Origin of the sequence: Gluconobacter sp. P5E10 (genome assembly GCF_018812145.1) — a bacterium.
Lineage (GTDB): Bacteria > Pseudomonadota > Alphaproteobacteria > Acetobacterales > Acetobacteraceae > Gluconobacter > Gluconobacter cerinus.
This window is the reverse complement of the sequence record NZ_JACRVZ010000003.1, coordinates 1-230,686: the sequence shown is the minus strand read 5'-3', so window position 1 is coordinate 230,686 and position 230,686 is coordinate 1. Positions and strand designations below refer to the sequence as shown.

The 230,686-nt window shown below is 55.6% G+C and carries 202 protein-coding genes, 6 tRNA genes and 6 pseudogenes (1 of these 214 cut by a window edge); 99 read left to right on the top strand and 115 right to left on the bottom strand.

Annotated elements, in window-relative coordinates; translation table 11 throughout:
* The 6 genes from gyrB to mutM form a co-directional block, all read right to left on the bottom strand.
* Window positions 1-544, bottom strand: the start of a protein-coding gene (gene gyrB / locus KP707_RS07575) for a DNA topoisomerase (ATP-hydrolyzing) subunit B (RefSeq protein WP_211502708.1). Its footprint begins 1,901 nt before the window's first position; the window shows 544 of its 2,445 coding nt (coding positions 1-544); the start codon lies at window positions 542-544; its stop codon lies beyond the left edge, outside the window.
* A gap of 82 nt (window positions 545-626) precedes the next feature.
* Window positions 627-1,730, bottom strand: coding sequence for a DNA replication/repair protein RecF (gene recF, locus KP707_RS07570; protein WP_211502707.1), 1,104 nt, complete (start codon window positions 1,728-1,730; stop codon window positions 627-629).
* Window positions 1,731-1,740: 10 nt separating this feature from the next.
* On the bottom strand, window positions 1,741-2,865 hold the full coding sequence (gene dnaN / locus KP707_RS07565; RefSeq protein ID WP_046901505.1) for a DNA polymerase III subunit beta: 1,125 nt from the start codon (window positions 2,863-2,865) through the stop codon (window positions 1,741-1,743).
* 96 nt (window positions 2,866-2,961) lie between these two features.
* Complete coding sequence (gene dnaA, locus KP707_RS07560) at window positions 2,962-4,377, bottom strand: chromosomal replication initiator protein DnaA (RefSeq protein ID WP_211502706.1); 1,416 nt, start codon at window positions 4,375-4,377, stop codon at window positions 2,962-2,964.
* Between the two features lie 314 nt (window positions 4,378-4,691).
* A complete protein-coding gene (gene rpsT / locus KP707_RS07555) occupies window positions 4,692-4,961 on the bottom strand; it encodes a 30S ribosomal protein S20 (protein ID WP_046901507.1) in 270 nt (89 codons plus the stop codon).
* 124 nt (window positions 4,962-5,085) lie between these two features.
* Entirely contained in the window at window positions 5,086-5,919 is an 834-nt protein-coding gene (gene mutM, locus KP707_RS07550; RefSeq protein ID WP_211502705.1) for a bifunctional DNA-formamidopyrimidine glycosylase/DNA-(apurinic or apyrimidinic site) lyase, read from the bottom strand.
* Between the two features lie 30 nt (window positions 5,920-5,949).
* On the opposite strand from mutM, the gene KP707_RS07545 reads away from it, so the two are divergent.
* From KP707_RS07545 to KP707_RS07525, 5 genes are all read left to right on the top strand, one after another.
* A complete protein-coding gene (locus KP707_RS07545; RefSeq protein ID WP_064273224.1) occupies window positions 5,950-6,738 on the top strand; it encodes a class I SAM-dependent methyltransferase in 789 nt (262 codons plus the stop codon).
* Window positions 6,739-6,741: 3 nt separating this feature from the next.
* Entirely contained in the window at window positions 6,742-7,932 is a 1,191-nt protein-coding gene (coaBC, locus tag KP707_RS07540) for a bifunctional phosphopantothenoylcysteine decarboxylase/phosphopantothenate--cysteine ligase CoaBC (protein WP_211502704.1), read from the top strand.
* Between the two features lie 23 nt (window positions 7,933-7,955).
* On the top strand, window positions 7,956-8,411 hold the full coding sequence (gene dut, locus KP707_RS07535) for a dUTP diphosphatase (protein ID WP_215751652.1): 456 nt from the start codon (window positions 7,956-7,958) through the stop codon (window positions 8,409-8,411).
* 89 nt (window positions 8,412-8,500) lie between these two features.
* Complete coding sequence (locus KP707_RS07530) at window positions 8,501-10,147, top strand: ABC transporter permease subunit (protein WP_211502703.1); 1,647 nt, start codon at window positions 8,501-8,503, stop codon at window positions 10,145-10,147.
* Complete coding sequence (locus tag KP707_RS07525; RefSeq protein ID WP_099212431.1) at window positions 10,144-11,457, top strand: AAA-associated domain-containing protein; 1,314 nt, start codon at window positions 10,144-10,146, stop codon at window positions 11,455-11,457. The genes KP707_RS07530 and KP707_RS07525 overlap by 4 nt, the downstream gene beginning before the upstream one ends.
* A 37-nt stretch (window positions 11,458-11,494) precedes the next feature.
* Here the strand turns inward: KP707_RS07525 and msrA are convergent, their stop codons facing one another.
* Window positions 11,495-12,037, bottom strand: a complete 543-nt coding sequence (msrA, locus tag KP707_RS07520) for a peptide-methionine (S)-S-oxide reductase MsrA (RefSeq protein ID WP_046901514.1) — start codon at window positions 12,035-12,037, stop codon at window positions 11,495-11,497.
* A gap of 50 nt (window positions 12,038-12,087) precedes the next feature.
* Entirely contained in the window at window positions 12,088-14,019 is a 1,932-nt protein-coding gene (locus tag KP707_RS07515) for a CocE/NonD family hydrolase (protein WP_211502702.1), read from the bottom strand.
* A gap of 153 nt (window positions 14,020-14,172) precedes the next feature.
* On the opposite strand from KP707_RS07515, the gene ilvD reads away from it, so the two are divergent.
* Window positions 14,173-16,029 (top strand): dihydroxy-acid dehydratase, encoded by a 1,857-nt coding sequence (gene ilvD, locus KP707_RS07510; RefSeq protein ID WP_099212435.1) that lies wholly within the window; start codon window positions 14,173-14,175, stop codon window positions 16,027-16,029.
* Here ilvD and KP707_RS07505 read toward each other — a convergent pair.
* Genes KP707_RS07505 through KP707_RS07490 form a run of 4 tightly spaced genes read right to left on the bottom strand, consistent with a single transcriptional unit; the run spans window position 16,007 to window position 21,554 of the window.
* Window positions 16,007-16,921, bottom strand: a complete 915-nt coding sequence (locus tag KP707_RS07505; protein WP_249202857.1) for a hypothetical protein — start codon at window positions 16,919-16,921, stop codon at window positions 16,007-16,009. The two genes, ilvD and KP707_RS07505, sit on opposite strands and share 23 nt — an antisense overlap.
* The gene (locus KP707_RS07500; protein ID WP_211502701.1) at window positions 16,878-19,544 is read right to left on the bottom strand and encodes a valine--tRNA ligase; all 2,667 of its coding nucleotides are present in this window, start codon (window positions 19,542-19,544) and stop codon (window positions 16,878-16,880) included. Before KP707_RS07500 ends, KP707_RS07505 begins: the two co-directional genes overlap by 44 nt.
* A gap of 45 nt (window positions 19,545-19,589) precedes the next feature.
* Window positions 19,590-20,060, bottom strand: coding sequence for a DUF2497 domain-containing protein (locus tag KP707_RS07495; protein ID WP_046901517.1), 471 nt, complete (start codon window positions 20,058-20,060; stop codon window positions 19,590-19,592).
* A 36-nt stretch (window positions 20,061-20,096) separates the two neighbouring features.
* The gene (locus tag KP707_RS07490) at window positions 20,097-21,554 is read right to left on the bottom strand and encodes a TolC family outer membrane protein (RefSeq protein ID WP_099212441.1); all 1,458 of its coding nucleotides are present in this window, start codon (window positions 21,552-21,554) and stop codon (window positions 20,097-20,099) included.
* Between the two features lie 153 nt (window positions 21,555-21,707).
* Here KP707_RS07490 and KP707_RS07485 point away from each other — a divergent pair.
* Window positions 21,708-21,781, top strand: a tRNA-Cys gene (locus tag KP707_RS07485).
* 153 nt (window positions 21,782-21,934) lie between these two features.
* Here the strand turns inward: KP707_RS07485 and glk are convergent.
* Both glk and KP707_RS07475 read right to left on the bottom strand, forming a co-directional pair.
* Window positions 21,935-22,903 (bottom strand): glucokinase, encoded by a 969-nt coding sequence (gene glk / locus KP707_RS07480; RefSeq protein ID WP_046901518.1) that lies wholly within the window; start codon window positions 22,901-22,903, stop codon window positions 21,935-21,937.
* A 93-nt stretch (window positions 22,904-22,996) separates the two neighbouring features.
* A complete protein-coding gene (locus KP707_RS07475) occupies window positions 22,997-23,800 on the bottom strand; it encodes an SDR family oxidoreductase (RefSeq protein ID WP_211502700.1) in 804 nt (267 codons plus the stop codon).
* Between the two features lie 150 nt (window positions 23,801-23,950).
* Here KP707_RS07475 and KP707_RS07470 point away from each other — a divergent pair, with 150 nt between their 5' ends.
* A complete protein-coding gene (locus tag KP707_RS07470; RefSeq protein WP_211502699.1) occupies window positions 23,951-25,120 on the top strand; it encodes a hypothetical protein in 1,170 nt (389 codons plus the stop codon).
* A gap of 21 nt (window positions 25,121-25,141) precedes the next feature.
* On the opposite strand, the gene thiL is transcribed toward KP707_RS07470, so the two are convergent.
* Genes thiL through nrdR form a run of 3 tightly spaced genes read right to left on the bottom strand, consistent with a single transcriptional unit; the run spans window position 25,142 to window position 27,075 of the window.
* A complete protein-coding gene (thiL, locus tag KP707_RS07465) occupies window positions 25,142-26,089 on the bottom strand; it encodes a thiamine-phosphate kinase (RefSeq protein WP_211502698.1) in 948 nt (315 codons plus the stop codon).
* A gap of 3 nt (window positions 26,090-26,092) precedes the next feature.
* The gene (gene nusB / locus KP707_RS07460; protein ID WP_046901521.1) at window positions 26,093-26,575 is read right to left on the bottom strand and encodes a transcription antitermination factor NusB; all 483 of its coding nucleotides are present in this window, start codon (window positions 26,573-26,575) and stop codon (window positions 26,093-26,095) included.
* A complete protein-coding gene (gene nrdR, locus KP707_RS07455) occupies window positions 26,572-27,075 on the bottom strand; it encodes a transcriptional regulator NrdR (protein WP_046901522.1) in 504 nt (167 codons plus the stop codon). Before nrdR ends, nusB begins: the two co-directional genes overlap by 4 nt.
* A gap of 107 nt (window positions 27,076-27,182) precedes the next feature.
* On the opposite strand from nrdR, the gene KP707_RS07450 reads away from it, so the two are divergent.
* A complete protein-coding gene (locus KP707_RS07450; protein ID WP_099212706.1) occupies window positions 27,183-27,650 on the top strand; it encodes a copper chaperone PCu(A)C in 468 nt (155 codons plus the stop codon).
* A 15-nt stretch (window positions 27,651-27,665) separates the two neighbouring features.
* On the opposite strand, the gene recQ is transcribed toward KP707_RS07450, so the two are convergent.
* The 8 genes from recQ to KP707_RS07410 all read right to left on the bottom strand — a co-directional run bounded on the left by recQ (window position 27,666) and on the right by KP707_RS07410 (window position 36,889).
* A complete protein-coding gene (gene recQ, locus KP707_RS07445; protein ID WP_211502697.1) occupies window positions 27,666-29,516 on the bottom strand; it encodes a DNA helicase RecQ in 1,851 nt (616 codons plus the stop codon).
* A gap of 13 nt (window positions 29,517-29,529) precedes the next feature.
* Complete coding sequence (locus tag KP707_RS07440) at window positions 29,530-29,937, bottom strand: OmpA family protein (RefSeq protein ID WP_046901524.1); 408 nt, start codon at window positions 29,935-29,937, stop codon at window positions 29,530-29,532.
* Between the two features lie 59 nt (window positions 29,938-29,996).
* Window positions 29,997-31,670: a thiol reductant ABC exporter subunit CydC gene (cydC, locus tag KP707_RS07435; RefSeq protein WP_211506766.1), complete on the bottom strand. Its 1,674-nt coding sequence runs from the start codon at window positions 31,668-31,670 to the stop codon at window positions 29,997-29,999.
* Window positions 31,667-33,358 (bottom strand): thiol reductant ABC exporter subunit CydD, encoded by a 1,692-nt coding sequence (gene cydD, locus KP707_RS07430; RefSeq protein ID WP_211506767.1) that lies wholly within the window; start codon window positions 33,356-33,358, stop codon window positions 31,667-31,669. Before cydD ends, cydC begins: the two co-directional genes overlap by 4 nt.
* An 84-nt stretch (window positions 33,359-33,442) precedes the next feature.
* Window positions 33,443-35,248: a sensor histidine kinase gene (locus KP707_RS07425; RefSeq protein ID WP_249202855.1), complete on the bottom strand. Its 1,806-nt coding sequence runs from the start codon at window positions 35,246-35,248 to the stop codon at window positions 33,443-33,445.
* Window positions 35,249-35,339: 91 nt separating this feature from the next.
* Window positions 35,340-35,513, bottom strand: coding sequence for a NepR family anti-sigma factor (locus KP707_RS07420; RefSeq protein WP_160298815.1), 174 nt, complete (start codon window positions 35,511-35,513; stop codon window positions 35,340-35,342).
* A 208-nt stretch (window positions 35,514-35,721) separates the two neighbouring features.
* Window positions 35,722-36,297 (bottom strand): sigma-70 family RNA polymerase sigma factor, encoded by a 576-nt coding sequence (locus KP707_RS07415; protein WP_046901528.1) that lies wholly within the window; start codon window positions 36,295-36,297, stop codon window positions 35,722-35,724.
* 115 nt (window positions 36,298-36,412) lie between these two features.
* Complete coding sequence (locus KP707_RS07410) at window positions 36,413-36,889, bottom strand: sigma-70 family RNA polymerase sigma factor (protein WP_249202854.1); 477 nt, start codon at window positions 36,887-36,889, stop codon at window positions 36,413-36,415.
* A 232-nt stretch (window positions 36,890-37,121) separates the two neighbouring features.
* On the opposite strand from KP707_RS07410, the gene KP707_RS07405 reads away from it, so the two are divergent.
* Window positions 37,122-37,853, top strand: coding sequence for a response regulator (locus KP707_RS07405; protein ID WP_211502693.1), 732 nt, complete (start codon window positions 37,122-37,124; stop codon window positions 37,851-37,853).
* Between the two features lie 58 nt (window positions 37,854-37,911).
* Window positions 37,912-39,723, top strand: a complete 1,812-nt coding sequence (locus tag KP707_RS07400; protein ID WP_211502692.1) for an ABC-F family ATP-binding cassette domain-containing protein — start codon at window positions 37,912-37,914, stop codon at window positions 39,721-39,723.
* A 12-nt stretch (window positions 39,724-39,735) separates the two neighbouring features.
* Here the strand turns inward: KP707_RS07400 and KP707_RS07395 are convergent, their stop codons facing one another.
* Window positions 39,736-40,731 carry a Gfo/Idh/MocA family protein gene (locus KP707_RS07395; protein ID WP_211502838.1) on the bottom strand — a complete coding sequence of 332 codons (996 nt, stop codon included), beginning with the start codon at window positions 40,729-40,731 and terminating at the stop codon, window positions 39,736-39,738.
* 151 nt (window positions 40,732-40,882) lie between these two features.
* Between KP707_RS07395 and secD the strand changes: the two genes are divergently transcribed.
* Both secD and secF read left to right on the top strand, forming a co-directional pair.
* A complete protein-coding gene (gene secD / locus KP707_RS07390; protein ID WP_064273473.1) occupies window positions 40,883-42,424 on the top strand; it encodes a protein translocase subunit SecD in 1,542 nt (513 codons plus the stop codon).
* A gap of 5 nt (window positions 42,425-42,429) precedes the next feature.
* On the top strand, window positions 42,430-43,374 hold the full coding sequence (secF, locus tag KP707_RS07385) for a protein translocase subunit SecF (protein ID WP_064273272.1): 945 nt from the start codon (window positions 42,430-42,432) through the stop codon (window positions 43,372-43,374).
* A gap of 76 nt (window positions 43,375-43,450) precedes the next feature.
* Here the strand turns inward: secF and KP707_RS07380 are convergent, their stop codons facing one another.
* Window positions 43,451-43,783, bottom strand: coding sequence for a hypothetical protein (locus KP707_RS07380; RefSeq protein ID WP_211506768.1), 333 nt, complete (start codon window positions 43,781-43,783; stop codon window positions 43,451-43,453).
* On the bottom strand, window positions 43,783-44,241 hold the full coding sequence (mscL, locus tag KP707_RS07375; RefSeq protein WP_099212467.1) for a large-conductance mechanosensitive channel protein MscL: 459 nt from the start codon (window positions 44,239-44,241) through the stop codon (window positions 43,783-43,785). The genes KP707_RS07380 and mscL overlap by 1 nt, the downstream gene beginning before the upstream one ends.
* Window positions 44,242-44,435: 194 nt before the next feature.
* Here mscL and rpmE point away from each other — a divergent pair, with 194 nt between their 5' ends.
* From rpmE to KP707_RS07345, 6 genes are all read left to right on the top strand, one after another.
* Entirely contained in the window at window positions 44,436-44,660 is a 225-nt protein-coding gene (gene rpmE / locus KP707_RS07370) for a 50S ribosomal protein L31 (RefSeq protein ID WP_046901535.1), read from the top strand.
* A 154-nt stretch (window positions 44,661-44,814) separates the two neighbouring features.
* Window positions 44,815-45,297 carry an Hsp20 family protein gene (locus KP707_RS07365; protein WP_249195217.1) on the top strand — a complete coding sequence of 161 codons (483 nt, stop codon included), beginning with the start codon at window positions 44,815-44,817 and terminating at the stop codon, window positions 45,295-45,297.
* 210 nt (window positions 45,298-45,507) lie between these two features.
* Entirely contained in the window at window positions 45,508-46,092 is a 585-nt protein-coding gene (locus KP707_RS07360; protein ID WP_046901536.1) for a DUF1013 domain-containing protein, read from the top strand.
* 161 nt (window positions 46,093-46,253) lie between these two features.
* Window positions 46,254-46,454: a YdcH family protein gene (locus KP707_RS07355; RefSeq protein ID WP_046901537.1), complete on the top strand. Its 201-nt coding sequence runs from the start codon at window positions 46,254-46,256 to the stop codon at window positions 46,452-46,454.
* Window positions 46,454-46,978, top strand: coding sequence for a 5-(carboxyamino)imidazole ribonucleotide mutase (gene purE / locus KP707_RS07350; protein ID WP_064273283.1), 525 nt, complete (start codon window positions 46,454-46,456; stop codon window positions 46,976-46,978). Before KP707_RS07355 ends, purE begins: the two co-directional genes overlap by 1 nt.
* The gene (locus KP707_RS07345; protein ID WP_211498088.1) at window positions 46,975-48,105 is read left to right on the top strand and encodes a 5-(carboxyamino)imidazole ribonucleotide synthase; all 1,131 of its coding nucleotides are present in this window, start codon (window positions 46,975-46,977) and stop codon (window positions 48,103-48,105) included. The genes purE and KP707_RS07345 overlap by 4 nt, the downstream gene beginning before the upstream one ends.
* Before the next feature lie 12 nt (window positions 48,106-48,117).
* On the opposite strand, the gene radC is transcribed toward KP707_RS07345, so the two are convergent.
* Both radC and KP707_RS07335 read right to left on the bottom strand, forming a co-directional pair.
* Window positions 48,118-48,876: a RadC family protein gene (gene radC / locus KP707_RS07340; protein WP_211502689.1), complete on the bottom strand. Its 759-nt coding sequence runs from the start codon at window positions 48,874-48,876 to the stop codon at window positions 48,118-48,120.
* Window positions 48,877-48,955: 79 nt separating this feature from the next.
* Window positions 48,956-49,651, bottom strand: a complete 696-nt coding sequence (locus KP707_RS07335; RefSeq protein WP_211502688.1) for a RadC family protein — start codon at window positions 49,649-49,651, stop codon at window positions 48,956-48,958.
* 27 nt (window positions 49,652-49,678) lie between these two features.
* On the opposite strand from KP707_RS07335, the gene KP707_RS07330 reads away from it, so the two are divergent.
* Genes KP707_RS07330 through KP707_RS07310 form a run of 5 tightly spaced genes read left to right on the top strand, consistent with a single transcriptional unit; the run spans window position 49,679 to window position 56,008 of the window.
* Window positions 49,679-51,907: a UvrD-helicase domain-containing protein gene (locus KP707_RS07330; RefSeq protein WP_211502687.1), complete on the top strand. Its 2,229-nt coding sequence runs from the start codon at window positions 49,679-49,681 to the stop codon at window positions 51,905-51,907.
* Window positions 51,907-52,812, top strand: a complete 906-nt coding sequence (locus tag KP707_RS07325; protein ID WP_211502837.1) for a 50S ribosomal protein L11 methyltransferase — start codon at window positions 51,907-51,909, stop codon at window positions 52,810-52,812. Before KP707_RS07330 ends, KP707_RS07325 begins: the two co-directional genes overlap by 1 nt.
* Window position 52,813: 1 nt before the next feature.
* Window positions 52,814-53,344 carry a GNAT family N-acetyltransferase gene (locus tag KP707_RS07320; protein ID WP_211502686.1) on the top strand — a complete coding sequence of 177 codons (531 nt, stop codon included), beginning with the start codon at window positions 52,814-52,816 and terminating at the stop codon, window positions 53,342-53,344.
* Window positions 53,341-55,137: an aminopeptidase P family protein gene (locus KP707_RS07315; protein ID WP_211506769.1), complete on the top strand. Its 1,797-nt coding sequence runs from the start codon at window positions 53,341-53,343 to the stop codon at window positions 55,135-55,137. Before KP707_RS07320 ends, KP707_RS07315 begins: the two co-directional genes overlap by 4 nt.
* 37 nt (window positions 55,138-55,174) lie before the next feature.
* A complete protein-coding gene (locus KP707_RS07310; protein ID WP_211502684.1) occupies window positions 55,175-56,008 on the top strand; it encodes a transglycosylase SLT domain-containing protein in 834 nt (277 codons plus the stop codon).
* A gap of 9 nt (window positions 56,009-56,017) precedes the next feature.
* On the opposite strand, the gene KP707_RS07305 is transcribed toward KP707_RS07310, so the two are convergent.
* Window positions 56,018-56,185, bottom strand: coding sequence for a hypothetical protein (locus KP707_RS07305; protein WP_198150435.1), 168 nt, complete (start codon window positions 56,183-56,185; stop codon window positions 56,018-56,020).
* A gap of 561 nt (window positions 56,186-56,746) precedes the next feature.
* Between KP707_RS07305 and KP707_RS07300 the strand changes: the two genes are divergently transcribed.
* The gene (locus KP707_RS07300; RefSeq protein WP_211502683.1) at window positions 56,747-57,256 is read left to right on the top strand and encodes a hypothetical protein; all 510 of its coding nucleotides are present in this window, start codon (window positions 56,747-56,749) and stop codon (window positions 57,254-57,256) included.
* Between the two features lie 226 nt (window positions 57,257-57,482).
* Window positions 57,483-57,881, top strand: a complete 399-nt coding sequence (locus KP707_RS07295; RefSeq protein ID WP_211502682.1) for a VOC family protein — start codon at window positions 57,483-57,485, stop codon at window positions 57,879-57,881.
* A 240-nt stretch (window positions 57,882-58,121) separates the two neighbouring features.
* On the opposite strand, the gene KP707_RS07290 is transcribed toward KP707_RS07295, so the two are convergent.
* Window positions 58,122-58,196 (bottom strand) — tRNA-Val (locus KP707_RS07290).
* Between the two features lie 78 nt (window positions 58,197-58,274).
* Between KP707_RS07290 and KP707_RS07285 the strand changes: the two genes are divergently transcribed.
* The 4 genes from KP707_RS07285 to KP707_RS07270 all read left to right on the top strand — a co-directional run bounded on the left by KP707_RS07285 (window position 58,275) and on the right by KP707_RS07270 (window position 63,331).
* Window positions 58,275-59,147, top strand: a complete 873-nt coding sequence (locus tag KP707_RS07285) for an N-formylglutamate amidohydrolase (RefSeq protein WP_211502632.1) — start codon at window positions 58,275-58,277, stop codon at window positions 59,145-59,147.
* 118 nt (window positions 59,148-59,265) lie between these two features.
* Window positions 59,266-60,726, top strand: coding sequence for a xylulokinase (gene xylB, locus KP707_RS07280; RefSeq protein WP_211502631.1), 1,461 nt, complete (start codon window positions 59,266-59,268; stop codon window positions 60,724-60,726).
* Window positions 60,727-60,792: 66 nt separating this feature from the next.
* Entirely contained in the window at window positions 60,793-61,392 is a 600-nt protein-coding gene (locus tag KP707_RS07275) for a nucleoside 2-deoxyribosyltransferase (RefSeq protein ID WP_064275402.1), read from the top strand.
* A 742-nt stretch (window positions 61,393-62,134) separates the two neighbouring features.
* Window positions 62,135-63,331 carry a sensor domain-containing diguanylate cyclase gene (locus tag KP707_RS07270; protein ID WP_249202852.1) on the top strand — a complete coding sequence of 399 codons (1,197 nt, stop codon included), beginning with the start codon at window positions 62,135-62,137 and terminating at the stop codon, window positions 63,329-63,331.
* A 101-nt stretch (window positions 63,332-63,432) separates the two neighbouring features.
* Here the strand turns inward: KP707_RS07270 and KP707_RS07265 are convergent, their stop codons facing one another.
* The 3 genes from KP707_RS07265 to KP707_RS07255 form a co-directional block, all read right to left on the bottom strand.
* Window positions 63,433-63,666 carry a hypothetical protein gene (locus KP707_RS07265; RefSeq protein ID WP_249202851.1) on the bottom strand — a complete coding sequence of 78 codons (234 nt, stop codon included), beginning with the start codon at window positions 63,664-63,666 and terminating at the stop codon, window positions 63,433-63,435.
* A 214-nt stretch (window positions 63,667-63,880) separates the two neighbouring features.
* Entirely contained in the window at window positions 63,881-64,471 is a 591-nt protein-coding gene (locus KP707_RS07260) for a CatB-related O-acetyltransferase (protein ID WP_211502629.1), read from the bottom strand.
* A gap of 191 nt (window positions 64,472-64,662) precedes the next feature.
* On the bottom strand, window positions 64,663-65,589 hold the full coding sequence (locus KP707_RS07255) for a LysR family transcriptional regulator (protein ID WP_346343900.1): 927 nt from the start codon (window positions 65,587-65,589) through the stop codon (window positions 64,663-64,665).
* Window positions 65,590-65,840: 251 nt separating this feature from the next.
* Between KP707_RS07255 and KP707_RS07250 the strand changes: the two are divergent.
* Together KP707_RS07250 and KP707_RS07245 are read left to right on the top strand one after the other, a co-directional pair.
* Window positions 65,841-66,574 (top strand): annotated as a pseudogene (locus tag KP707_RS07250) (SDR family NAD(P)-dependent oxidoreductase).
* An 83-nt stretch (window positions 66,575-66,657) separates the two neighbouring features.
* The gene (locus tag KP707_RS07245) at window positions 66,658-67,263 is read left to right on the top strand and encodes an NADPH-dependent F420 reductase (RefSeq protein WP_373687786.1); all 606 of its coding nucleotides are present in this window, start codon (window positions 66,658-66,660) and stop codon (window positions 67,261-67,263) included.
* Window positions 67,264-67,366: 103 nt separating this feature from the next.
* On the opposite strand, the gene KP707_RS07240 is transcribed toward KP707_RS07245, so the two are convergent.
* Window positions 67,367-68,158, bottom strand: coding sequence for an NAD(P)H-dependent oxidoreductase (locus KP707_RS07240; RefSeq protein ID WP_211502627.1), 792 nt, complete (start codon window positions 68,156-68,158; stop codon window positions 67,367-67,369).
* Between the two features lie 101 nt (window positions 68,159-68,259).
* Here KP707_RS07240 and KP707_RS07235 point away from each other — a divergent pair, with 101 nt between their 5' ends.
* Complete coding sequence (locus tag KP707_RS07235; RefSeq protein ID WP_211502626.1) at window positions 68,260-69,177, top strand: LysR family transcriptional regulator; 918 nt, start codon at window positions 68,260-68,262, stop codon at window positions 69,175-69,177.
* Window positions 69,178-69,389: 212 nt separating this feature from the next.
* On the opposite strand, the gene KP707_RS07230 is transcribed toward KP707_RS07235, so the two are convergent.
* A complete protein-coding gene (locus KP707_RS07230) occupies window positions 69,390-70,241 on the bottom strand; it encodes an NmrA/HSCARG family protein (protein ID WP_211502625.1) in 852 nt (283 codons plus the stop codon).
* Between the two features lie 98 nt (window positions 70,242-70,339).
* Here KP707_RS07230 and KP707_RS07225 point away from each other — a divergent pair, with 98 nt between their 5' ends.
* Window positions 70,340-71,218, top strand: coding sequence for a LysR family transcriptional regulator (locus KP707_RS07225; protein ID WP_211502624.1), 879 nt, complete (start codon window positions 70,340-70,342; stop codon window positions 71,216-71,218).
* 133 nt (window positions 71,219-71,351) lie between these two features.
* Here the strand turns inward: KP707_RS07225 and KP707_RS07220 are convergent, their stop codons facing one another.
* The 4 genes from KP707_RS07220 to KP707_RS07200 form a co-directional block, all read right to left on the bottom strand.
* The gene (locus KP707_RS07220) at window positions 71,352-72,002 is read right to left on the bottom strand and encodes a hypothetical protein (protein ID WP_249202850.1); all 651 of its coding nucleotides are present in this window, start codon (window positions 72,000-72,002) and stop codon (window positions 71,352-71,354) included.
* 356 nt (window positions 72,003-72,358) lie between these two features.
* A complete protein-coding gene (locus KP707_RS07210) occupies window positions 72,359-72,625 on the bottom strand; it encodes a hypothetical protein (RefSeq protein WP_211502623.1) in 267 nt (88 codons plus the stop codon).
* A gap of 244 nt (window positions 72,626-72,869) precedes the next feature.
* Window positions 72,870-74,090, bottom strand: a complete 1,221-nt coding sequence (locus KP707_RS07205; protein WP_211502622.1) for a PAS domain-containing sensor histidine kinase — start codon at window positions 74,088-74,090, stop codon at window positions 72,870-72,872.
* Entirely contained in the window at window positions 74,091-75,260 is a 1,170-nt protein-coding gene (locus KP707_RS07200) for a response regulator (RefSeq protein WP_211502621.1), read from the bottom strand.
* Window positions 75,261-75,459: 199 nt separating this feature from the next.
* Here KP707_RS07200 and KP707_RS07195 point away from each other — a divergent pair, with 199 nt between their 5' ends.
* From KP707_RS07195 to KP707_RS07165, 7 genes are read left to right on the top strand one after another with little or no spacing between them, the layout of a single operon-like run.
* On the top strand, window positions 75,460-76,779 hold the full coding sequence (locus KP707_RS07195) for an efflux RND transporter periplasmic adaptor subunit (protein WP_249202848.1): 1,320 nt from the start codon (window positions 75,460-75,462) through the stop codon (window positions 76,777-76,779).
* 14 nt (window positions 76,780-76,793) lie between these two features.
* Window positions 76,794-77,477, top strand: coding sequence for an ABC transporter ATP-binding protein (locus tag KP707_RS07190; RefSeq protein WP_211498061.1), 684 nt, complete (start codon window positions 76,794-76,796; stop codon window positions 77,475-77,477).
* 39 nt (window positions 77,478-77,516) lie between these two features.
* Entirely contained in the window at window positions 77,517-79,949 is a 2,433-nt protein-coding gene (locus KP707_RS07185; protein WP_211506770.1) for an ABC transporter permease, read from the top strand.
* A gap of 5 nt (window positions 79,950-79,954) precedes the next feature.
* Window positions 79,955-82,411 (top strand): ABC transporter permease, encoded by a 2,457-nt coding sequence (locus tag KP707_RS07180; RefSeq protein WP_215751655.1) that lies wholly within the window; start codon window positions 79,955-79,957, stop codon window positions 82,409-82,411.
* A gap of 5 nt (window positions 82,412-82,416) precedes the next feature.
* Entirely contained in the window at window positions 82,417-84,849 is a 2,433-nt protein-coding gene (locus KP707_RS07175; RefSeq protein WP_211502618.1) for an ABC transporter permease, read from the top strand.
* A 38-nt stretch (window positions 84,850-84,887) separates the two neighbouring features.
* Entirely contained in the window at window positions 84,888-86,300 is a 1,413-nt protein-coding gene (locus KP707_RS07170) for a TolC family outer membrane protein (RefSeq protein ID WP_211502617.1), read from the top strand.
* Between the two features lie 17 nt (window positions 86,301-86,317).
* The gene (locus KP707_RS07165; RefSeq protein WP_211506772.1) at window positions 86,318-88,747 is read left to right on the top strand and encodes an ABC transporter permease; all 2,430 of its coding nucleotides are present in this window, start codon (window positions 86,318-86,320) and stop codon (window positions 88,745-88,747) included.
* A 93-nt stretch (window positions 88,748-88,840) separates the two neighbouring features.
* On the opposite strand, the gene KP707_RS07160 is transcribed toward KP707_RS07165, so the two are convergent.
* The 7 genes from KP707_RS07160 to gatC form a co-directional block, all read right to left on the bottom strand.
* Window positions 88,841-92,017 (bottom strand): error-prone DNA polymerase, encoded by a 3,177-nt coding sequence (locus KP707_RS07160; RefSeq protein WP_211502615.1) that lies wholly within the window; start codon window positions 92,015-92,017, stop codon window positions 88,841-88,843.
* Window positions 92,014-93,567 (bottom strand): DNA polymerase Y family protein, encoded by a 1,554-nt coding sequence (locus tag KP707_RS07155; protein WP_249202847.1) that lies wholly within the window; start codon window positions 93,565-93,567, stop codon window positions 92,014-92,016. The genes KP707_RS07160 and KP707_RS07155 overlap by 4 nt, the downstream gene beginning before the upstream one ends.
* Window positions 93,452-94,246: an ImuA family protein gene (locus KP707_RS07150; protein ID WP_211502614.1), complete on the bottom strand. Its 795-nt coding sequence runs from the start codon at window positions 94,244-94,246 to the stop codon at window positions 93,452-93,454. Before KP707_RS07150 ends, KP707_RS07155 begins: the two co-directional genes overlap by 116 nt.
* Window positions 94,247-94,733: 487 nt before the next feature.
* Window positions 94,734-94,825, bottom strand: a tRNA-Ser gene (locus KP707_RS07145).
* A 92-nt stretch (window positions 94,826-94,917) separates the two neighbouring features.
* On the bottom strand, window positions 94,918-96,375 hold the full coding sequence (gene gatB / locus KP707_RS07140; protein WP_211502613.1) for an Asp-tRNA(Asn)/Glu-tRNA(Gln) amidotransferase subunit GatB: 1,458 nt from the start codon (window positions 96,373-96,375) through the stop codon (window positions 94,918-94,920).
* Window positions 96,372-97,859, bottom strand: coding sequence for an Asp-tRNA(Asn)/Glu-tRNA(Gln) amidotransferase subunit GatA (gene gatA, locus KP707_RS07135; protein ID WP_211502612.1), 1,488 nt, complete (start codon window positions 97,857-97,859; stop codon window positions 96,372-96,374). Before gatA ends, gatB begins: the two co-directional genes overlap by 4 nt.
* The gene (gene gatC, locus KP707_RS07130; RefSeq protein WP_064275348.1) at window positions 97,859-98,146 is read right to left on the bottom strand and encodes an Asp-tRNA(Asn)/Glu-tRNA(Gln) amidotransferase subunit GatC; all 288 of its coding nucleotides are present in this window, start codon (window positions 98,144-98,146) and stop codon (window positions 97,859-97,861) included. Before gatC ends, gatA begins: the two co-directional genes overlap by 1 nt.
* Window positions 98,147-98,213: 67 nt before the next feature.
* On the opposite strand from gatC, the gene ruvX reads away from it, so the two are divergent.
* The 6 genes from ruvX to KP707_RS07100 all read left to right on the top strand — a co-directional run bounded on the left by ruvX (window position 98,214) and on the right by KP707_RS07100 (window position 102,345).
* Entirely contained in the window at window positions 98,214-98,699 is a 486-nt protein-coding gene (gene ruvX, locus KP707_RS07125) for a Holliday junction resolvase RuvX (protein WP_099212553.1), read from the top strand.
* Between the two features lie 640 nt (window positions 98,700-99,339).
* Window positions 99,340-99,579 carry a hypothetical protein gene (locus KP707_RS07120; protein ID WP_211502611.1) on the top strand — a complete coding sequence of 80 codons (240 nt, stop codon included), beginning with the start codon at window positions 99,340-99,342 and terminating at the stop codon, window positions 99,577-99,579.
* A gap of 142 nt (window positions 99,580-99,721) precedes the next feature.
* On the top strand, window positions 99,722-99,907 hold the full coding sequence (locus KP707_RS07115; protein WP_099212555.1) for a hypothetical protein: 186 nt from the start codon (window positions 99,722-99,724) through the stop codon (window positions 99,905-99,907).
* 542 nt (window positions 99,908-100,449) lie between these two features.
* Entirely contained in the window at window positions 100,450-100,992 is a 543-nt protein-coding gene (locus tag KP707_RS07110) for an Rrf2 family transcriptional regulator (RefSeq protein WP_211502610.1), read from the top strand.
* A gap of 31 nt (window positions 100,993-101,023) precedes the next feature.
* On the top strand, window positions 101,024-101,413 hold the full coding sequence (locus KP707_RS07105) for a cupin domain-containing protein (protein ID WP_211502609.1): 390 nt from the start codon (window positions 101,024-101,026) through the stop codon (window positions 101,411-101,413).
* Window positions 101,414-101,430: 17 nt separating this feature from the next.
* Window positions 101,431-102,345 (top strand): NAD(P)-dependent oxidoreductase, encoded by a 915-nt coding sequence (locus KP707_RS07100; protein WP_211502608.1) that lies wholly within the window; start codon window positions 101,431-101,433, stop codon window positions 102,343-102,345.
* A gap of 140 nt (window positions 102,346-102,485) precedes the next feature.
* On the opposite strand, the gene KP707_RS07095 is transcribed toward KP707_RS07100, so the two are convergent.
* Window positions 102,486-102,560, bottom strand: a tRNA-Val gene (locus tag KP707_RS07095).
* A gap of 122 nt (window positions 102,561-102,682) precedes the next feature.
* Here KP707_RS07095 and KP707_RS07090 point away from each other — a divergent pair.
* Window positions 102,683-103,822, top strand: coding sequence for an acyltransferase (locus KP707_RS07090; protein WP_211502607.1), 1,140 nt, complete (start codon window positions 102,683-102,685; stop codon window positions 103,820-103,822).
* A 67-nt stretch (window positions 103,823-103,889) separates the two neighbouring features.
* Here the strand turns inward: KP707_RS07090 and KP707_RS07085 are convergent, their stop codons facing one another.
* The 3 genes from KP707_RS07085 to KP707_RS07075 form a co-directional block, all read right to left on the bottom strand.
* On the bottom strand, window positions 103,890-104,846 hold the full coding sequence (locus KP707_RS07085; RefSeq protein ID WP_211502606.1) for a glycosyltransferase family 2 protein: 957 nt from the start codon (window positions 104,844-104,846) through the stop codon (window positions 103,890-103,892).
* A 197-nt stretch (window positions 104,847-105,043) separates the two neighbouring features.
* Window positions 105,044-106,918 carry a hypothetical protein gene (locus KP707_RS07080; protein ID WP_211502605.1) on the bottom strand — a complete coding sequence of 625 codons (1,875 nt, stop codon included), beginning with the start codon at window positions 106,916-106,918 and terminating at the stop codon, window positions 105,044-105,046.
* A gap of 11 nt (window positions 106,919-106,929) precedes the next feature.
* Window positions 106,930-107,862 carry a mitochondrial fission ELM1 family protein gene (locus KP707_RS07075; RefSeq protein WP_211502604.1) on the bottom strand — a complete coding sequence of 311 codons (933 nt, stop codon included), beginning with the start codon at window positions 107,860-107,862 and terminating at the stop codon, window positions 106,930-106,932.
* Between KP707_RS07075 and KP707_RS07070 the strand changes: the two genes are divergently transcribed.
* Window positions 107,846-109,084 (top strand): DEAD/DEAH box helicase, encoded by a 1,239-nt coding sequence (locus KP707_RS07070; protein ID WP_211502603.1) that lies wholly within the window; start codon window positions 107,846-107,848, stop codon window positions 109,082-109,084. The genes KP707_RS07075 and KP707_RS07070 overlap by 17 nt on opposite strands.
* Here KP707_RS07070 and KP707_RS07065 read toward each other — a convergent pair.
* Both KP707_RS07065 and KP707_RS07060 read right to left on the bottom strand, forming a co-directional pair.
* Window positions 109,081-110,148, bottom strand: coding sequence for a glycosyltransferase family 4 protein (locus KP707_RS07065; protein ID WP_211502602.1), 1,068 nt, complete (start codon window positions 110,146-110,148; stop codon window positions 109,081-109,083). The two genes, KP707_RS07070 and KP707_RS07065, sit on opposite strands and share 4 nt — an antisense overlap.
* Window positions 110,145-111,341, bottom strand: coding sequence for a glycosyltransferase family 4 protein (locus KP707_RS07060; RefSeq protein WP_211502601.1), 1,197 nt, complete (start codon window positions 111,339-111,341; stop codon window positions 110,145-110,147). The genes KP707_RS07065 and KP707_RS07060 overlap by 4 nt, the downstream gene beginning before the upstream one ends.
* Window positions 111,342-111,510: 169 nt before the next feature.
* Between KP707_RS07060 and argE the strand changes: the two genes are divergently transcribed.
* The gene (argE, locus tag KP707_RS07055) at window positions 111,511-112,686 is read left to right on the top strand and encodes an acetylornithine deacetylase (protein ID WP_211502600.1); all 1,176 of its coding nucleotides are present in this window, start codon (window positions 111,511-111,513) and stop codon (window positions 112,684-112,686) included.
* Window positions 112,683-113,732, top strand: a complete 1,050-nt coding sequence (locus KP707_RS07050) for a succinylglutamate desuccinylase/aspartoacylase family protein (RefSeq protein ID WP_211502599.1) — start codon at window positions 112,683-112,685, stop codon at window positions 113,730-113,732. The genes argE and KP707_RS07050 overlap by 4 nt, the downstream gene beginning before the upstream one ends.
* On the opposite strand, the gene glyA is transcribed toward KP707_RS07050, so the two are convergent.
* Window positions 113,729-115,033: a serine hydroxymethyltransferase gene (gene glyA, locus KP707_RS07045; protein WP_099212626.1), complete on the bottom strand. Its 1,305-nt coding sequence runs from the start codon at window positions 115,031-115,033 to the stop codon at window positions 113,729-113,731. The two genes, KP707_RS07050 and glyA, sit on opposite strands and share 4 nt — an antisense overlap.
* A gap of 92 nt (window positions 115,034-115,125) precedes the next feature.
* On the opposite strand from glyA, the gene KP707_RS07040 reads away from it, so the two are divergent.
* From KP707_RS07040 to KP707_RS07030, 3 genes are read left to right on the top strand one after another with little or no spacing between them, the layout of a single operon-like run.
* Window positions 115,126-116,559 (top strand): APC family permease, encoded by a 1,434-nt coding sequence (locus KP707_RS07040; protein ID WP_202207529.1) that lies wholly within the window; start codon window positions 115,126-115,128, stop codon window positions 116,557-116,559.
* Window positions 116,560-116,584: 25 nt separating this feature from the next.
* The gene (gene hemB / locus KP707_RS07035; RefSeq protein WP_064272956.1) at window positions 116,585-117,583 is read left to right on the top strand and encodes a porphobilinogen synthase; all 999 of its coding nucleotides are present in this window, start codon (window positions 116,585-116,587) and stop codon (window positions 117,581-117,583) included.
* On the top strand, window positions 117,580-117,951 hold the full coding sequence (locus KP707_RS07030; RefSeq protein WP_211499060.1) for a YraN family protein: 372 nt from the start codon (window positions 117,580-117,582) through the stop codon (window positions 117,949-117,951). Before hemB ends, KP707_RS07030 begins: the two co-directional genes overlap by 4 nt.
* Window positions 117,952-117,953: 2 nt before the next feature.
* Here the strand turns inward: KP707_RS07030 and KP707_RS07025 are convergent, their stop codons facing one another.
* The 9 genes from KP707_RS07025 to purB all read right to left on the bottom strand — a co-directional run bounded on the left by KP707_RS07025 (window position 117,954) and on the right by purB (window position 124,867).
* Window positions 117,954-118,253: a hypothetical protein gene (locus tag KP707_RS07025; RefSeq protein ID WP_046901637.1), complete on the bottom strand. Its 300-nt coding sequence runs from the start codon at window positions 118,251-118,253 to the stop codon at window positions 117,954-117,956.
* A gap of 192 nt (window positions 118,254-118,445) precedes the next feature.
* On the bottom strand, window positions 118,446-118,781 hold the full coding sequence (grxD, locus tag KP707_RS07020; RefSeq protein ID WP_046901638.1) for a Grx4 family monothiol glutaredoxin: 336 nt from the start codon (window positions 118,779-118,781) through the stop codon (window positions 118,446-118,448).
* 88 nt (window positions 118,782-118,869) lie between these two features.
* Complete coding sequence (locus KP707_RS07015; RefSeq protein ID WP_046901639.1) at window positions 118,870-119,100, bottom strand: BolA family protein; 231 nt, start codon at window positions 119,098-119,100, stop codon at window positions 118,870-118,872.
* Between the two features lie 3 nt (window positions 119,101-119,103).
* On the bottom strand, window positions 119,104-121,308 hold the full coding sequence (gene purL / locus KP707_RS07010) for a phosphoribosylformylglycinamidine synthase subunit PurL (RefSeq protein WP_211502598.1): 2,205 nt from the start codon (window positions 121,306-121,308) through the stop codon (window positions 119,104-119,106).
* The gene (gene purQ / locus KP707_RS07005; RefSeq protein ID WP_211502597.1) at window positions 121,305-122,006 is read right to left on the bottom strand and encodes a phosphoribosylformylglycinamidine synthase subunit PurQ; all 702 of its coding nucleotides are present in this window, start codon (window positions 122,004-122,006) and stop codon (window positions 121,305-121,307) included. Before purQ ends, purL begins: the two co-directional genes overlap by 4 nt.
* Window positions 122,003-122,392, bottom strand: a complete 390-nt coding sequence (locus KP707_RS07000; RefSeq protein WP_211502596.1) for a Rap1a/Tai family immunity protein — start codon at window positions 122,390-122,392, stop codon at window positions 122,003-122,005. The genes purQ and KP707_RS07000 overlap by 4 nt, the downstream gene beginning before the upstream one ends.
* Window positions 122,389-122,631 carry a phosphoribosylformylglycinamidine synthase subunit PurS gene (purS, locus tag KP707_RS06995; RefSeq protein ID WP_046901643.1) on the bottom strand — a complete coding sequence of 81 codons (243 nt, stop codon included), beginning with the start codon at window positions 122,629-122,631 and terminating at the stop codon, window positions 122,389-122,391. The genes KP707_RS07000 and purS overlap by 4 nt, the downstream gene beginning before the upstream one ends.
* Window positions 122,631-123,392 carry a phosphoribosylaminoimidazolesuccinocarboxamide synthase gene (purC, locus tag KP707_RS06990; RefSeq protein ID WP_046901644.1) on the bottom strand — a complete coding sequence of 254 codons (762 nt, stop codon included), beginning with the start codon at window positions 123,390-123,392 and terminating at the stop codon, window positions 122,631-122,633. The genes purS and purC overlap by 1 nt, the downstream gene beginning before the upstream one ends.
* A 143-nt stretch (window positions 123,393-123,535) precedes the next feature.
* Window positions 123,536-124,867: an adenylosuccinate lyase gene (purB, locus tag KP707_RS06985; protein ID WP_099212634.1), complete on the bottom strand. Its 1,332-nt coding sequence runs from the start codon at window positions 124,865-124,867 to the stop codon at window positions 123,536-123,538.
* An 81-nt stretch (window positions 124,868-124,948) separates the two neighbouring features.
* Here purB and KP707_RS06980 point away from each other — a divergent pair, with 81 nt between their 5' ends.
* From KP707_RS06980 to KP707_RS06970, 3 genes are read left to right on the top strand one after another with little or no spacing between them, the layout of a single operon-like run.
* Entirely contained in the window at window positions 124,949-125,560 is a 612-nt protein-coding gene (locus KP707_RS06980) for a YjbE family putative metal transport protein (RefSeq protein ID WP_064272890.1), read from the top strand.
* Entirely contained in the window at window positions 125,541-127,415 is a 1,875-nt protein-coding gene (locus KP707_RS06975) for a lytic transglycosylase domain-containing protein (protein ID WP_211502595.1), read from the top strand. The genes KP707_RS06980 and KP707_RS06975 overlap by 20 nt, the downstream gene beginning before the upstream one ends.
* Window positions 127,402-127,887 (top strand): CinA family protein, encoded by a 486-nt coding sequence (locus KP707_RS06970; RefSeq protein WP_211502594.1) that lies wholly within the window; start codon window positions 127,402-127,404, stop codon window positions 127,885-127,887. Before KP707_RS06975 ends, KP707_RS06970 begins: the two co-directional genes overlap by 14 nt.
* Before the next feature lie 61 nt (window positions 127,888-127,948).
* On the opposite strand, the gene KP707_RS06965 is transcribed toward KP707_RS06970, so the two are convergent.
* The 12 genes from KP707_RS06965 to KP707_RS06910 form a co-directional block, all read right to left on the bottom strand.
* Window positions 127,949-128,269: a hypothetical protein gene (locus KP707_RS06965; RefSeq protein ID WP_046901649.1), complete on the bottom strand. Its 321-nt coding sequence runs from the start codon at window positions 128,267-128,269 to the stop codon at window positions 127,949-127,951.
* A 94-nt stretch (window positions 128,270-128,363) separates the two neighbouring features.
* Window positions 128,364-128,834: a type II toxin-antitoxin system RatA family toxin gene (locus KP707_RS06960; RefSeq protein WP_211502593.1), complete on the bottom strand. Its 471-nt coding sequence runs from the start codon at window positions 128,832-128,834 to the stop codon at window positions 128,364-128,366.
* Complete coding sequence (gene lipA / locus KP707_RS06955) at window positions 128,834-129,802, bottom strand: lipoyl synthase (RefSeq protein WP_211502592.1); 969 nt, start codon at window positions 129,800-129,802, stop codon at window positions 128,834-128,836. The genes KP707_RS06960 and lipA overlap by 1 nt, the downstream gene beginning before the upstream one ends.
* 5 nt (window positions 129,803-129,807) lie before the next feature.
* Window positions 129,808-131,214, bottom strand: coding sequence for a dihydrolipoyl dehydrogenase (gene lpdA / locus KP707_RS06950; protein WP_211502591.1), 1,407 nt, complete (start codon window positions 131,212-131,214; stop codon window positions 129,808-129,810).
* A gap of 3 nt (window positions 131,215-131,217) precedes the next feature.
* Complete coding sequence (locus KP707_RS06945) at window positions 131,218-132,450, bottom strand: pyruvate dehydrogenase complex dihydrolipoamide acetyltransferase (protein ID WP_211502590.1); 1,233 nt, start codon at window positions 132,448-132,450, stop codon at window positions 131,218-131,220.
* Between the two features lie 6 nt (window positions 132,451-132,456).
* Window positions 132,457-133,824, bottom strand: coding sequence for a pyruvate dehydrogenase complex E1 component subunit beta (locus KP707_RS06940; RefSeq protein ID WP_211502589.1), 1,368 nt, complete (start codon window positions 133,822-133,824; stop codon window positions 132,457-132,459).
* A 5-nt stretch (window positions 133,825-133,829) separates the two neighbouring features.
* Entirely contained in the window at window positions 133,830-134,834 is a 1,005-nt protein-coding gene (gene pdhA, locus KP707_RS06935; RefSeq protein WP_086633189.1) for a pyruvate dehydrogenase (acetyl-transferring) E1 component subunit alpha, read from the bottom strand.
* A gap of 166 nt (window positions 134,835-135,000) precedes the next feature.
* Window positions 135,001-135,924: an indole-3-glycerol phosphate synthase TrpC gene (gene trpC, locus KP707_RS06930; protein ID WP_046901656.1), complete on the bottom strand. Its 924-nt coding sequence runs from the start codon at window positions 135,922-135,924 to the stop codon at window positions 135,001-135,003.
* Window positions 135,921-137,012, bottom strand: a complete 1,092-nt coding sequence (gene trpD / locus KP707_RS06925) for an anthranilate phosphoribosyltransferase (protein WP_215751648.1) — start codon at window positions 137,010-137,012, stop codon at window positions 135,921-135,923. The genes trpC and trpD overlap by 4 nt, the downstream gene beginning before the upstream one ends.
* The gene (locus KP707_RS06920) at window positions 137,009-137,605 is read right to left on the bottom strand and encodes an aminodeoxychorismate/anthranilate synthase component II (RefSeq protein ID WP_203549023.1); all 597 of its coding nucleotides are present in this window, start codon (window positions 137,603-137,605) and stop codon (window positions 137,009-137,011) included. Before KP707_RS06920 ends, trpD begins: the two co-directional genes overlap by 4 nt.
* A 48-nt stretch (window positions 137,606-137,653) precedes the next feature.
* Complete coding sequence (trpE, locus tag KP707_RS06915; RefSeq protein ID WP_099212644.1) at window positions 137,654-139,066, bottom strand: anthranilate synthase component I; 1,413 nt, start codon at window positions 139,064-139,066, stop codon at window positions 137,654-137,656.
* Window positions 139,066-141,003: a peptidylprolyl isomerase gene (locus KP707_RS06910; protein WP_215751654.1), complete on the bottom strand. Its 1,938-nt coding sequence runs from the start codon at window positions 141,001-141,003 to the stop codon at window positions 139,066-139,068. Before KP707_RS06910 ends, trpE begins: the two co-directional genes overlap by 1 nt.
* A 123-nt stretch (window positions 141,004-141,126) precedes the next feature.
* On the opposite strand from KP707_RS06910, the gene tpiA reads away from it, so the two are divergent.
* From tpiA to kdsA, 4 genes are all read left to right on the top strand, one after another.
* Window positions 141,127-141,921, top strand: a complete 795-nt coding sequence (gene tpiA / locus KP707_RS06905) for a triose-phosphate isomerase (RefSeq protein WP_211504188.1) — start codon at window positions 141,127-141,129, stop codon at window positions 141,919-141,921.
* The gene (gene secG / locus KP707_RS06900) at window positions 141,918-142,268 is read left to right on the top strand and encodes a preprotein translocase subunit SecG (protein WP_061510564.1); all 351 of its coding nucleotides are present in this window, start codon (window positions 141,918-141,920) and stop codon (window positions 142,266-142,268) included. Before tpiA ends, secG begins: the two co-directional genes overlap by 4 nt.
* Window positions 142,269-142,330: 62 nt before the next feature.
* Complete coding sequence (locus tag KP707_RS06895) at window positions 142,331-143,962, top strand: CTP synthase (protein ID WP_211502585.1); 1,632 nt, start codon at window positions 142,331-142,333, stop codon at window positions 143,960-143,962.
* Window positions 143,959-144,783, top strand: a complete 825-nt coding sequence (gene kdsA / locus KP707_RS06890; protein ID WP_211499035.1) for a 3-deoxy-8-phosphooctulonate synthase — start codon at window positions 143,959-143,961, stop codon at window positions 144,781-144,783. The genes KP707_RS06895 and kdsA overlap by 4 nt, the downstream gene beginning before the upstream one ends.
* On the opposite strand, the gene KP707_RS06885 is transcribed toward kdsA, so the two are convergent.
* Window positions 144,771-145,256 (bottom strand): DUF3429 domain-containing protein, encoded by a 486-nt coding sequence (locus KP707_RS06885; RefSeq protein ID WP_046901665.1) that lies wholly within the window; start codon window positions 145,254-145,256, stop codon window positions 144,771-144,773. The two genes, kdsA and KP707_RS06885, sit on opposite strands and share 13 nt — an antisense overlap.
* A gap of 102 nt (window positions 145,257-145,358) precedes the next feature.
* Between KP707_RS06885 and eno the strand changes: the two genes are divergently transcribed.
* Window positions 145,359-146,639, top strand: coding sequence for a phosphopyruvate hydratase (eno, locus tag KP707_RS06880; protein ID WP_099212650.1), 1,281 nt, complete (start codon window positions 145,359-145,361; stop codon window positions 146,637-146,639).
* Window positions 146,640-146,786: 147 nt separating this feature from the next.
* Window positions 146,787-147,116: a septum formation initiator family protein gene (locus KP707_RS06875; RefSeq protein ID WP_211506777.1), complete on the top strand. Its 330-nt coding sequence runs from the start codon at window positions 146,787-146,789 to the stop codon at window positions 147,114-147,116.
* Between the two features lie 114 nt (window positions 147,117-147,230).
* On the opposite strand, the gene rpmG is transcribed toward KP707_RS06875, so the two are convergent.
* Window positions 147,231-147,398, bottom strand: a complete 168-nt coding sequence (gene rpmG, locus KP707_RS06870; RefSeq protein WP_046901668.1) for a 50S ribosomal protein L33 — start codon at window positions 147,396-147,398, stop codon at window positions 147,231-147,233.
* Window positions 147,399-147,705: 307 nt separating this feature from the next.
* Between rpmG and lexA the strand changes: the two genes are divergently transcribed.
* Window positions 147,706-148,431 (top strand): transcriptional repressor LexA, encoded by a 726-nt coding sequence (gene lexA, locus KP707_RS06865; protein ID WP_211502583.1) that lies wholly within the window; start codon window positions 147,706-147,708, stop codon window positions 148,429-148,431.
* A 52-nt stretch (window positions 148,432-148,483) separates the two neighbouring features.
* Here the strand turns inward: lexA and KP707_RS06860 are convergent, their stop codons facing one another.
* The 4 genes from KP707_RS06860 to KP707_RS06845 all read right to left on the bottom strand — a co-directional run bounded on the left by KP707_RS06860 (window position 148,484) and on the right by KP707_RS06845 (window position 153,147).
* A complete protein-coding gene (locus tag KP707_RS06860; RefSeq protein ID WP_211502582.1) occupies window positions 148,484-149,092 on the bottom strand; it encodes a hypothetical protein in 609 nt (202 codons plus the stop codon).
* 101 nt (window positions 149,093-149,193) lie between these two features.
* Complete coding sequence (gene pgsA, locus KP707_RS06855; RefSeq protein WP_086633199.1) at window positions 149,194-149,796, bottom strand: CDP-diacylglycerol--glycerol-3-phosphate 3-phosphatidyltransferase; 603 nt, start codon at window positions 149,794-149,796, stop codon at window positions 149,194-149,196.
* A 109-nt stretch (window positions 149,797-149,905) separates the two neighbouring features.
* On the bottom strand, window positions 149,906-151,825 hold the full coding sequence (uvrC, locus tag KP707_RS06850) for an excinuclease ABC subunit UvrC (protein ID WP_373687785.1): 1,920 nt from the start codon (window positions 151,823-151,825) through the stop codon (window positions 149,906-149,908).
* Between the two features lie 314 nt (window positions 151,826-152,139).
* On the bottom strand, window positions 152,140-153,147 hold the full coding sequence (locus KP707_RS06845; RefSeq protein ID WP_211502581.1) for a dipeptidase: 1,008 nt from the start codon (window positions 153,145-153,147) through the stop codon (window positions 152,140-152,142).
* Between the two features lie 80 nt (window positions 153,148-153,227).
* Here KP707_RS06845 and KP707_RS06840 point away from each other — a divergent pair, with 80 nt between their 5' ends.
* The gene (locus KP707_RS06840; RefSeq protein WP_211502829.1) at window positions 153,228-154,025 is read left to right on the top strand and encodes an exodeoxyribonuclease III; all 798 of its coding nucleotides are present in this window, start codon (window positions 153,228-153,230) and stop codon (window positions 154,023-154,025) included.
* Window positions 154,026-154,042: 17 nt separating this feature from the next.
* Here KP707_RS06840 and KP707_RS06835 read toward each other — a convergent pair whose 3' ends face one another.
* On the bottom strand, window positions 154,043-154,777 hold the full coding sequence (locus KP707_RS06835) for a response regulator transcription factor (RefSeq protein WP_211502580.1): 735 nt from the start codon (window positions 154,775-154,777) through the stop codon (window positions 154,043-154,045).
* 157 nt (window positions 154,778-154,934) lie between these two features.
* On the opposite strand from KP707_RS06835, the gene KP707_RS06830 reads away from it, so the two are divergent.
* Window positions 154,935-155,444 (top strand): L,D-transpeptidase, encoded by a 510-nt coding sequence (locus tag KP707_RS06830; RefSeq protein WP_211502579.1) that lies wholly within the window; start codon window positions 154,935-154,937, stop codon window positions 155,442-155,444.
* Here KP707_RS06830 and KP707_RS06825 read toward each other — a convergent pair.
* Window positions 155,441-157,264, bottom strand: coding sequence for a sodium:proton antiporter (locus KP707_RS06825; RefSeq protein WP_086633204.1), 1,824 nt, complete (start codon window positions 157,262-157,264; stop codon window positions 155,441-155,443). The two genes, KP707_RS06830 and KP707_RS06825, sit on opposite strands and share 4 nt — an antisense overlap.
* A gap of 97 nt (window positions 157,265-157,361) precedes the next feature.
* On the opposite strand from KP707_RS06825, the gene KP707_RS06820 reads away from it, so the two are divergent.
* On the top strand, window positions 157,362-157,892 hold the full coding sequence (locus KP707_RS06820; RefSeq protein ID WP_211502578.1) for a GNAT family N-acetyltransferase: 531 nt from the start codon (window positions 157,362-157,364) through the stop codon (window positions 157,890-157,892).
* Here KP707_RS06820 and KP707_RS06815 read toward each other — a convergent pair.
* The 3 genes from KP707_RS06815 to KP707_RS06805 form a co-directional block, all read right to left on the bottom strand.
* Window positions 157,834-159,168 carry an RsmB/NOP family class I SAM-dependent RNA methyltransferase gene (locus tag KP707_RS06815; RefSeq protein ID WP_086633206.1) on the bottom strand — a complete coding sequence of 445 codons (1,335 nt, stop codon included), beginning with the start codon at window positions 159,166-159,168 and terminating at the stop codon, window positions 157,834-157,836. The genes KP707_RS06820 and KP707_RS06815 overlap by 59 nt on opposite strands.
* 56 nt (window positions 159,169-159,224) lie before the next feature.
* Complete coding sequence (gene guaB / locus KP707_RS06810) at window positions 159,225-160,718, bottom strand: IMP dehydrogenase (protein WP_211502576.1); 1,494 nt, start codon at window positions 160,716-160,718, stop codon at window positions 159,225-159,227.
* Window positions 160,719-160,868: 150 nt separating this feature from the next.
* Window positions 160,869-160,942 (bottom strand) — tRNA-Gln (locus KP707_RS06805).
* Window positions 160,943-161,100: 158 nt separating this feature from the next.
* Here KP707_RS06805 and KP707_RS06800 point away from each other — a divergent pair.
* The 3 genes from KP707_RS06800 to KP707_RS06790 all read left to right on the top strand — a co-directional run bounded on the left by KP707_RS06800 (window position 161,101) and on the right by KP707_RS06790 (window position 164,469).
* Entirely contained in the window at window positions 161,101-162,225 is a 1,125-nt protein-coding gene (locus KP707_RS06800) for a Ppx/GppA phosphatase family protein (protein ID WP_086633238.1), read from the top strand.
* Window positions 162,222-163,022, top strand: a complete 801-nt coding sequence (locus tag KP707_RS06795) for an RlmE family RNA methyltransferase (protein WP_046901679.1) — start codon at window positions 162,222-162,224, stop codon at window positions 163,020-163,022. The genes KP707_RS06800 and KP707_RS06795 overlap by 4 nt, the downstream gene beginning before the upstream one ends.
* Before the next feature lie 85 nt (window positions 163,023-163,107).
* Complete coding sequence (locus tag KP707_RS06790; protein ID WP_211502575.1) at window positions 163,108-164,469, top strand: sodium:solute symporter; 1,362 nt, start codon at window positions 163,108-163,110, stop codon at window positions 164,467-164,469.
* On the opposite strand, the gene KP707_RS06785 is transcribed toward KP707_RS06790, so the two are convergent.
* From KP707_RS06785 to hpnD, 4 genes are all read right to left on the bottom strand, one after another.
* Window positions 164,437-165,069, bottom strand: coding sequence for a hypothetical protein (locus KP707_RS06785; RefSeq protein WP_215751647.1), 633 nt, complete (start codon window positions 165,067-165,069; stop codon window positions 164,437-164,439). The genes KP707_RS06790 and KP707_RS06785 overlap by 33 nt on opposite strands.
* Window positions 165,069-167,057 carry a squalene--hopene cyclase gene (gene shc, locus KP707_RS06780; protein ID WP_211502573.1) on the bottom strand — a complete coding sequence of 663 codons (1,989 nt, stop codon included), beginning with the start codon at window positions 167,055-167,057 and terminating at the stop codon, window positions 165,069-165,071. Before shc ends, KP707_RS06785 begins: the two co-directional genes overlap by 1 nt.
* Window positions 167,058-167,130: 73 nt before the next feature.
* Complete coding sequence (gene hpnE / locus KP707_RS06775; RefSeq protein ID WP_211502572.1) at window positions 167,131-168,426, bottom strand: hydroxysqualene dehydroxylase HpnE; 1,296 nt, start codon at window positions 168,424-168,426, stop codon at window positions 167,131-167,133.
* A 5-nt stretch (window positions 168,427-168,431) separates the two neighbouring features.
* Complete coding sequence (gene hpnD, locus KP707_RS06770) at window positions 168,432-169,307, bottom strand: presqualene diphosphate synthase HpnD (protein ID WP_211502571.1); 876 nt, start codon at window positions 169,305-169,307, stop codon at window positions 168,432-168,434.
* Window positions 169,308-169,443: 136 nt separating this feature from the next.
* Between hpnD and KP707_RS06765 the strand changes: the two genes are divergently transcribed.
* Together KP707_RS06765 and KP707_RS06760 are read left to right on the top strand one after the other, a co-directional pair.
* The gene (locus tag KP707_RS06765) at window positions 169,444-169,887 is read left to right on the top strand and encodes a cupin domain-containing protein (protein WP_064272913.1); all 444 of its coding nucleotides are present in this window, start codon (window positions 169,444-169,446) and stop codon (window positions 169,885-169,887) included.
* Window positions 169,888-169,970: 83 nt separating this feature from the next.
* Window positions 169,971-171,146 (top strand): pyridoxal phosphate-dependent aminotransferase, encoded by a 1,176-nt coding sequence (locus KP707_RS06760; protein WP_099212663.1) that lies wholly within the window; start codon window positions 169,971-169,973, stop codon window positions 171,144-171,146.
* Between the two features lie 39 nt (window positions 171,147-171,185).
* Here KP707_RS06760 and hpnC read toward each other — a convergent pair whose 3' ends face one another.
* From hpnC to hpnA, 3 genes are read right to left on the bottom strand one after another with little or no spacing between them, the layout of a single operon-like run.
* A complete protein-coding gene (gene hpnC / locus KP707_RS06755; RefSeq protein ID WP_099212664.1) occupies window positions 171,186-172,046 on the bottom strand; it encodes a squalene synthase HpnC in 861 nt (286 codons plus the stop codon).
* Window positions 172,043-173,185, bottom strand: coding sequence for a glycosyltransferase (locus tag KP707_RS06750; protein WP_211502828.1), 1,143 nt, complete (start codon window positions 173,183-173,185; stop codon window positions 172,043-172,045). The genes hpnC and KP707_RS06750 overlap by 4 nt, the downstream gene beginning before the upstream one ends.
* Entirely contained in the window at window positions 173,185-174,180 is a 996-nt protein-coding gene (gene hpnA / locus KP707_RS06745) for a hopanoid-associated sugar epimerase (protein WP_215769408.1), read from the bottom strand. Before hpnA ends, KP707_RS06750 begins: the two co-directional genes overlap by 1 nt.
* A 138-nt stretch (window positions 174,181-174,318) precedes the next feature.
* Between hpnA and KP707_RS06740 the strand changes: the two genes are divergently transcribed.
* Together KP707_RS06740 and KP707_RS06735 are read left to right on the top strand one after the other, a co-directional pair.
* The gene (locus tag KP707_RS06740; protein ID WP_211502569.1) at window positions 174,319-175,488 is read left to right on the top strand and encodes a lysylphosphatidylglycerol synthase domain-containing protein; all 1,170 of its coding nucleotides are present in this window, start codon (window positions 174,319-174,321) and stop codon (window positions 175,486-175,488) included.
* On the top strand, window positions 175,488-176,366 hold the full coding sequence (locus KP707_RS06735; protein ID WP_211502568.1) for a prephenate dehydrogenase/arogenate dehydrogenase family protein: 879 nt from the start codon (window positions 175,488-175,490) through the stop codon (window positions 176,364-176,366). Before KP707_RS06740 ends, KP707_RS06735 begins: the two co-directional genes overlap by 1 nt.
* Window positions 176,367-176,413: 47 nt before the next feature.
* Here the strand turns inward: KP707_RS06735 and pyk are convergent, their stop codons facing one another.
* From pyk to KP707_RS06715, 4 genes are all read right to left on the bottom strand, one after another.
* Complete coding sequence (gene pyk, locus KP707_RS06730) at window positions 176,414-177,844, bottom strand: pyruvate kinase (RefSeq protein WP_211502567.1); 1,431 nt, start codon at window positions 177,842-177,844, stop codon at window positions 176,414-176,416.
* Between the two features lie 24 nt (window positions 177,845-177,868).
* Complete coding sequence (locus tag KP707_RS06725; RefSeq protein ID WP_211502566.1) at window positions 177,869-178,801, bottom strand: SH3 domain-containing protein; 933 nt, start codon at window positions 178,799-178,801, stop codon at window positions 177,869-177,871.
* Window positions 178,802-178,880: 79 nt separating this feature from the next.
* Entirely contained in the window at window positions 178,881-179,258 is a 378-nt protein-coding gene (locus tag KP707_RS06720) for a DsrE family protein (protein ID WP_211502565.1), read from the bottom strand.
* A complete protein-coding gene (locus KP707_RS06715) occupies window positions 179,255-180,028 on the bottom strand; it encodes a HesA/MoeB/ThiF family protein (protein ID WP_211502564.1) in 774 nt (257 codons plus the stop codon). Before KP707_RS06715 ends, KP707_RS06720 begins: the two co-directional genes overlap by 4 nt.
* Window positions 180,029-180,125: 97 nt before the next feature.
* On the opposite strand from KP707_RS06715, the gene KP707_RS06710 reads away from it, so the two are divergent.
* Window positions 180,126-180,659 carry a DUF2939 domain-containing protein gene (locus KP707_RS06710; RefSeq protein ID WP_046901695.1) on the top strand — a complete coding sequence of 178 codons (534 nt, stop codon included), beginning with the start codon at window positions 180,126-180,128 and terminating at the stop codon, window positions 180,657-180,659.
* A gap of 11 nt (window positions 180,660-180,670) precedes the next feature.
* Here KP707_RS06710 and KP707_RS06705 read toward each other — a convergent pair whose 3' ends face one another.
* Window positions 180,671-180,895 (bottom strand): DUF3126 family protein, encoded by a 225-nt coding sequence (locus KP707_RS06705; RefSeq protein ID WP_046901696.1) that lies wholly within the window; start codon window positions 180,893-180,895, stop codon window positions 180,671-180,673.
* 189 nt (window positions 180,896-181,084) lie between these two features.
* Between KP707_RS06705 and KP707_RS06700 the strand changes: the two genes are divergently transcribed.
* Complete coding sequence (locus KP707_RS06700; RefSeq protein WP_046901697.1) at window positions 181,085-181,684, top strand: hypothetical protein; 600 nt, start codon at window positions 181,085-181,087, stop codon at window positions 181,682-181,684.
* A 34-nt stretch (window positions 181,685-181,718) separates the two neighbouring features.
* Here the strand turns inward: KP707_RS06700 and KP707_RS06695 are convergent, their stop codons facing one another.
* Genes KP707_RS06695 through KP707_RS06675 form a run of 5 tightly spaced genes read right to left on the bottom strand, consistent with a single transcriptional unit; the run spans window position 181,719 to window position 188,608 of the window.
* Window positions 181,719-182,420 carry a pyridoxine 5'-phosphate synthase gene (locus KP707_RS06695; protein WP_211502563.1) on the bottom strand — a complete coding sequence of 234 codons (702 nt, stop codon included), beginning with the start codon at window positions 182,418-182,420 and terminating at the stop codon, window positions 181,719-181,721.
* Window positions 182,417-183,415 (bottom strand): 4-hydroxythreonine-4-phosphate dehydrogenase PdxA, encoded by a 999-nt coding sequence (gene pdxA, locus KP707_RS06690; protein WP_211502562.1) that lies wholly within the window; start codon window positions 183,413-183,415, stop codon window positions 182,417-182,419. Before pdxA ends, KP707_RS06695 begins: the two co-directional genes overlap by 4 nt.
* A gap of 1 nt (window position 183,416) precedes the next feature.
* Window positions 183,417-184,838, bottom strand: a complete 1,422-nt coding sequence (locus KP707_RS06685; RefSeq protein ID WP_211502561.1) for a M20/M25/M40 family metallo-hydrolase — start codon at window positions 184,836-184,838, stop codon at window positions 183,417-183,419.
* 4 nt (window positions 184,839-184,842) lie between these two features.
* Window positions 184,843-188,043, bottom strand: coding sequence for a glycosyltransferase (locus KP707_RS06680; protein WP_211502560.1), 3,201 nt, complete (start codon window positions 188,041-188,043; stop codon window positions 184,843-184,845).
* Between the two features lie 49 nt (window positions 188,044-188,092).
* Window positions 188,093-188,608 (bottom strand): protein-export chaperone SecB, encoded by a 516-nt coding sequence (locus tag KP707_RS06675; RefSeq protein WP_249202843.1) that lies wholly within the window; start codon window positions 188,606-188,608, stop codon window positions 188,093-188,095.
* A gap of 583 nt (window positions 188,609-189,191) precedes the next feature.
* On the opposite strand from KP707_RS06675, the gene KP707_RS06670 reads away from it, so the two are divergent.
* The 5 genes from KP707_RS06670 to nhaA all read left to right on the top strand — a co-directional run bounded on the left by KP707_RS06670 (window position 189,192) and on the right by nhaA (window position 192,894).
* Window positions 189,192-189,524: a lipopolysaccharide assembly protein LapA domain-containing protein gene (locus tag KP707_RS06670; RefSeq protein ID WP_086633227.1), complete on the top strand. Its 333-nt coding sequence runs from the start codon at window positions 189,192-189,194 to the stop codon at window positions 189,522-189,524.
* An 8-nt stretch (window positions 189,525-189,532) separates the two neighbouring features.
* Window positions 189,533-190,243: an orotidine-5'-phosphate decarboxylase gene (gene pyrF, locus KP707_RS06665; RefSeq protein ID WP_211502558.1), complete on the top strand. Its 711-nt coding sequence runs from the start codon at window positions 189,533-189,535 to the stop codon at window positions 190,241-190,243.
* Window positions 190,240-190,869 (top strand): phosphoribosylanthranilate isomerase, encoded by a 630-nt coding sequence (locus tag KP707_RS06660; RefSeq protein WP_211502557.1) that lies wholly within the window; start codon window positions 190,240-190,242, stop codon window positions 190,867-190,869. The genes pyrF and KP707_RS06660 overlap by 4 nt, the downstream gene beginning before the upstream one ends.
* A 40-nt stretch (window positions 190,870-190,909) precedes the next feature.
* Window positions 190,910-191,000, top strand: a tRNA-Ser gene (locus KP707_RS06655).
* Window positions 191,001-191,697: 697 nt separating this feature from the next.
* Complete coding sequence (nhaA, locus tag KP707_RS06650) at window positions 191,698-192,894, top strand: Na+/H+ antiporter NhaA (protein ID WP_211502556.1); 1,197 nt, start codon at window positions 191,698-191,700, stop codon at window positions 192,892-192,894.
* Between the two features lie 173 nt (window positions 192,895-193,067).
* On the opposite strand, the gene ftrA is transcribed toward nhaA, so the two are convergent.
* A complete protein-coding gene (ftrA, locus tag KP707_RS06645) occupies window positions 193,068-194,063 on the bottom strand; it encodes a transcriptional regulator FtrA (RefSeq protein WP_211502555.1) in 996 nt (331 codons plus the stop codon).
* Window positions 194,064-194,181: 118 nt separating this feature from the next.
* Here ftrA and KP707_RS06640 point away from each other — a divergent pair, with 118 nt between their 5' ends.
* The 3 genes from KP707_RS06640 to KP707_RS17135 are packed head-to-tail and all read left to right on the top strand — an operon-like array spanning window position 194,182 to window position 195,500.
* Complete coding sequence (locus tag KP707_RS06640; protein WP_211502554.1) at window positions 194,182-194,796, top strand: glutathione S-transferase N-terminal domain-containing protein; 615 nt, start codon at window positions 194,182-194,184, stop codon at window positions 194,794-194,796.
* Window positions 194,738-195,253 (top strand): glutathione S-transferase N-terminal domain-containing protein, encoded by a 516-nt coding sequence (locus tag KP707_RS17140; protein ID WP_373687783.1) that lies wholly within the window; start codon window positions 194,738-194,740, stop codon window positions 195,251-195,253. The genes KP707_RS06640 and KP707_RS17140 overlap by 59 nt, the downstream gene beginning before the upstream one ends.
* Window positions 195,150-195,500, top strand: a complete 351-nt coding sequence (locus tag KP707_RS17135) for a glutathione binding-like protein (protein WP_373687781.1) — start codon at window positions 195,150-195,152, stop codon at window positions 195,498-195,500. Before KP707_RS17140 ends, KP707_RS17135 begins: the two co-directional genes overlap by 104 nt.
* Before the next feature lie 134 nt (window positions 195,501-195,634).
* On the opposite strand, the gene KP707_RS06630 is transcribed toward KP707_RS17135, so the two are convergent.
* A complete protein-coding gene (locus KP707_RS06630; RefSeq protein ID WP_211502552.1) occupies window positions 195,635-196,243 on the bottom strand; it encodes a TetR/AcrR family transcriptional regulator in 609 nt (202 codons plus the stop codon).
* Between the two features lie 100 nt (window positions 196,244-196,343).
* Here KP707_RS06630 and KP707_RS06625 point away from each other — a divergent pair, with 100 nt between their 5' ends.
* Together KP707_RS06625 and KP707_RS16755 are read left to right on the top strand one after the other, a co-directional pair.
* On the top strand, window positions 196,344-197,750 hold the full coding sequence (locus KP707_RS06625) for a coniferyl aldehyde dehydrogenase (RefSeq protein WP_249202842.1): 1,407 nt from the start codon (window positions 196,344-196,346) through the stop codon (window positions 197,748-197,750).
* Between the two features lie 334 nt (window positions 197,751-198,084).
* Window positions 198,085-198,297 (top strand): hypothetical protein, encoded by a 213-nt coding sequence (locus tag KP707_RS16755; RefSeq protein ID WP_252348841.1) that lies wholly within the window; start codon window positions 198,085-198,087, stop codon window positions 198,295-198,297.
* A 181-nt stretch (window positions 198,298-198,478) separates the two neighbouring features.
* Here the strand turns inward: KP707_RS16755 and KP707_RS06615 are convergent, their stop codons facing one another.
* Window positions 198,479-198,826, bottom strand: coding sequence for a helix-turn-helix domain-containing protein (locus tag KP707_RS06615; RefSeq protein ID WP_211502550.1), 348 nt, complete (start codon window positions 198,824-198,826; stop codon window positions 198,479-198,481).
* 80 nt (window positions 198,827-198,906) lie between these two features.
* Here KP707_RS06615 and KP707_RS06610 point away from each other — a divergent pair, with 80 nt between their 5' ends.
* Window positions 198,907-199,890: an NAD(P)-dependent alcohol dehydrogenase gene (locus tag KP707_RS06610; protein ID WP_211502549.1), complete on the top strand. Its 984-nt coding sequence runs from the start codon at window positions 198,907-198,909 to the stop codon at window positions 199,888-199,890.
* A 115-nt stretch (window positions 199,891-200,005) separates the two neighbouring features.
* On the opposite strand, the gene KP707_RS06605 is transcribed toward KP707_RS06610, so the two are convergent.
* Entirely contained in the window at window positions 200,006-200,899 is an 894-nt protein-coding gene (locus tag KP707_RS06605) for a LysR substrate-binding domain-containing protein (protein ID WP_211502548.1), read from the bottom strand.
* Between the two features lie 113 nt (window positions 200,900-201,012).
* On the opposite strand from KP707_RS06605, the pseudogene KP707_RS06600 reads away from it, so the two are divergent.
* From KP707_RS06600 to KP707_RS06590, 3 genes and pseudogenes are all read left to right on the top strand, one after another.
* A pseudogene (locus KP707_RS06600) lies at window positions 201,013-201,764 on the top strand (SDR family NAD(P)-dependent oxidoreductase).
* 79 nt (window positions 201,765-201,843) lie between these two features.
* Entirely contained in the window at window positions 201,844-202,680 is an 837-nt protein-coding gene (locus KP707_RS06595) for an alpha/beta fold hydrolase (protein WP_211502546.1), read from the top strand.
* A gap of 364 nt (window positions 202,681-203,044) precedes the next feature.
* Window positions 203,045-203,808: pseudogene (locus tag KP707_RS06590) on the top strand (IS5 family transposase).
* Window positions 203,809-203,838: 30 nt separating this feature from the next.
* On the opposite strand, the gene KP707_RS06585 reads toward KP707_RS06590, so the two are convergent.
* From KP707_RS06585 to KP707_RS06565, 5 genes are read right to left on the bottom strand one after another with little or no spacing between them, the layout of a single operon-like run.
* Window positions 203,839-204,786, bottom strand: a complete 948-nt coding sequence (locus KP707_RS06585; RefSeq protein ID WP_211502544.1) for a nitrilase-related carbon-nitrogen hydrolase — start codon at window positions 204,784-204,786, stop codon at window positions 203,839-203,841.
* 29 nt (window positions 204,787-204,815) lie between these two features.
* Window positions 204,816-205,235, bottom strand: a complete 420-nt coding sequence (locus KP707_RS06580; protein ID WP_211502543.1) for a hypothetical protein — start codon at window positions 205,233-205,235, stop codon at window positions 204,816-204,818.
* Entirely contained in the window at window positions 205,225-206,514 is a 1,290-nt protein-coding gene (locus tag KP707_RS06575) for an MFS transporter (RefSeq protein ID WP_211502542.1), read from the bottom strand. Before KP707_RS06575 ends, KP707_RS06580 begins: the two co-directional genes overlap by 11 nt.
* Window positions 206,511-207,299 carry a deaminated glutathione amidase gene (locus KP707_RS06570; RefSeq protein ID WP_211502541.1) on the bottom strand — a complete coding sequence of 263 codons (789 nt, stop codon included), beginning with the start codon at window positions 207,297-207,299 and terminating at the stop codon, window positions 206,511-206,513. The genes KP707_RS06575 and KP707_RS06570 overlap by 4 nt, the downstream gene beginning before the upstream one ends.
* 15 nt (window positions 207,300-207,314) lie before the next feature.
* The gene (locus tag KP707_RS06565) at window positions 207,315-209,654 is read right to left on the bottom strand and encodes a TonB-dependent receptor (RefSeq protein ID WP_211502540.1); all 2,340 of its coding nucleotides are present in this window, start codon (window positions 209,652-209,654) and stop codon (window positions 207,315-207,317) included.
* A 114-nt stretch (window positions 209,655-209,768) separates the two neighbouring features.
* Here KP707_RS06565 and KP707_RS06560 point away from each other — a divergent pair, with 114 nt between their 5' ends.
* The 8 genes and pseudogenes from KP707_RS06560 to KP707_RS06530 all read left to right on the top strand — a co-directional run bounded on the left by KP707_RS06560 (window position 209,769) and on the right by KP707_RS06530 (window position 219,947).
* Window positions 209,769-211,121, top strand: a complete 1,353-nt coding sequence (locus KP707_RS06560; RefSeq protein WP_211502539.1) for a GntR family transcriptional regulator — start codon at window positions 209,769-209,771, stop codon at window positions 211,119-211,121.
* 368 nt (window positions 211,122-211,489) lie between these two features.
* Window positions 211,490-211,678 carry an Arm DNA-binding domain-containing protein gene (locus KP707_RS17130; RefSeq protein WP_338085312.1) on the top strand — a complete coding sequence of 63 codons (189 nt, stop codon included), beginning with the start codon at window positions 211,490-211,492 and terminating at the stop codon, window positions 211,676-211,678.
* Window positions 211,675-212,426, top strand: a pseudogene (locus KP707_RS06555) (transposase); the annotation flags it as partial. The gene KP707_RS17130 and the pseudogene KP707_RS06555, both read left to right, overlap by 4 nt.
* A 233-nt stretch (window positions 212,427-212,659) precedes the next feature.
* Window positions 212,660-213,889 carry an acyl-CoA dehydrogenase family protein gene (locus KP707_RS06550; RefSeq protein ID WP_211502538.1) on the top strand — a complete coding sequence of 410 codons (1,230 nt, stop codon included), beginning with the start codon at window positions 212,660-212,662 and terminating at the stop codon, window positions 213,887-213,889.
* Window positions 213,889-215,256 carry an LLM class flavin-dependent oxidoreductase gene (locus tag KP707_RS06545; protein WP_211502537.1) on the top strand — a complete coding sequence of 456 codons (1,368 nt, stop codon included), beginning with the start codon at window positions 213,889-213,891 and terminating at the stop codon, window positions 215,254-215,256. The genes KP707_RS06550 and KP707_RS06545 overlap by 1 nt, the downstream gene beginning before the upstream one ends.
* 53 nt (window positions 215,257-215,309) lie before the next feature.
* Entirely contained in the window at window positions 215,310-217,760 is a 2,451-nt protein-coding gene (locus KP707_RS06540) for a TonB-dependent receptor (protein WP_211502536.1), read from the top strand.
* A 1-nt stretch (window position 217,761) separates the two neighbouring features.
* Window positions 217,762-219,057: an MFS transporter gene (locus KP707_RS06535; RefSeq protein ID WP_211502535.1), complete on the top strand. Its 1,296-nt coding sequence runs from the start codon at window positions 217,762-217,764 to the stop codon at window positions 219,055-219,057.
* Window positions 219,054-219,947 carry a TauD/TfdA family dioxygenase gene (locus KP707_RS06530; RefSeq protein WP_086633235.1) on the top strand — a complete coding sequence of 298 codons (894 nt, stop codon included), beginning with the start codon at window positions 219,054-219,056 and terminating at the stop codon, window positions 219,945-219,947. The genes KP707_RS06535 and KP707_RS06530 overlap by 4 nt, the downstream gene beginning before the upstream one ends.
* 314 nt (window positions 219,948-220,261) lie before the next feature.
* Here the strand turns inward: KP707_RS06530 and KP707_RS06520 are convergent.
* Window positions 220,262-221,141 (bottom strand): annotated as a pseudogene (locus tag KP707_RS06520) (IS5/IS1182 family transposase).
* A 494-nt stretch (window positions 221,142-221,635) separates the two neighbouring features.
* On the bottom strand, window positions 221,636-229,084 hold the full coding sequence (locus KP707_RS06515) for a GH36-type glycosyl hydrolase domain-containing protein (protein WP_252348839.1): 7,449 nt from the start codon (window positions 229,082-229,084) through the stop codon (window positions 221,636-221,638).
* 1,440 nt (window positions 229,085-230,524) lie between these two features.
* Here KP707_RS06515 and KP707_RS06510 point away from each other — a divergent pair.
* Window positions 230,525-230,686: pseudogene (locus KP707_RS06510) on the top strand (IS5/IS1182 family transposase); the annotation flags it as partial.

Genomic DNA, 230,686 nt, shown 5'->3' with positions numbered 1-230,686 from the left:
TCACTAATGTGCCGCGTGGCTCGTCTGACGGCCCTACAACCGTCAGGGCTTCATCGCGTTCACCGTGCTGGAAGCGGATCTTGTGCTCCAAACCATTCCGCCAGATGCGAACTTCCATCCACTCGGATAGAGCATTCACTACAGCGGCGCCCACGCCATGCAGACCGCCGGAAACCTTATAGGAATTCTGGTTGAATTTGCCGCCAGCATGCAGCTTGGTCAGCACGACTTCAGCGGCGCTGATGCCCTCTTCCGCGTGCATGTCTGTTGGGATGCCGCGGCCATCATCACGGACGGAAACGGAGCCGTCTCCGTTGAGTGTCAGGATGCAGCGGGTGGCGTGTCCGGCCTGGGCTTCGTCAACGGCATTATCGATGATTTCGAACACCATGTGGTGCAGGCCGGAGCCATCATCCGTGTCACCGATATACATGCCGGGGCGTTTGCGGACAGCGTCCAGTCCCTTCAGTACCGAGATCGAGGAGGCGCCGTAATCGTCACCGTCTGCGCCTGGAATCTCCGGCTGGTTCTGGGTCTCTGACATGCGCGAGGCGGTCTCCGTGGAACTCTGAAAAACTGTTGTATGACTATAGCGTGTCACAGGCCGTGAGGCCAGAGCGCACACATCATGCGGGCTGGATATGGCCATCCTGAACACTGAAAAAGCCCGCTTTTTCGATCAGACTGGAAAACGGATCAGGATCTGTTCCGGTCAGGAGAACCGGCGCTTTCAGCTTGCTAAGACTGGACAGAAGCGCATCCCGTCTGGGCTCATCCAGATGAAGAAGCGGTTCATCCAGCAAAATGGCAGGTGCATCGCCCCTGCTCTGTTCGATCAATGCAGCATGGCACAGAACGACCCCCAAAAGCATGGCTTTTTGCTGCCCGCTGCTTGAGAGTTCGGCAGACCGTCCTGTGGTGTGATCAAAAAGAAGGAAATCCGCCTTATGGGCACCCAAAGATGTACTGCCTTTAAGGCGATCATCCCGCCGACTGTCCCTTAACTTTGCTCGCAGCCAGTCTTCCACCTGCAAAGCCGGGCTGATCATCAGTTGCTGCGTAATGGCGCAGTCAAGATGCAGGCGGCTTTTTGGAAAATCGGAACTGTCGAAGGGGTGAGTGTTCATGCTTTCCACAAGCGCCAGCCGGGCGGCTGACGCGGCGACCGCATGACGGGCAATGGAATCTTCCAGCGACGTGAGCCAGAGCCCCTCGTCCGGTCTTTCTGACAGCAAGCGGTTACGACTGGAAACTGATCGCTCGTGAGCGGTCATTTGCCGGGCATGATCCGGAGAAAGTGCCATGACCAGGCGGTCAAGGAAGCGCCGCCTGCCGCCCGCGCCTTCAAGAAAAATCCGATCCATCTGTGGCGTTAGCCAGACGCAGGAGAAGATTTGAGCAATTTCTGCCTGAGACCGCACGGAAGAGCCATCAAGCTGAAATGAACGCCGGCCGTTCTCGGAGAGGTTTGCTCCAGTCCCAAGAATAGTCTGGTCGATCCCGTGAGAAAGCGTTGCAGCAACGCCCCAGTGATCGGCATCTGTGCGGCATAGCGCTTGAAGGGGCGCGCCTCGCAGGCCTCGTCCAGGAGCCAGAAGGGAAACGGCTTCCAGAAGATTGGTCTTTCCAGAGCCATTCTGGCCGGTCAGAACGGAGATATTTGTCTCAGGCTTCCAGACGGAGTGCCGGTAATTCCGGAAATCCGTCAGGGCAAGGCGCGTTAGTCTCAATGCGGACCGATCAGACCCGCATCGGCATCAGAACATACAATGCAGAGGGTGATGCTGTGTCACGGACCAGCGTTGGAGCTGAGCTATCTGCGAAAGCAAACTCGACTTCAACATCGATCTGATCCGTAATGTCCGTCAGGTACCGCGCCTGAAAGCCAATTTCGATCGGAGGCGCGTCATACGTGACCGTGCTGTCGTCCAACTCTTCCTGTGCCACGCCCTGATCGGGGCTGATGGCCGACAATGTCAGCATGTTGTGCGTGACAGAGAGCTTGACTGGGCGGGAGCGCTCCTGGCTGATGGCAGCAACGCGACCTACTGCAGCAGCGAAGTCCTTTTTCGTGATACGCAGAATGCGGTCATTGCCCTTGGGGATCACGCGCTCATATTCCGGGAACGTGCCGTCAATCAGCTTGGACGTCAGCAGGACAGGTCCCGCCTGAAACTGAATACGTGTATCTGAAAGGGAAACCTCCAGATCGGCCGCGCCCTCGTCCAGTAGCTTGCGAAGTTCAGCAACGGTCTTGCGCGGGATGATAACGCCCGGCATGCCACGTGCGCCTTCCGGAAGTTCGGTCTCGACGCGCGCAAGGCGATGTCCATCCGTTGCGACGGCGCGGAGCATCGGGATGGCGCCGCTTTCCGTAACGTGCAGATAGATGCCGTTCAGGTAATAACGCGTTTCTTCGTTGGAAATCGCGAATTTCGTCCGGTCGATCAGGCCACGTAGCGTTCCTGCAGGAATGCGGAAGCGGTGTGGGAGATCGCCAGCAACCATGGCCGGGAAGTCATCAACTGGAAGAACGTTGAGGCTCGTCGCGTAACGGCCCGCACGCAATGCGAGGGGCGCGTCGCTCTCCGGATGATCGAACTCGATTTCCACGCCGTCTGGCAGCTTGCGCACAATTTCGAAAAGCACGGCTGCGGGGACTGTGGTGGAACCCAGACGCTCACCTGCTGCCGGAACGTCTTCGACGACCGCAATTTCCATATCCGTGGCCGTGAGGCGAAGCACATCGCCTTCATAGGACAAGAGAACATTCGCCAGAATGGGAATGGTGTTCCGCTTTTCTGCAACGCCATGAATATGCGCCAGGGCCCGTTGCAGCAGGGTGCGGTCAACCTTGAATTTCATCGTTTTTTTCCCTGGGTCGGCAATCTTTAAGTTTTGCCGTTTCTTAGCAGACAGCCGCCTCCGGTGAAAGGCACCGAAGGCGACTTGTCGTCTTCCTTAACCTTCGAGCATCCGGCGCAGAAGTTCGACGTCTTCTGCAAAGGACGGATCCTGCTCCATCAGTTCACCAACGCGATTGACCGCATGCATGACGGTTGTGTGATCACGATTGCCAAACTTGCGTCCGATCTCGGGAAGAGAGCGGCTTGTCAGCTGCTTTGCGAGGAACATTGCCACCTGCCGTGGGCGAGCAACAGCACGTGCACGGCGGGCAGAAGACATGTCCGTCAGGCGGATATTCCAGTGCTCGGCAACCTTGCGCTGGATTTCCTCGATTGTGACGCGACGGTCATGCGCTTTCAGCATGTCCTTGAGGACGTCCTGCGTCGTATCCAGTGTGACAGGGCGCCCAACCAGATCGGCGTGTGCGACAAGGCGATTCAGTGCGCCTTCAAGTTCACGAACGTTCGATGTGATCTTGTGGGCAAGATACTCAAGCACCTTTGACGGAACATGCGTGCCTGAGGCTTTCGCCTTGGCTTCCAGAATGGAAATACGCAATTCAAAGGTGGTGGCATGAATATCGGCGACCATGCCGCAGCCGAGCCGCGTTCTCAGGCGGTCTTCGAGCCCCGACAGATCGGATGGGCTTTTATCGGCGCTGACAATGATCTGACGTCCGGCATCAACAAGGGCGTTGAACGTATGGAAGAACTCTTCTTGCGTATTATCCTTGCCGATCAGGAACTGAAGATCGTCGATCATCAGGACGTCCACGGAACGAAGCTGTTCCTTGAACTCCATGGTGGACTGTGAGCGGATCGCCGCGATGAAGCGGTACATGAACTTCTCAGCTGACATATAGGCAACCGAGACATTGCCCGTCTTCGTCAGTTCAGACCCAATGGCATGCATAAGATGCGTTTTGCCGAGGCCGACGCCACCATACAGGAAGAGCGGATTAAAACCGGGGCTGGATGGCTTTTCGGCCACACGACGTGCGCAGGCATAGGCAAACTCATTTGGCTTGCCGACGATGAACGTATCGAAAGAAAAGCGTGGGTCCAGCGGAACGGCAAGATCGCTGCGAACCTCATGACTGGTCGCAACCTGCGCTGTCACTTCCTCGATGACGCTGTCACCGTCCGTCTCAGCTGATGGAAGGACCTCGGGAAGGCCACGCTTGACCTGCAGTTCAATGCCCTGCACGTCCTGCCGTTCGGTGCGCCACAGGGTCTGGAGACGCTCTTCGTATTGGCTGCGAACCCAGTCTCTCAGAAAGCGCGTCGGCAGATAAAGGATGAGTTCACCATCCTCCAGTGGGCCAAGAACGATCTGACGAAGCCAGGTGCGGTATTCGACTTCACCGACCTCGCCCTTCAGCTTCTCGCGAACCCTGTGCCAGGAAGCTTCCAGCGGGCTCGACGAGCCGGGGGCGGAGGCGCTGGCGTCCAGATACTGAGCGTTTTCCACCTATGGTACCCCCTTTCATTTCGGCCCCGGGACTTGCGGGGCGTCTGTCTTGATTCCCTGCGCGCAGGGTGAATACGTCCTCAACGGGAAGTGACCACACAAGCTGCATGGCGCTTCAGAAAAAGCTGACGCTTCCCGGAGAAAACAGAGCCTCTGGCACTGACTTGATCTGACAGGATAGGCGTCTGGTCAGACCGAAGCAAGCTGGAACACGAAAGGTTCAGAAGTGCTGCAGAGGGGTGTTGCCATATAGTCAAAAAAGAACGCGCTCCCGTGAGAGAGCGCGTTCTTCAGTTCAAACCCTGCAAAGGGTCTCAGGCCGTGGCGAGAGACTTGATGCGGGCAGAAAGACGGGACAGCTTGCGGCTGATCGTATTCTTTGCAACGACACCCTTACCGGCAGCGCGCTGCATTTCAGGCTGTGCAACCTTGTATGCTTCGGCAGCAGCCGTCTTGTCACCGGACTGGATGGCCTGTTCGACCTTCTTGATGAAGGTACGCATACGGGACATGCGGGCGACGTTGCGCTCGCGGCGACGTTCGTTTTGACGGATGCGCTTACGGGCAGAAGCTGTATTTGCCATGGATCTTTCGGTTCAGTTAGCGGTCTTGTCGCGGAAAATGATTGGCGCCCTCTACCCGTCATGAGCGGCGGCGTCAAGCGTTTTACACATTTTATACACACTGCCACCAATGGGGCGGAGGCCACTATTTCTGGCAGTTTGCACAGAAAAATGTCGAGCGCCCCGCCTGGGTGATGCGTGAAATGGTGGAGCCTGCCCCACATTGGCGGCATACCTCGCCTTCCCGCCCATAAACAAGGTGGAGATCCTGAAATCCCCCTTTCGTCCCGTCAGCCTGAACGTAGTCTCTTAAAGAGGAGCCTCCTGACGCGATGGCCTCTTCCAGAACAGTTCGAATGGCATTTGCAAGGCTGTCGGCTTCTGCCTCTGTTAGCGTTGTGGCCGCGCGTGCGGGGTGGATATGGCTCCGGAACAGCGCCTCACACACATAAATATTGCCGAGGCCCACAATCAGCTTCTGGTCCAGAAGCGCGGTTTTGATCGGCGTGCGGCGACCTTGCATGACCGTATGAACATATGTGCCAGTCATATTCGCGGATAAGGGCTCGATTCCCAGGCCGCTCAGAAGGCGATGTGCGTCTTCCTGATGTGTGGGAACCACATCCACCATGCCGAACCTGCGTGGGTCAACGAGGCCAGCGCGTGCTCCGTTTTCCGTCTGCAGGACAAGGTGCTCATGTTTTGGCGGAGTCGTATTCATGCCTGACTGCCCAAGGAGCAGTCTGCCGGACATTCCCAGATGGAGCATCAGGCTCCATCCGTTCTCAACGCGCATCAGGATATACTTGGCGCGACGATGAAAGGAGAGCACGGTCTGCCCTTCAAGCCTTTCCCGGAGATCCAAGGGAAATGGCCACCTCAGGTCAGGGCGGTTGACAGTAACGTGACGGATCCTCTGCCCCTGAAAGGCATCCTGGAACCCACGCATGACGGTTTCGACTTCTGGAAGCTCTGGCATGACTGGTCACAAAGATATATCGATTGCCCCATGACCGATAGCGCTGAACATAACGTCCCGCCCTTCCCGTCTTCCGAGCAGACCGGAGACACCACGGATTTTGGTTACCGCAATGTCCCGCGGAACCAGAAGAAGACCATGGTCAGGGAGGTGTTCGAGAGCGTCGCTGGCAAATATGACATCATGAATGATGTCATGTCGCTGGGGATCCATCGCGTCTGGAAGCGGATTTTCGTGGGCATGCTCGGTGCCCGTCCGAACATGAAGCTGCTGGATCTGGCTGGCGGTACAGGTGACATTACATTCGGCTGGCTTCGTGCAGGCGGTGGGCCGGCCATTCTCTCTGACATTAATTCTGCGATGTTGTCCGTCGGGCGTGATCGCGCAATTAAGGCTGGTCTTATTGGCCAGATTGAAGTGTGTGTCGTTGACGCCGAAGCGATTCCCCTGCCCGATTGTTCTGTTGATCGCGTGACCATTGCTTTTGGTCTGCGGAACTGCACGGACAAGGATGCAGTGCTTCGTGAAGCGCGTCGTGTTTTGAAGCCCGGTGGACGCTTCTTCTGTCTTGAATTCTCTCGTGTCGAAATTGCGGCTCTCTCGCCTGTCTATGATACGTGGTCCTTCAAGGTTCTCCCGAAGATGGGGCAGTTGATCGCCAAGGACGCTGAGAGCTACCAGTATCTTGCTGAGAGCATTCGTATGTTCCCTGACCAGGAAACGCTTGCTCAGATGATGCGGAATGCAGGTCTGGAGCGTGTTCAGTATCGCAACCTGTCTGGCGGTATCGCTGCTATTCACTCTGGTTGGCGTCTGTAATTGATGCGCCGCGTTCTGCTGATTGTTGGCGGAGGAATTGCTGCTTATCGGGCGCTGGAGCTGGTGCGCCTGCTCAAGGCAGACAATGTTTCCGTGACACCGGTTATGACGGACGCGGCAAAAGCATTCATAACGCCTCTTAGCCTTGAAGCTCTGTCTGGGGAGCGGGTGCATGATGCGCTCTTTGCTCCCACGCAGGAGAGCGAGATTGGCCATATCGCTCTGGCACGCAGCGCAGATCTTGTTGTGGTCTGTCCGGCTACAGCCAATCTCATGGCCCGTATGGCGCATGGGATGGCCGATGATCTGGCCACAACACTCCTTTTAGCCACCACGACGCCTATACTGCTGGCTCCTGCCATGAATGTGCGCATGTGGGAGCATCCCGCGACACAGGCCAATCTCGCCCTTCTGAAAGAACGTGGCGTGCGGGTCGTAGGCCCCGATGAAGGCAGTATGGCGTGTGGGGAGTTTGGTCCAGGGCGTCTGAGCCAACCTGACGTCATTCGGGACGCAATCCTGGAGGCGCTGGCGTCAGATCATTCTTTGGCCGGCAGACATGCTCTTGTTACTGCGGGGCCAACAGTTGAACCTCTGGATCCTGTCCGGTTTCTCTCCAATCACTCTTCTGGCAAGCAGGGCTATGCGATTGCCGCCGCTCTTGCTGCGCGAGGCGCAAAAGTAACACTTGTTAGTGGTCCGGTTACTCTACCCGTCCCGGCAGGTGTCGTCTGTGTAAAGGTTCAGACGGCACGTGAGATGTTAGGGGCATGTGAAGCCGCGCTTCCTGCCGAAATTGCCGTTTGCACCGCCGCGGTCAGTGACTGGCGCGCAAAGGCAGCGGCTCAAGGTAAAATCAAGAAGACCAGTGAGGGGCCGCCTGTTCTCGAACTGGTGGAAAACCCGGATATCCTTGCAACTCTCTGTCGACTGGCAAATCGGCCGAAACTGATCGTTGGCTTCGCTGCCGAGACTGATGATGTGCTGGACAATGCTGTTGCCAAGCGTCAGCGCAAGGGATGTGACTGGCTGGTGGCCAACGATGTGCGTCGCGGTGTCTTTGGAGCAGACAGAAATTTGGTCAGCCTGATCACTGAGACGGGCATCGAAACCTGGCCTGAAATGGACAAGTCTCAGGTTGCCGGGAAACTGGTACAGCGGATTTCTGACGTCTTCGTCTCTTCAATCCCCTGAAAATCCAAGATAAGAAAGGCCCCATGATGACCGATCTTATTGATGTACGGATTACACGCCTTCCTCATTCCGAGGGGCTGTCTCTGCCAGCTTACGCCACCTCTGGCGCTGCTGGTTTCGACTTTGTTGCTGCGATTGCAGAACCCATTGTTATCGCACCGGGTGGCCGTGCACTTGTTCCCACAGGGCTATGCATTGCCCTGCCCTCTGCCTACGAACTTCAGATCCGCCCTCGGTCTGGCCTAGCCCTGAAGCACGGCATTACACTCCCGAATTCTCCTGGCACGATTGATGAAGATTATCGCGGGGAAATTGGCATTATTGTCATGAATGCCGGGAGTGAGCCCTTCACGGTAGAGCGTGGCACCCGCATTGCTCAGGGGGTTTTGGCGCCGGTTTCCCGTTTGAAGTGGCAGGAAGTTTCTTCTCTCGATGAAACGGATCGCGGTGCACGCGGTTTTGGCAGCACAGGCCACTGAGACGCTTGGGACATGCAGAAAACACTTGAGCCTCCGGAAGAACCTTCCTTACTCTCGGTCATCATGAAACCGGGAGGACGACAGTCATCATGACGGGCAGCCCGCTGGCCATGCCCATTCGCGTCATGCATCGCTGGCGACAGCGTATGAGTGGCGTAGAGTTATCAATTCTGTTTGCCATGACGGGTCTGTGTCTTTTCCTGCTGAAGGGTGCAGTCTGGGTTCCGGGTGCCCTGCCCTTGCCACTCAAGCCGGCATTCCCAATCTGGCAGGAAGTCGTCTGGACTGTCTTCCACGCCGGGCTTGCTCTGACGACAGTAGTTGTTGTGTCGCTCGTACTGGCAGGCACGGCGCGGCAGTTTCCACGGTTTCGTAGTATTCTGGTGCCTGCACTCTCTGTTGCACGCGCTGTTCCGGGGCTTGGCCTGACGGGGCTCTTACTTCTATTTTTACCTCCTCTTGTCGTGATTGTAGCGGCAGCGGCCTTCAATATGATCTGGCGTGTTCTGACGGCTCTTCTGGATGCCCAGGACACGCTTCCAGCCGAGCTTGAAGAAGTCGCCACAGGTCTGCGTATGACGGGCTGGCAGCACTTCTGGCGGTTGCAGGTTCCGGTTGCCATCCCTCTGGTGACGTTCCGTGCTGTGCAGGCCATTCCGGGGTTATGGTTTCGCCTGCTGTGTGTGGAGGGTCTTATGACCCTTCTGATGCGGCGTGACGTCGGAGGGTGCGGGGCGCAGGCACTGGTGGCGCTTGAAACCCATCATCTGAGCGGATTTCTGGAGGCTGGCATCTGCGCGGTTCTTCTGATCGTGATCATGGACCAGTGTCTGATCAGGCCTATGACCGGATGGGCGCAGCGGTACAGGCTGGATGGTCCTCAGCCACAGAAAAAACGTACGCACTCCTGGATGCTTCAGTTCTGGAGAGAAACAGGTCTTTTGAACGGTGTTAGCGTGAGCTTGCACACGCTCATTAGCGGGGTTGGTAACTGCCGGATCGGCCGGACGATGCGTTATGTTCAACCCTCCTCCCCAAAATCCCTCCCGGTGCCTGGCTGGCTTATTCCCGGGGCCTCCCTGATCTTTCTGGGTATCGCCGTTGCGCAGAGCCATCTGGCGACACGTTTGCCGTATGATGTGCTTGAGAGTGTTTTGACGCTTCTGCATGTTTGCGGGGCTCTTATCCTCTGCATCGTGCTCTGGTTGCCGCTGGCTCTATTTTTCTTTGATGCTGGAGCCGGTATTTTTCGGGTCAGTAGGATGGTTATTCTGGCAGGCTCGCTTTTCCCGGCCGTTCTTCTTTATCCTGCCTTCCGTGGGCTGGATGTCGTTCCCACCGCTGTTCTTCTGTTCCTTGGTGCGCATTGGCTCACGGGTGGGACGGTACTGGATGCCATTCAGGCTATTCCGGCGCCGTTCAGGCAGGTTGCACGTGGGCTGCGGCTTAAAGGCGTTCTGCTGTGGAAGCGCCTGATCTTACCAGCCATTGCACCTGATCTGTGTGGTGGCCTGCTTTTGGCCGCTGTTCCGATCTGGGATGCCGTGATGGTGGCTGAGGCGTTCGTGCCTTCTGATAGCGGACTGGGTGCGACGCTGCTGGCCGATATGCTTCAGGGGCAAATCGGCGCACAGATCGTTATTCTTATGCTTCTTACGCTTCTTTCCATGCTGCTTGATCGTCTTGTTCTTCAGCCCCTCGCGGTTTACGCCGCACAGAAATATGCAATCCGATGATCTATTCCCTGCTTAGTCTTCAGGACTGCCGCCAGATTTACCAGAAGGACAGCAATGCTGATCTTGTGGTGCTTGATCAGGTCAGTTTCGATGTGCGTCCTGGTGAAATCCTTGGGCTTCTTGGCCGGTCCGGTTCTGGCAAGTCTTCCCTCTTGCGGATCATGTCCGGACAAACGCCCCCTGTTGAGGGAAAGGTTTATTGGGAGGGCAAGCCTGTAGCCGGCCCATTGGAAAAGGTGGCGACAGTTTTTCAGTCGGGTGCAATGTTTCCATGGCTGACCCTTCGACAGAATGTGTTGCTGGGACTTGAAGCGCAGCGTCTGTCACGGTCTGAGCGAGAAACGCGTGCCAGTGCCGCAATTGAGGTCATGGGACTTGAGGGATACGAAAACGCCTATCCCAAGGAGTTGTCTGAAGCCCTCAGCCAACGTGCCTCGTTTGCACGGGCACTGGCGCTTCAACCTTCTCTTCTCATGCTGGATGAGCCTTTTTCTGCCCTCGATGTTCTGAGTGCGGAAAATCTGAGAACGGATCTGATTGAACTCTGGGCCGAGAAGCGCCTCTCCTCGCTCAATGCGATGATACTCGCGACGCATGGCATTGAAGAAGCCGTGCTGATGTGTGACCGGATCCTGATTTTCTCGTCCAGCCCAGGACGGGTGACGCACGAAATTTCCGTTCCATTCCCTCATCCGCGAAATCGGGAGGGCGCTGATTTCCGGAGCTTCGTTGACCAGATCTACACCCTCATGACACGACGTGCGCCGATCGTCTCGGAAGTCGATACTACGGTTGGGGTGTCAGCTGCCGCGTTGCCGCCTCTGTCCATTGTATTGCCAGACCTTCAGATCGAAGTGCTGGTTGGCCTTATGGAAGTTCTGAGTGGAGAACCGCTTTCAGGACGCGCTGATCTTCCGGAACTTGGTCAGCGTTTGCAGATGACGCTCGATGATCTTCTGCCGCTGGGAGAGTCCCTGCAACTGCTTGATCTTGCAGAACTGGAAGACGGAGACATTCTTCTCACGGATGACGGGCGATCATTCGTCGAGGGGGACGCCGATGCCCGCAGGGATATTATGCGCACGGCGCTCCTGCATTATCTGCCGCTTCTTCGCGTCATTCGAAGCACGTTGGATGAGCGGCCGAACCATGTGGTGGATGCCAATCGCTTCCGCAAAGCTCTCGAAGAGAACATGTCTCCCGATTATGCCCAGCAGACACTGACAACAGCTATCGGCTGGGCACGGTATGCTGAACTGTTTGATTATGATGAAGAGTCAGACCGCTTTCATCTGGAAACGGAAGAATAGGATCTGCTTCTGCCCTTCAGCAGAAGCAGAAAACCCTTCAGGCCGGTGTCTTGAGACGGTCCCGGTATAGCTTGCGCGCCTTGGCAACTTTGGGCGCGACAACAGCCGCACAATAGGCCGTTTCCGGATTGCGGGCGAAATAGTCGAGGTGCTTTTCTTCGGCGCGCCAGAAATGCGCCGGGCCTTCAATAGACGTGACAATCGGCGCGGGCCAGATCTGCTCTGCAGTGATCTCGGCCTTTACTTCTTGGGCAACACGCTGTTGGTCGGCATCTCCGAAAATAACAGAGCGATACTGCGTCCCGACGTCATTGCCCTGCCGATTGAGCTGCGTGGGGTCATGGGTCGTGAAAAAGACCCGCAGCACATCTGCCAGAGAAATTTCCGCTGGATCAAACACGACCTTCACGACCTCTGCATGTCCGGTGTTCCCGGTACAAACAGCTTCGTAGGACGGATTATCGACATGACCGCCTGCATAGCCCGGGTCTGCCGAGATAATGCCGCGCAGGCCGGTATAGACGGCTTCCACGCACCAGAAACAGCCTGCACCAAGAAGAATGGAAGAGTGTGCACTCATAAACTGAGTCTCCTGAGACGATAGCCTCCCCATATGGGGAGGCCTCTTCCTTATTTCACCACTGGTAACCAGATTGCGCTGGCAGCATTGCCGCCGCGATGAATGGTCTGGGTTGCAGAGTGATAGTCCGATGCTTTCGCGTCGAAGATATTCTGAACGAAGCTTTGCGGATTGCGGTCATAGAGCGGGAACCAGCTGGACTGGATCTGGATTTGAATCCGATGGCCCTTCTGGAAAACATGGTTCACCGCCGGCAGCGTGAACTTGTATTCCTGAATCTGTCCTGCGGGTATGGCCGATGGGTGCGCAAAGTCATTGCGATAGCGGCCACGGAAGATGTCCATCGAAACTGGAAGCTCATACCCGCCCATTTCCGGACGATCCGGCGTAACGCCAGGCTGTACGTCGATAATTTTTACAACCCAGTCGGCGTCCGTGCCGGTCGTGGAAGCAAAAATATCGGCGGTCGGGACGCCTGACACGCGGACGGGCGCATCAAGAACGGGAGTTTCGTAAGTCAGAACGTCCGGGCGGCTTTCGGCAAAGCGCTGGTCCGTAACAAGCCATGCTTTCCAGCGGGAATCCCCTGCGTTGTAGGGGCGCGGCATGAAAGGAACAGGATGCGCGGGATCAGAGATATAAGCATCCGTGCCGGGGAGCGTCCGCTTGAATGACAGGCCGTGGTCAGGCTGAAGGTACAGACGCTCCCCACGCATCATGCAGGTCGTGTCACACTCTGCGAGCCAGTTGCGGAAATGATCCCAGTGGTTTTCGCCCGTGTTGTAGATAATCGCTTCATCAAGATGCGGGTCAGCGCCATCCTTCAGATAATGATCGAAGAATGGGCGCATGACGTTGGAGCGGTACCAAAGGGCCGTGTCACCTTCAAAGTGAAGTGGACCCAGCGTCGATCCGTCGTAATTAACGCCACTATGGCGCCAGGGTCCCATGACGAGAACATTCGGGACCTGTGTGTGGTGAGCCTTGAGGTTCATCCAGGAATGGATCGCGCCCCACATGTCTTCCTGATCCCATAAGCCCTGTTCCCAGATTGTCGGGACCTTTAGAGGCTTACGGACAAGGATCTGGTCAAGCGCCTGTTCCTGCCAAAACGCATCGTAGGATGGGTGTGCTTTCAGGCGGTTCCACCACGGATACTGGTTCAGCCCTGCTTTGGTTGCAAATGCCCCCGTTGAGTCAGCCTGCAGGAAATTGGTGTAATCGTCGGCATCTGCGCGAGGAATTGTCGGCCCTTCACCGGCTTCGCTCATCTGCATGGTGAAATAGTCGAGGCCAGGCTGACGGAACGCGCCGTAGTGGAACCAGTCGTCACCCATCCAGCCATCCACCATCGGGCTTTCCGGAGCGGCCACTTTGAGGGCTGGATGCGGGTCCAGCAATGCCATCACAACGGTCCAGCCTTCATACGAAGAGCCAGTCATGCCAACGCGACCGTTGCTTTCGGGAAGGTTTTTCACGAGCCAGTCGATCGTGTCCCACGCATCGGTGGTATCGTCTGTCTTAGTGGGATTGAGGGGCCCGATCGGCGGACGGGTCATGATGTAGTCGCCCTGAGACCCGTACTTTCCACGAATATCCTGGAAAACGCGGATATATCCTTCCTCGACGAAGACCCCATCGCCCTGAGGGCAAATTTCACGCATGGTTGGCGCGTTGGGAATTCGGTTCAGGCGCTCACTGGCATGATATGGTGTGCGCGTGAGCAGGATTGGTGCGTTTTTTGCTCCCTTGGGAATGACAATCACGGTATGGAGCTTCACTCCGTCCCGCATGGGAATCATGATGTCACGCTTGATGTAGTCCTGCTGATCAGTTGGCAGGGCGGCATGAGCTGGAATGTCGTTTCCGGTCTGGATCATGTCTGGCGTTACGGCGGGTCCAGCAGATGCCGGGGCAGCCAGTGCGGCAGGGATACAGGCAATGGAAAGAGCCGTTCCAAGGCTGAGAAGATAACGTTTCACAAAAGGCTCCTGATCTTTGGATGGATTTTGGCCTTGTGTGTTCCCATCTAGCAAGAGCGGGAGAGAATGCTTTTCATATCTTTCCTGCGCTGGTCTTTTTTTGTTTGATTCGCTATGGAGCATGGCTCCTTCTGTTATGAAAGTTCTGTTCTGATGCCTGCCTATCGTTCCCGCACTACGACCCATGGCCGCAACATGGCTGGCGCGCGTGCGCTCTGGCGCGCAACGGGGATGAAGGACGGTGACTTCGGAAAGCCTATTATCGCGATTGCCAACTCTTTCACCCAGTTTGTTCCTGGGCATGTGCATCTGAAAGATATGGGCTCTCTCGTGGCTTCCGCCATTGAGGAAGCCGGTGGCGTTGCTAAAGAATTCAACACGATCGCTGTGGATGATGGCATCGCCATGGGACACGGCGGAATGCTGTATTCCCTGCCCTCACGAGAGCTGATTGCTGACTCCGTTGAGTATATGGTGAACGCGCACTGTGCTGATGCCATTGTCTGCATCAGCAACTGCGACAAGATCACGCCGGGTATGCTGATGGCCTCCCTGCGACTGAACATTCCAGTTGTGTTCGTGTCTGGTGGCCCCATGGAAGCGGGCAAGCTCAATGGCCCAGGTGTTGAGCGTAAGCTGGACCTCGTAGATTCGATGGTTGCTGCGGCGAACCCGAACGTGACGGACAGTGAATCTGAACAGATCGAGCGCTCAGCCTGCCCGACCTGTGGCTCATGCTCCGGCATGTTTACGGCCAATTCCATGAATTGCCTTGTGGAAGCGCTGGGCCTTGCGCTGCCTGGTAACGGGTCTCTGCTGGCAACCCACGCTGACCGTCGCGATCTGTTCCTGAGGGCCGGTCGTCTCTCAGTTGAGCTGGCACGTCGCTGGTATGAGCAGGACGATGCCTCTGTGCTGCCGCGGAGCATCGCAACCCGGAGTGCGTTTGAAAATGCCATGGCGCTGGATATTGCCATGGGTGGATCAACGAATACCGTATTGCATCTGCTGGCTGCTGCCCGTGAAGGTGAAGTGGATTTCCACATGGCAGACATTGATCGTCTGTCCCGCAAGGTGCCGCATCTTTGCAAAGTCGCGCCTGCCAAAGCAGACGTTCACATGGAAGACGTGCATCGTGCAGGTGGTGTTCCAGCCATTCTGGGCGAACTCGATCGCGCAGGTCTGCTGCAAACATCTCTTCCAACCGTTCATGCTCCCACATTGGCTGATGCCCTTCAGAAGTGGGACATCATGAATGGTGGCGAAGAAGCGGTTAAAATGTTCAAGGCCGCTCCTGGTGGAGTGCGCACCGTGCATGCCTTCTCACAGTCCAGCCAATACCATGAACTGGATACGGATCGTGAGAAGGGCGTCCTGCGAAGCCGTGCTCATGCCTTCTCGCAGGATGGTGGGCTAGCCGTTCTGTACGGCAACCTCGCGGAGGACGGCGCGATTGTGAAAACGGCCAGCGTGGCCAAAGACATTCTGACCTTCACAGGTACGGCTCGCGTGTTTGAAAGTCAGGACGATGCTGTTGCCGCTGTTCTTGGGAACAAGATCGTTGCTGGCGATGTTGTTGTTATCCGCTACGAGGGCCCGCGCGGTGGTCCAGGGATGCAGGAAATGCTGTACCCGACCAGCTATCTGAAATCCAAAGGGCTGGCTGAAGTCTGCGCTCTGGTGACCGATGGCCGTTTCTCGGGTGGTAGCTCAGGCCTCTCCATCGGGCATGTCTCGCCGGAGGCTGCTGAAGGCGGTGTGATCGGCTTGGTAGAAGATGGTGATCGCATCGTGATCGACATTCCAAACCGGACGATGCGTCTTGATATTTCAGATGCCGAAATCTCGAGCCGTCGTGAAGCCATGAATGGCCGTGGCGAAAATGCCTGGAAGCCAAACCGTACGCGTGTCGTATCCCGCGCTCTGCAGGCATATGCGGCGATGACAACAAGCGCTGCCAACGGTGCTGTTCGTGATCTGTCTCAGATTATTGTGAAGACACGCGGCTGATCACGCGCTCTACGGCCTCTCTCAACTCGGGAGAGGCCAGCATTTTGGGCCCGTCATGCCCCGTGTTGGGCACGATATCGATGTCCCAGTTAAAAGGGACATCAAGCCTGTAGGCTTCTTCTCTGGCTTGGGCATAGGCCCACTGCCCTCTCTCCAGGCGATTGCGGCCTTGTCCCATGGCTTGGGCAATGCGGCCTGCCTCGAGAGTAGTCTCCACATCGTCCGAACCAAGCAGGATGGTGAGATGTTCAGCCAAATAACGCTTGATTGATTGCTGCTGGGTATTCTCCGGCCAGCCATTAAATCCATAAGGGACTGGACTGTCAGTTTCTGGCTCCACGTATGTTGCTGGGTTCATGAGGATGATTTCGACCTCATTTGCCGGAGCATATGCCGCCACGCGGTCCAGAAACTGCGCGCCAGCTGAGTGGCCAATCAGAATAATGGGAAGATCCGGCTGCTGGGTTTCCTCCCATGCCCATTGTTCCATGGGCTTGATCAGTGTCGCAGCCGGGATTTCGTCCTGCCGTACGGGAAAACCGCCGCGCTGATATTGCCAGGTTGGAAACTGCTTCAGAGGAAACGACGGTGAAAAGACCACCCCGCAGACAGCGCGTGCGAGGGGGATACTTTGATCACGGTATGCCTCGTTATCACGGTCTTTTGCCGCCAACACGAACAGGATAGCCCTTAAACGACAACCAGACGGTCGGAACGCGTCAATATCCAGCGACCGACCATACAGAATGGCTTTCTGGGCGCTGGGTCCGACAGGAAGCTCTGTGGCCCTGGCAATTGATGTCTGTGAAAGCATCATTGCCAAGGCAATCAGGAAAAGCTTGGGAGGCTTAGCCAAGCCGCGCAAGTGCAGCCTTGAGGCGTTCGAGATCATGCTCGAAAGTTTCAAGGCGCTGACGGTTTTCTTCAACCACTTCCGGCTTTGCACGTGCAACAAAATCAGCGTTGTCCAGTTTGCGACGGACCTTGATGATCTCACTGTCGTTCTTGCTGATCTCTTTTGCAAGACGTCCCCGTTCTGCATCGAGATCGATCAGACCCTCCAGCGGGATAAAGATCGTCGCTTCATCAAGAACGATTTGAGCGGCGTTTTTGGGAATTTCGCCTTGGAAAACATCAACGTCCGAGACGCGTGCCATGCGGCCAATAGCTTCAGCCCATGTTTTTGCACGAATAAGATTTTCAGGCGAAACATCGCGGAAAATCAGCGGTGCTTTCTGTGCTGGGGGGATATTCATCTCAGAGCGAAGCGTACGAAGTTCGCTGATCAAACGTACGACCCAATCCAGTTCTGCACGGGCTTCTTCAGCGTTCGGTACCGGCATTTTCTCCGGCCAGCGAATTGCCGTGAAGTCACCGGAATAGCCCAGTTCTTTCCAAAGTGTAGCTGTTACAAATGGTGTCACAGGCTGCATGAGGCGCAGAATCAGTCCTAAAACATGGGCACTGACCGCGCGAAGTTCGATGGTTTCGTCATTTTCCGCCGCGAAGACGGGTTTGGAAAACTCTACGAACCAGTCACAGAAACAGCTCCACACGAAACGATAGCAGCAGTTAGCGTACTCATCGAACCGATAGTTCGAAAGTGCCTGCTGTGCATCCGCAATGGCGGTGTTGGCTTCTGAGAGGATCCAGCGCCCCAGACTGCTTTGGACGCTCGCTGGATCGAAGTCCTCTACGGGCTGTGCGCCATTCATCTCAAGGAAACGGGACGCATTCCACAGTTTCGTGACGAATGCACGGTGCTCTTCAACGCGCTTGCGACCGAGCTTGATGTCGCGGCCTGGGCCTGTACCCGCACAGATTGCCAGACGCGTTGCATCAGCACCAAACTCTGCAATCAGGTCCAGAGGGTTCAGCCCATTCCCCTTGGACTTGGACATTTTTTGCCCTTTTTCGTCCCTGACAAGGCCGTGGATCAGGACCGTTCGGAAAGGCACGTCGTCCATGAAATGCAGGCCCATCATCATCATCCGGGCAACCCAGAAGAAGATAATATCAAAGCCCGTGACGAGGACGCTCGTCGGGTAATAGTGAGCAAGTTCGGGCGTTTTGTCCGGCCAGCCGAGAGTTGTGAAGGGCCAGAGGCCAGAGCTGAACCACGTGTCGAGAACATCTTCGTCCTGCGTCAGTGGAACGCCATCACCGGCCTGGGCCTGGGCCTCAGATTCTGTATTAGCGACATAAACACTGCCATCCGGGCCATACCAAGCCGGAATACGATGCCCCCACCAGAGCTGGCGGCTGATGCACCATGGCTGAATGTCTCGCATCCAGGCGAAGAACGTATTCTGCCACTGTCTGGGCTCGAAAACGATTTTACCACTTTCCACGGCCTCTACTGCTGGGCCTGAAAGCTTTTTTGCATCGCAATACCACTGCAGGGTCAGGCGCGGTTCGACAACCGCGCCACCGCGCTCGGCATAGGGGACCTGAAGCTTATGTGGTTCGATTTTTTCAAGCCACTCAAGACGTTCGAGTTCGGCGACAATGCGCTTGCGTCCCTCTTCCCGGCTTAGGCCAGCAAGCGATTCCACAAACGCTACTGACGACAGGCCGTCGATCTCAGCCAGTTCGGCACGGATTTCGTCGAGCCAGATATGGGCTGTTTCATCCAGCATCGTGGGCGCAGACAGATTGTGTCTTTTGCCCACTTCAAAGTCATTAAAGTCGTGAGCAGGCGTGATTTTTACAGCGCCAGTTCCCTTTTCAGGGTCGGAATAGAGGTCTGCCACAACAGGAATGCGGCGACCCGTTAGCGGGAGCGTGACAAACTTGCCCACCATGTCGGCGTAGCGTTCATCTTCAGGATGAACGGCAACGGCAACGTCTGCCAGCATCGTTTCAGGGCGCGTAGTTGCAACCGTTATCGTACGTCCATCTTCAAGTGGATAACGGATGTACCACATGGATCCCTTGGTTTCACGGTTCTCAACCTCAAGGTCGGAAATCGCGGAACGGAAGTTTGGATCCCAGTTTACCAGGCGGCGATCACGATAAATGATCCCTTCCTGGTGTAACTGTACAAAGACCTTGCGGACGGCGCGTGAAAGCCCCTCGTCCATGGTGAAGCGTTCGCGGTCCCAGTCTGCCGAAGCACCAAGTTTGCGAAGCTGCTGGACGATCTCCCCGCCGGACTGCTCTTTCCACTTCCACACCCGCTCGAGAAAGCCTTCGCGACCTAACGCGGTTCTGCTGACGCCTTCTTTATCGAGCGAGCGTTCGACAACCATTTGCGTGGCGATGCCAGCATGGTCAGTTCCTGGCTGCCACAGGACATTGCAGCCCTCCTGACGCTTCCAGCGGATCAGAATGTCCTGCAGCGTAAATGTCAGGGCATGGCCGAGATGCAGTGTCCCTGTGACATTTGGTGGGGGAAACATGATCGAAAATGGCGTTCCCGGTGCACTCGGGTCGGCACGGAAAGCCCCGTTGTTCTCCCAGCTTTCGTAGAGAGACGTTTCATGATCAGCGGGAACAAAACTTTTTTCGAGCATGATAATCCAGAAAGTTCAGCGGCAAATGTTGGTAAAAGAAGGCAATCAGTTATTCGGGCGCAGGCGCGCAATCTCGGCGCGCACCAGAATTTCTACAAGCGAAGGCAGATGAGCATCCAGCCACGTCCGTACCATGGAGCGCACTTCAGTGCGAACCATGTCTTCAATCGTCATGCCGCTGCTTCCGCTCACGACGGTATCAGACGGGATTGATTTTCCGTTACTGCTGAATGCGGTCTGCAGGTCATTGAGCGAGTGCTCTGCAGCAGCAATGGTTTGTGCGCCCATGAGATCATCCTGCGGCGCGGAGTTGCCGTGCTCTGTCTTTGCAGGTGACACCATCATGGATGGTTCAAGGGTCAGTTCGTCATTTTCGATAGCTGACGTCACGAGTGTGCTCTCCACTGTTTTGTTCAAAGTCTTGTCATCCTTCAGGATCCGGCGGATCGAGCTAAGGACGGTGTCGATTGTATCGTCAGCCGAGCCACGCTGCGGCTCCGGAGATGGAGAGGTCATGACGTATGGGGCATCTTGAGCATTACAGGAAAAGCATTAGCGTCCAGGCTGATTGATCGCGTAGTCGCTGGTGCCCCACAGTCTGTTCTTGACCGCATTGTAGTAGGCTTTTTCATCGTAGAGCGGGACCCCCAGCTTGAGGTCAGATGCCGTCAGTCTTCCGATCGACGCTGCGACCGCATACGAGGAGATGACCAGATTAGACAGGTGCTGAACCAGTGTCTGCTGGGCCTGCAGGAGTGTCTGCTGCTGCTGGAGAACGGCCAGTGTTGTGCTGGTCCCGACCAGAGCCTGACGTTCCACACCATCTAACGCAATTACGTTGGCGGAAATGGCCACGCGGTCACTGTTGATGGATTGCTTGAAAGCAACCATCTGTTGCCAGCTCGCCGCTCCTTTCTGAAGGGCCGTACGGCGCTGCACATCCACTTCACGATGGGCGGCCTGGGCCTGCTGGCGTGCACCGCGGATGGCAGAATATTCAGAACCGCCCTGATAGATCGGAATCTGGAAGGCCAGCATTCCATATTTATTATCTGTCAGCGAGCGGCTGTAACCCTGATTTATGGAGTGCTGAAAAGCAAGCTCAGCGGAAACCTTGGGCATAATCGCCGAGATCTGTACAGACACATTGTCTTTTTGCTGCGCTTCAGTGAAGAGCGCATTCACAACGTCTGGATTGTTCTGAACTGCAAGGGCAACGACTTCGCGCTCACTTTGAACGGGCAGCTTGAGTGGCTGGGGCGCTTCAATGTTTGGAGGCGCAGCAATCCCCACGACCTGCATATAGGTTGCCTGCGCTCCCTGAAGAGTTCCTTCCGCCTGCTGCCGCTGCGCTGTTGCGCTTGCAAGAGCTGCCTGCGCCTGGGCGACGTCAGTTCTGGTAATTTCACCAACGTGGAAGCGTTCCTGCGTGGCCTGAACCTGCTGCTGGAGAACGCGCTCATTATTGATGGCGAGCTGCAGAAGTTGCTCGTCCTGAACGACGCCTACATAGGCATTGACGACATTTGTGAAGACTGTCTGTTCTGTCGAGATCAGTTTGGCGCGTTCAGCCATCACCTGATTTGTCGCTGCGTGAATGCCTGCGACAGTTTTGCCGCCTTCATACAAAGGCTGGGTAATATTCACACCGCCGCTGTATCCAGGCGTCTGATAGCGCTGGTTCGTCCCCAAATTACCGCTGCCGGCGGCATAGTTGGTCTGACCGTCGTAGTAGGTCAGGTTCATTGTTGTCTGGATGGTCGGGTGCCAGCCCGCCATTGCGGTCGGAACCTGCTCATCTGTTGCACGCAGGCGGGCACGCTCCTCGCGGAGTGTGGGGTTTGTCAGATAGGCAGTGGAAAGAGCTTCCTGCAAAGTATGTGGGACGAAGGTTGGGGACCCGCTCCCGTCATACTTCTGAGCCAGGGCTGTTCCGCTCAGGAGAAAGCTCAGAAGACCCAGTCCCAAGGGACCAGATAGAGCCTTTGTGCCGTTGCATCCTGAAGTCATGAGATATCCTGCCATCTGAACACTGTATCGCAGCGTTTCGTGAATCAGCCCTTAATAGCCTGATCCCTCTCAGAAGAAAAATCCTCATCGAGGCTGAAATATCTCTCTTGACCAAAATGTCCTGAAAGACGATATAGCCCCTGTCTCCTCCGAGGTCCGGTGGCAGAATGGTGATGTAGCGGACTGCAAATCCGCGAATGTGGGTTCGATTCCCGCCCGGACCTCCAGAGAGACTACTCCCCCCGCAGAAAATAGCTGTTTTTTCCTGATGTTCTAAAAATCAGGAATTCGATTTTACCATTTTCAAATAAAGTATTGGCTTTTTTGATCGGCTGGCCGTGTGTATTGCGTCACGTTAGCCAGCCGTCTTGCTCAGTCTGTCAGGAGTGAGCCTCTGCATAGGCTGCGGCTGCCCCAAAGAGACCAGGCTGGGGATGCGTGATGATTTTGACAGGCATTTCGCTCATCATGGTCTCAAAGCGCCCTTTTGCGACGAAACGTTCGGCAAAGCCGGATTCACCGAGAATATTCGCCAGGCGCAGTCCTAGGCCGCCGGCAATCACAACGGCATGGGCGCCGTGTGCCAGGGCAAGATCACCAGAAACGGCACCAAGGCTCAGACAGAAGCGCTCCAGAGCTGCGGCTGCGATCGTGTCGGAACCTTCCATGGCGTTCTGCCAGAGTGTTCTGTTATCGCGTAGTGTGATGGGTAGGCCCTGCTGTTCAGCAATGACTTCGTAAAGGTTGGTCAGGCCGGGGCCAGACACGATGCGTTCTGCTGAAACACGCCGGAAACGCTGGCGGAGCGCCTTGAGGATGTTGTCTTCAACTTCGTCGAGTGGTGGGTAGTCGAGGTGGCCGCCCTCGGTCTCCATGACAAAGTATTTTTCTCCACGGCGTAGCAGGCAGGCTGCCCCCAGACCCGTACCCGGCCCGACAATCGTGATGGTTCCCTGTGATGGAAGATCCACGTCCGGGCCGCACAGATGTCTCATATATGATGAGTCAACCTGAGCGACCGCATGAGCCACGGCACCGAAATCGTTGACCAGAACGAAGTTGTCGAGATGCAGACGGCTGGCAAGCTGCGTCGGATGAATGACCCAGGGATTATTGGTCATCTTCAGAATTTCACCTGTAACCGGACAAGCCACGGCAATCCCGGCTTCCCTTGGTAAAGGGCGGTCCAGTGTCCTGCCAAAAGCTTCCCAGGCCAGAGCCAGGCTTGCGTGCTCGGCGCATTTCAGGGTGACGGCTTCACCCAGTTCAGCGACGGTTCCGTTTTCGATGCTTGCGATTGCAAAACGGGCATGGGTGCCGCCGATATCGACCGCAACGATTTCCCTCATGACAACTATCCTCTGGCCTGTCTGGCATCTGTTGAATGTGGAAGCAGTCGCCTACCGGCAGCATGCCGTCAAGTTAGTGAGAGGCGGCTTTTCTTAATTTGCAGCACGTTGTCGCACTTCGGCGGAACGGAGCAGGCGATGAACGATTGGCCGCGGCACCAGCATCTCCAGAAGTCGGGCCAGAGCGAAGGGCCATGGAAACAGAAGATGCGCCCGTCCCTGCCCGATGGCGCGTGCGATGAGCCGCGCTGCTTTGGTGGAGGACACCAGGAGCGGTCGAGCTCCTTCCAGACGCTGGCTCATGGGCGTGTCGACATATCCCGGAGAGACAAGCGTCACATGAACATTGTGCGGTGTCATGGCGGCATGAAGCGCGGTGCTGAAACGGGCAAGGCCAGCTTTTGAGCCGCTATAGGCCGTCGCGACGGGAAGATCATGGAAAGCAGCAACAGAACCGATGAGAGCGATATTTCCGCCACCCCGCGGAGCCATGCGACGTGCCATTTCTGTGGCCAGGGTCACGGGCGTCGTGAAGTTGACCAGTGAAATGGTTTTCACCTGCTCCGGGATTTCTGTGAGTTCATTTTCCGGGCGGATGTCTCCCAGCCCTGCACCGAGAACGAGAATATCGATCGGGCTGACGTCGTCGGCTTCTCGTAAGGCAGCAAGGGCCGCGTCTGTGTCACACAGATCAAGAGCGAGAGTTTCCGTCGTGGCGCCGTGGCGTTGGGCCTGCGCCGCGACCTTATCCAGTCGCTCTTGGTTGCGGCCCCATAGAACAAGATGTGTTCCTGCCCGTGCATAGTGAAGTGCGAGTGCCTCACCGATGCCGCTGGAGGCTCCGGTGATCAGAATTCGTGACTGAGGGCCGCGTCTGGAAAGCGGAAAGGTTGCCATGCGAGAGATATCCACGTTGAAAGTCATGGTCGGATTGGTAATGGGAGGGTATAGCCTTCCGGTGCGAAAAAATGCGACCCTGTGCTGTTAAGGCATATTACTCCATTAGCTCTGAAAAATTTTTCAACCAGAGGTGCAAGGCCCGACCCTATGACATCGCCCGCTCCGCAAGATGATCTAGTAGTCCGTCCGGTTACGACGCGGGCACATTTGAAGCTCTTTATTACCCTGCCCCGCCGTATTTACGCTGGAATGCCCGGGTTTGTTCCGCCACTGGACATGGAACAGAATGACCTTCTGAACCCCAAGAAAGCTGCCATTTTCCGTCATGCCAGCATTCGCTATTTTCTGGCTTGGCGTGGTGACACCCCTGTCGGTCGTATTGCTGCGATTGTTGATCATCGTGCGATTGAATTCTGGGGTGAGAAAACAGGGTCTTTCGGCGCGCTGGATGCTGTGCCGGAGGCGTCTGTTGTTGCAGCCCTCCTGAGTGCTGCCCGTCACTGGCTTCGCCTTCAGGGCATGGATCGCGTGCGTGGTCCGGTTACGCTGAGCGGGAATGGTGAATCCGGGCTCATGATCGAGGGGCAGGATCAGCCACTCATGATTGCGATGCCCTGGCACCCCAAACTGCTGGGGCAGCTGGTCGAAGGCGCTGGCTACGAACGAAGCGAAGATCTTCTGAGCTACCGTTTCTATCTGACTGAAGAAAACAGGGCCAATTTTCGCGTTCCGGGTGATCTGAAAATCGGAGAAGGTCGTCTCGGATCCATTTCCGTAACGCGTCTTTCCAAGAAGCAGATCGCAGCGCAAGGTGAAGTCCTGCGGACGCTCTACAACGATGCCTGGAGTGGAAAGTACAATTTCGTGCCTTTGCAGGACTACGAAATGAAGGCGATGATCAATCAGCTCAAGCCGCTGCTGAGACCAGAGCACTATGTTCAGATTGATCAGGACGGTGAGCCGGTGGCCATGGCTCTGGTTGTTCCCAATCTTTACGATATTGCAGGCGATCTCGGTGGTGATCCCACGCCGCTCGGTTGGATCAAGCTCGCTGCCCGTCTGGGACTGCATCGCTTCCATTCTGCGCGTGTCATTCTGTTGGGCGTCACGCGCAAGCTTCAGGGCACGATGCTGGGCTCTCTCCTGCCCTCTCTGGCAATCTCGGAACTGCTGCGTCGCGGGCGCTCTCTACCCTATTCCTGGGTAGAGCTTGGGTGGATTCAGGAATCTGACACGAGAATGAAGAATTTGGCGGAAGCTGTAGTTCCGCATCCGTACAAGCGTTATCGCCTGTACGAACGCTCAGTCCAGGATTGAGCTCTGAAAGGGGTGCCAGCTTTAGAAGTGCTGCCACCCTTTTTTTTGTATTTCCATAACCTGTCCCTCAGCATTTAGAACGTGAACTCCGGCTCCTGAGCGGATGGCCCCGATACGAGTGACGGGCACGTTTCTTTGAGAGCACGCCTGAACCAACATGCTCTCGTTTTCAGGGGCACAGGTTAAAAGAAGCTCGTAATCATCGCCGCCTGTGAGACGTTGTTCGAGCCATTGTGACCCGAGTGCGTTGGCAGCCGAGGAGGCCGGAACTGTGTCTGCCAAAATATCTATGGCCACACCGGATTCTGCCGCGATATGACCGGAGTCCTGTATCAGGCCATCAGAAATATCCATAGCCGCATGCACAAGCCCACTCAGGTTCAAACCCGTTCGTGGGCGGGGCAAACGGTAACGCTCTGACAGGAAACCTGTTGGATCAGAAATTTTTCCTTGGAGAGCTAACAGGCCAAGCGCGGCATCACCGATTGTTCCGGTAACCCACAGGCTGTCACCAGCTTTGGCTCCGCTCCGGCGAAGAGCAGTGCCTTTTTTCAGTCGTCCAAAAACTGTTGCTGACAGAACAAGTGGACCCGCCGTCGAGGTCGTGTCTCCCCCGAGTAGCGTTACGCCATAGAGCTTCTGATCCTCCGCCAGGCCCGCAGCAAACGCACTGAACCACACGTCATCGTAGCAAGATGCGTGTGGGATGGTGACGTTCAGGGTGTAGGCATAGGGCTCTGCGCCCATGGCGGCGAGATCTGAGAGATTGCAGCGGAGAAGCTTGCGCCCCACTGTTTCAGGGGGATCATCCGTCAGAAAATGGACGTTCTCGACCATCGTGTCGGTAGAAATGGCCATCTCCTGCCCCGAGGGGCAAGAGATCAGCGCGCAGTCGTCTCGAAGGTCGAGACTTTCCGGGCCAGCGAGCTGCCGGAAATGTCGGGCGATGAAACTGAATTCGCCCGACATGCTTCAGGTGTTGCTTTCGTTGCGCCGGCTGACGGCATCAAGAATGCCGTTCACCATCTTTGGCTCGTCCCCGAAGAAAAAGCCGTGTGCAACGTCCATATATTCATTGATCACGATGCGGTCGGGCGTATCGGTGTCAGCGATTTCGAATGTTGCAGCCCGGAGCAGTCCGCGAAGAACGGGATCGAGGCGCGTCATTGGCCACTGCTCGGGAAGCAGATCGCTTAACGTGTGGTCGATCTTGTCCTGATCGAGCGTTACGCCACGAACAATTTCCTGCATCAGAGTCAGGTCGGCATCAGGAATGTGGCCGTCTTCAAAGGATGCTGTCGGGCTGACGCGGCGGTGACGGAGAAACTGGCCGAGGACGGTCTCCGCATTGTCGCCGGACTGTTCGCACTGGAACAGAGCCTGAACGGCTGCAACACGGGCAATTGTCCGGCTGCGGCGCGTTGGTCGGCTGTTGGGCGCGTCTGATGCGGTCATGGTGTCTCCTGGGAGTCGTTTTTTCCGGGAGACGCGTCTGCGTCCCCGGTTATGGGGTTCATGTCGGCGAGGATCTTCGAGAAAGCCTCGACCTCGCGGAAGTCGCGATAAACGCTGGCGAAGCGGACATAAGCCACACCGTCCACCTCGCGCAATGCGTCCATCGCAAGTTCGCCGATACGATGTGAAGAAATATCCTGCTCTCCGGACGCCTCAAGCTGCCGGACAAGCCCATTGACCAGGCGTTCCTGCCGCTCTTCTTCAACGGGGCGTTTGCGCAAAGCGACGCGGATTGAACGGCTGAGCTTGTCCCGATCGAAGGGGACACGCCGGCCATCTGCCTTGATAACGTTCAACTCACGAAGCTGGACGCGCTCTACGGTTGTAAAGCGCTGTGTGCAGACCGAGCAGACGCGCCGACGTCGGATTGCGGTCCCGTCTTCACTGGACCGGCTGTCCTTTACCTGAGTGTCGTCGTGTCCGCAGAAAGGGCAACGCATGAACAGTCCTGATCGTTCGGGCCTTGTCGGGGCCAGGAAAATAGGAGCAGTTTACCGGATCATCCGTTCTGGCCCAAATGGGCCTGTCCGTTACCGGGAGACTATCGTTGAAACGGGTATCTGCGGCTTTTGCTGTCTTGTTATCGCTCTCTGCTGTTCCTGCTTTTGCGCAGGACACTGGCGCTCTGCCAGTTGCACAGCATAATCGCCAAAAAATTGTCGTTCTGGATGGAACACTTGCCCCGTCGAAGCATGACGACACTCGGGCCAATGCGTATTTTACGATTCGCAATGACGATGACAGTGATCATCTGTTGAAGGGCATCACGTCACCGGCCTGCTCCACCATCACAGCGCATCACACGAACCAGGAGCAGACGCAGGCCACGAACGATCTGTTTTCGCATCTGGCTCTGCCCCATAACTCAGACATGATATTTCCGGTTTCCGGCTATCATCTGCTGTGCGGTGGTGTGCAGCAGGGTCTTCAGATCGGACAGAAAGTACCGTTTACCTTCGAGTTCCTCGATGGTGACAGCATAACGATCGGTTTTACGGTCGAAGCGGCCAAATAAACTGATTTGGAGATCTCAGGCCATGATGGTGGCTGAGATCTCCTTGATAACGGCCAGAACCGATTCGCCGTACCGGTCGAGTTTCGAGGCCCCGACCCCTTTGATACTACCGAGTTCCTGATGGCTGACGGGGTGCTCTCTTGCGATGTCCCGAAGAACCGAATCGTGGAAAATGACGTAGGGGGGAATTTCCTGCTCCCGCGCTTCTGAAAGGCGCCATTGCCGCAGGGCATCGAAAACAGATTTTTCTTCTGCGGAAAGATTGTCGTTTTCCGGATTGGTGGTCGGAGACCGCGCAATAAGACTCTGCTTGGCATCCAGTCGCAACGAGACCCTTTCTTCCCCACGAAGGATTGGCCGCGCAATATCGCTCTGAAGCGCAAGGCTCCCATGTTCGCCGTGCGTTCGGATTGCACCGCGCGCGATGAGCTGTCTGACCACGGCACGCCACCAGTTCTCGGTCTGATCCTTCCCGATCCCGAACACTGAAAGGTGCTGATAGGCGTGACGTTCGATGGTTTCGTTGGTTTTGCCGCGTAAGACGTTGGTGAGCTGGACGGCGCCGAGGCGTTGTCCTGTGCGATAAATGGCTGACAAAACTTTCTGTGCGGCTTCAGTGCCATCGAATGTGGACACGGGATTGATGCAGTTGTCGCAATGGCCACAGGGAGAGGACAGATTTTCTCCAAAGCACGCCAGAAGCGCTTGTGTGCGGCAGCCTGTGGTTTCCGTGAGAGCAATCATGCTCTCCAGACGGGACTGCATGACGCGCTTTTCGTTGTCAGGCGCGCTTGACTGCTCCAGCCAGTGTCGCGCGCGAGCCATATCCTCACCGCCATAAAGCAGGAGCGTGTCAGACTTCTCACCATCACGCCCTGCCCGTCCAATCTGCTGGTAATAGGCTTCCGGTGAGGATGGCATGTCCAGATGCACTACACAGCGGACGTCCGGGCGATCAATGCCCATTCCAAATGCTACTGTGGCAACAATGACCATGTCCTCGCCAGAGCGGAACCGCATGAGCGTTGCGCGTTTTTCAATGGGAGACAGGCCTGCGTGAAATGGAAGCGCAGTCAGGCCTTTGCCCCGCAGCATTGTTGCTACACGTTCGGTCTTGTTACGGCTTCCACAGTAGACGATGGCCGCACCGCTCCGATGGCTTTCCAGTGCCTCGGTCAGCTGCTTGCTTTCGCCTCCCTTTGGGCGGGCTTCCATGAAAAGATTAGGCCTGTGAAAGCTCGCCATCAGGACGCGCGCATCGGGCATCCCGAGAACATTCAGGATATCGTCGCGTGTGCGCGGGTCAGCCGTTGCCGTCAGGGCAATACGGGGGACGTTCGGGAAGAGTTCAGGAAGAGATGCGAGGGCTCGATATTCCGGTCGGAATTCGTGTCCCCATGCAGAAACGCAGTGAGCCTCATCAATCGCGATCAGGGAAATACGGCGCTTGGAGAGAAAGTTGCTGGTCGCGGGCTGTAAAAGCCGTTCCGGCGAAATGTACAGGATGTCGATCTGATTATTGCGAAGATCCTGATGCAGGATATCGCGCTCTTCAGCGTCCAGCTCGGAATGAAGGGCTGCGGCACGGATACCGAGCTGCCTCAGGCCGGCTACCTGATCGTCCATCAGAGCAATCAGGGGGGAAATAACGAGACCCATGCCGTCCCGACATAATGCGGGAACCTGATAGCAGAGGCTCTTTCCTCCACCCGTGGGCATCAGGACGAGAACGTCTTCGCCCCGCATGACAGTTTCAACGGCCTCTCCCTGGAGGCCGCGAAATCCTGGAAACCCGAACACGTCTGCAAGGACCTGTTCGGGAGATTGGCCCGGTCTGGCCGCAGGGTGGTTTTGTCCCTCCGTCACTCCGGGCTCCGGCTCAAAGGCCCGGTGTGATCGTGATGGAGACGCGACGCAGCGCAACGTGGGAGGCGTCGATGGTTGTCTCTGGCTCTGGCTTGATCTCGATTTTCGCACCATTCACGCCGTCATTGGCAAGCTGTGTTGCAACGGCCTGCGCACGGCTGTCAGCAAGTTCCTTAAGAACGGCCGGATCACCGTTCATGCCAGCAGAACCGGAAACGCGGATGCTCTGAGCGTGCTCATTGCGTGCTGCCGTAGCCGCTTTTGTGACAACTGCCTGAGCAACCGGGCTCAGGGAAACGGAATCACGGTCGAAAAAAACAACGTAGCTGTCGCGTGTCGGCTGGTCGGCACAACCGGCCAGAGCGGCGGTCAGGACGAAAGCCGGAGCCGCAATACGGATGGAAGAAAGGATACGAACCATGGCGTTACGTCCTGAGAGAAAGAATTGAGGCTCCTAGGTGCCTTGTCGGCAGAGTCTGGTCAACCTGCGCTTGAAACTACCTGTCCGTTCTCAAGGCGCCAGATGCGATCCAGCCTTTCAACGCCTGTCAGGCGATGAGCGATCAGCAGAACGCTGCGGCCTTCTGCAACGTTGTTCAGGGTCTCCAGGAACGCCTTCTCGGTATCTGCATCGAGGCCTGTTGCTGGTTCATCGAGGATCAGGATCGGAGCGTCTGACAGTAGGACACGGGCAAGTGCTATGCGGCGTCCCTGCCCGCCTGAGAGTTTCGATCCACTTTCACCAATCCATGTATCCAGACCTTCAGGAAGGCTGTGCACCAGATCCGCGACTTTCGCCTGATCGAGAGCATTCCAGAGTGCGGCTTCTGGAACATCGGGGCGGCCGAGAAGAAGGTTATTGCGGATCGTATCATCAAAAAGGTGGCTGGACTGCGAGAGCCACGCGACCTGAGAGCGCAATGCGTCGTTGTTCAGATTGGCAATATTTTCGCCACCCAGACGAATTTCTCCATCTTCAGGCGCAACAACTTTCAGAATCAGCGCTGCGAGACTGGATTTTCCAGCACCTGATGGGCCAATCAGCGCTGCGCGCTCGCCCTGCCGAAGAGAGAGGGTGAGATCACGAAAAACTGGTTCCCGATTCGGAGTCCATCGAAAGGTTACCCTATCGACTTTGATGTCTCGTCCAGATGGAAGCGGCGTTGTTCCCTCGGCGACAGTAGGGGTCTTCTCGGCTACTTCCATGATGCGTTCAGCAGCGTACGAAACCTGGCCATATAGAAGGCCTGCACGAGAGAGGCCCGTCACGCCTTCTAGAGCGGTAATGGCAACAAAAAGTGCTGCGATGCCAGCAACTGGTGCGGCCTGCTGGAAAATCAGACCTGCGACTGCGCAGAGAATGATAGCGATACCTGCCTTGGCGACCAGGCCAGCTACAAGATTTGTCAGCGCCATGCGGATGGCCTGTCTGCGCTGGGCAGAGAACAGGGCTTCCTGACGTTCAGTTACCGCGTTTGCAAGGAGGTCTTCGGCGCCAAAAGCGCGAGCCTCACGGAGACCTGACGTCAGATCGAGAGCTGCTACGCGCAGATCGGCCTCAGCGTGAAGAATGTCCGGGCCGAAACGCCGTGACACTCGGGTTGCCACCCAAGGCATGGCGAAAGCGAGAACCGCAAATAGAGCGGTCGTGAGCAAGCCGGGGAGTGTTCCAGCTTTAAGCCAGACAAACGCGGCAACAGGCAGCGTCAGAACAGCGGATGCCATCGGGACCAGAATGCGGAGGTAGAGATTGTCGAGCGTCTGGACGTCTGAGACCAGACGAGACAGGAGATCTCCAGAGCGTTGGAAGCCAAGGCCTGCTGCTGCGCCTTTTGCGAGACGGCGATAGAACCATACGCGCAGGTCTGACAGGGCGCGGAACATCGCATCATGCGTATAGAGGCGTTCCAGATATCGCAGGACGATCTGGGAGGCACCGGCTGCCTGTAACAGCATCGACCCAGCAGCAACCCCTACGGCAGCCGCCGCAACGCGACTACCGGCCTGCCCCATGAGAGCCAGACTGGAGCATACAGCCAGTTCTGCAATGACGATGCCTGTGATCAGGCGGCCGTAATGTGGCTTCCAGACGCGGATAATACGCGAGAGAGCCGTACTGTTCTCCGGGCGCTGCGATTGAAGAGAAGCGCTCATGCTGCTTGCTCCGTATAGGAGATAACGCGACCTTTGCTGAGAACAAGGTGGCGACCATGGAACTTCTGGGCCTGCGCCGAATGTGTACAGAGAACCACTGTTCGCCCCTCAGCCAGACGATGAAGGCTGGTCAGGATGTCCGCCTCTGTCGCCGGGTCCAGATGTGATGTGGGTTCGTCCAGAAGCAGAAGTGGCGCGTTCTTGAGGAAGGCTCTGGCAATCGCAATGCGCTGGGCCTGTCCGCCTGAAAGACCAAACCCGCCTTCTCCGATCCGCGTTTCCAAGCCTTCGGGAAGATGCGGGATATAGCTATCCATTGCTGCGTGAGAAATTGCTGACTGCAACTCCTGGTCGGAAGCCTCAGGTTTAGCGAAAAGAATGTTCTCGCGAATTGTTCCTGCAAAAAGGACCGGTTTCTGCCCGATCCAGCTAATGCGGGATGAAATCTGTCGTGGCGTCAGGGGGGCCATGTTTGTGCCGTCCAGAAGGATGCGGCCCTGTGTCGGGTCTACAAAACCCAGAAGAAGTTCGAGAAGTGTGGATTTGCCCGCGCCCGATGGCCCTTCCAGGATCAATGTCTCGCCGGCCGGGAGTGTGAAGCTCACGTTTTCGATCACGGGACCGCGTTCTTCGTTCCAGGAAAACGACAGGTTTTCAGCAGTCACGGTGAGGCCACGACCATTCTGTACAGCAGCAAGTGCGGGCGTTGACGACAGTTCTTCGGGAAGGTCAGCCAACTCGTGCATAGCCTCGGCGGCTGCTGTCGCATGGGCGCGATCCTGATAAGCCGCAGACAAGGCACGGAAAGACGCGAATGCTTCTGGCACGAGAAGAATGGCGTAAAGGGCGCGTGTCAGGGCAATTTCAGGCGTCGCGCTACTAAGATTATGGCTCTGGGTGATGACGATCAACACCAGCGCTACGACCATGGCGATATCTGTGGTGGCGGATGCAATGAAGGCAATACGCAGGACCTTCATGGTCCGTAGGCGGAGATCATCAGCACTTGCTGCCAGCGCCTGAGCTTCACGTTCCGTGCTGCCAGACAGGACAATCGTGGCAATTCCCTTTACGCGGTCCAGAAAGCGCGTCTGCAGACGTGTCATCGCCAGAAACTGACGGCGGGACGCAACGGCAGTGGCGATCCCGAAGAATGCCTGGAAGACCGGAAGGGATGCGCAGCAGATTGTGAGGATAATGCCCGCACGATGGTTCTGCCAGAAGACAGCCGCAACAACGATCCATTGTGAGACGAGCCAAAGCGCAGATGCCGGGAGCCAGCGTGCAAAATAGCCATCCAGCGCTTCCACGCGATCCACAAGGGTGGAGGCGATTGCCGAGCTGTGTTGCCGACGCAAAAGCGCAGGACCTTCGCCAATAATACGGGCCATGACTTCAGAACGAAGTCGGCGGCGGGCCGAAAGACTTGCGGACGATGCTCTGATGTCCTGCACTGCCGTCAGGCCTACGCGGATCACGCTCACGGCAATGAACATTCCAATAGCCGGGGGGGCGTTGCCCGGATGTCCGGTCAGAATGGCGGCAAGTGTCCGGGCCAGAGCCCATGCCTGCAGAAGACCCAGGAGAGTCGAGAGCAGTCCGAGGATCACTATAACGGAGGTCAGGGAACGGCTGGCACGCCCCTGAGCTTTTATCCACGCTTTTGCGATTGTCTTGTCGGCCTTCATGATCCCTGCATATAGGTCGCAAAGTCGCCACAAGACAGTCTTTGACGCATTTCTTGCTGCTTATTTAGATTTTAAGTGGTTATTTCAGGAGTCGGACGGCCTGCCGGAGCCTGCGGACGATGGCGACTCTTCGCTGTGGATTGCTTTATGGGCAATCGCGACAGCTGTTGGCGACGGATCTGCGGGCACGAACTTCATGTTGTACCAAGTGCCATCTTCATTTGAGATGAGAAGATCCGCATTGATCTGGCGGGCAAATCCCCGGATCAACTGAATGCCGATCCCTTCCCGTCTGTTCCGTGATTCGGTCGCGCGGGACGCTTCGAGCCCAATCCCGTCATCTCCGAGTTCAAATTCTACCAACCCGGATTTGTCAGCAGGTGGATTTTTGACGCGATGAAGCGAAATCCGAACGACGCCCGCACGATTTTCTGGAAAAGCATAACGGAGAGCATTGCTGACAACTTCAGTCACGATCAGAGCAACGGGGACTGCTTGATCGGGAGAAATCAGGACATGTTCGATGTCCAGTTCCAGCCGAATGCGTGTCTGCGTATTCATGCTGTGGGCGGAGAAGAGAATTGAACACAGCTCTTCCAGAAAGCTTTGGACATCCAGCGCCGAAAGGCCGTTTTCGGAATACAGATAACGATGCAGCGTAGCGAGCGCGCGGACCCTGTCCCGCACCAGTCTGAATTCTTCGCGGGCCTCATGGGACCGGATGCGACTGGCTTGAAGATTCAGGAGAGATGCAATGACCTGAAGATTGTTTTTAACCCGATGATGAATTTCCCGGATGAGCATGTCCTGATGGTGGGCGGACTTCTCAAGGGCGCGTTCATGTCGCGTAAGCCGGCGCGTTGCTCTCAAAAAGGCACGCTCAAGATGACGGATTTCCAGAGGGATGGAACGATTGATACGCGGGTCGAATGGCGCCCCTCGCCGCCAGTCCGCTACGGCCAAGGCAAGTCTTTCCAAGGGTTCTACAAGGAAAGTCCGTGCAGCCCACGCGACGATCAACAGCTCCAAGACTAGAAGCGTCGCAATCAGACCCACGCGGATCAGAAAAATATTAAGCGCCCGGCTTTCTTCGTGGGTTCGCTCGGTAGCAACAAGAAGGCTGACCGGGCCATAGGCGTTTTGCAGAACGTAAGTCGTGCCGTGAAACGTGAACGAGTCATGCAAAGCATGATTCGCAATATCTCTTTTCAGCCGATCATGCACAGCCGTGGGAAGTTCTGGAATATTGGGTCGATCTGGAAAAAGCGAAAAAATCGACCCATCCCCCATCATGAGGAGGTTTCTCGCATTGTCGTTGACACCGAGGAGCAGTCTTCCATCACCAGCTGGGAGATGGCTGCGCTGCCAGCCTAGTGTCCTTACGGCGATGATATAGCCTGCGATCGTACCCTGATTCATTAGGGGAACGACGAATCTTATGAGAGGGCCACGCCCTCCCTTGATGACATCGACACCGATATTAGGGCGTGCGCCATTCTGGTTCAGCGTCGTAAGGAGCTGACCGGACGGACAGATCGCCGGGTCTTGAGACGACGGTGGAGGAAGCACAACTGACGGATGCCCCTGCGCGTCAGTCAGCATCAGCGAGCAATAATGATGCTGGGAAATCGTCTGGACGAGGCCGAATTCACGGAGAGCCGTTTCCGCGGTGATGTCCCTGTCAGCCAGCATGTCCAGCACGCTGTGGGTCTGGTCCAGATCGCTTGATAATTCGGAAAGCGCTGCCTGAGCGTCGCGCTCGGTTCTGGCCAGAGCATTGCCAACGTTTTCCTGGTAGCTATGCCACGCCAGAAGACCCGCAATTGTCGCAAGGGGAAGCGTTGTCGCGACGATCAGGGCCATGACGCGAGCCCCAACCGTATCGAACATGCGAACGCTGCGAAAAACCATTCTGCGATAAGGAATGACGAGACCCTTTATGACCTGCTGCCCAGGATCTCAGGCCAGGCTTCCTGTGCAATCACTTTTTCCGGTCTTCTTCGATCAGCTTCAAAAGCTCTTCAGGGATAGGTTCGCTCGCAACATCGTCAAAGAGCTGATGAAGTCCGCGGCTCAGCCAGATACCAAAGGGAGAATCCTGATCATCACCTTTGGATTTTCCGGATGAGGATTGGGACTTGTCTCCTCCGGTCATTGTCTAGTCCTGAGCCTCTCTGTGACAACGCAGAATAATCGCCTCTGCTCCCTGCAGATCGCCGTGTGGTTCTGAGGCTGTTCGAAAGCTACAGGCCTGCACGGCGGTAAAGAACTGTTTACAAAAACGGCTCAGTTACCGCAATCGCTTCAATTCCGAAATGGGCGAAATACGAACGTTTCCGAGAGGCTAAAAGTTCAACCCAGGCTCACGAGAAAAGCAGATCGTCTGCTGACTGTCCTGCACGATGGCGCACATCGATCGCATCACGCAGGGCCTTCACTTTCACGCGCAGCTTGTCGTTGCTCGGCATATCGCCTGTCATCCATGCTTCAAGCTGACGACGAGCGCGGAAAACGCGGCTTTTAGCTGTACCAACAGCACAGTCAGTTGCTTCAGCCAAAGCTTCGTAGCTCATGCCTTGAATAACGACCATAACGAGTGCCTCGCGCTGGTCAGCCGGCAAGCGAGAGAGTGCCAGCGACAGATCTTTCAGAGCCAGGCGGTCTTCATGTGTTGCCGGGCTTGCGAATGTTGATGCTGGCACATCATCAATGTCGGTCGTCTCACGACGCTTGCGCAGGTCGGAGATAAAGCGGTTACGCAGGATACGATGCATCCATGCTGAGAAATTCGTGCCGGGAATGAAGCTGTTCTGGGCGGCTAGAGCATTGCACACGGCGTCCTGAACAAGGTCCTCCGCAGCAGCGCGGTTGCGCGTCAGGGACAGGGCCTGCACACGCAGCTTCGGTAGGATTGCGATGACCTGATCATGGAACGTCATGGGAGTACTCCTGGTTTCGTCCTGTTTCATGGGATCAATGAACGGGGTTCCAGGATCGTTGCATCAAAAGGAAAGTTTTTTTGATATTTTTTTAAAATTATTATTTTTCAGTTGGTTAGAGTGTCATTTCCTGATGATTTTTTCCTTCGGCCAACATGGAAAGCTGGCTTCTTGCTCGTGAGACGCGCGCTTTCATGGTTCCCGATGGAACATTGCAGATGCAGGCGGCTTCTTCATAAGACAGCTCCTGTGCGCCCACGAGGATGATAGCTTCGCGCAGAAGGTCCGGAAGTTTCCAGATAAGCTCTCCGAGATCCGTTACGGCATCTCGGGCACTTTGCATGGAGGGAATTTCGGTCGACAGGGGCATGTCCATTTCGACGTTCTGCATGATCTCCTGTTCACGGGAAGATCGTCTGCGCTGCTCGTAGAAGGCATTTCTCTGAATTGTGAACAACCAGGCTTTCAGCGTGGTTCCTGCCTGGAACTGTGTTTGCGCAGCGAGTGCGCGAACAACTGTGTCCTGCACGAGATCGTCTGCTGCGACGGCATCACGTGTCAGGAACCGTGCGAAACCACGGAGGTCTGGCAAGGTCTTCAGGAGTTCCTGATGAAAGGAAACGCCTCTTTTCTCCTGTGGAGCCGTCTCAGGCTCGGAAACAGGTGCCGTCAGAGGGAGGTCCTTTCAGGAAGGTGAAGTCTGCGGATGCAGACAGACACTAGGCGTATCCGGTCGCTCGTGTCATGATTATTCAATCGCCACAAACGGATAGTCCTTCATAAGGTTTCCGCGCGGCTGTCCAATATCAAGAGGCTGAGGATCCATGGCTGACACGTCACGTCACGAACTCATTGCGGCGCTACCTTATGCTCGCCGTTTTGCCCGTGCCCTGGCTGGAGATCAGGCTCAGGGAGACCGGTTGGTAGCCGGTGCCCTGAAGGATTTTCTGGCAGCAGAGAAATCAGACCTTCCTCCCCGGCTGGCACTATACGGCAAGCTCGTGCAGGAGTTCTCGAAGGAGAATGCTGATCGGCCAGACATGACTCTTGTTCAAAGAGCTCTCATGCTTCTGACCTCGCTTGAGGAGCAGTCGCTGTCGTCGGCCGCTCGGGCTCTCTCCATTTCTGAGGAGGATGCCGCTGCAAATCTGGCTGTGGCTCGACAGGCTCTTCAGGGCATTGCGCAGACGACGGTGCTTATCATTGAAGATGAGCCGATCATTGCCATGGATATTCAGGATCTGGTGGAGCGCTGTGGCCATAAAATCGCGGGTGTTGCGTACACGGAGGCTGACGCCGTGAAGCTGGCTGCCGAGACGAAGCCAGGTCTTATTCTGGCTGATATCAATCTCGGCGGTGGGGGTGATGGAATGCATGCTGTCGGGCGTATTCTGAAAACACATGAAACGCCTGTGATTTTCGTCACGGCTTATCCGGAGCGTTTGTTGACCGGAGAAGCGCATGAGCCTTCCTTCGTGATTACGAAACCATTCGAGCCGATGGCGCTGGCTGTAGCGACCTATCAGGCTGTCACGGGCGGCATAAAGTCCGTCTGAGAGAAAATCCGTCTTTGGGTGCCTTGCGGGCAAACGTTCCCTGCGACACATAGGGGATATGTCGGCACCCATTCTTCTTCTTCAGAATATTACTTACACTCTTGGCGGACGCCCGCTCCTTGATGGCGCCGAGCTCGGCGTTCTTCCGGGCGAACGCATCTGCCTTGTGGGGCGCAATGGCTCCGGTAAGTCTACACTCCTCAAAATAGCGGCTGGCGACATTGTTGCTGACGACGGGACCCGGTTTGTGCAGCCGGGCGTCAAGGTACATTACCTTGCGCAGGAGCCTGATCTGACGGCCTACTCTTCCACCTTCGATTATGTCGCAGATGGGCTGGATGAGACGGAGCACTATCGGGCCCGATCCATGCTTGCTGAACTTGGCATGACGGGTGACGAAGGGTGCGAACGGTTATCTGGCGGCGAGGTTCGCCGCTGCGCCCTCGCCCGCGCCTTGGCTGCGGAGCCAGATCTTCTGCTGCTGGACGAACCGACAAACCATCTGGATCTTCCGACGATTACCTGGCTGGAAAAAGAGCTGGCCGCATCGCGCTGCGCCATGATTGTCATCAGCCATGATCGACGCCTTCTTGAGACGTTATCCCGAAGTGTGGTGTGGCTTGAGCAGGGCAAGACGCGGCGTCTGGACCAAGGCTTTTCGCGCTATGAGACTTGGCGGGACGAAGTGCTGGAACAGGAAGAACGTGATGCTCACAAGCTGGATCGTCAGATTGCTCGGGAAGAGGACTGGATGCGTTATGGCGTGACAGCACGCCGCAAGCGTAATGTCCGGCGTGTCGCTGAACTGGCGTCCTTGAGGAATAACCGTCGAGAAATCTCCGCACGCGGCACCAGCACGCTGCGCATGTCTGCGACGGAAGCAGATGGCGGCGGCAAGATTACGATCGGTACGGAAAGCCTGGGGTGGGCGTATGGGGATCGCACGATTGTAAACAATCTCGATCTCAAGATTCTGCGCGGAGACCGTTTGGGGTTGGTTGGCGCCAATGGTGCGGGAAAGACCACTCTTATTCGTCTTCTGACCGGTCGCATGCCCCCGCAGGAAGGATCTGTTTATATCGGACCGTCTGTTGCGATGGTGACGCTGGACCAGCAGCGTGAAAGTCTGGACCCGACCAAAAGCCTTTCTGACACCCTTACAGGTGGCAGTGGGGATATGGTTCAGGTCGGGAATGAGAAGCGTCACGTTATCGGATATATGAAGGACTTCATGTTCCGTCCGGAACAGGCACGTACGCCCGTTGGAAAATTATCTGGTGGTGAGCGCGGGCGTCTTGCTCTTGCGTGCGCGCTGGCCAAGCCATCCAGCTTGATGGTGCTGGATGAGCCCACCAATGACCTTGATCTGGAAACGTTGGATCTATTGCAGGAGATGCTTGCGGACTATGCGGGGACCGTTCTTCTGGTCAGCCATGATCGTGATTTTCTTGATCGTGTAGCGGGCTCTGTTCTCGTATCCGAGGGGGATGGACAGTGGATCGAGTACGCCGGTGGCTATTCGGACATGCTGGTTCAGAGGCGCGGTGAAGCCCCTGTTGAGCGTCATTCAGAAGATCGGGGTGAGAATGACCTTGCATCAAAAAACACTGTAAAATCAGAAAAGAAGCAGACGAAGCTTAGTTATAATGACAAGCGGACCCTTGACCTTCTTCCTGGCAAAATGACTAAGCTGGAAAAGGCTATTGTCACGTATCGCGAGGCATTGTCTGACCCCGTGCTTTACAGCAAGGACCCAGCAAAATTCACCAAGATCAGTGATGCGCTTCAGGCGGCAGAGCGCGAGTTGAGTGAAGCCGAAGAGCAATGGCTTGAACTGGAAGCCAAAAAAGAAGAGCTGGAAAGCCAGTAAAAAATAAGGTTTTCAGGCCTTATCTGATACCGGGATAAGGCCTGAGAGCTCCATTGCCTTGCGAGACGCATGGATGCTTTCGGTGACGCGGATTGCTGCATCGAGCGCTCGGATTCCAGCTTGGGCATCAACCAGCACTGGTGCACCGTTAAGGCATGATTCAGCAAAAGCTTCGTGCTCTACGGCAAGGTTGTCGTGGTCATGCCAACTGATGGCTTCGCGTTTGAAGCCTCCAGTTCCCGGTAGAGGGAGGCCACGTTCTCTGCCAATGAAGCTGAGTTTGCGCTCCATGAAGTCTGCTGACAGGTAGCCTTCCTGTGAGAAAAGTCTCATACGGCGTTCTGTTTTAAGGGAAATTCTGCTCGCCGTGATTGTGGCGACGCATCCGTTCTCAAATCGGACCCGCGCATTCGCGATGTCCTCGTGTTCGCTTGAAACGGCTGCGCCAATGGCATCGATGTCCGTGATCGGGCTGTCTACGATTGCAAGAACCAGATCCAGGTCATGGATCATCAGGTCCAGAATGACAGACACATCGGTTCCTCTCGACTTGAAAGGCGCGATGCGTGTGGCTTCGATATAGAGCGGCTTGTCGATACGTTCTGTGATGGCCCTGTGCTCTGCGGAGTAGCGCAGCAGATGGCCCACCTGAAGAACTTTACCCGTCCGGGATGCGAGATCCGCCAGATTGCGAGCTTCATCCAAAGTGGCTGCAATCGGCTTCTCAACGAGAACATGACGGTCCGCGTTAAGGGCTTCGCTGGCAAGTCGGAAATGATGCTCGGCTGGAGCTGCAATGATCACAGCCTCAACCGAATTCAGCAGGGTCTCGTAAGTTTCTGCAACGGTACAACGTGCCTCACGAGCGACTGTTGCCGCACGTGCCGGATCAGGGTCGAAAAGCGCCACCAGGTTTTCAGCCGGATTTGCGGCTGATTTGAGGGCGTGAAATCGCCCGAAGTGACCGGCACCGACGATGCCGACCCGAAGCTGTCGCCGAGTGTTCATGAGTGACAGGATTACCAGTCCATCACGGCTTCGCAAAGCCGTCAGGGGCGGAATGTTGGTGAAAGGTTGCATCGGCATTGCGGAAGCGGCATGGTCCCGCGCAAGAAACTCGAACCGTCCAAACCCGCCGAGGACATCTCGACCCGTTATGATGTATTATAGCCGGCTCAGACTGCTGGGCGTCGCAGGCATCTGCCTGATCGGCCTCCTGTTCTGTCTGCCTAATTTCATGCGTGCCCCCACGCAGTCCCTGCCCTGGCGGCAGATCCACCTTGGCCTTGATCTCCGTGGTGGTTCATATCTGCTGCTGCAGCTCGACCTGAAGTCCTTGGAGCATGACCGCCTGCAGTCCCTGCAGGATCAGGCACGTCAGACCCTTCTGGACAAATCTCTCGGTTACCGTGACTTCCAGAAGGATGATCAGACGGCCAGCCTGAGCTTTGAGCCCCGCTCAGATGCGGAGCGCGCTGTTGCACTGAAGACGATGCAGGATCTTCCTGTCGTTGTGCCTGATGAATTTCATGTCACTGAGGCCAACGGTCGTATTGTGCTTACGCTTCAGCATGATGCTATGTTGGCGCGTGCCCGGGACGCTGTTGCCCAGTCCATTGAGATCGTTCGCCGCCGTATTGATGCTACGGGTGCGATTGATCCGAGTATCGCCCGTGAGGGCGATGACCGGATCGTGGTGGAACTGCCTGGTGTCAGTGATCCCGAGCGGATCAAGACTCTTCTGGGAACAACTGCCCGTCTGACGTTCCGGCTGCTGGCGCCAAACCCAAGTGTTGCCAGCCCCGGTTCGGCGATGCTGGAAGACATCAGCACCCATTCTCAGGTCGCCGTACAGGACCATGTGGATGTTGACGGTACGGATCTGACGAACGCGGGTGCGGTGATCGATCAGCAGAGCGGTGGCTGGGCCGTGACGTTCCAGCTCAATAGCGCTGGTGCAACAGCTTTTGCCAATACGACCCGCGCGAATGTGGGTAAGCGATTTGCGATCGTGCTTGATAACAAGGTTATCGAAGCGCCGAACATTATTAATCCGATTACGGCAGGGAGTGGTCAGATCACAGGTGGCTTTGATGCCCACAGTGCGTCCGATCTTGCGCTTTTGCTGCGTGCTGGCGCTCTGCCCGCTCCGTTGGCTGTTATTGAGCAGCGCACGATTGGTCCGAGCCTTGGCGCTGCGTCCATCCACGCTGGTATTCTCAGCCTTGCGGCCGGATTTGTTCTGGTCGTGGTGTTCATGGTGCTCTTCTACGGTCGCTTCGGCCTGTATGCGGATATTGCGCTGTTCGCCAACCTGATCCTGATGGTCGCGATCCTGTCTCTTTTCCAGGCGACGCTGACGCTGCCAGGTATGGCGGGTATGCTGTTGACGCTTGGTATGGCTGTGGATGCCAATATCCTCATCAATGAGCGCATCCGAGAAGAAGTGAAGCGCGGGCGTGCACCGCTGCAGGCGCTGCAGGCTGGCTTCGAGCGCGCAACAAGCACAATCGTTGACAGTAATGCGACGGCGTTTCTCGCGCATGTCATGCTGTTCGTGTTCGGCACGGGTCCCGTGCGGAACTTCGCCCTGACGATTACCATCGGCATCGTGACGACCCTCTTCACGACCCTGCTGCTGTCACGCTTCCTTGTCGTGCGGTGGTATGCCCTTGCCCGTCCCAAAGAACTGCCGGTCTGAACGTCATGCTGTCACGTCCCCTTCTCCGTTTTGTCCGTGACGATCGGCGCATCAACTTCATGCGCGGCCGTCATATGGGGCTTATCGTTTCGGCGGTTCTCTCCATTGCTTCTGTCATCCTGTTTTTCGAGCCGGGCCTGAAACTTGGCCTCGATTTTCGGGGTGGTATCATCGTCGAAGCCCAGACGCCGGGAGCCGCAGATTTTGGCAAGCTGCGCTCTGCTTTGGAAAAGGCAGGCATTCATCCGGATGCTGTTCAGGCCTTCGGTTCTCCGCGGGATGTCCGCATCTCAATCAATGCGCCGGAAGGTGCGGATCGTGAAGCGCAGACACAGAAGCTTGTCGATGGCGTAAAGACCGCCATCTCAGCAGCCGAACCCGGTACGCAGGTTCTGCGGGCGGATGCTGTTGGTGCGTCGGTATCTTCCGAGCTTTTCCGGGATGGCCTGTTGGCGCTCGGTTTCAGTCTGGCCATGATTCTGGCTTACATCTGGATCCGCTTTGAGCGTGAGTTCGCCATTAGTGCTGTGGTGACACTTATTCTGGATCTGACGAAAACTGTGGGCTTCCTCGCCATTACGCGTTTTGAGTTTGATCTGGTGATGGTTGCCGCATTGCTGACGATCCTCGGATATTCCACCAATGACAAGGTGGTTGTTTATGATCGTATCCGTGAAAATCTTCGCAAATACCGTACGATGCCGCTTCGCGAACTTCTGGATCTCTCCATCAATGAGACCCTGAATCGTACGCTCGGCACCTCCATGACCGTCTTTCTTGCGGCCCTACCGCTGGCTTTGTTTGGTGGCAGCACGCTGACCGGGTTCGCAACGGTCATGCTGTTCGGTATCGTTGTTGGAACATCGTCTTCCATTTTCATCGCTGCTCCCCTGCTGCTTTTGATGGGTGAAAAGCGACTTCGGAAAACTCCTTCTTCCGATACGGAATGACGCTCTGAAGTCTTTATCAGGCACAAAAAAACCGGCTCTAACTGAGCCGGTTTTTTTGTGCCTTGAGGCGGAATGCCTAGCTATCGAAGCTGGTCAGAAGTGCTGCGATTGCGGCGTCTGCCTGACGATTTTCCGATGATGTCTGAAGCCTTGTAGCGTTCAGAACTGCTTTTTGAGCATCATGGTCGAGGCTTATGAGCTTTTGAACATTCTGAGGGGTAACTTTTCCCCTCATTAACGCCCCTCGTGCCATGCCGTGAGCAATCAGATACGCATAAAGTCTGGCATTCGGAGATGGGGGCACGCCTTCGAAAGGACGTGCCACGCATCCACAGAGCAGGCTCCCCACCAAAACAAAACCTGTCAGTTTGCGGGTGAAGGTTGCTCCGAAAGGAGCCTGCCGTGACATCAGGAAGCCTTGGTGGCCAGAATGTCGCGGATCTCTGTCAGGAGAACTTCTTCCTTGGTCGGTGCTGGCGGCGCTGCTGGTGCAGCTTCTTCCTTGCGGTGAAGCTTGCCGATGAGGCGCACAACCCAGAAGATGAAGAATGCCACGATCAGGAACTGAATGACAGCATTCAGGAAAACACCCAGATTGACGGTAACCGCACCGGCCTTCTGTGCTTCTGCAAGGGTATCCTTGACCGGGCCTTTCAGGGTGATGAAGAGGTTAGAGAAATCCACACCACCTGTCAGGAGGCCGATAAAAGGCGTCAGGACATCTTTGACGGCGCTGTTCACAATCGTGGTGAAGGCCGCACCGATGATGACACCGACGGCGAGATCCAGCACGTTTCCGCGCATAATGAATTTCTGGAAGTCGCTCAGCCAGCCCGGAGTATGCAGGGCATGTTTCGTTTCGCTCATATTTCGAACCTCTCTTGGGGGAACCCGCATCACTGCGGTTGCAGGCCGGAAAAGCGCTACCTGCATCGCCCAAGGGATAAACGGACTCATGCGATCCCGTAAAGTGTGCTTTCATCCTTGAGCGGTTTCCGTTATACGCGCCTCATGATTCGCTCCGGTCGGTATCGGAGCTTTTTTCCTGGAGTAGAGAATTCATGAAATCCGGCATTCATCCCGACTACCACGAAATCAACGTCATCATGACCGATGGCACCGAGTACAAGACCCGCTCCTGCTATGGTCAGCCTGGTGCTACGCTGCGTCTCGACGTTGATCCGAAGTCCCATCCGGCCTGGACTGGCGTGCAGCGTATGCTCGACACCGGAGGCCAGGTTGCCAAGTTCAACAAGCGCTTCGCTGGTATCGGTACCCGCAAGTAAGCTTGTCTGCCTCCACGCTCCCCTCTTGAAGGGGCGCAGGACAGGTACCATCTGGAATATCGGTCATGATGCCTTCGGGGTCATGGCCGGTAAACCAAGCGCAGTCTGCCAATTGGGGATTGCATCAGATGAACCCTGCCTTGAGGAGGTTTTCATGACATACGATTTTACGCCGCTGTTCCGCAGCGCAATTGGCTTTGATCGCCTTGCCCGTATGGCTGGCAACGCTGCCAATGCTCAGGCTATGCCGAGCTACCCCCCCTACAATATCGAAAAAACTGCCGAGACAGACTACGCCTTGACCATGGCTCTTGCCGGTTTTGGCCCGGATAATGTTGAGGTTCTCCAGGAAGACAATACGCTTGTCATCCGTGGCAGCGTTCCCGAAAATACCCGGGATCGTGAGTGGCTTCATCGCGGCATTGCGACGAGAGCTTTTGAGCGGCGCTTCGTGCTTGCTGATCACACAGAAATTGATCAGGCCGAGCTTCAGAATGGTTTGTTGACCATCGTAGTGCGGCAGGTTGTTCCTGAAGCTGTCCGGCCGCGCCGTATTCCGATCGTCACAGGGAATGGCGTTCCTGGTCATCAGAACGTAGCGGCATCCACATACGCTGGCACGCAGCACGCTGCATGACGGAGGATCGGCAGGGCGGTTTTTGGATTTGCCCTGCCGTTTCGACCTTGACCAGATGTGTGATGGTGCCCCATACCGTTTCTCATTATCGCCGTGCATCCAGCAGGTGCCGCGATCATATCCCGAGCGGCCTTTCGTTCCTCTCCGGGTACGCCAATCGGTGCCTGCGCTCTCGCCGGCCCCTTAGCGCCCCAAAAGGAACGCACTGACATGACCCTGCCTTTGATGCCCAAGGCCACGGCCGTCTGGCTAATCGAGAAAACCGGCCTGACCTTTACTCAAATTGCTGAATTCTGTGGCATGCATCCGCTTGAAGTTCAGGCAATTGCTGATGGTGAAGTTGCGGCCGGAATCAACGGTTACGATCCGGTCAAAAATCATCAGCTGTCTGACGCCGAGATCAAGCGCTGCGAAGCGAACCCGGATTCCAAGCTGAAGATCCTGTCATCTGGCAGCCCGGTGAAGCGTCGCGCCAAGGGCGCGCGTTATACGCCTGTCGCAAAGCGCAATGACCGCCCTGATGCCATTGCGTTTGTTCTTCGTCAGTTCCCGCATCTGACGGAAGCTCAGATCGTAAAGCTTCTGGGCACGACGAAGGACACCATCATCAAGGTGCGTGACCGCCAGCATTGGAATAGCGCGAACATCAAGCCGCGCGATCCGGTCATTCTCGGTCTTTGCACCCAGATGGATCTGAACGCAGCGGTGTCAGCTGCCAACGACCGTCTTGCCCGTGAGGGACAGACGCTTCCTGTGGTGAGTGCTTACGACGCTCATGAAGACAGCGCTCACTGAGCTGAAATCAAGGATGTAGCTTTTCACGAAGCTGCATCCTTTTTTTATTGGTGCGGGCCTGACTGGTTTAGGCCGCCTCAGCCGTGATATGGATTCATGACGATGGACGGAATGAATTCTGTTCGTCATCATGCCGTGACAGAGTTCCGGGACCGATAGCAATGATGACCGATAACAATGCCATGCTCCGCCGCCTCCACGAACTCCGGAGCGAGCATCGCGATCTTGATACGGTTATTGAGCGCCTGGTGGACCATCCCCTCAATCAGCTCCAGATCCTGCGCCTTAAAAAGCGCAAGCTGCAGCTAAAAGACGAGATTTCCTGGATCGAGACCCGTCTGATTCCGGATAACATTGCCTGATGAGCCAGATCCTTTCTCCGAGCGAGACCATTCAAGCAGAAGACGCTGTGCGCGTTGGTGTCATTATGGGGAGCCAGTCCGACTGGGAAACCATGCGGCATGCCTGTGACATTCTGGACGAACTGGGCATTGCCCATGAACGTCGGATTGTCTCTGCGCATCGGACGCCAGATCGTCTTGCGGACTATGCCCGTACGGCCCGCAGCCGTGGATTGCATGTCGTTATCGCGGGCGCGGGTGGTGCTGCCCATCTACCCGGCATGTGCGCGGCGTGGACGTCCCTTCCCGTTCTCGGCGTTCCGGTGGAAAGTCATGCCCTGAAGGGACAGGATAGCCTGCTGTCCATCGTTCAGATGCCAGGCGGCGTGCCTGTTGGAACGCTGGCGATTGGCAAGGCTGGGGCCAAGAATGCTGGCCTGTTGGCGGCTTCCATTCTCTCTTTGGCCGATCCGGAGCTAGCTGCCCGTCTTGATGCGTGGCGCGGTACTCAGACGGCAGCTGTTGCGGACATTCCTGTCGAATGACGGTTCAGAATAATCAGGTTTTTGCACCTGGAAGTACAATCGGGATTATTGGCGGCGGCCAGTTGGGACGCATGTCAGCAATGGCTGCGGCCAAGCTTGGTTATCGTGTTCATATCCTGAATCCGGCCGCCACGAGCCCGGCTATTGAAGTTTCAGCCTCCGCGACGGTCGGGTCTTACGATGATCCCGTAGCGCTGGAAGATTTTGCTTCTCGCTGTGACGTTGTGACGTTCGAGTTCGAGAACATCAGCGTCGAGGGTCTGTCACTGCTCGAAAAACGTCGCCCCGTCCGTCCAGGTGGTGAGATCCTCAGGATCAGTCAGGATCGGGTTCTGGAAAAGACCCGGCTGGCTCAGGCTGGGGTGGAGCTTGCCCCGTGGAAAGAAGTATCCGGACCGGCTGATCTTTCTGCTGTGGGAGAGCTGGGTTTCCCTCTCATCCTGAAGACAACCCGTTTTGGTTATGACGGGAAAGGACAGTTTCGGGTTGAGAATGCGGAAGCCCTCTCGGCTCTGACGGATCTGCCGTATCCGCTTGTTGCGGAAAAGATGATCGACTTTCAGCGTGAGCTGAGTGTGATGGTTGTTCGCGGAAGTGACGGAACGGTACGATGTTTCGACGCAGTGGAAAACCGCCATCGCGACGGTATTCTGGACATCACCCTTGCTCCCGCGCGCGTCATGCCAGAGGTTGCAGAACGCGCTCAGGCCATTGCAATCCGCATTGCGACGGATCTCGAGCTGGTTGGCATCATGGGCGTGGAGATGTTCCATGCCGCTGATGGTCAGTTACTGGTCAATGAAATTGCTCCCCGGCCCCACAATTCAGGGCACTGGACGATGGATGCTTGTCTGATTGACCAGTTTGAAATGCATATTCGGGCTGTAGCGGGGCTGCCCCTTCCACCCGCGCGCCGTCATTCGGACGCTGTCATGCATAATCTTGTCGGGCCGGAAGATATGGCGCGGGTTCCTGCCATACTGGCCACAGACGGTGCATCACTGCATCTCTATGGCAAGCACGAGGCGCGTCCGGGCCGGAAGATGGGGCACGTCAACACGCTCTTTCCGCGGGGGGCATTGCCGGGCGAACTGGCCCTTGAAGGATTATTGCCTCCGAGGGGCTGAGAGTGGCTTGCGCTAGATCAGGCCAAGCCGCTGGAAGCTGGTATGTTTTCCATTTCCGATGATGAGGTGATCCGTGAGCTGGACGCCCACAACATCCAGAGCAGCTTGAACCTGCTGGGTCATCTGGATGTCGGCTTGTGAGGGCGTTGGGTCACCGCTTGGGTGGTTGTGCACCAAGATGAGGGATGCAGCTTCAATTTCGATTGCGCGGCGGGCGACCTCCCTGGGGTACACAGGGGTATGGTTGACCGTACCGCGCGCCTGAGCTTCATCAGCGATTAGGCTGTTTTTCTCATTGAGGAAAAGGATACGGAATTGCTCGATATTTTCTCGGGCAAGTCTGGCCGTCAGATAGTCGAGAAGCTTCTGCTCGCTATCGAGAATATCAATTTTGGGTAACCGCTCCCGATTATAGCGAAGTGCAGCTTCATGCAGGACCCGGATCATTGGGATCATGTGTGATCCCATCTCTTTGATGCTGGCCAATTCCCGGTTTGTGGCTGCCAGAATGCCCGCCAGTGATCCAAACCGCTCTAGCAGTAACGGGCTCAGGGTCTCCGCTTTTGCTTCGTGGCCGGTGAAAAGAGTGATGACCATTCTGAGAAGAGTATTGTCATCCAGATGACGACCTCGTCCGCTCAGTAAGGCCCGGGGCGGTTCGGGGAGCTCGACCGATTGCTGCATGGTTACGGCTACGGACTTTATGGTCTGAAGCAGTTCACTGTTCAGAACTTCAGAAAATCCGTCTTCGGTAGCCAGGGTATCGTCCATGCGTTTTTGTGGCATTTCCCAAGTGTTATTATCAAGCCAACGGATATGAGCCTACGCCTCGAAAGGCTACCTTGCAAAGTTACAGCAGGCCTTCCTGACGAAAGCTGCGCACTGCTGTGTTGGGCGTATCTAACAGAATGTCATGCAGAACAATCGAGAGCGGCCTGAGCGCCGTTTCCAGCGTTCGGGCTGCGGTTGAAAGCGCGACGGGCTTCAAAGCTGGTTGAACATGAAGTCCAATGACGGCGGTGGCGTGCAGGGCAAGTGCGCGGATTGCGATAGCGCGATTCAGGAAGGTAATATCTTCGATTTCGGGAGCTGCTTCATCGGATAAAAGACGATTGCGATTGTCCAGGTAAAAAAGGCGGAATTGCCCGCGGATGGCTCCCGCCAGGGCGGTCTCAAGATATTTCATCAACTGAGGCCAATCCCCTAAAACGGGCTGTTCGCGGTGTTCGGCAGATGCCAGTCGTTCTGCCGCAACGGCTGGCAGTCTCAGTGCACGAATGGTGTCGTCGTTGAGGCCTGCGCTTCTCAAATCCTGTGTGGGCGCGCGGAAGACGTCGATCAGGCTTCCGAAGTGGCTGATGAGGCCTTTTGCGAGCGGCTTGGTATCCTTGCGCGGGATGCCCAAGAACAGCAGCATTTCCAGAATTTCGTAATCTGCAAGGGTTTCTGCGCCGTTGGTTTCAACGCGTGTTCGCATTCTGGCGCGATGTCCCTGCGGGCCTGTGCCGCGTGTCAGGTCGATCCGGGGAGATGATGTGTTGGCCATAGGGCCATCACACTCTATATCGGGAGTGTGCCGCAAGACCCTCTCATCCCCACCCCCGAGTATCTCTCCCGCCTGAACCCGGAGCAGAGACGTGCCATCGAGACAACCGAAGGCCCGTTGCTGATTCTTGCCGGTGCAGGAACGGGAAAGACGCGCGTGTTGACGACGCGCTTTGCCCACCTCCTTCTGACCGGAAGGGCTTACCCCAGTCAGATTCTAGCTGTGACATTCACCAACAAGGCTGCGCGTGAAATGCGCGAGCGTGTTGGTGCTCTTCTGGGGGAGCCTGCTGAAGGACTCTGGCTTGGCACATTCCACGCCATCTGCGCGCGGATGTTGCGGCGTCATGCGGAATATGTGGGCCTGACGAGCGGGTTCAATATTCTGGATACGGATGATCAGCTTCGTTTGTTGAAGCAGATTATGGAGCCTTTCCGGCTGGATACGAAGCGTTGGCCGCCTAACCAGCTCATGGGCATCATCCAGCGCTGGAAAGATCGTGGCCTGACGCCGGATCGCGTGACGTCTGCCGAGGATACGGATTTTGCCAATGGGCAGGCCTTGGCCATCTATCGCGGCTATCAGCAGCGGTTGCGCGAACTGAATACCTGCGATTTCGGCGATCTGATGCTGCACATGGTGGAGATCCTGCGGTCCCAGCCGAATGTGCTGGCGCAGTATCATCGGATCTTCCGCTATATTCTGGTGGACGAGTATCAGGATACCAACACGATCCAGTATCTGTGGTTGCGTTTGCTGGCGAAGCGCGAGCAGGGTCCATCCAACATTGCCTGCGTGGGGGACGACGATCAGTCGATCTACTCCTGGCGCGGTGCCGAAGTTGAAAATATTCTCCGGTTTGAGAAGGATTTTCCCGGTGCCGCTGTTGTCCGGCTGGAGCAGAATTATCGTTCGACGGCGCAAATCCTGGCTGCTGCGGCGGGATTGATTGCTCACAATGAAGGACGGTTAGGCAAGACGCTCCGTCCCGGCCGTGAGGATGCGCAGGGCGAGAAGGTTCAGATTATCGGGGTTCGGGATTCCGATGAGGAGGCCCGGATTGTTGGTGGCGCAATTGAACGCCTTCATGCCGATGGTCATCCGCTGTCTGAAATGGCCATCCTGATGCGTGCAGGCTTCCAGACGCGGCCGTTTGAAGAGCGTCTGATGACCATCGGCATACCTTATCGGATTGTTGGCGGTCTGCGGTTTTATGAACGCTCGGAAATCCGGGACTGTCTGGCTTACATGCGCGTTCTGTCGCAGCCTTCGGACGATCTGGCGTTTGAACGGATCATCAATGTTCCGAAGCGCGGCGTAGGGGCTGTGGCTGTGCAGAAGCTACATGGTGTAGCGCGCACCCTGCCCGGCCCGTTAACTGCTGGTGTTCTGACGCAGATTGAACAAGGTGCGCTCAAGGGAAAGTCCAAGGAAGCCCTGACCAGTCTGATGGAGGCGTTTCAGCGCGCGAAAGCGACGCTCGAGACCGAAGGTCAGGTGGTGGCTGTTGAGCAGCTTCTGGAAGACAGCGGCTATCTGCAAATGTGGCGTGATGATCGCTCTGTGGAAGCTCCGGGCCGGCTTGATAACATTCGTGAGCTTTTGCGGGCGATTGGCGAGTTCGCGACGCTCGAAGGTTTTCTGGAGCATGTCGCGCTTGTCATGGATACGGAAAGCGAGACGAGCGACGACAAAGTCAGCCTTATGACGTTGCACGGCTCCAAAGGACTGGAGTTCGATACGGTGTTCCTGCCCGGTTGGGAGGAAGGGGTTTTCCCGTCTCAGCGGTCCCTGGACGAAGGCGGCAACCGGGCGCTGGAGGAAGAACGACGTCTGGCCTATGTCGGGCTGACACGGGCAAGGCTTCGGGCCATCGTTGTTCACGCTGCCAGTCGCCGCATTTATGCGAACTGGCAAGCCTCGATGCCGAGCCGGTTTATTGAGGAAATTCCGTCCGAATACGTTCAGACGAGTGGGCAGTCTCTTGAAAGCCGGAGGCAGGCTGCGGCAACGCCATCCATGTTTGCGTCCGGCCCGTTTACGAGTACGCGTCGTTCTTCAGGGGGGCCTCAGACCCCTCGCCCGCGCGTTACGGACGTGCAGCCGCAGGCGAATGTTCCCCTTGGAGCAACGGTTTTTCATCAGAAGTTTGGCGAAGGCACCGTGATTGCGGTGGATGGCAGCCGACTGGAAATCAACTTTGAAAATGGCGGCATCAAGCGCGTCATGGCAAATTTCGTGGAGATCAGATCGTGATGGCACCCCGCAGCATTGGCCGACGCCATGCCAGTGCGCTTGAAACCCTGTCCATTACGGTGGAAGAGGAATTTGTTCCTCTTTTCGAACAGGCCTTGATGTGTGTCTGTGAGACTGTCGGGATTTTTGAGGCTGATGATGCGCAAAAATACTGGCGCATCGAAGGTGTCAAAGACACTGGTTACAAGGAGGACGAGCTTGAAAGCGCGTTGTCCGTTGCGCGTCTTCTGACGGGTTGTGAGGCAGAACTGCTTCGTGAGGCAACGGAAGCCGAAGGTTGGCTGGCACGAACCTATGAATCCTTCCCACAGCAGGATGTTGGCAAGCGGTTTGCCATTCGAGGGACCCATCTGCATGGTGAGCCTGACCGCTCGCGCCTGACCATTACCCTTGATGCCGGTATTGCCTTTGGGTCGGGCGAACACGGATCAACGCGAGGATGCCTGCGCGCACTGGAAATGGTGGCGTATCGCAAACCTTATCATATTCTGGATATGGGGTGTGGCTCGGGTATTCTGGCAATGGCTGCAGCGAAGCTGCTGCATCGCCCGGTTCTGGCTGTCGACATTGAGCCATGGTCTGTGCGCACAGCCAAAGCCAATGCCCGTCTGAACGGACAGGGCAACCTGCTGGACTGTCGCTTCGGAAATGGCTGGAACACGGCTCAGGTACGCGTCAAGGCGCCGTATGATCTCGTGTTTGCCAATATTCTGGCGCGTCCCCTTTGCCGGATGGCGCAGTCTCTCGCCATCAATCTGGCACCGAACGGCACGGCTATTCTTGCTGGGCTGTTATACACACAGGCCAATATGGTCCTGGCTGCGCATCGCCGTCAGGGCCTTGTTCTGGAGCGTCTGTTGCGTGAAGGCGACTGGGCGACCCTGATTTTGCGTAAAAGAGGCTAAGATGTCTGTCGTAATCCGCGAGGTTCAGGAGGCCGACCTTCCCACAATTCTGCGGATTACGAACGATGCCATCGAGCGTACCGATGCACTCTGGATCAGCACGCCGTTCACGATGGAGCAGCGTCGAAAATGGGTTGCTGATCGACAGGCTCAGAATTTTCCGGTTTTCGTGGCCGTTGATGGAGATGGCGTGGTCTGCGGGTACGCATCCTATGGGCCGTTCCGGGCTTTCGAAGGTTACGCTGGCACGGTCGAACACTCCGTATATGTTTCATCCGAGTGCCAGGGACGCGGACTAGGCAGGCTTTTGCTAAATCAGTTGATCCAGCACGCAAAACGGGCCGGATTTCACGTAATGGTGGCCGGGATTACGGCTGGCAACGAGGCCTCCATCGCGCTGCATCATCGCTTAGGCTTTCAAAATAACGGTATTTTGCCTCAGGTTGGACGAAAGGGTGGCCGTTGGCTGGATCTTTTGTTCATGACGCTCTGCCTTGAGGCTGTTTCCAAACCGGAAAAGGACTTTCCATGACCCTTTCCTCCATTCCGCTCAAAGAGCGCCCTACTCTTGTTCGCAAGGCGTGTGAGGCGCTGGGCGTTGCAGGTTTCATCATCCCGCGGGGGGATGAATATCTTGGGGAATATGTTGCCCCCTGCTCTGACCGTCTGGCCTGGCTTACCGGCTTTACGGGGAGCGCGGGTCTGGCGGTCATTCTCCAGGACGCTGCTGCAGTCTTCTCGGATGGACGTTATACCGTTCAGATGGAGGAACAGGTTCCCCATGATCTCTGGGAGCGGCGACATGTGAGCATGGAGCCTGCGCCCGACTGGCTGGAAGAAAATGCGCAGGGTAAGCGCGTTGGATATGACCCCAAACTGGTCAGCCGTTCCATGCTGGCATCCTGGAGTGCTCCCGGGGTTGAACTGGTGCCGCTGGCATTTAACCCGATTGATCAGGCATGGCTCGACCGCCCTGCTGCGCCGGCTAATCCCGTCATTAATCACGGTGTGGAACTGGCGGGGGAAACAAGTTCAAGTAAGCGCCAGCGCCTCGCTGCCGGGCTACGGAAAGCCGGACAGAATGCTGTGGTGCTGGCGGACTGCACGTCCGTCGCCTGGCTCCTGAATATTCGCGGTAGTGATGTCCCGCTAACGCCTGTGGCCCATGGCTATGGCCTGCTGCATGCTGACGGTCGGGCAGAGCTGTTTGTGGACCCTGCCCGCCTTGAAGGCCGATTGGCTGCAGCGCTTGGTGAAGAGGTCACTGTTCAGGCACCAAGTGCATTGGAAAAACGCCTTGCTGCGCTGGGTGGCAAAGTCGTACGGCTTGATCCTGTGACGACGCCAGTCTGGTTCGAAACGACCCTGAAAGCCGCTGGGGCTTCGGTGGTCGATGGGAATGATCCCTGCACGCTTCCCAAGGCTGTCAAAAACCTGACCGAGCAGGATGGTGCACGTCAGGCGCACCAGCGCGACGGTATTGCGATGGCACGTTTCCTCCATTCCGTTTCGATGTCTGCTGCAGGACAACGGGAGACGGATCTTGTTGAGCGTCTTGGGATGTTCCGCCAACGCTCTGCCGACTATCGGGAACAGAGTTTTGATGCGATTTCGGCCTCGGGACCGAATGGGGCCTATCCGCATTATCGTGCAGAAGTCGGCAAGGATCGCGTGCTTCCGGCCAACAGTGTTTATCTGATTGATAGTGGTGGACAGTATCCGTTCGGGACGACTGACATCACACGGACGCTCTGGGTTGGGCCGGAGTCAGCTCCTCAGGACGTCAAAGAGGCGTTCACGCGTGTTCTGAAGGGAAATATTGCGCTGTCCCGCGTGCGTTTCCCACCGGGTACCACAGGGCATCGTCTGGATGTTCTGGCGCGTGCTGCTCTTTGGCAGGTTGGGCTGGATTATGATCATGGGACCGGACACGGCATTGGCAGTTATCTATCCGTGCATGAGGGCCCGCAGAATATTTCCCCTGCGCCGCGTCCAACAGCCTTGGAAGCGGGGATGATTGTCTCCAATGAACCTGGGTATTACGAGCCGGGGGCTTATGGCATCCGAATTGAAAATCTGATGCTTGTTAAGCCTTCCTCCTATCAAGGGGCGAAGGGCGTATTTCTCGAATTTGAAATCCTGAGCTACACGCCGATTGATCGAGCGCTCATTGATGTGACGCTACTGGATGATGCTGAACTTGCATGGCTTAATGCGTATCACGCAGAGGTTTTGACGCGCGTAGGACCGGTTGTTGAGCCTGATGTGCAGGAGTGGCTTGAGAAAGTCTGTGCGCCGATGATGCGCGAAACGCCCGTTATTTAGTAAGCGTTTATTCATTTTTCCCGGTCATAAGGTTGGTATGACCGGGAAACTCCTGTTTTTTCTATTCTGCATAAGTGTTGCCACCTCATCGGCAGGCGCCAATGACTGGGATATGGCGCGGGCATGTCGCGAGGCCGTGTCTATAGCAGAGCCACAGGCTGGTATTCCGAACGGTCTTTTGGGGGCTATCAGCCGTGTAGAGAGTGGTCGTCGTGACCCTTTATCGGGCCGGACGGTCGCTTGGCCTTGGACTGTGAATGCTGCTGGGAAAGGATATTTTTATCCTTCAAAAGTCGAGGCCGTTGCTGCGGTCGAGGCCTTTCAGAGTGCAGGTATCACATCGATTGATGTTGGTTGCATGCAGGTCAATCTTCATCATCACCCGAATGCATTTCTCTCGTTAGAAGAGGCTTTCGACCCCCTCACCAATGTCAGATATGGGGCTTCTTTTCTAAAGAATCTTTTTACGCAATTGCGTGGCTGGAGCGCGGCAACGGCTGCCTATCATTCTTTAACGCCCGCTTTGGGTGCGGAATATGAAGAGCACGTCATGGCAGTCTGGAATGGGAAGAACGACATTTACAGGCCTCCAGATTTCCTGCCTCAGGTGGTTATGACTGGTTCCGGTCTGCGGGTTATCATGCCGCAGTCTGATGAACGAATAGTAACCAATGTGCCAAGAAGTTCCTTGCAGGCGAGAACGACTACTTCTAGCAGCTTCCCGCCATCGACTGTGAGCCATACTGCTTACGCTCCTCCTCCGCGCATTATCCACCATGTGACAAGTAACAGAGGAGGAACTGAAAGCCATGGCCGCGACCTGATGTCTTATCGTGCAAGTCCAGTCAGGATGGCCTGGCGACAGAACTGACGCGGCTTATTACCTGCCGGGTGCTGTCCAGTTGTTATGTTTGTATCCGGAATATGGACCTGGCGTGTCGCCCTGACGCCAATGGGTGCGATCAACACGATCGGAGTGATGGTCGTGGGCGCAGGATGTCAGCCCAAGGGCCAACAGAACAGGCCCCAGAAGAAAGCGGAACCTCATGATTTCTCTCCACGATATAGCCAGCCTAGCAGCAGGAGGCTGACGACAACGCGGTAGAGGGGATCAACGTTGCGGGGAGAAACCTGTCAAAAGATGATAGAGATACAGCATAAGCCAGTAGAGTTCTTTCAGGAGCACCCAGAAAGCACGGAAGACCTCAAATGGATCAAAATTTGCGCTAACTGACAGATGGCTGTTCCTTCGGGCTTCAAAGTTGCTTTTCGATAAACGAAAAATATCTCCTTAAGAAGCCTGCGTATGATTTCAAAGCGTTCTGAAAGATTTCAAGAACGTCACAACGGATTGAGATGTTTGGAGAGCTTACGTTCAGTAGCTACCCGATAGTCTTTATCCCGTTGCCTCGCTTCAGGAGTGTTTGGAGTTCGGCTCAAAATGCTTTTTCGAGCAGTTGCTGCGCGCAGGCGAATTTCGCTACGGCATACAAATCAGGAGTAGATTCCCTGATATATCTAAACGGCATCAGACCAGAATTATCTTGGCAATTCCTTATCTTCAACCGCCCCAGAGGGCGGTTTTTTTATGTCTGGAGACTTGTATTCTATGCGTATTTTTAATCGCCTTGCAGCTCTTGGCCTCTCATTTTTTTTGATGGCTACCACGGTAGCATGTTCTACCAACGGCAATACCACCACGTTCGATACCGCGGCCCTCAATAAAGATGCCACGGCAATTGCCTATGCCGTGCAGGTTATTGAAACGATGCCGGGTGTGGTTGACCACCTTTCGGCTGATGACAAGGCCAAGTTCGATAGTCTCGTGTCTCAGATCAAGAGTGTTACGGCCTCTATTGATGCCAGTTCGGAAGGTGCTGTCACGGTTGATACTGGCAAAGACTGGGCTAAGTCCCTTGGGGCGGATCTGAATACGCTCTTGAGCATCGCCAGCCCGATTGTGCAAACTTATTATCCATCTGCCAGCTCATATATACAGACCGTTCAGTCTATGATCCCTCTGGTAGAAATGCTGGCTGGTCTGGTTGCAGCTCCGTATGAGAATATGTCTCCAGATAATGCAGATTCGATTAGGGCTCGTATTTACCGCGGGGTTTGATCAGACATTTGAGGCCTACGATAAAAGAGAGCAGGCCTATCTGTTCTCTTTTATGGTTTTTTGAAATGCTGGCAAACTTATAAAGGCGCTGGTGAACCGGGCTATATGTTTGCGACTTGCGATGTTTCGCGTTGGGTAGGGCGGCCGTTTTTATTATGGAGGCCCGCGCAGTTCAGGCAATTTGGCCTAGAGTGTTCTGGTTGATAAATGAGAGGCATGGAGCCTAATGAAAGAAAGCAAAGCCAATATTTCTGGTTTTCATCACGTAGCAATCATTGCTTCGGATTATCAGCGCTCCCGAGCTTTTTATGTCGATGTGTTAGGGTTCACTGTTGTTGCTGAAAATTTTCGGGAAGAGCGGAATTCTTGGAAATGCGATTTGCAGGTTGGTGATGCGCAAATCGAGCTCTTTTCTTTTCCGCACGCACCGCCAAGAGTTTCTCGACCAGAAGCCTGTGGTCTGCGCCATCTTGCATTTCGTGTTCAAGATATTGCTGCGACTGTCGGACATCTGGAGAAGCATGGCGTTGCCTCCGAACCAATCCGAATGGACCCTTATACAGGGCGGCAGTTCACTTTTTTTGCCGACCCAGATGATCTTCCGCTCGAACTATACGAAATATAGTTGAATATGATTTTTCTTAAGTTTTCAGATCCTGAAGAAACCTTGTTTCGTTTATTTAAAGAAAAATTAAACGAGAGTGGCGCGAAATGTATCCATTTAGAGGGCAGTATTGAGGTGCCTTGTCTTCACTGGGTACAAGGAATACAGGCCGTGAATTCAGTTCGAACTGGGCTAGCCCTATATCAGCCAAGATAATGAGCGCTGTGTATTTTTTTTGGGGAGATTTCTGACCGGATCGGGTGGTGGGCGCAACAGGGATTGAACCTGTGACCCCTACCATGTCAAGGTAGTGCTCTACCGCTGAGCTATGCGCCCCCGATCCGGTGAGGCGGTGTTTAGCTGTCTCGAATGGGCGTGACAACCCCCCTTTGAACAAAAAAATGCACTGAGGTTATGACCACCCCTACCCCCTATCCTGCTGTAATCATTCAAAAGCCTCAGAAAACGGCCATTCCTTTGGTGGTTTCCTCTCCGCATTCCGGGCAGAAATATTTTCAGGACTTTTTGCAGAACAGTCGTCTCTCGTTATGGGAGCTGCAACAGACGGAGGATCGATTTGTCGATCAGTTGTTTGAGTGTGTTCCGGTCACGGGGGGCGCATTGCTTTCAACAGAATTTCCCCGGATCTGGTGTGACGTAAACCGGGACTGTCGAGAGCTGGATTCGGGAATGTTCAAACCTCCCCTTCCTCCTTCTGGTCTTCTGCAGACTTCCAAAGTTCGTGCAGGTTTTGGTGTTATTCCCCGTTGTGCCACCCAGGGTCGGCCAATTTACACGCATTGCCTGCCATTGGATGAGGTCCAAAGGCGGCTGGTTACGTCTTGGGTGCCTTATCATGAAGCCCTGCATAATCTTCTGCGCGAGATGAAGGAGCAGTTTGGCTCGGTCATTCTTCTTGAGGCTCACTCCATGCCTCGCCTCCATCAAGCGAAAAGCTGCGACATGGTTTTGGGAGACTTGCATGGGAAATCCTGTTCCCCTGCCCTGACGGACTGTGTGGAGCAATATCTTTCAGGGCGAGGTTATGCTGTTCGCAGAAATGTGCCCTATGCGGGTGGTTACATTACGCGGCATTATGGTCAGCCATCTGATGGGGTCCACGTTCTTCAACTGGAGATCTGCCGATCCCGGTATTTGAATCCAGCGACTCTCCAGCCGTCGCGCGGTTTTGAGCAGGTTAAAGCGGATATGGAAGGTCTCGTTCGGGAATTGGCTGACTTCGTATGTCACTCTTTTGAGGCGGCCGAAGTAGAAGCAGCCGAATGATCCTAATGGCTTTTTTATGGTTTTCTGCTGAGAAACGCGGTCACTAAATTGTGCCCTGATTATTCTCTAAAACTATGCGCTAAGCTCCAGATTTTAAACTCGGGTTTGGGACATAGGCATGTTTCTGGGAATTGATGTCGGAACTTCCGGAATCAAGGTTCTGTTAGTGGACGAAAACCAGCAGGAAGTTGCGTCCCATACAGAGGGATTGACGGTTAGCCGGTTGCACGATGGCTGGAGTGAACAGAACCCTGAAGACTGGTGGACTGCGACCTGTCGCGGCATCGACGTTTTGAAGTCCAGAGTTCCGGACGCTGTTTCTGCGATCCGGGGAATTGGTCTCTCTGGCCAGCAGCATGGTGCGGTTTTACTGGATTCTGCGGGAGATGTGCTGCGGCCTTGCATTCTATGGAATGACACCCGTGCAGAAGCTGAATGCGTCCTTTTTGAAGAGCGCTTCCCAGGGAGCAGGGAAATTACAGGCAATGTGGCAATGCCTGGCTTTACCGCTCCAAAAATTCTTTGGGTCGCACGACATGAACCTGAAGTCTTCGAGCGTCTTCAGCATGTTCTGCTGCCCAAGGCCTGGTTGCGCTACAAAATGACGGGCCAGATGATTGAAGATATGTCCGATGCATCAGGCACTCTCTGGCTGGACGTGGGAAAGCGTGAATGGTCAGTTGAGGCCTTGAAAGCAACGGGTCTGACGCGTGCGAATATGCCTGAGCTCCGTGAAGGAACCGCGGCCGCAGGCTATCTGAACGACGAGCTAACGAAACGGTGGGGAATGGCCGCCTCTCCTGTCTTCGCTGGAAGTGCTGGCGATAATGCTGCCGGTGCTGTTGGGTTGGGTGCAATTCGCAATGGCGATGCGTTCATTTCGTTGGGAACGTCCGGCGTGGTTTGGGTCACGACCGACGTATTTCGCCCCGAGCATCAGTCTGCCATCCATGCGTTCTGTCATGCCGTTCCCGAGACGTGGCATCAGATGGGTGTCACCCTCTCTGCTGCGGCCTCGCTGGCCTGGTGGGCGAGAATATGCGGAATGAAGGAGGTTGATTTGCTGGCCGAACTCCCTGAAAAGCCTGCTCACCCTTCGCCTGTCTTGTTTGCGCCTTATCTCTCTGGCGAAAGAACGCCTCACAACGATGGTACTATTCGCGGTGCATTTATTGGGCTTTCACAAGATACAAGCCGTGCTGAACTGACCCAGGCTGTGCTGGAAGGAGTAGCATTCTCCTTTCGGGACGCCCTTGAGGGCCTGAAAGTGTCAGGATCCTGTATTCAGGAAGCGGATGTGATTGGCGGAGGTTCACGAAGCCCATTCTGGATTTCCATTCTAACGTCCGTGTTGGGGCTCAGGCTCCATTGTCTGGCACATGGTGAACATGGTGGAGCATTCGGCGCCGCTAGACTGGCTCGTATCGCGGCAACGGGTGAGAGCGTGGAGAGCGTTTGCACGTCTCCGGAGCGCGTTTCGGCGACAGACCCTGATTCACATCTTCAAAATGATTACGCCGCGGCATATCGTAGATACCGTAGGGTATATCCTGCACTTCGTAATATTCAGGATGCGTAAATTAATTTTGGCGCTGCGAGAAGAAGAGGTTTTTTCTGCTGCAAACGCGTGATAGGGCCCATGTTCATGCAGACAAAACTTCCTTCCGTCTATCTTGCTGGGGATCTGGTCTTTCGACCTGAGGCCCTCTCCATATTCGAGCGTCTCAAAGCTATTTGCGCAGACTATGGGCTTGAAGGAGTTGCTCCGTTCGATGGGCAGGCAGAGGCTCGCCTGATGCCGCCAGGACGGGAGACTATTCTGGCATTTGTTCGCGCTGACCGTGCCCTGATGGATCAGTGTGATGCAGGCTTGTTCTGTGTGGATCCTTTCCGCCGTGCGGCGGATATGGATCCAGGCACGGCCGTAGAGATCGGGTATATGCACGGTCTGGGGAAGCCGATGGAGGGCTATACAGTTGATGGACGGCTGTATCCCGAGAAAGTTGAAGCCTATTGGGGGAAATCCTGGAAACAGACGCTTCGCCCACGGGTAGAGGATGGTGCGCCAGCGTCAGGAAGTCAGGAAGATCCGGATGGAATGCTGGTTCATTCTGAAGGCCTTTTTCAGAATGGGATGGTCGATGGATTTATTGGTTTCTCGGGTGGGGAAATTTCTGTGGATCCAGATTTTTATGAAGCATTTCGAAAAGCAGCAAAACGTCTCTCAGAGCGCCTTGGGAGTTAAAGTGTATTCCACTCTTTGGTACAGGATCTGAACAGGCTCGCCAGCAGGCTTTAAGAGCAAGAGCGGTGCGCCTATCATTCTGAGAGGTTACCGCCTTGCAATTTCACAGACTGACCATTGTCTGTTTCAGCATCCTATCCGGGTGTGCTTCTTCACCTCAGAAAGATGCCCGCGGGGATCTTTTGAAGCCTGTTCATTCTGCATCTCCAGAGAGTAATGCGATGAATGAGTTGAAGGATGGCAAAGTTCATGGCTCCATGTCGATGAGTACGGGTTTTGGAACCGGTCGCGCCCTTAATGGAGTGGGGAACGTTGGGCCGTTGGGTGGCTGGTAGAAGACACAATTATTAAAAGTGATTTTGTTGTTTTTCTATTTCGGGAAACATGAAAATTTGTGTTTGTAGGTCTTTATCAGGGTATTTACGTACGCCCATAAGCGCTTCTTAATGGTTTGGAAAACATGTTTGATGCAGACTTCAAGAGGTCGGCTTATTGTAAATCTGGGATAGTTTGATTTTTCATGCTTTTACGTCTGACAAAAAAATGTCCACCATTTCTTTTTGTCGGCGTCGTTGTATTTGTTGCAGCAACGATTGGCATATCCTCCCGCTACATCGGGCAGCTTGCCCAGATCTGGCCAGCAAACGCTTTGTTGCTCTGGCTGATGATCACTTACCCGCGCTTTAGCCAAAAACGCTGCTGGATTAGCGCATCTGCAGGTTTTTTGCTTGCCGGGTGGGTAATGTCGGATCCACTTTTCGTCAATATTTGGCTGGCCACGGCTAACCTGGCTGGCGTTAGTGTAGGGTATGCTCTGTTCCGACGATTGGAGCGACAAGAAAAAGAGCTGGATGGCCCTCAGTCTGTTCTCGCGTTGCTTCTCGTTTGTTCTGGTGCGGCTGGGGCGGCCGCATTGGTGGGAACAGGAATAGCATTTTCTCTCCCCGGTAGTACGCCGTGGGGCCGCTTCATTCTGTGGTTCAGTAGCGAACTGAACCGATATCTCGTTTTGCTCCCTGTCTGTTTTGCGGGGAAAAAATGGTTCTCAGATCTCGTACATGCGGGCTGGCGGAGCGTCCTGTCAGCGCAAAGCTTCAATATTGCTCCGATTGTAAGTTTGGCAGCGTCAGTTGTTCTTGCGACCCTTACCGGAGGCCCGGGTGCTATTGCCTTTCCCGTCCCTGCCCTGCTGTGGTGTGCCCTCACCTATAGCGTGTTGCCAATGTGCCTTGTCGTTCTGATTTTCAACGTCACGGTGATGGGAATTGTGGAAGCTGGCCTGCTGAATTTTCATCAGACGAACGAGACTATTGGCGTCACTGTTTCTTTTCGGCTTGGGCTCTCTTTTTTAGTGCTTGGCCCACTGACGGTGGCCGCCATTATGAATACCCAGCGTGCTCTGGTCGCTCGGCTGAATCAGTCCATTACCTGGGATAGTCTGACGCACGTTCTAAGCCGCCAAGCTTATCTGGAGAGAAGTGCGGATCTGATAAAAAACGTTAGGGAAACGCGGAAGGATGAGGGCGTCGCCATACTGATGCTGGACCTTGATCGCTTCAAGGATATTAACGACACATATGGCCATTTCACCGGAGACGCAGCGCTTGTTGCTGTAAGCGCGGCTATTTCTGATGCTTTGTGTGCCGAGCAAATATTTGGTCGTGTTGGCGGAGAAGAGTTCGCAATTACTGTCGCCGCTATTGATGAAAACATGGCGCTCGGTCTGGCTGAAAAAATTCGCCAGACCGTAGAGAATGTTTCGTGCTTTATCTCTGACGTAGGCTTGCAAATGACAGTGAGTATAGGCGTTGTTTATCGAAAGGAGGCGGACGTTATAGATTTTCAGTCTCTTCTGACGCAAGCCGATGCAGCTCTCTATGCAGCCAAGACTGCTGGCCGTAATTGCGTTATGAAATACTCGTCTTTAAATAGGAATTAATTTTTTACCTGTTTTCAAAAATATTATTTGTTTGAAATTTAGAAAATTTTTGCAAACTCAAACTTGTTAAAAAGAAACCCAGCCGAAGCTGGGGTTCCAAATTACATGCCGCCGTTGGGACCGTTGCCGCCGCCCATTCCGCCGCCACGGCCTCCACCTTGGTTGTATCCGCCACCGCCATTGCCGCCCGGCCCATTACCATAACTACCTTGTCCGCCCCCGTGATGATGGCCACCACCATGACGGCCGCCCATACCATCAGGTCCGGGACCCCAGCAGGCTGACAGAGCAAGTGCCAAGCTGATGGCTGTGCCAATTTTTACAATCTTGTTCATACGTTCCTCCTGACACCATTAACGCACGAACTTAGGAGCAGAGGGATAGCGAACTTGAAACAAAAAGAAACTGAGGTACTGCCTTTATCATGCTGAATCTATTGAAATAGATAGGCTTCTTGTATGTACTCTAATGCTGTTTTCTTGAATAGATTACGTAAAATGGCCTTATAAAATTCTTCTAAATTACTTTACTCGGATTGAAAGGGGATTTTCAAACTTTAAACGCTCGCAAAAATCCCTCTATATCGTCGTTCATCAAGAGTTTCATTCTTGTTCGGATAACGTCTTCAGGCCAATCCCACCACGCAATTTCTAAAAGCTGTTCTATTACTTCTTCAGAAAATCGATATTTTATAACACGTGCCGGGTTCCCGCCGACAATGGCATAGGGCGGAACATTTTTGGTCACGACTGCAGCAGTGGCAATGATTGCACCAGAACCAATGATGACACCAGACATTATATTAGCGCGCGCTCCAATCCAAACGTCATTGCCAATAATAATATCTCCTTTTGTGGAGTGATCATCAACTGCATCGGCAGCCTCTGGCCATGCAAATGAAATATCCTTAAATGGGTATGTAGTAATAGTATCGTATCTATGATTCCCTAGAATCATCAAGACTTCGCTGGCGATGGAACAATATTTTCCTACATGAAGTCTGGCATATTTTTCTTCTATAACTATGGGGGAACCTTTGGCTCCATAGGAATGTTCACCAATCTTCCATCCCCATTCTTCAATTTCATATGCGAGAGAGTGCCGAAGGAGTAGTTGAAAAATATTGTTACGACGAAGCATGGATTTTAGTTCCTCCGGTTAAGAGTTTACAAAACCTATAATCTTCTTTTCATCGCCTTACAGATATCTTTTTACTGAGAAATTGGAATGATCTCAATTGTGTGAATGGGGCATTTAATTCTGAATGCTTCAACACGTGTTGAGTATCGAGATGTTTGAGAAGAGCTTTTAATCGAGTGACATGAAGTTCATTATGTCGCGCATTCATCGTGCGACGATGACATCCCCGCGAGAAGCGGGGCATGGGCAGCAAGCCTTCGGGATATAAATTCGGTGAACAATCGCACGCGTTTTGTCTTGCGTGTCTCTCCCTGTGTCAGAAGCCACAGCGTTCCGTGCCCGTACAACTCGGTGCCGGGTACCCTGACGAGCGACGGGTCCCCATCACCCACGAAGCATGGGAGTTTCGTCATCCCAATCCCCTGCTGAACTGCAACAATTTGCGTTTCAGCATCCGGCGTTCTGAACAAAGCCCCAGTGGTACGCACCTCTCCTTCGCGCGCCCACCCAGGTTGCCCTTCGGTGTTTGCGACGATCCAGCGTATGGAGGGCGGCCTATCAGAGCGCCACGCGACGAGAAGATCGCGAGACATATAGATACCGCTGGATACAACAGGGCCGATCATACCGTGAAGATTGAGCGGCAACGTGTCACGGTTCAGCACGATGCGGATGGCGACATCAGCGTCCCGGTTGGTCAGATTCGCGACTGCACCTGTTGGCACGACATTCATCTCTATGTCTGGATGCCGCCCTGAAAACTCGGCGAGATCCGGCATCAGGAGATGTGTCGCCAGAAACGGCGGCAACGTCACGCGTAAGAGGCCTCGTACGGTCTGATCACGCCCCAGAACGCAGGTCTCGAGTTGATGAGATGACGCCTCCATCTGGGCTGCAAACTCAATGATTTCCCGACCGGCCAAAGTCAGGCGGTAGCCTGCGGGCAGCTTTTCGAATACCTGCGCCCCAAGGCGTTCTTCAAGCTGGGCAATGCGGCGCAGTACCGTCGAGTGATTAACCTTCAGACAGTTGGCTGCAGATCGCACGGAACCACCCCGTGCTACCGCAAGAAAGTAACGAACGTCATCCCAGTCAATCATGGTGCACTCGGGCACCACGAAGCGGCTCTTTCAAAACCATATTCGACATTTTTTTCTCCTGACCATCATTTGACCTTAGCGGCCCCAGACAGCCGTCGCTGGGTCTTTCGCGAGTAAGGTCTAGGGACTCGATTTGCGTCAAACGGAAGTCCGGATCGATTTTGCACCACCAATATGCACGGTTGCGCACTCACAGGTCCATGAACAGCAGCCCAATTTGAGTGGCACGGGGCAGTCCCGGACAACCAAAGACAAAGTGGAAAAAACTCATGGGAAAGCTTGAAGGTAAGGTCGCCGTCATCACAGGTGGATCAAGCGGCATGGCGCTGGCGAGCGCACAACTGTTTGTTGAAGAAGGCGCCTATGTTTTTATCACGGGCCGAAGGCAGGAGACCCTGGACGAGGCTGTTAGGCAGATCGGCCGAAACGTAACGGGCGTACGTGGAGATGCCGCCAATCTTGATGACCTTGATCGTCTCTTTGAGACGGTCAAACGCGAAAAAGGCACGATCGACATCCTTTACGCCAGTGCAGGTACTGGTGAAGCCCTCTCATTGGGCGAGATTACCGAGCAGCACTTCGATACGACTTTTAACCTGAATGTGCGTGGCACGCTGTTCACGGTGCAGAAGGCGTGCCGCTCTTCAATGACGGTGGATCGATCTTTATGACCGGGTCCGTTGCGGCGCTCAAAGGTTTCCCTGGCTACAGCGTGTATGCGGCGAGCAAGGCCACGCTGCATGCTTTTGCACGCGGGTGGCTCAATGAATTAAAGGGCCGCAATATCCGTGTGAACGTGTTGCATCCGGGGCCAATCGCCACACCAATGCAGGATCAGGTTCTGACCCCGGAAGCCAAACGGATGTTCGAATCCCTGATCCCGCGCGGAACTATGGGCCGTCCTGAGGAAATTGCCGCTGCTGCACTGTTTCTAGCTTCAGAGGATTCAAGTTTCGTGAACGGAATGGAGCTCTGTGTCGACGGTGGCTTCTCGGCCATCTGAGCTACGAACCGGAGGATGGAACGTGTTCGCTACTGAACATTTTCCAGTCTCCAGGATTATCGTCGCGAATAAAAATTGGAAACATGACAATGAGCTACGCCATAATCGGGTTTGGCAGGATTGGCCAAGCCCTTGCCCATGCTTTCGCCCGTAAAAACATCACCGTGGCTGTCGCAAGTCGTCAGTCGCCTGAAGTACTGGCCCCCCTCGCCCAGGCAATTGGTCCTACGGTCGTCGCCTCCTCGCTACAGAATGCGCTGCAAGCCGAAACTATTATTCTCGCGGTTCCGTTTGAGCAGCATGGTGAAGTGGCGAAGAGCCTTCCAAATTGGGAGGGTAAAACGGTCATTGACGCGATGAACTCGTTGGCACCTCTTGGCGAGATGGACGGCCTCCTGTCATCCGTTTACGCCATGAAGGCCTTTGCAGGTGCAAGGTTTGTAAAAGGTTTCAACCATCTGATTGCTGCCACCCTGGCGACTGACCCATGCGTTGAAGGCAGCCATCGGGTTGTCTTTTTGTCTAGCGACGAGGAGGATGCGATCGCGCCTGTCGCGACTTTGGCCAAGAATCTCGGGTTCGCTCCCATTAATCTGGGGAAGCTTAACGAAGGTGGTGCGTTGGTCCATGCACGTGGGCGCATCTGGGGGCCGCTCATTTTCCAGGATGTGTTCAAGAAAAAGCAGTAGTTGAGGCCCGGTGGGTTGATGCCTCTGTAAGATACGCTCGACCCGCCGCCTCTATCACAATGATAAAAAAGGCGGCTTCTAACGTGTGCAAAAGCACACGCATTTATTCCTTTCTGTTCTGAAGGTGCAGAGCGAACCCTGTGATGCCCGGCTCTTCAAGATTAGGCAGAAGTTGCATCGTGGGGATCTGATAGTCGCCGCCGTTCTGCTGCCGATAGGCGATAGGAGGCGTTTCTGTCAGAGCACTCATCCGCAGTCGGAGGTCTCTTTCCAGGAGAGCGAATTTTGCATCGTCAGTGCGATCGGCACGATAGGCCACAAACGGCGGTAGCACTGTAAAGCCCGGGTAGAACAGAATGCCGTGGTGGATCGGGAATAGTAAATCGTCGATCGGACCGTTGATTCCACGTGCCGAGTAATGCTCCGGCCAGCCGCCAGTTGTGACGATGAGCATGGCGCGCTTTCCGGCCATGACGCCTTCGCCATAACGGTCCCCCCAGCGACTGTCGCTGTGTTCCCCGACCCCATATGCGAAGCCGCAGGCATACACCCGATCCACCCATCCCTTAAGAATTGCGGGCATCGTGAACCACCACAGAGGAAACTGGAGAATCACGGTATCAGCCCAGAGCAGCTTTTCCTGCTCTGCTTTGACGTCGTCCGTGAGTGTACGGGCTGTGAACTCCTTTGATGACTCTGCCGCGACTTTCAGGCGGTCCGTGTTTTTGAGCCCCGGAAAATCGTCACGGTCGACGGTTGCTTTCCAGTTCATGGCATAGAGGTCCGAGACCTGAACCTGATGGCCTTGGGCATGCAGTGCGCTGACAGCGACATCAAGCAGGGCACCGTTCAGCGACTGCCTCTCAGGATGGGCGAACACAATCAAAACATTCATGAGTGTTTTCTCGCTCGATAGAGAATTGAAACGCCCACTCAGAATAGGAGACCGGATATTGTTCCTCTATAGATATGGTATGAATAGGACTATGCCATTTTATGGAACAATCTGACATCACACTCGATCGAATGCGGACCTTCGTACGGATTGCGGAACGGGGAAACCTGACAGCCGTTGCGCGAGAGTTCGGTCATGGCCAGTTAACCATCACACGGCATCTCCATGAACTGGAACAGGCGCTTGGTGTGTCCCTTTTTACCCGGACGACGCGGCGTGTGGCGCTGACCGATGAAGGTCTGCGCTATTATGAGCATTGCCTGAAGATTTTATGTCTCGTGGAGCAGGCCAATCAGGAGATGCGGGAAACGCGCCAGGCAACAGCTGGCACAATCCGGATATCATGCACGGCAGCTTTGGGAGTCCTTCATATCAGCCAACTGATCTTCGCTTTTCAGGACAAGCATCCGGGTATCCGAGTTGAATTCAACTTGACCGACGAACGGATAGATCTCGTACAAGAAGGCGTCGATATTGCTCTCCGGCTCGGTCCTCTGACGGATAGCGCGATGAAACTGCGCGCCCTCGGGGAAAGCCATCGTGTATTGGTCGCCTCACCTGCGTGGTTGTCGGTTCATGGCAGGCCTCAAGTGCCAGACGATCTCGCCGGTCTGGAAGGAATTCGGCTTTCACGGGTGCAAGGCTCTGACAGGCTCATTCTTCATGGCCCGGACGGCAAACGCTCAACCTTGCCATTTCGGGGGCGTTTGACTGTCGATCACGGGCTTGCAGCACGAGAGGCATTTCTGGCCGGCCGCGGATTTGGTCCTGCACATCGTTGGCTGGTGGAAGATTGTCTCGCTGACGGGCGACTTGAGCGTGTCCTGCCTGACTACGAACTGACGTCTTCTTCCCTCAGCATGTTGATCTCTCCAGAACGGGCAAGCCTGAACCGGGTCAGGCTCTGCGTGGATTTTTTAGCCGAACGGATCGCGAAAATTCCAGGGATCGTTCGATGATCTGTACGATGAAAAGTCAGGCTCCCTTGTGGGATGTCAGAATAATGTGGGATTTTCGAAAAGGGGCGCCTGATTTTCGTGGAACATAATGTCTGCTCAGCGAAGGGCGTAGCTTTTCCATTATTGAAAAGGAGTGGCACGGAAGCAGATCTCAGGCAGCCTTAACATCAATGTTCAAAATATTGGTTAGCGGTTCCGAGGCATACCTTTCCTCATTGCAATCTATGTTGTGCCCAATTTCGCAATGTCAGGAGACCTGTGTGCTCATGACGGAGGCTGGCAATATCGGCATGAAATCCGTCGCGTGCGATCCATTCGAACATGAGACGGAAATCTTCCGGTAGCTTTGCGCAAAGTGGCGCCGGCATTTTGAAGGACAGTGTAGGGCGCAGGCCTGAGCGACGGAGAATGGACGAGGCAGATTGCAAGGTGACGGTGTCGCCTGCCAGTTCAATATTCCGTCCGGAAAATTGCTCGGGTTTTGCGAATGCTTCAGCGGCAAACCACCCGACATCCCGGACCGAAACAAGTTGCATGGACTGTTTGGGCGCGAGATAGGTTTTCATCATCGAAAGCATTGTCGTGCGGAACACAAAGGTGGAAAAATTTTCCATAAAGGCCGCTGGCCGAAGAATGGTCGCATTGAGACCAAGCCCCACGATATGCTGCTCAATGGCCCACTTACTTTCGAAATGAGGCACCCTACTCTGGCGCTCTGCCCCACCTGCAGAACACTGCACGAAATGTCGGACACCGCTTTCTGCAGCCAGCGTCGCCAGTAATTTGCCCTGACGCTCCTCTCCCTCCGGCCCGATTTTCATGGGAGATTGAACGGACAGAACTCCATGGACGCCGCGGAGTGCTGTCCGAAGGGACTGCTCGTTTTCCAGGTCGCCCTGTATCAGTTCGACTCCAAGTTTTGCCAAAGCAGCAGCTTTTGGAGCATGAGGGTCACGGACCAGTGCTCGGATCTGCCATGGTCCTGCGCGACGCAACATTTCGTGGATGGTAGCGCCACCCTGCTGCCCGGTCGCACCTGTGATCAGGATAATTGGCTTTGACATGGTTGTCCTCTCGTTGGAGGGCGACACTATGCTGTTCCGCTTGTGAAGAGCAGATATCTTATCGTAGACGTTGCGTCCCATTTATGGAACGTTCTCCAATGAACTCTGATGATCTTGGTTGCTTCATACATATTGCAGATGCCTTGAGCCTGAGTGCAGCCGCTCGAGCAACAGGCATCTCAAAATCCTCCCTTAGTCGAGCGCTACTTCGTCTTGAAGAGATCATTGGAGCGAAGTTGTTTGAACGCAGCCCGCAGGCTCTCCGGCTGACGGAGGCAGGACGGATGCTTCTGCCCTATGCGCGTCGGGTTATGGATGATTTAGATGAAGCAAAAGCCGCTCTTGATGGTGTGACAGGACAGCCACGAGGTATCTTGCGGATCAATGCTGCGATGACCTTTGCGCTTGGCCTCGTTGCCCCAATGCTTCCTGATTTTCTCAAACGTTTTCCCGAACTGCATGTGCATTTCGATACGGAAAACCGCGTTGTAGATTTTGCGCGGGAGGATGTGGATATAGCCATTCGTATAGGCGCGCTGCCCAACTCAGACCTGATCGCGCGCAAACTGGGTCACATTGCGTTATGGCCATGTGCCAGCCCCGCATATCTGGCTCAACGAGATCCCTTGGATACGCCAGCAGATCTGATCAATCACGTCCTTCTTGGGTGGACTGATCAACCCACGATATGGCGTTTTCAGGACATGCAGAAACGCGAGCATCGCGTTCCTGTTCCCGTTGGGTCCGTTGTGCCTGAGCCTGCCGTGTTGCAGGTCTTGCTTGAACACGGTGCTGGAGTTGGACGTTTGCCTGATTTTCTCGCTCGACCCGCCATTGAGCGGGGAGTTTTGGTCAGGGTCCTTCCAACATTCACAACAGAAACCGTGGAAGCGCATGCTGTTTATGCCGCGCACCGAAGTCTTTCCTCAAAAATCCGCGTGTTTATTGATGCATTACGGATGCATCTGTTGCAGTAAACTGAGGCAGGTAACGATAGGCATGTTTCTAGATAAGCCATCGCCGCGATGGGGTCGGTCAGTGACGATTTAACGCATGATCTGAAACGTTGTCTGTTTGTGAGGGGAGCGGAATTTGGTTCTTCTCGGATGTCTATGTAGAGGTCACGATAACTGATCCGTTTTTTCGTTTAAAGCGTGCGTCCCGCCAGATTGCCAGTACTGACGCGACCCATAGTCCACCGGCCGACATGAAGCCGGAAATTGCGCTCCCCAGAGGCGCTCCGAGAACAAATCCAATTAGTCCAACGAAAATCAGCACCCCGCCTAAAGTATAAAATGGTGAAAATGGCGCGACATATGCAATTGGAATGAAGTGCAACCCGACGACTAATGCCATCGCAGGCATCAGAAATTCCGGGTGATGGAAGTTCATGACGATATTGGATGCAAGGAAGAGGCCAACTCCCTCACCGATGCTGCTCCAGCTTATTACTTTCTTGGCCCGTTCTGATGGCGCAATACCGTCACCCGGTTGGCGAATGACGTGAACAGCAAAAAAGGCGATGATCCCGAAAACTATGAACGGGAGCACTAACTTCAATCCGCTTTCGTCAAACTGCCAATATAAAGTCATGGACGCAAAGAACGCTCCGAAAAAACCCATAATGAGAGCACCCCACGAACCCATTTCATCACCTCGATTGAATGCTGTTCCGATATCGACATTATTGTCGATCTTCAGAATGTCGAGTGCTGGTAGACGTCCGTAGAGTAAATATCGCCTATCGACGGCCTCCGACAAATAAGCCTGTCAGGTTGTGATTGAGCTAATAGCCTGCGGCTTTGGGCGGCGACGCAACCAGCGGTCGGCAGGACGTGATAAAAAATATTCTATGCCATTGTGTAGGTCGCATTGAAAAAGACCTGATCCAGAGCCTTATGCCGGCGAGGTTAAGAAAACTGATGAAGGACAAAGCGGTCATGTCGTAGCGGGGCATGATATGGCGCATCTGCTTGAACCTGTTGAACATCCGCTCGATGCGATTGCGATTTCTGTAATGTCGCCAGTCTGTTTTCTGTGGGGCGCTGTGGCCTTCGGGTAATGGAATGAGCGGCAGGATCCGGTGGACCAGCAGATGCTGGCAGAAACTGTCACTGTTAAAGCCCCGGCCGCGCAGAGGCCTTAGGTTTTGGAACGGACAACTTCATCAGGGCGTCTGTAGCTTTGTAGTATGAGGCCTGTACTTTGATGGAGGTGTAGCTAAGACGGCATCCCTGATTGTCAAATCGGGCATAGATTTTGCTTGTAAAGCCTCGGACTGAGCCGCCCTTTTGTCCCAGTGGGCTGCGGACCACTGCCAGACTGATTTCCCGATAAGTGCCACCGGAGAGCCGCTGTTCGCAGCGGCCGAAGCGATACTTCATGCGCCATAGTCGCGAGCCGTTGGGCTATACGAGAATGAGCAAGCCCCCCCCCCGGATACGCACATTTGTAAAGTTTTTATGCTGGCGTAAGGCGATGCAGCTGAACATCCATCAGCATCCTATACCCCGGCTCTTAATCCAATATATTATACTGAAAATTTTAGAGGGTTACGGAGCTTATAAATGAAGAAACCTGCCTATCTCACATGGCGTTTGCAAACCTGCTTTTTCCTTGTGGAAGATATTATAACTGTACATCAAACGTTGTTTTCCAATGTGATTTCTCGTCCGTGATCCCTAATGCCAGTCTACCACCGTGACCTCTGATAATTTGGCGCGCGAGAGGCAACCCGATCCCGTTTCCTCCGGACTTGAATGATACAAACGGCTCAAAGATTTGCTCCCGTAGAGCCACGTCTATACCGGGTCCATTATCGCGAACACGGATAGCAATCGTGTTATTCGCAGCTTCGACAGTCAGGTGCACATGAGGATCAGGCTGTGCGAGAGCAGCCTCCGCGCCATTGTTCAGAAGGTTTAACAGCGCCTGCTCCATCTGCACGGCATCAAGCCGAACCATGATACGGCCGGGTGGTAGTACGACATCCAGCGCCACACATTCCTTCCATCGCGCAGTAAAAATTCGGACAATCTCCTGAACCAATGCACCAAGGTCCGTTAATTTCAGATCCGGCTCTGGCAGGCGGGCAAGATCACGGTAACCACGAACAAAACGATCCAACCCTTCAGTACGGCGACGGATTGTCCCAAGTGCCTCGATGATCAGATCGTCTGTCTCATAACGCTCTCTTTTCAAACTGCATTGTTCGGCAAACAGATCCTCTGCCGTCGCCGACAGAGAAACGATGGGTGTGAGGGAATTCATGATTTCATGACTCAAAATCTGCAACAGATCACGAAGTGCCTGTGCTTCAGCAGCGTTCAGTCCGGCTTCAACGTCTGTCAGTGCCAGATACGCTACGATGCCTCCTGCGCCACCACCCTTCCCCACCGATAACGCATAGACCCGGGATGAGCCTCCGTTGGACGCTAGCCGGATCAAACGTTTCTCTGGCCCCGTCGCGTCATTTTCTAATGCCATGACAAGTGGTGGTGGTGGATCGCGGAGGACACCTTCCGTCAGGAACAGGCGCCGTGCCGCGCGATTGGCAGCATGAAGTGTGCCATCAACATACTGGATCAGCAGCGGAACCGGTGCATGGTCCAGCAGCGCCCGATTGCGCAGTTTTTCCCGATCCACAGACCGCACGACAGAAGGTTCCTGTCGTTTCAGGCGTCGCGCCATACGGATCTGTGCCTCTACGACAGAGCCAGCACAAAACAATCCCAGGCACGATAGCAGAACAGCCGTCGCGTAAAATCCGTGCTGCCACGCCGGAGCCGTGATCAGACAGGCCGCTACGATGCCGGAAAGCAGCAGAAGCGTTTCAATCGCAACCCGCATCTAAAGCCCATACCTTGCCATCCGGCGGTAGAGCGCCGGTCGTGTCAGGCCCAACTCCCGCGCCGCTTGTGTGACATTGAATCCGTGTTTGCGAAGAGCTGCCTCGATCAGGGACCGCTCTGTATCGCGCAGTGTAGGCGTGCTTTTTGAAGCCCCGCCCTGCCCGTCAGATGATGTCCAGCTCCATGTTCCCGTGAGGACCGCCCGCTCAACGGTTGCACGAAGGCTCCGCACGTTTTGCGGCCATGCTTCTCCACAGAGCAACTGACGTCGCTCTTCATCTATCACTGGCTCCATCAGCCCGTGTCGAACTGAGAAATAGCGTAAAAAATGTCCGCTCAGGGCAAGGATATCCTCCGGTCGCTCGTGAAGAGGCGACAGCGGCAGTATTATCATCCCAAGATGCAGCATCAGTCGCGGGTCAAGAGCAGCCTCCAAACCAGTATGATCCACAGATGAAAGGGCAATGACCCGTGGGGGCGTGGGTTCATCCAGCCTGTCTGCCAGATGTCGTTGCATGGGTGCAGACAGCGCTTCAAAGTTGCGAAAGATCCACGTTCCGCCTTCTTCCGGCAGTTCCTCGTAATCTTCCGCGCGGATCGTCACTGCAGGATTGCTCTCCTGAGAAAGCGCATGAATGCGCCGTGCAAGAAGCATCTTTCCAACCCCGGAGGGCCCTGTAATGACCAGTGGAGCACGAGTAACGGCCAGGCGGTCGGCTTCAGTGACAATACGGCGCAGTTTTTCCGATGCCACGATCATAACAGGATCGGTTTCAGCCGCCTGATCGGCCCGACGCCCCTTCAGAGTTGTGCCAACCAGCGCAAGAAGGCGCTCATTATTCCAGGGCTTCATAACGAAATCAGCAGCGCCTGCTCGCATCGCTGCAACCGCAATCGTTACGCCGCTATGGCCGGTTACGACGATCACAGTCAGATCCTGACGGAGAACCAAGATATCTTTGAGTAAGGCCAGCCCCTCTGCGCCGCTACTTTCGCCCTTCCTGTAATTGAGATCCAGCAACACAAGGTCCACAGGGAAAGATGCAAGCTGTGTCAGAGCCTCTTCCGCTCCATACGCGGAAAGCATCTCGATCCCATTTCGGCGAAACAATAGCCTCGCAGCAATCTGCACATCGCGATCATCATCGACGAAGAGAAGACGGGGCACTAAGGACTTTCCTTCTCCCGATTCGTTGCAGAAGTCATTCATTTCGATCTTGACAGGCCTTTCAAAGGTGTCCGGTTCCGGACACCACGTTCGAAAGCGGACATAACCTAGATAGACACCTTAATTTCTCCCTTATTTATCAATAAGATAAATTCGATAATCTCCATGATACACTGTTTGCCAACAGGAGAAACAGTGCATGGATCAACCCGTTTCCAAAGCGTCGTCGAACACTACGATGCGCCCGGCATCAGGCGCAGTTATGGATCGGGTGGTTCCTCCTTCACGGCGTAAAGTCGTGCTCCGGAAGGCCCTGCGTTATGGCGCTCCCGTTGTAGTCATCGGTCTTCTCTGGGCTGGATGGCGTCTCGTACCCGCGTCGGGAACGCTTTCGGTATCTCAGGACCAGCTCACAGTCGCGACAGTACAGTCCGCACCCTTTCTCGATTACCTCCCAGTCCGCGCCACCGTTGCTCCACTCAATGTCACTTTTATCGACGCCATACAGGGCGGAGAAGTTTCTGAAGTCGTGGCAAAAGATGGTGCCCTCGTGAAAAAGGGGGACGTTCTGGCACATCTGACCAATCCTCAGCTCCAGTTGGACGTCACATCCAGAGAAGCGCAGATCGCAAGCCAACTCGGTGCAGTTAGTGCCCAGCGCCTGACCCTGCAACAGACCCGCACAAGCGAAGAAACGCAGCTTGCCGAGGCCAGATATAATCTCCTCAAGGCCCAGCGCGAGCTTTCCATTCGCCAGCAACTTCACGGACAAGGCTTTGAATCTGACGCGAACGTTCAGTCCTATCGTGACGAGGCTGACTATTATGCCCAGCGCCTAAAACGCCTTGAAAATGCACTGTCACTGGATCTGAGGGTCGCGGATCGGCAGGGAAACGAGATTGACGAAGAAGCCCAGCGGCTGCGATCCAATCTGGACGTCGTGGAGACCAGCCTCAATGCACTCGTCCTTCGTGCGCCGTTGGATGGCCGACTGACCAATTTTGACCTTCAGTCGGGGCAGTCACTGAAAGCTGGAGATAAGATCGGCCAGATCGACAGCGAGGGACAGTACCGTCTCGATGCAGACATTGATGAATTCTATCTAGGTCGCGTCGTAATTGGCGAACGGGCTGAGGCTGATCTTGGCGACACAAAACTGCCAATGACCGTATCCCGCGTGCATCCACAGGTCACGAACGGCCAGTTTCGTGCGGAACTTACCTTTGACCGTCCTCCACCAGCAGGGTTAAGGCGCGGAGAAAGCGTCGATCTGCGCATCACGCTCGGTGAAACTCATCGTGCTCTCGTCCTGCCAAATGGCGCGTGGTTGGAGGCGAGTGGCGGCTCTTCGGCCTTTGTCATGGCATCAGGGGATCACAGCGCAGACCGGGTTTCAATCACCTCCGGGCGTCGCAATCCCGAACAGGTCGAAATCACCGGCGGGTTGCATGATGGAGATCGGGTGATCGTCTCTTCCTACAATTCCTACAAGAATTTCAACCATCTCTCGATCCACTGACAGGGCCGAACATCATGTTGATCGAACTTTCTCAAATCCAGCGCCTCTACCGTTCTGACGAAGTAGAAACCACAGCCCTTCAGGATATCGATCTTCAGATCGAGACTGGCGAATTCGTCGCAATCATGGGGCCTTCAGGCTGCGGCAAATCCACCCTGCTCAACATCCTCGGCACGATCGACCGGCCAACCGGTGGCTCCTATCGCTTCGGCACACAGGAACTGACCGCAATGAACGAAGCGGAGCTTGCCAAATTCCGCCGGGAACATCTGGGATATGTATTCCAGAGTTTTAACCTGATCGATGAGTTGACGATCGAAGAAAACATCGAACTCGCACTCATCTACCGTGAGATGCCCAAAAGCGAGCGCAGGGACCGCGTTGCGCATGCCATGGACCATGTCGGCATCGCGCACCGTGCACGGCATTATCCTTCTCAACTCTCAGGCGGCCAGCAGCAGCGCGCGGCCATTGCGCGCGCCATTGTAGGCCAGCCCAGCCTGATCCTCGCCGACGAGCCGACCGGTAACCTGGACACCGATAACGGCGCACAGGTGATGGATATCCTCCAGCGCCTCAATGACGAAGGCGCCACTATCATCATGGTCACACATTCCCCCAGCCACGCCGACCTCGCGCGCCGCCGCATCGACATGCTCGACGGTCAGGTCGTGGTCTCCGTCCGCAACGCTATCTGAGGTGGAAACCGCGCGCGTCCCGAGATTGGAGCAGGAATCATGAAGCTGACCCCGCATGTCCTTACTGTTTTCGCGGCTTTTTTCCGTCAAATGCGCTGCCATCGGCTCTACACGGCAATCAACGTCATGGGGTTGGCACTTGGTCTGGCAACCTGCCTCACGTTTGGGCTGATTGCTCGTTACGAATTTACGTTCGACCAATGGCTACACGGAGCAAGCGGTATCTACAGGCTGGACGCGGTCAATGTGCAGGACGGACGCGCCTCTGAAATCGCAGATGCCCCGTTTCGGGTTTACGACGCTCTGAAGGCAGCCTTTCCCGAAATCACGCATGCGACACGTATTCGCCCCGATAATATCTCAATCATCACGGCAGATGACGTTCGTTCTTCCAACGCCCTCTATGTCGATCCGGATTTCTTTGAGACGCTGCCCTATCCGCTCGTTCGCGGAGACGCAGCGTCTGCGCTATCCGCGCCAAACAGCATCGTTCTTTCAGAAGAACGTGCCCGCACCTATTTCCATACCATCAACGTGATCGGCCAAAAGCTGACCGTTGATCACGATGGACGCAAAGCGGAACTCATCGTCACCGGTGTTCTCAGTCACGTGCCCGGCAATGTGACACTTCAGCCTGACATGCTGATCCCGATCGACAGCGCAATGCTTGCATCCCCGGCTTTCCTGCAGTGGGGCGTCGAAGGTGGATATGTTTTCTTCCGTCTTCACGCTGCCTCGGATGCCAAACGCCTACAGGGTGCAATGGTACCGTTCTCCCTGGAGCATGTGCCGGCCCAGGTGCGCGAGGCAGGTGAATTACGGGATTGGCGGCTCCGCCCCTTGCCCTCCTTACATTTCCTTGACGGGACACTCGGAGTTTCAAGTGCCAGCCGGAACAGCGTCATCATGCTTGGGCTCATTGGCTTTCTGGCGCTGCTCTCAGCCATCATCAACACAATCAATCTCTCCACGGCACGTGGGCTGCTCCGTGCACGGGAAGTGGCAATGCGCAAAACGCTCGGCGCCACAGGAGGTGATCTGATTATCCAATTCATGGGTGAAGCGATCCTGCTCGCGGTCTGCGCCGCGATCCCCGCCCTTGCCCTGATCGAAATTGCCATACCGACAATCAACGCGCTGGGCGGTTGGGATGTGGCGATTCCATATGACCTCCTGATACCTGCGCTTCTGGTGCTGGTCATCCTTGTCGGCATGGTTGCAGGAACCTATCCGGCCTTTTGGCTCTCGGCATATCAACCCGCCCGAGTTCTCGCAGCTTCCCGTATGGCTACGATGGGACGCCTGGGCGCTGTCGTTCGTCTTGGGCTCGTCGTCATACAATTTGGCTTTGCAATCGGGCTGAGCGTCTCAAGCGTCGTGATCCTGCGTCAGTCAGTGTTCGTGCGCGACATGGACCGCGGTTTTGATCGCAACGGGCTGCTCTTCATACCCTTCATTGATAATATTGGCACGCCCACAGCGCAGCTGGCGCTTATGGATGCTTTCCGGAATGTTGCCGGTGTTACGACGGTATCCAGCTTTTACACCATGCCGGGCGACTTTGGGTTCTCTGCGGCCGACTATTTCTCACCTCTCAACGCTCCGGACCAGCGCCCCCGCCTTGAATGGCAGGATGTCGGGCGTGACTATTTCCGGCTGTTCGGACTTCACCTGATTGCCGGACGCCTGTTCGACGATGCACATGGCGAAGATGACCAGCAGAGGGGCAAAGGAATACATTCTGTCGTCATCGACGCCAGCTCCGCGCGCGCCCTTGGTTATACGACACCACAAGCGGCACTGGGTCAGACAATCCGCAAACATACCGATCGTGCGCCATGGCACGTAATCGGCGTAGTGAATGACGTCCGTCTGAATTCAGCACGCTCAGCGCCTCTTCCTTCCATCTATTTTTACAGCTCCATACCCTATCGTTTCAGCAGCGCAGGCGTACGCTTCGAAAACCGTCCGGAGCATGATGTCGAGGCTAATCTGCGGACGATCTGGCAAAGCAGGGCGCCTGATCTTGCGTTCAGTGCGTTACTGGCGAACGATCTTCTGTCTCATGATTATCGAGGCGACGAGCGGCGTGGAGAACTTCTGGCTATCGGCGCTGGCGTTGCGATCTTCATTGCACTGATGGGCATGTATGCACTCGCGTCTTTCACCGTTGCCCGCCGGATGCTGGAAGTCGGAATCCGCAAGACGCTGGGTGCGACAACAGCACGAGTTCTGGGCCTGCTATTGGGACAGTTTCTCAAGCCGGTTCTGGGTGCAGGGCTCATCGGATGCACGCTGGCCTGGGTGGTGATGCGAAACTGGCTGTCAGGGTTCGACGCACGCATTCCCCTTTCCCCTCTGTATTTCGCCGCGGTCTTTGTAGCGGCGCTGCTCGTCGCTGCTTTGACTGTCCTGTTTCAGACCCTGAACGTAGCCCGCGCCGAACCGGCCCGCGCGCTCAGAGCGGAGTAAGCGTCATGCTCATCACCATCTTGCGCAATATCGTCCGTCAGGCCCGGCGTCAGCCTCTTTATCTGGCTCTCAACGTGATTGGGCTGGGGCTCGGTATGGCGGTCTGCCTCGTGCTGACGTTGCAGGTTCGATATGAATACAGCTTCAACGCATCCATTCCTGACGCAGCGAATGTTCTGCGCCTTGACGCTCATCACATGAATCCCGGAAACGCTCCTCAGGAGAACGCCGATGTGCCGTTCATCGCGTTTCCGTTCCTGCATACGGACTTCCCTCAGATCCTTGCCACGACACGCTACGAAACAGCGGATTATCAGCTTCATGCAGGCGATCGCAGGGTCACGGCCGACACCGCTATGGTCGATCCATCTTTTTTTGATGTCATCACCCTAAAGCTCGAACGCGGCAATGCACGCACGGCGTTGACCCGACCGGACGCGATCGTCCTTTCAGCGAATACGGCACAGGCCCTGTTTGGCACGACGAATGTGCTCGGACGCATCATCACGACAGACCATGAAGGCCACCGCGTCAGCCAGACGGTAACGGCCATACTCGCCCGTCCAGGCGGACCTGTGACGATTAGACCTGACGCTGTAACGCCCATCCCCTTTTACGAGATGGAAAAACCGCAATTCACACGCTGGGGCTCCAGCGCAGGCAATATTTTCGTACGGGTACATCATGCCGCTGATCGCGGTGTAATCTCACAAAACCTGACCCGTTTTGTGATCGATCACGCATCCGGAGATGCGAATGACGATAAGAGCGAAGGTGTCCATCCCGAACGCCACTTCCGCCTTTCACTGGTCAGCCTGCGCGAAACACATTTTCACGATCTACAGGTCATTGGCGGAGATGAGGCAACCGACCGATCGGTCGTTAATATTCTTGAACTGATCGGTGTTCTGGCGCTCCTGCTCGCCGTTTTCAACGCCGTCAATCTCGCAACGGCGCGGGCTGGTCTGCGCGCACGAGAGGTGGCTATCCGTAAGACACTGGGCGCCACGCGAATGGTACTGTTCGTCCAGTTCGTAGGGGAAGCCATAGTCAATACCGCCGTGGGGGGCGCACTCGCGCTCGCCCTGTGTGAAGTTGCCCTCCCTTTCACGGCTGCCCTCACCGGTACGACCCTGCATATGGACTATGGCTTTACGCTTCCCTTCCTTTTCGGCGTCGTATTGCTGACTGGCCTTGCCTGCGGCCTCTACCCGGCGATCATTCTTTCGTCCTACCAACCGGCACACGTCCTTGCCGCAACCCGGATGCCGTCCGGCGGCCGGAGCGCGGTGCGTCTGCGGAATGGGCTCGTCATCATACAGTTCGCATTCGCCGTGGCCTTCGCGATCTGTACGCTCGTGGTGAACCGGCAGGCCAATTTCATGCAGGCGCTGGATTTGGGCTTCGCACGTGAAGGCGTGCTTATCAGTTCCGGCGACATGGCGAATGATGCCGGAAAGCAGCGCGCCCTCATCGCAGCCCTGCGTCACACCCCGGGCGTGGTGTCCACATGTCTCTCCGAACTCACCCCGAATATCGACAATCGTCACCGATTTGATGTCACACCCGTTGGCTCGCATAGCGGAGACATTCATGTCCTTGGAGATACGATCGTTGGCGACTATGTCACGACGTATCGTCCTCGCCTGCTTGCCGGGCGCTGGTTTGACAGCAGCCACGGTGAAGACGACAGCCCCGGGGACGATGCGTTCTACAAGGCGCCAGGTAAAACCTGGAACATGGTCCTCAACCGTACTGCCCTGTCCCGACTGGGGTTTGTGACGCCTGAAAGCGCTGTTGGTGCTTTGCTTAAGAGCGGAAGTGTCACGTTACGGGTCATCGGCGTGACCAAAGACATGCGTTTCATTTCCGTACGCGAAGACGTCTCACCCCAGATCACGTTCTATTCCACCGCGCCTCAGACCTATCCGCACGCATCGGTCCGCTTTTCCGGGGCCTCTGAGAACATCATGAGAACACGTCTTAAGTCGGCATGGGATCAGGTTTTCCCGGATGCCCCTTCCAGTTTCGAGACGGTTCAGGAACGTATGTCCACGTTCTACATCACGGAACAGCGACGCGGCTGGCTATTCTCCATCGCCTCGGGCATCGCCGTCACTATTGCGTGCCTCGGTCTGTATGGGCTTGCGTCCTTTATTGCACTTCGCCGAACGCATGAAGTCGGCATTCGCAAGGCTTTGGGGGCGACGAGCCAGAAGGTTCTCACGCTCATGTTGCGTGATTTCCTGCGCCCCGTGCTTGTCGCCTGCGCCCTCGCCGCTGTCCCGGCATGGCTCGCGGTGCAGTCCTGGCTTTCAGGCTTTCATCAGCGGATCTCAGTCTCATGGCTCGATTTCGCGATTGTCGTCAGCGGAACCACCGCCATCGCTGCCCTCACTGTCCTTGGACAAACACTACGTCTCGCCCGCGCCGAACCGGCCCGTGCTCTCAGAGCGGAGTAAGCGTCATGCTGTCCCACATCGCCCTGATTTTCTGGCGCGGCATCGTCCAACGCCGTCTGTTCACAACACTGAACGTGCTTGGCATGGCACTCGGTATGGCAACGTTTCTCACGTTGGTCCTGATCGTACGCTACGAATTCAGCTTCGACCGCTGGATTCCACACGCTGCGGACATTTACCGGCTGGATGCGTTCGATGACAGCGAGGCTTCCGTCTCCAGCATTCGCCTCATCGACGCATTACGCGCCGAACATCCGGACTGGAACGCGACCGCCGTCCTGCGAGGCTTTTCCGGAGCGACCATTCGCGTCAATGAAAACGCCTGGGACGTCTTCATTGCGCGCACCGACCCGCATCTCTTCGATGTCTTTGCCCTGCCGCTTCTGGAAGGAGATCCCGCAACTGCTTTAGTCCCAGACGGCGTGGTCCTCTCACAGGCAGAAGCACTACGCTTCTTCGGGACCGACCATAGCATTCTTGGAAAAACACTTGACCTGACCCAGAAAGGGCAGACTCACAGACTGCATGTCACGGGCGTTCTGAAGGAACTTCCCGCGAATACCACACCACGATTTGACATCATTGTTCCCTCTTCGGAGGCAGCCCTGCACATCAATGATCTCTGGCCAATGGCCACATCTGAAATCTGGCTGCGGGTCTCGCCATCGGTCGCATCTCAATTCCCCACCCTCCTCCAAGGTCTCGTACAGCGACATGCCGCAGGGCTGTCGGAACAAGACGCTAAAAAATATGTTGTCCGCGAGCGTGCTCTCACCAGTCTGCACTTCTTCGACGCCACCATTGGAATGCGAGGGACTGACAAACGCCTGCCAGTGATCCTCGGCATCGTTGGTCTGCTGGCACTCGGCGCAGGGCTGGTTAACTTCGTCACACTGTCCACGGCTCTTGCGGCAACCCGGGCCCGTGAAGTCGCGATGCGCAAGGTGCTGGGAGCGACGGTCTTGACGCTGGGACTGTCGTTTACGGCAGAAGCCATCGGGCTGGCATTGATTGCGGCCTTTGTCGCCCTCGCCCTGACTGAACTGACGCTGCCCTGGATCACGACGCTAAGTGGCTGGCCCGTCCGGCTCGATTTCGGCTTTGCAGTGCCCCTCCTTATCATTGCGTCCGTCATCGGAGGGGCCTGCGCAGGAGCCTATCCGTCATGGGTTCTCTCACGCTTCCGGCCGGCTACGGTTCTCTCCTCAGCCCGCCTGCCAGGAAGCGGTCGCCTCGGGAGCCGCCTGCGCGAAGGGCTGACCATCGTTCAGTTCTCCTTCGCTGTGACACTGACAATCTGCACGCTGGTCATCTGGCGTCAGACGCACCTGCTTGAGACCATGGACCGTGGGTTCCATCAATCCGGCCTTCTCGTAAGCCATTTGCCGAATGATCCGACCGAGCGTCTGCGCCAGCAGCGATTGAGCGATCTTGTACGTGACCTTCCAGGCGTCACTGGCGCCACGGTTTCGGATGATGCACCCGGTGGAGGCAGCGCAGGTATAACCTTCGACACAACCCGCCCAGGAAATGCAACGCCTGCCATACTGGCTGTGATCGGAACACAATCCTCGACGCTTCCTGTCTGGGGGGCACACCTTCTCACCGGGCGCCTGTTCGACAGCTCTCATGATTACGACAGTCGCCCTATGCCCGCGGCCCCATTCGACAGTTTCCTCACCGGCCAGGCGTTGGCGTTCGGCACACATAATGTCGTCATCAATGAATCCGCAGTGCGAGCGCTTGGGTTCGCTAATGATGCAAGTGCCATCGGAACGCCGATCACATTGCATGGCAAGGACATCCAGACGATCATCGGCGTCATTGCCGATATGCGTTTCAAAAACAGTCGGGCCAGCGTTACGCCTGCGCTCTACTATGCCATATCAGGACCGATTGGGTACGGCGTACTCTCTGTCCGCTACAGAAACGCTCCTGAAAACACAACGCGAGCAGCAATCGCTACGATCTGGAAGCAGGTCTATCCGGAAAGCGCGCTGAATCTGCGCAGTGTCGGTGAGATCATTGATGAGGATGTCAGGCCAGAACAGCAGCGCGGAATGCTGATGATTGTTGCCTCCTTCGTGACCCTCTCCATTTCCTCCATCGGCCTGTACGGCATCGCCGTGTTCAACGTCCGCCGCAGATTATTCGAAATCGGGGTCCGTAAAGTGCTCGGCGCAACAGCCCAACAGGTGACGCGCCTTCTGATCCTCCAGTTCCTGCGGCCCGTCATGATTGCGAACATCGCTGCGTGGCCGGTTGCCTGGTGGGTGATGCGTAACTGGCTGTCCGGGTTTGACCGGCAGATCAGCCTTTCTCCGCTCTATTTCGCCCTGACTGCCCTGATCGTACTCGCGCTCGCGGTTCTCACCACTCTGTTCCAGATCCGCCGCGGTGCCCGCAGTGCACCGGCCATCGCTCTGGGCTCTTCATGAACCGCTGCTCTACTCACCACTCAGGACCCTGCCCGATCATGAGACACAGCACGCTCCTCGTTCTTGCCCTGCTGGTCGCGTCCACGACCGCTTTCCCAGCCATTGCGGATGCTCAAACGTTGCAGGAGGCCCTTGCTCTCGCCTACCGAAGCAATCCGACCCTGCGGGGTGAGCAGGCCAATCAGCGCGCCATTACCGAAAACTCAGCGCAAGCCAGGTCAGGCTGGAGGCCCACCGTTCAGCTCAACATGGACGCTTCCTATCAACAGGGACCGTACACCAGCGCCTTTGCGCTTGGCTCTTATACGTCCAATTCTGCTGAAGGTTATGTATCGGCCAAGCAGACGCTGTATTCATTCGGCCATGTCGCCAATCAGGTCCGTGCAGCGGACGCCCGTTCTCAAGCGGAACAGCATCAGTTGAGGCTCATTGAGGCGCAGGTCTTTACCAATGTCGTCACGGCCTACATGAATGTATTGCGAGACCGAAACATCCTCGACGTCCGTCGGGCAGATTTGGAGATGCTGACAAGGCAGGTCCAGTTGACAACCTCGCGTTACAATCTCGGCGGACAGCCCTCCGAGCAGGTCACGCGCACCGATGTCGAGCAGGCGGAGACGCGCCGACGGTCAGCAGAGGTTGCCGTTACACAGGCTCAGGCCACGCTTGCCGCATCCGTGGCCCAGTTTCGCGCGGTTATTGGCGCAGATCCCAGTGAACTCACAATGCCTGATAGCCTGCCGGGCCTGCCTGCAACGCTCGATCAGGCGCTGAAAACTGCGCTTACACTTAATCCACAGCTCGCCCAGATGCAGGAAACAAAGAAAGCCACGTCTGCTGATATCGATACCGCCCGCTCACAGTGGGGGCCACAAATTCAGGTTCAGGGCACTTTCGGAACGATCGGTCCCGCCTCACCGTTCCGGGGTGGACAGTATGGCGAACAGGTGACTGGCGTCGTGCAACTCGTCCAGCCCCTCTACAACGGAGATCTGTACAATTCCCAGATCCGCCAGGCTCGCAACGTAGACGAACAGGCCCGCGAGAACATTGAACTCGCGCGGCGAACTGCGCTTCAGGACGTGGCAACCAACTGGCATGCCGTTGAAAACGGATTACAGGCTATCAGTGCCGGAATTGCCGAAGTCAAATCCGGTGAGACGTCTCTCAAGGGATACCAGATCGAATATGGCTACGGTCTGCGGAGCACGACCGACGTCCTTTATGCCGATCAGAACCTGCGGTCAGCCCAGGTGGAACTCGCCAGCAGTCGGCATGATACCATCGTCGCAGAAGCAACGCTCCTCGCCGCGATGGGGCGGCTTCAGAGTGGGGATCTCCTACCCGGAATGCCCCATTATGACGCTGCGGCAAAACTTCAGCATGCGCGGACACGCGGCTGGGAACCTCTTCAGGCGCCAATCTCCGCTATCGACAAGGCTGGCTGGTAAGAAAGGAGAACCGGATTATGTTCGCCGATACTCTCAGAGCCACCTGGCGTACTCTTACCGGTCAGAAACGCTATACATTTCTCAATCTGGCGGGCCTCGCACTCGGCATTGCCGTGTTCCTTACGATGGCACTGATCGTGCGTTACGAAAACAGCTACGACGCCAGCGTTCCTAACGTTTCCCACCTGTATGTTCTTAACGAGGTGTTTCGACCTGCCAGTCATGCGCCGTCCGAAAGCGATGACGTCAGTTTTGTGCCTTTTCCCTTCCTTAAGCAGGATTTTCCCGAGATTGGAGCAGCCATACGGATGCTGCAAGAACCGCTGGTTGTTCGGGCGGGGCTGACGCTGTCACAGGAAAAAGTAACGCTGACGGATCCCGCTTTCTTTTCCGTCTTCAAATTGCCCCTCCTCGCCGGAGATAGCTCTACCGCGCTGGACGGTCCGGGGAAGGTCGTGATTTCGAAGGATATGGCTCGTAAATATTTCGGGACCGAACAGGCTTTGGGAAAGCGCCTGCGGATCGATAATGGTCAGACGGAAGCGATCGTAAGCGGCATTCTGGCGCCGCAGCCTCCGAACCAGACGATGGGGTTCGATCTGATCGAGGTCATTCCGACAAGCTGGCTCTCAAAATATGCTTTCACAAACTGGGGGTCTATGTGGGGAACACTCTGGGTTCGGGTCGACGATCCACGTGCTATTCCGCGCATCCAAGCTGGATTGGCGCATTATCCCTACCAGCATCCTGGCAACTGGACGAAGGATCTGCTTCAGGAAATATTCGGTGGCGGAGGACTGGAGCTGGTGCCACTGCAAGACCTCCATTTCCACGCGGCTGCCATTGGAGAAGGTGGAAACAGCCGTGCTCTTGTGCGTATCCTTGGTCTGATCGGACTGGCCGCTCTGGCAACAGCCATCATTAATTATGTTAATCTGGCTACGGCACGCTCTGCCCTGCGGGCCCGTGAAGTCGCTGTCCGAAAAGTGCTGGGAGCAACGCGCCTGCGCCTGATTGCGCAGTTCATGACCGAAGCCTACGTGATGGTCATGATGGCCGCGGTTCTCGGATCAGTGTTTACGGAGCTGGCGCTACACTGGGTCAATCTGTGGGGTGGTTGGGCCCTCTCGATGGACTGGGTATTTGTACTGTCCATCAACGCGCTCGTCGTTCTGGGGGCCGGCACACTTGCAGGTTTTTATCCTGCGCTGATTATCTCCGGTTTTCGTCCGGCTGCCGTACTGGCAGCAAGCAAGACACCGGCTGGCGGTCGGATTGAAAGCAGACTGCGCGCTCTTCTGGTCGTACTCCAGTTCAGCTTTGCCATGACGCTTGCAATTTGCAGCCTCGTCATGGGACTCCAGGCACGTCACGTCAGAATGCTGGATCGCGGCATGAAGCAGGATGGCCTCATCGTCATTCCATCGCTGAATGATGCCTCCCTCGTCAGTCGACAAAGCGACATCATAACGCGGCTAGCACAGGTTCCGGGTGTGCGTATTGCGACACGCTCGGATATTTACCCTCACAACGCCCTCAATAACGACGATTGGCTGCTTGCAGGGCATCCTGAAAAGCACGCGATGAACTGGGGGCGTGCGACCAACGGGTACTTCGACGCGATCGGTGCACACCTGCTTGCAGGGCGTTTTTTCGATAGCCATCATGGGCAGGACTACCCGGTCGATCCACGTGTGGCGGGAAATGGCACCAGCGTCATTCTGACGCGCCTTGTGGCCGAGCGCTTTGGATTTTCCTTGCCCCAGGATGCTGTTGGAAAAGATGTTCAGGAAAGCGGTGCCCCGCAGACTTACCATGTCGTCGGAGTCATTGATGATATCCGGGTCCGCTCGGCGAATGCTCCCCTGAGGCCATTACTTTTTATGGGCGCATCCGGCTCGTTTTCCTATATTGGCGGCTTGGTCCGCTACAGTGGAACATCCACTCAGATTGAAATGGATCGCCTCGCCAGGGCATGGGCTGAAGTTGCGCCAGATGTGGCTTTCTCAGCGCAAACCGCATCCGACATCTTTGCGGACGATTATCGGCGGGATGAAAGTCACGGTGCCCTGTTTGGTATCGGTTCTGCGGTAGCCATTGGCATCGCGTGTCTCGGGCTCTACGGACTTTCCGCCTTTAACGTCTCGCGCCGCAGACAGGAGATTGGGATACGCAAGGTTCTTGGGGCCCGAACCCAGGATGTCCTTTGGCTTCTGCTCATCCAGTTTCTCCGGCCGGTTGTTTTTGCAAGTTTTGTCGCTTGGCCTACAGCATGGGTGCTGATGCGGATCTGGCTATCGTCATTCAACGACCGGATCAGCCTCACGCCGATGCCGTTCCTTACAGTCACGATAGTCGCGCTTTCTATCGCCGTTCTGACAATCATCACCCAGACCCGACGTATCGCGACACTGTCTCCTGCACGCTCCCTGCATCAGGCCGGATGAGAACCTTAAACAAATCGCCTCACTGTTGATCGCAACATGGAAGAACAAGCCCTATTTTCAGGGCATCCGGGAGTTGTCACATGTCTGTATCAGTCAATGGAAATTTCGTGATGTCACGATGATCTTTTCGGACTGTGTTTCCTGCCGTTCTCTGCCAACACTGCGCAGAGAACGGTTTCCGACATCGGCCAGAAGCGAAGAAAAATCGATGATTTCGCGAGCGACGAGATGCACGACCTCGCCTTCCTTCTGAAGACTGCCTTTTACGCCCAGCATCTGGCTGGACAGCACGACGCGGCGGTATTTCTCGAACATGTCCGGCCAAACGATGACATTCAGCGCGGCGGTTTCATCTTCCAGAGTAAGGAACACCACACCGTCAGCGGAGCCCGGACGCTGCCGAACCAGCACAAGCCCTGCCGAAGTCAGGATGCGTCCGTCCTTTGCGTCCAGTGCCTGTCGGCAGGACACGATGCCCTGTTGACGCAGATCGCTGCGCAGGAAGGCGAGTGGATGGTCCCGCAGGGTCAGGCCGGTCCGGTTGTAATCGCGTGTCACTTCGGCCCCGTCCTGCATGGGCCGGAGCAACACATCGGGTTCCTCTGCCTCGCGTTCCACCATGGCCGCAGCAAACAGCGGCAAGGGCTGGTCACGCAGAGCTTTGATAGCCCAAAGCGCTTCACGTCGTGCGAGACCAAAAGCCGACCGGAAAGCATCCGCTTCTGCAAGATGCGTCAACGAGGCTGCCTTCACCCCTGCCCGACGCCACAGATCATCTACGGATGTGAAGGGTTTTGCCCCTCGCGCGGAAACAATCTGTGCGGCTTCATCATTGGCAAGTCCTTTCACGAGGCTCATACCCAGCCGGACAGCAAATCTGCCATCTCCTGTCTCCGGCCCCTCGAGCGTACTGTCCCATCGTGACGCGTTGACGCAGATTGGCCTGATCTCAACGCCATGCTCGCGCGCGTCCCGTACAAGCTGGGCCGGCGCATAAAACCCCATCGGCTGGGAATTGAGCAGAGACGCCAGAAACACATCGGGATGTCTGCATTTCATCCAGGACGAGGAATAGGCGAGAATTGCGAAACTTGCCGCGTGGCTCTCCGGGAAGCCGTAAGACCCAAAGCCCTCAAGCTGCTGGTAAATCCGTTCGGCAAATTCTTCCGAGTAACCTTTCTCCTTCATGCCCTCGACCAACCGGGCCTGAAACTGGGAGACGGTACCGGTATTCTTGAACGTCGCCATGGCCCGACGCAGCTGATCCGCCTCGCTGGCCGAAAATCCTGCGCAGACCATCGCGACCTGCATCGCCTGCTCTTGAAACAGTGGGATGCCAAGGGTCTTTTTCAGCACCTTCTCCAGTTCAGGTGTCGGATACTCTTCCGGCTCAAGTCCCTCGCGCCGTCTCAGATAAGGATGGACCATATCCCCCTGAATGGGACCAGGCCGCACGATCGCAACTTCAATGACCAGATCATAGAAAACGCGAGGCTTGAGGCGCGGTAGCATGGACATCTGCGCCCGGCTCTCGATCTGAAACACCCCGATCGTATCGGCCTTGCGGATCATCGCATACGTGCGCGCATCCTCGGCCGGAATAGTCGCCAGCGTGAAATGCTGGCCTTTGTGTTCGGCTAGAAGGTCGAGACCTTTCTTCATGCACGTCAGCATCCCCAGCGCCAGACAGTCGACCTTCATGAATTTCAGGACGTCGATATCATCCTTGTCCCACTCGATGATCTGCCGGTTCTCCATGGCCGCGGGCTCCACCGGGACCAGTTCATCCAGCCGATCATGGGTCAGCACGAAGCCGCCCGGATGCTGGGAAAGATGGCGTGGCACGCCCATCAGGCAGCGGGCCAAGTCCAGGGTCAGACGGACGCGCCGGTCGGAGAGATCGATGCCGGTGTCCGTCAGCGTGTCTGTTTCCAGCTTTCGTCCCCAGCCCCAGATCTGCCCGGAGAGCGTGCGGATCAGATCTTCGGGAATCCCCATGACCTTGCCGACATCCCTTAACGCACCCTTGGCGCGATAACGCGTTACGACAGCCGTCAGGGCTGCGCGGTCCCGGCCATAGTGACTGTAGACCCACTGGAGCACCTCCTCCCGGCGCGCATGTTCGAAGTCCACGTCGATATCCGGTGGCTCGCGCCTCTCCTCGCTGATGAAGCGCTCGAACAACAGGTTGTTTCGGGCCGGATCGATGGCCGTGACACCCAGCACGTAGCAAACGGCACTATTGGCGGCCGAACCCCGCCCCTGACACAAAATGCCCTTTGAACGGGCATAACGGACGATGCTGTGCACCGTCAAAAAGTAAGGAGCGTAATCCATGCGCGCGATCAGAGCGAGTTCATGATGGAGGCTTCTGCGAACCGCTTCAGGGATCCCCTCGGGATAGAAACTGTCGGCCCCTTCCCAGGTCAGAGCTTCAAGGGCCTGCTGCGGCGTCTGACCCGGAACAGAGACTTCATCCGGATACTGATAGGCCAGATCATCAAGACTGAACCTGCAGCGCTCCATGATGGTGATGGACCGCGCCACAGCTTCCGGATACCGGCTGAACAGTCGGGCCATTTCTTCAGGCGGTTTCAGGTAGCGGTCCGCATGGCGCTCACGGGCAAACCCGGCGTCGTCGATGGTGGTGTTGTGCCGGATGCAGGTGACGACATCCTGCAGGATGCGCCGGTCATAGGTATGAAACAGCACGTCATTGGTTACGACCGTCGGCACTTTTGCCTGATGCGCCAGGTTCGCCAGTTCATAAATCCGCATCTGGTCATTGGGACGTCGGAGCAGCGTCAGCGCCATAAAGGCGCGATCGGCAAAGGCGTCTTTCAGCTTGCGCAGATGCAGGGCGCATGCGTCATCAGCCACGTCTGGAATCAGGATGACAAGCAGCCCCTCACCCCAGTGAGCCAGATCCTCCCAGACCAGATGGCACTTGCCCTTCCCGGCGCGGGCCTTGCCGATGGTGAGCAGCCTGCACAACCGCCCATAAGCGGCGCGATCGGTCGGATAGGCCAGCACAGGCGGGAAATCAGCAAAGTCGAGGCGACAGCCGACGACCAGTCGGATTCCGGCCGCTTTCGCTGCGACATGGGCCTGCACCATGCCTGCCAGAGAATTGCGGTCGCAGATCCCGAGCGCCTCGATCCCAAGGGCTTTCGCCTCCTCGAAGAGCTCGATGGGAGATGAAGCCCCGCGCAGGAACGAGAAATACGTTGTGACCTGCAACTCGGCATAAGGCGGTGCCAGGGACGTCACCCGAAGATGCCATGCAGAAACCAGGCCTGCGGTCCGGTCTCGCCATGTTCACCATCCCCCGCGCGGTAGAGCCAGAACCGCTCTCCGCTCGAGTCCTCCACCCGGAAATAATCCCGGGCGATGGTCAGTTCGGTGTCATCCTTCCACCACTCCCCGAAAACACGTTCCGGGCCGTCCGCGCATTTCACCTTGCGCCGAACGCCACGCCAGATGAAGAACAACGGCGGTTGGTCGGGGAGTTCCGCCATCGCCTGCACCGGTTCGGGACGCGGCAGCAGCCGGGTCGGACGTGGCCAGTGATCGGGCCAGTCCCTCGCCTCTTCCGGGGCAAGAGCCGACACACGACAGAAAGACCTTTCGGGGAGATCGCTCTCCACTGCGGCAAACCGATAAAGCGCATGGATGCCGACCCGATTGGCCAGCGTGTCGATCAGGTCGGAAACATCGCTTTCTTCCTCTTCGATCAGGGAGGAGGCGGTCTGACGCCGGTCCATCGGCTCGGCCAGCGAGGCAATCAGCACCATACGCTCAATGCCGAAACCGGGATCGATGGTCTCGATCTTCTCGCACAGCAGCCGGGTCAGGCGTCTAACGTCGCGCACTGGCGTCGCAGTGGCCACGCGGACAGCTTCGGTGCGGCGGTCGACACGGTGCAATAGCAGATCAAGACGCCGCACGCCCTGCCCGCGTTCGTCCAGCTTTTCACACAGCGGGGGAACCAGCTTGCCGATATAGCGGGCGATGGTCTCCGCCGCTGCGATCGGCTCGGCAAAGCTGCGCACCACCTGCACCGGGTCAACGGGCCGGATCGGGATGATGGCCTCACTCACGCGACCGAAGGCCTGATCCAGTCTGCGGGCTATGTCGGGGCCAAAACGCAGTGTCAGCGGGGCACGCGACATCGCAGCGAGCGGGCCAATCCGCGACACGCCTAGCGCCATTAGTCCCTCGACACTCGTGGGAGGTAGACGCAGGGCTTCAATGGGCAAGTCAGAAAGGGCAGAAGCCACGTCGCCCTGGGGCACAACAGTCAGCGACGCCTGTCCATAACGGGCGAGCGCATGAGCGGCGCCCCACGTCTCGGCTATGGCCGCTTTTGCTCTGAAGCCGGAACTGGACAGACGATGGATCATGTCCGTGAGCATGGCACGCTCGCCACCATGAAGATGGTCGGCTCCCGTGGTATTCAGAATCAGGCCATCTGGTGGATCGGTTGCGACGAGAGGGGAAATCCGGTGCTGGAACCACAACGCCAGCTTTTCCAGCCCCTGCCGGTCGCCATCGGGATCGGCATCCATGAAGACCAGATCAGGATAGAGCGCCTGCGCCTTGGCGACCGGCGTGCCAGGGCGCAGGCCCAGCCTGCGGGCCGCCAGATCAACCGACAGCACAACGCGACGACGCCCTTCCCGCCCCACCAGCGCCAGAGGGAGATCAGGCGCGGGCGCGTCGTGACCCAGCCGCTTCCTGATCCGGTCTGTTGGCCAGAGCGGGAGGTAGAGCGAGACCACCCGCGAGACCACGACTGTAGGCGAGCCGCCCTTTGGCATCGCAGGCCTCCACTTCAAAATCAGCACATTCGCCCGCACGGGCGCGGATCAACTCAAGCAACCAGCGGGGCCGACCCACTCCTGGCACCGGCAACCCAACCGAGGGCAATACGGACACCCGCCAGCGCGTGACACTCGCCGTCGGCTGACCAAAATCGGCGGCCTCGGTCTGACGGCGCCAGCGCCGGATCGCGAGGCCAAGCGCACCAGATGTTTCGGCCGCCAGTTGCAGGCGGCGGGATGCCGTCATCGACAGACGCGCCACGTCTGCGACCACAGCCCCAAGACCACCATGCCGCAGCCCTTCTTCGAAACACGCCAGAACGTCAGCCTCCGAAGCGGCCTCGACATAGATGACCCTTCGGCCGGACAATCCGGCCTGTTTGAGCGCGGGACCAAACACATCCTGACGGGTGACGATCCACAACACTCTGCCGCGTGTGCGGGCCGCGATCCCGGCGACGAACTGTCCGGCTGCCGCACCATGCAGCGCATCATTGCCGCCACCGGCCACTTCATGGAGCGCCCCGAGCGCGAGCCCTCCCCCTGGCAGACGACTGTCGATCTCCCTCACGCCAAAAGGCAGAACAGACCGACGCCGGTTCGTATGACCTTCCAGACGACTGATGGCCGCACGCAACGTCTCCAGCGCTGGTTTCATGTCGGGAGAAGCACTCATTGCACAGGTCCGTCGCTCCTTGTCTAACAGAATTTTAAGGTTGTATGTTCTTGTTTTGTTCTTATGTGGTTGCGCAAGTCAATGCCAATTTACACCTGACAGGTAGGATGATTTTTTTCAGCCCGCGCTTTAATTAGCTCACAAAAGTGCCGTAAGGACCTAAACTAGCAGGTTTTCCAATTGCGACCCTTGAATGAAATGCATGGTATTAAGGGTTTTGCCACACCTTATAAGGGATACTGCTTTAAGAAACCGGATAGCTTCCTGCTGGATGCGTGGTTGGTTTCCGAAGCCTTTCCGGCATCTGCGCGGCGATCACGCAGAATAGACAGATGCACAGACCATGTGAGGCCTACCTGTCCACCCCGAGCCATGCATATCATCATCCTGTAGCGCCTTCCGGGTCATGGAAGGAATACCGAAACGATAGCGGGCTATTACCGGTACGAAGTTATAATTAACTAATTTTATTTGATTTTTACGTAATTGGCGGAGGGGATGGGATTCGAACCCACGATACGACTTACATCGTATAACGGATTAGCAATCCGCCGCCTTCAGCCTCTCGGCCACCCCTCCGCGTGGAAAGCAGTTTTTATACTGCGTTCGTGAAGGCGTTCTTAAGGGGGAACGGCCTCGCCGTCAAACCCCTTAAGAACAATTTTTTTATCTCATTCGGAAAGAAGCTTTTTCAAGGTTTCATTCACCAGAGCCGGGTTCCCTTTACCCTTCATGGCCTTCATCGTCTGGCCAACAAAGAAGCCGAAAAGTTTGTCCTTGCCGGATTTGAATTCAGCAACCTTATCCGCATTTGCTGCCAGGATGTCGCGGATGGAGCTTTCGATGGCTCCTGTGTCCGTCACCTGACGAAGACCTTTCCGCTCAACAATAGCAGAAGCCGATTCGCCGGTTTCTACCATGTCTTCAAGGACTTCCTTCGCAATCTTGCCGTTGATGGTCGAATCCGAGATCAGGCTTAACAGCTCACGAAGCCCTTCTGCACTGACCGGACTGTCTTCAATCGAGCGGCCGGTGCGGTTCAGGGCAGCAAAGAAGTCTCCGAGCATCCAGTTGGTGGCAAGGCGCGCATCGGCACCCTTCGCAACGGTCTCGTAGAAGTCTGCAACAGCTTGCTCTGCGGTCAGGACACTCGCTTCATAGCGACTGACGCCGTATTCGCGCTCCAGGCGGTCCCGCTTGGCTTCTGGCAGTTCGGGAAGAGCAGCTTCTAGTTCGTCAACCCAGGACTGCTCGATGATGAGCGGAAGAAGATCCGGGTCCGGGAAGTAGCGGTAATCATGCGCATCCTCCTTGGACCGAAGCGAGCGTGTTTCGCTGCGGACATGATCGAACAGGCGAGTTTCCTGATCGACTTCGCCGCCAGCTTCCCAGATTTCGATCTGGCGCTGTGCTTCTACTTCAATTGACTGCATGACATAGCGGATCGAGTTGACGTTCTTGATCTCGCAGCGGGTCCGATATCCCTCCTCGCCCGGCTTGCGCACAGACACGTTGACGTCAGCGCGCATGGAACCTTCTTCCATGTTGCCATCGCAGGTATCGATATAACGCAGGATCTGACGGAGCTTCCGCAGGTAGGCTCCGGCTTCTTCCGGTGAGCGGATGTCTGGCTCACTGACGATTTCCATGAGGGCGACGCCCGCACGGTTCAGGTCAATGAAGGAACGCGTTGGGTCCTGATCATGGATGGACTTGCCTGCGTCCTGTTCCAGATGAAGGCGCGTCACGCCAATTTCACGTGTGCTTCCATCCGCAAGATCAACCAGCACCTTGCCCTCACCCACGATGGGATGAGCAAACTGGCTGATCTGATAGCCAGTGGGGAGATCGGCATAGAAGTAGTTCTTGCGATCAAAGCGGCTGAAAAGATTGATCTGCGCGTTCAGGCCAAGGCCGGTACGCACTGCCTGCGCAACGCATTCCTGGTTCAGAACCGGGAGCATCCCCGGGAAACCCGCGTCAATCAGGCTGACATGCGTATTTGGCTCGCCGCCGTAAGAGGCGGAGGAGCCAGAAAACAACTTCGCTTGGCTGATGACCTGGGCATGAACTTCCAGCCCGACGACAATTTCCCATTCGCCGGTATTGCCGGTGATACGATAGCTCATGCCGACACTCCTGCATGGATGGCGGGTCTGTGGGTGAAGGACGCAGCCTGTTCGATGACGTGCCCTGCTGCGATCAGTGTTTCTTCGTCAAAGAATTTGCCAATGAGCTGAAGGCCGAGCGGAACACCCTGTGCGTCCAGACCAGCCGGGACAGAGAGTGCAGGAACGCCTGCCATGCTGGCTGGAACAGTGAAGATGTCATTGAGGTACATCTGCACCGGGTCTGTCGGCTTTTCGTCCTGAGCGAAGGCACTGGACGGTGCCGTTGGCGTCAGAAGGAAATCCACCTTCTCGAAAGCATTCAGGAAGTCCCGCTGGATCAGTGTACGGACCTTCTGCGCGCGCAGGTAATAGGCATCGTAATAACCCGACGACAGAACATGTGTTCCGATCAGGATACGGCGCTTCACTTCTTCGCCAAAGCCAGCGGCACGGGTGGCTTCGTACAGTGCATCAAGGGAATCCCCCTTCACACGTTCGCCGAAACGCACACCGTCATAGCGGGCAAGGTTTGAAGATGCCTCTGCGAGAGCTGCGATGTAGTAAGTTGGAAGGCCGTACTTCGTGTGCGGAAGAGACACTTCCACCACTTCTGCGCCTGCGGCCTTCAGCCAGTTGATACCCTGCTGCCAGAGGGCCTCGATTTCGGCTGGCATGCCCGGGGCATGATATTCCTTGGGAATACCAACGCGCAGGCCTTTGACGCCTCGCGTCAGCGCTGCTTCGTAATTCGGAACAGGCGTGTTGACGCTTGTGGAATCCCGCTCGTCAAACCCGGCCATGGATTCCAGCAGGATTGCGCAATCCTGAAGGTTGCGGGCCATCGGGCCAGCCTGATCCAGCGAGCTTGCGAAAGCGATCGTGCCGAAACGGGAGCAGCGGCCGTAGGTCGGCTTGATGCCAGCAATGCCGGTGAAGGCGGCCGGCTGGCGAATGGAGCCACCCGTATCCGTACCGGTCGCGCCCAAGACCAGACCTGCGGCTACCGCAGCGGCAGAGCCACCGGAAGAACCGCCCGGAACCAGCTTGGCGTCAGAGCCATTGCGCTTCCAGGGGTTTTCTACCGGTCCAAAGGCTGAGTTCAGATTGGCGGACCCCATAGCGAATTCATCGAGGTTCAGCTTGCCAAGGAACACGGCGCCGTCACGCAGAAGGTTGGACGTCACCGTGCTTTCGTAAGGCGGGACAAAATTGCCAAGAATCTTGCTGGCCGCCGTCGTGCGGACGCCGTTCGTGCAGAACAGATCCTTGATGCCGAGCGGAATGCCGGTCAGTGCGCCGCCCTCACCTTTCGCCAGAACGTCGTCCGCAGCCTGGGCTGCTACGCGAGCCTGATCGGGCGTACGGGTGATGAAACTGTTGAGGCGACCATCCAGACGCTCGATGGCATCCAGGTGGGCGTTCGTCAGTTCAACCGCGGAAATCTTGCGAGACTTAAGGGCATCCCGGGCGGAAGCCAGCGTAAAATCGTGCATGCCGGACATTATTCGACCACCTTCGGAACCGTGTAGAACGGACCTTCACGGTCCGGAGCGTTTGACAGCACGTCATCGCGGCGATTGCCGTCCGTGACGCGGTCTTCCCGCAGGCGTGGCGTGGCGAGACCCGTGCCAATCATGGGAGGGACATCTGTGACGTCCACTTCGTTAAGCTGTTCCACCCAATCGATGATGGAACCCATGTCCTTCCCGAGGGAGTCTACCTCCCCCGGTTCGAGACCAATTCTCGCCAATCTGGCGATGCGCGTGACCGTTTTCGCGTCGAGCGACATGAACATTCCTGAAAAAGAGGAAATTATGGTAGCTTTTCAGCCGTCAGACAGATCATAACGCCGGGTTATGTCCCTGTTCAATCCACAAGACCTCCGTAATGTTCTTCAAACTGATCAGCGTATCCTTGGGCTGGACCCTGGATCGAAGACGATCGGCGTCGCCCTGACAGACGTTTCTCTCATGCTCGCCTCACCATTTATGGGGTTGAAACGGCGGAAATTGGGGGAAAATGCCAAGGAGTTGGCAGAGATTACAAAGCGCCAGAACGTTGGGGCGCTGGTGGTCGGTCTACCCCTGTCATTGGATGGATCTTTTGGTCCCGCAGCACGCGCAGCGTCGGACTGGACAACAGCTCTTTCCGAGCGGTTGGGTATTCCTGCGTGTCTGTGGGATGAGCGGCTCTCATCCAGTGCGGTCAACCGCTTCCTTATTCAGGACGCTGATATGACGCGTGGGCGACGCGCTGAAGTCGTCGATAAAATGGCCGCCGCCTACATGCTGCAAGGCTGGCTTGATGCGACGAAGGGCAAATCTGAAAAGACATTTTTGTGAAAAATGTCTCTGGTTGGTCTGAGTTATATGAAATTTAGACCAACCAGAAGCACTAGAATGGCAATCCCAACAAAAATGCAAACCGGAAGCATAATGGTGGAGAGCAGAGATTCTCCCTCCTCCGTCGCTTCAAGAGCAATTTCGTCTTCGGTATCATCGATGTTTCTTTGGTCGGTCATAGTCAAACAGTACGATATTGCCTCGTCCGAGGCGAGAAAATTATTTTACTGTGCAGATAGAGTTTTATCTTCATAATGATTAAAAATAAAGTTTTATAGTCAATAAAATAATATCCATATCATAATGGTTTTCCTTATCTGTAAATATTTCTTATCTTAATTATTTCTGCGGAAATATTTATCGTTGGAATTATATTTTGTGATGATTCTTTCCATGAAAAATTGACTTGTATTTGGCGTTTTTCTCGGAAAATCATCAGATCTGAATGTCGCGTACAGACTTCGAGCATTGCCGCATGAAGGGAAATGCTTATCCGCTCATTCAGAGCATCTTTTTTCAATGAAGGGTCAGACATGAATTCGGTCCTTCCTTAATTTGGACCAAAATTATCCTGTTTTTCGGGCTGTGGCAATTAATACTGTTTTCAAATAAGCTTTTCTCCTCACAGGAGGGCCCTAAAATGGCTGATGAAGAAATTGCTGGCTACCTAATTCGCCGTGAACTCGAAAACGGAGACGACGAATTCTGGAACCCCACAGAAAAGTGGGTTTCTGATCCGGGCGACTCAGAGCTCTATGAAGATGAGGACGAAGCAAACGCTGTCGCCGATCTGCTGAGCGAGAATGACTCATTGGTGATCACCGTTGAAGAAGTGTATTTCGACGACGGCGAAGAAGATGAAGCCACCGACGGAGAATAAGCATCTCTCCTGAAGGGGACTGCGGCCGCGCGGCTTTTTGTAGCGCGGCCCTTTTCTTTGTTTTGTACGGCCGCTCTTAGAGCCGTCATTCGACATCTCTTGCTAACGCGCGTTAGTGCCTTACAAACCTGAGGGTTACGTCATGCAGCGGAATGATAACGACGAAGATGGTATTGGATCAGAAATCCACGAACTGATGAGTGAATTGCAAAGTGATGCGGAGCGCCTGAACATTGCAGCTGATAAATCTTCAACTCCTGATGATATCAAGCATATGATTGCTGCACTTGCTGATAAAATTGATGGACTTGCTTCCCTGGTCCGATAAGTCCTCGCAGAAACTTTATCTTCTGTGAGTAAAGATTTGTTTTTATGTTTTCGAGTATTTTTACCTACAAATTTAAAATATACCTCTAATCATCATATAGTCTCCAGCGACTGCAATAAATATAAGTAGAAGAATGGCTGGTATGCAGAGGGTTAAAAATAGAAAACCGAAAATGACAGGTTTTTTCGGTCTGTTCGGATCTGGGTAAGGGCCGCCTAGAAGGCTCATAATATATTTATAAGTTATCCAGAGACCAAAATTCGCGGCCCAAATCACAGATAAAACGAAAATCATAAAGTAAAATTTCTTTTGGCTGTTTCGACGGGAGAAAGAGGAATGCGCTGTTTCACAGTATTTATGAGATGCTTCCACGTGAACCAATAGACAAAATATTTTTTCTGGTAAGGCTAATAAGCCTCATTTTCTCACGGTCTCGTGATACTTCGCCCCCTCTCTCCAAGCATATTACAATCCAAAAAATCCTAGGATTTTGGACTTAAGAAAATCTTGCGAATCAAAACGCGGATAGATATGGTCTGCGTATGTCCTTTTACGGCGCTAGCACTGAATACGTCCTGCACAGCCTCCTGTGGCTTGTCGATAATCCTGAGCCTGTCAGCAGTCTCGATCTGGCAGAGCTTCAAAATATTCCGCCAGCATTTGTTGCGAAGCTTTTGCCCAAGCTGGAAAAGGCTGGTCTCCTCAATGCTGCTGAAGGGTTGAAGGGTGGCTACACGTTGGCAAAACCTGCCGACGAGATCACTGTTTTGGCCATTGTTGACGCAGTGGATGGTGAAAAGCGCCTCTTTAATTGTCAGGAAATCCGCGGACGCTGCGCCCTCTTTGACGAGAACCCACCTGGATGGGCAACGCAGGGGGTATGCGGAATTCATGCAGTCATGCTGCGAGCTGAACAGGCGATGCGTCGGGAGCTAGCCCAAACATCCCTCGCCGATTTGGCAAAATCAGTTCGTGACAAGGCGCCCTCGCCTTTTCTTGGAGAGGCACAGACCTGGCTGGATGAGCGTGTTCAGACCCGCAGGACGAACAAGGTCCGGCAGAAACGTCGTTCGGACAGTGCTTGAGCGGTTTCAGCTAACAAAAAGGAAATATCCCGTGCGTAAATTTACTGTCCTGGCAGTTTTAACTGCTGGCTTCTGGGCCTCTTCCCTTCACGCAGCGACAACAGTCACGCCTTTGATGAGCCATGAACTGCCAGGTTTTTCAGGAAAGGAAGGGGCCATGGTTACAGTGGACTACGGGCCAGGAGATTCAGATCCGATCCACAGGCATAACGCATCAGTCTTCGTTTATGTTCTCAAGGGCAGCGTCATCATGCAGGTTAAGGGTAGGCAGCCAGTCACTTTGAAAGAGGGGCAAACCTTTTTTGAAGGCCCTAATGACGTGCATGTTGTAGGGCGGAATGCCAGTCAGACCGAACCGGCTAAATTCATTGCGTTTTTCGTTAAGGACAAAGCGGCCCCCTTCGTCTTTCCTGCGCACTGAGCTACGGGATATTCGCTATGAAAATTTTTGTCGCCGGTGCGAGCGGAGCGCTGGGGCGCTGCTTGATTGCGCGCCTCAAAGAGGCTGGACATGACGTCTGGGGGATGGCTCATCGGGCGGAAAGCCTGGCGGCTATCGAGGTGTTGGGAGCTCATGCGGTCAAAGCTGATGCTCTCAATAGGGAGGCACTGTTTGCAATAATCGAGAAGCTCCGCCCTGACGTCGTGATTGATGAACTTACGTCTCTCCCGGCAAGTCCTTTTGATCTTCCAAAGCATCTCCCGATCGATCGAAAACTCCGTCTCGAAGGTGGCGGCAATCTTTTCGATGCGGCGCAAACATATGGCGTAAAGCGCTACATACAGCAGTCTTGCGGCTTTTATCTGGACGCTGGTCATGACCTGGCGACAGAAGCCTCTTCTCTGAGAATTAGCGCGCCGGGGAATATCGGGGAAAGCGCTCGGATGTATGCAGCTCTGGAAGCGCGCGTCAGGAGCGCTCCCTCAATGGAGGGTGTCACGCTGCGATACGGCTTTTTTTACGGCCCAGGGACGTGGTACTGGCCAGATGGTGCATTTAGTGCGCATCTTGCTCGTGGTGAGGTTTCACTGGTTGGTACCGGCACCAGCACATTCTCTTTTGTTCATGTAGATGATGCGGCACAGGCAACTGTATCAGCACTTACAGCCAAGTCTGGCGTTTACAATATCGTTGATAGTCAGCCTCTTCAGTTCGAGAAATGGCTGAAGGCGTATGCGCAGTGGGTCAGGGCACCGGTGCCGCCGTGCATGACTGAAAAGGACGCTGTTCTGCTGATGGGCGAAGAAAGCGTCTATTACCAGAATAGCCTGACAGGCGCCTGCAATCGTAAGGCTATGGCTACGCTTGGGTTTAGCCCACGAAAAGCCCCGTGGCTCAGTATTGTAGACTAGAGCTTCCGCCGCATATTTGAATATGAGGGTACGGTATTTATCCGCGCCGGTTTGGTAAGAAGATGGGCCAGCCAATAGAACGATGCAGGCCATTCGTCAAAGTAACGCGAATAATGTTGAGTATTTTCAAAGAGTTCGAATGGTGGGCGCGACAGGGATTGAACCTGTGACCCCTGCCGTGTGAAGGCAGTGCTCTACCGCTGAGCTACGCGCCCATTCGTTGAGCGGGCTTTTAACAGTGGCGATACGGTCTGACAAGACAATTTTTTGGCCATGCCATCGCCTTTGTTTGAACTCATTGCGCCGTCAGAAACATTTTGTCTGACTGGGAGCGACAATGAAACGGAATGCAGCTTTGGATTGTCTGCGAGGAGCAGCAATTCTTTTTGTGATCAGTAATCACATTGGAATACGCATTCCCCTCTCTCATACGGGGTTGGCCAGCTTTCTACCGCGTTGGTTCTTGGTGGGCCTGAACTATAATGGCGGCGAGGCTGTCAGCATCTTCTTCGTTTTGTCCGGCTTTCTGATTGCGTCCCGAATTACGCAGACCTTCGGGGCTTTGGATCGGATACAGCCGGTCAGGTTCCTCATTCATCGCGCCATTCGTATCCTTCCCTGCCTCGTGTTGCTTGTGAGTGTTCTCGGAGTGCTCGACTATATCGGCTTCGAGGATTATCGCTTCTCAAAGCCGGGTCAGAGTTTCCTAGGCGCGGCAATGGCAGCTTTCGGGCTGTATTTTAACGTGTGGCAGGCGCGGCATGGTTGGAGTGTTGCAGGCTGGACGATCCTTTGGTCCCTGTCGATTGAAGAGCTTTTCTATCTGCTGTTCCCGTTCCTCTGCCGATTGAATGTGTGGTTGCGTGCGGGCGTGCTCCTCCTGCTGGCTGTAACGGCACCCGTGTATCAGGTAACGCTTCAGGGCAATGAAATCTGGCGAGAGCAGGCCACCCTGACCGGTTTGGGAACCATTGCGCTGGGTGTTCTCATGGCAATCGTGGCAGCGCGGTATCGTCCTAACGGAAGCTGGCCTGTTGCGATGGGGGGCGTTGGTTTGCTGATGATGCTGTCAGAGATGTTTGGTCCGCCATCCTGGTGGCATCTGCTGTCTGACGGCTGGTTTGCCGTCCTTTATGGAGGCATTGCCATGCTGGTTTTGGCCTGTGGCTGGCGTTCATTTGAAGGTGGTCGATGGAGTTGGTGGATCCGTAGAATGGGGCAACTGTCATATGAGGTCTATCTCACCCACATGTTTGTTGTCATGGCTGCTGTTCGGATCTGGAGGCATAATCATTGGCCGCAAAGCAATGGATGGATTGTCTATCCAGTCTGCCTGATCGTGATTTGGGGGCTGGGCGAAGCTGTCTCGCGGCTCTTTACCAAGCCCGTTACCAAGTTTCTTGATCGAGCGTTGACGTCCCGGATCTATCAAAAAAGCCGAGTGACAAGTTCGGTTCAGCCGGAAGTGGGATGCTAATAGTCCGCCTCTGGCTCAGATGATTTTTTTCGGAACGCGCGCAGTGAGCTGTCTCAGAACGCTATTTTTATTGTTCTTCCAGCAAGGGAGGCGCGGCTAGTGACAGGTAATGCATGCGCTTCAACTCGCGTCGACCCAGTGTGATGCTGTCCAGGATCAGGCCGCAAACCAGCGAGAGTGCCGCAAGGATCATACTGCCTGTGGCAAGGAGCGCTGTAGGAAGGCGTGGGACGAGCCCTGTATTGAGGTATGTCACCACGACAGGGATCCCGAGGATCAGACCGACAAGGGTAAAAAATAGTGAGAGCGCCGCAAAGAACATCAACGGGCGTTCCTGCTTCACCAGATTGATGATGGTTCTCAGGATTAGCAGTCCGTCTGAGTAGGTGCGCAGCTTGGATGCTGAACCAGGCGGGCGCTCGATATAAGCCGTTGGAATTTCCCCAATCGGCATGCCGAGTTCGAGGGCATGGACCGTGAATTCGGTCTCGGTCTCAAAGCCGGCAGAAAGAGCCGGGAAAGACTTTACGAAGCGTCGGGAAAATACGCGATATCCGGAGAGCATGTCACTGAGGCGCCGGCCGAAGACGAGCGTTACCAGTCCTGTGAGTACCTTGTTGCCCAACACATGTCCGCGGCGATAGGCGGCCTCGCGGTCTGTTACGCGTGCACCGTTTACCATGTCCAGACCTTCTGACATGGCAGCATGGAGCATGCTGGGTGCTGCAGCAGCCTCATAGGTGGCGTCACCATCAACCAGAATATAATAGTCTGCCTCAATATCCGCGAACATCCGGCGGATAACGTGTCCCTTCCCTTTCATCCGTTCGGTACGGACAATTGCTCCCGCAGCTTTGGCAACTTCCTTTGTGCGATCTGTCGAGTTGTTATCGTAAACGTAAATGTCTGCGCGTGGTAGTGCTGCACGAAAATCCTGCACAACCTTCTGAATGGTCACCTCTTCATTATAGCAGGGCACAAGAACAACCGTGCGGGAAGAAGAGAGATTCGCGTTGGAAAGCATTGAGATAGGACCAATATTCAGAATGTGTGAAATGTCGTCTTACAGAAGTATAAATTTATTCTGCGTAAAATTCAAAGGCCGATGGAAGCTCGTGGATTCACTGCGGACGGACATGGTTTCGTCAGCTAGCGTAAGCCGCCGTGTTTCTTGTTGAAGAAAGGACCGTAACCCATTCCTCAACAAGAGGCCTGAAAGGTTTAGAAGCCGAACATGTGATCGAGGGAGAAGCCGCCTTCCCCGTTTTCAAGGCCATGGTACCCGAACAGGCGGCATGTGAGATCGCGGATCAGGATATATCCACCGACACCGGCTCGCTCCAGGTGGGCGCTCTCAAAAAGCACATGGGGACGAACCATGTAGGAGCCTGATGGCTGGATGCGGATACCCGTCTCGGCCACCAGGGTGCCGTCAGCGGCATGAAGCAGCAGAACCGTTTCGGATTCATCCGTCCCCTCAATTGAGGCGGGATGAATCAGGCAACAGAAACTACGCAGATGATCATGCCCAAGCTTCAGGAAGAGACGCGTTGTCAGGCCCGGCGGTGGACCGGAGTAGGATTGCGGCTCGGAACGCCATGTCATGAGCGTGTTAAAGATGTGCGCTCCAAAGCTGGTTTCTGCCGCATGATCGGTCTCTCGGTTGCGATAGCGCATGAGCGCATGAAGCCAGCCGTCAGCTTCCCCTCCGTCTCGGAAGTCATATACCAGATCTGCATGCCCTGGCCGGTCTGTCAGGTCATGCAAGGCGATGGCTGTTGAGTGGCTGCGCGGAAGATTTCCAAGGAAGTGGGAGCCTACCGGCTGTCCGGCATCATCGAAAATATCCAGCCGCACAGGAAGCGTTTCCAGTGCCTCGGACATGGGGTTGGGTTGGATAAAGCTTTCAAATTTTGCAGGGTCCAGAATGGGAAAAGGCAGCAGAAAGCCTCGGCCTAGCGATGGTGCTAAATTTCTGATGGCTTGGTCCGGGCGGATATTGTCCCGCTCGACATTAAGGTGTGCAATGCGTGTGCGTCCACGCTGCGTTATTTCATAGCGCGGGCGCACCAGATGACGTCCTGCGCGCATTTCGAGCTGGGCAGGCCATGCGAGTTCGGGAAAGATTTTTCCAACATCGACTGCGACTGTCTCAAACGGGCCGATCGCCCGATCAACGCCACGATGTTCTTCCACGCCCATGGGGTTAAAGGTAATGCCTCCCGCCGGGATCGTGGTGGCATGGCTGTTCTGGACCCAGACGGTAAGGGTCTCATCTGCTTCCGGAGCCGGTAGCGTGGCATAACGGACAGATGGCCAGGCATTGGCGTCATGCGTGACGGACAGGCTTGGGTCACCGTTTCTGCCCCAGACATCCAGTGCGTACTTGACGACGTCATGCCCGCGCGCGCCGATCACATGAATGAAAAGCTGCCCCATAAACGGCGGCAGGCTAAAACGGTCACGTATTTGGGCGCTATCGATTGTGATGCCTGCGCCAGACTGGGAAACGGGCTGCTCCCATTGGGCGATGACCTGCCCGGACTGGTCATAAAGACGTAGCCAGTAACGCAGATCCTGCGAGCCATAATTGGACCAGTAGTTGGCCGTCACGATCCGTGTGGAGAACTGATCGTCATCCCGGAAAAAAGCAAAATTTGTCGCGAAATTGAGCTTGTCGAGATAGGGGCGACCAGGGACGATCATATCATCGGGCAGGCGTGCCGGGGCGAGAGTGTGCAATGTGCGCCCATCCAGAAGCTTGCCCAGACGACCGCGCATTTTCGCGTCATCGAATGAGAGTGCCAGAATGATATCTGCCTCAGTGTCGGGCAGTTTCAAAAGGGCTTGCTTCGCCCCACCAAAGCCGTCGGGTTGACCAACCTGCTCGGTATCATGAACCAGCACGACGGAAGGTTTCAGTCCCGGATAAAGGGCCACCAGCGTTCGGACGGTGTCTTCGGGGTCGTAAATAACGATTGTCTGCCCGGCGAAAGCCTTCTCCATGCGCGTTAGCGCCTCGGCTGCTAGCGGGTGGGCCAGCGCCTTGTAGAGCACGTTTCCACCCTGTGGACCGAAAGTGCGGATATCGAGCATAGAGGGCCCTTTCAGAGCTTCAGTCGTCGGCGCATTTCTCTCGCCACAGTGGGGGTGTCGTCAAGCGGCTGGACAGACCATGATGTCAAGGTCGGGTTGAATATGCGGACGCGCCCCGCTTCCTCAAGGGTTTGCACAAACCTACCAATGCGCGCTGACTTGCCCGGAAGCGGAAGAACCATCACCGGTGCAGTCGCAGCGGTAGCTTCAGAAATCATGGAAACACTGTCTGTAGTCACGGCAATCATATCTGCGCAGGCGAGCATCCCGAAATAAGGATTGTTATCTCCCTGCCCTTCAAGAATGCGGATACCGGCTGGAACAAGCTTTTCCCTCAGCACGGCAAGAGCGGCTGGGTCCGTCCGGCGTGAGGGGGTCAGGACAGCCTGCATTCCATTCCGGTTCACGAAAGCGATCAGTCCTTCTGCCATTTTGACTGCTTCTGCCGCCCCAAGAGAAAAGCGCCCGTTTGTGCCGCCGACCAGAATGGCAAGCAAAGGCCGCTCGTCATGTTTCAGACGATCAGCCCATAAGGCACGGGCGTAATCCAGCTTCTGGGGCGTGACGGGGTGCAATGCATTGCGAGAGATCAAAACATTCGGGCCATTAATGCCGTCATGGCTGTTGGCAATAATAAGATTAAATTTTGTGAGGTCAGTTCGGGGATTTTGAAGCTGCACCACGGGCAACCCTTCCCGTTTGGCAACTGCTGCCCCTGCAATGCCTCCCGTTCCACCAATACTGATGATCAGTTTTGTGTCAGGCGCTATGGTGATGGGGGCAATGCGCTTTAAAGGAGACGGCCAGTATCGGGCCGGAATATGATTCCAGGGGCTGCGGATCAGAACGGGTTGAAAGTCCCAGTCCATTCCTGCTTTCTCCGCGAGACCGGCACCTTGCGCACGCATCCCGGCGAAGTCTTCGGCGATGATCGTGGCCTTCATGGTTGGACTCCGAAAAAAGACGCTATTTCCCGAAACGGAAGAAATTTGGCAAGAAGCGGATATGACGATGCCTGAAACACCTTCCATTTCCAATTCTGACGGTTTTGCCGAGTTTGGACTGATCCCCCCTCTTCTGGCCACGCTGGAGCAGGTTGGGCACAAACGCCCGAGCGCGATCCAGTCTCAGGCCATCCCGCCGCTTCTGGCCGGGCGCGATGTGCTTGTCGCATCCCAGACAGGAAGTGGCAAAACTGCTGCTTTCGTGCTCCCCATGCTGCAGAAGCTGAATGAAGGGGAAGCTGCGCCGGGCCCGCGGGCTTTAATTCTTGAACCCACACGGGAGCTGGCCGCGCAGACTGCGGCGGTCTGCCGTCAGTTAGGGCGTCGCCTGTCTTTGAAAACGCGTGTGATCTGTGGCGGAACACCACGTGATCAGCAGTTGCGCACGATCCGCGATGGCGTCGACATTATTGTTGCCACGCATGGACGACTGCTGGACCTGGTGATGCAGGGTGAACTGGTTCTGGAGTATTTGTCCTACCTTGTGCTGGATGAGGCTGACCGCCTTCTGGATGAAGACTTCTCCGAAAGCATGACGGCGCTGACACCGTATTTCCCTGATGTGCCGCCGCAAACTGTCTTCTGCTCTGCTACGTTGCCGGAGCCGGTCATGGCTCTGGCCAAGCGTGTAACGCGTGATCCGGTACGGGTGGATGTTGCTGCTGAAACCTTCACCCCAAAGAAAATCCGCCAGCGCGCGATGTTTGTAGAAAAAGACGACAAGCCTGAAACTGTCGCACGTATTCTGGAGAGGTTTCCGGGCCGCAGCATGGTCTTCGCCCGCACTAAGGTGAATGTCGATCTGATGGCGAAGGTGCTTCGCCGTCATGACATTAGGGCGGAAACCCTGCACGGTGATCGGACACAGGGCGCACGAAACAAGGCTTTGGACCTGTTTAGACAGGGTCGCGTGCCTGTGTTGGTGACCACGGATATCGCCTCACGGGGGCTGGACATCTCCGATGTTGATCTTGTCATCAACATGGACATGCCGGAAACGCCTGAATCCTATGTTCACCGCATTGGCCGGACGGCCCGTGCCGGCAAGAAGGGCGCTGCGTTCTCTCTCATCAACAGTGATGAGCGTCTGTTCCTGCGCGATATTGAAAAGCACATTGGCTATCGCATTCGTATCGCAACAGAAGACGCACTCGACACTTAAGGGAGATAGCGGTCGAGAATATTTCTCCCCAGTTCCTGCCAGGCCAATGTACTGTCAGGAACTGGAAGGATTGGTGGTGGGTTTTTCAGAAGGCTGGTGATTGCCTCTGCGATAGCCGCTGGCTCCGGCTCACACAGTACCGCCTGTGAATTGTCAGCGAACTGCTCCGTGAGGCCACCCACATTCGTCGCGACGATATAACGCCCTCCTGCCGCGGCCATTGCGCCCACGCCACTTTGAGAGGCTTCCCGATAGGGAAGCAGCAATACGTCCGCCCAGCCAATCAGTTGTGACAGTTCATTTTCCGGAACCCACCGATTTTCGACCTGAACTCCGTTGATCTTCTGAAGCTCGGCTAGTTCAGGGCTATCGGGCCCCTGCCCGATAACGCGACATTCGATAGGAACATCAACCTGCGGGAGTGCCGCAGCCAACAGGTCCAGTCCCTTATAGGGCAGAAGACGTCCAAACATCAGCAGCTTGGGTTTACCCTGATGGCTGAAAGGCGGAGCGGCGTTCGTCCCGATAAATGGTGGATGGGAAAGCGAGAGGATCCTCTTTCCCCGACACGATGCATCGCCTGACAGTGTTTTGGCGACGTGCTGGCTAAAGGTGACTAGACTGGATGACTGCCTGATCAGAATGCGTTGAAGAAACATCTGTAACGGGTAGCCGTCTCCCGGATGTGCACGGGCATCATGAATGATTGTGATGACCGGCACCCCGGCCCGCCGCAGAGCATGCGCCATGAGAACATCAAGTGGCCCTGGCATTGCACAGATGGCGATATCGGGTCTGTTGCTCAGGATAGCCATGAAAAGACGTGTGATAATCACCGGTGCCTGCAGGAATTTGCAGAATAACCCGAACGCAGAGCGATACGTCCTGAATGTCAGGACATTCGCAGGAGCGTGATGGCTATGAAGGATTTCCGCTTGGTCTGAAAGCGAGAGCTGAACACTGGTTCGGGGAAGTGCAGCAAGCCCATTGGCAAGGTCCACCGCGATTCGCGGCCCCGCGCCCCGTTTCCCCCACTGCCAGACAAAAACTTTCCTGGCTTTCACCCCTGAACTCCTGACGCCTGTACCGCTTGCAGAAGACTCTGGCCGTTCAGCCGATCCTCCACACGCTTCATGGCGGCATTTCCCAGGCGTTCCCGAAGAGCGGGATTATCAGCGGCTTCTTGTAATGCCTGTGCTGCGGATTGAACGTCAGGGTTGGCCCAGCTGGTTTGCGGCATGTCGAGAACCCCCCGTGGATCCCGGGCGGGAGAGAGACTGTAAGCGACAGGAAGCCCGCATGAAGTATCCATGAACTCCGCCGTTGCAGACCAGTCCGTGGCGACAACGCAGCGCCCCAGCGCCATGGCTTCCGCCACAACCAGTCCGAATCCTTCGCTCCTGTGAAGGGAAAGAACGATATCAGCGCAAGCCATAAGTGCCAGCGTGTCTTCGCTGCTGTAATGCGCTGTATCGAGGCGAATATTAGGAGCCCCGCCGATGGCTGCCTGAATGGCGGCCATATCGCTTGGGTAGTTCTCTGTATGGCCAATCTTCAGCAGTAAAATCCGGTCAGGACGGATGCTGAACGCTTCACGAAAGGCCCGAATGGTATCGATGGGATTCTTCCGAACCATGCTGGACGCCAGATTAAACGAAACAAGAACAATGAGGGCATCATCTGGCAGGTTGAATGCTGCTCGGTCTTTCTGAGAGGGTTTTTGACCCGCAAGGCCAACAGGGTGTTCCACCACGCGAACCGGGATTTTGAGGGGGGCGAGCGCATCTGCGGTAAAGCGGGACGGCACCCAGATTTCATGGACATGTCGCCGGGCGTATGTCCATGTTTTTGGAGTGATGGGCAATTCCCATGCCCAATAGCCGATCACTTTCCGGCCGTTCCGAAGAGAGCGCGGCATTCTGAGAAGGACAGAGGGGAGCATTGGCGCATTGACGTGAATGATAAGAGGTGCGCCTGCCCCGACTGCGTCCCCTTCAAGTCGCCGGGTGTCTATATCCCAGGTCGCACAGGGAATGTTCAGCTTGCGCAGAGCCTTCACCATCAGACGAGCCCCTTCGCCCAGTCCTGAACTGCGGCTCAGTTCTCCAGCCACAATAATGCCGGAAGCACGGGATGGATAAGTCTTGCTGATGCTGGGCGCGACGAGGGCTGTTGCCCATGCAAAAAACCATCGTCTCGGTTCCTGAGGTAGTTTTTGCCAGATCCTGTGAGCTACAGAAAGATCAGGGTGGCTCACGGCATGTCCTTCAGGGCGTGTTTCGTACGGAGAAAAATCGGTTTCAGTTTAAAATCAGCTGCCGTCACGCCTGCTTCTTTACAACATGTTTCCTGCCTTGAGCATCCGCATCATAAAGCCGTTACAAGCTCTATGGCGACTGGCCAGGAACGTGCTTACACTACAATCCATGACCGATCCACGCACCATTCCTCCCCGGGTAGAGACGATTCTTGCGGCATTGGTTTCGTTTGATACGACCAGCCGCCATTCAAATCTTTCGATTATCGAATGGATCGAAGGCTATCTGGCTGCCCATGATGTCTCTTTTACCCGGTATCCAGGGGGAGATGACGGGAAGTGGAACCTGCATGCCGTTATCGGTCCAGAAAAAGCTGGGGGAATGGCATTCGCCGGGCATGTGGATTGTGTTCCGGTTGACGGTCAGGACTGGTCCTCGGATCCTTTTGTTCTTAGGGAAGAGAACGGCCGCCTCTATGGGCGTGGCGCAGCAGACATGAAGGGCTACGTCGCCTGCATGCTGGCCGCAGTGCCCGATTTCAAGACCATGGATCTCCCTAAGCCCATCCATCTGCTTTTTACCTGCGACGAAGAAATTACCTGTGATGGTGCACGATACCTGATTGAGGACATAAAGCAGGCGCACTTGCTTCCTGCCCTTTGCATGGTGGGAGAGCCTACCATGATGACGCCGGTGATCGCTCACAAAGGGCGTTTTGCTGTTCGCGTCCGGCTGGTTGGAAAGCCGGGGCATTCCTCCCTGCCTCAAGGCGGAAAAAATGCCTTGCATGCCATGGGGCGAGCCATCGCCATTTGTGCTGATGAAGCTGACCGGCTTTCAATCGAGGGGCGTCGTGTTGACGGGTTTGTGCCGCCTTATACAACCATACAGGTTGGCCTCGCATCTGGTGGCAGTATCCTCAATATCATTCCTGAGCAGGCCGAATTCGATGTTGAGTGGCGGAATGTTCCCGGCGATGAAGGCTCCGTAGAGTTTGAGAAGTTACGTGAGGCCCTCTCTCCGCTGGATGAAAGTCTGAGAGAAGATAACCCCGGTGGAGGCATCAGCTACCTGCTGTTGGTGGACCTGCCTCCCCTTGCCTTGGCCGCTGACCATCTCCTCACAGAACTGACGTGTCAGATCACTGGCAGCAACACGACGGGAAAAGTGTCTTATGGAACCGAGGCTGGGATCTACCAGCGTGGTGCCATGGAGAGTATTGTCTGTGGTCCGGGAGATATTGCGCAGGCTCATCGTCCGGACGAGTTTATTGCGAAGGAACAGCTTGAACGCTGTGAAACAGTCATTCGGGATTTTGCACGGAGAGTAAGCGGGGCGGCATGAGTTGTAAGGCAGGACAGAGGCACCATCCGATCCGGCTTCGTCAGCCGCGCCTGACTGAAGACCTGCCCGGAAGCGGCCGTCCGCCTTTTCCACTGACCGTTTGTCTTGATCCACCAGATCTTTCGGCCTGGAGTAGTCCCGCATCTGAAGTTCCCGGTGTCATGGTTTTTGACTCCGGTCGAAATGGCCCGGATGTCGTGATTACTGGCATGGTGCATGGGAATGAATATGCTGGTGGCCATGCCCTGGAGAGACTGCGACGCACTGCGCCTGTTCCTGCAATAGGGCGGGTCACTCTGATTCTTGCCAATCTGAAGGCTTTCGATCGCTTTGATCGCTCCGCTCCGATGGCTTCCCGCTACAAGGATGAGGATCTCAACCGACTTTGGCATCCATCACGTCTGAACAGTGATGAGCAGTCCAATGAACTGGAGCGCGCACGTGAGCTTCGCCCGTTCATCGAGCGTGCGGATCTGTTGCTGGACCTTCACTCGACACTCTGGCCGTCCAATCCGCTTTTCATTGTCCCGCCCAGGCGGCGGTCCAGTGATCTCGCCTGCGCCTTGGCCTCAGAAGCTGGATTACCGACGCTGGTCCTGACAGATCTTGGGCATCATGGCGGTTCTCGCCTGATTGAACATGCGCGCTTTATGGCCGTGGGCGGTACCGGGCGATCCTGTCTGCTGGAAGCCGGCCTACATTGGCAACCACAGACCGTTGATGTCATGGAGAAAGTCAGCCGTCGTTTTCTGGCTGAAGCCCTGAATGTGCATCTACAAGGGGTGGCTCAGGATAAAACGCAGCCAGTGAGGCTTGCGGTGGTGACGGATAATGTCACGGCAAAAAGTGCCGAGTTTAGCTTTGTTGAGCCTTGGGTTGGAAACACCTGTATTCCAAGAGCAGGAACGGTGATTGCCCGGGATGGCCACGACGCTATCTGCACGCCATACGATGACTGTCTGCTCATCGTGCCAAACCTTCGCCCCAAGCAGGGGCAGCTTGCGGTGCGTCTGGCCAGACGCACCGCAGTCCACCTTAACTCTTAGGCAGAAGCGCGATCATAGATCGGGAAGCGACGGCAGAGCGCCTTCACTTCTTCATGGACACGGTTGGTCGTGTCATTGACGTCGCCCTCTTCCAGAGCTGCCGTCAGAACTTCGTCCATCATGCGGGCAATGGTGCGGAACTCGTCTTCGCCGAAACCACGTGCCGTTGCAGCCGGACTGCCCAGACGAATGCCAGACGTGACGAACGGCTTTTCAGGATCGAACGGAATGGCGTTCTTGTTGGCTGTGATGCCAGCGCGTTCCAGAATTTCTTCTGCAAGCTTGCCCGTCACTTTCTTGGGGCGAAGATCTACGAGAACGAGATGGCTGTCCGTGCCACCTGTCACGATGTCGAAGCCACGAAGCTGGAGTTCGTCAGCCAGTGCCTTTGCATTGGCCACAACGCGCTTCTGGTAGTCGCGGAAGTCGTCCTTCAGGGCCTCACCGAAGGCAACGGCTTTGCCAGCGATGACATGCATCAGCGGACCACCCTGAAGGCCTGGGAAGACCGCAGAGTTGATCTTCTTGGCGAGCTCAGCGCTGTTCGTCAGGATGATGCCACCACGCGGCCCACGTAGTGTCTTGTGAGTCGTGGACGTTACGATGTCAGCATACGGGAGTGGGCTTGGATATAGGCCAGCGGCAACCAGACCGGCAAAATGCGCCATGTCCACCATCAGATAAGCGCCGACTTCGTCAGCAATCTTCCGGAAACGCGGGAAGTCGATCACGCGCGGATAGGCGGAGCTGCCTGCAACGATGATCTTCGGCTTATGCTCACGGGCCAGCTCTTCCATCTGATCGTAGTCGATCAGGCCATCCTGCGCGCGCACGCCATACTGAACAGCGTTGAACCACTTGCCGGAATAGTTCGGAGCTGCACCGTGGGTCAGATGTCCGCCAGCCGCGAGGCTCAGGCCCAGAATGGTGTCGCCCGGCTTTGCCATTGCCATGAAGGCTGCCTGATTGGCATTGGCGCCGGAATGCGGCTGCACGTTTGCAAATTCTGCGCCGAACAGCTTCTTAAGGCGCTCGATGGCGAGAGTTTCAACGCGGTCCACGTCAACGCAGCCACCATAGTAGCGCTTGCCCGGAAGGCCTTCAGCGTACTTGTTGGTCAGAACAGAGCCCTGCGCTTCCATCACGGCAAAAGATGCCATGTTCTCGGACGCGATCAGCTCGATACCATCCTGCTGACGGGTCAATTCGTCATTCAGGATTGCGGCAACTTCGGCATCAGCCTCTTTCAGAGGCGCGTGGAAAAAAGGATTCAGCGTGGACTGGCTGGCGTGTTCCGACATCGTGGTCCATTCTCCAGGGTGAGTTCGCCCCGTCACTACCGCAGAATGCGCGCGTCGGCAAAAACAATCCGTGTTTCCAACGAGGATCTTTCATGACCAATCCGCTCTGGCGGACCAAGCCTGTGTCTTCCGCTGCGTCTGACAATACAGGCCTGAAACGTGTTCTTGGCCCCTGGCACCTCATTGCACTCGGCGTCGGTGTGACCATCGGTGCCGGCCTGTTCTCCCTGACAGGCGTTGCCGCAGGCCAGAACGCAGGCCCTGCCGTCACGCTGTCCTATCTTATCGCCGCCCTCGCCTGTGGATTTGCCGGCCTCTGTTACGGCGAACTGGCTGGGATGATCCCGTCAGGCGGGTCAGCGTATTCCTATGCCTATGCGTCTATGGGCGAGTTGATCGCCTGGATCATCGGCTGGGATCTTGTGCTGGAATATACAGTAGGTGCAGCCGCTGTGGCCTCGAGCTGGTCGGGCTATGTATCCTCCCTGCTCTCAGGCTGGGGCATTACGATTGATCCGCGGCTTCTGGCGACACCCATGACACCCGTGACACTGGCGGACGGGTCAGTTGTCAGTGCCTGGTTCAATTTTCCGGCGGTTCTGGCTATCTGGGTCGTGACTGCTTTGTTGATGCGTGGTGTCAGCCAGTCAGCTGCGGTGAATAATGTCATCGTGGTGATCAAGTTGGCAGTGATCGCTCTGGTGCTGGTGTTCTGCATCCCGCATATCAAGCTGGCAAACTATCATCCGTATATTCCGCCGAATGACGGCACCTTTGGGCATTTCGGCTTCTCGGGCGTGATGCGGGCCGCCGGGATGGCATTCTTTGCCTATCTGGGATTCGATATCGTCTCCACAACCGCGCAGGACAGCAAAAACCCGGCCCGGGATATTCCGGTCGGCATTATCGGAAGCCTGCTGATCTGTGGCGTTGTTTATGCAGTGTTCTCGGCGGTTCTGACGGGCGTTGTGAACTATAAGGTCATGGCGAATGATCCAAGCCCGGTTGCAACAGCGATTGATGCTGCTGGTGCCCCCTGGCTCGCCAGTCTCGTGAAACTGGGGATTACAGTAGGATACGTTTCTGTCCTGTTTGGGCTTCTTCTAGGTCAGGCGCGTGTATTTCTGGCCATGTCGCATGACGGGCTGTTGCCGAAAGTCTTCGCGAAGCTGAACACGCGCACGCATACACCCTGGACGTCCCACCTTTGCTTTGCTGCCCTGACAAGTGTTCTGACTGCAGTGCTGCCGATTGGTGAGTTGGGCAACATGACCTCCATCGGAACGCTGCTTGCGTTCATCATTGTCTGCGTCGGCGTTCCACTCTTAAGAATAAAAGAGCCTCAGGCCCCACGCCTTTTCCGTGTGCCAGGTGGGCCGATTATTCCGGTTCTGGGCGTGTTGTCCTGCGGTGCGGTCATGGTGTCTCTGGATATGCTGACCTGGGTTCGGCTGGTGGTATGGCTCGTGATCGGGCTGGCGATCTATTTCTGTTACGGAGTACGTCACAGCCTGCTTTCCAGATAGAAAATATAGGAGCATGATTGGGGGCATGACGAACGCATCATTCCCCCTCTTCCGCCCGCGGCGTAATCGCCACGATGCCTTTACACGTCGGCTGGTTCAGGAAAATCGACTGCACGTCGATGACCTGATCTGGCCGATTTTCGTTTGTGAAGGCGAAAACCAGCGCCAGAAAGTGTCCTCTATGCCCGGTGTTGAGCGCGTCAGCCTCGACAATTTGGTGGAGCATGTCCGTCCGGCTGTTGAGCTTGGCATACCGGCGGTTGCCATCTTCCCGATCACGCCCGTCGAACTGCGTGATGCAACCGGCACTGAAGCCCTGAACCCGGACAATCTGATGTGCCGCGCGTCGCGCGTCATCAAGGAAGCTTTTCCGGAGCTTGGCGTCATTGGTGACGTGGCACTCGATCCCTACACGGATCATGGCCATGACGGTGTTATTAAGGACGGCCGTATCCTCAATGACGAGTCTGTCGAGATCCTGCGTCAGCAGGCGCTCAATCAGGCCCGCGCTGGAAACGACATTATTGCGCCGTCTGACATGATGGATGGTCGTGTGCAGGCGATCCGCGAAACACTTGATGCCAACGGCTTCGAAACTGTCCGCATCATGGCTTACACCGCAAAGTATGCTTCTGCCTTCTACGGGCCATTCCGTGATGCTCTGGGATCAGGTGGCCTTCTGACGGGCGATAAGAAAACCTATCAAATGGACCCGGCCAATTCGGATGAAGCTCTTCGTGAAGTCGAGCAGGATATTCGTGAAGGTGCGGACATGATCATGGTCAAGCCGGGAATGCCGTATCTGGATATTATCCGCCGTATCCGTGACCGTTTCGCTGTGCCGACCTTCGCCTATCAGGTATCCGGCGAATACGCGATGCTCGCCGGAGCTATCCAGAATGGCTGGCTTGAGCGGGATCGGACCATTATGGAGAGCCTGATTGCTTTCAAGCGGGCTGGCTGCAATGGAATTCTGACGTATTTTGCGATTGATGCAGCCCGTCTTATGAAAGAAGACCGCTGATTAATCGCCGCGCACGAGGCGTTCAGGCTTATTACGGAGGCCTGAACGCAGAAGAAATCGCAAGGCGCCATATGGTGGAGGCAGGGCTGGAAATTCTGGCTCAAAGGCTCAGAACGCCATATGGCGAAATCGATCTTCTGGTTGCGGATGAAGACTGGGTTATTGCTGTCGAGGTAAAAAGCCGTTCCACACTCAGGGATAGCGTGGAAGCCCTTCAGCCTCGTCAGGCTGAGCGGCTGATGACAGCCTTCGAGTATGTCCTTGCGACCAGGCCAGACTGGTCACGCCCGAACACGCGTTTTGACGTTATTGCTGTCAATCGTGAGGGGCAGGCGCGACGCATCATGGATGCGCTACGCCTCACATAATATCAGGTGCGACGGCTGCGAACGTGACGATGAGCTGTTGTTGCGGCAGCTGCATGCGGGCGGTAAGCCACGTTACGGATTACAGCGTGATGTCCGCTCCATGCCATTGAGTGGCTTGCGGAGTGACGAGCAAAGTGAACAACCGGACGGTGGTAAACCGGGGTTGCTGTCAGCGCATCAAATGTCAGCTTGCTGGCTTCGTAATCAGTGATGGCTGCACGGGCATGAGCCTTTCCGGCTCCCATGCATAGTCCAACGCCCATAATGCCGAGAGCAATTCGGCCAGCCCACTGTCGCGCCATTGATGTGTTTCCATCCCTGTTTTGATGGAACTACCGTATGACGTAATCAGAGGGTTCGACAACCCCGATGGGGAAAGTTTTAGAAAAAATCAAGGTCTTGCCACTTTTGGACACATCATGGCTGAATTGTGGCGTCTGCAAGCCTTGAAAAAGGTTGAATTCCGGCCGTTTCAGCGGCCGGAATTAACGAAATCAGGCATTCGCCGTAGCAATTCCTTTTTCGGTCAGCAGAGTCTCAAGTTCACCGCTCTGGTACATGTCCGTCACGATGTCGCAGCCACCAACGAACTCACCTTTGACGTAGAGTTGCGGCACGGTCGGCCACTGTGAGAAATCCTTGATGCCCTGACGAAGCTCAGCGCTTTCAAGAATGTTGCAGGTCTCGAACGGCACGCCAAGGTGGTTCAGGATCTGCACAACACGTGCAGAGAAGCCGCACTGCGGGAAGAGTTTGTCACCCTTCATGAACAGCATGACCGGGTTTGCGTCGATCAGGTTCTGGATATGCTGGAACACGGTCTCAGACATTGGTTTTTCCTTTTGTCGGCATCAGGGAGAGGCAATGCCCTCCCTGGCTGTCAGCAGTCACTTCAGAAGGGAATGATTCCCCCTGAGTTCAAGGGGTCAGGGTTTTGAGAGCCATCGCATGCAGCTCAGTACCCATGCGGGTTCCGAATGCATCATAAACCAGTTTGTGCTGGCGTACACGAGAAAGCCCTTCGAATGCCGTGCTGACCACGGTGCAGGCGTAGTGATCCCCGTCCCCGGCCAGATCCTGAATTGTGATCTGGGCATCGGGAATGGCTGCGAGGATGGTCCGTTCGATTTCGGATGCTGTCATCGGCATGTGTCAGGCGTCCTCACCCATGAATTTCGGGAAGAATGCTGCGTTGATGTCGCGCAGTCTGCTGGCTTTTAGTGCAATACCATCCGCAAGCTTCAGTTCCTTGCCGCCGGAATGACCCAGCTTGCGGGCCGGGACATGAGCTTTTTCGGCTGCGGCAAGAAGAGCCTGAGCGCTTTTGGTCGCCACAACATAGCACGCCTGATCTTCACCGAACCAGAAAGCATGCAGTGGAATGTTGGATGGGGGTGCATTCAACACGCATCCAACATCTCCAGCCATGACCATCTCAGCCAGTGTCACAAGAAGACCGCCATCTGCAATATCGTGGCAGGCTGCGACCAACCCGGCTTCAATCTGTCCGCGCACAAAGTCACCGTTCCGGCGCTCTGCAACAAGATCAACATGAGGCGGAGCACCGTCCTCGCGATGGCAAATCTCACGGAGCCACAGGGACTGACCGAGTTCACCACGGATTTCACCGATCAGAAACAGATCATGGTCTGCAGGCATGGACAGTCCGATGGACCGCGATGCATCTGCAAGAACACCCAGAGCGCCGATCGCCGGTGTCGGGAGAATAGCCTGGGCCAGACCTGATGGTGAACGTGTCTCGTTATACAATGAGACGTTGCCACTCACGACTGGGAAATCCAGCGCACGGCACGCCTCCCCCATGCCTTTGATGGCTTGAGCAAACTGAGCCATGATTTCTGGGCGTTCCGGATTGCCGAAATTCAGGTTGTCCGTCACGGCCAAAGGCTTCGCACCTGTTGCCGTAATGTTGCGCCATGCTTCGGCAACAGCCTGTGCTGCTCCGGTTTTCGGGTCAGCCTGACAGTAACGCGGGGTGCAGTCCGTCGTCAGGGCGAGACCCAGACGCGTTCCTTCCACGCGCACAATCGCAGCATCTGCCGCACCTGGGCGACGCGCCGTATTGCCGCCGACGGATGCATCGTACTGGTTCCAGATCCATGCGCGGGACGCCAGATCCGGGCAGCCGATCAATGTCAGCAGAGCATGTTCAATTCCTACTGGGTCGGCAGGTGGCTGGATGTGCCGTGGGGCTTCCAGCGGAACAGTCGGGCGATTGTAGATCGGGGCTTCATCGGCCAGCGGTGCCAGCGGAATATCCGCTTCGACCTGTCCGTTGTGCTTGATTGTGATGCGGCCACTATCTGTCAGTTGCCCGACGATCGCGAAATCCAGTTCCCATTTTTCAAAGATGGCCCGGGCCTGCTCGGTGCTCTCTGGCTTGAGAACCATGAGCATACGCTCCTGGCTTTCAGACAGCATCATTTCATAGGCTGACATGCCGGGTTCGCGCTGCGGGACGGAATCAAGGTCAAGCTCGATACCGACGCCACCCTTCCCTGCCATTTCAACAGCAGAAGACGTCAGGCCAGCCGCACCCATATCCTGAATGGCCACAATCGCATCTGTGGCCATCAGTTCAAGGCACGCCTCGATCAGCAGCTTCTCGATGAACGGGTCACCCACCTGCACGGTCGGACGCTTGGAGGCGGCCTCATCGTCGAACTCGGCGGAAGACATGGTGGCACCATGAATACCGTCACGACCGGTTTTGGAGCCAACATAAACAACCGGATTTCCAATGCCTGCAGCAGCAGAAAGGAAAATCTTGTCCTGCTTGGCAACACCGACCGTCATCGCATTGACGAGCGGATTGCCGTCATAGGCCTTGTGGAAGTTGACTTCCCCGCCGACCGTCGGAACGCCGACGCAGTTGCCGTATCCACCTACGCCGCGAACAACACCATCGACGATACGGCGCGTTCCCGGATTTTTGGGGTCACCGAAGCGCAGGGCATTCAGGTTGGCGACCGGACGGGCTCCCATGGTGAATACGTCACGCAGGATACCGCCCACGCCTGTCGCTGCGCCCTGATAAGGCTCGATGAAGGACGGATGGTTGTGGCTTTCCATCTTGAAGACGGCAGCCAGACCTTCGCCGATATCAACAACACCCGCGTTTTCGCCCGGCCCATGAATGACCCATGGAGCCTTGGTTGGCAGCGTTTTGAGATGGATGCGGGAGGATTTGTATGAACAGTGCTCGGACCACATGACTGAGAAAATACCAAGCTCCGTAAAGCTGGGCGTGCGGCCCATGATGCTTAGGAGCTTGTCATATTCCGCAGGTGTCAGGCCGAAAGACTGGGCCAGTTTGGCGTCGATTGTAACACTCATCCGACGAGAGCCTCCACCAGGCCTTTGAAGAGCGGCACGCCATCAGTCGCGCCGATTTCCGGGTCAGTCAGGTTTTCAGGGTGTGGCATCAGGCCACACACACGGCCATTTTCACTCAGGATACCAGCGATCGAGCGCGTGCTACCGTTGGGATTGGAGTGGCGATTGCCCTCTGAGACCTGTCCATCAGCAGCACAATAGCGGAATGCAACCCGGCCCTCTCCTTCGAGACGCTCAAGCGTTTCAGGTGAGGCCGTGTAGTTGCCATCGCCATGCGCAAGCGGTGCACGGAAAATGTCGCCGCTCTTCCATCCTTGCGTGAATGCCGACGTGGCATTTTCAACTTTCAGGTGGCAGTCCTGCGACAGAAAGCGCAGGCCAGCGTTGCGAAGCAGTGCGCCTGGCAGGAGATGCGTTTCCGTCAGGATCTGAAATCCGTTACAGACACCGAGAACATGGCCACCCTTCTCAGCGAAAGCTTTGACTTCGCGCATGATCGGAGAATGAGCAGCCATGGCACCACTGCGCAGATAATCCCCGAAGCTGAACCCCCCGGGCAGAACCACGAGATCCAGATCACCAAGGGATGTGTCCCGGTGCCAGATCATCTTCGGGGTCTGGCCGGAAACCAGCTTCAGGGCTTGCACCATGTCGCGCTCCCGGTTCGTGCCAGGAAATACGACGATACCTGCCTTCATTTCTGAGCCTCCGGAGCCGTATGGCAGGGGTAAGCGTCATGCAGGGCGCGGTAAACGGCCTTGCCGCCCGACTGCGTCAACGCATCATTATGAGCGTGCAGCCAGGAAATCAGCTTGCCGCGGACCTGCGTTGTCGTTTCGCTGACCGGAACACAAAACGCGACAGGCGCGCCAGCGTCATCGGCGTAGCTGTCGTATTTCTTGGACCAGACTTCGCTGTCCATGACGCCTGCGAGATATGCGTCACAGAGAGCGGTGGACTTGCTGGCTGAGCACATGTTGCCGAGAGCTTTTCCGGAGACCTTGGAAACGCGCTGTGCATGAGCAGGAGCCGCAGCTACGGTCAGGAGACCGGCAGCCAGAAGAGCAGCGGAGAAGAGCTTCATGCCGCCACCTCGACGCTGAAGTCTTCAATGACCTCGTTAGCCAGAAGAGCGCGGGCCATAGCCTCACCCTCCGCAAGAGCTGCAGCATTGTCCTGCGCGGCAACGTCCAGTTCGATCACGCGGTTAACGCGGACTTCACCAACACCTTTGAAACCGAGAGACTCAAGAGCGTGGCCGACGGCTTTGCCCTGCGGGTCAAGAACACCATCTTTCAGAGAAACGAAAACGCGGATTTTCATTATACTGCCTCCGGACCCTTGAGGTCTCCATTACTGGCTTCGGGCAGGATCCCGAGACGCCGTGCAACTTCCTGATAAGCTTCTTCGACGCGGCCCATGTCCCTGCGGAACCGGTCCTTGTCCATTTTCTCGCTGGTCTTGCTGTCCCACAGGCGGCAGTTATCAGGAGAGATCTCGTCAGCAACGATAATCCGCATCTCCTCGCCTTCCCAGAGACGGCCGAATTCCAGCTTGAAATCAATGAGGGTGATGCCAACGCCCATGAAGATGCCCATCAGGAAATCATTGGTCCTGAGAGCCAGCGTATTCATGTCGTCCAGGTCCTGTGGTGAGGCCCAGTCGAACGCGGCAATATGCTCTTCAGAGACCATCGGGTCCCCGAGAGTATCGTTTTTGTAGTAATATTCGATGATCGTGCGCGGCAGACGGGTCCCTTCAGGGATGCCAAGGCGCTTGGCGATCGAGCCCGCCGCAACATTGCGGACCACCACTTCGAGTGGAATGATCTCGACTTCGCGGATCAGCTGCTCACGCATGTTGAGACGGCGAATGAAGTGCGTTGGGATGTTGATGTCGTGCAACTTCATCATCAGGTATTCGCTGATGCGGTTGTTCAGAACACCCTTCCCTGTGATCACGCCACTTTTGGCGCCGTTTCCGGCGGTAGCGTCATCCTTGAAATACTGCACGAGCGTTCCGGGCTCGGGCCCTTCGAAAAGAACCTTGGCTTTGCCTTCATAGAGCTGGCGGCGGCGGGCCATGAGCAATCCTTACTGCGTTGCGCCGTCCCGTTTGTCAGGGATGCGGAAACGGCTGGTCCAGCGACGGTTTTTCGGTTCCATAGCATTGCGGAACCGGAACCGCGAGAGTGCGGGAAAACTATTCCCGCCCCCGTTTGTCCAGATTAACCGAAAATGCGGTTAAAGATGCGATCAACCTGGCTGAGATGCTGCGCCGGATCGAAGGCCCGGTCCAGAACTTCCGCACTGACACGGCCAGCAACTTCCGGATCTGCTTCAAGATTCTCGCGGAACGTGCGGAAGTCAGGGTGGCCCAGCTTCGTCCATGTCTCCATGGCGTTGCGCTGGACGATCCGGTAGGCGTCTTCGCGGGAAATGCCAGCGCGGGCCAGAACCAGCAGCACTTCACCCGAATGAACAACGCCACCAAGGCTTTCCATGTTGGCGATCATCTGGTCCGGATAGACCATCAGCTTTTCCATCATGCCAGCCAGACGCATCAGAGCGAAATCAAGCCCGATCGTGGCGTCAGGGCAGATGTTCCGCTCTACGGCCGAGTGGCTGATATCACGTTCGTGCCACAGGGCAACGTTTTCCAGTGCAGGCGTAACATGAGAGCGAATCAGACGAGCAAGGCCTGTCAGATTTTCGGACAGCACCGGATTCCGCTTGTGCGGCATCGCGGAGCTGCCCTTCTGGCCCTTGTGGAAGAACTCTTCCGCTTCGCGCACTTCCGACCGCTGCAAGTGGCGAACTTCAACAGCCAGACGTTCAATACCGCTGGCAATCACGCCCAGGGTGCAGAAAAATGCTGCGTGGCGGTCACGTGGGATAACCTGCGTGGAGACGCTTTCGGCAACAAGTCCCAGCTTGTCGGCAACGTATTCTTCAACGGCCGGGTCAATATGAGCATACGTACCGACCGCACCGGAAATGGCACAAACAGCGATTTCTTTGCGGGCCTGAAGCAGACGCTCTTTGTTACGCGCGAATTCCGCATAATGGCCAGCCAGTTTCAGGCCGAAGCTGGTCGGTTCCGCATGAATGGCATGGCTGCGGCCGATCGTCACGGTCAGCTTGTGCTCGTATGCGCGCGTCTTGAGGGCAGCGAGAACGCGCTCCAGATCTTCAAGAAGAAGGTCGGAAGCCTGTGTCAGCTGAACGGACAGGCATGTGTCCAGCACATCCGAAGACGTCATGCCGAGATGAACGAAACGGCTGTCCGGGCCAACTTTTTCTGCCAGCCATGTCAGGAACGCAATCACGTCATGGCGCGTTTCCGCCTCGATCTCGTCAATCCGGGCCAGGTCAGCGTCAGAGAATGCGGCCATTGCGGCATCCCCCTTTTCGCGGATCGTTTTGGCTGATTCGGCAGGGATTGCGCCCTGTTCCGCCATGGCTTCACAGGCCAGGGCTTCGATTTCGAACCAGATACGGTAACGGTTGGCGGGCGACCAGATTGCGGTCATCTGGGGGCGGCTATAACGCGGAACCATGAGAACTCCGGAGGCGAGTGGGGCTTTACGGAGGCTGCTTAGACCAAATACGAGGATATTGCACGGACCCCTTTTGGAAGAATGACAACCTTGCTCCCTGATACTTTCGTTCACGGCCTGTTTGCGCTGGCACAGGTCACCCTCATTGATATCACGCTCGCGGGAGACAACGCTGTTGTCATCGGGATGGCGGTTCGTAGCCTTCAGGGGCGACAGAGGCGTCTGGCCATTCTGATCGGTACGGCGTTTGCGGCCGTCCTGCGAATTGGACTGGCACTGGTTGCAGCCCGTCTTCTGGCTATTGTGGGCCTGACGCTTGCAGGCGGCTGTCTGCTGCTCTGGGTCTGCTGGAAAATGTATCGGGAACTCCGGCACAGTGATACGGACGTGGAGGTTGACGCGCCTTCCCGTCTTGGGCCGGCCATTCTCAAGATTGTCATTGCCGATCTTTCCATGAGTCTGGACAATGTCCTTGCTGTCGCAGGTGCTGCTGTTGGTCATCCATGGATTCTCATGGGCGGTCTTGCGTTCTCTGTGTTGCTGATGGGCGTTGCCGCGTCGTTCATTGCCGGGCTTCTGGCCCGTTACAGCTGGATCGCATGGTGTGGTCTGTTTGTCGTTCTGGGTGTGGCGATTGAGCTCATCATCCGCGGCGGAGGAGAAATCTGGCATCATGTTGTGCTGCCGAACTGACCGACCACTTCTTCTGGCTGCTGCCCTGTTTCTCGGGGCGGCAGCTTCTTTGCCCTCTACACCCTCGGTTCAGGACCGATTGGCTCAGTGGCTCTCACTTGTTGCGCCTTCAGCCACAGACCGACCTGCGGACGACTATGCCGCTTTTCTTCTGGAGACGCCGGTCTGGCCGCAACGCGCCAAAATTCTGTGGCGATATCAGAATGCCCTTACGCATACATCTGATCCTGAAGCTTTAAACCGTCTCTGCCCGTCTCTTCCCCTGACACTCGTCTCGGCGTTCCTGAACTGTCAGGATCATCTCCCCAGTGCAGTGAATGCAGCGCACAGGCTTTGGGTCTCTGGCGCGGGAACCGCTCAGGAAGAAGGTGCTCTTCTGGCGCGATATGCCAGTGTCTTCAGTGCGGATGATCAATGGCAGCGTTATGCGACTCTTGAGGCCAAGGGTCAGCTTTCGGCGGCGGGACGTCAGATCCCTCGCCTGCCGCCCGAGCGTCAGGCTCTTGCACGCGCGAGACTCGCTGAACGATCCGTCTCCCCTGATGCCGACAGCGCATTTGAGGCTCTATCTCCTGCGGAGCGTGCAGATCCCATTTTAATCCGCTATCGCTTGCGGGCTCTCCGGCGCGGAGACCGCCTGGATGACGCTTTAGCGCTTTGGAATGATGCGGGTTCACGCCTGCAAGCTGCGGCCCCTTCTCATGAATGGTCCAGTGAAAGAGCAAGTCTGGCTCGCGCCCTGCTGCTCGCAGGTCGTGTGCAGGACGCTTATGCTCTGGCGCAGGACACAACACTGCCGCTCACCGAAATCGACCGTCAGGAAGCGCAAAATCTCTCGGGCTTTATTGCTCTTCGACTATTGAATATTCCCGACCAAGCAGAGGAATTTTTCAGGCCGCTCCAGCAGGCTTCCTCACTCGCGATGCAGGCTCGAGGCTGGTACTGGACTGCGCGTGCCCGACAGGCCGCAGGGCATTCAGGAGACGCGCAGAACGCATTTGAGCGTGCGACACGTTTTCCCACGACGTTCCATGGCCAGCTTGCTCAGGCGGCTCTTTCCGGGGAGCAGTCTTTTATTTTGGCGGGGGCGACGTCTCAGAAGTTCGATAGTGCGCTCCAGCAAAGCTTGCACTCTCTTCCATCGGTGGCATCAGGAGACTTGCAGCGACAGGATCTCGTCGAGGCGGCCACCGACCTGATGCAGTCAGGAGATCAGGAACACGCTAAAGACTTCCTCCTGCTTCTTCTGATCGCTAATCCGACGCCGCAAGGCCAGAAAGCTGTGGCAGACCTTGGCTCACGTCTTAATGTTCCTGCCGCCGAAGTCTTTGCCGCTCATGCCTTGTCACGAAAAGGCGTTGCCCTTTATCCGCAGGGTTTCCCTAATCCATGGCCGGAAGCATCGACTGTTCCAGATGGTTTGCTTCCAGCCGTCATCAGGCAGGAAAGCGGATTCGATTCTGCTGCCATCAGCGGGGCTCATGCCATAGGACTGCTTCAGATCTTACCCGGGGCCGCGACGGATGTTGTGAGGCGCGCCCATCTGGGGGGCATGAATGTCTCCGCAGCGGCACTCCTGGATCCTCAAACCAATCTGACCGTCGGGAATGCTTACGTATCCCAGTTGCTCGCGCGCTTTGATAACGTCATTCCCTATGCCTTGGCTGCTTATAATGCTGGGCCGCATCGGGTGGATCTGTGGCTCAAAGCAAATCCACCTGCCGATCCTTTATCTGAAGATGGCGTTCTCGATTGGATCGAGCGTCTCCCTTATCGGGAAACGCGAATGTACATCGAAAATATCGAAGCTAACATGATGGTTTATCGAGTGAGTGCTTCCAATGTCGGCAACTGATTTTCGATCACTTTGTGAACAAGTGCTCGCGCATCTGGCGGCAAGAAACCTTCGCCTTGTGACTGTGGAAAGTTGCACGGGCGGGATGATCTGCGCGGCCCTCACCGATATTGCAGGGTCGTCCAGCGTGATTGAAGGCGGCCTTGTGACCTATTCCAACGCCCTGAAAAGCAGCGCTGCTGGCGTTCCTGCAGACACTCTTGCTCGATACGGCGCAGTCAGTGAAGAGACGGCACGCGCCATGGCGGAGGGCGCATTGTGGCATGCTGCAGATGCGACAGTAGCGGTTTCTGTCACAGGAATAGCAGGACCAGACGGCGGAAGTGCCGAGAAACCTGTTGGAACTGTTTGCTTCGGGCTGTCTGTTTTTCCAGGAAAGGCAATTTCAGAGCGACATGTTTTTTCGGGAGATCGAGCTGCAGTCAGAAATGCTACGGTGAGACATGCTCTTGAAATGATCCTGAAGGCCTGAACAAAAAAAGCCCCCACCGATCTGGTGAGGGCCTTTATGGCAAACCGTGCCAACTGAGGAATTACTGACCGTCAGTCGGGGCCGTTGCTGGCATTGTTGATGCCGCTGGCGGTACGGTCGGGACCGGCGCAGTAGGAACAACCGCAGACGTCGGTGCCGTTGCAACCGGAAGCGGAGCTGCTGGAGCCTGTGCCTGAACTGGCGTCTGAGCCTGCTGGAGCGAGCGGGCGTTCAGAGCGTCTGTTGCAGACGCTTCATCAGACTTCTGCATGTGCGAAGCCGATTTTTTGCCATGGTGATGTCCATGGTGTTCGGCCATAGCCGGGGAAGCAGCAGCAATCAAAGCCGAGAAGGCAAATGCGCCGAAGGTAAATTTCTTCATTGCGTAATCCTTTCATGACACCATTCGGTGCTTGGGGCTCAAAACGCCACATGCGCCAAATGGTTCATGACGTATTACGAATTCTTTCCTGTGCTCAGGAAAGTCCCGGCTGCGGAGTACGGGTTTGTGGCGTCTGTACTCCATAGATATCACGAGCCCGCTTGATGAAGGCTGACACCATCAGACGAACGCCTTCATTGAAAACAACACCCATCGCATTCTGAAGCAGACGAGACCGAAACTCGAAGTCCACAAAGAAATCCACCAGACAGCCACGAGGGTCAGGTGTGAATGTCCAGACATTGTTCAGATACCGGAAAGGCCCTTTTTCATAGCGGACGCGGATACGCGAAGGGTATTCCAAAGTCACACGGCTGGTAAAGGTCTCACGGAACGGTCCGAACCCGATTGTCAGGTCAGCTACCAGTTCATGCTCCGTCTTGGATTTGATAGTCGCTTTGACGCACCATGGCAGAAACTGCGGATATCTCTCCACATCTGCGACCAGATCAAAAAGTTGCTCCGGCGTGTAGGCAATCAACCGTTGCTCGGCATGTGTCGGCATCAGGGACTTTCTTTCAGACGGCTGTTTCGCGCAGCCTGCAGCTTCGCGAAGTCACTGTCCGCATGATAGGAGGATCGTGTCAGAGGGCTTGCACTGACCTGGAGAAATCCTTTGGAACGGGCAGCCGCAGCATAGCCGTCAAATTCTTCCGGGGTAACAAACTTTTCGACCGATGCATGCTTTACGCTCGGCTGAAGGTACTGTCCCAACGTCAGAAAATCGACGTCAGCGACCCTGAAATCATCCATGACCTGCCATACTTCCATCTTCTCCTCACCAAGGCCTAGCATCAGGCCGGACTTGGTGAAAATGGATGGATCAAGCCTCTTCACACCGTCCAGCAGACGCAGGGACTGATAGTATCGCGCACCCGGACGAATAGTGGGATAGAGACGTGGCACAGTCTCGATATTGTGATTGAAAACGTCCGGTCTGGCTTCCACGACAACCTCAAGAGCGCCCGGCTTCCTCAGGAAGTCAGGAGTCAGGATTTCGATTGTTGTGCTTGCTGAAGCCGTCCGGATGGCTTTGATCACATTGGCAAAATGACGCGCCCCGCCATCCGCAAGATCATCACGGTCCACCGATGTAATCACAACGTGCTTGAGGCCGAGCTTTGCTACCGCGTCTGCCACCCTGCGAGGTTCGTCCTCGTCCAGCGCCTTGGGCAGGCCGGTTGTGACGTTGCAGAACGCGCAGGCGCGCGTGCAGATCTCTCCCATGATCATCATGGTGGCATGACGCTGAGACCAGCACTCCCCAATATTCGGGCAAGCAGCCTCTTCGCAAACCGTAACCAGATTCGCTTCCCGCATCAGAGCTCGTGTCTCGTGATAGACGGGATGATTGGGCGCCTTGACCCTGATCCAGGACGGCTTGCGCTGGATCGGGTTATCGGGGCGATGCGCCTTCTCCGGATGACGGGGAGAAGGCGCTGACCGATGATCAATGGTGATGCGCTGGGACATGATGCTCAGATATGGAGCGGGCCATCGAAGGCCGCCAGAGTCGCTTCATGCATCGTCTCAGAGATTGTCGGATGCGGGAAAACCGTTTCGATCAGCTCTGCTTCCGTCAGCTCACTGGTCCGGGCAATAACATAACCTTGGATCATTTCCGTGACTTCGGCACCGATCATATGAGCACCAAGAAGCTCTCCGGTGGTTGCGTCAAACACGGTTTTGACCATGCCTTCCGTCTCACCCATCGCTACGGCCTTGCCATTTGCCATGAACGGGAAACGACCGACGCGGACCTTGTGACCAGCGGCTATAGCCTTCTCTTCGCTCAGACCTACCGAAGCAATCTGGGGACGAGAGTAGGTGCAGCCCGGAATGTTCAGTGCATGCAAAGGCTGCGGCGAACGACCGGCAATCTTCTCGACGCAGAGAATACCTTCATGGCTTGCTTTGTGAGCTAGCCACGGAGCGCCTGCAACGTCACCGATCGCATAGATGCCCGGCTCTGCCGTGCGGCAGAAGCCGTCGGTGATGATATGAGTGCGATCGACCTGGACTTTGGTGCCTTCCAGTCCAAGATCTTCAACGTTCCCGACAATGCCGACAGCGCAGATTACGCGATCCACAGTCAGATCAATCGTGCCAGACGCACTTTCAATCGTGGTAGAGACCTCGTTTTCGCCCTTCTGCAGCGCTCCAACCTTTGCGCCGGTGATGATTTTCATCCCCTGCTTCTCAAAGGCCTTGCGGGCAGCGGCGCTGATTTCCGGATCTTCGGCAATCAGAATGCGATCCGCAACTTCCGCAATTGTGACTTCGCTACCCATGTTGCGGTAGAAAGATGCGAACTCGATGCCAATAGCGCCAGAGCCAATGACCAGAAGACGCTTTGGAAGCGCAGCAGGGGTCATGGCTTCACGCGCACCCCAGATCAACTTTCCGTCCGTCTCAAGGCCTGGAAGCTGACGACCCCGCGCCCCTGTTGCCAGGATCACGTTGGGCGACTTGATGACTGCGACTTCAGCGCCGTCTTTGGTGATGGAAACCTTATGTGCTTCCCCTGCCCGTCCAGCCAGTTTTGCACGACCGTCAAAGGTCGTGACCTTGGCCTTCTTCAGCAGGTGAGCAATTCCGCCACCCATACGGCGTGCAATGCCGCGGGACCGGGCCACAATCTTCGGAAGATCAAAAGAAACATTTTCGGCGGAGAAGCCGAACGTGTTCAGATCATGTAGAAGATGATGAATTTCCGAAGAGCGCAGGAGCGCCTTGGTGGGAATGCAGCCCCAGTTGAGGCAGACACCACCAAAATGTGTGCTCTCCACGATGGCAACGCTCATGCCAAGCTGACTGGCTCGGAGTGCTGCAACGTAACCGCCAGGACCGCCACCAACAACGATCAGATCGAAAGTATCGGACATGGATCAGACCACCAGAGTGTAAGGGTTCTGTACGATGTCGCGCAGGGCGTTCAGCCACTGTGCGCCAAGCGCGCCATCAACGGCACGATGATCAACAGAAAGTGTCGCCGTCATGACGGTTGCAATTGCAAGCTGGTCTCCACGAACCACGGCACGTTTCTCGCCTGACGCAATAGCCAGGATACCAGCCTGCGGCGGATTAATGATCGCGGCGAAATCGCGGATGCCGAACATCCCCATGTTGGAGATCGAGAACGTCCCGCCTTGGAATTCTTCCGGCTTCAGCTTGCCTGCGCGGGCACGCTTGGCCAGATCCTTGGCTTCACGACTGATTTCGCGCAGGGACTTCTGGTCCGCATTCCGAATAATTGGGGTGATAAGGCCATCTGGAATGGAAACAGCCATCGAGATGTCCACATTATCGAAATGCAGCGTCTCTGAGTCTGTAAACTGGACGTTCAGACCCTGCACCTTCTTGAGTGCCAGCCCTACGGCCTTGATCATCATGTCGTTTACAGAGAGCTTGAAGCTATTGTCTTCAGCCGTCGCGTTCAGTTTGGCACGAAGCGCAAGCAGAGCATCAAGCTCAATGTCCACAGATACATAGAAATGCGGCACCTGCGTTTTTGATTCCGTCAGGCGTCGCGCAATGACTTTACGCATCGTGGAATTCGGAACGCGCGTTACGGAACCCTCACGAGCAACAGGTGCTGCGGGGGTAGCTTTCGGCGCGGTTGTAGCCGGCTTGCCGCCCTTCTCCACATCGCGCTTTAGAATACGACCGTTTGGTCCCGTTCCGTTGAGCGACGTTAGAGCAATTCCACGCTCTTTCGCCATACGCTTTGCAAGCGGAGAAACAAAAATACGCTCAGAACTCTCTGCCGTAACTGCTGCCTTGGTGACTGGCGCAGGTGCATTTACGGAAGCAGCAGGCGCATCAACCGGAGCTACTGAAGCGGGTGCCTGTGCTGAAGATGCTGCTGGAACATCTTCGCCTTCTTCGACAAGAATGGCGATAGGTGTGTTAACAGCGACACCTTCCGCGCCTTCCTGAACAAGGATACGGCCGAGAATTCCTTCATCTACCGCTTCAACTTCCATCGTGGCCTTGTCGGTCTCGATTTCAGCGATCACGTCTCCGGCAGAGACCGTATCGCCTTCGTTTTTAAGCCAGCGGGCCAGCTTGCCCTCAGTCATTGTCGGCGACAGGGCCGGCATCAGAATATCGATTGCCATTGTCGGTCAGTCCCCGAACTGCTTGCGGACCGCTTCCACAACCCACTCGGGTTTCGGAAGTGCCAGTTTTTCAAGATTGGACGCGTAGGGCAGCGGCAGGTCAAGCCCGCAGACGCGCGCCGGAGGTGCATCAAGCCAGTCAAAAGCCTGCTCAACGGCGACCGTGCAGATTTCTGCGCCGATACCCGCAACAGGCCAGCCCTCTTCAACGGAAACAATCCGGCTCGTCTTCTTGACGCTCTTGATGATCGTTTCAGTATCAAGGGGCCGCAGCGTACGAAGGTTGATGACTTCGGCTTCAATGCCCGCTTCTGCCAGCTTTGCAGCGGCATCGAGCGCAACGCCAACCATGATGGAGAACGCAACCAGGGTCACGTCTTTACCTTCACGCTCGATCTTGGCTTTCCCGATCGGCAGGATGAAGTCTTCATCCGTAGGGCATGGGAATTTCTGGCCGTACAGGATCTCGTTTTCAAGCACGACAACCGGGTTCGGATCCCGAATAGCCGCGCGCAGAAGACCCTTCGCATCCGCGGCAGACCACGGAGCAACGACCTTCAGGCCAGGAATATGAGCATACCAGCTTGCAAAGCACTGGGAGTGCTGAGCGCCGACGCGTGCCGCGGCACCATTCGGGCCACGGAAGACAATCGGGCAGCCCATCTGTCCACCGGACATATAAAGCGTCTTGGCGGCAGAATTAATAATATGATCAATAGCTTGCAGCGAGAAGTTCATTGTCATGAACTCAACGATAGGCTTCAGGCCCGTCAGAGCCGCGCCGACCGCCATGCCAGTAAAGCCGTGCTCGGTGATTGGCATGTCGATCACACGCTTCTCGCCAAACTCGTCAAGCAGACCCTGGCTGATCTTGTAAGCGCCCTGATACTGGGCAACTTCCTCACCCATCAGGAAGACGTCTTCATCACGGCGCAACTCTGCAGCCATCGCGTCCCGAAGAGCTTCGCGAACCGTAATGTTTTTCGTTTCGCCCCAGTCTTTCTCGTTGTCAGCCTGCTTGATGGCCGGAGCTTCGACAATGGCAGGTGCAGACGGAGTTTCGACAGCAACTGATGCGTCAACAGCTGGATCGGCTGAACGCGTCACGTTTTCGGCGGCGGCTACGTCTTCGCCATCCTCAAGAAGGACAGCAATAGGCGTATTGACGGCAACGCTCTCGCTGCCTTCGGGCACGAGAACCTTACCGAACACACCATCATCAACGGCTTCGACTTCCATCGTGGCCTTGTCGGTTTCAATCTCGGCGATCACATCGCCAGACTTCACGGCATCGCCAGGCTGACGAAGCCAGCGTGCAATTGTACCTTCGGTCATAGTCGGCGAAAGGGCCGGCATCAGAATCAGAGATGCCATGGAAATCAGGCCTCCACCAGAATGTCAGTCCAGAGTTCGGACGGATCCGGCTCAGGACAGGTCTGTGCAAATTCAACAGCGTCCGCCACGACGGCTTTCACTTCGGTTTCAATGTCCTTGAAGATGCTTTCTTCGATGCCGTTGCGCAGCATTTCAGCCTTCAGGGTTTCAATCGGATCACGTGTCCGACGCATTTCTTCAACTTCAGCACGGTCACGGTATTTGGCCGGATCAGACATGGAGTGCCCGCGGTAACGGTAGGTTTCCATTTCCAGCAGGAAAGGTCCCTTCCCAGAGCGGCAGTGTTCCATGGCTTCCTGCGCAGCCTGGTGGACGGCAAAAATGTCCATACCGTCGACCTTGCGGCTCGCGATGCCCCAAGGCTCGGCATTGCGAGAAAGGTCTTTGGAGGCAGAGGCACGCTCAATGGACGTGCCCATGCCGTACCTGTTGTTCTCGATGACGTAGATGCAGGGAAGTTTGTGCAACGCTGCGAGATTGAAACTCTCGTAGACCTGTCCCTGAGCTGATGCGCCTTCGCCAAAATAGACGATGGAGACTTCGTCCGTGCCCCGATACATGTTGGCAAAGGCCAAGCCCGTGCCTAGAGCCACCTGCGCACCGACGATGCCATGGCCGCCATAGAATTCTTTTTCGCGGGAGAACATGTGCATGGAGCCACCCTTGCCGCGTGAATAGCCACCTGCACGTCCGGTGAGCTCTGCCATCACGCCGCGGGGTGTCATGCCTGCCACGAGCATCTGGCCATGGTCACGGTATGAGGTGATGGACTTATCACCCTGCTTCATGTTTAGACCGATGCCGGCCACAACCGCTTCTTGCCCGATGTAAAGATGGCAGAAGCCGCCAATCAGGCCCATTCCGTAAAGCTGGCCAGCTTTTTCCTCAAAACGTCGGATAAGAAGCATGTCCTTGTAGGCTTGCTTCATTGTTTCCGGCGAAAGGGCCGGACCATTGCTCCGGTATGAAGCGGACGTTGTCTCGCCCATGGCAGGTCTCCTGCAAATGCACAAATCTGGGGAAGCTCTTACCGTCACTCGACCCGGAAGGCCAGAGTGGCCCCAGTTACATCTCCGAAAGGAAAAGCAGGAGGGCGTGAGCTCAATGCGGAATGACAAGGCTGAGAGGGGAAGATCGCCCTCTCAGCGAGAAGAATTAGACGAAACCTAAAAGACGGCGCGCAGCCTGGCCTGGATCTTCTTCACGAAGAAGGCTTTCTCCGACAAGCACGGCACTCGCGCCGACTTCCCCGACTTTCAATAGATCATCCTGGGTTTTAATGCCGCTCTCAGACACAACCAGACGATCAGGTGGGACCATAGGGGCCAGATCAAGCGTTGTCTGAATGTCTGTCTTCAGAGTGCGGAGGTTTCGGTTGTTGATGCCGATCAAAGACGTGTCGAGCGCCAGGGCCCGGTTCAGTTCGTCAGCATCATGCACTTCAACCAGCACATCCATGTCCAGGCCACGTGCAATTCCAATAAGTTCCGATGCCTGCGTTTCTGTCAGGGCGGCCATAATCAGAAGGATGCAATCCGCTCCAATCAGGCGACTCTCGTGGACCTGCCAGGGATCAAGAATGAAGTCCTTGCGCAGGATTGGAAGGCTGCAGGCCTCGCGAACGGCACGGATATCATCTGTGCTGCCGTGGAAACACGATCCCTCCGTCAGAACAGACAGGCACGTTGCGCCAGCAGCCTGATAAGACAGCGCAATTTCGACCGGATTGAAATTCGGGCGGAGTACACCAGCAGATGGAGATGCCTTCTTGATTTCCGCGATCAGCCCAACCTGTCGGTCTGCTGTCAGATGCTGAAGAGCTTGACCGAAGCCTCGTGTCGGCGCCGTGACTTCACGCGCGCGCAGCGTGATCTCCTTGAGAGACATGATCTGTGAACGCTGTTCTACATCCACCCGTGTGCGGGCGCAGATGCGAGCAAGAACGTCGCTGCGATCGGTTGTCTCGACGGCGGGATCCTTGATGGGCGGCGTGGTCGTCTCCGGAACTTCCGGGTCAGGAAACTGCTCTACCCCTTCAGGTGCATAGGTCATCGCGGGTCGCTGATGCATGAAGGTCATGATAGTCCTGCGTTTGTTTTTATAAGGGTGGAATTTGTCATGGCCGCTCTGTCCAGAGCTGCGCGCGCGGAGCCACCGTCGATGGCACTCGCTGCCAGAGCTACATTGTTACGAAAAGCCTGCGCGTCAATTGTGCCGTTCTGCACGACGCTACCTCGGCCTGCCACATGCAGGGCAGCGGCAGCATTCAGAAGTACAGTATCACGATACGGGCCGGGAGTGCCATTGAGGAGTGTGCGCAGTGCGACGGCGTTCTCTTCAGCGTTTCCGCCGCGAACGGCAGAGATCGGCGTTTTCACCATTCCCGCCATTTCTGGTTCGAATGAAAGGGAGAGAACTTTCGTATTCTCCAGACAGACAATCTGAGCTGGGCCTGCCAGCGTCAGTTCATCGCTGCCGCCCTCATCTGTGGTTCCGTGAAGAGCCCAGACATGCGTGCTGCCAAGATTGGCCAAAGTCCGAACGACAGGTTCGCACCACCGGGGATCAAAAACACCGATAAGCTGGCGATGAACCTGCGCAGGATTGCACAGGGGGCCAAGCAGATTGAAGAGAGTTCTGAAGCCAAGAGCTTTCCGGATCGGTGCGGCATGACGCATCGCGGGATGATGAAAAGGTGCGGCCAGAAAGGCCAGATTGTTTTCACGTAGCCGATGGGACTGAAGCGTCAGGTCATCGGTCGGGGGGATGCCCAAAACTTCCAGTACATCCGTGGCGCCGGAGCGGGATGAAAGTGCCCGGTTGCCATGTTTGGCCACAGGAACGCCGAGGCCTGCCAGAACGAATGCAACCGCAGTGGAGACATTGAGCGTCCCTAGCCCGTCTCCGCCCGTTCCGCAGACATCCAGGGTGTTATCAGGCACGTCAGGCAAGGTCGTCATATATCGTCGGACGGCTTGAACTGCGCCTGTGAGCTCCGCCTCTGTTTCACCGCGAACTTTGAGAGCTGTCAGGAATGCGGCGAGTAAAGGAGCGTCTACAGAGCCGGCCATGATGGCGGAAAATGCGGCATCAGCTTCGTGGGATGCCAGAGATTTGCCATCAGCAACCTTGCGAAGCACGGCTGCAAAATCTGTCTTTCCTGTCATGCCGCTTCAGTAGCTTTGTGCTGAATACCGGCGATGGTCAGAAAATTAGAAAGAAGTTCACGGCCTGCAACCGATGCGATGCTTTCAGGGTGAAACTGTACACCGTGAATGTCATAGTCCCGGTGGCGAATGCCCATGATCACGCCATCTTCCGTAGAAGCGTTGACGATCAGTTCGGGAGGAATGGTCGCGGGATCGAGCGTCAGGCTATGATAGCGCACGACATTTACGGGGTTCGGTAAGCCTGCAAAAACGCCCGTCCCGTCATGATTTACAGGGCTGATCTTTCCATGCATCGGCACTGGCGCCCGAACGACAGTGGCGCCGAAAACCTGACCGATGGCCTGATGTCCAAGGCATACGCCAAAGACGGGAAACTTTCCGGCCGCGGCTCGGATCAGCTCACAGCAGATCCCCGCACCGTCTGGTGCACAAGGACCTGGCGAAATCACAATGGCAGACGGATTGAGCGCAAGTGCTTCGTCCACGCTCAGCGCGTCATTTCGTCTCACATCACATTCAACACCCAGCGCCCCCAGATGGTGGACGATGTTGAAGGTGAAGCTGTCGTAGTTGTCGATGAGCAGGATCATGGCAACAGGATGGCCTTCACGTTTCGTTACGTCAAATGCAACATTGTTTCAGGATTTTGCTGCGTTGGAGACGGCAACTTCGGCCGCCCTGAAAAGAGCCCTCGCCTTGACCTGTGTTTCACGAAATTCGGAGTTGGGATCGCTGTCCGCGACCACACCGCAGCCGGCCTGAACGTACATCTGGCCGTTTTTGAGAACGGCCATACGGAGCCCGATGCAGGTATCCATTTCTCCGTCTGCTCCGAAATATCCGACGCATCCTGAGTATGGCCCCCGACGGGTTGGTTCCAGCTCATCGATGATCTGCATGGCGCGGATTTTTGGCGCTCCGGTCAGGGTTCCTGCCGGGAATGCCGCGACGAGGGCATCCATAGCCGTTTTGCCTGCTTTGATCTGCCCTGTGACGGTTGAAGAGATGTGCATCACATGGCTGTAGCGTTCGATCACGAACTGATCCGGAACTTCGACTGTGCCAAGTTCGGAAACACGTCCGACATCATTGCGCCCCAGATCAATGAGCATCAGATGTTCAGCCAGCTCTTTTTTGTCGGCGAGCAGCTCTCTCTCGAGTGCCAGATCATGCTCCCGATCCGTTCCACGAGGACGTGTCCCGGCTAGCGGACGAACCGTGACTTCCCCTTCCCTCAAACGAACAAGAATCTCGGGGGAAGATCCGACCAGCGCGTAATCTTCCAGCTCCATCAGGAACAGGAACGGCGCCGGATTGACGCGGCGCAGGCTGCGATAGAGGGCAAGCGGTGAAAGTGGGAACGGTGTCGTAAATCGCTGGCTCGGGACAATCTGGAAGGCATCTCCAGCCGCGATGTAATCCTGTGCCTTGCGGACGTTCGCTTCAAACTGCTCCTGCGTCATATTGCAGGACGGCGGTGCTAACTCACTTCCTGCTGGAAGTGTCTCGCTGGCATTTTCAAGCGGGGCAGCCAGTGCTTCACGCGCACGATCCAGAAGTGCATGGCCTTCTGCTTCCGTCATTGAGCCACGGATAGGCACTGCCAGGGTCAGCTCATCACGCACGGAATCAAAGACCGCGAAGAGCTGCGGACGGATCATGATCCCTTCCGGCAGGTCCAGATCGTTGACGGGAGCATTTGGCAGAAATTCCATCTGCCGCACCATATCGTATCCCAGAACGCCGAAGACACCGCCGATCATGGGAGGCATATCGACCGGCAGCGTCATCTGGCTCTGGTCGATAATGTCCTTCAGGGTCTCCAGCGGGTTCCCCTCTAAGGGCGTCCCGTCCAGAACCGCTTCACCGTTACGGCACTTCCAGACCAGATCAGGCAGAAGTGCGATCACGGAATAGCGACCACGTGCGGCTCCCCCCTCCACACTCTCCAGAAGCATCCGATAAGGGTCATCAGAGAGGCGTGACAACCGGAGGTAGGCTGAGACGGGCGTTAGAAGGTCTGCGGCTTCAATGCTGTGAACGATGCTCATCACTGCGCTCCGCCTGCGTTCCCCGGTGACGTGGACGCCACGACCTGATTGAAGAGGTTGGTGTTCAGGTGCGACACCGGCACTGTTTTTTCAAGACTGGCGTTCAGGGCAGCAGGGATATCGGCCTGAAGAGCCTGAACGTACTGGGCTGACAGCTCCTTTTGCATAGAAGCAGCATCTGCTTCTGCACCCGGCTTCTGTCCTGTTACGTTGACGATCCAGAACGCATCCGGCCCTTCATACATTCCTGTTGTGCCGACCTTCAGGCCGAATGCTGCACGAAGAACATTCTGAGGAAGAGACTGGTCCGGGTGCATACGTGAAATTGTCACATTCTTGCGAAGGCTGGACGCTTCAGCCTGACCGTCGAGTGCCTTTGCCAGTGTGCTTTTCTTGGCTTCCGTGAACAGGGTCGTGGTGCGTGTATCAGCGGCATGACGCTGCTGCTCGGCCGTCCAGGCCTGAACGATCTGATCCCGCACATCAGCGAACGGGCGGCGCGTTCCAGGATGGACTTCGTCTACCACTACGGCGAAGACAGAGCCATCCGGGCCGTTTACAACAACTGGCTGGGCATCTTTCTTCTGAGAGAAGATATGCTGAACGATGGACTGGCGCAGGCCTGCGTCGCCCGGGATTGGTGCCGGGGTTCCGTCCTGCATCAAGCCATGGGAATCAAGTGAGCCAGCTGCTGGCACCGCACCAAGGTTGGATGGAATTTTCTCAAGCGTTGTGGAGCCTGCAATCGCGTCCTGAAACTGCTTCAGGCGCGCCTGAAGTGCTTCGGGAGCTTCCTGCTTCTGGACCTGATCGCGCAGTTCAGGCTTAGCCTGCTCGAAAGTAGTCTGATGAGGGGCGACGACATCCGTGATGTTGAATACGACCCAGCCTGCTGCCGTTTTCGTCGGACCGCTGATCTGATTAGCGGGCGCTCCAAAAGCTGCCTTGGCGAGTTCGGGGTTTGGGATGTCGCTCTCGCGGACGTGCGGAAGAGCGACAGCCGCTGCATCCGGATAGGCCTTCTGGATCGCGTCCCACGCATTGGTGTTGCGCCATGCCGTAGCCGCAGCATTGGCTTTGCTTTCGTCCTGGAACGTCAGAACCTGAAGCGTGCGTGTTTCCGGCATGTTGTACGTGCGGGACTGAAAATCATACAGCTTGTGTAGAACGTCATCCGGCACTTCAATTGTCTTGGCGACGCTGTCCGCCGTCATTACGACCATCTTGGCATGACGATATTCCGTGGTGCGGAAATCCTGCGGATGATTGTCGTAATAGCGATGAAGCTGCTCGTCGGTTGGGGACGCTGACACTGCTGTTGAGGTGAACGGAACGCGCAGAACATCCATGACGCGCTGATCTGCATCGAAGGCGAACAGACGGTTCAGAAGGGATGTTGGTGCCTGAACGGAAGCGCCCATACCCTGAAGCAGGGCACGGGAAATAATGTCCTCGCGAATCATCTGGATCAGGCGTTTTTCGGTAATGCCAATGCGGGCCAGTCGGTCATTCAGCATGCTGCGATCAAACTGACCTGCTGCATTGTGAAAAGCCGGGATTGCGAAAATTTCTTTCCGGATCAACTCATCTGGCACAACCATGCCAGCACGCTCGCCTGCAAGCTGTACCTCGTTCTGGATCACGAGATTGTGAAGAGCCTGACGTGCAATCTGCTGCTTCGTGCCGTCCGGCAAATGCGATGGATCAGACAGTCCCATCTGCTGGGCTGCTGCCGGTAGCTGTGCGGAGAGTGCCCGCGCAAGGTCATCCGGCGTGATCGTTCTGTTCCCGATCGTGACGATCGTATTGGAGCTGCTCGTCCCCATATTGGAATAGACGTCTCCTACACCCCACCCGATGAAGGCCAGGAAAATCAGGATTGCGGCGGCACGGCCGGCCCAGGAGTCAACAAGGAGGTGGCGTAGGGTGGTAATCATAGGGTCAGGACGGATCCGGATGGCGGGATGGTGCGGACGGGTAAGGCCCGCTAGAACTTGCCGCACCATAATGTCGTGAGCCGCGCTTGACCAGAAGCGGACAGGCCACCCCCAGGAGGAAGCATGAATGTAACGCCGAAACTCGTCATCGGGAACTGGAAGATGAATGGCTTGCGGGAGGCGTCACTGCAACTTGCAACAGCTGTGGCCGAAGGTGCGCGTTCGCTGCCTGACGATGTAAGGATGGTCATTTGCCCACCCTTCACGCAACTGGACCGTGTGGCTGAGGCACTTGAGGGCGCAGGAGCATCCATAATGCTGGGAGCGCAGGACTGTCATACTGCGGTTTCCGGGGCTCATACAGGTGATATTTCGGCTGAAATGCTCGCCGATACTGGCGCGCGTTACGTTCTCCTGGGGCATTCAGAACGTCGGCAGGCCCATGGTGAAAACGACGCCCTGATCAGGCAAAAGGTGCAGGCGGCAGAAGCTGCCGGGCTGATTCCTGTTGTCTGTATCGGGGAAACGATGGCCGAGCGGCAGGATGGTCGTGCGGCAACAGTTCTGGCCAGCCAGATTGACGGTTCTTTGACCGATAATTTTAATGGCGTGCTGGCGTATGAGCCGGTCTGGGCAATTGGAAGTGGCGTCACTCCATCCCGGGAAGAGCTTGAACGGACGCTGCTTTTGTTGCGTGGTCTGTTGCAGTCCCGTCTCAAGATGGATGACATTCGCGTGCCAATCCTGTATGGCGGCTCCGTAACACCGGCCCAGGCGCCGACTATTCTTTCCATCGGGGTGCTTGGCGGAGTGCTGGTTGGTAGTGCCAGCCTGGAGGCCAGAAGCTTCCTGCGCATTGCCGAAGCGGCATCGCTCCGTCTCTCATCCCAACCATTGTCCGGACCCTATCGTTCATGACCACTTTTCTGCTTGTCATCAATCTGCTGGTCACACTGGCCCTGATCGGTACGATCCTGATCCAGCGCAGTGAAGGCGGCGGCCTCGGCATCGGTAGCAGCCAGGGCATGGGCTCCTTCATGACGGGCCGCGGCACGGCAACGCTGCTGACGCGTGCGACATCTGTGCTTGCTGGCGTTTTCATGCTGCTCTGCCTCGTTCTGGCCCTTCTGAACCGCGGTGCTTCCTCGGGTGTCGGTGGCCATGATATCCTTGCAGATCCGCCTGCCCCGGCTGCTGCAACGACGGCTCCTGCTGCGCCTGCAACCCCTGCTGCTCCGGCTCCTGCCGAGACGCCTGCTCACTAACTGAATCGGGAAGCATCTCGACGCTTCCCCTCGCCCCCACCTTCGGTGTATGAGGAGCGCCCATGACGCGCTTCGTATTCATCACCGGCGGTGTGGTATCTTCTCTCGGCAAGGGCATCGCTTCTGCGGCTCTTGCTGCTCTCCTCCAGGCACGCGGTTACAAGGTCCGCATGCGTAAGCTGGACCCTTACCTGAACGTGGATCCGGGCACGATGAGCCCGTATCAGCATGGTGAGGTGTTCATTACTGACGACGGGGCCGAAACCGACCTCGACCTTGGTCATTATGAGCGCTTTACGGGCGTCCATGCCCGCCGTGCAGACAACACCACAACAGGTCGCATCTATTCCGATGTCATCGCCCGCGAACGTCGCGGCGACTATCTGGGCGGAACCGTTCAGGTCATTCCCCACATCACGGACGCCATCAAGGATGTCGTGGTGGCTGGGACGGAAGAGTATGATTTCGTTCTGGTGGAAATTGGCGGAACGGTTGGCGACATTGAGAGCCTCCCGTTCCTTGAAGCCATTCGTCAGCTTCGCAATGATCTGGGGCATAACCAGACCATGTGCGTTCACCTGACGCTCCTGCCCTACATCCCCTCAGCCGGTGAGTTGAAGACGAAACCGACGCAGCATTCCGTCAAGGAACTGCAGAATGTCGGCATTCAGCCGCAGGTTCTGCTGTGCCGTTCGGATCGTCCGATTCCGGAAAATGAACGCCGCAAGATCGCGAACTTCTGTAACGTCCGTTCGGAAGCGGTGATCGCAGCGCTGGACGTAGATACGATCTACGCGTGCCCGATTTCGTACCATAACGAAGGCATGGATCGCGAAGTTCTGCGTTACTTCGGTCTTCCATTCGAAGGCTCGCCGGACCTGACGCGCTGGGAAAAGATCGTCCACGCGATTCGTGAGCCTGAGGGCGAGGTCAAGGTTGCTGTCGTTGGCAAGTACACGGCGCTTCTGGATAGCTACAAGTCGCTGGCGGAAGCCCTGCTGCATGGCGGGATCGCGAACAATGTGCGCGTCAAACTCGACTGGATCGAATCGGAAGAATTCGAGAAGTCAGGTGATATCGCCGAGCGCCTGAAGGATGCAGATGCCATTCTGGTTCCGGGTGGCTTCGGTGAGCGTGGCGCAGAGGGTAAAATTCAGGCCGTCCGCTATGCGCGTGAAAACGGCATTCCGTTCCTTGGTATTTGCTTCGGCATGCAGATGGCCGTGATTGAATGCGCCCGTTCGCTTGCTGGCCTCACCAAAGCGTCTTCCACCGAATTCGGCCCCACGACTGAGCCGCTGGTTGGTCTCATGACGGAGTGGGCAAACGGCAATGAGCTGATGCGCCGCCGTGAAGGCGGTGATCTTGGCGGAACGATGCGTCTCGGTGCATTCCCGGCTAAGCTGGCTGTAGGATCACGCGCCGCTGAGATCTATGGCACGACCGATATTCGGGAGCGTCACCGTCATCGCTGGGAAGTGAACCTTCACTACAAGGATCGCCTGGAAAAGACGGGTCTGCGTTTCTCTGGAATGTCTCCGGACGGCGTTCTTCCGGAAGTGGTGGAATACCCGGATCATCCCTGGTTCATCGGCGTGCAATATCATCCGGAACTGCTGTCCAAGCCGTTTGATCCCCATCCGCTTTTCGCCGGATTTATCGGGGCAGCTCGCAAGCGGGCTGAAAGCAAGTGAGCTTCCAGATTGGAAAGCTCGAGATTGGTCAGGACCGGCCCTTCACGCTGATTGCAGGGCCGTGCCAGATTGAATCCCGAGATCATGCCGTGGAGATGGCAGATGCTCTCTCCACGTTATGTCGAGAGCTGGATATCGGGCTGATCTACAAGAGCAGTTATGACAAGGCGAACCGTAGTTCCGTGAATGCGGCCCGCGGTGTAGGCATGGAGATGGGGCTGGATATTCTGGCTTCTATCCGTGAACGCTTTGACGTTCCTGTTCTGACGGATGTTCACGCTGCCGAGCAATGTGCTGTCGCTGCGGAAGCGGTGGACGTGCTCCAGATCCCTGCTTTCCTGTGTCGACAAACTGATCTGCTGCTTGCCGCCGGTGAAACGGGCCGTGCCATCAATGTCAAAAAGGGTCAGTTTCTGGCGCCTTGGGATATGGCAAATGTCGCGGCTAAGCTGGCTTCCACCGGTAACAAGCGAATCATGCTCTGTGATCGTGGTACGAGCTTTGGTTACAACACGCTCGTCAGTGATATGCGTGGTCTGCCAATTATGGCTCAGACGGGCTATCCGGTTGTTTTCGATGCCACTCACTCTGTGCAGCAACCGGGTGGCTTAGGGGCCTCCACGGGCGGCCAGAGGGAGTTTGTTGAACCCCTCGCCCGTGCTGCCTTGTCTATCGGTGTTGCGGCAGTTTTCATCGAGACACACCAGGACCCGGATCATGCTCCGAGTGATGGTCCAACAATGGTGCCGCTTTCAGAAATGCGGGCCTTGTTGACTCGCCTTAAAGCGTTTGACGCTCTGGCCAAATCCTACAGCGTATAATTCTGTAAAGGTGCAAGGGCTGCCATAAGGAGACTTATGACGGCCCCCACCGTCAGAACGCCCCTTAGGGGCATGTACCCCGGTGGCAGCGCGCCATTCTTCCAGGCCATTCGTTCTACAGCAAACGTTGCCAGGAAACCGATAACCTCAAGCAGGTATCCGGCGCGCAGCCCTCCAAGCAGTCCGACGCAGAGGGAAAGCCATGCCCAGAGTGCAGGGCAGACTCCCAGAAGGAGTCTCTGGCGGTCGCGATCTGCTGTTCCCTGAACTGTGATGATATCTGGCCGTTCCATGGCGAGGCCCCAGTGGACTGCACCGAGAAAAGACAGGATGCATGCCCCATAGGCCAGAAGAATAACGGTTAGATGCGGAAGTGGGGAGAAAAGTCCGGCGAGGAAAATCCACCCTCCAAGGGTCAGGAAAGGTATAAGTCCTGCCAAACCGAGGATCAGGGCGAGGAAAGGAAGACGCATGTCGTCGATTGACCTTGTGTTCTGATTTTGAGACGAGACGTGTGGTCCGTCCCGAACGGTTATGAGCCACCCCCGGTTCACGCATATCCAGGAGAGCTTCCATTGAGCGCCATTGTTGATATCACCGCCCGCGAGATCCTGGACAGCCGTGGTAACCCAACCGTTGAGGTTGAGGTTGAGCTGTCGTCTGGTGCCCGCGGTCGCGCCGCAGTTCCTTCCGGTGCTTCCACTGGTGCCCACGAAGCCGTTGAGCTGCGTGACGGGGACAAGTCCCGTTACAACGGCAAAGGTGTTCTGAAGGCCTGTGGTTTTGTCGAAGACGAAATCCTTGAAGTGTTGCAGGGTGCCGAATCCGAAGATCAGATCGCAATCGACAACGCGATGATCGAGCTGGATGGCACACCGAACAAGTCCCGCATTGGTGCGAATGCAATTCTCGGCGTTTCTCTCGCGGTTGCCAAGGCGACGGCAGAAGAGCTGGAACTGCCGCTCTATCGCTATGTCGGTGGCGTTTTCGCGCACACGCTTCCGGTTCCCATGATGAACATCGTGAATGGTGGCGAACACGCGGATAACCCGATCGACATTCAGGAGTTCATGATCCAGCCAGTTGGTGCGCCGACGTTGGCTGATGCCGTGCGCATGGGGTCTGAAATCTTCGCTGCTCTCAAGAAGGGTCTGTCTGCTGCTGGTCACAACACCAATGTTGGTGATGAGGGCGGGTTTGCTCCGGGGCTGAAGTCTGCTGATGAAGCTCTGAGCTTCATTACGAAGTCTGTTGAGGCTGCCGGGTATCGTCCGGGCGATGACGTGACGTTTGCCCTCGATTGTGCAGCGACCGAGTTCTACAGCAACGGCCGTTACAACCTGAAGGGTGAAGGTAAGGAGTTCGACTCTTCAGGCATGATCTCCTACCTCGAAGATCTCGCCAAGAAGTATCCGATTGTCTCCATTGAAGATGGTCTGGCTGAGGATGACTGGGAAGGCTGGGCTGAGCTGACGTCCCGTCTGGGTGATCGTCTCCAGCTCGTTGGTGATGATCTGTTCGTGACCAATCCTGAGCGTCTTCGTCGCGGCATCAAGGCCAAGACAGCGAACTCCCTGCTCGTGAAGGTCAATCAGATTGGCACACTGACGGAGACGCTGGAAGCAGTCGAAACAGCGCACAAGGCTGGCTACACCTGCGTTATGAGCCATCGTTCTGGTGAGACTGAAGACGCCGTCATTGCAGATCTTGCTGTTGCTACGAACTGTGGTCAGATCAAGACGGGTTCCCTCTCCCGCTCTGACCGTACGGCTAAGTACAACCAGCTGATCCGTATTGAGCAGCAGCTCGGAAGCGCAGCCCGTTATGCAGGTCGCAGCATTCTGAAGTCCGTCTGATCAACGAACGCCGGCCTCTATTCAGGAGGCCGGTTTTATATGCGCGCTAAAATAATCTACTGTCTTGAACAACAGTGATTGTTTCGCAGCCTCTCTCTGAGCTAGATTGTTGGGAAGTTTTCAAGCCAAGGGAGCCTGTTACCCCGCGTGAGACCCGTCAGACTTATCAAACGTGCCATCCGCGCGGTTGCTCCCCCTGTGCTTTTTCTGTCCCTGACCGCTTATTTCGCGTGGAACGCCCTTCATGGCGCTCATGGTATCCGCGCCTATCAGGATCAGCTTGTGCTTCAGCAGCAGGCTATCCAGGCGCAGCAGGATGCCAGGGATGAACAGGCGGTGTGGCACCGTCGAGTGCTGGCTCTGAAAGAGAAAGCTCTTGATGCTGACATTCTGGATGAACGTTCCCGTGCCATGCTCAATCTGACGCGTAACGGTGATATCGTTATTCCCTACGGTCCGCACGACAAACTATTTTAAGAGCCGTTCTCGGCTCTTTTTTTATGTTCGGAAAAGTCTATTCGTCAGAAATTGAGCTAATAAAAAAGGCGACCCGAAGGTCGCCTTTTTTAACGTCGTATGATCCGCGAGATCTTACTTGATCTTGGCTTCGCGGAAGGTCACGTGCTTGCGGGCAACCGGGTCATACTTACGGACTTCCATCTTGCCCGTAGCAGAACGTGCGTTCTTCTTCGTGACGTAGAAGTAGCCGGTGTCAGCCGACGAGACGAGACGGATCTGAATAACGTTGCTTTTTCCCATGATACCCTCGGGCTTGCGCCGTCCTGATGCCGCTCGCAAGTGCCAAAGCAGCAGGTTGATCTAGTTCGGCGCAACATGCTGATTTGTATGTCCTAGGTCAAGGCTTTCTGAAGAAAATCCAGGGATAAGGTGCATTTTTCCACAAAAACCGGGGTTTTTAGCCAGATAAAAGCTTTGTTGATGCCTGGTAGATGTTCTTGCAGGTGGACGAACGGGAACCTATAAGGAACAAAAGAGCGTCGCATAAGTTTATGCAGTGTCTCAATCTTCAGATTTTGCCTCCACCGAGGCGCATGGGAGCGCCTGTATGCTGACGCGTAAGCAGCACCAGCTTTTGCTATACATTGACGAACATCTTCGGCGGACGGGCTATTCTCCTTCCTTCGATGAAATGAAGGACGCCCTCGAACTTCGTTCCAAATCAGGAATTCATCGCCTCATTTCCGCCCTTGAAGAGCGCGGCTTTCTGCGACGGCATCACCATCGTGCAAGAGCGCTTGAAGTTCTGCGTTTGCCGCATATGGGGCTTGAGGCCCCGGTTGTAGATGCCGTGGCTAATCCGGTGCCTTTCGTCCCCACAGTTGTTGAGGGTGGTCGTCAGGATCTTCCCGGGACATTTTCTGAGGCGCCTCGCTCTCCCGTTGAAAACACAAGCGTTCAGCTTCCACTTTATGGACGCATTGCTGCCGGCCTCCCTATTGAGGCCCTGCAGGATGATAGCGCACAGATTCAGGTGCCATCGTCCCTGCTCGGCACTGGAGAGCATTATGCCCTCACAGTTGCGGGTGATTCCATGATTGAAGCTGGCATTTTGGACGGTGATGTTGCCATCATCCGTCGCGGCGAAGTGGCGGATAGTGGTCAGATCGTGGTCGCGCTGATTGATGATCAGGAAGTGACGCTCAAGAAGCTGCGCCGTCGTGGTTCTACGATTGCTCTGGAAGCCGCTAATCGGGAATACGAGACACGTATTCTGCCGGCTGCGCGTGTGCGCATCCAGGGGCGGCTAGTCGCCCTTTTCAGGCAGTACTAAGAAAACTGCCTTGCTGGTTTAATTCTCCTGCAAGGCAGATGACTTCTGATGATTATTTATTAGGAACTGACGGCACGCCGCGTACAACGCGGACTTTACCATCCGGAGCAATAAGCGTGCTCGTTCCATCCCCATTCGGGATGATGATGGTTTTGTCAGGGTTTTTGTTCAGGAAACGACCAGCATTATCTGGAACGCTAGTGGGAAGCGTCGGGAAGAAGTGACTGCGATCTTCTGACACACCACGCATCGCATCGATTTTTTCACCGACGGACATGGTGTCGCCCGGCTTCATCTGAGGGCCAGAGACGCCGAGAGCACCGGTGCCGGCAATACCACCACCCATGAAATTCTTGTCGAGCGTTGCACCGCCAAAATACGTAGCCGGATCGCCAAGAGACTTATTAAAGACGCTGTCAGGGTTCACAACATCTTTGAGAGTTGGCAGAGGCTGAGGTGAGCCGGGCCACATGTTCCCGCCTTCTGGCAGGATTGGTGCAGCTGCTACGAATTCACCGCGTGCCCTGCGAAGATTTTCACTATCGCCATGGGGAGCATTAGGATTGCTTCCCGACCACAGCGCGGTGTCATTGAAAAACTTGCCCATGCCCGCACAGCCGCTCAGGGCCAGAGGTAATGCCAGTAGAGCGGCCTTACGCATTGTGTACTCCCATAAGGTCGATCCCTGAACTTTACCTGTCATCGATTAAAAGCGCCAGATGACGAGCTGATAACTGCAATAATAATCACAGATAGTCCAGATCAGGAGACGATCTTTGAGGACTTGCGCGGCTCAGAGGCCATCATTCTGGAAAGTCCGGCGGTGAGATAGCCCCACCCACTTAGAACTGTTGGAATAACTGAAACCCAGAGAAGAATACCGCCGATTAGTGTGGCCGGCAGGAATGAAAGATGAAGCGTAGCCGCAGCTTTGTCTCCGCCAATCAGGAAACCGATCGCAACCATCTGAATTCCGGTCTTCCATTTTGCAAGGCGGGTGGATGGAAGGGTTGCGCGTTGGGAGGCCATGTATTCACGCAAGCCACTGACCAGAATCTCGCGTAGCATGATGATGATGGCTGCGTAGAGCGAATACACTGGAAGTGTGGTCAGGCCAGCGAGTGCGAGCAACAACGCACCGACAAGAAGCTTGTCGGCAATCGGATCCATCATCCGACCCAGTTCGGATAGCATTTGCCATTTCCGTGCCAGAGCACCATCCAGATAATCCGTAATGCAGGCAGCCGTGTACACAACGCAGGCTGCGACGTTACCGAGTGCGGAATGCAGCGCCAGCAGGGCAACCAGAACAGGAATGGCTGCAATACGGAGCAGAGTCAGGACGTTTGGCAGATCAGTCAGCATCACGAAGCAGTCTAGAACAGTTTATCCGTCTCCGGTATGCGCCAATCCGCTCTGAATGTGTGTATTTTTTATGCCAAGCCAGCGTTCAGGGCGTGACCTCACGGAATTGTCAGCTCTGTGTCCGAAGCCATTCGGGATGAAAGTGCCCGTAGATGGCTCTGGCGGTTCCAGAGCTGATTCCGGGTGCAGTTTCAAGCTCTTCGAGACTGGCCTGTCGCACGGTCTTGGCTGACCCAAAGTGATTCAGAAGTGCCTTCTTGCGGGCCCCCCCGATTCCCGGAACATCATCCAGTTCAGATTTCCGAAGTCCTTTGGAGCGCCCTGCCCTGTGTGTCGTAATGGCGAAACGGTGGGCTTCGTCTCTCAAGCGTTGAAGATAATAGAGAACCGGATCACGAGGTGGGAGCTGGAACGGTGGCTGTGTTTCAGTGAAAAACCATTCGCGTCCAGCATCACGATCCGGGCCCTTGGCGATTGCCACAATGGGAATTCCCGTAACGCCAAGGTCTGCCAATACGTTGCGCACTGCGTTGAACTGACCCAGGCCGCCATCAATTAGCAGCAGATCTGGCCAGTCTTCAGGTCGTTCTCCATCTTCCCTGTTTTTTCCGAAGCGGCGTTCCATGACTTCCCGCATCATGCCGAAATCATCACCGGGAGTGACTGGGCCCTTGATGGCGTATTTTCTATAGGAGCGCTTTTCAAAACCTTCCGGCCCACCCACAACCATGACGCCATAAGGTGCCTGACCCATGATGTGTGAATTATCGTAGGTTTCGATCCGCTGGGGTGTTTCAGTGAGGCTGAAAACCTTCGCGACGCCCTCCAGGAGTTTGCGCTGTCCGGTATTCTCCGCCAGCTTTCGCTCCAGTGCTTCACGCGCGTTTAGGGTGGCGTGATCTACGACACTTTTCTTTTCGCCGCGTTGAGGACAGACAACCTCGACTTTCTGCTCCCTCTTGATGCTGAGGGCCTCTTCGACGAGCTTCTGTTCTGAGATCTCCTGATTCACCAGGATAACAGGCGGTGGAGGCTTGTTGTCATAGAACTGAATGAGGAAGGCGGAGAGCACGTCAGCCGGGGTCTCTTCCTCCGCATGCACGGGATAGAAGGCACGGTTGCCGTTATTGCGGCTTCCACGGATGAAAAAGACCTGAATGCAGGTTTGCCCTGCGGCCTGCCAGATTGCCACGATGTCGGCGTCGTGAATGGAGGCCGGATTGATGATTCCTGAATTCTGGATGCTGGAAAATCCACGAATACGATCCCGAATGGCTGCAGCCCGCTCATATTCCATGGCTTCAGAGGCGCGTTCCATTTCAACAGCAAGTTCCTGCTGCAGCTCGGTATTTTTACCCGAGAGGAATTGCCGAGCCTGTACGACCAGCTCGCTATAATTTTCTTTGGAAATGCGATCCACACATGGGGCAGCGCAGCGTTTGATCTGAAACAGTAGGCAGGGCCTTGTCCGGCTCTTAAGAACAGCGTCAGAGCAGGATCGCAGTAGAAAAGTTCGCTGCACAAGGTTCAGAGTCTGATTTACCGCCCATGCGGAAGCAAAAGGTCCCCAGTAGGTAGCGCCTTTCACGGGTTTTCCACGCTGTTTGGTGATCTGGGGAAATTCGTGATTTTCAGTGAGCATCAGCCACGGATAGCTTTTGTCATCCCGCAGCAGGATGTTGAAGCGTGGCTTCATACGCTTGATGTAGTTTGCTTCCAGCAGAAGCGCGTCAGCTTCCGTCCGGGTAATGACAATCTCCATCGAGACCGTCAGAGACACCATACGGCGCAGACGCTCTGGCAACTGGGTCGTGCGCGTATAGGAAGAGACACGTTTCTTGAGGCTTAACGCCTTGCCCACATACAGAACCTCCCCTTTCTCGCCGAGCATGCGATACACGCCAGGGCTGTAGGGAATGGTTTTCAAAGCGTCCCGAATAGCCTCGACGCCCTGCTTTTTCACAACGGGAACAGGAGCTTCTTCAGGTGTCATTGAGGTTTCTGTCTCTGTGGGCGTAGGGTCAGTCATGCCAGTTCTTCAGTCATCCACTGATCCTGTGGACAAGTCTGTGGGTTGCTCCATGACAGAATCATGAAGGCCAAGGTTTCCCGGCCTTGCCATCAGATTGCCTAATTTTTAATCAGTAAACGTAAGATATTGATAATAATGGAAAATATTTTCCGTTCCGTCAGGGTGCGGAAAAATTTCTAGTTTGAGGTTCGTGTCGAACGGGACATGACAGCTTTCCGAAACATCGTGGATGAGTGCACTCCACATTAAGTCTGAATGGTCCCGTTCTGTTCCCGTTAGGGCGCACTTTTTTGCTGAACAGAGCTGTCTTTTCAGGCTGAAATTGATGCTTGCTCAGCCTTTTCCATCAGACGCAGCATATTACCACCCCAGATAGCAGTCAGCTCTTCAGGGCTAAACCCGGTCTTGAGGAGCGCCTGTGTCACAGCCGGTGTTTCAGTTGCATCCTGCCAGCCTGGTATACCACCGCCGCCGTCGAAATCTGATGACACACCAACATGGCGAACGCCCACCCGCTCGGCGACATAGGCAACATGGCGCGCCAGATCTTCTACGGTGCCCCCACCGCCTTTACGTAAAAAAGATCCCATGGCGGTAATCTGGATCAGTCCGTCAGTTTCTTTCAGGCGATCGAGCTGCTCGTCGTCGAGGTTGCGAGGATGATCGCAGAGACTTCTAACGCAGGAGTGGCTAGCGAATACCGGCGTGGTGGAAAGTTCTGACGCCTGCATCATGGTGGATTTTGCCGTGTGTGACACATCCACCAGCACACCGTGGCGATTCATCTCGCGAATGGTCTCGCGGCCCAGTTCAGACAGTCCCCCATGAAGTTCAGGACTATCATTCAGGTCTTTTCTCGGAATGGCCGCGTCTGCGAGAGCGTTATGCCCGTTGTGGGTCAGGGTCAGGTATCGGACGCCATACTCTGCAGCCAGTTGACCGATCCGGGACGGTACACCACCAAGCGCATGGCCATTTTCAATGGCGGGAACAATAGCGAGCGCTCCTGACTGGAATGCTGAACGGACATCCTTGGCGGTTCGACAGACATTTGCGCTCAGTCCGTCCTGATGTCCGCCGAGGGCGTTGATGACCTTGAGCATCGCCTGAACACGGTGCCAGGCCTCTTCATGGCCCGCTTCATCGCGTGGTCCCTGCGGAATATATGCGGCAAGGCAGACAGAGCGAAGTTTGCCCTGATCGCATTTTCTTACATCGACTTTTCGGTCCGTGTTCAGAGACCAGGCATCCGCCTGATCGGGCCATGGAATGTCGATATGGGTATCGAAAGTCAGAAGCGTGTCGTGCAGTTCAGTCATGATCCGTCCTAGATCGGGTGTGAGCGGGTCTGACGCAAGAGGTGCTTGTCAAAGCGCTCAATTCAGACGATCCAATGGTGATGCGTCTGATTACATGGAACATCAACTCCCTCCGGCTTCGTCTGCCGCTGCTGAAGAAGCTCGTTGAGGAGGAAAATCCGGACATCGTCTGCCTTCAGGAGACGAAAGTGCCCGATCCGCTCTTCCCGGCCGAAGCTCTTGTGGAGCTTGGCTTTCCGCATCAGCTCTATCGAGGAATGAAGGGATATAACGGGGTTGCAATCCTGTCCCGCCTGCCCCTCAACTCAGTTGCGAATACGCCTGACTGGTGCAGCCGGAGCGATTGTCGGCACATCGCGGCATCGATTCAGACACCTGGCGGGCCAGTGATGCTGCATGATTTCTATGTCCCTGCGGGGGGCGATATCCCGGATCCGGAAGAAAACGAAAAATTTGCCCACAAACTCGCGTTTGTAGAAGAAGCCGCGAAATGGTTCACGGATAGTCCACCAGTGCGCAGCATTGTGGTTGGAGATCTCAACATCGCTCCGTTGGAGCATGATGTCTGGAGCCATCGTCAGCTTCTCAAAATCGTTAGCCATACGCCGCCAGAGACCGAGCGACTTAATACTTGGATGGCGACAGGGTTTGAGGACGCCATGAGACGGATTACGCCTGAGCCCACCAAATTGTACACATGGTGGTCCTACAGGAACAAGGACTGGAAGAAGTCAGATCGTGGAAGGCGCCTAGATCATGTCTGGCTTACGCCAGATCTGATGCCAGGCCTTCGGAATATTCGTGTTCTGCGGGATGTTCGCGATTGGGACAGCCCTTCAGATCACGTGCCGGTCGTGCTGGATTTCGATCCAGCCTGACCGGCAGAGCCTGAGTATCAGGCTGTCAGTGATTCGGCCGTAGCAACAGTGCGGCCTTCCGGGTCAAGACGATACCCGCCCCCTTCTGTGATCAGCAGGGACGTCTTGGTGGGGTCTGGCTCGATTTTCTGGCGAAGACGATAGATATGCGTCTCAAGCGTATGGGTCGTAACTGCAGCGTTGTAACCCCAGACTTCGTTCAGAAGCACCTGACGGGCGACGGGGCGCTGACCGGCCCGGTAAAGATACTTGAGAATCGCGGCTTCTTTTTCAGTCAGGCGAATGCGGCGATTGCGGGCCGTCTCAACCAAAAGTTTGGCTGATGGACGAAACGCGTAAGGGCCGATTTCAAAAACGGCATCTTCGCTGTTTTCAAAGATCCGGAGCTGTGCCCGAAGCCGCGCCAGCAGTTCCCCGATACGGAATGGCTTTGCGACATAGTCGTTCGCGCCTGCATCAAGCCCGCGGACAACGTCGCTTTCATCGTCTGAACCGGTCAGAATAATGATCGGCATCCGAACGCCTTCGCGACGGAGTTCCGCGCAGAAGTCGCGGCCGTCTCCGTCAGGAAGGGTGATGTCCAGCAGCATGGCGTCGTAACGAGCACCAGGCTTCTTGAGGAGCTCACTTGCTGTTGCCACGGAGACTGCTTCCACAGCCTCAAGTTCGCCACCGTGCTGGAGTTGCTCTGTCAGCAGGCTTCGTAGCGTATCGTCATCATCTACCACGAGGATGGGCCGGGGACCTGCCATAATACCTGTCTCGTTTTATCTAGGCGGAAAACGTCACATCCGCATGTGTTCGCGTTAATAGGCCACGCATCCAATTCTGCCTATCCTGCACCGCAGGACCAGCAGCACACTTGCCATCTGAGATATGACAAATACTTATCCGAAAGGGAACAGCAACATGACTAAAGCTATTTTGAGAATCACTGAGGGCCGCGCTTTTCTTCACTTTCGTAATGTAATCATTCCGGCTTTGATCGGGGCTGGTGGTATTCGCCTTGACAAGCGTGAAGGTGATCACGCGACCCCTGTAGGTGAATTACCCCTCCGCCGTATCCTGTATCGCGCAGATCGTGTGGAAAAGCCTGTTTCCGGCGCGGGTTTACCTATCGAGCCAATTGCTGCTTCGGATGGTTGGTGCGATGACGGATCGCACCCGGATTATAACCGTCCGGTGACACTTCCTCACCCTGCTTCATGTGAGAAAATGTTCCGGGATGACCATGTCTATGATCTCTGCATTGTGATGGGGTGGAATGACGTCACCATCGAGTCGGGACGTGGATCTGCAATTTTCCTGCATCTGCCTCCCGCCAGCGGTGTGACGGAAGGCTGTATTGCATTGCAGGAAAAGGACCTGCGTTATGTGCTGGAACAGGGGCTGACAGCGATTGTGGTGGAGGCGCCTTAAGCTGCCTCTTCCTCTGTGTGCGGAGTGTCAGTCGGCGGTACCATCGAGATCATCAGGTCCCCAGGCATCGGGGTGATGACAGTCGGATCTTCTGCCGAACGAATGAGAATGGCAGAGCGTCTGCTGACTAGGATATCGAGGCGGTTGTCGTCCGTTCCAAACCCTGCCGCATTGGCCTCATTGGCTGCACGGGATACGAAGCGCCAGCCTTGCTCGAACAGGGTATCGAACAGGGTGTAATTCCAGGCAGGTTCTCCCAGAACCTTTCCTCGGGAGTCACGGGAAAGCCCATGATAAAAATCCAGTCGGGCGACACCCGGGCTGATCTGGAATACCCGTTCCCGCCCCATGGCTGGCGCGAGATGTCCGCAGATCATCCCGTTATAGATGCCGTCTCCGGTCGTTGCGATCAGGTAGTCTGCCGGTCGTTCTTCCAGTGCTTCCTGCCCGTGCTGGGACAGTAGCTCAGTTCTTAGAACTGGAATGTCGAGTTGTGCGGCTGCCATAAGCGCACTGGATCGGTTGTCCACTAGAAGAACGGGTATGTTTTCCCGATGGAGGCAGGCTGCCAAGTCGATGGACCATTTGCTCGCCCCCAGAATGGCAATGGCCGGATCGTTAGAGAGCGTAAGCTTGAGGGCACGCGCAATTGGACGAAGTGAAAAGCCATGAAGGATCATGGTGACAGCGATGACGGCAAAGACCGCCGGCATAATGAGGTCAGCTGACTGATAGCCCGTTTCTTTCAGGCGAATACCAGCGGCGCCAGCAACGGCTGCCGCAACAATGCCTCGGGGGGCAATCCAACCGACGAAGAGGCGCTCTTTCCAAGGCATACTGGTGCCCAGGGTGGAAAAGAAAATTCCAACCGGACGGACGACGAATAGTACGACAAGCGTCAGCATCAGAATGGGAATGGAAAGATGCTTGAGAACGTCGCGATGAAGATCTGCCGTCAGCAGGATGAACAGGACCGACACGACGAGGACCACCATCGATTCCTTGATGCGCCTTAGTTCTGCGACGCCTGGAATGTGGAGGTTGGTCAGTGCCATGCCAAAAATAGTGACCGCGACCAGGCCAGCGCCCTCCATTTCCAGATTGCAGGCCGTGAAAATCAGCAGTGCCATTGAGATAAGCACCGGAGTTTTGAGAATTTCCGGCATCATGTCGCGAGTGAAGAGATAACGGATCAGATAGGCTGGAAGAATGCCTGCCGAAATCGACTCAGTTGCTGCAGCGAGCAGATCAGGAAGTGTGTGGGTAAAAAAGACGCCGGTATGCAGGTCAACGTGCAGAAGCATGAGTTGCAGCACAACGGCAGCGAGAATCGCTCCCAGCGGGTCATTGACGATGGCTTCCCATCGCAGGAACGCTGCGACCCGGGGTTGAAGCTTGGCGCTTCGTAGAAGCGGGAGCACCACGGTCGGGCCTGTCACAACAATGATGGCGCCAAACAGCATCGAGGTGCCCCATTCAAGGTGGGCAACGTAATGGGCCGCCAGCGATCCCAGAACCCAGTTGATGGGCAAGGCCAGCATCGTCAGGCGTGCGACACCTTCCCCGGCCTCACGGAGCTGCCGGATGTCCAGAGCCATGCCGCCTTCAAAAACGACAATAGCGACCAGAAGGGAGACCAGTGGTCTGAAGACCCAGCCCATCGTCTCTGAGGGGTGCACAATGCCCAGCCCAGGGCCGAACAGAAGCCCAATGGTGAACAGGAGCACGATGGCGGGAAGGCGAAACCGCCAGGCAACCCACTGGGCCAGCATTCCGGCCCCGAAGGTCGAGGCGATGCCGATGAAAATATCATACTGCATGTGTAAGAGCGCGTCGGTCCCGTGCTGATTTTGGAAACCGTATCATAACCCGGATAATGTGTTGGGCCTAACTGCGTGATTTTGAGAGTGTTATCCGATGGTTGAAACGATCCTGACCATTCGTCCGGCACAGTCCTTGGACCGAGAGGGTATCTGGCGCTTGCTAGCACCTGTTCTCAAAGCTGGGGAAACGTACGCTCTGCCGCGAACGTGGGGCCGCCGGCAGGTCTTGGCATACTGGATGGCCGTCGAGCATCGCGTGTATGTTGCCGAGACAAAGACAGGCCAGATTGTGGGCACATTCTATGTGCAGGACAATCAGAAAGGCGGTGGTCAGCATGTCGCTAATGCTGGTTTTGTTGCAGCGCCGGGATATGGTGCGGGAACGCAAATGGGAACATATGCTCTGAAAGAGGCTCAGGCACTCGGATACAGGGCGATGCAGTTCAACTTTGTCGTTAGCACCAATCTGCGAGCCATTGCGCTTTGGAAGCATCTTGGTTTCAGGGTGGTTGGAACGCTACCCGGTGCGTTCAACCACCCTGAGCAAGGGTATGTGGATGCGCTTGTTATGTGGAAGGAGCTTCTTCCTGTGACGTCTCAACCTTCTGTTCAACCCGCTGCATGACGCAGGCAAAGAAGCCATCCGTTCCATCACGAAGGGGCGTCAGGGAAAACTGAGCCTTTTCGCGGAGTTCGGCTGGTAGAAGATCGGGTAGGTCTTCCGTAGCTACACGAACAAAATCTGTCCGACGCTTTAGGAATGCATCAATCTGCTGCCCGTTTTCAGCGGCCAAAAGAGAGCACGTCGCATAGATCATCCGGCCGCCGGGTTTGACCAAAGATGCTGCACGATCAAGGATTTCTGACTGTTTGATAACAAGTTCCTGAATGTCTTCAGGTGTCAGTCGCAGTCGTGCATCCGGGTTGCGGCGCCATGTGCCTGTGCCAGAACAGGGTGCATCAACCAGAACGCGATCGAAGCTTGCCGCCCGACGCTTGGCCCATTTGTCGCCTGTAGTGAGCAGGTGTCGCTCAACATTATGCACCCCTGCCCGACGCAGACGTTTGACAGCCCCTTCAAGGCGCTTTTCATGAACGTCACAGGCAACAATATGACCCTTGTTTTCCATGGTCATGGCAAGGGCAAGAGTCTTGCCGCCAGCGCCGGCGCAGTAATCTAGAACGCGGTGTTCCGGTTTGGCGCCAGCGGCTGCGACAACGAGCTGGGAACCTTCGTCCTGAATTTCTACCAGCCCGTCTTTGAAAGCCTGTGCTGCCGTAACTGGCTGACGGCCATCGAGACGCAATCCCCATGGCGAGAGCTTTGTTGGGACGGCGTTCAGTCCCTCGCTCTTCAGCGCACGCAGACCGTCCTCGCGAGTGCCCTTCAGGAGGTTCACGCGGAGATCCAAAGTCGGGGTTCCGAGCATGGCTTCCATTTCGTCAGCCATTCGGGATCCGAACGTTTCGCGCAGGGCTGGCTCAATCCAGTCCGGATATTCGAGGCGGACTGCTACAGGTTGCTTCTGGGTAGAAAGTTCTTTTCCTTCCAGATGCTTAAGGTTCACATCTTCACGCGGCGTCAGAGGCTTTTGAGCATAGCGCTCGCCACTGAATAACATGCGAACCTGATCCATCGTCGTGCCGGTTAGTAGCATGGATGCAGCACATAGCAGGCGTGGAGAAATTTCGCCTTGGCTGCCTTCCAGGTGCCAGTGCAGCCGCCGCCAGCCACGCAGCACATCCCAGGCAAGCGTGGAAATGGCGCGCCGGTCTCCGCCGCCTATATAACGGCGTTCACGGAAAAAAGCGTTAGCGGTAGCGTCTGCGGGACGGCGGGGCGCATTCTGGATCGCACAAAGCAGATCAATGGCGCCGGAAAGGCGAGCTGCGGGGGTCATATCGCCCCCGTAGCCGGTTTGGCCTCTCAAAGCGAGAGGCCAATGCACAGGAAATGTCAGTCCCGGCGATAGTTCGGGGCTTCGCGCGTGATTGTCACGTCATGAACATGACTTTCACGAAGGCCCGCATTCGTAATGCGACGGAACATGGTGCGGACCTGAAGATCAGCAACTGTGGCCGATCCGGTGTAGCCCATGCCTGCTTTCAGGCCGCCAACGAGCTGATGCACGACCGGAGCCATGCTGCCCTTATAAGGAACCTGTCCTTCGATCCCTTCCGGCACGAGCTTCAGCGTGTCACGGACTTCTGCCTGGAAATAACGATCCGCTGAACCTCGGGCCATTGCGCCAAGAGACCCCATGCCACGATACGACTTATAGGAGCGCCCCTGATACAGGAACGTCTCACCCGGGCTCTCATCCGTACCGGCCAGCAGCGAGCCAACCATCACGACGTCAGCACCGGCACCAATGGCTTTGACGATGTCGCCGGATGTCCGGATGCCGCCATCCGCGATGGCCGGAACATCAAGCTCATGACAGGCTGCTGCCGTTTCCATAACGGCGGAGAACTGCGGAACACCGACGCCTGCAACAACGCGGGTTGTGCAGATGGACCCCGGGCCAATACCAACCTTGATGCAATCTGCGCCTGCTTCAATAAGTGCGCGCGCTGCCTGTGGGGTCGCGACGTTGCCTGCAATGACCTGAAGGCCTGGGTGACGCTCCTTCAGTGTCCGAACAGTGCTCAGAACGCCGTGGGAGTGACCGTGAGCGGTATCAACGACAATAACGTCCACACCGGCTTCCACGAGGGCGGTAGCACGGTTCAGACCGTCCTCTCCAACGCCGACAGCCGCGGCACAGCGAAGCCGTCCCTGCGCGTCCTTGATGGCGAGCGGATGCGTCGTCGCCTTGTCCATGTCCTTGACGGTGATGAGGCCGATGCAGCGGCCGCCCTCATCAACGACCAGTAGCTTTTCGATGCGGTGACGATGCAGCAGAGCGCGAGCTTCTTCAGGGGCAGCGCCATTGAGAACCGTGACAAGATTGTCCTTCGTCATCAGATCACGGACGCGGGTGTTCAGGTCCGTGGTGAAACGGACGTCACGGTTGGTCAGGATGCCAACCAGGATACCGGTTCCCTCTTCCACAACTGGAAGGCCAGAGACACCGTGGCGCGCCATGATGGCGTTGACTTCAGCCAGTGTCTGGTCCGGCCCAACCGTGACCGGATTAACGACCATGCCAGATTCGAAGCGCTTTACGCGGCGAACCTGTTCGGCCTGCTCTTCAATGGAAAGGTTCTTGTGAATGACGCCCATGCCGCCTTGCTGGGCCATGGCAATTGCCATGCCATCTTCCGTGACTGTGTCCATGGCCGAAGACATCAAAGGGATGTTCAGCTCAATGGTGCGCGTCAGGCGTGTGCGGGTGGATGTCTGGGCCGGAAGCACGGACGATTCAGCCGGTTCGACGAGAACATCGTCGAACGCCAGTGCTTCACGTATGCGTGCGTTAAAATCAGTTGTGCAGGAAGAGGATGTCATGCCCGCTGGCCCCCGTTGGTCATGCGTCGTGGGACGCTTGAAGTCTGAACCGGGGGCCAAGAGGCCCAGCCGGCCGTTGGCGGGTCCTCATAGACTAATTTCCCCCTGGAGGGGAAGTCTCTTTTTTGCGGTAGATTTTAAGGAATTTGTTGGCTGGGAGACCTGGATTCGAACCAGGGCTGACCGGGTCAGAGCCGGTAGTTCTACCGCTAAACTATCTCCCAAGCGGTGAGTGGGTGTTTACCCATCACGGCTGAGTGACGCAAGGGGGTCTTTCCACTTTTTTTGAAAAAACTGATATTTTTCTTGCGGTAAGACGTTTTCCCGTCTCATGCTGCATATTCAAGGTCCCAGCACGGGCAAAATCGGGAGCCTAAACAAGATGATGAGGCAAGGAACGGAGCAGAGGCTTTCAGGTCAGGCGCAAATTCGCGCGTCTGGTGCCCGTCAGGCCGGTCCGTTCTTTGGGGCCATTGATCTTGGAACGAATAACTGTCGGCTGATGATTGCCGCAGGCACACCGAATGGTTTTCGGGTCGTGGACAGTTTCAACAGGTCTGTCCGGTTAGGGGAAGGTCTGCGTGTCAGCGGCCGACTTGCTGAAGAGTCTATGACACGCGCGCTTGATGCCCTGCGCATTTGCGTCGAGCGCATGCGGCAGTGGCCCCTCTCCCACGTTCGCGCTGTAGCCACCGAAGCGTGCCGTCGCGCCGTGAATGGTCGCGAGTTCCTAGAGCGTGTGCAGACCGAAATTGGTCTGACCATTGATATTATCACGGCGCGTGAGGAAGCAGAGCTCGCCCTGGAGAGCTGCTCTCCCCTCTTCCGGATGCCCTCACGGCCACCTTCTCAGTCTGAACGTGGCGTTCTGTTTGATATTGGCGGTGGCTCCACTGAAGTTGCATGGGTGCGTGTTGATCAGGAGCGTAAGTCTCAGACACTGATTGGCACAACCAGTATGCCTGTGGGTGTCATCACGCTTCAGGAGATGTTCGGTGAAGGCCATGGCTCTTCCTATGAAGAGATGGTTTCTCATGTGCAGAGCCACCTTGTAGGTTTTGAGAATGTTCACCGCATCCGCCGTGAAGTCGCACAGGGAAATGCGTGCCTGCTGGGTACGTCTGGTACTGTCACGACCCTTGCCGGTGTCGCTCTGGCCCTGCCCCGTTATAATCGCGCGGCGATTGATGGCCTGACTTTGCCGGGGCAAATCATGCGAAGTGCCATCGATACGCTTCGTAGCCTTTCGCGCGATCATTTGGCGATGCACCCCTGTGTCGGACAGGATCGCGTAAAGTATGTTCTTCCGGGCTGCGCAATTTTCGAGGCAATTCATCGGACTTGGCCTATAGAAGAGGTCACGATTGCCGATCGGGGGTTGCGTGATGGCATGCTGCTGCGTATGGCCCGCGATCATGGTCAGCGTTTCACTAGAGAACGCCGCAGGACCCATCGACATGTAACGCCCCGTTCGAGGGGCCCTCTCGGGAATTACGCCACGATATGAAGCCGCCCAGATCCCGCTCCGGTTCTTCCAAAAAGGATACGGGACCCAAGCGCATCCCTGGAAAAGCTCTCAAGAGTGCTGCCGCACCAGGTGCAGCTGACGCTACTCAGGACGCCTCTACTTCACAGACGGCCCGTAATAAGGTCGTCACCCTCAGAACAGCTCGTGGGCGAACCACGGCACAGCAGCGCTGGTTGAACCGGCAGCTCAACGATCCCTATGTCGCGGCAGCCCGCAAACAGGGCTGGCGTTCACGTGCAGCCTTTAAGCTTATCGAAATCGACGACCGGTTTCACATCATCAAGCCGGGTGCACGCGTCATCGATCTGGGAGCGGCCCCAGGCGGCTGGTCTCAGGTTGCAGTCAAACGTGGTGCTGGCAACATTGCAGGTGTGGACCTCCTGCCTGTCGATCCTGTCAGCGGTGCTGAGATCATTGAAGGGGATTTCACAGATCCAGAAATGCCTGATCGCCTGAAAGAAATTCTCGGCGGTCCAGCAGATCTTGTCATGTCTGATATGGCTCCCAACACAACGGGCCATGCCGCAACAGACCATATGCGGATTATGGGACTGGCAGAGGGTGCGCTGGATTTTGCAGTTCAGGTACTGGCTGAAGGCGGAAGCTTCGTGGCCAAGGTCTTTCAGGGTGGTTCTGAAAAACAGATGCTTGAGTCCATGAAGAAAGCCTTCTCTTCGGTCAAGCATGTCAAGCCACCTGCTTCCCGCAAGGAATCAAGCGAACTTTACGTCATTGCCACGGGTTTCCGCCCCGAGCGACTAAGCGACGAAGGCTGATCGTTGAACTGACGAGCGCTTTTTTAAAGGCGCTCGTCAGTTCCGGTGCTTGACCGGATCACGTTCCACCTACAGAACGGACAGGATGATCCAGAGCCTTACTGTCATCCTGCTTTACCTCGTGTCGTTGCCGCTTTTTGCGCTCACTCTGGCGCGGCAACCTCATAAAGATCTTCCGCCCTGGGCTATCTGCCTCTCGTTAGTTGCAACCGAGACATCCACATTGACGATCGTCAGTGTTCCTGGCGTTGCATACCTGCACGGATATGTTTTTCTGGGGCTGGCAGTCGGGTATCTGCTCGGACGCGTGGCTGTTGCCTGGTGGTTTCTGCCTCTGCATGAGCGGGGCGCGACATCCATCTATCGGTATGTCGGTCAGCGGTTCGGAACGCGTCTTCAGAAGCTGGTGTCTGGCACCTTCCTGCTAACCCGCCTTCTTGCCGAAGGTGTGCGTTTGTACGCCGGCATGATTCCGGTTTCCCTTTTATGTACGAATATCGGCTATCCCATTCCGGATATTGCCCTGCTTGTGGGGATTGTCATTCTCACGCTGGCTTACACGCTGGCGGGCGGTCTGAAAGCTGTCGTCTGGTCCGACACGCTTCAATTGCTTCTCTATCTCGGCGGCAGTGTCGCGTGTGGGGTCGTGCTGTTTAGCCGCGCAGGGACTGATATTTTTCATGCAGCTCCCATGTTTACCGCGGGATTGCCAGCCTTCACGAATCCTTTTTCCATAGCCGGAGCTGTTGTCGGCGGCGCAATTCTTTCCCTTGCCTCACACGGTACAGACCAACTCATGCTTCAGCGTTGCCTCGCCGCAAAGACGCTCAAAGGCGCGCGGGCAGCGATGATTGGAAGTGTGTTTGTCGTGGCGTTGCTGTTCGCCCTACTTTCGTTTGTCGGGGTGGGGTTAAGAGCGCTTTGGCCTGATTATCATGGTGCTCCAGATGCACTCTTCCCGCAGTTTGTTCTGACATTGCCCCCTATTCTGCGCGGGCTGCTCGTAGCTGGCATTCTTGCTGCGACAATGGGATCTCTTTCCAGCGCCATGAATTCGATGGCAGCCGCGACAAAAAGCGATTTTTTCCCAAAGAAGACGCTGTCCCTGCGGACGGCGACGTGTTTCTGGGCCGTTCTGCTTGTTGTGACGGCGCTGTCTTTCTCTCACCCGACTGGCTCTGCCGTCGTATTCGGGCTTTCAATCGCGTCTTACAGCTATGGTGCAACACTTGGAGTGTTTTTGCTGGCTATGGTCGGACATTCACGAGATGAGGCAAATGGGATTGCCGGTTTTCTGACGGCCGTTGTTGTTTTGGCCGGTCTGGCGATGGTCAGGATTGGAGGCCATCCCATCGCCTTCCCTTGGCTGGTGCCCGCAGGCGTTCTAGCGACTTTTGCGGGAGCTAGGGTTTTCTCACAGCTGCGGCGGATGGGCTTCCAGAAATAAGGCCATTGCTTTCCGAGCCATGGCAGCATCTTTGCCCAGCTCGATGAGCGCAGGAATCTGCGATGGCTGCCTGACGAGAGAGGACAACAGTCCGCCAAGATGGATGGCGCCATCCTTGAGGCCATCCCGTGCAGCTGGCGGCAGGCTGCGGGCTGAATCATCGCAGACGACACGAAGGACTGCGAAAGGCTTGCCGGTTCTGGCTATTGCGCCGCTTTCCATATCGACGGCGATACAGCCTGTGGTTTCGTAGAGACGGGATTTTTCTTCCGCCGTTTCGATGAGGCTGTCGCTATGAAGAATGCGCCCTTGACGAGCATGGTCTGCCCCGAACTGCCTGCTCAGACCCGCATTGGCCTCGTAACTTGTATCGGTCATGACAACACAATCTGCCACGATAATCGTGCCCGGTTTTACGCTGGTTGATAGTCCGCCAGCGCATCCGAAGGATAGCAGACGTGTTGCCCCAGCGCGCAGAAGCCTCTCGGCTCCTGCCAGAGCACCTGATGCTGTAGCATTGCTCAAAGCAATCGGTGCGTCCGGCAGGAAGCGGCGAATGATGCGCGCTTCCTGCTTCATTCCGACTAGAACACCCAGCATCAGAAACCGTATTCCACGCGACCGGTGTTGCTGGTTCCCAGATTGCGGTAACGCGAAAGAGCCTGAAGCGGGAAGAACTGCTTATAGCCGTGATAGCGGAGGTAAAATACCTTCGGGAAGCCAACAGCGTTATAGGCGTCTTCCTGCCATTCGCCGTTATCATCCTGCTTTGATGTCAGGAAGTTGATGCCACGCTTGACGGCTTCACTGTTACGGCGCCCCACAGCCATCAGCGCGAGAACAGCCCAGGCGGTTTGTGACGGCAGGCTCTCCTTGTACGTGCCTGGAGGCGCGCCTTCATAGGTTGCGCAATCTTCGCCCCATCCGCCATCTGCACGCTGAACGTCTTCCAGCCATGTGACGGCGCGCTTCACCATCGGGTCATCATAGGAGATGCCCGCAATGTTCAGGGCGCAGAGAACAGACCAGGTGCCGTAGATATAGTTCGTGCCCCAGCGACCGAACCAGCAGCCTTCTTTTTCCTGCTCTTTGCGCAGGTAATCCAGTGCCTTGTCGATGACTGGCCGGTCTTCCGGATGGCCAAGCTGGCACAGGAAAGAAATGCACCGTGCGGACACATCGGCAGTTGGTGGGTCCAGAAGCGCGCCATGATCCGAGAACGGAATATGGTTCAGCATTTCGAGATCATTATCGATGTCGAACGCGCCCCACCCACCATTGGTGCTTTGCATTCCAATGATCCATTCCCGTGCGCGTTCAATGGCTTCACGGTTCTCTTCAGGATCAACACGATGCAGCAGCATGCCGACAACAGCCGTATCATCCACATCCGGGTAGTAATCGTTTTCGTACTGGAAAGCCCAACCACCCGGACGTAGATTGGGTGTGTTGACTGCCCAGTCTCCTTTGACATCCAGGATCTGGCGGTCCCGCAGCCATTCAGCACTTTTCTTGAGCTTCGCGATGGTTTCGTCCCGTTTGGTGGGATGAGCACCGGATGCCGCTTCCATCATGGCAAGCCCTGACAGTCCTGTATCCCACACAGGGGAGACGCAGGGCTGACAGTAAATTTCGTCTTCTTTTTGAACGAGAAGGTCCTGAATGGACTCCCATGCCGTGACCACGCGCGGATCGCTGTCGGGCACGCCAAGCGCGCGATACATCATGACCACGTTGGCCATGGCAGGGTAGATCGCTCCAAGGCCGCCACGACTCAGGCGTGGTTCGATAAAGCTGATGGCAGCCTTGATGGCCTTCTCATGGATGCGGTTAGGAATGAGCGGCAGGACAGGCCGAAGCGCAGAGTCCAGATGTTTGAAAGCCCGTCCCCAGATTGAGCGGTATGGACCCCGGATCCAGTCCTTGACCAGCTCAGGTGGTTTGACGAACAGTTCCTGAATATGAATGCCACGTGGATTGATGGCAGTAGGCTTCATAGCCCCCACTGCCAGCATTGGCGCCAGCACACATCGTGACCAGTACGACATGTTCCAGACTGAGAAGAACGCCTTCCGCGGGAGCAGCATGAGCTCGACCGGCATGACAGGCGTGGCATCCCAGGGCACTTCACCATACAGGGCAAGCTGGATGCGTGTGAACACATTGGACCGGGCAGCCCCACCGTGGTCCAGGATGGCTTCGCGGGCGCGACGCATATGTGGTGCGTCTATACTGTCCCCGATGGCCTTGAGCGCGAAGTAAGCTTTTACACTTGCGGACAAGTCAAAGCCGCCACCAAAATAAAGCGGCCAGCCCCCATGTTCGCCCTGAATGCGGCGCAGATAAACGCCGATCTTGTCCTGCTTTTCCTGATCAATACGATCAAGATAATGCTCTAGCAGAACGTATTCGGCAGGAATGGTCGCGTCTGCCTCAAGTTCAAAAACCCAGTGTCCGTCGTTTTTCTGGCGATTGCCCAGAGCGGCATGGGCCCCCTCAATGGCACGGTTGACGTTTTCGGCGTCGACAGGCTTGTGGGAAAGGGTCTCGCTCACACGGTCCTCCTTTTCATCAGGATAGATCAGCATTGTTCAGGTCTCCCGGGACATGCAGCCCTCATTATCGGGAGTTGTGTTACAGCCATGGTTTGGAGAGCACTCATCACGTTTCCGTGTTTTTCACGGCAGAACGGAAACCCAGAGCGCTGACGGCTGCCAGCCCGGATTGAATGGCCCCTTCGATTGTTGAGGGAAGCCCTGTATCCGTCCAGTCTCCCGCAAGCGCCATATTGGCGGTATCTGTCTTCGCTTGGGGGCGACGGCGGTTTTGCTCTGGTGTCGCGGCGAATGTCGCTCGTTTTTCCCGTAGCAGCCGAGCGGGTGGCATTGCGACCGGGAGTGGCTGAGGCAGGATAGGGTCAAGAGCACGCCGGATTTCAGACCAGATGGTGGCAAGCATCTCGTTGCTGTCCCGATCTGCGTAGCGATTAGCGGCGCTGACCGTGACGGAAAGGACGTCGCCTTTCAGAAAGATCCACTCCGAAATACCACCCACGAGACCTACAAAACCTGCCTGAGCGACGACACCCCTCGCCTCTACGGGTGCAGCAAGTTTGAAATGCGCGTTTGCAATGCTCTCGAACGCGTCGGGCACAACCAGTTCCGGCAGCAGGTTTTGGGTGACTGGAGCGGGTGTAGCGACAATGACGTGGTCTTCTGGGCCGAGCTCAATGCGGCCTTCCGTCGTCTCAATGGCAGTCGCGCGGCCATTCTCTCTGATGATGGTGCTAACACGAACGCCCTTGCGGACCGTCGCATGGTAACGGTTCAGGTATGAAATCGCTGGATCGACCAGTGTTTCAGAGAGGCCAATTTTTGGGAACCAAGGGCAGCAGGCCATACCGCCTTGTGCCAGAGACTTCCGGATGACGTTTCCCAACAGCAGTGCACTACCAGTGTGCAGGTCTGTGTTCAGAACCGAGATGGCGAAAGGCTCCAGAAGGCGTCGGCTCAGCTGACCGGGCTTCAGGCACTCTTCCACAACGGTTGTGTCATCAGCCTTCAGGAAACGCCCCAGGGATGCCAGTTCGGAAAGCTTCATGCCTGGAACGCGGCGACCGCCAGGTAATGCCCAGAACGGGACTTTTCCTTTGGAAAGGCGAAGTGTCCAAGCCAGATCTTCTGCCAGATCATAGTAAGGAAAGATTGGAATACCGGGGCCTGCCAGTGTGTGACGGGCGCCGAGAATATCCAGATACCGGAATGTCAGGTTGTTGGCCGACAGCAGCAGATGGTTGCCGTTGTCGATCAGGGTATCGAGCGTGCGGTCATGAAAAGAGCGTGCGCGTCCGCCACAGGCAGGGCCCGCTTCATAGATCGTGACCTGGGCCTGGGCGGCAAGTTCTACGGCAGCAGACAGGCCGGACAGACCCCCGCCAATAATATGAACGTGGCTCATCGGGCTTACTTCACGTATGCCGCCAGAGCGCGCACTGCCCGCCAGCCCTTACTGACTTTCGGAGAAAGCTCCGGATTTTTCCATCCACGCTTTTCGAGTGCGTTCAGGACGGGCTCATAAGACGCTGCCATCATGCGTGCTGGACGCATGGCGGTGCTGTTGCATTCTCTCATTGCGCGGCGCGCTTCCCGGAAATGATCATGAGCGCGGCGGCTCAGGATACGTGCCACATCATCCAGGCCGTGTGCGTACAGAGCTTCTTTTGGATTGGTGGGTACGTTGAAGCGTTCCAGCAGCTCTGACGGAAGGTACAGCCGGTTCCGTGCTGCATCTTCAGCAATGTCGCGCAGGATGTTGGTAAGCTGGAGGGCGCGTCCCAGATGTTTTGATACGCGGTCAGCCGCAGCAGAAGAGTCCCCGAAGGCACGAACCGAAAGGCGACCTACGGCTGACGCAACGCGATCGCAATACAGATCCAGGGTTTTCTCGTCAGGTGCAACAATGGGGGCACCGCAGTCCATGGCCATACCGTCAATAACAGCATGGAAATCCTTGGCCTGGAGCTGGAACCGGAAAATAGCTGCTACCAGAACACGATCGAGTGCGTCCTGCGTTTCCCCCTGATACAGGCGGTCTATACGTTCATGCCATTCCTGCAGGGCCTGTGCGGGGTCAGCGACATTTGTGTCACCATCCGCAATGTCGTCGACCTGCCGGCAGAACGCATAGATTGCAAACATGGCCTGCCGTCTCGCAGCCGGTAAGACCTTCATACCTCTGGCAAAAGACGTCCCGGAAGCTGTGACAATGTGCGCAACATGGTCAAGATCGGCCTGCGCGCAGGGAAGACCAGAAAAAGCACGCGCCCTGCTGAAAACCATGTCTGTCACCTGTTCTGTTTCAGAAATTCTGCGTTCTAGCCCCAAACCGGGATGTCACAAAGCCGACACGAACGGAATGGGATCCCATACGTTTGTATGATGCCAAATGGCAACACTCTGCCCAAAGGAGTATCTGATGAATTTCCGTTTGTCTCTGATCCTTCTGTCCTGCCTGACTGCGGGTTCAGTTGCCCATGCAGAATCGTCGACAGCCACCGCCCATGCTGATCACCTGCTGAACGCATCCCATTCCTGGAACGGAGTAACCTACACGCCGTATTCCACCTCTCAGCCAGAACTGAGTATGATCCGGCTCACCATTCCGCCTCACACGGCCCTGCCCTGGCATGTCCATCCATTTCCGAATGCTGGCTATGTCCTACAGGGAACTCTGAAAATTGAAGACCGTGAGAGTGGCAAAACCAGAACCTTTCATCAGGGCGAAGCCTTTGCGGAGTCAGTGAATGATGTGCATCGTGGTGTGTCAGGAGATGTCCCGACCGTCCTTCTGCTGACTTATGCGGGCGTTGAGGGGAAGCCGACCTCTATCCCCGTGGACAAGCAGAAACCGGAATACTGAAATCCGATTTCATTTCGGGCTTTGACAGACAGATCGTTTCGTTTCTAGTATGTTTTCAGACACACTAGGAGCGTGAGCCGAGCATGACCGACTGCCTGTCCCCTGAAGCAAAAGACGATCTTCTCTCACGCGGTTATTCCCGTCGTAGTCTGGGCCGCGTGGCTGCACTGATGAGTGCAGGCATGGCAGTTCGGTCCCTTGTTGGGCGTGCTGAGGCTTCCCCCCTCACCGCGCTGCCGCCCGGTGATGTCACTAAGATGGTCCGCATCGGCAGCAATGAATGCTGGACAGGTCCTTTTCCAGCCGCTGCCAAGGCGGGTGCAGCTGCCGTTTTCGAAGGAAACCGGTATGATCCGAGCGGCCATACCCGCGAAGATCTGATCCGCACAGCCGCCAAGATCGACAACGTCCCAGAAAATTGCATTCTGCCATGGGGCGGTTCGTCCGACCCGCTCTGTCGTACGATTGTGACGTTCTGTTCCCCGACGCGTGGTTTGGTTACAGCTGACCCAAGCTACGAAGCCGGATGGGTGGCTTCTGAGTGGCTCAAGATTCCGCTGGCCAAGGTGCCGCTGGACGCATCGAACGGTTATAAGACCGATGTGAAGGCGATGCTGAAGGCTAATCCGAATGCCGGCGTCTACTACATCTGCTCACCGAACAACCCGACCGGCACCATCACCCCGCTGGAAGATATTCGCTGGCTGGTTGCGAACAAGCCGAAAGACTCCATTGTTCTGGTTGATGAAGCCTACATCCATTTCTCTGACGCCCCGAGCGCCGTTTCGCTCGTTGCTGAAGGACGCGATGTAGTTGTCCTGCGGACCTTCTCGAAGATGTTCGCGATGGCTGGCCTGCGACTTGGCTTCAGCATGGCTCCTCCGGCTCTGCATGAAAAGATGATGCGCTATGACGGTGTGAACCAGACGCACATGCTGCCGATCCCTGCGGTCATCTGCGGTACGAAGAGCCTGACCATGGCGTCGGATATTGCGGCACGCCGTCGTGAGATGGATGCGGCACGCGCCATGACCTATGAGCACCTTCAGAAGAAGGGCATCAGCTTCATTCCGTCTGATGCAAATATGTTCGTTATTGACTGGAAGCGCCCTGCTGCACCGATCAAGGATGCTTTCCTGAAGGAAAACATTATCATTGGTCGCTCTTGGCCGATCTGGCCGAATGCCTCCCGTATTACGGTCGGCTCCATGAGCGACATGAAAAAGTTCTGTGCAGCGCTCGACCGTATTATCGGCTGATCTGCCTGAGGGAAGGTCTGAAGCCTTCCCTCATCCTATTTAGTTCGACGGAAAGTATCGCATAGCCAGAAGCAATGCCTTTACGCCGTCTGATTTCGTAAGGGACACACGTTCTGCGACAGGGTCCTGACGCCTTAGTTTGCGCGTCAGAATATGCGAGAGCTCTACGATAACAGCAGCTTCAAGCCGCATCCGGCGATCCTTGATCAGCATCGGTAGTCCGCGGGCTTCGCGATTCAGCGTGTCTACGCCATCCAGCATTCTATCAAAAACGCTGCGCAGACCTGGTTTGCTTCGAACAAGCCGAAGATCGTCGATTGTTACGCCTTCTTCTTCGAGCCAGGGAAGCGGAATGTAGCATCGATCCAGCGTTTTCAGATCTTCAGACGCATCCTGAAGATGGTTGATGATTTGCAATGCGGAGCACAAAGCGTCTGATGGCGCCAAGGTCTCCTGCCCTTCTGCGTGTAGCAGCAGAAGAAAGCGCCCAACCGGGTTGGCCGAATACCGGCAGTAATGCAGGAGTTCCTGCCAGCTCTCATAACGTGTCTTTTCTGCATCCATACAGAATGCTTCAAGAAGATCCGTTGCCGTCTCCAGAGGAACGCCTGTTTTGAGAAGCACCTCTCTTAATTTTACGGCTGTCTGTGCATCTGCTCTTTGAGGCGCCTGAATTTCCCCCCGAATGACGGCAGCCATCCCTTTCAGCCGCGCAATTTTCTGCTGCGGCGTCAGGTCAGGAGTGTCCACCATGTCATCGGCGACGCGGGCAAAATTATAATATGTGTGAACATATGGGCGCAGGCGCCGGGAAATCAGTAGAGAGCCGACGGGAAAATTTTCGTCAGTTTTGCCTTTGGCGGAGGTGACGTCTTTCGTCCCCCAGATGTCTTCTGTCACGATGCCTCATCCGTATAGGAACGATTTTTCCAGCGTACGCCGACGCCTCTATGGTGGTCTATGGCAGAACCAACGGTGGCAGCCATATAAAAAGCCGCAACGAATGGCAGCGGTAATGCCCGCCATAGTGGAAGACCGAACCGCTTCAAAGTCGGCAGAAAGGTCGCGCAAGACACGAGATAGGTCAGAAGTCCGACTTTCCTCGTATGCCCCTTGCCAAAAAGCGCCAGACCGACAGGGAGAAGCCAGATCAGCGTCATTCCCAGAATGGTCGCCAGCAACAGCAATGGAGACTGGCGCAGTTGGACGTAAGCTGTCCGGGCAATCATTTCCCAGATGTCTTTGGCTCCGCGATAGGGACGAACTGACCATGCAAGTTCGCTATGCCCCAGATAGAGCCGACCACCCGATCGTTTGACATGCGCTGCGAGCGTGCAGTCATCAATCAGTGCGCCCCGGATGGCTTCGATGCCACCGATCCGCTCCAGAGCGCGTCGACGGAGAAGGATTGTTCCCCCTGCGGCTCCTGCAATGCGCGACCGTTCACTGGCCGTCCAAGCAAACGGATAGAGCATGGCGAAGAAATAGACGAAAGCCGGAACAAGAAACCGCTCGGCCGAGCTTTCGCAGTTAAGGGCAACCATCTCTGAAACCATGTCGAGATCGTCTTCACGCGCCTTGGCCAAAAGTGTGGCCAGATGCTGCGGCGCATGCATGATGTCGGCATCGGTAAACAGAATGTAGCCGTAAGGCCCAATATGGTGCAGGGCCTTTTGGGCGCCCTGGTTAACTGCCCACAGCTTGCCACTCCAGCCGGGTGGTCGTGGGGCACCAGTGAGAACAATCAGCCTGTTATGAGGGTCGGGAACGGCGCGTGCCAGATCTCCCGTTCCGTCCGTGCTGTTGTCATCTACGAGAATGACAGAAAGTTTGCCGTCGTAGTCCTGCTGCAGAAGAGATGTCAGACACGACTGGATAGACTCAGCTTCGTCACGCGCCGGCACCACGATTGCAACATCCGGGGCGCACGGGGGCGACGAACCTGCTTTGAGAGTTGGGCCACCCTGCCAGAATTTTCCATGGAAGAGTGAAAGATAAATCCAAGCCCCAAGACTGGTAAGTGCGCTTCCAAACAGCATTATTTCATACGTCCATGCAGTCGGAACCATGAAATCGCATCCGCGATCGCATCCCGTGCAGGGCGCGGCGCGTAGCCCAGTTCTCTCTGAGCCTTGAGCGATGAGAAGAACATGAGCTTCCGGGACATGGCGAGTGTTTCACGTGTCACGCGGGGCTCAATCCCGAATCCTCGTGCGAGCCATTCAGAGACGACCGCGACTGGGTAGAGCCAGGATTGCTTGAGCTTGACCCGAGGCGGCTTGACGCAGGCAATTTCGCTGGTGAGCCTGAAGAGGTCTCCGAGCATCATGTTCTCGCCACCGAGAATATATTTTTCGCCAACTTTTCCGCGTTCCAGAGCCAGAACGTGGCCTTCTGCGACATCGTCCACGTGAACGATGTTCAATCCGGTCTCGACGTATGCGGGCATCCGGCCGGAGGCGCAGTCAAGAATCATCTGCCCCGTGGGGGTGGGCTTGATATCGCGCGGACCAATCGGCGTGGACGGATTGACGATAATCGCTGGAAGACCTTTTTCCCGGACCAGCTTCAGCACTTCTTGTTCCGCACGATACTTGGACAGTTTGTACGTGCCGATGACACTGCTTTCCGTGACGTATGTTTCCTCGTCAGCAGGTGTGCCGTCTTTGCTTAGGCCAAGCGCTGCTACGGAAGAGCAGTAAACGATCTTTTCTACCCCGGCCTCAAGGGCTGCGAGCATCAGGTTCCGTGTGCCGTCCACGTTCGCTTTCATCATGACTGAAGGGTCCGGGACCCAGAGTCGGTAATCGGCAGCGACGTGAAAGAGGATCTTCACACCTTTGAGAGCGGCGGGAAGGGKCGTCGGATCAGACAGATCCCCGATGGCAAGTTCCGCGTCGAGCTCTGCAATGTTGGAACGGTCCGAGTTTTCCCGAACAAACAAACGCAGGCGGTGCCCACGTTCCCGGAGTACGCGGGCAACAGCAGAACCAACGAACCCGGTAGCCCCTGTAACGAGTGTGACATCGTTCATGGTGGCAATCTTCTCCTCGGCTCATCAGCAACAGGTTGAAATTTTTCGGCCACCATACTGCCGGTGGCTTTCGGGGGAAAGCGTCTGCAAGGCTGGAATATTGCAGAGCTGTAGGTTAGAGCGTGTTGCGAACGGTATGTGACGAAGACGTTGAAAAAAACTCTCCCTATTATTCTCTCCCTTCTGGGTGTGGCTCTTTTCACATTCATTGCCGCCAAGGCAGGCATCCAGCCAGTCATGGAAGCTCTAGGAAAAGTTGGCGTCGGAGGTTTCTTCCTTCTGGTGCTGATCCAGCTTGTTCTGGATGTCGGTCTCGGCCTCGCCTGGAAGGCAGCCGTACCGCAGATTGGTCTGGCACGATTGACCGGCGCGCGATTTGTCCGCGATGCAGCCGGTGCCTGCCTGCCCTTTTCCCAGCTTGGCGGAATGGTCCTCGGCGTTCGTGCAACCCTGGCAGGGCATCAGGCTCGGGACGTTGATGGTGAAGATCTTCACTGGCCGGAAGGTGTGGCGGCCAATCTGGTCGACATCACAACAGAGGTTCTGGGGCAGATCGCCTTCATTCTTGTTGCGATTCTCTGCCTCGTTGGTCATCAGGGAGCCGCGCGGTTTATCTGGCCGCTGATGGGGGGCATGGTGCTGCTCTCTCTCGGCATCGCCGGTTTCATCTGGACGCAGCACCGCGGCGGATCGATGGTACGCAAGGCCGCCATGTTCTTCGGGCGTCATATCGCCTCTGACTGGCGAGAGAGCCTCATCGGAAATACAGACATCTTTCAGGCGCGGCTTGAATCGCTGTGGGGCCGCCCGGATCGCATTATGTTGGGCGCGATCGTACATTTCAGTTGCTGGGTCGGTGGTGCAGCCGCCACATGGGCGGCTCTGGAGCTGTTAGGCGCTCACATCGGGTTTTTGTCTGCTCTCGCCATTGAAGGCGTGGTGTGCGGGATCATGTCAGCAGGCTTCCTTGTTCCGGCGGCACTTGGTGTGCAGGAAGCCGCCTATGTGGCGCTCGGCCTCATCTTCGGAATAGACTCACAGATCTCCCTCAGCCTGTCTCTGCTCCGCCGTGGGCGTGATATCCTGATCGGTATTCCCGTTCTTCTTGGATGGCAGGTTGTAGAGATGAATCGTCTTCGCAAAGAACGGGCTACCCTTGCCGGCACTCCTGACGACACCGTTACGTCGGTACTGAAAAAAGCCAGAACGTCTGCGATGGCTGGGGCTGCGGGAAAAGACGGATCATCTCATCAAAAAGCTGAAAAAGAGGACGACGCCGCTTTCGCAACCGCGCCGCGCGTTCTGTGATGCCCCTTTTCCGTTCTCTGGCAGTTATTGGTCCCGGTTTGATCGGTTCCTCTGTCCTGCGGCGGGGGAAAGAAATGGGCACGCTGGCGGACACGCTGATCGCGGCTGATATTAATCCTGCCGTTCTTGATCGCGTCCGCGAGCTTGGATTTGCAGACGTTGTTACAGACGATATGGCGTTGGCAGCACAGGCTGACTGCGTGATGATCTGTGTTCCCGTCGGTGCAGTAGAGGCGACAGCGCGCGCTATTCTGCCTCACATGCGACCGGGAGCAATCCTCACGGATGTTGCATCTGTACGTGGAAAACTCGGCCCTACGATACAGGCACTCCTGCCCGCCGGTGTAGACTATGTCCCGGGTCACCCCATGGCTGGAACCGAGCACTCAGGGCCGGACGCTGGTTTTGCAACGCTTTTTGAGAACCGCTGGTCGCTGCTCGTGCCGCCAGAGGGCGCAAATGAGCTTGCTATAGGAAAGATCCAGAAGCTGTGGGAGCTTTGTGGCGCTCGCACGAAAATTCTTCCTGATGACAAGCATGACCGTATCTGCGCCATGGTAAGTCACCTTCCCCATCTGCTGGCTTTTACGATCTGCGATACGGCGGATAATCTTTCCGAAGAAATCCGCGCAGCCGTTCTGGACTATGCCGCATCGGGTTTTCGTGATTTCACACGTATCGCGGCTTCTGATCCCGTCATGTGGCGAGACATCTTCATCGCCAACAAGGATGTCTTGTTAGAGACCTTGGATCGCTTCGTTGCAGATGCTCAGGGTATGGCACAGGCGATACGTGCAGGGGATGAGGAAGCGATTACGAGCCGGATTGAACGAGGTCGAGCAATCCGGCGGACGCTGATCGAAAATCGACAGGCCTGAATATTTTCCCTTCCTGAAAAATAGCAGGAAGGGAAAATGCTTTAAGATCAGGCTGTTGTGATGCGAAGCGTATTTGTGCTTCCAGCAACGCCGTAAGGAAGCCCCGCCAGAACGATAACGTGGTCCCCGCTGCGACAAAGCTTCATGGATAATGCCATGGCAGCCGTCGGAGCAGCCAGTTCCTCAATGCTCTGAGCAATATGCTCTTTCTCTACGACCTGAGGGAAGACACCCCAAACAACACAGAGACGGCGAGCTACTTCCTGATGAGGTGTGACGGCCAGGATCGGGCAGTGAGGACGCTCACGAGCCATGCGCAGGGCGCCACCACCGCCTTGTGTCCGAACGCCAATGGTCCGGGCATTCAGCGCGGTGCTAACCTGCCAGGCGGCCTGAACAATCGCGTCCTGAACCGTTCCTTCCGGCTTCGGGCGGGAGCGGTCCATGCGCAGACGCCATTCGACGTCCTGCTCAACACGAGACGCAATGCGCGCCATGATGGAAACTGCTTCGATCGGATATTTGCCAGCAGCACTTTCAGCCGAGAGCATCACAGCATCGGCGCCATCATAGACAGCGTTGGACACGTCAGAAACTTCGGCGCGTGTTGGCGTTGGGCTTTCGATCATGCTTTCCAGCATCTGCGTCGCCACGATAACCGGACGGCACTGACGACGCGCTTCAGCAATGGCGCGCTTCTGGGCGACTGGTACTTCTTCCGGAGGCAGTTCAACACCAAGATCGCCACGCGCCACCATGATCGCGTCTGAGAGACGAACGATCCGCTCCAGGTCATCCATTGCCTGTGGCTTTTCGAGCTTCGTCACAATTGCTGCGCGGCCCTTGGCAATATTGCGTGCTTCTTCGACGTCTTCAGGGCGCTGTACGAAAGAGAGCGCAATGAAATCCACACCGAGAGAAAGCGCGAAGTCAAAGTCCTTGCGATCTTTCTCAGTCAGAGCCGGAATAGGAAGCGTCACGTCAGGGACATTTACGCCCTTGCGTTCAGACAGCTTGCCGCCAATGACCACTTCCGTTTCCAGGGCGCCTTCAATGACATTGACAACGCGCAGCTTGAGCTTGCCGTCATCGAGCAGGAGGTGGCTGCCTGGCTTGGCGGCAGAAATGATTTCAGGGTGTGGAAGGCAGACGCGGTCTATCGTGCCGGGTGTTCTGTCCAGATCCAAACGGAACGACTTTCCTTCTTCGAGGATAACCGGACCATTTTCGAAAACACCTACGCGCAGTTTCGGCCCTTGAAGATCGGCAAGAATGGCGAGTGGTCGACCAACTTTCGCTTCTGCTGCCCGGATCGCCGCATGACGCTCGCCGTGGTCTTCATGGGCGCCGTGGGAGAAGTTGAGACGGAAGACATTTACCCCTGCTTCAGCCAGAGCAAAGATCATCTCAGGCGAGGACGATGCCGGGCCAAGAGTTGCGACGATCCGCGTACGGCGATGATGGGAGCTGGATGTCATGTGTTGGCGTCCTCGCAAGAAAAATCAGTTGGATTGAATCGTCTCTCCTGGGAGAAGTCCCCAGAACAGACGACGTGGCAGCCATCCCTCGTAGCCTTTGACGACGACGTGGCACCATTGAGAACTTTGTGGGCAGGCTTTGATGTTGCCCACTGTTCCCGGCTGGAGGACAGCAACCACGCTACTGTCTTCCTCCGGATGGCTCATGAGGAGAACATCACTTTTATGCGCGCGGGCTTCATCCTGCGTCTCGACGTGACCCAGAACGCGTGCATCTGCGCGGCCGATGTGGTCTCCGTCCTTGGCGGAAGCCTCTCCCGTCTGAGCTTTCACGCCTTCAGGCGGCAAGCCCGGAATGACGAAAGTTCGGCTGCCGTACAGCGTTGCCTGATGGACCCATCCCTTCTGGCCGTCGGAGTCTTCGACAAGTCGCCAGACATCGAATTCGCGCTCGATCTGAACAGGGAGGCCACGGCGATGATAAACCCAGTCGATGGGATAGCGATCCCCCGGGCCTCGCCGCATATAGACCTTGTCCGCACGCAGGGCTGCGTATCTGGGAAGAGGTAGCCCCGTGTTGCTCCCTTTATCGGTCGGGTCTGTGGGCGGAACATCTGGCGTTGCCGCTGCGGTTGCGGGCTGGCTCGCGGCCGCAGCGGCTGCTGCCGCCCCGGCTCCGGCCACCGCTACAGGCGCGATATGCTTGCCCGAACCGTGATGCGATGCGTGATGAGTCGTCTTGACGGCCCCTGCACTGTCATTTTTGGCTTTTGCCGATTTCTTTTTCGCATGGGCTGTCTTGGCAGCGGCAGAGGTGTCGGCTTTAGCCGTGTGCTCATGCTTGTGATGGCGCGCTTCTGCGGGGTGAATGGCCAGCAAAGCTGTGCCAGTCGTGACAGCCAGCAGAAACTGACGGCAGCGCAGTGTTCGGGACAGAGGGGTGACAAGCGTTCTCATGACCGCATCCCTGCCAAGGGTGAAGGGTTTCGGCAAGTCACCAAATCACAAAACTTCCGAATTGTCCGTATGTGGAAACTCATAGTGCCGTGATCGGGCGGTCTCCCGCCTGCTCCAGAAAGGTTACGATACCCCGGACAGAAACGGTTTCGACAAGGGCGTCTGGTTCGAGGCCGGCGAGAGCCAGGCCTGTTTCACATGCCATTAGTGTTACATCGAATTCGATTAAGGCATCCCGCAACTCACGGAAACCCGGCACACCACGAGCGGCAAGTTCATTATCAGGAATAATGCCTGCGAGACCTGACCAGTCTTTTGCCAGTGCGTGAACACTTTTGCCGCCAGCAAAAATTGTAACTGCACGTCCCATAGAGAGCATTCCAGCAGCGACGATAAAAGCATAGTGCGCGCGTTGCCAGGAATCGTCTGCCAGCGTCAGAAAAACAGGAGGTTTCACGCTGGTGTGCTTTCGTTGTCGGCGTGGACTGGACAGGAGGGATCCCGGGTCAGAGCAAAACTCCTCATGGTCGCGCCTAGAGCATCCCAGATCATGAGGCGTGTTTCATTGCGCCCTTCAAGCTGCATAAGCTCCCGCATTACTTCAACAGCCATCAAACTCCCCATGACGCCTGTTGCCGCACCGAGCACTCCAGATTGGCCACATGTTGGCGCCTCGGTCTGGGCGGCTTCCGGGAACAGGCAGCGATAGCAGGGGCCGCCAGTCTGAGGCCTGAAAACGGCCAATTGCCCGGAAAATCCCTGAACGGCGCCAGAGACAAGTGTTCGGCCATATTTTACGCAGGCATCTGAGACAGCAAGGCGCGTCTCAAAATTGTCAGTGCCGTCGCAAATGAGGTCGTAGTGCGGAACAAGCTCGTCCAGCGTCCCTGCTGTTGCACGGGTGCAGTACGCCGTGACGCGAGATAACGGATTGAGCGCTGCAAGCCGTTCTGCGGCCACTTCAGCTTTAGGGCGGCCAATGTCCTGTGTTGTGTAGAGAACCTGACGCTGCAGGTTGCTGAGCTCCAGATGATCGTGATCCATCAGGCCAATATGCCCGACACCCGAGGCGGCCAGTTGCTGCGCCAGAGGAGCGCCTAGCCCTCCTGCCCCAACAATCAGGACCGAGGCCTGCCTGACCTGTGCCTGCCCCGTGGCGCCTACCTGCGGAAGCAGAATATGACGGGAATATCGCTCAAGTTCGGCATCAGAAAAATCAAGGTTCATCAGTACAAGATAATTGCTGACTTTTCAGACGGAAAGACGTTAGATTCACGGATGTCCACCTTCCCCTGATTTTCAGGGCCTGTGCGGAGGCTTGAGCGTGAAAAATTCTTTCTGGAAAATATCATACCGAGCCCGGCAGGGACTGGGTGTTACAGCCGGTGCGGTGCTGGCAGCTTACGCTGTTTCTCCGTTTCTGGCGCTGTGGGACATTGACCGTGCCATGAAAGGCAACAATCCCGCCAGATTGATTCCGCATGTGGACTGGAGTTCCCTGACGCATTCTCTCAAGGAGCAGTTCAGACCGCCCGTCCCTGCTTCGGACGACGATCTTCCGGACTTTGGAAGTTCATTTGCTGGCAATGCCATATCGAATGCCATCGATACAGAACTGTCTCCCACGACCCTCATGTCAACGGCGCATCAACTGATGCCAGCAGGGTCTTCCAGTTATTCTTCGGGAGGGGGCTGGCCAGTGCTCGGTGGCCTGCATGCTCATTTCGTAAGCCTGAATAAATTCGAGGCACAAGTTGACCAGCCCGGGCAGACGCCGTTCGTTCTGCACATGAAGTTCGAGCACTGGGGCTGGAAAATCACGCGATTTGAATTACCGCAGTCTGCCCCTCGGCCCTAAATAAGGGCTGTTCAGGCCGGAGGAAGATCTTCCTCAAGAACTGTGATGTGAATGGCGTATGAGACTTCGCCTTCATCTTCGTCACGATGAACCGTGCCGATCACTTCGCCTGAAACGGCGAGTTCAACACTCATTCCCTTACGTGCAGGCTTAACGACTGCAAGCTTCGGCGATCCCAGAAGACGCTGCAGCGTCGTTTGAAGGCGTGTCACTTCGGAAAGGGTCATATCGGCCATGAGTGGCACTCCTGTGTTTGGCAAGGTCTTGCCCTGTAGCTCATCGTTACCCTTAAAGGAACCCGTCTCCCCTACCCTGAATGGGTTTCGTGTTGTAGAAATCGGGCTCTTTCTATTTTGCCCTGTCCATTCGGTGCTGTCCGGATTGGTTTAGGGCAGTCCATCCTGACCCCGCGCAAAGGAGACAGAATGCGCCCCTTCCTCTTCCGTACACTCGGAGCTCTCGCCACAACGGCAGCTCTTTCCGGATGCGGTTATTTTGATTCCCGTAACGCTCACAAGGCCCAGTTCGAGATGGTTGGCATGACTGGCTACGATCTCCAGGCCTGCGCCGGTCTTCCGGGAAGCACCAAGAAGCTGAATGATACGACAGAGATCTGGCAGTATGATGGTACGCAGAGCACACCTACCATTTCTTCTGATTCAGGTCTGATTCCTGCACAGTCCATTATCAGTATTTATCAGTCTGCTTTTGGCGGCGGCGGCACAACTTGCCGTATGGTCCTTCGACTGGACCATGATCGTGTTTCCGAAGTGCATTATACGGGAAATGACGACGAATATATCGGCACTGACGGTATCTGTTCCATCATTACCCGTGGCTGTGCTCGCCAGAGAGAGTCGACGATGCATCGCGTAAATGCAGGTCCATTCGGTCCGGTCTCGGCCTTCCACCCACCGGCAACACCGGCACAGAGCACCTCGGCCACATACTCCGACCAGTCCGGAAAATATGTGCCGAAATTCACCGACGACAAGACACAGTCGGTTATTCAGCCAGCCAAGTAAGAACGAAAAAGCCGGGATTTATCCCGGCTTTTTTTTATGGGCAGTTGATCAGATATTTCATTTTACGAACGGCTGGACCGAGGCCATCGAAAACCGCCTGGCTGATCAGGAAATGCCCGATATTCAGCTCAGCCAGTCCTGGAAGCTTGGCCACAGGCGTCACGTTGTCATAAGTCAGACCGTGACCGGCATGGAGTTCCAGTCCACAGTCTGTGACGATTTCAGCGGCATGCTGCAGGCGCTCAAGTTCTCCCGGCTTGTTGTGGGCATAGGCGCCTGTGTGAAGCTCCACAACCGCTGCGCCAAGCTCCGCCGAAGCTTCGATCTGGCGCTGATCCGGATCAATGAACAGAGAGACCCGAATACCCGCGTCTTTCAGGCGCGCAATCCGCGGGGCCAGTACTTCGCGATGGCCTGCGACGTCCAGACCGCCTTCTGTCGTCACTTCCGTACGTTTTTCCGGAACCAGACAGCATGCGTGCGGCTTCAACAGGCAAGCGATCCGAACCATTTCCTGCGTTGCTGCCATCTCGAAATTCAACGGTGCTGCGAGTGCTTTGAGGCGCGGCATGTCTGCATCACGGATGTGTCGACGATCTTCCCGAAGATGCGCTGTAATGCCGTCTCCTCCCCATTTAAGGGCAAGCTTTGCGGCTTCTACAGGGTCTGGGTAAGCATCGCCGCGTGCGTTTCGCAGGGTGGCAACATGATCAATATTAACACCAAGCCGAATCATCGGTTGTCTCCCTTTTTATGACGGGACATGGAATTTGCCAGTCTGAGTGCTGCGAGAAGGCTGGATGGGTCAACCTGACTGTCTGAACGTCCTACCGGGCCCGCAATATCGAAGGCAGTGCCGTGATCTGGAGACGTCCTGATTATCGGCAAGCCAATGGTGACGTTCACACCCTCGGCCATATCAAGCGTTTTCAGGGGAATAAGAGCCTGATCATGATACATACAGATCGCTGCGTCATAGCCCGGCCTCGCTGTTGCGCTGAACATTGTGTCCGGTGGGAACGGACCCATTACGGTCAGTCCTTGGGACTTCAATATGGCTATAGCTGGGCCGATGATGGTTTTTTCTTCCGTGCCCATCATGCCCTCTTCGCCAGCATGAGGGTTTAGGCCAGCGATTGCCAGGCGCGGCTGAGTGATACCAAAGTCACTCTGTAAAGCCTTGTGCGTGGCAAGCGTGACCGCAACAATCCGCTCAGTAGTCAGGCTCTCGATTGCCTGGCGCAAAGACACATGGATTGTCACGGGCACAACCCTAAGATGAGGGGATGCCAGCATCATGACTTCCTGCCCATCGCAGTGGCAGAGCGCCGCCAGAAACTCCGTGTGCCCCGGAAAGGAAAAACCTGCTGAGGCCAGAATATGTTTGGCAATCGGGTTGGTGGTGATGCCAGCCGCCTGCCCGCTCTGAACATATCGTACGGCCTGTTCAATGCTCGCAATGACTGCGGCGGCATTTCGTGAATCCGGCTTTCCAGGGACGACGGGGGTCAAACATTCAACCGGCAAAACAGGCAGGGCATCGGAAAACACGTCGTGAGCATTTTCCGGTGCTTCAATCAGCTTGAAGGGTATCGCGACGTTGAGAAGCGCTGGGTCACCAAGCCAGAAGAAAGTTGGCCCCGTTTCTCGCAGGGCCGTCCAAGCCAGGGCGGCCAGCTCCGGCCCTATCCCAGCCGGATCACCGAGGGTCAGGGCAATCGGAGCGTTCATGTCAGCCTGCGTCTGCGAGGGAAGCGATGATACGCGCCCAGGACCTCACACCTTTGTGGAAAGAGTCTAGGCCATATTGCTCATTGGGAGAGTGAATACGGTCATCAGATTGTGCGAAGCCAACCATGAGTGCATCCAGTCCTAACGCGTCCCGTACTTCGCCAGCCACTGGGATGGACCCACCGCAGCCGATCGTAGCGGCAGGGATGCCCCATTCGTCAGTTAGAGCTTTCAGTGTGGGAGCAAGAAAGCGACTGTCACGGGAAACTTCAAAGCCGGGTGAGCCGCCATGCGCTGTAAATGTAACCTTGGCGTCTGCTGGCAGGGCAGCATTCACATGCGAGCGGAAGGTTTCGCGGATTTTGTCCGGGTCCTGCCCCGGCACAAGCCGGAAGGACACTTTTGCCATTGCTTTTGCGGGAAGGACTGTCTTGAAGCCCTCGCCTTCGTATCCGCCAGAAATACCATTAATTTCGCAACTTGGGCGGCACCAGGTCTGCTCAATGGCGGTATAGCCCTTTTCCCCGGCAGCGACGGATAGGCCAGCTTCTTCCAGCAAGGCCGCATCATCTGGAAACAGTGTTTTCCACTGTGCGCGTGTCTCTGGGGATGGGTCCTGAATGCCGTCGTAGAACCCAGGAAGTGTTACACGTCCGTCAGCATCGCGAAGTGAAGCCAGAATCTGACACAACAGGGCAATAGGATTGGCTGCGGCGTTGCCATAGATGCCTGAATGCAGGTCATGAGAGGCACATTCGATGATGATTTCCTCCGCCATCATGCCTCGGAGTGAGGTCGTAATGCCGGGGGTCTGTCGGTCGGCCATCGACGTGTCACATACCAGAGCGACATCGGCCTTTAGCTCGGCAGCGTTCTCCTGAAGGAATGGCAGGAGATTGCTTCCTCCGCACTCTTCCTCACCTTCCAGGAGCACACTAACCTGCACCGGGATGGAACCGTGGACAGTTTTCCACGCCCGGCAAGCCTCAAGGAAGGTCATGACCTGACCTTTATCATCGCTTGCCCCACGTGCCACGATGACCTTGCGTCCAGACGGTTCTTCCACAAGCCGTGGTTCGAAGGGAGGTGCCTTCCAGAGATTTTCCGGATCCGTTGGCTGGACGTCATAATGGCCGTAGAACAGGACATGCGGCTTGCCTGCCTGGGTAGTATCATGAGCCACGACCATCGGGTGTCCGGGCGCGGCCCAGCGAACTTCACGTATATCCGCGGTGAGACCCATGCTTGCCATATCAGCCTGAAGCCACTCCGCTGCTTTCCGGCAATCTGCAGCGTGTGATGGCTGTGTAGAGATGCTTGGAATTCTCAGGAGGCTGAAAAGCCGCTCGACAGAGGCATCAAGCGTCGTGTCGATGTGTGAGAGGACAGCATCCAGAGCGGAGGTGTGAGAAGTGGTCGTCATTAGGTCAAAGTTCCGAAAGCGGTAATGAAATTCCGACGCGCGGGGCGAGCGTCTTTGACGAAGCTACGTCACCGTGATCTTCGTCATCAGAGATTGGCGCGGGTGTCGGGGTGTCAGATATTTTACGGGGTTGCAGCCGGATCGGAGCAGGCGCAATGGGCCCTGCAGGTTTGTTCTGCCGGATCATGCGTGGCGGATGGGTTTGAGTCGGCAGAGCGTCCTGGCCGCTTGCCAATGCCAGAATGGCATTGAGCTGCTGGTCGAAGCGGATTGCTTTCGACGTCTCGGAAACTGTGTGACGAGACTGATTGCTGATTTCGTTCCAAAGTGCCTGATCCTGATATAGGTGCACGATTGCATCAGCAAACCTATCAGGGTCACAGAAACCGCCGGATACGCAATCTTTCCCATCTTCCCAATTCAACTGGGCTCGTGTTGTTTCTGTCAGTACTGCCGGCAAACCTGCAGCCGCAGCTTCAAGAATTTCCTTGGCAGAAGCGCTCATGACGCGTGATGGATCAACCAGGATGCGGCGAGAACGATACAGAGCGCTCATATTCACAAGGGACGGCAACGGCTCGACAAGCGAGGCACGGGTGTAAGGTGTTAGATCGACATCATCCCCAATCTGGCCCGCGATAAGAACTGTTGCGTCTGGCGGAAGCCGTCCCTCAAGTTTCTGAATAACGTCGAGCATGAACCAGTTCAGCCCGTCATGTACTGCATTTCCAGCATCAAGTACGGGTAAGGCAAACAGAATGCCGGAGCGTTCACTGAAGCCCGGCGTACTCGCGAGAGGGGTAACTGGCAGTTGGTCCAGTTGCCTGACATTGCCGTAGCCAAGTTGACGGAGACTGTCTGCTTCCGCCTCATGGCTGGTTACCAGGACCTGACACATCCAGGCATCTGCAAGTTCCTGATCGAGGTCATCGAGCATCTGCTCACGATCATCAACCGCCCCGACCCGTTTGCGAAGATAGGTCTCTTCCGCGCCTGTTCCATCCAGGTCCAGAACGATATTCAGTTCAGGCAGAGTAGCCGCATGTGCGCGAAGAACTGTAGCGGTACGTCGCAGCGCGCTGCTGCCACTTACCCAGATCATGTCAAAAGATCCGCTGCGGTCGCGCAGAAAATCAGACAACTCGGTAATATCGCTGTCGTTCATGATTTCGATGTCGGCCGGAAAATCCAGAGCGGTCGTTACAGTATCCGTGACGTCTCCGTCGATTGGAAAGACCGTAACGTGGTGTCCCTTCTGGCTTAGCGCGAGAACAAGATCCTGCCGTCGTAGATGGGGAGACCCCAGCGAGCGATGTGGCAGTCTGTCGCACAGAAAAAGAACGGTTGGCACGCCAGATGCAAAACGTGCCTTGAACAGTGAACTGCCCTGCATGGGGTGTCTGGAAAGAAGGGACGAGAAGCGCCGCCGCAACCAGTTCTGATTGCGTGTCAGGAAATCGGCTGGAAGTGCGGTTGGTGGTCTGGTTCGATCAAGGATTGACGGGTCATAAACGATTTTTCCGCCATGTTGACGCAGGGCCAGACACAGGGAAAGCAGTCGTGCTTCCGAGCCGATGCAATTCTGATCAATGCTGCCGCATTCTGCGAGTTTCTGCCGACGACAAAACAGCATGCCAATCGAAATGGCGTCTACCTGACGGCAGAACCCGATTGTGGGTTCGTTTGCCTTGGCTCCGGTGCCAAAGCGCAGTGTAGAGGCATCACGCCATACGACTGTTCCAGCTTCCAGCACGCGTCCATCGAGACCGAGGGACTGTCCACCAACGGCCCAGACATCAGGTGTCTTAAAGGCTTGAAGCGCGGCTCTAATGGTGCCCGGAAAGGGCTGCGTTCCCGGTTCTATCAGGAGTACAATGGGAGCGCGCGCTGCTTCTACGCCCAGATTGACCTGTTCACTGCTGCTCGCGCGGAACGAGGGACGCAGAACGCGGATCCCTTTGACAAAACGTTCGATCTGCGCGGTCTCATCCGTTGATCCGGCGTCGACAATAATGACATCGAGAGTGCCTGCGCCGTTGGCATGCAGGGCTGCCAGACTGGAAAGCGTGTCCAGAAACTGGTTAGCCACCGGGATGATGACACTGACTTCCGCCGGGCGAATAAGGCGGAAATCAAGGGGCGCCCTGACGATAGACGGAATAAGTGTTTCTGCGCGTCGCAGGTCCAGATTCTGGTACTGCTGTGCCGTTGCATCCGGGATGTCTTCTTCTACACCCAGAGCGCTCTGTGATTGCACCCAGAGCGCAAAAATGTCTCTGAAATGCCGTTCCCTGAGCTTTCTTTGAACGCCAGGGTGGTGAGCAAACGCCTGAAGATCTACCCCCGTTTGCGGGACACGCATTTCCCGTGCGCCAAACCGGATGAAATGCTCGTACCCATTCCGGAAGCCACCGTCCGCTACGATCGCGGCGACATCTGGATACAGCTGAGCATAGTGCGCTTCGCTGAACCATTGGTTCGGACTGTACGCGACGGGATTTGAGTTTGTCAGGTAGTGATGAAGAGCGTTGAGAAAGAGGCCCTGCTCTACTGCTTTTGCGACATCGGGATATGTAGCGAGATACCACTCCGGGTCGAAATACCAGGAACTACGGCACAGACCTGCTTCAGATGACATCAGGAACTGCCGAAAGTCTCCCTTTCCGTAATCGTATGACAAGCCTCGACTCAGGCTCGCCATCCGGAAGACGGAGGTTTCAAAAAAGGGATGTGCCTGTCTGTGCTCGTGTTCGCCGTCGGTCAGGTAATGATCATACCCGTTGCTGAACCCCTGAGAGATCAGGACAGGCAAACTGACGTCTGGATTGCGGCTGAAGTAGTCCGTTTCTGAAAATAGCCAGTGTGGCGAGCGGCTGCGAAAGCCACTTTCACAATAGTGCAGAAAGCCACAGCTGAAGACGCCGTAACTGATCCCGTCTCGAACGTCCGGATTTTGACGAAGATACCATTCCTCATCAAAGAACCGGTTTGGTGAGAGGCCTCTGCTGGCACCTTTTTCAAGCCAGTGAGTTTCCATCGCCTCATTGCTGAGGTTCAGCGGCAGACCGTCATCGCTCAGAAGCTTTTCTTCGCGCAGAACGTGAGCATAGCGTGTCCGGTACCACTCCGCATCAAAACGTCCCCACACGGGGGGACGGTTACCGGAAAAAGCCGGGGAAGCTAGGATGTAGTCTTTCAGGCTCATGCGGACCGTTTCCTCTGCGCGAAACTCTTACTTCAGTGCCAGCAGTATTTCAGTTCTGTTGAGTGCGGCGGCTTTGCCAGAGATCATGGAAGTTGATCGGTTGGATATTGCCCACAGGGAAGCCTGCTTCCCGGATTGTATTAAGCAGGATTATTCTTGCGGACGGGAACAGATACCCAGGAGCATTGACTAGCAGCAGAGGCTCGACATCTGCCTGTGTGACGAGACCGGAAAGCGCAAAGAGACCCGCATAAGCGATCTGAAGTTCATAAAGTGTACGCGCATTGTGTGTGGCGGACTGCGGGGCGTCCAGACCCTGAGCACGGATCACCAGCGTGACTTCGAAATTCGGGTGCCCTCCCGGAAGCTGCCGAGCTGTCACGTCGACTGTCATGCCGATATGGGGCTCGCCTGAAATATCGCGATATATGTCAGGCGTATTCTGTACGTCGATGGACAGTGTGCGAAGGTATTGAGAGCCAAGGACGAGTGTAGGGGCAGCAGCCGGGCTTGCAGAAACGCCCGAAGCGCCCTGAAGTGTGTCTGCGTGATCGTGATCGTTCATCCTGACCTTACCTTGTAAGCTATGCACGGTGTCCTGCGTAGTCGTCTGAAAGCGCAGCAACATGTCTGAAACAGTCTTGTGTCATGAGGGCGGCATTTTGGCTACCCGGCAACACTTTCTGCTGATCTCAAATGAACCTGCCACGTAGCATTCCCAAAGCTGGCAACGGTGCCCATCGTTTGGGTAATTCGGCCCGGCGTATGCGCTCTATGTGATACACAGGCGGTGGTTGCTGCTCACTGATAAGAAATCGCGAGTAGGTCCTGACCTGAGCCATGCGCCACTGGCAGTCGGCCTCAGCGGCCTTCTGGGATAAATGAATATCTGCGACGACTTTGCGCTTTCCCTGTGAAGCAATGACAGCCCAGAGAAGATCAGCTTTTGGAAGTGTCGGTCGGAGGGGGATGACTTCGGACACAGCTCTCCCTTTCAGTGAGGCGCTGAGAATGTTATCGCCTTAAAGGAACGTCAGCATCGGTGCTTGGTTATGTTCCAGACGCAAGCACATCATGAGTGCTGACAGGAAATCAATCCTCCCGTGGTGCGGTTCTTGCCTCACGGGCAGCACGAATAGGACATTCCTATGCTGAGACTTCTTTTTATTGTCATCTTTCTGGCTGTACTGATCGTATTTGCCCTGAGCAACACGGACCTTGAGCCGATCTGGCTGATTTCTTTTGGCTGGCATCTGTCCGTAGGTACGCTCGCGCTGGGCATCGGTGTCGTGGGACTGATCTTCGGGTTTCTCACGGGCTGGGTGGGTGAATTTCGTCAACGCTCCCGAGCTCGTCGCTCTGAAGCGCACGTTCGCACTCTGGAAAGCCAGCTTGTTGAGCTGCACCAGCGCCTTGATCGCCTCCAGACCCCGCCTGTTGCTGCCACGACAACAGTGTCCTCACCTGAAAACCGGATCTGACTTCACCCATGACCAAGCGCACCCGGCTGATTGCCGCTTTTGATACAAACAGTCGAACGCAGGCAGAAGAGTGGTCTTCAAGTCTTGGGCATGCTGTTGATGCCATCAAGCTTGGCCTCGAGTTTACGTATGCCTGTGGTCTGGATGCCGTGAAGTCCGTGTCTGCCGGGCATGAGTTGTTTCTGGACCTCAAACTGCATGATATTCCCAATACTGTAGCTTCGGGACTGTCTGCATTGGCGCCATTGCGCCCTGCCCTGACGACAATTCACGCCTGTGGCGGCACCGAGATGATCTCACGGTCCCGGGAAGCCTTGGAGCAGGCTTTTCCGAATGACGAAAAGCGCCCCAAACTGCTAGCCGTAACTGTTTTGACGAGCATGGATGAAGCCGGGCTCAGAGAAACCGGTGTTGAGGCTACGCCACGGGAACAGGTTCTGCGTCTTGGCAAACTGGCCATTCGTGCCGGTGCGGATGGCCTTGTATGCTCGGCACATGAGATTGCTCTTTTGCGAGACGCTTTGGGCGATGATCCGGTTTTGGTTGTTCCTGGCATTCGGCCAGAGGGTACCGCTTCCAATGACCAGAAGCGCATCATGACGCCCACTCAGGCAGCAAAAGCAGGAGCGGACTGGATTGTTGTAGGTCGCCCGATCACGCGTTCGCCCAATCCCGCAAAAGCTGCGGCAGCTATTATGGCTGAGCTTGCGAGCGTATGACGAAAGTTAAAATCTGCGGTGTGCGAGATGTCGCGACCATGCAGCTTTGCGCCAGTTTAGGCGTAGACTGGGTTGGCTTCGTCTTTCATCCGGCATCACCGCGATACGTTTTGCCGCAACAGGCCCGCCGGCTGCATGAGAGTGTGTCAGGCGGTCTTACGCCCTCTCGTGTCGGGTTGTTCGTCAAAGCCGATGACAAAACAATTGAGCACACTCTGCAAACAGTGCCGCTCAATGTTCTGCAGATTTACGATTCAGTTGAACGTGCAAAAGAAATCAGAAGTCGATTTGGACTTCCCATCTGGTTAGCACGTGGGGTGAAGTCCGCTTTGGATCTTCCTGCTCGCGCGGATATCGACGGATATGTCATTGAAGCTCCCCGGCAGGATGGAGACGATCGTCCGGGCGGGCTTGGGCGCACATTCGATTGGACCTTGACCCAGGAATGGAAAGCTCCAGCCTTCTGGATGCTGGCAGGTGGCCTGACGCCTTCTAATGTTCAAGAGGCTATTAACGCCAGTTTAGCGCCCGCTGTGGATGTGTCTTCCGGTGTTGAAAGCCGCGTGGGTGAAAAATCTCACAAATTAATTGAACAATTCGTCGAAAAAACCCGCATAAGGGGTTGATCTTCAAACAGACCTTTCGTAAACACCACCTCGCTCGACAGGAGAGATGGCCGAGCGGCTTAAGGCGCACGCTTGGAAAGCGTGTGTACGTTAATAGCGTACCGTGGGTTCGAATCCCACTCTCTCCGCCATATGTCTAGAAACCCAATGAAATCAGTCAGTTATGACCACATGCCGGTAGTAGCCCACTACCATGCTGGTAGCACCTCGTCGGTAGTCCTTCCATGACCAAGAAGGCTCTACAGGATGATGATATGCACGGCTTGAGGCGGACAGGTGGCCAAGCATACTCTGCTCGTCTGTCTATCCCGCGTGATCGCTGGGCCGATGCTGGCAAACCCTAAGAGCTGCGCGCGTCTGCTACCGACATCTGGTAGGCGAAGCCGGTGTGCGGATGTACGAAAGCCTTCTGGCTCGGGCGTTTTTGGTTCTCGATGAAGACGCGTTAAGCCTGACCCCGCAGGGAGAGAGCTTTCTTCTTTCGCTGGGAGTGGACCTGACAGCTTTATCGAAGAAGCACCCCCCGCATTGCCGGAACTGTCTGGACTGGAGTGAACGGCGGTATCACCTTGGAGGTTCATTAGGCAGAAGTCTTATGGACTTCGTTTTTCAAAAGGGGTTGGCAATCCACCTTCCCCATAGCCGAACGATCCAGTTTACTCAGACGGGACAGAAGGCATTCGAAAGGATGTTTCCCCTTTAAACGCGGCAGAAAGACCAGTTTCGCCTCGCTTTGGACACCAAAGCCCATCAAACGGGCATTGGAAAAGCGGATGTAAAGCGAGACATTTGAGTTGTCTGGAAGCCTGTCCCGGTTAACAAAGAGAAATGACTGAAGCCTCCACTACGGCGCCCGACCACCTTCGACATTTCCTTAATTCTCCCGCAGGTGGAGCATCTATCCTCCTGCTGGCGTCTCTCGCTGGTTTTAGCCTCGCAAATTCGCCTTGGGCGTTGAGCTATACCGCCCTGATAACTGCGCCTTTGAGCCTAACCTGCTTAGGAGCGCGAGGACCGGAGAACATCGACGCATGGGTTTCTGACGGACTCATGACCCTGTTTTTTCTGGTAGTCATTCTTGAAATCAAGAAGGACATCGTCTCGGGGCACCTGTCATCACTACGCCGCATCGCTTTACCGCTTATCGGAGCATTGGGCGGAATGATTGTTCCCGCCCTGACGTATCTTCTGGTGACATCCGGGCATCCGCAAGCAGCACGCGGCTGGGCCGTGCCTGTTGCAACGGATGCTGCGTTCACATTGCCGCTCATCCTTGCTCTCGGAAGGCATGTCTCACCGGGAGCTAGAGCATGGCTGATGGCGCTCGCCATTTTCGACGATGTGCTGGGGATCGTGGCGATCGCCCTGTTTTACGGGAGCGCCCTGTATTGGCCAGCGCTCATGGCAGTCGTGATCGTCATAGCCGCGTTGGTCGGGGCGAACAGGGCTGGGATCCAAACCCTTTGGAGCTACGGCATCGGCGGCGTTCTGTTGTGGGTGGCGCTTCTGGAGTCCGGTTTGCACTCAACGCTGGCCGGGGTCATCACCGGCCTATGTCTGCCTGCAACCACGTTGGAAAAGCATGCCAAGCAGTCTGCGCCTCTCGATCGTGTCTCATCCGCATTGACGCCTTTCGTCACCTGGATCGTTCTGCCGCTTTTCGGTTTCATGAACGTGGGTGTTTCGATGGTCGGGATCCAACCAAGCATGATGCTGGACGCTGTTCCGCTCGGGATCATGTTGGGGCTGGTTATTGGCAAACCTGTTGGCGTCTTTGGCGCGACACTACTTTCGACCCACCTGAAGATTGCGACGCTTCCGGCTGAAACACCAACGGGAATGTTGTTTGGTCTTTCGCTGCTGTGCGGCATCGGATTCACAATCAGCCTGTTTGTAGCGAACCTGGCATTTTCCGGATCCGATCTGGCTGTGCCAGCCAAGATGGGTATCTTCGCTGGTTCTATTTTGTCTGCTCTGCTGGGATGGCTTTGGTTGCGTTTTTCGTACCAACCTGTCCGGGAATAGAAAAGTACAACTCAGAGCTGACATTCCACTTTCCCCCATAGCGACCGGAATGCTTGCATTATTTATCCGTAGAAAAAGAGGTTCGAAGCAAATCCATCGGATGAAAGCTTCGATTGCCGCGCACCTGGGATTAATTCTGACTTTGGATTTTAGAAATTAGCTCCAAGCCTGTATCAGGATTTCTGCATAGGGGACGTGGTCGCTAGATCGTGCGCATGGAAGTGACATCGGTAACGGGCTGGAGAAAGTCCGGTTGCGGTCCGGAAATGCTGACGAAAATTGGTCGTTGTGCCAAAGCCTGTGTTATGTGCGATCTCATCAACAGAGAGAGTCGTCTCCTCCAGAAGATCGCGAGCATAAGCAATGCGTTGCCGCTTGATCCACTCACTTGGCGGCAGCCCCGTTGCTTCACAAATATGGCGATGAAGCGTTCGGACGCTGACATGAGCGATCTCGGCCATACGCTCAAGAGTCCACTTTTCGCCAATCCTTTTCTGCACCGTCTCAAGGAGTTCCGAAAGCCGTGCACCTGACGGAGGAGGAACAGAGCGTTCGATGAACTGCGACTGGCCGCCGTCTCTGTGTGCTGCGACGACCAGTCTGCGCGCTACGCTGTTTGCAGCCTTCGATCCAAAATCTTTCCTGACAATATGCAGACACAGGTCGAGACCTGCAGCACTTCCTGCAGATGTCAGAATGTCTCCTTCATCCACATAAAGCGCATCTCCTTCAACCACGATGTCAGGATATCGGGACGCTAGTATTGAAGCGTGACGCCAATGCGTCGTCACACGTTTGTTTGCGAGCAGACCGGCTTGCGCCAGCACAAATGCCGCACCGCAAATTGAGACGATTCTGGTTCCTGCCGCATGTACCCGACGGAGCGCGTCGAGCAATGAAGGAGGTGCCACAGCATCTGGCCCCCGCCAGCCCGGAATGATGATCGTTTCAGCACGATCGAGAAGCTCTAGTCCGCCGACTGCTTCCAGTCGCAGACCGCCTGCTGCACGGATCGGTTCCGGTTCAGCGGCGGCCGTAAGGCAGCGATACCAGCCCGGCCCCATTTCAGGGCGTGAAAGGCCGAATACCTCGAAGGCGCAACCGAATTCAAAGGTGCAGAGCTGGTCATATGCAACGATGACGACGAGAGGACTGGGACCGTTTGGCATGATCCTTACGTTAATTGCCAATCCGGCCACTTACAACACGGTCGTCTGCTCGTTAGCGTCCTCGTAAACGGGATCACTGATCCCACAGGTAAATCATCTCGAACCCAGGATTGATCCCATGAAGCTGATCGGAATGCTCGACTCTCCTTATGTGCGCCGTGTCGCCATCTCCTTTCACCTTCAGGGCATAAGCTTCGACCACCAGCCCCTATCCGTATTCTCGGCGTTTGACACCTTCGCCACGGTCAATCCGGTCGTGAAGGCACCCACACTGGTCACAGATGATGGAACCGGGCTGATGGACTCCGGACTGATCCTTGAACTGGGTGAGCGACTGGCACCACCGCACCTCAAGCTGATGCCCTGTGATCTGGCGACTTACATACGGTCGCAGCGGATCATCGGCCTTGCACTCGGAGCCTGCGAGAAGACAGTACAGATCGTTTACGAGAGAAAGCTTCGTCCTCCCGAAAAGCAGTACCAGCCCTGGGTTGATCGCGTTCATGCCCAGTTGATAGCTGCGTATCGGCTCCTTGAAGAGGAAATTAGTCAGACCGACGCTTGGTTATTTGACGAGCGACCGCTTCAGGCGGACGTCAGTAGTGCTGTCGCTTTCCGTTTTTCTCGCCATATGCTGCCACAGATCATCGAAGCCCAAGCCTACCCAGCCCTTGATGCTCTTTCCGCCCGTGCGGAAGAAACAGAGAGCTTTTCCGCGTTTTCTTTCGCGTGACACACTGAGCGGATATATGAGCGATTTAATCGACCTCTATTACTGGCCGACACCCAATGGCTGGAAAATCACCATCATGCTGGAGGAGCTTTCTGTTCCTTACAGAGTGAATCTCGTTGACCTCGTTAAGGGTGAGCAATTCGAGCCTGCATTTTTAAAGCTCTCTCCAAATAACCGTATTCCTGCACTGATTGACCCACGGGGACCGAACGAAGAGCCAATTTCGGTGTTTGAATCGGGAGCTATTCTCCAATATCTTGGCCGCAAGTTCGGGTGTTTCTATCCGCGCGAAGAACGGAAGCGTGTCGAGGTCGACCAGTGGCTGTTCTGGCAGGTAGGGGGGGCTTGGACCAATGGCTGGGCAGGCTCACCATTTCCGGCAGTATGCCCCAATCCCGATCGATTATGCTATCGAACGATATACGCGGGAAGTCGAGCGCCTGTACGGTGTGCTTGAGCGTCGCCTGAGGAATCGAGGGTATCTCGCGGGGGATTACTCAGTGGCCGATATCGCTTGTATCGCCTGGATCGTGCCGCATGAGAAGCAGGGTCAGCATCTTGGAAGTTTTCCCCACCTGAAAATGTGGTTCGATACCGTGATGGCAAGGCCCGCTGTGATACGCGGTATGGCAGTCGGACGCGAGCAACGGGAAAAAAACGACTTTGCGGCAATTTCTGGCGTCCGGGGGCATCATTCTCCCTGAGAACAAAACCTTTTACTCATCAGCCCCAGCCCAATACAGATATGGAATACGCAGAGGGGCTGCAAACGCCCTCATGCCGATCATCAAGGAGCGTGTTACCAGTTCCGAAAAGCGGACGTTGTGCGGTAGCCCGATCAATCAGTGCAGCACATGCCATCCAGCAACACGTCCAGAGCGCCCAGAACCGGTTCAGGGCCTACAGTCTCTTCAAGCAGTTGATGACTAATCGTCAGCATGGCCAGACCATGCACATGCGCCCAGCTTGCCGCCGCCAGGGCGCTGACGGCAACCGGTCGGAAGCTTCCGTCGCGTTGTCCCCTTTCCAGAAGGCCCAGAAGAATCCCGAATGTGCTCATGGCCGCGTCATGCAGCGGCGGATCTATTGTCTTGTCTGCATCGGAACTGAACATCAGGCGATAAAGACCGGCGTTCTGGCAGGCAAACCCGATACAGGCCTGCGCTGCGGCCATGAATTGCGCGCGTGTGGACGGAATATCCGGGGACATAGCCTCTGTCATGGTCTCCCCAAGTCTAACGAAGCCGATCCGTGCCAGTTCCCGCAGCAGTTCTTCCCTATCACGGAAATGCTTGTAAGGGGCCGCGTGACTGACACCGGTGCGCCGCGCCACCTCCCGCAGCGTGAAGGCCCAGTTCTGATCTGCCGCCAGCATATTCAGCGCCGTATCGATCAGGGCGCGACGCAGGTCACCGTGATGATAGGAGCGGTCCTTGGTTTCACTCATTCGTGAGGTCCATGTTTACAGAAGAAACTTTTATTGACACCGGATTGTTCTGCTCCATATCCTGCCTGCATAAGTTTCTCGTGTAAACATGGAGGACGCAATGTCCGATGCTACTCCCGCTGACCTGCACCGTATTCTCGACCGTCAGCGTGCCGCATTCCTGCGTGCCGGGCCACCTGATCTGAAACAGCGTAGGGCCGATCTGCGGCGTCTGAAAGCCGAAATCCTGAAACGGCGGACTGAGATCGTATGCGCCCTGAAAACGGATTTCGGCCAGCGCTCTGAACGGGAAAGTGCCATCGTGGAACTGATTCCACTGGTGCAGTCGATCAATTACATGATCGCGCACGTGGGGCACTGGATGAAACCCGAACGTCGCCACGTATCGGCCTATTCCCAGTGCGGTCGTGCCTGGGTGGTCCGGCAACCGGTGGGTGTCGTGGGCATTATCGCGCCGTGGAATTATCCGGTCTCGCTGGCCCTTGTGCCGCTGGCGACCGCAATCGCCGCCGGTAACCGCGCCATGCTCAAACCATCGGAATTTACACCGGCCATATCGGCGGTGATTGGCGAGATCGTTCGGGCCGCCTTTCCGCCGGAGCAGGTTTCTCTCGTGACTGGCGATGGCGAAGTGGGCGCTGCTTTTTCGGCTCTGCCCTTCGATCATATCCTGTTCACCGGCAGCACGGCGGTTGGAAAGAAGGTTGCTGAAGCGGCGGCGCGCAATCTAACCCCGGCTACGCTTGAACTTGGCGGCAAGTCTCCCGTGGTGATCGAGCCCGGTTTTTCCATGCAGCGGGTTTCGAACCGCGTGGCGTTCGGCAAGCTGACCAACGCCGGACAGACCTGCATCGCGCCGGATTATGTGCTGGTTCATGAAAACGACAGGGATACATTTGCCACATCGTATCAGGAGGCTGTAAAAAAGCAGCATCCGGGTAGTTACGCCGCCTCTCCAGATTACACAGCCATCCTCAACGCCCACCATTACGCGCGGCTGACCGGCTTGATCGACAATGCTGCGGCGCGGGGCGCACAGGTGATCCGTCTGGGAAGCAATTCAGACGAGAGCCATGTGCTGGCACCTGTGCTGCTGTTGGATGTGACGCCGCAAATGGCGGTGATGCAGGAGGAGATTTTCGGACCGATCCTGCCGGTGTTGACCTACCGCACACTGGACGAGGCGATTGCCTTCATCAATGCCCGGCCGCGTCCTCTGGCCCTGTATTATTTTGGCGATAACCGCGTTGATCGCGACAGGCTTCTGAAGCGCACGATTTCGGGTAACGTCACCATCAACGGCACCCTGTTGCACGTTGCACAGGACGATCTGCCTTTTGGCGGTGTGGGAGAGAGCGGCATCGGGGCCTATCACGGGAAGGAAGGCTTTATGGCGCTCACTCATCCTCGTGGCGTTTACAAACAGGGCCGCCTCAATGCCGCAACGCTGCTTCAGCCACCGTTCGGCAAGCTCACAGACGGCATCACAAATCTGATCCTGCGATGACAACGCGCGTTCTGCTTATTGGAGGCACCGGCCTCATCGGACGTTCTGTCGATGCGAACCTTGCTACGCGGCCGGATACCGTTGTCACTAGCCTGACACGTCGAAAATCATCGAGCTCCGATCACATCATTGATTTCGAGTACCTATGCGCTGCGTCGGAAATAACATTGCTTAATGTGGCCCCTTCCGACACTGACGTGGTGATTTCCTGTTTGGGCACAACAATTCGTGCCGCAGGATCGCAGGCGGCGATGTTTCGCGTCGATCACGATTATGTCCTCGCTTCCGCCGCGTGGACATCCTGCGGCCCGCGATGTTGCTGAGTCACCGTGCAGTGGCACGGCCGATGGAGGCGATCGGGCAGCGTCTGGCAGCGCCACTGGCACCGTTCATGGTCGGCAGGCTTTTCCGATATGGCGCAATTGATGCGAAAACCGTCGCAAAGGCGATTGTCGGTCTCCAGGGACAGACGGATGACGGATACCGGGCGTATGACAATGCGGATCTGCGCCGTATCGCCAGTTCAAACTGCCAACTTATGAGATGACCCGGTCAGAATCCCTGAGATCAGGAATTAAACGGGCGGGTAGCACTCGCCTACATATCGGTCATTTGGTACACTATGATCCGGTTCGGGAAGTGGACCTTTTTACTCTGAAACACAGAGGGGATCTTGCTTCAATCTCCGGTAGGGCCATTTGATTTTTAGGGGCCGGCCTTCCGACGCTCTACGCCTTCTGAAGCCGGGCGCCCCAGTCCCGCATACTGACAAGCACAGGCTCTAAAGATCGTCCAAGTTCAGTCAATTCGTATTCGACTTTCGGCGGAACCTCTGGATAGACAATACGATTGACGACACCGTCTGCCTCAAGCTCCCGTAATTGCAGTGTGATCATCCGGGCCGTTGCCGAAGGAACCAGTCGGCAGAGCGCGTTAAAGCGCAGTTTTCCTTCCAGCAGATGAAACAGCAGGACCGGCTTCCAGATGCCACCGATAACGGAGAGCGTTGCTTCCACAGCACAGCCCGTGCGGCCAGCCTGTCGGCGACGGCCTCTACGGGAGGCACTATCATCCATGATAGTACAGGTTCATTTTGTACGTACTCCTGCCAGTAACCAGATAAGGATATATGTCGTCAGGGAAAAGGAGAATCTCCATGCGACACTACATCCTGACAGGACATGATCTTCCGAAACTTACGCTTATCCAGAGTGAAGACCCTCGTCCGGGCTATGGCGAAATTGTCGTTGATCTTCGGGCGGCATCCCTGAACTATCGTGATCTTCTCATAGCACAGCGCTTTAGCGATCTGGTTCCAATGTCGGATGGTGCAGGTGTGGTTTCAGCCCTTGGCGACGGTGTCGAGGGATATGCGACTGGCGACCGTGTCGTAATTGCTTTCATGCCAAAATGGCTGGACGGTGAATTCACGGAAGCCAGAAGAGCGAGCCTTGGCGGCCCAGGGTTTAATGGTGTTCTAACCGAACGCATCGTAGTGCCTGCAACGGGCGTAGTCCGTATTCCTGACAACCTGACTTTCGAAGCCTCCGCCACCCTTCCATGCGCAGGCGTTACGGCATGGTCTGCCCTGTTTGAACGACGTCCTGTCCAACCAGGAGAGACTGTACTTCTTCTAGGGACCGGTGGTGTCTCAATCTTTGCCCTGCAACTCGCCAAGATAGCGGGTGCACGCGTGATCATGACGTCCAGTTCGAATGAGAAGCTAGAACGTGCCAAGACGCTAGGTGCCGATCACCTGATCAACTATCGCAGCGTGCCGGACTGGGAGAATGAAGTTTTGCGCCTGACGGATGGACTGGGTGCAGACCTAGCTGTTGACGTCGCGGGGCCGGCAACGCTGAATAAAACGTTGAAAGCGACCCGCCTCGGCGGCCGGATCTCGCTTATGGGCGTGCTGACTGGTTTCGAGGGGCCTGTTGATACAAGGGTTCTCCTTGAAAAGCGGATCACGCTTCAGGGCATTTATGTGGGGCCGGTCGCGACCTTGCGGGCTCTGGTTAAAACGAACATTTCTCCGCAGATCGATCGTGTCTTCTCGTTTGAAGACGCAGAAGCGGCTTATAACGCTCTGCAAGCCGCGGGTCACTTTGGTAAACTGGTAATACGGATCGGAGAATGACACCCTGATCAATAATCGTGACACAGGTAGACGGTAACCGCCGTCATTTAGGGCATCATCAGTATTAAAACTCTGTTATCCAGAAACGGCCGTCTCTGACGCCAAAGCACAGCGCTTATAAACGCTTCGGAAATCCAGCTGCCAGGTGATCGATGAACGCACGCACCGCTGATGGCAGCCCACGCCGCGTTGTAAATACGAGATGGACGATCCCTTCCGGTCCCGTCCAGTCCGGCAGTACCTGCACCACCAGGCCCTTCTCCAGTGGCTCCCGAACAAAATGATCCGGGAGCCAGGCAACACCTAACCCTGCAATCGCCGCATCCCGCACCATGCCCATATCCTGCGATCCGAACCGGGGCATTCGGCGTATTTCATGGGTCTCGCCATGGGTATTCATCAAAGGCCAGATGCAGTCTGTTGCTTCGTCGCTTGTTGTTAACAGCGATGCATTCCCCAGATCGTGCAGGGTTCTGATGCTCCCAGCTACACGCGGATGCGCGACTAAAATACGTGTGGAGCGCCCCAGTGTACGCATGGTCAAAGCTGCATCCGAGGTCAGAGCCAGACGAACCCGTAACGCGAGGTCGATGCGCTCCTCTATCAGATCCACCGGCCGATCCACCGCCAGGAGTTGCAACCGCACCTTGGGATGGCGATCCAGAAAGCCTGTCATCAGATGACCGATCACGGCAACCATACCGGTCGGACAACTAAACCGAACGATGCCCGCTGGCTCAGCCTGGGCGGCGCTGATGAGGGCTTCTGCAGCTTCTACTTCATCCAGCATAGTCCGACAGCGCTCATAAAATGCCCGACCAAGATCCGTGACGCGAAAGCGCCTGCTGGACCGCTCGATCAGACGTGTACCAAGCCGGCTTTCAAGTTCGGCGATGCGGCGGCTGAGTTTTGACTTCGGCTCGTGCAACGCGCGCGAAGCGGCCGAAAAGCCGCCATGCGTAACGACCGCTACGAAATATGCATAATCGTTGAGATCCCGCCGCTCCATCGTTCCTCTCTCTGAACGCTGTGTATCAATATTACTATCTACAGCGATGATCGTTCCAGTGTCATCTCTTTCCTACAGGCGCAAACGGAGCGCTGAGATTAAGGAACAGAACAATGACTTACGGATTTGATGGCAAGGTCGTGATCGTAACAGGCGGCACCAGTGGCATTGGTCTGGCCACCGCCAAAGCTTTCGCCGATGAAGGCGCCTTCGTTTTCATCACTGGCAGACGACAGGAGGCACTCGACGCCGCTGTCACACACATTGGTGGCAAGGTAACGGGCGTACGCGGTGATATGGGCCATCTGGACGACATCGACCGTTTGTATGACACCGTCCAGCAGACGCACAGCCAGATCGATGTTGTCTTCGCCAATGCTGGCGGCGGGGAGTTTGCGCCACTTGGTGCCATTTCCGAGGAACACTATCAGTCCACTTTTGACAGTAACGTCAAGGGCGTCCTCTTTACAGTACAGAAAGCGCTTCCCCTGCTGCGCGATGGGGCCTCGATCGTGCTGAATGCTTCGAATGTCAGCGCCGCAGGAACCCCGGCTCTCATGTCTATTCTGCAACGAAGGCAGCCGTACGCAGCTTTGCACGAAACTGGATGCTCGACCTCAAGGACCGACATATTCGCGTCAATGCGGTCAGTCCGGGTGTGACCGACACGGCAGGTCTGAACGCGCTTTTTGGTGGCGGCGAACAGGCCGAAGGAACCAAGGCCTATCTCGCTGGCGTGATCCCGTCAGGTCGCGTGGCCCAGCCAGAAGAAATCGCCCGCTCGGTTCTGTTTCTGGCATCTGACGAGGCCAGTTTCATCAATGGCATCGAACTCTACGTTGACGGTGGGCAGAAACAGATCTGAACGCCATCAAAACCGACCCCGGGCTTGTCCGGGTCGGTCTAGTGACAACCGTCACCATCTGAATTTTGGAGAGATAATCATGTCGTTCGTTACCACCAAGGATGATGTCGAGATCTTCTACAAGGACTGGGGCCCGAAAGACGCCCGTCCCATCATGTTCCATCATGGCTGGCCCCTCTCTTCCGACGACTGGGATACCCAGATGCTGTTCTTTTTACAGCACGGCTTCCGCGTGGTGGCCCATGACCGTCGAGGGCACGGGCGCTCTGGGCAGGTCTCGGGGGGACATGACATGGACCATTATGCGTCGGATGCGTTCGCCGTCGTCGAAGCGCTGGAGCTTCGGAACGTCGTGCATATCGGTCATTCCACTGGTGGTGGCGAAGTCGCGCGCTATGTGGCCAAATACGGTCAGCCGTCCGGACGTGTCGCCAAAACCATTCTGGTGAGCGCTGTCCCGCCGCTGATGATACGCACTGAAGCAAATCCCGAGGGCCTGCCGATTGAGGTGTTCGACGGTTTTCGCGCTGCCCTCGCAGCCAACCGGGCACAATTTTTCCGCGATGTGCCAGCCGGGCCGTTTTATGGGTTCAATCGCGCGGGTATCAGCCAGCAAGAGGGCGTCATTCAAAACTGGTGGCGCCAAGGCATGATGGGGAGCGCCAAGGCGCACTACGAGGGTATCAAAGCCTTTTCCGAAACGGACCAGACCGAGGATTTGAAGAGCATTACGATACCGACACTCGTGCTGCATGGAGAAGACGACCAGATCGTGCCGATCGCTGATTCAGCACTCAAGTCGGTTGAACTACTCGTCAATGGCACCCTTAAAACCTATCCCGGCTTCTCGCACGGAATGCTGACAGTCAATGCGGAGGTACTCAATACGGATCTCCTTGCGTTTATTGAAAGCTGAATACCCATATGCGGTCACGGCTTAGCTGCCGTGGCCGGYTTGTAAGATGTGATCATGGCCTTTCCCGCCACACCATGCAGCGAAGTGCGCCATCGCGCCGGATCTGCAATGAATGATCAGCCCGGTCAGTCTGCTTACGCCTACATGTCAGACTTACGACGCCCCCACCTGCATCCCAATAGCGGACATAACTGACCCACAGCCTATTAGCTGGCTGGCGCATTAAGCGAACATTGGTCCATGGCGGCTGGTTCGGGCGCTATTCAACGTAAAAATAGCCCAAAGTAATCAGTACTCATGCTAGGCTCAGAACTCATTGATATGAGTGGGATGAAGTAATTCAGGCTCCCTGAGGAGGCCGAAGATGAGCGATCTGTGCTGGCTGACAGACGAACAGATGAAGATCCTGCAGCGCTTTTTCCCAAAGAGCCGCGGCAGACCCCTCGTTGATGATTGTTGCGTGCTTAGCAGCGTCATCTTCGTCGATCGGAATGGCCCTGCGCTGGCGCGATGAAACTAGGGAATGCAATCCCCACAAGACGCTCTACAACCGCTGGAAGCGCTGGAGTGCTCTGAGGATATTCATATCCGCATGATGGATGGACTAGATACCGACAAGGCAGCGCCTCAGACGATCATGATTGATGTGACCTATCTCAAGGCCCATCGTACAGCTTCGAGCCTGCGGTTAAAAACGGGGCGCCAGGCCGTCTGGTTAGGTGCACCAAAGGCGGAATGAATACGAAGCTGAATGCCGTCACCGACCGGAGCGGACGTCCGCTCGACTTCTTCATGACAGCAGGCCAGATCAGTGATTACACCGGTGCTGCTGCCCTTCTGGACGGTCTTCCGGCAGCCCAATGGATGCTGGCAGACCGGGGCTATGACGCTGATTGGTTCAGGGATACCCTGGAGGAAAAAGGGATCACACCCTGTATTCCTGGCCGAAAATCCCGAGGGAAACCCATAAAATACGACAGGCGGAAATACAAAAGACGCAACCAGATCGAGATCATGTTCGGGAGGCTCAAGGACTGGAGACGGGTCGCAACACGCTATGACAGATGCCCGACAGTCTTCTTCTCCGCCATCTGCCTCGCTGCAGCAACCGTCATCTGCTGGCTATGAGTCCTGAACCTAAAGCTTCGGGCTACGAGTTTAGGCTTGAAACGAGATGTCACTAAAAAAAGATACTGTCTTCCGCGCAGCTTCATTGACATGTAGGCTGAACACATCCGGCCGGGCATAATGTCCGGCAATATCCAGATCATATTTGGCGCGGATGACGTCATGCAGATCGATGTCCGCCGTCAGGATGGCTTCACGGTCATGGACTGGACCGGCAATGATTTCTCCGAGCGGACTGACAATGATGCTTCCACCTCGGATGAGCACCGTTTCTGGATCATTCCCCTGATGGCAGTCATAATCCTCCGGAGCATCTGCTCGCGTCATGAACTGACATGCACTCAGAACAAATGTCCGCCCTTCATAGGCAATATGCCGCATGGAAGCCTGCCAGATATCACGTTCGTCCACCGTGGGCGCGCACCAGAGATTGATCCCGCGCGCATACATGCTCTGCCGCAGATCCGGCATATAGTTTTCCCAGCAGATTGCCGCCCCGAGACGCCCAATCTCCGTATCGAGCACTGGTATGGTGGACCCATCACCCTGCCCCCAGACCAGACGTTCGGTGCCGGTCGGCATCAGCTTGCGATGCTTGCCCAGAAGCGCGCCATCTGGTCCGAAAAAGAGGGCTGTACAATATAGGGTCGCCCCATCCCGCTCGATCACCCCGACGACCAGATGTGCAGTCATCTTTGCCGCAAACGATCCGATCCGATCCGTCTCAGGCCCCGGAACTGCAATGGCCGACTTCCAGTACCGCAGATAGTCCTCTCGCCCCTCGGGAAACCGGCTGCCCAGCACGGCGCCAAAGGTCAGCTCCTTCGGATAACCCCCGATATATGCTTCAGGAAAGACCGCCAGTTGCACGCCCTCAGCGGCCGCCGCCTCGCAGTGCATCTCCATGCGATCCAGCGTGGCTGGAGTGTCGAACAAGGTGCTTCCCGCCTGAATGACGGCAACGCGAAGCTTGGTCATATACGAATCTTTCATGCAATCGATGCGGATCAATCCTGGCGGATAAACAGTTCTTCGTAGGACCGCGAACGTCCTTCAGGAGATTTCCCCACCCCCCAACGCCAGAGATTTTTCGCGTCATCCGAAAAGCGCCAATAGGCCGCCACGATAACATCGTCGCCCAGCATTTCCAGAATTTCAAATTCCCGTTCCGAGATCTGGCGAACACGGACACTGTCAAACCGCATACTTCCCCGCAGCGGGCTGATTTCTCCGGTCAGCGGTGTATCGTAATCGAGCATTTTGACGGGCTGGCTTTTGTCCGTGTCATTTTCAGAATGATAGATCAGACGCCCATCCTGAAACGTCAGCCAGAGCTTCAGACACATATCCGGAGGAAAGTTTCCGTCACTCCATGAGGAGGACGCGTTTTCAATTACCCATACGCCGTTGAAAGCCTCAAACATCATAAAATTCCTTTGAAATATTTCTAAAAAAAGACGTGTCCCGGCACTCGTCGATCTGGCCAAAATATCCTGTCAGCAGACAGCATACTGCCCCGAGCGTGCCGAGTATGCTGGGTAAAAGCAGTGCTTCGGGCCAGCTCAGTCCCGTTTGGAGAAGATGGGCCGTCAGTATGGGCACAATGCCCACTGCAAGGTTTCCACAAAACCCAGCCCATCCAACGACTACGGCAGCGTGATGCCGGGTCAGCCCCTGTGCCAGCGTCCAGATTGAAACCTGGCAGGGCCCCAGTGCAGCCAGTGCCGCACAGAGGAGGGCCACCGAAGCCAGTGTGCTGTGGCATAGTGAAGCCGCCTCCAGGCACACTGCACTCGTGGCGGCCCCGAGCGCACCGAACAGCACCCGCGCCCGGAAGACAGATGCCGTCCGCGCATAGATGCTGTCGCTAACAAAGCCGCTCGCAACAACCGAACCGTAGAGGCAGAACCAAGGCAGACTGAACACCCACCCCATTTCCCGATATGATAGGTGACGTGCGGACAGAAGGTACTGCGGCAGCGTCACGTGGTAGAAGGACTGCACGGCCAGCATGCATAGATAAAACCCACCGATGGCCCAGACCCCCCCCGATCCAGCCAGCTGGCACAGGATGTGCATATCGGGAAACAGTGAAGGTGACTCTTCCCGGTGCCGATAAGGGCCGTCACGGAACAGAAGCAGCCATACGATGCTTAGGATGGTACCCATACAGCCAAACACAAACAGGCAGCGCTGCCAGCCGAATATTAGAGTTGTTTCGGTCGTCAGGGGGCCGGCGATAGTCGAACCAAGATACAGCGCCCCCAGCAACACGGCATTCCCGCGTGACCTGTGCGCCGGGGCAAACCAGTCGTGAACAGCGACAACGCTGGCACTCCAGTCCGGGGCTTGAAACGCTCCCATGGCCACTCGCAGAACGAGAAAGGACATGAATCCGGCTGCAACCGGCATGAGCATCGTTGTCAGGGACCACAGCAGACAGGCAATCCCCAGTGACCGGCGCGGCCCCAGCCGATGCACCAGCCAGCCGCTGGGCAACTGCATGATCGCATAGCTCCACGACAGGGCGGCAATCACCAGCGAGACATGCACATAGTCGAGCCCCAGACTCTGCCCGATCCGAGGGGCTGCCAGCGCAAAGCTGTTTTTATCGAGCGCCATCATCAGGTTCACGGGAACCACCAGGCCTACCAGCGCGAACCACGGACGCAGCCTCTCCCGCAGGGCTGGCTGTTCCAGCGTCATGCGTCAGCTAGCGCCGGAGCAGCAAAGCGCCGGTTTTCCAGGACCGGAAGAACTCGACGGGCGTGATCCAGCCGTTCACGAAGCAGAGCTGCAAAACCCAGCGCAGGCCCCTCACCCAGCGCCAGTGTTATGACGCCAAGTGGATCAACGACCATACTGGCGCCGATGTTTCGTGGGCCGCATTCTCCGACCGCGATGACATAGCAGGTGTTCTCCAGAGCACGCGCAACAGCCATGACCTCCCAGTGTCGTTCCTTGGCCGGCCCCCGCACCCAGGCTGCAGGCAGAAGCAGGACTTCTGCACCTTCCAGCACGAGATGGCGGGCGAGTTCTGGAAAGCGGACGTCGTAACAGGTCATGAGACCCACTCGCATGCCGCCGATATCCACGACAGGCGGCAGGTCAACACCGGGCGATGTAAGCCGAGATTCTTCCATGTTAAAGGCATCGTAAAGATGCAACTTGCGATACAGCGCAATGAAGGCGCCGTCCTTCAGAACGAAATGCGTATTGAAGAAACGCCCCTGCCCGTCCGGAACATTTACACACCCGGCCACGGCAATCCCATGGCTCGCTTGCCTCAGTCCTTCCATGAAGGGGCCATCGAGAGGCTGGGCGGTCCGGGGCATGATTTCTGGCTCGTTAATGTCGCGAGCCAGAATACCCTCGGGGAGCAGTAGCAGATCGGCACCTTCGGTTTTCGAACGTTCGATCAACTCCAGGCACTGATTCTGGTTGATTTCCCAGTCAGCGGCGACTGCAAATTGTCCCAATGCGACTTTCATGATGCCWTTTCTTCCTTAGAAGCCATAACTTAGGCGACCGCCGATAAAGCGCGGGGCTCCAGGTACGTGCTGATATGTCGTGCTCTGCGAAGACGACGTGATGCTGTAATGCCGGTTCAGAAGGTTCGTGACGTAGATCGTGGCGTTCCAACCCTGCTTCTTGTTCCCGACGGTGGCATAGGTGCCCATCAGGAAGTATGGGGGCAACCTGTAGGCGCCGGTTCCGCCGATCGTCATCGCCTGTGAATCCCGGTAATTGCCGTTGACACCCAGATCGGTCGAAAGTCCGTAGGGAAGATCAGCGCGATAAGCGATGCTCCCACTGAGCGTCAGTTTTGGAATCCCCAGATCGGAACCGCGATAATCCGTATAGAACGCCTTGTAGACCCCGGTCGCCACACGGTAGGCGTTCACGGCCGGCGTATTGAGCGCATAAAACGAGGTGTAAGAGCCGCGTTCATAACCCATGTTTCCGTTGATATAGATATGGGACACCGGATGGGCTTCGGCACTGAGTTCAATACCCCAGATCGCCGAATGAGGAACATTTACATACGTTCCGAGCGGACCGTAATTGTTCAGCAGGAAACTCGAAACAACCTGCTGGTTATGGTAATCATAGTAAAAAGCAGCCCCATTCAGGCGCAGCTTCCCCGGTAGCGGATCACTCTTGAAGCCCAATTCATAAGACATGAGAGACTCAGGCTTGAAGGCTTTGAGCTGAGCCTGTGCCACCGTGTTGTTTGCGGCAAACCCGCCGGGCTTGAAGCCTTTGCTAACCTTGAAATACGTCTGAAGATGCTGGGTCAGCTGCACCTGGATGCCGAGCAGCCCTCCCAGCTGATTGGTCAGCGCACCTTCGGGAGCGAAATTGAGAGTATTCAGACCATATTTTATGGTCCGGAAATTCAGAAGTTGCCGGTCGTCCGACATGTGGGTCACGCCGCCAAACAATGTGATGGTCTTCGTGATATCGTAACTCACGTTTGCGTATTGCGAAAATGCCTGCTGGTTCTGATCGTAGGAACTCTCCGAGATATAGCCCCGGCCCTGATAATCATTGAAATTGTTGTAGAACTGTTGCTGCATCCGCGAACGATTGTAATATGCGCCGACGGTCCAGTGCAGTTTTCCAGGGAGTGTGGAAACCAGTTTCAGTTCCTGTGAGAAGATGTTGCCGTTAACGTTCCGGTAGACATCCCCCGTCGCAAGTTCGGTTCCGTCCTCGTCAGAATACTCACCCTGCCGCTCTGTTTCGAACGCCGAAACGGCTTCCAGTCGTGCAAAACCCAGCTCCCGGCTAATCCGGAAATCAGCTCCCCAGAAGATATTATCCTCGGAAGGTTTCAGGCTCTCAGGGCGTCCAATAAGCTTCGCAAATCCGGGCTGAATACCCCACGCCGTTTGTCTGTAGCCGGAAAACTGCGGGTATTTCTGCCAGGCTGGCGCAAGGTTGATGACTGGATTACCGTTGATCAGTTCAGACAGATCCCGTGTCCAGTGGCCTCCTAAAGCAACCACAGTCTTGCTATCCGGTGTCCATTTGAGTTTGGCACGGAGTGCAGTTTGGTTCTGATCACCCAGATGGGCGCCGTTCAGCGGATTATACTGCCAGCCCCCGCCTTGTGTCGTCTGTGCAGCCACCCTGAAGGAAAGGTTTCTGGCGAGTGGCCCGGAGATGAAGCCGCTGGTGCGGGAGCGGGCATAGCTGGCAATATCTTGCGTAATATTCCCGTGCCAGTATGGCGTAGGATCATTCGACTGCAGCGAAACCTCACCACCCGTATCTGACATACCGTGGGTAAAGCCTACCGGACCCGGCGCGATATCCACATTCGCGATATCGAACATCATACCGTCCGTCATGGATGAAAACGGGTAGGCTACACCGTCGAGATAGACCATGACTGATGAAACATTGTTTTCGTAATAATCATCAAGCCCGACGCCCCGCAGATGGTAATTGATGCTCTGCGTTCCTTTCAGGGACTGGACCGTCAGGTTCGGGGCCAGATTTTGAAGGTCGGTAACGGATACTACCCGGCGTTCCAGCAGGGTCTGCGCCGAAATTCGTGTGTTGGAATCAGGCTGACGCTGCGCTTGGCCAAATGCAAAAATATGCCGTCCCTGAACCTGAAGACTTTCATCCCGGGAGGCCTGAACCGCAGTTCTTTTCTTCGCTGCCACCAGCAGCGGAGACTTGCGTGCAAGATAGGCTTTGGTGTGCTTCATAGGCGTGATCGACGTCTCTGCCGACGCTACCGGCATGTAAATCAGGCATGCGGTTCCGCAGAGAAGAACTGCCCCGGCCGAAAGGGAATGTCTCTGCCTGAATGAAGAAGGCATGCTCATCATGTCGTTTCCATCCGTTTGCTGAAAAAGAGTCGGTACTGAAATGATTAAGAGACCTTCACTTCCCTCGCGCAAATGATATTACGTTATTGGACATTTATTTGTTGGAATCACGATGTGGAAGAGTTTAATACGGACTGGTTTGTAAGCCGCCTGCACGACCGCTCTGCTCGGGGCCTTGCCCGACAGATTTCAGCCCTGATCCAGAGTGGAACGCTGCCGGTTGGTACGCGCCTGCCCGCAATCCGCGATCTGGCCTTTGGCTTGGGCATTAGCCCGGCTACCGTTTCCATTGCCTGGACCGATCTGCGCAAAAGGGGAGTTATTTCTGGCCGTGGCCGACGCGGGATGCGTGTGTGCAACATGTTCCTCTCGCCCCGCCCTGTGAGGCGCACGGCAAGCCTCAGCCGCGAAAACGTTAGTCTCAATCTGACATCCTATACCCCGGATCCTGCCCGGCTGCCCCGCCTGTACGATGCGTTTGAAAACCTAAAATCCATTCCCAACCTCAATACTTACGATGACGATACGATTTCTCCGATCCTGCGTACGATCTGCGCTGCAAAATGGCCCTATCCGGCCGAGGATTTTATGGCGACCAACGGTGCCTACAGCGCCCTATTCGATACAATCCAGGCTCTCATTCCTCCAGGATCGACAGTAGCTGTGCAGGATCCCACTCCCATGCGAACTCTGGATATCCTTGATTACCTGAGTGCCTCGATCCTTCCGCTGCAAAGTGATGCCGACGGTATCGTGCCCGCATCGCTGGAGCAGGCCCTGATGAGAAATCCGACGGCGCTATACATGCAACCGAACATCAATGCCATTACAGGACAGCGCACGCCGCGCACTCGGCTCCACGAACTCGCCCAGGTACTCAGGACGTCTCCCTCGACCTGGATCATCGAAGACGACGCTTTTCCATGGTTTTCACCAGTTCCAGCAGAGAGCATTGGAGTATGGCTCGGACCACGCGTCATCCACGTGCGCTCGCTATCCAAGATCCTGGGACCGGACCTGCGATTGGGCGTCGTGTCCGCATCATCCATGATCATCCGCGAGATACAAGCCTATCGCAGCTTTGGACCCGCCTGGACAAGCCGTCTGTTGCAAAGCGCCGCCGCCCGACTTCTGGACAACGAAAAAACTCACCAGATCATTCAGGAGAACTATCTGCATTATCAGAAACAGCGTCTTGAAATGGTCTCCGCTTTTCGTCGCAATGGTATCGATAGCCCCACTGGAGAAGGCTTTAGCTTCTGGATCTCAGTCTTGAATGAAGACGCCGCCTGCTCGTATCTAGCCTCACAGAACATCCGGGTCTCGGCCGGCCGTCAGTGTTCCCTGCTGGCAGACCCCCATATTCGCTTTTCGATTTCCCATCTCACCGGCAATTTCGACCGGATCGCATCTGACATACGAAAAGCTGCGACAAAAAAGGCATCACAGATAAGCGCTCAAAAATGATCTTCGGCCTGAAACCATAAGAGATCCATAATGGGTTTACGGATAGAAATTCTAAAAAAATCTTTTATTTTCAAATTTTTCGATATTGGGAGTATCAAAGGGGGTATTATTTCATTTGGAAGACATAATCTTATATTTAATCAGATTATTGGGTTATTAGAGTGATTGACAATATTCCGCCAACGATACTTCACCATTAGTGACCAAAGACAACCATTTCTGCATTTTCGATTATCTGTTTTGTGCCCATTAATGATGAGAACAAAATATGAACAGAAATCATAATGGGAGTATCGGTGCTTACAGACATAGCAATTCGCAAATTTCTGCAGAGCGAATCTTAGTATAAACTCAGCGATGCGTAGGGTTTGCACCTTATTGTTCGCCCGAATGGCGCTAAGATCTGGCGACTGGAATATCGGTTCGGCGGAAAAGAGAAGACACTCTCGTTCGGTGCCTATCATAAGGACGGCTGGAGGTTCGAAAAACCCCTTAGTTTTAAAGTTGCCTCTGTAATTCTGTTTTCCTCCGCGTACATTGGGGAAAGGATCGCATGAAGCAGGTGGACTTCTTTGATGTTGTAGAGCAGCTGGCTCGCCTGGATGGGTTTGTGATTAACTCGAAGCTTTTTCCCGGATTGTGGATTTTGAAGTGTTCCGCCCTGACCCGAAAGGGTCTCTGGCCCATGTGGATGGGGGAAAGGCGGACGGTCGCAGTTTGACCCGGTGTTGATATTCAAAATTCTGGTGATCCAAGCGCTGAACAATTTGTCCGACGAACGAACGGAATATTTGATCAACGATTGCCTATCCTTTACGCGTTTGCTGACGCTTGGGCTGTCGGACCGCGTGCCTGACGCCAAACGGCCTGGCTGTTCCGTGAGCGATTCATTTGAGCTGGTGTTATCGACATGCTGTTCAACCGGTTTGATGCGACCCGGCGGGACACCATTGATCTACCGATGTCAGGTCACATCTTGAATGCGACATTGGTTGCAGCTCCAAAGCAGCGCAAGACAAACGCTGAGAAGACGGACCTCCGGTAAGGTCGGCTCCCACAGGACTGGCAGCACAATCCCTCAAAGCTGTCTCATAAAAACAGGCATGCGCGCTGGACGCTGAAGTCCATCAAAGCGACAGGATGATGGAACGTGTCCTGCAACGGATTTTGCCATTCCCGTTCGTTGGTTACAGATCGCATATTTCTATTGACCGGAAGTTCAGGTTGATCCGGAAATGGACGGCGACCGATACGGCAGCCAGTGATGGCGCCAGGCTACGCGAGCCAAAGACCCCTGTCACAAACCGAAATTTTCAATCATCTACACACAATTTTAACTAATCCAAATAGTTAAAATATTTAATAACTATGAGTTTGACATAACAAAATAATCACTACACAGTTTATTTGATATTAAATAATAACGAAACGGTATGGTTTTATGTCTGTAGTGTTTGCCAGTTCCTGTCCCCCGATGATGCCGGGCTCTCCCCTGCTCTCACTCCCTTTGTTCGGACCGCACGCCACAGGTAGACACCATGACCTACATATCCGCTCCTCTTCCTAATCTCTCCCTTCTCTGGGGACAGGATGCGCGTGAAAACACTCCGCTTCACGAGCGTTTTTCTGCAGTTTTCGAAAAAATTCGGAAGCAGGCTCTTCAGGCCGAACTGAACCGCGAACTTCCTTTCGAGCAGATACGCCTTCTCAAGGAGAGTGGTTTCACGGCGCTCCGCGTTCCCGTAGCGCATGGTGGGCTCGGTGCCAGTCTTGAGGATCTGTTTTCTCTTATTACAGCGTTGGCCAAAGCGGATTCAAACGTTGCACAGGCGCTCCGAGCCCATTTCGGCTTCGTTGAGCATCTCCTGTTTGAACCCGATGGCCCCTATCGCACGAAATGGCTCGACCGGCTTGGAACCGGACAGACCGCAGGGGCCGCAGCGGCTGAAGGCCCGGCGTCCAAGCGTGATCTCTTCAGCACGACCCTGTCCCAGAAAGATGGCCATTGGGTCATTAACGGCTCGAAGTTCTTCACGACCGGTTCGCTCTATGCCGATTGGCTGACTGTTACCGGCACCACGGAAGATGGCCAGACCGTCAAAACACTGGCTGCCCGCAATGATCCCGGCCTGGAAATTGTGGATGACTGGGACGGTGTTGGGCAACGCCTGACCGCCAGCGGCACGGCACATTTCCGTGACGTCCATACCGAAGACGCCGATCTGCGTTACGGCAACACGGCCTTCCCGTATTCCCAGGCATTCTTCCAGCTCTATCATTTGGCGACTGTTGCCGGGATTGCGCGCTCCGCTGCAACGGACGTCGCGGATGCCGTACGGCGCCGCAAACGCACCTTCAGCCACGGGAATGCAGACCTTCCCGCAGAAGATCCGCAGATCCTCGAAGTTGTCGGTCATGTCTTCAGTGGCGCATATATCGCCGGGGCAGCGGTTGAACGTGCCTCCCGAGCCATTCAGGCCGTTGCGGATAGTCCTGCCTCGGAAATCGAACTTACGGTTGCGCGTGCTGAACTCGAAGTCTGGCAGGTACAGGATCGGATTTTGCCGCTGGTGCTGGAAGCCACGACGGCTTTGTTCGACGCGCTAAGCGGTGGTGCAACCTTGCGCGTCGTCGGATTGGATCGACATTGGCGCAACGTTCGCACGCTGGGTAATCACAACCCCCGTGTCTATCGCACGCGCGTCGTTGGGGACTACGCTGTCAATGGAACCCTGCCCCCCGCTCAGTGGCGCGTGGGGGTGGCGTAATGGGACAGCACATCATCCTCAACGGCTTTACGATGGCCACGGTCTCGCACCTGAATTACGGCCTGTGGCGCCATCCCGCTGACCAGACACATCGTTACAAGGACATCAGCTACTGGACTGACCTGGCACGCACACTCGATGACGCTGGGTTCGATGCCCTGTTTATCGCGGATGCCCTCGGCCAGATTGATGTTTACGGCGGCAGTCCAGACGCTGCCCTGAAGCACGGTATCCAGTCCCCACTGATCGATCCGCTTCTGCTGGTGTCCGCCATGGCCGCCGTGACGACGACGCTTGGTTTTGGCATCACGCTGTCCACGACTTACGAACACCCTTATCTTCTCGCCCGCAAGCTGACGACGCTCGACCATCTGACGAAGGGCCGTCTGGGCTGGAACATTGTGACGTCGCAGCAGGAAAGTGCGGCTCGCAATCTTGGATTAGACCATCAGATACCCCATGACGAACGCTACGACCGGGCGGACGAGTTCATGAGCGTCGTCTACAAGCTGTGGCTGAAATCCTGGGAAGACGATGCTGTCATCCGAGGTCAAACGGCTTCAGGCGAGTGGATCTACACCGACCCGGCAAAAGTTCACCCTATACGGCATGAAGGCCAGTACTACCGCGTTCCAGACGGCCATACGGCCGAGCCCAGTCCGCAACGGGTTCCCGTTCTGCTTCAGGCAGGCGCTTCAGCCCGGGGTGGTGCATTCGCGGCACGACATGCGGAAGTCATTTTCGTCGTAGGTGCCGGCGCAGAAGGGACACGAAAGAATGTCCGGCGTATTCGTGAGGACGCAGCTCGCGAAGGTCGCGATCCAGGCAGCCTGCGCTTCATTTGCGCCGCAGCGGTCGTGGTCGGGGAGACTGAGGAAGACGCTATTCGCACATTCGCGGAATACAAAGCCTTCTACGATGCCACCGGATCGCTCATCCACTACTCCTCAATGACGGGTGTGGACTTCTCGAAGAACCAGACAGACGAGGTCCTGACCTATCGTCCGACGGAAGCCAGCCAGTCTGTCCTTGAACAGTTTGACCCTGCCATCAGCGGTCGTTCATGGACTATTGCAGAAGCCACAAGCCCGGCAGAAGGCTTTGGCCGTGCCAAAACTTTCGTGGGTACAGGTGAAACCGTCGCGGATCAGATTGAGCAGTGGCTCGAGGAATCCGAAACTGATGGCCTCAATCTGATCCAGCTCGTTAATCCGGACAGCTACAACGACTTCATCCGTCTCGTCCTGCCGGAACTGAAGCGTCGTGGCCGTATCAAGCCCAACGACGGCAAGACCCTGCGTGAAAGGCTTTTCCCGCAGAATACGTCCGCACATCCAGCGCCCGACCATCCGGCCTGGCGCTGTTGACCCCTCCCAAGACCTGAAAATTCCCGTTTCCTGTATCTTGTGAGTGTATTTCCATGCCCGCATTTTCATTTTCCAGCCGTAGTGCCAGTGGCTCCGTTTCTCTGATTGCCCTGCTGACCCTCTCGGTTAATACCTACGCTTTCGCTGATACTGCTTCTCCAGCCACCAAGCTGGGCACAAATCCGCGTCACGTCACGCCTGCACTGCCTCCTCACAAACCGGCTACATCCCGCGCCATCAGCGCCAAAGCAACCGAGAGCATTGGGGTGGAAGGACACCGGCAGGCTAACTGGGTGTCCAATCCCGTTTCTGCGGTTACCATTCGTGAATATGCCGCCGGGACCAATCCGCTCAAGGCCCTCACCCGACTACCTGGCGTTCTGTTCAATTCCGGTGATCCGCAGGGCGTGAACACCTGGCAGAACTCCTTCCTGATGCACGGCTTCGATCAGAGCCAGATCGGCATGACGCTGGATGGGATTCCGCTTGGAGACCAGCAATTCAGCAACGTTAACGGCCTGAGCCCGACCTCCGCTATTTCGTCTGAAAACATTGAGCGTATGGATGTTTCGGCGTCTACCGGTTCGGAGAGCGTGGCCAGTACGTCCAATCTGGGCGGTACGGTGCAGTTTATTTCACGCGATCCGTCTCACAAACGTGGGGGCAGTGTGAACCAGACCTTCGGGAGTAATGCGACCTACCGGACGTTTGTGCGTCTCGAAAGCGGCGATCTGAACCGTCAGGGAACGCGCTTCTATGTCTCTTATGCCCGCAACGACACCACCAAATGGCGTGGTGGGCAGGACCAGTTCATGCAGCAGGTCAACGCCAAGGTTTTGCACCCTATCGGCCAGGACAGCCGCATTACAGCCTACTTCGACTACACCGATATGCAGATGCAGAACTATCAGGACTACAGCCTGGATATGTTCAATAATGGTGGCTACGCGATCGATAACTTCATCGGGCAGCCCGGCGGCTATGAAAAGGCATATCGTCTCGCTCTGGCCCAACGTGGGCTTCCGGGAGGGCAGGTTCCTGCAGCCTATGCCAACCTCAAGAGCCCTTACACCGCGTCTTATTACGAGGGCGCCCAGATGCAGCATTCCTATGTTGGGGGTGTATCGGCCGATCTTGCCCTGACTGATCGCTTGCGCTGGCAGAGTACGGTCTATGGGCATCGTTCCTATCAGCGCGGTTCAGTCGCAAGCCCTCTGATCTCGTCCCCTAACGGAGCGCCTCTGATCGATCAGGTTACCCAGCCCGATACGAACCGCTTCGGCTTCACGACGTCCCTGTCCTATCGCATCGCGCATAACGTGCTGAATGCAGGTCTTTGGTATGAAAATACCCATTTCGACATTAGTAAGCCGCTTTACCAGCAACCGCTGCTGCAGGACGTCCTCGACGGGACCGCAACACCCGTCAACGGGCTCGACAACCTCAAGAACCCTTTCCAGAATGGCTACCGACAGGTCTTTAATACCAACACGTTTGTCGCTTATTTCCAGGATACGTATCACGTAACCAGCACCATCGCGCTCCATGCTGGTTTCCGGTCCGTCCTGAACACGACCCGCGTCGGCGCGCTCGCCAACTGGGAAACTTACACCCGCACGACCGCTATCGCTGGTGGAGACTCACTCACGTCCAGCAAGCCTTTCCTGCCGCATTTCAGCGGGGAATGGCGCTTCGCTCCCGGCCATCAGCTCTATTTCGATATCGCGGAGAACGTGAAGGTTTATCCCGTCTCGGGCTATAACAGCGGTTCGTCGCCGTTCTCGACCTCACAGGCCGCCTATCAGGCCTCCAAAAGTACGCTGCGTCCCGAAACGGACTGGAATTTTGCAGGAGGCTATCGTTATACGGGCCGCCTCGTCAGCGGTTCGCTCTACGGCTATCACACGATCTTTTCCAACCGGCTGCAGCGCATCTCCACCGGTCCAACAACCCAGCCGTACACCACTATCCAGAACGTTGGTGGCGTAACGATGACCGGTGTGGATGGTGCCGTCACGCTCACACCCGTTAAGGGGCTTAGCCTGACCAACAGCATCAGCTACAACCATGCCGTCTATGACAACAACATTACTCAGACCGTCAACGGATCGCGGGTAACCTACAATATCCGCGGCCAGCAGGTCGTGGCTTATCCACGTCTCATGTATCACGCTGACCTGTCCTACACCTGGCATGATCTTCAGGCGCATATCGAAGCCCAGTATGTCGGCAAGCGGAATCTTAGCTACACTGGCGACACGAAGGTCCCGTCCTACTGGCTGACTAATTTCGGTGCACGTTACGACCTGAGCAAACAGTTGCACCGCTTGTCTCACACGGGCTTTCTACAGCACCTCTCGGTAGACCTGAACGTCTATAACCTGACAAACGTAAAATACATCTCCACCATGGGGCAGAACGGTTACCCTATGGCTGGTGATTACCAGTCTGTCGTCCTCGGTGCGCCACGCCAGTATTTCGGCGCTGTTCATGCGGATTTCTGACATGCAGACGACGTTTCCTGCCGCTCCGCTTCTGCCTGCCAGCCGCCTGCCCCGGAACTTTACCCTCCAGTACGCTGGCCTTCTGGTCTTCATGATCGGAGATGGCGTCGAGGTCGGCTATCTGTCGCCGTTTCTTGTCCAGACAGGGCAGACGGAGCACTTCGTAGCTCTTCTCTTCACAGCCTACGGACTCTTCGCTGCTTTGGCGGCCTGGTTCTCGGGATTGCTGTGCGACATCTTTGGTAGTCGTGCTGTCATGACGGCTGGTCTGTTATTCTGGATCGTGCCGCAACTTCTGTTTCTTGGCGTTGCCATTCCGGCTCATTCTTCAGCCTTGCTACTCCTGACCTACGGATTGCGAGGAGCAGGATATCCGCTGTTTTCCTATGGACTGCTGACCCTGCTCGTCACCACGATCCGTCAGGACCGGTTGGGTCGTGCTGTCGGTCTGTTCTGGTTCTGCTTTACCTGCGGCTTGCCCACGGTCGGTTCTATTGTGGCGCAACTCCTGCTCCCCGTTTACGGCCAGTACATTACACTCTGGATCGCCCTTCTCGGGGTGGGAGCAGGTGGCCTTCTTGCCGTCCTGCCGCTGCCCACTACGCCACGTGCAGAGAAAGGCAGCCTGAAAGACATAGGCCCTACCCTGCGCGAAACGGTTCGTCAGATCCGTCACAATCCGGGCGTGGGTCTGGCGTGCATCGTGCGGGCGGTCAATTCCAGCGCTACGCATGGCCTGATCGTCTTCATGCCGTTCTTTTTCACGGGTCGTCTGGGCTTGTCCCAGGATGTATGGATCTGCTTTCTCGAAATCATCTTCGCCAGCAACATCGTCTTTAACCTGCTGATCGGTTTCGCCAGCGACTATATTTCATGGCGGCAGACCATCATCTGGTTTGGCGGTATTGGGAGCGCCGTGAGTTGCGTTGGTCTGTATTGGGTCCCGCTGCTGTACGCCCACAGTAGCCTGCTCGCGGTTTATGGCTCTGCCGCAGTTTTTGGCATGACGCTTGCCGGATATGTCCCGCTTTCGGCTCTGACACCGTCTCTTCTGCCGGATCACAAAGGTATCGCCATGTCCCTGCTGAACCTTGGTGCAGGAAGTAGCGTCTGGATCGGGCCTTTTATTGTTTATCTTTTTGAAGGCGCTGTCGGCACGCAGGGAATTATTCTCATCTACGCCGCACTGTTCCTTGCAAGCGCAATCCTGACCTTTTTCATTACGCCTCCGTCTCTCACGCGACCTGACCGCACCAGTAGTCAGACACTCCCCCAATCCGAAGGAGTTCCCTCATGACACAGCTTACGATCGAAAAGGTCACATCCCGTATTGGCGCCATCGTCCATGGGATTAACGCCCGCGAACTTCTGCCTGAAGAACACAAAGCATTCATCCATGATGCTCTGCTGCGCCATAAAGTGATCTTCCTGCGCGACCAGTTCCTTGATGATGCCCAGCATGAAACGTTCAGTCGTGTCTTCGGAGATCCAATCCTTCACCCGACAATCCCCGCAGCCGCAGGGACGCCCTATACGTTTGAACTGAACTCCCGCAACGGTCGTTCCACGGATTCATGGCATACAGACGTCACTTTCGTGCCGGCTTACCCCAAGGCCTCGATCCTGCGCGCTATCACGATCCCGCCCTACGGCGGCAGCACACTCTGGGCCAACACAGCCACAGCCTATGATGACCTCCCCGCGCCTCTGCAGCAGCTTGCCGACACACTTTGGGCCGTTCATGGCAACGACTACGATACCAATTTCTACAAATACGACACGCGCCACGAGGAAATTGCGGACTTCCGCGCTCGTTTCATTTCACGCCTTTACGAGACAGAGCACCCGGTCGTGCGCGTTCATCCTGAGACCGGTGAGCGCACCCTTATTCTGGGCCATTTCTTCAAGGAAATTCGCGGCATCCCCACGCAGCATGCCAACCGGCTGCTGGAGATCTTCCAGTCTTACATCACGCAGATTGACAATACCGTCCGTTGGAACTGGAAACCAGGTGACGTTGCCATCTGGGACAACCGCGCCACCCAGCACTATGCTACAGCCGATTTCGATACTCATCCCCGGCTCCTGCGTCGTATCACCGTGCGTGGCGATATCCCTCTCAGCATCACCGGGGAAAAGAGCCGGCTGCTCAAAGGTCCCGATAATGGCCAGGATCTGGATCATTAATTCTAGGGGCGGGTAAGCCGACAGGGAATATAAAATCAGGACGACGTGCGCGGAAAGAACGGCGTGGAGTCAGTATTGTCAATTGCGGTAGTGAGAATTTAAGTCATGATCGATCCGGGAGCCTTATCGTTCTCCACCTACTCAACATCCCAAGTTATTTTGCCAATCGTCACAAACCATGGAAGATCAAGCTCTCTGCAGGTTGAGGGATCGAAGCACTGTTTGTTGATAAAGTTGTGTCCTGGTTTCTGGTTTCTGGAGCTGATTTTCGCTCTGCGTTTATCGCAGATCTGGAGTTTTCATCCGCAAAATTGCTACGCGCTCGCGTCGATCCGCTCCAGGAAGAGGAAGCGGCGCATATTATAGACGATATTGGCCAGTCCGATCCTCATTGTGGTCCGGGTGATGCCGATTGTTCGGATGAACAGCCCCGTCTGAGACTGCTGGTCGGCAAAAACATGCTCGACACGCGAGCGTATCACNGTTGTGTCCTGGTTTCTGGTTTCTGGAGCTGATTTTCGCTCTGCGTTTATCGCAGATCTGGAGTTTTCATCCGCAAAATTGCTACGCGCTCGCGTCGATCCGCTCCAGGAAGAGGAAGCGGCGCATATTATAGACGATATTGGCCAGTCCGATCCTCATTGTGGTCCGGGTGATGCCGATTGTTCGGATGAACAGCCCCGTCTGAGACTGCTGGTCGGCAAAAACATGCTCGACACGCGAGCGTATCACTGACTTTCCAGCATTTGATTTCTGGATGAACCGAAACTTCCGGTCGATGGAGACGTGGGATTTGTATCCAAAGAACGGGATAGCGAGATCTGTGGAGGGTATCGTTCCGTCATCCTGCCATTTTGCTTTCGTGATCTTCAGCGTCCAGCGCGCATGACGATCCTTGTGCGACAGCTTTGCCGGCTTGTCCTGCCAGTCTTCCGGAATACGTCCTGCCCAGAGAACCACTTTCTCAGTGCTGGTATTGCGCGGCTTTGAAGCAGCCACCAGTGTTGCATCCAGCACCCGGTCCGACAGCCCCGAGGACGTCCGCACTTGCTTCCGTCAGAAAACGCCAGAGCATTCAAGATCAGGGCAGAACACTTCAAAATCCACAGTCCGGGAAAACGCTTCAAGCTGATCACCAAGCCCGCTCAAGCGGGCCAAGCGCTCTTCAACATCAAAGAAACCGGACTGCCTCATGACCCATACCTCAATCAACGCAAGGGAAATGGAATCACAAAAGCAGCCTCAAAACCAGAGGGTTTTGCGAAACCTCCAGGTTTATTTTTATAGAAAACGGTATCATCCCCGGTGCTATTATGTGCAATCAAAGAAAATGGTTTGATCTGCTCCATATGCTGACTCGTCGCTTCAGACTTCTTCTTATTCCGGCCCGAAAAATACAAAGCTTAATTTTGTTGGATTTTCAGGTGTTTCCGGAAGAACAGGAGGATGGTCGGGCTTAGGCTCAGGAGAACCTTTTCGGGCGAATATCTTTTATTAGGATTTTCCTCTTCCTGGCGCTTATTGTGATGGACCTTCTATCAGGACTGCATTTAGACAAAGGGAATGGCGCTCTAAATACCTCTTCCCCTTTTATGCCGATTTCAATACTCAGATTTTGTATGCTTCATTTTTATTTTTCTACCACATGGATAAGATCAATATAAAATTCCACAGACCATAAAAAATATTTAATTAGATAAACCGAAATCGTTTTCTCTCCTGAGAACGATTTTTATGCTGTGTGTAAGGCTGTCATCTTTCATGTAAATCGGCTGAGTGAATGCTGTGAATTCTTCGTCGATCAGCATAAAGAGATCTCCCGCACAGACATCATCAGGGTTTTTTATCTGGATATGATATTCTGATGTTTTCCAGCGCACCCGAACTTCGTATGACGACCAGCCTGATGGGATGCGTGGATTAAGGGACAGTCGATTTCCTTCGATCTGCACGCCCAGTAACGTCTCAACCCCGACGCGTTGCATCCAACCCGCCGACCCCGTGTACCAGGACCATCCTCCGCGGCCGACATGAGGACTGGAGGAATAAACATCCGCGACGACGACATATGGCTCAACCTTGTAGCGGTCTGCCGCATCCTGATCGCGGGAGTGGTGAATAGGATTGAGCGTTGAAAACATCTCATGCGCTGCATCGCCATCTCCAAGAAGGGCCGTTGCCATAACAGTCCATAGAGCTGCGTGCGTATATTGGCCGCCATTTTCTCGGATACCCGGCGGATAGCCCCGAATATAGCCAGGGTCAGGCTCTGAGGTATCAAAGGGAGGCGTCAAAACCATGATGATTTCCCGGTTCAGATCGACAAGTTGTTCCTGAACAGCGTGCATGGCCTGTTTTGCACGTTCGGGAGATCCTGCTCCTGAAATTACAGCCCAGGACTGAGCTATGGCATCAATGCGTCCCTCAGGGTTTGCATGGCTGCCTAAAGGGCTGCCGTCATCAAAATAGGCACGCCGGTACCAAGATCCATCCCATGCTGCTTCCAACGCGTGTTCAAGCTCCTTCATGATCCGCGTCCACTTCGCCACCTGTTCTGTGTCCTGTCGGGCCTGAGCGAGCGGCAGGAAAGCTGCCAACGTGGCGTGCACGAACCATCCCAGCCAGACACTTTCTCCGCGTCCTGCTTCGCCCACTCGGTTCATCCCGTCATTCCAGTCCCCGGTTCCCATCAGCGGGAGACCGTGAACTCCTCTCTGCAGACTGTGATCGAGAGCAAGGACGCAGTGAGCATAGAGCGACGCCGTTCTGTCCGTCACGTCAGGCTGGAGGAAACGCTCATGCTCCCCCTCAGCCAAAACTGCCGCCTCCAGGAATGGAATTTCTTCATCCAGAACGGTCGCGTCACCGCTGACTCGAACATAGTGTGCGACTGTGTAGGCAAGCCACGCACAATCATCAGAAATCCTTGTGCGAACTCCATTTCCTTTCTGAGGGAGCCACCAGTGTTGAACGTCTCCCTCTGGAAACTGTCGGGATGCCGCCCGCAGAAGGTGCTCCCGCACCAGTTGAGGAGCGGCCAGAACGAGCGACATCCCGTCTTGCAACTGATCTCGAAATCCATAAGCACCGCTGGCCTGATAAAAGCCTGCCCGTGCCCAGATGCGACTGGAAAGGGACTGATACAGCAGCCAGCCGTTTAGCATGATATCCATGGCGCGATCAGGCGTATGAACCTGTACGGCTCCTGTAATCGCCTCCCACCTGCGATGCACTTCATCCAGAACGGCATCCAGATTTGCATTTCTGTATCGCCGAACAATCTGACGAGCATGGTCTGAGTTTTGACCCTGACCTAGCAGAAAGACAATTTCGGTGCTTTCTCCGGGTTCAAGCGTAATGACAGTCTGCAAGGCGGCACACGGATCAACTCCGGCCCCGACGATACCTTCAAGCGGGCCACCCCGGATAATGGCTTGAGGGGCGGAAAGAGTGCCATTTCGACCCAGGAATGTGCATCTGTCGTCCGTGCTTGATGTCTGCTGAGCGGACATATCCGCAAAGGCGACCCTGTCACCAAACGTCTCGGCCCACTTGTTCCTGACAAACAGCGCGCCAGTGTCGGAATCCTGCTCTGTAAATACAAAAGGGGTAGTCGTACTGCGGGACTGTCCGAGCACCCACTCGGTATAGATCGTGCCCCTCAAAGTCCGGGGGTGGGAGGACGTATTGGTCAGCTTCAATCTGGAAATTTTTACCGGATCTTCAAGCGGCACGTATTGTAGAAGGGTCGAAGCAATATCGTTGGTGTGACGATCAAACTGACTGTATCCGCGTCCATGGCGGCAAACATAAACAGCATTGTCATCTGGGCAAACAGCTGCCAGAGGAGACCAGAACTGCCGTTTTTCCTCGTCACACAGGTAGAAAGCTTCCCCCGTTGGATTCATGACCGGGTCGTTAGACCAAGGCGTCAACTGGTTTTCTTTGCTATTCTCCGACCAGGTATAATTGCTACCTTCTGCGGAGACCTGAAACCCAAAATGAGGACTGGAGATGACGTTGACCCAAGGGGCAGGGGGACGCGCTTTTCCACGGATGATGACAGCATACTCCCTCCCATCAGACGTGAAGCCTCCATATCCATTTGGCAGTTCAAGCTGAGGCAGCACGGGGGTTTCCGCTGCTCCACGGTATGGGCGGCAGGGACGTATGGCTGCCTGCAAGACTTTCGCGCCCTGCATGACTTCAATACGGGTCAATTGATGTTGCAGGTTTCCTCCCTTACCCGTCAGCACCACATAAGCCACGGAGAACAGAAGGTCTCTGACTGTTTCTGACATAAGCGTGCCGCGAAGAAGACGGACTGTACCCGGCTGCCCGGAGGACCGAACAAGGGCTTCCAGTGCGTGTTGTAGATCCTGCGCATAAGACGTCGGATGGTCGTTCAGAATAACAAAATCAAAAGCGAGGCCTTTGAAATTCAGATACTCATGCGCTGTCAGAAGGGTCCGGGCGAGGTCGAAATCTTCACTTTCTGTGATGACCAACAACAGAATTGGTAAATCGCCGGAAACGCCCTGTCCCCAGAGATCTGCCTGTCTGCCAGCGCCTCGTTTTATACGGGCCGCAGACGAGCGAAGAACGGAACTTGGAAACAGAAGATAGCCGGCAAGCTTCTGAAAGAGGTCTGCCTGTACAGGCTGGATATCGAGATGGCGTAAATGAACCTGAGCATGGGTCCATGCGAGGGTCAGGGCACGATCGAGATCTGCTCCACCGTGATGACGTTCGATGCTTTGGATGAGCGCTTCGCGTGTTGACGCAACAATCGTCCAAAATGATACATGACGCGTGGAGCGCGGGGGAATTGTGAGCTTGCACCGCGCAGCGAAAACGGGATCCAATACCGTCCCGACTGATCCGGAGAGAGGGCCCGCTTCAATAACGGCAATCGGCTCCCGCAAATCCCTGCCACGACCGATAAATCGGGCACGATCCGTCTCGATGGAAAGGTCATCGCCGCCAATGATCAGGTGCGCTGCCCAGATCTCTGCATCAGACGGATTTCTTTTCCGCCGTGTGGCAACAATTGCTCTGTAAGAAGAGAGATACTCCGTCTGTACAAACATTTTTGCGAAAGCAGGGTGACTGAGATCCATACCTGGCGGGCATAACGCCAGCTCGACATAAGACGTTACGTTGATCTCAACCGTTGAAGAATTGGAGTTCCGAACTGAAATACGACGAAGTTCTGCATCATCTTCGGCTGAAACAAGGACTTCCATCGTCGTCGTCAGCTTGTTGTCCTGACGCGTATATGTTGCGCGGTCTTCCCTGAATTCTACATCGTAGCTCTCAGCCTTAGCTCCAGATGGCTGGAATCCTGCGCTCCAGAAGTGACTGTCTCCGGACGCCTGAAGGTAAATATAAGTCCCCCAGTTATCGAGCGTGGGATCCTGCCTCCATCTCGTAACAGCCTGATCACCCCACTTGCTATATCCTGACGCAGCGGCCGTCAGCATCACGCTGTATCGTCCATTCGAAAGCAGATGAGTAACAGGGGCAGTCGTGTCCGCTGTCTGTAAATGGCGGCCACCAGCCTGCATCTGCACGGTCAGCGCAGGAGGGGCGAACTCTTCTTCCTTCAGAGGGGTGGTAATAGCTCCACCTGTTGGTGCGCGCTCCTGCAAAAGCAGTTCTGCCGCTCCGATAATCGGTTCTGCATGGAAACGGGTTCGCATGAGGCCTTTGAGGACGGTATCCGCTATTGCAAGAATGGACATGCCTTGGTGATGGGCCATGTAAGAGTGAATGATTGCAACGGTCTGGTTCGATTGCAGTCGCGCCTTTGTATAATCCAGCGCCTCGTAAAATCCGTAGGTTCCCTGAGCGCCTGCGGCCTGCAAGGCCCGGAAGTTTTCTGTTGCCAGACGCGCATCAACCATCGAAGCCAAAGCTGTGGCGTAAGGTGCAATAACCAGATTTTGGGCCAATCCTCTCTTCATCCCCAGTCCTGGGACACCAAAGTCGGAGTACTGATAATTATATTCCAGATCGCGTGCATTATAGGCAGATTCCGAAATACCCCATGGCACACCGCAGAACTGGCCATATTCAATCTGACGGTGGACAATCTGCCGACTGGTCTCTTCTAAAAGACTATCAAACGGTGCGGCCATGATCAGGGACGGCATGAGGTACTCGAACATCGACCCAGACCAGGAAACCAGAGCTTCGCCATGGGCCACCGCAGCAAGAGGCCTCCCCAGACGAAACCATTCCCAGGCAGGAATGTCGCCTTTTGCAATGGCAAAGAAGACAGCAAGCCGCGCTTCGGATGCCAAAAGGTCATAGCAGTTATCGTCGAGAGTGCCTTCATTCACGGCAAACCCGATCGAGAGCAGTTTCCGATCTGAATTTCTCAAAAAGCCAAACTCCATGTCCAACGCCATGGTTCTTGAGATTTGTGCAATTTTACGGAGTTCATCATGGAGGGAAGGGTTATCTTCGAGATCTTTCCGTTCACTCCGCAGGCAGTTCTGGGCAGCATGCAACCAGAATAGGAGGTCCTCGGCACCTGTCGTTGTGGTGCCTTTTCCTGCACTTCCGGCCATGGCACGTCTTTGTAGAAGATGCGCCAGTTCCTCTGCCTGACTGACGAGCATCTGTACTCTGTATGTAAGTGTGACCTGACTGGCGTGGCCGTCCTTCATGTCCTGAAGAAGGGCGTCCATAAGTTGTGCGAGTTCGGATGACCGAAAGATACCGTTTCCCGATGTCGCTTCTTCAAGCGCCAGATTCAGGGCGTCTCTTATACCTTCACGCCAAATGTCAGATTTTCTTCCTTTCTGAACCCACTCTTCGCAGGCACCCGCCAACGTCATCAAATGGCCAGCGAGATTGCCACTATCCACTGTCGAAACATAAATAGGGGACAGCGGAGAGAGATCAGAGGTGCTGTACCAGTTATAAAAATGCCCTCTGAAACGCGGAAGCTGCAGCATTGTCTCAAGGGTGGCACTCAAACGGGATGTTGCGTCTGCTACCCCAATCCACCCGAAATCACATGCCGCGACAACAGACAGGAGGTAAAGCCCCATGTTGGTTGGAGATGTTCGATGGGCAACAAGAGGGGCAGGGGATTCCTGAAAATTGTCCGGGGGAAGCATATGATCCGCAGCGGTGACGAATGTCTCAAAATACCGCCATGTCCGCCGGGCCTGCATACGCATGAAAACCGTCTCAGCCTCAGTAGCTTCAAGCCTGCGAGCAGACGCACGGTACTGACTGGCCATCCACGCAATTGCCGGTGACAGGCACCAGGCCACAGCGAATGGCAAGATGATAATCCATACCCAGGGACCAGCCACGACCATAACGCCCGCCGCGAGAAGGCCAGTTAAAACGGCTCCACTCATCTGACGGAAATATCCTTGCATCCGCTCACGTGGAGCTTCCGCAGTCTGAGCGGCCGTAACCCACTGAAGAAGGTGCTTTCGAGTAACAAAAACACGCCCCAGTGTTCGGCTAATCGCGTCCCCCATCAGGCAGGCCTGATCAGCCAGAAACACAAAACACAGAGCTGTGGTGAGAACCGTCCGTTTAAGGTCAATTGTCAGAAGGGCAAAATAGCTGCGAAATGTTTCTCCTCTTCTACGCCTGATAATATCAACCAGAAGGGGCAACGCTGCTGGAACAGCAATTGTTGAAACAATGCAAAAGCTCCAGACCGCGGCATTATGGAGATCCAGAAACCAGCCGGCAAACAGGGCGCTGACTGCCATTGGCGCAGAAAGGCTGCGACGCAGATTATCCAGCATCTTCCAGCGCGCAATGCCCGTAAGGGGGCGGGTTTTTATACGTATGGTTGGAAAATGGCCCATCCATGAAAAGATCCATGGAAGAAGCTGCCAATCTCCACGAACCCAACGATTAAGACGGGCAACGGACACCAAATAGTCCGTTGGATATTCCTCGATAACTTCTATATCAGTTACGAGACCTGCACGAGCAAAAACACCTTCAAAAAGATCGTGGCTCAGAAGCGTTCCATCGGGAACCCGGCCGGCTAAGGCTGCTTCAAACGTATCGATTTCATAAATGCCTTTGCCTGCAAAAGACCCCTCTGCAAACATATCCTGATACAGGTCAGATACTGCGGCCGTATAAGGTTCTATCCCGTTGGGACTTGAGAACACTCTTTGAAATAGCGTGCTTTGCCGAGCTTCGGGCAATGAAGGCGTCACACGTGGCTGGAGAACCGCATATCCCTCCGTGACGCGGCCTTTTTCCGGATCAAAACGGGCATTATTGAGCGGATGGGCAATCTTCCCGACAAGACGCCTGACAACCTCATGCGGAAGACGTGTATCGGAATCTACGGTAACAATATACCGTACACCTTGAGGAATGCTCTGATCGGGCAGATCAAGAAAGCCGGTATCTGTTGCACCGCGTAGAAGACGATTTAATTCATGCAACTTACCGCGTTTTCGCTCCCATCCGATCCATTTTCCTTCACTAATGCTCCAAAGACGCCTGCGATGGAGAAGAAGAAATCTTGTGCCAGCAGAGCCCGATCCATAAGTCCGATTTAGCTTCCTGATTTCTTGGACAGCCACATCCAGAAGATCCTGATCACCTTTCCGGTTTTCGGTTGGAGAGTCTGTCCAATCTGTGAGTAGGGCGAAGTAGATCTCACCATCCCGACTGGACAGGTAATGTTTCTCTAAACGATTTACCATTTCTACAATGGAAGATCGTTTCGTCAGAAGGGTAGGGACAACAACCATAGTCCGCAGCGGTGCTGTGACTCCCCCTCTGAGTTCAAGCGCGGGGAGTTCGGATACTTTGATGGCCCACATCAGAAAGCGATTTACACCGGCGACTACCGCATCAGTGGCAGGAATAAATCCCAGAACAATCAGCGCAAACGCGGCGCGACCTGACAACTGGCCATTCATGGCAGAAAGAAAAGCGGTCAGGACGAGTAACGTCAGCACTGTTACAGCCAAACTGTAACCCGTTATGCCTAGCCGGCGGCAACCCTGTCCGATTTTTACGCGTAAGGGGGCACGGAACGTTAACTCTGCCTCAAGCCACGCCCGACCTTCTGCTAAAAGGTAGTAACCAGGATCTGATTTGCGAAGATCAGAATTTGGGATGTCTTTTTGCATTACAGCAAGAAAAGTGACCTTCTGTGCGATCTCACACTCTGTATAGCTGGACCCTTTCGCAAGGGCCTCAACGGCTTTGCTATATAAATTCCGGGTAGGAGGATCCATATCCGAAAAGCCCGTATGACGATAAAATATTTGACTTACGGGGCTTGTTTTCTCAACAATACCGTTCCAATCCAGAGTCGTTATCAAACGCATACTTGTAATAATATTTCTCACACTGGCATTTAATGCTCCTTGTTCCTGCAATTCTTCATGAACAATCTTTTCAAGATTTGTGCCTTTTTCCTGTAATATTGCCTCCATCCATAAAGATGCAGGATCTTTCTGTGGATCATGCCCTCTCAAGCGGTGCGAAAATTGCACAATAAAAGCAGAGGATAATGCTTCAGTATCTACCTTGGTAAGCGCTTCAAGAATTTTTGTGTTATTGTGATGAACCTCTGAAAACAAAGTGTTGGCAAGATTATCAGCCTGTTTTTGCGCTTGCAGGTTCTGGCAAACCTTACCTGCTACTCGCCGAAGATTCTCAATCAAAACCATTCTGATCTGGGTGGGAATGGCCCAAAGTTCTCTAATGAGAAGAGCTCTATTTTCCTGATACGCACTTAAAAAATCGCATATTGTTTTTGGATTAATTCGGCTATCTGTGTGAGCTACAAGAGCCCAGGCTATTTCAAAGACCCTTGGCAAACCAGAGAAAGGCCCGGCGGATAGTTCAGGAAGCTCTTTATAGTATTTCGGCGGAAGATCGAATTTAATAGTTTGAATCTGAGCATTCATTAGATAATAATTATCAATAATCCATCCTCCAGCAGGTGTAATTTGCTCACCCCTTTCAGCGGATTTTGATAATGAAATATTTGATTCCAGAAGAAATTCAGCGTTCTCACTCAGTCGGTCTGGCAATGTATTATTGTGTTTTGGAAAATGAATGTTTCCATGACTTTCAGACAAACTGCGGGCATGCTGTAAAAGTCGATCTTCGCTAAAGAGATCAGAGCAGATAACCCTTTCATCATGAAAGCGGAACGACGTGGCCGCATTTTTTTTAGTAAAAATGGCCATTTTCATTGATCCTTTAGGCGGAAATTATCCACTTATCATCAGGTAAGTTTTCTGAGAGGTTTCTAAAAAATTAGTCTTTTTCATCTTTGTTTTTATAAATATATTATACGCAATTTAATGCGTGCGCTTAGTATATTTATAAAAAAGAACCAATCCAAAACATAACGCCCGATTTGAAAGTTAGTTACCATCGTCATAAAAATATTTCTTTAATTCGACGCATACCATCCTTTCGCTTTCGAACGACGGCTGCCGTTTCCGACTTTACCCATTTAAGAGTGGAAATAAACCTGGAGGTTTCGCAAAACCCTCTGGTTTTGAGGCTGCTTTTGTGATTCCATTTCCCTTGCGTTGATTGAGGTATGGGTCATGAGGCAGTCCGGTTTCTTTGATGTTGAAGAGCGCTTGGCCCGCTTGAGCGGGCTTGGTGATCAGCTTGAAGCGTTTTCCCGGACTGTGGATTTTGAAGTGTTCTGCCCTGATCTTGAATGCTCTGGCGTTTTCTGACGGAAGCAAGTGCGGACGTCCTCG

Coding starts and splice junctions, on each gene's coding strand:
- dnaN (WP_046901505.1), bottom strand. CDS start 2,865: ATGAAATTCAAGGTTGACCGCACCCTGCTGCAACGGGCCCTGGCGCAT.
- rpsT (WP_046901507.1), bottom strand. CDS start 4,961: ATGGCAAATACAGCTTCTGCCCGTAAGCGCATCCGTCAAAACGAACGT.
- mutM (WP_211502705.1), bottom strand. CDS start 5,919: ATGCCAGAGCTTCCAGAAGTCGAAACCGTCATGCGTGGGTTCCAGGAT.
- KP707_RS07545 (WP_064273224.1), top strand. CDS start 5,950: ATGACCGATAGCGCTGAACATAACGTCCCGCCCTTCCCGTCTTCCGAG.
- coaBC (WP_211502704.1), top strand. CDS start 6,742: ATGCGCCGCGTTCTGCTGATTGTTGGCGGAGGAATTGCTGCTTATCGG.
- dut (WP_215751652.1), top strand. CDS start 7,956: ATGATGACCGATCTTATTGATGTACGGATTACACGCCTTCCTCATTCC.
- KP707_RS07530 (WP_211502703.1), top strand. CDS start 8,501: ATGACGGGCAGCCCGCTGGCCATGCCCATTCGCGTCATGCATCGCTGG.
- KP707_RS07525 (WP_099212431.1), top strand. CDS start 10,144: ATGATCTATTCCCTGCTTAGTCTTCAGGACTGCCGCCAGATTTACCAG.
- msrA (WP_046901514.1), bottom strand. CDS start 12,037: ATGAGTGCACACTCTTCCATTCTTCTTGGTGCAGGCTGTTTCTGGTGC.
- ilvD (WP_099212435.1), top strand. CDS start 14,173: ATGCCTGCCTATCGTTCCCGCACTACGACCCATGGCCGCAACATGGCT.
- KP707_RS07505 (WP_249202857.1), bottom strand. CDS start 16,921: ATGATCTCGAACGCCTCAAGGCTGCACTTGCGCGGCTTGGCTAAGCCT.
- KP707_RS07500 (WP_211502701.1), bottom strand. CDS start 19,544: ATGCTCGAAAAAAGTTTTGTTCCCGCTGATCATGAAACGTCTCTCTAC.
- KP707_RS07495 (WP_046901517.1), bottom strand. CDS start 20,060: ATGACCTCTCCATCTCCGGAGCCGCAGCGTGGCTCGGCTGACGATACA.
- KP707_RS07490 (WP_099212441.1), bottom strand. CDS start 21,554: ATGACTTCAGGATGCAACGGCACAAAGGCTCTATCTGGTCCCTTGGGA.
- glk (WP_046901518.1), bottom strand. CDS start 22,903: ATGAGGGAAATCGTTGCGGTCGATATCGGCGGCACCCATGCCCGTTTT.
- KP707_RS07475 (WP_211502700.1), bottom strand. CDS start 23,800: ATGGCAACCTTTCCGCTTTCCAGACGCGGCCCTCAGTCACGAATTCTG.
- KP707_RS07470 (WP_211502699.1), top strand. CDS start 23,951: ATGACATCGCCCGCTCCGCAAGATGATCTAGTAGTCCGTCCGGTTACG.
- thiL (WP_211502698.1), bottom strand. CDS start 26,089: ATGTCGGGCGAATTCAGTTTCATCGCCCGACATTTCCGGCAGCTCGCT.
- nusB (WP_046901521.1), bottom strand. CDS start 26,575: ATGACCGCATCAGACGCGCCCAACAGCCGACCAACGCGCCGCAGCCGG.
- nrdR (WP_046901522.1), bottom strand. CDS start 27,075: ATGCGTTGCCCTTTCTGCGGACACGACGACACTCAGGTAAAGGACAGC.
- KP707_RS07440 (WP_046901524.1), bottom strand. CDS start 29,937: ATGGTTCGTATCCTTTCTTCCATCCGTATTGCGGCTCCGGCTTTCGTC.
- cydC (WP_211506766.1), bottom strand. CDS start 31,670: ATGAGCGCTTCTCTTCAATCGCAGCGCCCGGAGAACAGTACGGCTCTC.
- cydD (WP_211506767.1), bottom strand. CDS start 33,358: ATGAAGGCCGACAAGACAATCGCAAAAGCGTGGATAAAAGCTCAGGGG.
- KP707_RS07425 (WP_249202855.1), bottom strand. CDS start 35,248: ATGTTCGATACGGTTGGGGCTCGCGTCATGGCCCTGATCGTCGCGACA.
- KP707_RS07420 (WP_160298815.1), bottom strand. CDS start 35,513: ATGACCGGAGGAGACAAGTCCCAATCCTCATCCGGAAAATCCAAAGGT.
- KP707_RS07415 (WP_046901528.1), bottom strand. CDS start 36,297: ATGACGTTCCATGATCAGGTCATCGCAATCCTACCGAAGCTGCGTGTG.
- KP707_RS07405 (WP_211502693.1), top strand. CDS start 37,122: ATGGCTGACACGTCACGTCACGAACTCATTGCGGCGCTACCTTATGCT.
- KP707_RS07400 (WP_211502692.1), top strand. CDS start 37,912: ATGTCGGCACCCATTCTTCTTCTTCAGAATATTACTTACACTCTTGGC.
- KP707_RS07395 (WP_211502838.1), bottom strand. CDS start 40,731: ATGAACACTCGGCGACAGCTTCGGGTCGGCATCGTCGGTGCCGGTCAC.
- secD (WP_064273473.1), top strand. CDS start 40,883: ATGTATTATAGCCGGCTCAGACTGCTGGGCGTCGCAGGCATCTGCCTG.
- secF (WP_064273272.1), top strand. CDS start 42,430: ATGCTGTCACGTCCCCTTCTCCGTTTTGTCCGTGACGATCGGCGCATC.
- KP707_RS07380 (WP_211506768.1), bottom strand. CDS start 43,783: ATGTCACGGCAGGCTCCTTTCGGAGCAACCTTCACCCGCAAACTGACA.
- mscL (WP_099212467.1), bottom strand. CDS start 44,241: ATGAGCGAAACGAAACATGCCCTGCATACTCCGGGCTGGCTGAGCGAC.
- rpmE (WP_046901535.1), top strand. CDS start 44,436: ATGAAATCCGGCATTCATCCCGACTACCACGAAATCAACGTCATCATG.
- KP707_RS07365 (WP_249195217.1), top strand. CDS start 44,815: ATGACATACGATTTTACGCCGCTGTTCCGCAGCGCAATTGGCTTTGAT.
- KP707_RS07360 (WP_046901536.1), top strand. CDS start 45,508: ATGACCCTGCCTTTGATGCCCAAGGCCACGGCCGTCTGGCTAATCGAG.
- KP707_RS07355 (WP_046901537.1), top strand. CDS start 46,254: ATGATGACCGATAACAATGCCATGCTCCGCCGCCTCCACGAACTCCGG.
- purE (WP_064273283.1), top strand. CDS start 46,454: ATGAGCCAGATCCTTTCTCCGAGCGAGACCATTCAAGCAGAAGACGCT.
- KP707_RS07345 (WP_211498088.1), top strand. CDS start 46,975: ATGACGGTTCAGAATAATCAGGTTTTTGCACCTGGAAGTACAATCGGG.
- radC (WP_211502689.1), bottom strand. CDS start 48,876: ATGGACGATACCCTGGCTACCGAAGACGGATTTTCTGAAGTTCTGAAC.
- KP707_RS07335 (WP_211502688.1), bottom strand. CDS start 49,651: ATGGCCAACACATCATCTCCCCGGATCGACCTGACACGCGGCACAGGC.
- KP707_RS07325 (WP_211502837.1), top strand. CDS start 51,907: ATGGCACCCCGCAGCATTGGCCGACGCCATGCCAGTGCGCTTGAAACC.
- KP707_RS07320 (WP_211502686.1), top strand. CDS start 52,814: ATGTCTGTCGTAATCCGCGAGGTTCAGGAGGCCGACCTTCCCACAATT.
- KP707_RS07315 (WP_211506769.1), top strand. CDS start 53,341: ATGACCCTTTCCTCCATTCCGCTCAAAGAGCGCCCTACTCTTGTTCGC.
- KP707_RS07310 (WP_211502684.1), top strand. CDS start 55,175: ATGACCGGGAAACTCCTGTTTTTTCTATTCTGCATAAGTGTTGCCACC.
- KP707_RS07305 (WP_198150435.1), bottom strand. CDS start 56,185: ATGAGGTTCCGCTTTCTTCTGGGGCCTGTTCTGTTGGCCCTTGGGCTG.
- KP707_RS07300 (WP_211502683.1), top strand. CDS start 56,747: ATGCGTATTTTTAATCGCCTTGCAGCTCTTGGCCTCTCATTTTTTTTG.
- KP707_RS07295 (WP_211502682.1), top strand. CDS start 57,483: ATGAAAGAAAGCAAAGCCAATATTTCTGGTTTTCATCACGTAGCAATC.
- KP707_RS07285 (WP_211502632.1), top strand. CDS start 58,275: ATGACCACCCCTACCCCCTATCCTGCTGTAATCATTCAAAAGCCTCAG.
- xylB (WP_211502631.1), top strand. CDS start 59,266: ATGTTTCTGGGAATTGATGTCGGAACTTCCGGAATCAAGGTTCTGTTA.
- KP707_RS07275 (WP_064275402.1), top strand. CDS start 60,793: ATGCAGACAAAACTTCCTTCCGTCTATCTTGCTGGGGATCTGGTCTTT.
- KP707_RS07270 (WP_249202852.1), top strand. CDS start 62,135: ATGTCGGATCCACTTTTCGTCAATATTTGGCTGGCCACGGCTAACCTG.
- KP707_RS07265 (WP_249202851.1), bottom strand. CDS start 63,666: ATGAACAAGATTGTAAAAATTGGCACAGCCATCAGCTTGGCACTTGCT.
- KP707_RS07260 (WP_211502629.1), bottom strand. CDS start 64,471: ATGCTTCGTCGTAACAATATTTTTCAACTACTCCTTCGGCACTCTCTC.
- KP707_RS07245 (WP_373687786.1), top strand. CDS start 66,658: ATGACAATGAGCTACGCCATAATCGGGTTTGGCAGGATTGGCCAAGCC.
- KP707_RS07240 (WP_211502627.1), bottom strand. CDS start 68,158: ATGAATGTTTTGATTGTGTTCGCCCATCCTGAGAGGCAGTCGCTGAAC.
- KP707_RS07235 (WP_211502626.1), top strand. CDS start 68,260: ATGGAACAATCTGACATCACACTCGATCGAATGCGGACCTTCGTACGG.
- KP707_RS07230 (WP_211502625.1), bottom strand. CDS start 70,241: ATGTCAAAGCCAATTATCCTGATCACAGGTGCGACCGGGCAGCAGGGT.
- KP707_RS07225 (WP_211502624.1), top strand. CDS start 70,340: ATGAACTCTGATGATCTTGGTTGCTTCATACATATTGCAGATGCCTTG.
- KP707_RS07210 (WP_211502623.1), bottom strand. CDS start 72,625: ATGAAGTATCGCTTCGGCCGCTGCGAACAGCGGCTCTCCGGTGGCACT.
- KP707_RS07205 (WP_211502622.1), bottom strand. CDS start 74,090: ATGCGGGTTGCGATTGAAACGCTTCTGCTGCTTTCCGGCATCGTAGCG.
- KP707_RS07195 (WP_249202848.1), top strand. CDS start 75,460: ATGGATCAACCCGTTTCCAAAGCGTCGTCGAACACTACGATGCGCCCG.
- KP707_RS07190 (WP_211498061.1), top strand. CDS start 76,794: ATGTTGATCGAACTTTCTCAAATCCAGCGCCTCTACCGTTCTGACGAA.
- KP707_RS07185 (WP_211506770.1), top strand. CDS start 77,517: ATGAAGCTGACCCCGCATGTCCTTACTGTTTTCGCGGCTTTTTTCCGT.
- KP707_RS07180 (WP_215751655.1), top strand. CDS start 79,955: ATGCTCATCACCATCTTGCGCAATATCGTCCGTCAGGCCCGGCGTCAG.
- KP707_RS07175 (WP_211502618.1), top strand. CDS start 82,417: ATGCTGTCCCACATCGCCCTGATTTTCTGGCGCGGCATCGTCCAACGC.
- KP707_RS07170 (WP_211502617.1), top strand. CDS start 84,888: ATGAGACACAGCACGCTCCTCGTTCTTGCCCTGCTGGTCGCGTCCACG.
- KP707_RS07165 (WP_211506772.1), top strand. CDS start 86,318: ATGTTCGCCGATACTCTCAGAGCCACCTGGCGTACTCTTACCGGTCAG.
- KP707_RS07155 (WP_249202847.1), bottom strand. CDS start 93,567: ATGCCAAAGGGCGGCTCGCCTACAGTCGTGGTCTCGCGGGTGGTCTCG.
- KP707_RS07150 (WP_211502614.1), bottom strand. CDS start 94,246: ATGAGTGCTTCTCCCGACATGAAACCAGCGCTGGAGACGTTGCGTGCG.
- gatB (WP_211502613.1), bottom strand. CDS start 96,375: ATGAGCTATCGTATCACCGGCAATACCGGCGAATGGGAAATTGTCGTC.
- gatA (WP_211502612.1), bottom strand. CDS start 97,859: ATGTCCGGCATGCACGATTTTACGCTGGCTTCCGCCCGGGATGCCCTT.
- gatC (WP_064275348.1), bottom strand. CDS start 98,146: ATGTCGCTCGACGCGAAAACGGTCACGCGCATCGCCAGATTGGCGAGA.
- ruvX (WP_099212553.1), top strand. CDS start 98,214: ATGTCCCTGTTCAATCCACAAGACCTCCGTAATGTTCTTCAAACTGAT.
- KP707_RS07120 (WP_211502611.1), top strand. CDS start 99,340: ATGGCTGATGAAGAAATTGCTGGCTACCTAATTCGCCGTGAACTCGAA.
- KP707_RS07115 (WP_099212555.1), top strand. CDS start 99,722: ATGCAGCGGAATGATAACGACGAAGATGGTATTGGATCAGAAATCCAC.
- KP707_RS07110 (WP_211502610.1), top strand. CDS start 100,450: ATGTCCTTTTACGGCGCTAGCACTGAATACGTCCTGCACAGCCTCCTG.
- KP707_RS07100 (WP_211502608.1), top strand. CDS start 101,431: ATGAAAATTTTTGTCGCCGGTGCGAGCGGAGCGCTGGGGCGCTGCTTG.
- KP707_RS07090 (WP_211502607.1), top strand. CDS start 102,683: ATGAAACGGAATGCAGCTTTGGATTGTCTGCGAGGAGCAGCAATTCTT.
- KP707_RS07085 (WP_211502606.1), bottom strand. CDS start 104,846: ATGCTTTCCAACGCGAATCTCTCTTCTTCCCGCACGGTTGTTCTTGTG.
- KP707_RS07080 (WP_211502605.1), bottom strand. CDS start 106,918: ATGCTCGATATCCGCACTTTCGGTCCACAGGGTGGAAACGTGCTCTAC.
- KP707_RS07070 (WP_211502603.1), top strand. CDS start 107,846: ATGATCGTGGCCTTCATGGTTGGACTCCGAAAAAAGACGCTATTTCCC.
- KP707_RS07075 (WP_211502604.1), bottom strand. CDS start 107,862: ATGAAGGCCACGATCATCGCCGAAGACTTCGCCGGGATGCGTGCGCAA.
- argE (WP_211502600.1), top strand. CDS start 111,511: ATGACCGATCCACGCACCATTCCTCCCCGGGTAGAGACGATTCTTGCG.
- KP707_RS07050 (WP_211502599.1), top strand. CDS start 112,683: ATGAGTTGTAAGGCAGGACAGAGGCACCATCCGATCCGGCTTCGTCAG.
- glyA (WP_099212626.1), bottom strand. CDS start 115,033: ATGTCGGAACACGCCAGCCAGTCCACGCTGAATCCTTTTTTCCACGCG.
- KP707_RS07040 (WP_202207529.1), top strand. CDS start 115,126: ATGACCAATCCGCTCTGGCGGACCAAGCCTGTGTCTTCCGCTGCGTCT.
- hemB (WP_064272956.1), top strand. CDS start 116,585: ATGACGAACGCATCATTCCCCCTCTTCCGCCCGCGGCGTAATCGCCAC.
- KP707_RS07025 (WP_046901637.1), bottom strand. CDS start 118,253: ATGGCGCGACAGTGGGCTGGCCGAATTGCTCTCGGCATTATGGGCGTT.
- grxD (WP_046901638.1), bottom strand. CDS start 118,781: ATGTCTGAGACCGTGTTCCAGCATATCCAGAACCTGATCGACGCAAAC.
- KP707_RS07015 (WP_046901639.1), bottom strand. CDS start 119,100: ATGCCGATGACAGCATCCGAAATCGAACGGACCATCCTCGCAGCCATT.
- purL (WP_211502598.1), bottom strand. CDS start 121,308: ATGAGTGTTACAATCGACGCCAAACTGGCCCAGTCTTTCGGCCTGACA.
- purQ (WP_211502597.1), bottom strand. CDS start 122,006: ATGAAGGCAGGTATCGTCGTATTTCCTGGCACGAACCGGGAGCGCGAC.
- KP707_RS07000 (WP_211502596.1), bottom strand. CDS start 122,392: ATGAAGCTCTTCTCCGCTGCTCTTCTGGCTGCCGGTCTCCTGACCGTA.
- purS (WP_046901643.1), bottom strand. CDS start 122,631: ATGAAAATCCGCGTTTTCGTTTCTCTGAAAGATGGTGTTCTTGACCCG.
- purC (WP_046901644.1), bottom strand. CDS start 123,392: ATGGCCCGCCGCCGCCAGCTCTATGAAGGCAAAGCCAAGGTTCTTTTC.
- purB (WP_099212634.1), bottom strand. CDS start 124,867: ATGGTTCCGCGTTATAGCCGCCCCCAGATGACCGCAATCTGGTCGCCC.
- KP707_RS06980 (WP_064272890.1), top strand. CDS start 124,949: ATGACAACCTTGCTCCCTGATACTTTCGTTCACGGCCTGTTTGCGCTG.
- KP707_RS06975 (WP_211502595.1), top strand. CDS start 125,541: ATGTTGTGCTGCCGAACTGACCGACCACTTCTTCTGGCTGCTGCCCTG.
- KP707_RS06970 (WP_211502594.1), top strand. CDS start 127,402: ATGTCGGCAACTGATTTTCGATCACTTTGTGAACAAGTGCTCGCGCAT.
- KP707_RS06965 (WP_046901649.1), bottom strand. CDS start 128,269: ATGAAGAAATTTACCTTCGGCGCATTTGCCTTCTCGGCTTTGATTGCT.
- KP707_RS06960 (WP_211502593.1), bottom strand. CDS start 128,834: ATGCCGACACATGCCGAGCAACGGTTGATTGCCTACACGCCGGAGCAA.
- lipA (WP_211502592.1), bottom strand. CDS start 129,802: ATGTCCCAGCGCATCACCATTGATCATCGGTCAGCGCCTTCTCCCCGT.
- lpdA (WP_211502591.1), bottom strand. CDS start 131,214: ATGTCCGATACTTTCGATCTGATCGTTGTTGGTGGCGGTCCTGGCGGT.
- KP707_RS06945 (WP_211502590.1), bottom strand. CDS start 132,450: ATGGCAATCGATATTCTGATGCCGGCCCTGTCGCCGACAATGACTGAG.
- KP707_RS06940 (WP_211502589.1), bottom strand. CDS start 133,824: ATGGCATCTCTGATTCTGATGCCGGCCCTTTCGCCGACTATGACCGAA.
- pdhA (WP_086633189.1), bottom strand. CDS start 134,834: ATGGGCGAGACAACGTCCGCTTCATACCGGAGCAATGGTCCGGCCCTT.
- trpC (WP_046901656.1), bottom strand. CDS start 135,924: ATGACCTTCATGCATCAGCGACCCGCGATGACCTATGCACCTGAAGGG.
- trpD (WP_215751648.1), bottom strand. CDS start 137,012: ATGACAGGAAAGACAGATTTTGCAGCCGTGCTTCGCAAGGTTGCTGAT.
- KP707_RS06920 (WP_203549023.1), bottom strand. CDS start 137,605: ATGATCCTGCTCATCGACAACTACGACAGCTTCACCTTCAACATCGTC.
- trpE (WP_099212644.1), bottom strand. CDS start 139,066: ATGAGCATCGTTCACAGCATTGAAGCCGCAGACCTTCTAACGCCCGTC.
- KP707_RS06910 (WP_215751654.1), bottom strand. CDS start 141,003: ATGATTACCACCCTACGCCACCTCCTTGTTGACTCCTGGGCCGGCCGT.
- tpiA (WP_211504188.1), top strand. CDS start 141,127: ATGAATGTAACGCCGAAACTCGTCATCGGGAACTGGAAGATGAATGGC.
- secG (WP_061510564.1), top strand. CDS start 141,918: ATGACCACTTTTCTGCTTGTCATCAATCTGCTGGTCACACTGGCCCTG.
- KP707_RS06895 (WP_211502585.1), top strand. CDS start 142,331: ATGACGCGCTTCGTATTCATCACCGGCGGTGTGGTATCTTCTCTCGGC.
- KP707_RS06885 (WP_046901665.1), bottom strand. CDS start 145,256: ATGCGTCTTCCTTTCCTCGCCCTGATCCTCGGTTTGGCAGGACTTATA.
- rpmG (WP_046901668.1), bottom strand. CDS start 147,398: ATGGGAAAAAGCAACGTTATTCAGATCCGTCTCGTCTCGTCGGCTGAC.
- lexA (WP_211502583.1), top strand. CDS start 147,706: ATGCTGACGCGTAAGCAGCACCAGCTTTTGCTATACATTGACGAACAT.
- KP707_RS06860 (WP_211502582.1), bottom strand. CDS start 149,092: ATGCGTAAGGCCGCTCTACTGGCATTACCTCTGGCCCTGAGCGGCTGT.
- pgsA (WP_086633199.1), bottom strand. CDS start 149,796: ATGCTGACTGATCTGCCAAACGTCCTGACTCTGCTCCGTATTGCAGCC.
- uvrC (WP_373687785.1), bottom strand. CDS start 151,825: ATGACTGACCCTACGCCCACAGAGACAGAAACCTCAATGACACCTGAA.
- KP707_RS06845 (WP_211502581.1), bottom strand. CDS start 153,147: ATGACTGAACTGCACGACACGCTTCTGACTTTCGATACCCATATCGAC.
- KP707_RS06840 (WP_211502829.1), top strand. CDS start 153,228: ATGCGTCTGATTACATGGAACATCAACTCCCTCCGGCTTCGTCTGCCG.
- KP707_RS06835 (WP_211502580.1), bottom strand. CDS start 154,777: ATGGCAGGTCCCCGGCCCATCCTCGTGGTAGATGATGACGATACGCTA.
- KP707_RS06830 (WP_211502579.1), top strand. CDS start 154,935: ATGACTAAAGCTATTTTGAGAATCACTGAGGGCCGCGCTTTTCTTCAC.
- KP707_RS06825 (WP_086633204.1), bottom strand. CDS start 157,264: ATGCAGTATGATATTTTCATCGGCATCGCCTCGACCTTCGGGGCCGGA.
- KP707_RS06820 (WP_211502578.1), top strand. CDS start 157,362: ATGGTTGAAACGATCCTGACCATTCGTCCGGCACAGTCCTTGGACCGA.
- KP707_RS06815 (WP_086633206.1), bottom strand. CDS start 159,168: ATGACCCCCGCAGCTCGCCTTTCCGGCGCCATTGATCTGCTTTGTGCG.
- guaB (WP_211502576.1), bottom strand. CDS start 160,718: ATGACATCCTCTTCCTGCACAACTGATTTTAACGCACGCATACGTGAA.
- KP707_RS06800 (WP_086633238.1), top strand. CDS start 161,101: ATGATGAGGCAAGGAACGGAGCAGAGGCTTTCAGGTCAGGCGCAAATT.
- KP707_RS06795 (WP_046901679.1), top strand. CDS start 162,222: ATGAAGCCGCCCAGATCCCGCTCCGGTTCTTCCAAAAAGGATACGGGA.
- KP707_RS06790 (WP_211502575.1), top strand. CDS start 163,108: ATGATCCAGAGCCTTACTGTCATCCTGCTTTACCTCGTGTCGTTGCCG.
- KP707_RS06785 (WP_215751647.1), bottom strand. CDS start 165,069: ATGCTGGGTGTTCTAGTCGGAATGAAGCAGGAAGCGCGCATCATTCGC.
- shc (WP_211502573.1), bottom strand. CDS start 167,057: ATGCTGATCTATCCTGATGAAAAGGAGGACCGTGTGAGCGAGACCCTT.
- hpnE (WP_211502572.1), bottom strand. CDS start 168,426: ATGAGCCACGTTCATATTATTGGCGGGGGTCTGTCCGGCCTGTCTGCT.
- hpnD (WP_211502571.1), bottom strand. CDS start 169,307: ATGGTTTTCAGCAGGGCGCGTGCTTTTTCTGGTCTTCCCTGCGCGCAG.
- KP707_RS06765 (WP_064272913.1), top strand. CDS start 169,444: ATGAATTTCCGTTTGTCTCTGATCCTTCTGTCCTGCCTGACTGCGGGT.
- KP707_RS06760 (WP_099212663.1), top strand. CDS start 169,971: ATGACCGACTGCCTGTCCCCTGAAGCAAAAGACGATCTTCTCTCACGC.
- KP707_RS06750 (WP_211502828.1), bottom strand. CDS start 173,185: ATGCTGTTTGGAAGCGCACTTACCAGTCTTGGGGCTTGGATTTATCTT.
- KP707_RS06735 (WP_211502568.1), top strand. CDS start 175,488: ATGCCCCTTTTCCGTTCTCTGGCAGTTATTGGTCCCGGTTTGATCGGT.
- pyk (WP_211502567.1), bottom strand. CDS start 177,844: ATGACATCCAGCTCCCATCATCGCCGTACGCGGATCGTCGCAACTCTT.
- KP707_RS06725 (WP_211502566.1), bottom strand. CDS start 178,801: ATGAGAACGCTTGTCACCCCTCTGTCCCGAACACTGCGCTGCCGTCAG.
- KP707_RS06715 (WP_211502564.1), bottom strand. CDS start 180,028: ATGAACCTTGATTTTTCTGATGCCGAACTTGAGCGATATTCCCGTCAT.
- KP707_RS06705 (WP_046901696.1), bottom strand. CDS start 180,895: ATGGCCGATATGACCCTTTCCGAAGTGACACGCCTTCAAACGACGCTG.
- KP707_RS06700 (WP_046901697.1), top strand. CDS start 181,085: ATGCGCCCCTTCCTCTTCCGTACACTCGGAGCTCTCGCCACAACGGCA.
- KP707_RS06695 (WP_211502563.1), bottom strand. CDS start 182,420: ATGATTCGGCTTGGTGTTAATATTGATCATGTTGCCACCCTGCGAAAC.
- pdxA (WP_211502562.1), bottom strand. CDS start 183,415: ATGAACGCTCCGATTGCCCTGACCCTCGGTGATCCGGCTGGGATAGGG.
- KP707_RS06685 (WP_211502561.1), bottom strand. CDS start 184,838: ATGACGACCACTTCTCACACCTCCGCTCTGGATGCTGTCCTCTCACAC.
- KP707_RS06680 (WP_211502560.1), bottom strand. CDS start 188,043: ATGAGCCTGAAAGACTACATCCTAGCTTCCCCGGCTTTTTCCGGTAAC.
- KP707_RS06675 (WP_249202843.1), bottom strand. CDS start 188,608: ATGAACGATCACGATCACGCAGACACACTTCAGGGCGCTTCGGGCGTT.
- KP707_RS06670 (WP_086633227.1), top strand. CDS start 189,192: ATGCTGAGACTTCTTTTTATTGTCATCTTTCTGGCTGTACTGATCGTA.
- pyrF (WP_211502558.1), top strand. CDS start 189,533: ATGACCAAGCGCACCCGGCTGATTGCCGCTTTTGATACAAACAGTCGA.
- KP707_RS06660 (WP_211502557.1), top strand. CDS start 190,240: ATGACGAAAGTTAAAATCTGCGGTGTGCGAGATGTCGCGACCATGCAG.
- nhaA (WP_211502556.1), top strand. CDS start 191,698: ATGACTGAAGCCTCCACTACGGCGCCCGACCACCTTCGACATTTCCTT.
- ftrA (WP_211502555.1), bottom strand. CDS start 194,063: ATGCCAAACGGTCCCAGTCCTCTCGTCGTCATCGTTGCATATGACCAG.
- KP707_RS06640 (WP_211502554.1), top strand. CDS start 194,182: ATGAAGCTGATCGGAATGCTCGACTCTCCTTATGTGCGCCGTGTCGCC.
- KP707_RS17140 (WP_373687783.1), top strand. CDS start 194,738: ATGCTCTTTCCGCCCGTGCGGAAGAAACAGAGAGCTTTTCCGCGTTTT.
- KP707_RS17135 (WP_373687781.1), top strand. CDS start 195,150: ATGGCTGGGCAGGCTCACCATTTCCGGCAGTATGCCCCAATCCCGATC.
- KP707_RS06630 (WP_211502552.1), bottom strand. CDS start 196,243: ATGAGTGAAACCAAGGACCGCTCCTATCATCACGGTGACCTGCGTCGC.
- KP707_RS06625 (WP_249202842.1), top strand. CDS start 196,344: ATGTCCGATGCTACTCCCGCTGACCTGCACCGTATTCTCGACCGTCAG.
- KP707_RS06615 (WP_211502550.1), bottom strand. CDS start 198,826: ATGGATGATAGTGCCTCCCGTAGAGGCCGTCGCCGACAGGCTGGCCGC.
- KP707_RS06610 (WP_211502549.1), top strand. CDS start 198,907: ATGCGACACTACATCCTGACAGGACATGATCTTCCGAAACTTACGCTT.
- KP707_RS06605 (WP_211502548.1), bottom strand. CDS start 200,899: ATGGAGCGGCGGGATCTCAACGATTATGCATATTTCGTAGCGGTCGTT.
- KP707_RS06595 (WP_211502546.1), top strand. CDS start 201,844: ATGTCGTTCGTTACCACCAAGGATGATGTCGAGATCTTCTACAAGGAC.
- KP707_RS06585 (WP_211502544.1), bottom strand. CDS start 204,786: ATGACCAAGCTTCGCGTTGCCGTCATTCAGGCGGGAAGCACCTTGTTC.
- KP707_RS06580 (WP_211502543.1), bottom strand. CDS start 205,235: ATGATGTTTGAGGCTTTCAACGGCGTATGGGTAATTGAAAACGCGTCC.
- KP707_RS06575 (WP_211502542.1), bottom strand. CDS start 206,514: ATGACGCTGGAACAGCCAGCCCTGCGGGAGAGGCTGCGTCCGTGGTTC.
- KP707_RS06570 (WP_211502541.1), bottom strand. CDS start 207,299: ATGAAAGTCGCATTGGGACAATTTGCAGTCGCCGCTGACTGGGAAATC.
- KP707_RS06565 (WP_211502540.1), bottom strand. CDS start 209,654: ATGATGAGCATGCCTTCTTCATTCAGGCAGAGACATTCCCTTTCGGCC.
- KP707_RS06550 (WP_211502538.1), top strand. CDS start 212,660: ATGACCTACATATCCGCTCCTCTTCCTAATCTCTCCCTTCTCTGGGGA.
- KP707_RS06545 (WP_211502537.1), top strand. CDS start 213,889: ATGGGACAGCACATCATCCTCAACGGCTTTACGATGGCCACGGTCTCG.
- KP707_RS06540 (WP_211502536.1), top strand. CDS start 215,310: ATGCCCGCATTTTCATTTTCCAGCCGTAGTGCCAGTGGCTCCGTTTCT.
- KP707_RS06535 (WP_211502535.1), top strand. CDS start 217,762: ATGCAGACGACGTTTCCTGCCGCTCCGCTTCTGCCTGCCAGCCGCCTG.
- KP707_RS06530 (WP_086633235.1), top strand. CDS start 219,054: ATGACACAGCTTACGATCGAAAAGGTCACATCCCGTATTGGCGCCATC.
- KP707_RS06515 (WP_252348839.1), bottom strand. CDS start 229,084: ATGCAAAAAGACATCCCAAATTCTGATCTTCGCAAATCAGATCCTGGT.